The organism is Enterococcus termitis (assembly GCF_001730305.1).
In the GTDB taxonomy this organism is placed as follows: Bacteria; Bacillota; Bacilli; order Lactobacillales; family Enterococcaceae; genus Enterococcus_L; species Enterococcus_L termitis.
In genome coordinates, this window is record NZ_MIJY01000044.1 from 1 (window position 1) to 230686 (window position 230686).

At 36.2% G+C, this 230686-nt stretch carries 205 protein-coding genes and 3 pseudogenes; 180 read left to right on the forward strand and 28 right to left on the reverse strand.

The features are described from left to right. From BCR25_RS20470 to BCR25_RS15540, 19 genes and pseudogenes are all read left to right on the forward strand, one after another. Window positions 1-305 (forward strand): hypothetical protein (locus BCR25_RS20470; RefSeq protein ID WP_069664505.1); only part of this gene is annotated, 305 nt, incomplete at its 5' end. Beyond that, window positions 296-1795 (forward strand): T7SS effector LXG polymorphic toxin, encoded by a 1500-nt coding sequence (locus tag BCR25_RS15460; protein WP_069664506.1) that lies wholly within the window; start codon window positions 296-298, stop codon window positions 1793-1795. The genes BCR25_RS20470 and BCR25_RS15460, both read left to right, overlap by 10 nt. Window positions 1796-1812: 17 nt before the next feature. Then, on the forward strand, window positions 1813-2199 hold the full coding sequence (locus BCR25_RS15465) for a hypothetical protein (RefSeq protein WP_069664507.1): 387 nt from the start codon (window positions 1813-1815) through the stop codon (window positions 2197-2199). Between the two features lie 566 nt (window positions 2200-2765). Further along, complete coding sequence (locus BCR25_RS15470; protein WP_069664508.1) at window positions 2766-3062, forward strand: WXG100 family type VII secretion target; 297 nt, start codon at window positions 2766-2768, stop codon at window positions 3060-3062. A 72-nt stretch (window positions 3063-3134) separates the two neighbouring features. After that, complete coding sequence (locus BCR25_RS15475) at window positions 3135-3548, forward strand: hypothetical protein (RefSeq protein WP_249023541.1); 414 nt, start codon at window positions 3135-3137, stop codon at window positions 3546-3548. Window position 3549: 1 nt separating this feature from the next. Further along, a complete protein-coding gene (locus BCR25_RS20600; protein WP_211272518.1) occupies window positions 3550-3690 on the forward strand; it encodes a hypothetical protein in 141 nt (46 codons plus the stop codon). Between the two features lie 339 nt (window positions 3691-4029). Continuing rightward, on the forward strand, window positions 4030-4419 hold the full coding sequence (locus BCR25_RS15480; protein WP_069664509.1) for a hypothetical protein: 390 nt from the start codon (window positions 4030-4032) through the stop codon (window positions 4417-4419). Between the two features lie 18 nt (window positions 4420-4437). After that, complete coding sequence (locus tag BCR25_RS15485; RefSeq protein ID WP_069664510.1) at window positions 4438-4740, forward strand: hypothetical protein; 303 nt, start codon at window positions 4438-4440, stop codon at window positions 4738-4740. A gap of 174 nt (window positions 4741-4914) precedes the next feature. Next, window positions 4915-5328: a hypothetical protein gene (locus tag BCR25_RS15490; protein WP_069664511.1), complete on the forward strand. Its 414-nt coding sequence runs from the start codon at window positions 4915-4917 to the stop codon at window positions 5326-5328. Then, window positions 5321-5629 (forward strand): hypothetical protein, encoded by a 309-nt coding sequence (locus BCR25_RS15495; protein WP_249023542.1) that lies wholly within the window; start codon window positions 5321-5323, stop codon window positions 5627-5629. The genes BCR25_RS15490 and BCR25_RS15495 overlap by 8 nt, the downstream gene beginning before the upstream one ends. Before the next feature lie 166 nt (window positions 5630-5795). After that, the gene (locus BCR25_RS15500; protein WP_069664512.1) at window positions 5796-6191 is read left to right on the forward strand and encodes a hypothetical protein; all 396 of its coding nucleotides are present in this window, start codon (window positions 5796-5798) and stop codon (window positions 6189-6191) included. A gap of 1 nt (window position 6192) precedes the next feature. Further along, window positions 6193-6918, forward strand: a pseudogene (locus BCR25_RS15505) (cutinase family protein); the annotation flags it as partial. 65 nt (window positions 6919-6983) lie between these two features. Beyond that, window positions 6984-7394 (forward strand): hypothetical protein, encoded by a 411-nt coding sequence (locus BCR25_RS15510; protein WP_069664514.1) that lies wholly within the window; start codon window positions 6984-6986, stop codon window positions 7392-7394. Continuing rightward, window positions 7387-8132, forward strand: a pseudogene (locus tag BCR25_RS15515) (cutinase family protein); the annotation flags it as partial. The gene BCR25_RS15510 and the pseudogene BCR25_RS15515, both read left to right, overlap by 8 nt. Window positions 8133-8260: 128 nt before the next feature. After that, a complete protein-coding gene (locus BCR25_RS15520; protein ID WP_069664508.1) occupies window positions 8261-8557 on the forward strand; it encodes a WXG100 family type VII secretion target in 297 nt (98 codons plus the stop codon). 73 nt (window positions 8558-8630) lie between these two features. Continuing rightward, a complete protein-coding gene (locus tag BCR25_RS15525) occupies window positions 8631-9032 on the forward strand; it encodes a hypothetical protein (protein WP_069664516.1) in 402 nt (133 codons plus the stop codon). Then, window positions 9025-10578, forward strand: a complete 1554-nt coding sequence (locus BCR25_RS15530; protein ID WP_069664517.1) for a cutinase family protein — start codon at window positions 9025-9027, stop codon at window positions 10576-10578. Before BCR25_RS15525 ends, BCR25_RS15530 begins: the two co-directional genes overlap by 8 nt. Before the next feature lie 15 nt (window positions 10579-10593). Further along, entirely contained in the window at window positions 10594-10881 is a 288-nt protein-coding gene (locus BCR25_RS15535; protein ID WP_069664518.1) for a hypothetical protein, read from the forward strand. A gap of 4 nt (window positions 10882-10885) precedes the next feature. Beyond that, window positions 10886-11212, forward strand: coding sequence for a hypothetical protein (locus BCR25_RS15540; RefSeq protein ID WP_069664519.1), 327 nt, complete (start codon window positions 10886-10888; stop codon window positions 11210-11212). Between the two features lie 278 nt (window positions 11213-11490). Here BCR25_RS15540 and BCR25_RS15545 read toward each other — a convergent pair whose 3' ends face one another. Then, window positions 11491-11757 carry a hypothetical protein gene (locus BCR25_RS15545; protein ID WP_069664520.1) on the reverse strand — a complete coding sequence of 89 codons (267 nt, stop codon included), beginning with the start codon at window positions 11755-11757 and terminating at the stop codon, window positions 11491-11493. Between the two features lie 236 nt (window positions 11758-11993). Between BCR25_RS15545 and spx the strand changes: the two genes are divergently transcribed. The 7 genes from spx to BCR25_RS15580 all read left to right on the forward strand — a co-directional run bounded on the left by spx (window position 11994) and on the right by BCR25_RS15580 (window position 21119). Continuing rightward, window positions 11994-12404 carry a transcriptional regulator Spx gene (gene spx / locus BCR25_RS15550; RefSeq protein ID WP_069664521.1) on the forward strand — a complete coding sequence of 137 codons (411 nt, stop codon included), beginning with the start codon at window positions 11994-11996 and terminating at the stop codon, window positions 12402-12404. 141 nt (window positions 12405-12545) lie between these two features. Further along, window positions 12546-13589 (forward strand): LacI family DNA-binding transcriptional regulator, encoded by a 1044-nt coding sequence (locus BCR25_RS15555; RefSeq protein ID WP_069664522.1) that lies wholly within the window; start codon window positions 12546-12548, stop codon window positions 13587-13589. A 238-nt stretch (window positions 13590-13827) separates the two neighbouring features. After that, entirely contained in the window at window positions 13828-15123 is a 1296-nt protein-coding gene (locus BCR25_RS15560; RefSeq protein WP_069664523.1) for a PTS sugar transporter subunit IIC, read from the forward strand. Window positions 15124-15166: 43 nt separating this feature from the next. Beyond that, window positions 15167-15616 carry a DUF3284 domain-containing protein gene (locus tag BCR25_RS15565; RefSeq protein WP_069664524.1) on the forward strand — a complete coding sequence of 150 codons (450 nt, stop codon included), beginning with the start codon at window positions 15167-15169 and terminating at the stop codon, window positions 15614-15616. A 103-nt stretch (window positions 15617-15719) separates the two neighbouring features. Continuing rightward, on the forward strand, window positions 15720-17963 hold the full coding sequence (locus BCR25_RS15570; protein ID WP_069664525.1) for an alpha-galactosidase: 2244 nt from the start codon (window positions 15720-15722) through the stop codon (window positions 17961-17963). 4 nt (window positions 17964-17967) lie between these two features. After that, window positions 17968-20043, forward strand: coding sequence for a beta-galactosidase (locus BCR25_RS15575; protein ID WP_069664526.1), 2076 nt, complete (start codon window positions 17968-17970; stop codon window positions 20041-20043). 278 nt (window positions 20044-20321) lie between these two features. Continuing rightward, window positions 20322-21119, forward strand: coding sequence for a MurR/RpiR family transcriptional regulator (locus tag BCR25_RS15580; protein ID WP_069664527.1), 798 nt, complete (start codon window positions 20322-20324; stop codon window positions 21117-21119). A 159-nt stretch (window positions 21120-21278) separates the two neighbouring features. Here BCR25_RS15580 and chbG read toward each other — a convergent pair whose 3' ends face one another. Continuing rightward, a complete protein-coding gene (chbG, locus tag BCR25_RS15585; protein ID WP_069664528.1) occupies window positions 21279-22052 on the reverse strand; it encodes a chitin disaccharide deacetylase in 774 nt (257 codons plus the stop codon). A gap of 220 nt (window positions 22053-22272) precedes the next feature. Between chbG and BCR25_RS15590 the strand changes: the two genes are divergently transcribed. Continuing rightward, complete coding sequence (locus tag BCR25_RS15590; RefSeq protein WP_169819031.1) at window positions 22273-23682, forward strand: PTS sugar transporter subunit IIC; 1410 nt, start codon at window positions 22273-22275, stop codon at window positions 23680-23682. A gap of 47 nt (window positions 23683-23729) precedes the next feature. Then, window positions 23730-25073, forward strand: coding sequence for a 6-phospho-beta-glucosidase (locus tag BCR25_RS15595; protein WP_069664529.1), 1344 nt, complete (start codon window positions 23730-23732; stop codon window positions 25071-25073). 232 nt (window positions 25074-25305) lie between these two features. On the opposite strand, the gene BCR25_RS15600 is transcribed toward BCR25_RS15595, so the two are convergent. Then, the gene (locus BCR25_RS15600; RefSeq protein ID WP_069664530.1) at window positions 25306-25986 is read right to left on the reverse strand and encodes a GntR family transcriptional regulator; all 681 of its coding nucleotides are present in this window, start codon (window positions 25984-25986) and stop codon (window positions 25306-25308) included. Window positions 25987-26135: 149 nt separating this feature from the next. Between BCR25_RS15600 and BCR25_RS15605 the strand changes: the two genes are divergently transcribed. From BCR25_RS15605 to BCR25_RS15630, 6 genes are all read left to right on the forward strand, one after another. After that, complete coding sequence (locus BCR25_RS15605; RefSeq protein WP_069664531.1) at window positions 26136-27413, forward strand: PTS sugar transporter subunit IIC; 1278 nt, start codon at window positions 26136-26138, stop codon at window positions 27411-27413. 23 nt (window positions 27414-27436) lie between these two features. Continuing rightward, entirely contained in the window at window positions 27437-29197 is a 1761-nt protein-coding gene (gene uidA, locus BCR25_RS15610) for a beta-glucuronidase (RefSeq protein ID WP_069664532.1), read from the forward strand. A 352-nt stretch (window positions 29198-29549) separates the two neighbouring features. Beyond that, on the forward strand, window positions 29550-31181 hold the full coding sequence (locus tag BCR25_RS15615; protein ID WP_069664533.1) for a mannitol dehydrogenase family protein: 1632 nt from the start codon (window positions 29550-29552) through the stop codon (window positions 31179-31181). Continuing rightward, window positions 31182-32249 (forward strand): mannonate dehydratase, encoded by a 1068-nt coding sequence (uxuA, locus tag BCR25_RS15620; protein ID WP_069664534.1) that lies wholly within the window; start codon window positions 31182-31184, stop codon window positions 32247-32249. Between the two features lie 10 nt (window positions 32250-32259). Beyond that, on the forward strand, window positions 32260-33687 hold the full coding sequence (uxaC, locus tag BCR25_RS15625) for a glucuronate isomerase (protein WP_069664733.1): 1428 nt from the start codon (window positions 32260-32262) through the stop codon (window positions 33685-33687). 259 nt (window positions 33688-33946) lie between these two features. Next, window positions 33947-34837 (forward strand): helix-turn-helix domain-containing protein, encoded by an 891-nt coding sequence (locus tag BCR25_RS15630; RefSeq protein ID WP_069664535.1) that lies wholly within the window; start codon window positions 33947-33949, stop codon window positions 34835-34837. 593 nt (window positions 34838-35430) lie between these two features. Here the strand turns inward: BCR25_RS15630 and BCR25_RS15635 are convergent. Further along, window positions 35431-36993, reverse strand: a complete 1563-nt coding sequence (locus tag BCR25_RS15635; RefSeq protein WP_069664536.1) for an AcpB/EbpR/MafR family transcriptional regulator — start codon at window positions 36991-36993, stop codon at window positions 35431-35433. A gap of 435 nt (window positions 36994-37428) precedes the next feature. On the opposite strand from BCR25_RS15635, the gene BCR25_RS15640 reads away from it, so the two are divergent. From BCR25_RS15640 to BCR25_RS15695, 12 genes and pseudogenes are all read left to right on the forward strand, one after another. Further along, window positions 37429-38214 carry a WxL domain-containing protein gene (locus tag BCR25_RS15640; protein ID WP_069664537.1) on the forward strand — a complete coding sequence of 262 codons (786 nt, stop codon included), beginning with the start codon at window positions 37429-37431 and terminating at the stop codon, window positions 38212-38214. 41 nt (window positions 38215-38255) lie between these two features. Beyond that, on the forward strand, window positions 38256-39011 hold the full coding sequence (locus BCR25_RS15645; RefSeq protein WP_139124606.1) for a WxL domain-containing protein: 756 nt from the start codon (window positions 38256-38258) through the stop codon (window positions 39009-39011). 261 nt (window positions 39012-39272) lie between these two features. Beyond that, window positions 39273-40430: a WxLIP family cell surface protein gene (locus BCR25_RS15650; RefSeq protein WP_069664539.1), complete on the forward strand. Its 1158-nt coding sequence runs from the start codon at window positions 39273-39275 to the stop codon at window positions 40428-40430. 38 nt (window positions 40431-40468) lie between these two features. Next, entirely contained in the window at window positions 40469-42964 is a 2496-nt protein-coding gene (locus BCR25_RS15655) for a hypothetical protein (RefSeq protein ID WP_069664540.1), read from the forward strand. 13 nt (window positions 42965-42977) lie between these two features. Further along, entirely contained in the window at window positions 42978-43349 is a 372-nt protein-coding gene (locus BCR25_RS15660) for an EF2685/EF0750 family sortase-dependent surface protein (protein ID WP_069664541.1), read from the forward strand. Further along, window positions 43339-44052, forward strand: a complete 714-nt coding sequence (locus BCR25_RS15665) for a WxL domain-containing protein (protein ID WP_069664542.1) — start codon at window positions 43339-43341, stop codon at window positions 44050-44052. The genes BCR25_RS15660 and BCR25_RS15665 overlap by 11 nt, the downstream gene beginning before the upstream one ends. A gap of 310 nt (window positions 44053-44362) precedes the next feature. After that, on the forward strand, window positions 44363-45586 hold the full coding sequence (locus BCR25_RS20605) for a TPM domain-containing protein (RefSeq protein WP_069664543.1): 1224 nt from the start codon (window positions 44363-44365) through the stop codon (window positions 45584-45586). Between the two features lie 156 nt (window positions 45587-45742). Continuing rightward, window positions 45743-46600 carry a hypothetical protein gene (locus BCR25_RS15675; RefSeq protein WP_069664544.1) on the forward strand — a complete coding sequence of 286 codons (858 nt, stop codon included), beginning with the start codon at window positions 45743-45745 and terminating at the stop codon, window positions 46598-46600. A 137-nt stretch (window positions 46601-46737) separates the two neighbouring features. Further along, a complete protein-coding gene (locus BCR25_RS15680) occupies window positions 46738-47667 on the forward strand; it encodes an ROK family protein (protein ID WP_069664545.1) in 930 nt (309 codons plus the stop codon). Between the two features lie 44 nt (window positions 47668-47711). Further along, on the forward strand, window positions 47712-48470 hold the full coding sequence (locus BCR25_RS15685) for a MurR/RpiR family transcriptional regulator (RefSeq protein WP_069664546.1): 759 nt from the start codon (window positions 47712-47714) through the stop codon (window positions 48468-48470). Window positions 48471-48910: 440 nt separating this feature from the next. Beyond that, a pseudogene (locus BCR25_RS15690) lies at window positions 48911-50221 on the forward strand (PTS sugar transporter subunit IIC). Between the two features lie 30 nt (window positions 50222-50251). Then, a complete protein-coding gene (locus tag BCR25_RS15695) occupies window positions 50252-51691 on the forward strand; it encodes a 6-phospho-beta-glucosidase (RefSeq protein ID WP_069664547.1) in 1440 nt (479 codons plus the stop codon). A gap of 443 nt (window positions 51692-52134) precedes the next feature. Here BCR25_RS15695 and BCR25_RS15700 read toward each other — a convergent pair whose 3' ends face one another. The 4 genes from BCR25_RS15700 to BCR25_RS15715 all read right to left on the reverse strand — a co-directional run bounded on the left by BCR25_RS15700 (window position 52135) and on the right by BCR25_RS15715 (window position 54834). After that, on the reverse strand, window positions 52135-52977 hold the full coding sequence (locus tag BCR25_RS15700) for an ABC transporter permease (RefSeq protein WP_069664548.1): 843 nt from the start codon (window positions 52975-52977) through the stop codon (window positions 52135-52137). 1 nt (window position 52978) lies between these two features. Next, the gene (locus BCR25_RS15705; RefSeq protein ID WP_069664549.1) at window positions 52979-53713 is read right to left on the reverse strand and encodes an ABC transporter ATP-binding protein; all 735 of its coding nucleotides are present in this window, start codon (window positions 53711-53713) and stop codon (window positions 52979-52981) included. A 256-nt stretch (window positions 53714-53969) separates the two neighbouring features. Further along, the gene (locus tag BCR25_RS15710) at window positions 53970-54389 is read right to left on the reverse strand and encodes a DUF3021 family protein (protein WP_069664550.1); all 420 of its coding nucleotides are present in this window, start codon (window positions 54387-54389) and stop codon (window positions 53970-53972) included. A gap of 1 nt (window position 54390) precedes the next feature. Continuing rightward, complete coding sequence (locus BCR25_RS15715; RefSeq protein WP_069664551.1) at window positions 54391-54834, reverse strand: LytTR family DNA-binding domain-containing protein; 444 nt, start codon at window positions 54832-54834, stop codon at window positions 54391-54393. Between the two features lie 145 nt (window positions 54835-54979). Here BCR25_RS15715 and BCR25_RS15720 point away from each other — a divergent pair, with 145 nt between their 5' ends. The 6 genes from BCR25_RS15720 (at window position 54980) to truA (ending at window position 61476) form a co-directional block, all read left to right on the forward strand. Beyond that, window positions 54980-55489 carry a DinB family protein gene (locus tag BCR25_RS15720; RefSeq protein ID WP_069664552.1) on the forward strand — a complete coding sequence of 170 codons (510 nt, stop codon included), beginning with the start codon at window positions 54980-54982 and terminating at the stop codon, window positions 55487-55489. A 232-nt stretch (window positions 55490-55721) separates the two neighbouring features. Next, on the forward strand, window positions 55722-56180 hold the full coding sequence (locus BCR25_RS15725; RefSeq protein ID WP_069664553.1) for a MarR family winged helix-turn-helix transcriptional regulator: 459 nt from the start codon (window positions 55722-55724) through the stop codon (window positions 56178-56180). A 4-nt stretch (window positions 56181-56184) separates the two neighbouring features. Then, window positions 56185-57921 carry an ABC transporter ATP-binding protein gene (locus BCR25_RS15730; RefSeq protein WP_069664554.1) on the forward strand — a complete coding sequence of 579 codons (1737 nt, stop codon included), beginning with the start codon at window positions 56185-56187 and terminating at the stop codon, window positions 57919-57921. Then, the gene (locus tag BCR25_RS15735) at window positions 57914-59803 is read left to right on the forward strand and encodes an ABC transporter ATP-binding protein (protein WP_069664555.1); all 1890 of its coding nucleotides are present in this window, start codon (window positions 57914-57916) and stop codon (window positions 59801-59803) included. Before BCR25_RS15730 ends, BCR25_RS15735 begins: the two co-directional genes overlap by 8 nt. Window positions 59804-59939: 136 nt before the next feature. Next, entirely contained in the window at window positions 59940-60695 is a 756-nt protein-coding gene (locus BCR25_RS15740; protein ID WP_139124607.1) for a hypothetical protein, read from the forward strand. A 43-nt stretch (window positions 60696-60738) separates the two neighbouring features. Further along, window positions 60739-61476, forward strand: coding sequence for a tRNA pseudouridine(38-40) synthase TruA (gene truA / locus BCR25_RS15745; RefSeq protein WP_069664557.1), 738 nt, complete (start codon window positions 60739-60741; stop codon window positions 61474-61476). 74 nt (window positions 61477-61550) lie between these two features. Here the strand turns inward: truA and BCR25_RS20860 are convergent, their stop codons facing one another. Further along, a complete protein-coding gene (locus BCR25_RS20860; protein WP_069664558.1) occupies window positions 61551-65615 on the reverse strand; it encodes a BspA family leucine-rich repeat surface protein in 4065 nt (1354 codons plus the stop codon). Between the two features lie 356 nt (window positions 65616-65971). On the opposite strand from BCR25_RS20860, the gene BCR25_RS15755 reads away from it, so the two are divergent. Continuing rightward, complete coding sequence (locus tag BCR25_RS15755) at window positions 65972-68521, forward strand: HAD-IC family P-type ATPase (RefSeq protein ID WP_069664559.1); 2550 nt, start codon at window positions 65972-65974, stop codon at window positions 68519-68521. 44 nt (window positions 68522-68565) lie between these two features. Here the strand turns inward: BCR25_RS15755 and mafR are convergent, their stop codons facing one another. From mafR to BCR25_RS15770, 3 genes are read right to left on the reverse strand one after another with little or no spacing between them, the layout of a single operon-like run. Then, window positions 68566-70014 (reverse strand): global transcriptional activator MafR, encoded by a 1449-nt coding sequence (gene mafR, locus BCR25_RS15760; RefSeq protein ID WP_069664560.1) that lies wholly within the window; start codon window positions 70012-70014, stop codon window positions 68566-68568. Window positions 70015-70071: 57 nt separating this feature from the next. After that, window positions 70072-70881 (reverse strand): alpha/beta hydrolase, encoded by an 810-nt coding sequence (locus tag BCR25_RS15765; protein WP_069664561.1) that lies wholly within the window; start codon window positions 70879-70881, stop codon window positions 70072-70074. Then, window positions 70856-72448: a PucR family transcriptional regulator gene (locus BCR25_RS15770; RefSeq protein ID WP_069664562.1), complete on the reverse strand. Its 1593-nt coding sequence runs from the start codon at window positions 72446-72448 to the stop codon at window positions 70856-70858. The genes BCR25_RS15765 and BCR25_RS15770 overlap by 26 nt, the downstream gene beginning before the upstream one ends. Before the next feature lie 122 nt (window positions 72449-72570). Between BCR25_RS15770 and BCR25_RS15775 the strand changes: the two genes are divergently transcribed. The 15 genes from BCR25_RS15775 (at window position 72571) to BCR25_RS15850 (ending at window position 100583) form a co-directional block, all read left to right on the forward strand. Further along, the gene (locus BCR25_RS15775) at window positions 72571-75579 is read left to right on the forward strand and encodes a bifunctional FdrA/YlbE family protein (protein ID WP_071879543.1); all 3009 of its coding nucleotides are present in this window, start codon (window positions 72571-72573) and stop codon (window positions 75577-75579) included. A gap of 16 nt (window positions 75580-75595) precedes the next feature. Beyond that, window positions 75596-76528, forward strand: coding sequence for a carbamate kinase (arcC, locus tag BCR25_RS15780; RefSeq protein WP_069664563.1), 933 nt, complete (start codon window positions 75596-75598; stop codon window positions 76526-76528). A 45-nt stretch (window positions 76529-76573) separates the two neighbouring features. After that, window positions 76574-77914 (forward strand): citrate transporter, encoded by a 1341-nt coding sequence (locus BCR25_RS15785; protein WP_379975156.1) that lies wholly within the window; start codon window positions 76574-76576, stop codon window positions 77912-77914. A gap of 21 nt (window positions 77915-77935) precedes the next feature. After that, window positions 77936-79159, forward strand: a complete 1224-nt coding sequence (locus BCR25_RS15790) for an amidohydrolase family protein (RefSeq protein ID WP_069664565.1) — start codon at window positions 77936-77938, stop codon at window positions 79157-79159. Window positions 79160-79243: 84 nt separating this feature from the next. Further along, window positions 79244-80068: an oxamate carbamoyltransferase subunit AllH family protein gene (locus tag BCR25_RS15795; RefSeq protein ID WP_069664566.1), complete on the forward strand. Its 825-nt coding sequence runs from the start codon at window positions 79244-79246 to the stop codon at window positions 80066-80068. Between the two features lie 719 nt (window positions 80069-80787). Further along, window positions 80788-84588, forward strand: coding sequence for a pectate lyase family protein (locus BCR25_RS15800; protein ID WP_069664567.1), 3801 nt, complete (start codon window positions 80788-80790; stop codon window positions 84586-84588). 92 nt (window positions 84589-84680) lie between these two features. Then, window positions 84681-86480 carry an InlB B-repeat-containing protein gene (locus BCR25_RS15805; protein ID WP_069664568.1) on the forward strand — a complete coding sequence of 600 codons (1800 nt, stop codon included), beginning with the start codon at window positions 84681-84683 and terminating at the stop codon, window positions 86478-86480. Between the two features lie 164 nt (window positions 86481-86644). Beyond that, a complete protein-coding gene (locus BCR25_RS15810) occupies window positions 86645-86977 on the forward strand; it encodes a BRCT domain-containing protein (protein WP_069664569.1) in 333 nt (110 codons plus the stop codon). A gap of 747 nt (window positions 86978-87724) precedes the next feature. After that, a complete protein-coding gene (locus tag BCR25_RS15820) occupies window positions 87725-88420 on the forward strand; it encodes a winged helix-turn-helix domain-containing protein (protein ID WP_069664571.1) in 696 nt (231 codons plus the stop codon). Between the two features lie 159 nt (window positions 88421-88579). Further along, complete coding sequence (locus BCR25_RS15825) at window positions 88580-90289, forward strand: SpaH/EbpB family LPXTG-anchored major pilin (RefSeq protein ID WP_069664572.1); 1710 nt, start codon at window positions 88580-88582, stop codon at window positions 90287-90289. A gap of 33 nt (window positions 90290-90322) precedes the next feature. Continuing rightward, a complete protein-coding gene (locus tag BCR25_RS15830; protein ID WP_069664573.1) occupies window positions 90323-94348 on the forward strand; it encodes a SpaA isopeptide-forming pilin-related protein in 4026 nt (1341 codons plus the stop codon). Further along, entirely contained in the window at window positions 94335-95069 is a 735-nt protein-coding gene (locus tag BCR25_RS15835; RefSeq protein ID WP_069664574.1) for an isopeptide-forming domain-containing protein, read from the forward strand. The genes BCR25_RS15830 and BCR25_RS15835 overlap by 14 nt, the downstream gene beginning before the upstream one ends. A gap of 149 nt (window positions 95070-95218) precedes the next feature. Beyond that, window positions 95219-97084: a sortase family protein gene (locus BCR25_RS15840; RefSeq protein WP_342715851.1), complete on the forward strand. Its 1866-nt coding sequence runs from the start codon at window positions 95219-95221 to the stop codon at window positions 97082-97084. 48 nt (window positions 97085-97132) lie between these two features. Next, complete coding sequence (locus BCR25_RS15845) at window positions 97133-97798, forward strand: MIP/aquaporin family protein (protein ID WP_069664736.1); 666 nt, start codon at window positions 97133-97135, stop codon at window positions 97796-97798. A 373-nt stretch (window positions 97799-98171) separates the two neighbouring features. Continuing rightward, window positions 98172-100583, forward strand: coding sequence for a MucBP domain-containing protein (locus BCR25_RS15850; RefSeq protein ID WP_069664575.1), 2412 nt, complete (start codon window positions 98172-98174; stop codon window positions 100581-100583). Window positions 100584-101277: 694 nt separating this feature from the next. Here the strand turns inward: BCR25_RS15850 and BCR25_RS15855 are convergent. Then, on the reverse strand, window positions 101278-101964 hold the full coding sequence (locus BCR25_RS15855; RefSeq protein WP_069664576.1) for a winged helix-turn-helix domain-containing protein: 687 nt from the start codon (window positions 101962-101964) through the stop codon (window positions 101278-101280). Between the two features lie 226 nt (window positions 101965-102190). Between BCR25_RS15855 and BCR25_RS15860 the strand changes: the two genes are divergently transcribed. Then, window positions 102191-103642, forward strand: a complete 1452-nt coding sequence (locus BCR25_RS15860) for a helix-turn-helix domain-containing protein (RefSeq protein WP_069664577.1) — start codon at window positions 102191-102193, stop codon at window positions 103640-103642. A gap of 378 nt (window positions 103643-104020) precedes the next feature. Here BCR25_RS15860 and BCR25_RS15865 read toward each other — a convergent pair whose 3' ends face one another. Beyond that, window positions 104021-104911, reverse strand: coding sequence for a MurR/RpiR family transcriptional regulator (locus BCR25_RS15865; RefSeq protein ID WP_069664578.1), 891 nt, complete (start codon window positions 104909-104911; stop codon window positions 104021-104023). A gap of 654 nt (window positions 104912-105565) precedes the next feature. Between BCR25_RS15865 and BCR25_RS15870 the strand changes: the two genes are divergently transcribed. The 29 genes from BCR25_RS15870 (at window position 105566) to BCR25_RS16015 (ending at window position 134170) form a co-directional block, all read left to right on the forward strand. Continuing rightward, window positions 105566-106567 carry a D-isomer specific 2-hydroxyacid dehydrogenase family protein gene (locus BCR25_RS15870; RefSeq protein WP_069664579.1) on the forward strand — a complete coding sequence of 334 codons (1002 nt, stop codon included), beginning with the start codon at window positions 105566-105568 and terminating at the stop codon, window positions 106565-106567. Window positions 106568-106582: 15 nt separating this feature from the next. Continuing rightward, window positions 106583-107689: an iron-containing alcohol dehydrogenase family protein gene (locus tag BCR25_RS15875; protein ID WP_069664580.1), complete on the forward strand. Its 1107-nt coding sequence runs from the start codon at window positions 106583-106585 to the stop codon at window positions 107687-107689. 11 nt (window positions 107690-107700) lie between these two features. Next, a complete protein-coding gene (locus BCR25_RS15880; RefSeq protein WP_069664581.1) occupies window positions 107701-108543 on the forward strand; it encodes a PTS mannose/fructose/sorbose/N-acetylgalactosamine transporter subunit IIC in 843 nt (280 codons plus the stop codon). A gap of 20 nt (window positions 108544-108563) precedes the next feature. Beyond that, complete coding sequence (locus BCR25_RS15885) at window positions 108564-109421, forward strand: PTS system mannose/fructose/sorbose family transporter subunit IID (RefSeq protein ID WP_069664582.1); 858 nt, start codon at window positions 108564-108566, stop codon at window positions 109419-109421. Window positions 109422-109445: 24 nt separating this feature from the next. After that, entirely contained in the window at window positions 109446-109952 is a 507-nt protein-coding gene (locus BCR25_RS15890; RefSeq protein WP_069664583.1) for a PTS sugar transporter subunit IIB, read from the forward strand. 42 nt (window positions 109953-109994) lie between these two features. Next, a complete protein-coding gene (locus BCR25_RS15895) occupies window positions 109995-110876 on the forward strand; it encodes a hypothetical protein (protein ID WP_069664584.1) in 882 nt (293 codons plus the stop codon). Window positions 110877-110912: 36 nt separating this feature from the next. After that, window positions 110913-111362 carry a PTS sugar transporter subunit IIA gene (locus BCR25_RS15900; RefSeq protein ID WP_069664585.1) on the forward strand — a complete coding sequence of 150 codons (450 nt, stop codon included), beginning with the start codon at window positions 110913-110915 and terminating at the stop codon, window positions 111360-111362. A gap of 30 nt (window positions 111363-111392) precedes the next feature. Then, complete coding sequence (gene uxuA, locus BCR25_RS15905) at window positions 111393-112472, forward strand: mannonate dehydratase (RefSeq protein ID WP_069664586.1); 1080 nt, start codon at window positions 111393-111395, stop codon at window positions 112470-112472. Between the two features lie 13 nt (window positions 112473-112485). After that, window positions 112486-113139, forward strand: a complete 654-nt coding sequence (locus BCR25_RS15910) for a bifunctional 4-hydroxy-2-oxoglutarate aldolase/2-dehydro-3-deoxy-phosphogluconate aldolase (protein ID WP_069664587.1) — start codon at window positions 112486-112488, stop codon at window positions 113137-113139. 131 nt (window positions 113140-113270) lie between these two features. Then, window positions 113271-114194: a DUF4767 domain-containing protein gene (locus BCR25_RS15915; protein WP_069664588.1), complete on the forward strand. Its 924-nt coding sequence runs from the start codon at window positions 113271-113273 to the stop codon at window positions 114192-114194. Window positions 114195-114235: 41 nt separating this feature from the next. Next, window positions 114236-114847, forward strand: coding sequence for a hypothetical protein (locus BCR25_RS15920; protein ID WP_083242722.1), 612 nt, complete (start codon window positions 114236-114238; stop codon window positions 114845-114847). Window positions 114848-114956: 109 nt separating this feature from the next. Beyond that, on the forward strand, window positions 114957-115346 hold the full coding sequence (locus BCR25_RS15925; protein ID WP_069664589.1) for a DUF1307 domain-containing protein: 390 nt from the start codon (window positions 114957-114959) through the stop codon (window positions 115344-115346). A gap of 255 nt (window positions 115347-115601) precedes the next feature. Next, window positions 115602-116915, forward strand: a complete 1314-nt coding sequence (locus BCR25_RS15930) for an NCS2 family permease (RefSeq protein ID WP_069664590.1) — start codon at window positions 115602-115604, stop codon at window positions 116913-116915. Window positions 116916-117036: 121 nt separating this feature from the next. Further along, window positions 117037-117405 (forward strand): MarR family winged helix-turn-helix transcriptional regulator, encoded by a 369-nt coding sequence (locus tag BCR25_RS15935; RefSeq protein WP_069664591.1) that lies wholly within the window; start codon window positions 117037-117039, stop codon window positions 117403-117405. A gap of 86 nt (window positions 117406-117491) precedes the next feature. Further along, window positions 117492-118595 carry an NADH-dependent flavin oxidoreductase gene (locus BCR25_RS15940; protein ID WP_069664592.1) on the forward strand — a complete coding sequence of 368 codons (1104 nt, stop codon included), beginning with the start codon at window positions 117492-117494 and terminating at the stop codon, window positions 118593-118595. A 501-nt stretch (window positions 118596-119096) separates the two neighbouring features. Beyond that, the gene (locus BCR25_RS15945; RefSeq protein WP_069664593.1) at window positions 119097-119372 is read left to right on the forward strand and encodes a hypothetical protein; all 276 of its coding nucleotides are present in this window, start codon (window positions 119097-119099) and stop codon (window positions 119370-119372) included. Window positions 119373-120492: 1120 nt separating this feature from the next. Then, entirely contained in the window at window positions 120493-121623 is a 1131-nt protein-coding gene (locus BCR25_RS15950) for a site-specific integrase (protein ID WP_069664594.1), read from the forward strand. Between the two features lie 214 nt (window positions 121624-121837). Next, window positions 121838-122527: a winged helix-turn-helix domain-containing protein gene (locus tag BCR25_RS15955; protein WP_083242723.1), complete on the forward strand. Its 690-nt coding sequence runs from the start codon at window positions 121838-121840 to the stop codon at window positions 122525-122527. Between the two features lie 35 nt (window positions 122528-122562). Then, on the forward strand, window positions 122563-123342 hold the full coding sequence (locus tag BCR25_RS15960; RefSeq protein ID WP_083242724.1) for a signal peptidase I: 780 nt from the start codon (window positions 122563-122565) through the stop codon (window positions 123340-123342). A 72-nt stretch (window positions 123343-123414) separates the two neighbouring features. Next, entirely contained in the window at window positions 123415-124614 is a 1200-nt protein-coding gene (locus BCR25_RS15965; RefSeq protein WP_069664596.1) for a hypothetical protein, read from the forward strand. A 31-nt stretch (window positions 124615-124645) separates the two neighbouring features. Continuing rightward, on the forward strand, window positions 124646-125383 hold the full coding sequence (locus BCR25_RS15970; protein WP_069664597.1) for an LPXTG cell wall anchor domain-containing protein: 738 nt from the start codon (window positions 124646-124648) through the stop codon (window positions 125381-125383). A gap of 27 nt (window positions 125384-125410) precedes the next feature. Continuing rightward, window positions 125411-126223 carry a hypothetical protein gene (locus tag BCR25_RS15975; RefSeq protein WP_069664598.1) on the forward strand — a complete coding sequence of 271 codons (813 nt, stop codon included), beginning with the start codon at window positions 125411-125413 and terminating at the stop codon, window positions 126221-126223. 11 nt (window positions 126224-126234) lie between these two features. Next, complete coding sequence (locus BCR25_RS15980) at window positions 126235-126819, forward strand: hypothetical protein (protein WP_069664599.1); 585 nt, start codon at window positions 126235-126237, stop codon at window positions 126817-126819. A gap of 17 nt (window positions 126820-126836) precedes the next feature. After that, complete coding sequence (locus BCR25_RS15985) at window positions 126837-129593, forward strand: hypothetical protein (protein WP_069664600.1); 2757 nt, start codon at window positions 126837-126839, stop codon at window positions 129591-129593. 322 nt (window positions 129594-129915) lie between these two features. Then, the gene (locus BCR25_RS15995) at window positions 129916-130248 is read left to right on the forward strand and encodes a hypothetical protein (RefSeq protein WP_069664602.1); all 333 of its coding nucleotides are present in this window, start codon (window positions 129916-129918) and stop codon (window positions 130246-130248) included. Window positions 130249-130618: 370 nt separating this feature from the next. Beyond that, window positions 130619-131050 (forward strand): hypothetical protein, encoded by a 432-nt coding sequence (locus BCR25_RS16000; protein ID WP_069664603.1) that lies wholly within the window; start codon window positions 130619-130621, stop codon window positions 131048-131050. A 30-nt stretch (window positions 131051-131080) separates the two neighbouring features. Continuing rightward, window positions 131081-131359 carry a hypothetical protein gene (locus BCR25_RS16005; RefSeq protein WP_069664604.1) on the forward strand — a complete coding sequence of 93 codons (279 nt, stop codon included), beginning with the start codon at window positions 131081-131083 and terminating at the stop codon, window positions 131357-131359. A 75-nt stretch (window positions 131360-131434) separates the two neighbouring features. Then, window positions 131435-131920 (forward strand): hypothetical protein, encoded by a 486-nt coding sequence (locus tag BCR25_RS16010; RefSeq protein WP_069664605.1) that lies wholly within the window; start codon window positions 131435-131437, stop codon window positions 131918-131920. 228 nt (window positions 131921-132148) lie between these two features. After that, window positions 132149-134170, forward strand: coding sequence for a DUF4240 domain-containing protein (locus BCR25_RS16015; RefSeq protein WP_069664606.1), 2022 nt, complete (start codon window positions 132149-132151; stop codon window positions 134168-134170). 227 nt (window positions 134171-134397) lie between these two features. Here the strand turns inward: BCR25_RS16015 and BCR25_RS16020 are convergent, their stop codons facing one another. Beyond that, window positions 134398-135888, reverse strand: coding sequence for an AcpB/EbpR/MafR family transcriptional regulator (locus BCR25_RS16020; RefSeq protein ID WP_069664607.1), 1491 nt, complete (start codon window positions 135886-135888; stop codon window positions 134398-134400). A 177-nt stretch (window positions 135889-136065) separates the two neighbouring features. On the opposite strand from BCR25_RS16020, the gene BCR25_RS16025 reads away from it, so the two are divergent. The 5 genes from BCR25_RS16025 to BCR25_RS16045 all read left to right on the forward strand — a co-directional run bounded on the left by BCR25_RS16025 (window position 136066) and on the right by BCR25_RS16045 (window position 143794). Then, on the forward strand, window positions 136066-139149 hold the full coding sequence (locus tag BCR25_RS16025; protein ID WP_069664608.1) for a hypothetical protein: 3084 nt from the start codon (window positions 136066-136068) through the stop codon (window positions 139147-139149). A gap of 139 nt (window positions 139150-139288) precedes the next feature. Continuing rightward, window positions 139289-140605, forward strand: a complete 1317-nt coding sequence (locus BCR25_RS16030) for a glycosyltransferase family 2 protein (RefSeq protein WP_069664609.1) — start codon at window positions 139289-139291, stop codon at window positions 140603-140605. 335 nt (window positions 140606-140940) lie between these two features. Then, window positions 140941-141324 carry a hypothetical protein gene (locus BCR25_RS16035; RefSeq protein ID WP_069664610.1) on the forward strand — a complete coding sequence of 128 codons (384 nt, stop codon included), beginning with the start codon at window positions 140941-140943 and terminating at the stop codon, window positions 141322-141324. A 39-nt stretch (window positions 141325-141363) separates the two neighbouring features. Continuing rightward, window positions 141364-142485, forward strand: coding sequence for a non-hydrolyzing UDP-N-acetylglucosamine 2-epimerase (gene wecB / locus BCR25_RS16040; protein WP_069664611.1), 1122 nt, complete (start codon window positions 141364-141366; stop codon window positions 142483-142485). A 118-nt stretch (window positions 142486-142603) separates the two neighbouring features. Beyond that, a complete protein-coding gene (locus BCR25_RS16045) occupies window positions 142604-143794 on the forward strand; it encodes an AbrB/MazE/SpoVT family DNA-binding domain-containing protein (protein WP_069664612.1) in 1191 nt (396 codons plus the stop codon). A gap of 38 nt (window positions 143795-143832) precedes the next feature. Here the strand turns inward: BCR25_RS16045 and BCR25_RS16050 are convergent, their stop codons facing one another. Both BCR25_RS16050 and BCR25_RS16055 read right to left on the reverse strand, forming a co-directional pair. Further along, window positions 143833-144720, reverse strand: a complete 888-nt coding sequence (locus BCR25_RS16050) for a sce7725 family protein (protein WP_069664613.1) — start codon at window positions 144718-144720, stop codon at window positions 143833-143835. Continuing rightward, window positions 144720-145391: a hypothetical protein gene (locus tag BCR25_RS16055; RefSeq protein ID WP_069664614.1), complete on the reverse strand. Its 672-nt coding sequence runs from the start codon at window positions 145389-145391 to the stop codon at window positions 144720-144722. Before BCR25_RS16055 ends, BCR25_RS16050 begins: the two co-directional genes overlap by 1 nt. 731 nt (window positions 145392-146122) lie before the next feature. Between BCR25_RS16055 and BCR25_RS16060 the strand changes: the two genes are divergently transcribed. Together BCR25_RS16060 and BCR25_RS16065 are read left to right on the forward strand one after the other, a co-directional pair. After that, window positions 146123-146638, forward strand: a complete 516-nt coding sequence (locus BCR25_RS16060) for a hypothetical protein (protein WP_069664615.1) — start codon at window positions 146123-146125, stop codon at window positions 146636-146638. 379 nt (window positions 146639-147017) lie between these two features. Next, window positions 147018-148616, forward strand: a complete 1599-nt coding sequence (locus BCR25_RS16065) for an ABC transporter transmembrane domain-containing protein (protein ID WP_069664616.1) — start codon at window positions 147018-147020, stop codon at window positions 148614-148616. A gap of 13 nt (window positions 148617-148629) precedes the next feature. Here BCR25_RS16065 and BCR25_RS16070 read toward each other — a convergent pair whose 3' ends face one another. After that, window positions 148630-148911 carry a hypothetical protein gene (locus BCR25_RS16070; protein WP_069664617.1) on the reverse strand — a complete coding sequence of 94 codons (282 nt, stop codon included), beginning with the start codon at window positions 148909-148911 and terminating at the stop codon, window positions 148630-148632. A gap of 174 nt (window positions 148912-149085) precedes the next feature. Here BCR25_RS16070 and BCR25_RS16075 point away from each other — a divergent pair, with 174 nt between their 5' ends. Further along, complete coding sequence (locus BCR25_RS16075; RefSeq protein ID WP_069664618.1) at window positions 149086-150144, forward strand: radical SAM protein; 1059 nt, start codon at window positions 149086-149088, stop codon at window positions 150142-150144. Then, the gene (locus BCR25_RS16080; RefSeq protein WP_069664619.1) at window positions 150137-150727 is read left to right on the forward strand and encodes a hypothetical protein; all 591 of its coding nucleotides are present in this window, start codon (window positions 150137-150139) and stop codon (window positions 150725-150727) included. Before BCR25_RS16075 ends, BCR25_RS16080 begins: the two co-directional genes overlap by 8 nt. Window positions 150728-150934: 207 nt before the next feature. On the opposite strand, the gene BCR25_RS16085 is transcribed toward BCR25_RS16080, so the two are convergent. Continuing rightward, window positions 150935-151579, reverse strand: a complete 645-nt coding sequence (locus BCR25_RS16085) for a histidine phosphatase family protein (protein ID WP_069664620.1) — start codon at window positions 151577-151579, stop codon at window positions 150935-150937. 485 nt (window positions 151580-152064) lie between these two features. On the opposite strand from BCR25_RS16085, the gene BCR25_RS16090 reads away from it, so the two are divergent. From BCR25_RS16090 to BCR25_RS16155, 15 genes are all read left to right on the forward strand, one after another. Further along, entirely contained in the window at window positions 152065-152427 is a 363-nt protein-coding gene (locus BCR25_RS16090) for a hypothetical protein (protein ID WP_139124610.1), read from the forward strand. Between the two features lie 76 nt (window positions 152428-152503). Continuing rightward, complete coding sequence (locus BCR25_RS16095; RefSeq protein WP_069664622.1) at window positions 152504-153313, forward strand: hypothetical protein; 810 nt, start codon at window positions 152504-152506, stop codon at window positions 153311-153313. Between the two features lie 113 nt (window positions 153314-153426). Then, window positions 153427-153645: a DUF2695 domain-containing protein gene (locus BCR25_RS16100; RefSeq protein WP_211272519.1), complete on the forward strand. Its 219-nt coding sequence runs from the start codon at window positions 153427-153429 to the stop codon at window positions 153643-153645. A gap of 80 nt (window positions 153646-153725) precedes the next feature. Next, a complete protein-coding gene (locus BCR25_RS16105) occupies window positions 153726-154121 on the forward strand; it encodes a DUF5071 domain-containing protein (protein ID WP_069664623.1) in 396 nt (131 codons plus the stop codon). A gap of 112 nt (window positions 154122-154233) precedes the next feature. Next, window positions 154234-154404, forward strand: coding sequence for a hypothetical protein (locus BCR25_RS20480; protein WP_169819032.1), 171 nt, complete (start codon window positions 154234-154236; stop codon window positions 154402-154404). Between the two features lie 91 nt (window positions 154405-154495). Continuing rightward, window positions 154496-154810 (forward strand): hypothetical protein, encoded by a 315-nt coding sequence (locus tag BCR25_RS16110; RefSeq protein WP_069664624.1) that lies wholly within the window; start codon window positions 154496-154498, stop codon window positions 154808-154810. Window positions 154811-154986: 176 nt separating this feature from the next. Beyond that, window positions 154987-155376, forward strand: a complete 390-nt coding sequence (locus BCR25_RS16115) for a hypothetical protein (protein WP_069664625.1) — start codon at window positions 154987-154989, stop codon at window positions 155374-155376. Window positions 155377-155575: 199 nt separating this feature from the next. Further along, window positions 155576-155791: a hypothetical protein gene (locus BCR25_RS16120; RefSeq protein ID WP_069664626.1), complete on the forward strand. Its 216-nt coding sequence runs from the start codon at window positions 155576-155578 to the stop codon at window positions 155789-155791. Between the two features lie 1153 nt (window positions 155792-156944). Then, window positions 156945-157154, forward strand: coding sequence for a hypothetical protein (locus BCR25_RS16125; RefSeq protein ID WP_083242733.1), 210 nt, complete (start codon window positions 156945-156947; stop codon window positions 157152-157154). 41 nt (window positions 157155-157195) lie between these two features. Next, on the forward strand, window positions 157196-157723 hold the full coding sequence (locus BCR25_RS16130; RefSeq protein ID WP_069664628.1) for a GNAT family N-acetyltransferase: 528 nt from the start codon (window positions 157196-157198) through the stop codon (window positions 157721-157723). Window positions 157724-157775: 52 nt separating this feature from the next. After that, a complete protein-coding gene (locus BCR25_RS16135) occupies window positions 157776-158402 on the forward strand; it encodes a leucine-rich repeat domain-containing protein (protein WP_139124611.1) in 627 nt (208 codons plus the stop codon). A 200-nt stretch (window positions 158403-158602) separates the two neighbouring features. Next, the gene (locus BCR25_RS16140; RefSeq protein WP_069664630.1) at window positions 158603-158926 is read left to right on the forward strand and encodes a nitrous oxide-stimulated promoter family protein; all 324 of its coding nucleotides are present in this window, start codon (window positions 158603-158605) and stop codon (window positions 158924-158926) included. Further along, window positions 158923-159327, forward strand: coding sequence for a YbaN family protein (locus BCR25_RS16145; RefSeq protein WP_069664631.1), 405 nt, complete (start codon window positions 158923-158925; stop codon window positions 159325-159327). The genes BCR25_RS16140 and BCR25_RS16145 overlap by 4 nt, the downstream gene beginning before the upstream one ends. After that, the gene (locus BCR25_RS16150; RefSeq protein WP_069664632.1) at window positions 159320-161041 is read left to right on the forward strand and encodes an ABC transporter ATP-binding protein/permease; all 1722 of its coding nucleotides are present in this window, start codon (window positions 159320-159322) and stop codon (window positions 161039-161041) included. The genes BCR25_RS16145 and BCR25_RS16150 overlap by 8 nt, the downstream gene beginning before the upstream one ends. Further along, the gene (locus BCR25_RS16155) at window positions 161038-162699 is read left to right on the forward strand and encodes an amino acid ABC transporter ATP-binding/permease protein (RefSeq protein WP_069664633.1); all 1662 of its coding nucleotides are present in this window, start codon (window positions 161038-161040) and stop codon (window positions 162697-162699) included. Before BCR25_RS16150 ends, BCR25_RS16155 begins: the two co-directional genes overlap by 4 nt. Here BCR25_RS16155 and BCR25_RS16160 read toward each other — a convergent pair. Further along, window positions 162688-163284: a DNA-binding protein gene (locus BCR25_RS16160; RefSeq protein ID WP_069664739.1), complete on the reverse strand. Its 597-nt coding sequence runs from the start codon at window positions 163282-163284 to the stop codon at window positions 162688-162690. The genes BCR25_RS16155 and BCR25_RS16160 overlap by 12 nt on opposite strands. 454 nt (window positions 163285-163738) lie before the next feature. Here BCR25_RS16160 and BCR25_RS16165 point away from each other — a divergent pair, with 454 nt between their 5' ends. The 9 genes from BCR25_RS16165 (at window position 163739) to BCR25_RS16205 (ending at window position 170538) form a co-directional block, all read left to right on the forward strand. Further along, window positions 163739-165286, forward strand: a complete 1548-nt coding sequence (locus tag BCR25_RS16165) for an ABC-F family ATP-binding cassette domain-containing protein (protein WP_069664634.1) — start codon at window positions 163739-163741, stop codon at window positions 165284-165286. Between the two features lie 132 nt (window positions 165287-165418). Then, window positions 165419-166240, forward strand: a complete 822-nt coding sequence (locus BCR25_RS16170) for a helix-turn-helix domain-containing protein (protein WP_245792173.1) — start codon at window positions 165419-165421, stop codon at window positions 166238-166240. A gap of 237 nt (window positions 166241-166477) precedes the next feature. Continuing rightward, window positions 166478-166891 (forward strand): hypothetical protein, encoded by a 414-nt coding sequence (locus tag BCR25_RS16175; RefSeq protein WP_069664636.1) that lies wholly within the window; start codon window positions 166478-166480, stop codon window positions 166889-166891. 2 nt (window positions 166892-166893) lie between these two features. Beyond that, the gene (locus tag BCR25_RS16180) at window positions 166894-168090 is read left to right on the forward strand and encodes a hypothetical protein (protein ID WP_069664637.1); all 1197 of its coding nucleotides are present in this window, start codon (window positions 166894-166896) and stop codon (window positions 168088-168090) included. 13 nt (window positions 168091-168103) lie between these two features. Next, the gene (locus tag BCR25_RS16185; RefSeq protein WP_069664638.1) at window positions 168104-168412 is read left to right on the forward strand and encodes a hypothetical protein; all 309 of its coding nucleotides are present in this window, start codon (window positions 168104-168106) and stop codon (window positions 168410-168412) included. 545 nt (window positions 168413-168957) lie between these two features. Next, a complete protein-coding gene (gene amaP / locus BCR25_RS16190) occupies window positions 168958-169521 on the forward strand; it encodes an alkaline shock response membrane anchor protein AmaP (protein WP_069664639.1) in 564 nt (187 codons plus the stop codon). Between the two features lie 13 nt (window positions 169522-169534). Continuing rightward, window positions 169535-169750, forward strand: coding sequence for a DUF2273 domain-containing protein (locus tag BCR25_RS16195; protein WP_069664640.1), 216 nt, complete (start codon window positions 169535-169537; stop codon window positions 169748-169750). Window positions 169751-169783: 33 nt separating this feature from the next. Then, complete coding sequence (locus BCR25_RS16200) at window positions 169784-170254, forward strand: Asp23/Gls24 family envelope stress response protein (RefSeq protein WP_069664641.1); 471 nt, start codon at window positions 169784-169786, stop codon at window positions 170252-170254. Between the two features lie 35 nt (window positions 170255-170289). Next, the gene (locus BCR25_RS16205) at window positions 170290-170538 is read left to right on the forward strand and encodes a GlsB/YeaQ/YmgE family stress response membrane protein (RefSeq protein WP_069664642.1); all 249 of its coding nucleotides are present in this window, start codon (window positions 170290-170292) and stop codon (window positions 170536-170538) included. 225 nt (window positions 170539-170763) lie between these two features. Here BCR25_RS16205 and BCR25_RS16210 read toward each other — a convergent pair whose 3' ends face one another. Further along, complete coding sequence (locus BCR25_RS16210; RefSeq protein ID WP_069664643.1) at window positions 170764-171084, reverse strand: DUF960 domain-containing protein; 321 nt, start codon at window positions 171082-171084, stop codon at window positions 170764-170766. Between the two features lie 287 nt (window positions 171085-171371). Then, the gene (locus tag BCR25_RS16215; RefSeq protein ID WP_069664644.1) at window positions 171372-171983 is read right to left on the reverse strand and encodes a 50S ribosomal protein L25/general stress protein Ctc; all 612 of its coding nucleotides are present in this window, start codon (window positions 171981-171983) and stop codon (window positions 171372-171374) included. Window positions 171984-172418: 435 nt separating this feature from the next. Between BCR25_RS16215 and BCR25_RS16220 the strand changes: the two genes are divergently transcribed. Then, window positions 172419-173159 (forward strand): 16S rRNA pseudouridine(516) synthase, encoded by a 741-nt coding sequence (locus BCR25_RS16220; RefSeq protein ID WP_069664645.1) that lies wholly within the window; start codon window positions 172419-172421, stop codon window positions 173157-173159. A gap of 4 nt (window positions 173160-173163) precedes the next feature. Beyond that, window positions 173164-173850, forward strand: coding sequence for a YjjG family noncanonical pyrimidine nucleotidase (locus BCR25_RS16225; RefSeq protein ID WP_069664646.1), 687 nt, complete (start codon window positions 173164-173166; stop codon window positions 173848-173850). A 73-nt stretch (window positions 173851-173923) separates the two neighbouring features. On the opposite strand, the gene BCR25_RS16230 is transcribed toward BCR25_RS16225, so the two are convergent. Further along, window positions 173924-174376, reverse strand: coding sequence for a GNAT family N-acetyltransferase (locus tag BCR25_RS16230; RefSeq protein ID WP_069664647.1), 453 nt, complete (start codon window positions 174374-174376; stop codon window positions 173924-173926). A gap of 147 nt (window positions 174377-174523) precedes the next feature. On the opposite strand from BCR25_RS16230, the gene udk reads away from it, so the two are divergent. The 35 genes from udk (at window position 174524) to lepB (ending at window position 209644) form a co-directional block, all read left to right on the forward strand. Beyond that, window positions 174524-175153 (forward strand): uridine kinase, encoded by a 630-nt coding sequence (udk, locus tag BCR25_RS16235; protein ID WP_069664648.1) that lies wholly within the window; start codon window positions 174524-174526, stop codon window positions 175151-175153. 166 nt (window positions 175154-175319) lie between these two features. Continuing rightward, window positions 175320-175988: a response regulator transcription factor gene (locus BCR25_RS16240; protein ID WP_069664649.1), complete on the forward strand. Its 669-nt coding sequence runs from the start codon at window positions 175320-175322 to the stop codon at window positions 175986-175988. Then, window positions 175979-177064, forward strand: coding sequence for a sensor histidine kinase (locus BCR25_RS16245; RefSeq protein WP_069664650.1), 1086 nt, complete (start codon window positions 175979-175981; stop codon window positions 177062-177064). Before BCR25_RS16240 ends, BCR25_RS16245 begins: the two co-directional genes overlap by 10 nt. 63 nt (window positions 177065-177127) lie before the next feature. After that, window positions 177128-178471, forward strand: a complete 1344-nt coding sequence (locus BCR25_RS16250; protein WP_069664651.1) for an ABC transporter permease — start codon at window positions 177128-177130, stop codon at window positions 178469-178471. 47 nt (window positions 178472-178518) lie between these two features. After that, window positions 178519-179142 carry an ATP-binding cassette domain-containing protein gene (locus tag BCR25_RS16255; RefSeq protein WP_083242734.1) on the forward strand — a complete coding sequence of 208 codons (624 nt, stop codon included), beginning with the start codon at window positions 178519-178521 and terminating at the stop codon, window positions 179140-179142. A gap of 53 nt (window positions 179143-179195) precedes the next feature. After that, entirely contained in the window at window positions 179196-180674 is a 1479-nt protein-coding gene (locus tag BCR25_RS16260) for an ABC transporter permease (protein ID WP_069664653.1), read from the forward strand. Between the two features lie 12 nt (window positions 180675-180686). Further along, a complete protein-coding gene (locus tag BCR25_RS16265; RefSeq protein ID WP_069664654.1) occupies window positions 180687-181361 on the forward strand; it encodes an ABC transporter ATP-binding protein in 675 nt (224 codons plus the stop codon). After that, window positions 181354-182820: a PASTA domain-containing protein gene (locus BCR25_RS16270; RefSeq protein WP_069664655.1), complete on the forward strand. Its 1467-nt coding sequence runs from the start codon at window positions 181354-181356 to the stop codon at window positions 182818-182820. Before BCR25_RS16265 ends, BCR25_RS16270 begins: the two co-directional genes overlap by 8 nt. 503 nt (window positions 182821-183323) lie before the next feature. Further along, entirely contained in the window at window positions 183324-183665 is a 342-nt protein-coding gene (locus BCR25_RS16275) for a type II toxin-antitoxin system PemK/MazF family toxin (protein WP_069664656.1), read from the forward strand. Between the two features lie 307 nt (window positions 183666-183972). Continuing rightward, window positions 183973-184947 (forward strand): Gfo/Idh/MocA family protein, encoded by a 975-nt coding sequence (locus tag BCR25_RS16280; RefSeq protein WP_069664657.1) that lies wholly within the window; start codon window positions 183973-183975, stop codon window positions 184945-184947. A gap of 606 nt (window positions 184948-185553) precedes the next feature. After that, window positions 185554-187422: a BglG family transcription antiterminator gene (locus tag BCR25_RS16285; RefSeq protein WP_069664658.1), complete on the forward strand. Its 1869-nt coding sequence runs from the start codon at window positions 185554-185556 to the stop codon at window positions 187420-187422. A 5-nt stretch (window positions 187423-187427) separates the two neighbouring features. After that, the gene (locus tag BCR25_RS16290; RefSeq protein WP_069664659.1) at window positions 187428-187766 is read left to right on the forward strand and encodes a PRD domain-containing protein; all 339 of its coding nucleotides are present in this window, start codon (window positions 187428-187430) and stop codon (window positions 187764-187766) included. A gap of 89 nt (window positions 187767-187855) precedes the next feature. After that, window positions 187856-188209, forward strand: a complete 354-nt coding sequence (locus BCR25_RS16295; protein ID WP_069664660.1) for a glycine-rich SFCGS family protein — start codon at window positions 187856-187858, stop codon at window positions 188207-188209. 43 nt (window positions 188210-188252) lie between these two features. Continuing rightward, the gene (locus tag BCR25_RS16300; protein ID WP_069664661.1) at window positions 188253-188627 is read left to right on the forward strand and encodes a DUF4312 family protein; all 375 of its coding nucleotides are present in this window, start codon (window positions 188253-188255) and stop codon (window positions 188625-188627) included. Beyond that, window positions 188628-189410 (forward strand): DUF4311 domain-containing protein, encoded by a 783-nt coding sequence (locus BCR25_RS16305; RefSeq protein WP_069664662.1) that lies wholly within the window; start codon window positions 188628-188630, stop codon window positions 189408-189410. Between the two features lie 25 nt (window positions 189411-189435). Next, a complete protein-coding gene (locus BCR25_RS16310; RefSeq protein ID WP_069664663.1) occupies window positions 189436-190101 on the forward strand; it encodes a DUF4310 family protein in 666 nt (221 codons plus the stop codon). Window positions 190102-190220: 119 nt separating this feature from the next. Further along, the gene (locus BCR25_RS16315) at window positions 190221-191540 is read left to right on the forward strand and encodes a PTS sugar transporter subunit IIC (protein ID WP_069664664.1); all 1320 of its coding nucleotides are present in this window, start codon (window positions 190221-190223) and stop codon (window positions 191538-191540) included. A gap of 53 nt (window positions 191541-191593) precedes the next feature. Further along, window positions 191594-191854, forward strand: a complete 261-nt coding sequence (locus BCR25_RS16320; RefSeq protein WP_069664665.1) for a hypothetical protein — start codon at window positions 191594-191596, stop codon at window positions 191852-191854. Between the two features lie 69 nt (window positions 191855-191923). Beyond that, complete coding sequence (locus BCR25_RS16325) at window positions 191924-193012, forward strand: DUF871 domain-containing protein (RefSeq protein WP_069664666.1); 1089 nt, start codon at window positions 191924-191926, stop codon at window positions 193010-193012. An 8-nt stretch (window positions 193013-193020) separates the two neighbouring features. Continuing rightward, a complete protein-coding gene (locus BCR25_RS16330) occupies window positions 193021-194130 on the forward strand; it encodes an amidohydrolase/deacetylase family metallohydrolase (RefSeq protein ID WP_069664667.1) in 1110 nt (369 codons plus the stop codon). Continuing rightward, entirely contained in the window at window positions 194120-195214 is a 1095-nt protein-coding gene (locus BCR25_RS16335; RefSeq protein WP_069664668.1) for a DgaE family pyridoxal phosphate-dependent ammonia lyase, read from the forward strand. The genes BCR25_RS16330 and BCR25_RS16335 overlap by 11 nt, the downstream gene beginning before the upstream one ends. Window positions 195215-195241: 27 nt before the next feature. Further along, on the forward strand, window positions 195242-195985 hold the full coding sequence (gene dagF, locus BCR25_RS16340) for a 2-dehydro-3-deoxy-phosphogluconate aldolase (protein ID WP_069664669.1): 744 nt from the start codon (window positions 195242-195244) through the stop codon (window positions 195983-195985). 189 nt (window positions 195986-196174) lie between these two features. Further along, a complete protein-coding gene (locus BCR25_RS16345) occupies window positions 196175-197185 on the forward strand; it encodes a sugar kinase (protein WP_069664670.1) in 1011 nt (336 codons plus the stop codon). A gap of 347 nt (window positions 197186-197532) precedes the next feature. Beyond that, window positions 197533-198543 carry a DNA topoisomerase IV subunit B family protein gene (locus BCR25_RS16350; RefSeq protein ID WP_069664671.1) on the forward strand — a complete coding sequence of 337 codons (1011 nt, stop codon included), beginning with the start codon at window positions 197533-197535 and terminating at the stop codon, window positions 198541-198543. A gap of 19 nt (window positions 198544-198562) precedes the next feature. Next, window positions 198563-199012, forward strand: coding sequence for a YaiI/YqxD family protein (locus tag BCR25_RS16355; protein WP_069664672.1), 450 nt, complete (start codon window positions 198563-198565; stop codon window positions 199010-199012). 160 nt (window positions 199013-199172) lie between these two features. Further along, on the forward strand, window positions 199173-200249 hold the full coding sequence (locus BCR25_RS16360) for a D-alanine--D-alanine ligase (RefSeq protein WP_069664673.1): 1077 nt from the start codon (window positions 199173-199175) through the stop codon (window positions 200247-200249). Between the two features lie 90 nt (window positions 200250-200339). Further along, window positions 200340-201707, forward strand: a complete 1368-nt coding sequence (locus BCR25_RS16365; protein ID WP_069664674.1) for a UDP-N-acetylmuramoyl-tripeptide--D-alanyl-D-alanine ligase — start codon at window positions 200340-200342, stop codon at window positions 201705-201707. A 339-nt stretch (window positions 201708-202046) separates the two neighbouring features. Next, complete coding sequence (cshA, locus tag BCR25_RS16370; protein WP_069664675.1) at window positions 202047-203567, forward strand: degradosome RNA helicase CshA; 1521 nt, start codon at window positions 202047-202049, stop codon at window positions 203565-203567. Between the two features lie 195 nt (window positions 203568-203762). Further along, entirely contained in the window at window positions 203763-204116 is a 354-nt protein-coding gene (gene acpS, locus BCR25_RS16375; protein ID WP_069664676.1) for a holo-ACP synthase, read from the forward strand. A gap of 101 nt (window positions 204117-204217) precedes the next feature. Next, complete coding sequence (gene alr / locus BCR25_RS16380; RefSeq protein ID WP_069664677.1) at window positions 204218-205336, forward strand: alanine racemase; 1119 nt, start codon at window positions 204218-204220, stop codon at window positions 205334-205336. Window positions 205337-205351: 15 nt separating this feature from the next. Next, window positions 205352-205729: a type II toxin-antitoxin system PemK/MazF family toxin gene (locus BCR25_RS16385; protein ID WP_069664678.1), complete on the forward strand. Its 378-nt coding sequence runs from the start codon at window positions 205352-205354 to the stop codon at window positions 205727-205729. 399 nt (window positions 205730-206128) lie between these two features. Further along, the gene (locus BCR25_RS16390; RefSeq protein ID WP_069664679.1) at window positions 206129-206830 is read left to right on the forward strand and encodes a hypothetical protein; all 702 of its coding nucleotides are present in this window, start codon (window positions 206129-206131) and stop codon (window positions 206828-206830) included. Between the two features lie 33 nt (window positions 206831-206863). Next, window positions 206864-208216: a coiled-coil domain-containing protein gene (locus BCR25_RS16395; protein WP_069664680.1), complete on the forward strand. Its 1353-nt coding sequence runs from the start codon at window positions 206864-206866 to the stop codon at window positions 208214-208216. Window positions 208217-208249: 33 nt separating this feature from the next. Next, window positions 208250-208657, forward strand: coding sequence for a LysM peptidoglycan-binding domain-containing protein (locus BCR25_RS16400; RefSeq protein ID WP_069664681.1), 408 nt, complete (start codon window positions 208250-208252; stop codon window positions 208655-208657). Window positions 208658-208825: 168 nt separating this feature from the next. Next, window positions 208826-209644, forward strand: coding sequence for a signal peptidase I (lepB, locus tag BCR25_RS16410; RefSeq protein WP_083242727.1), 819 nt, complete (start codon window positions 208826-208828; stop codon window positions 209642-209644). A gap of 201 nt (window positions 209645-209845) precedes the next feature. Here lepB and BCR25_RS16415 read toward each other — a convergent pair whose 3' ends face one another. After that, window positions 209846-211327 (reverse strand): AcpB/EbpR/MafR family transcriptional regulator, encoded by a 1482-nt coding sequence (locus BCR25_RS16415; protein WP_069664683.1) that lies wholly within the window; start codon window positions 211325-211327, stop codon window positions 209846-209848. A gap of 186 nt (window positions 211328-211513) precedes the next feature. Between BCR25_RS16415 and BCR25_RS16420 the strand changes: the two genes are divergently transcribed. The 6 genes from BCR25_RS16420 (at window position 211514) to BCR25_RS16445 (ending at window position 220180) form a co-directional block, all read left to right on the forward strand. After that, window positions 211514-212857: an FAD-dependent oxidoreductase gene (locus BCR25_RS16420; RefSeq protein WP_069664684.1), complete on the forward strand. Its 1344-nt coding sequence runs from the start codon at window positions 211514-211516 to the stop codon at window positions 212855-212857. A gap of 184 nt (window positions 212858-213041) precedes the next feature. Beyond that, complete coding sequence (locus tag BCR25_RS16425; RefSeq protein WP_069664685.1) at window positions 213042-213269, forward strand: hypothetical protein; 228 nt, start codon at window positions 213042-213044, stop codon at window positions 213267-213269. Between the two features lie 241 nt (window positions 213270-213510). Further along, entirely contained in the window at window positions 213511-216210 is a 2700-nt protein-coding gene (locus BCR25_RS16430; RefSeq protein ID WP_069664686.1) for a YhgE/Pip domain-containing protein, read from the forward strand. Window positions 216211-216489: 279 nt separating this feature from the next. Continuing rightward, window positions 216490-217653: a cation diffusion facilitator family transporter gene (locus BCR25_RS16435; protein WP_069664687.1), complete on the forward strand. Its 1164-nt coding sequence runs from the start codon at window positions 216490-216492 to the stop codon at window positions 217651-217653. A gap of 140 nt (window positions 217654-217793) precedes the next feature. Further along, a complete protein-coding gene (locus tag BCR25_RS16440) occupies window positions 217794-218117 on the forward strand; it encodes a hypothetical protein (protein WP_069664688.1) in 324 nt (107 codons plus the stop codon). 239 nt (window positions 218118-218356) lie between these two features. Then, window positions 218357-220180: an APC family permease gene (locus BCR25_RS16445; RefSeq protein WP_069664741.1), complete on the forward strand. Its 1824-nt coding sequence runs from the start codon at window positions 218357-218359 to the stop codon at window positions 220178-220180. Window positions 220181-220295: 115 nt separating this feature from the next. On the opposite strand, the gene BCR25_RS16450 is transcribed toward BCR25_RS16445, so the two are convergent. From BCR25_RS16450 to BCR25_RS16465, 4 genes are read right to left on the reverse strand one after another with little or no spacing between them, the layout of a single operon-like run. Further along, window positions 220296-220964 (reverse strand): ABC transporter permease, encoded by a 669-nt coding sequence (locus tag BCR25_RS16450; protein WP_069664689.1) that lies wholly within the window; start codon window positions 220962-220964, stop codon window positions 220296-220298. Beyond that, the gene (locus BCR25_RS16455) at window positions 220964-221896 is read right to left on the reverse strand and encodes an osmoprotectant ABC transporter substrate-binding protein (RefSeq protein ID WP_069664690.1); all 933 of its coding nucleotides are present in this window, start codon (window positions 221894-221896) and stop codon (window positions 220964-220966) included. The genes BCR25_RS16450 and BCR25_RS16455 overlap by 1 nt, the downstream gene beginning before the upstream one ends. Beyond that, window positions 221893-222531 (reverse strand): ABC transporter permease, encoded by a 639-nt coding sequence (locus tag BCR25_RS16460; protein WP_069664691.1) that lies wholly within the window; start codon window positions 222529-222531, stop codon window positions 221893-221895. The genes BCR25_RS16455 and BCR25_RS16460 overlap by 4 nt, the downstream gene beginning before the upstream one ends. Window positions 222532-222534: 3 nt before the next feature. Continuing rightward, window positions 222535-223710 carry a betaine/proline/choline family ABC transporter ATP-binding protein gene (locus tag BCR25_RS16465; protein WP_211272520.1) on the reverse strand — a complete coding sequence of 392 codons (1176 nt, stop codon included), beginning with the start codon at window positions 223708-223710 and terminating at the stop codon, window positions 222535-222537. A gap of 284 nt (window positions 223711-223994) precedes the next feature. Between BCR25_RS16465 and BCR25_RS16470 the strand changes: the two genes are divergently transcribed. The 6 genes from BCR25_RS16470 to BCR25_RS16495 all read left to right on the forward strand — a co-directional run bounded on the left by BCR25_RS16470 (window position 223995) and on the right by BCR25_RS16495 (window position 229987). Continuing rightward, on the forward strand, window positions 223995-225980 hold the full coding sequence (locus BCR25_RS16470) for a glycosyltransferase family 2 protein (RefSeq protein ID WP_069664692.1): 1986 nt from the start codon (window positions 223995-223997) through the stop codon (window positions 225978-225980). Between the two features lie 15 nt (window positions 225981-225995). Continuing rightward, window positions 225996-226685: a hypothetical protein gene (locus BCR25_RS16475; protein ID WP_069664693.1), complete on the forward strand. Its 690-nt coding sequence runs from the start codon at window positions 225996-225998 to the stop codon at window positions 226683-226685. A 38-nt stretch (window positions 226686-226723) separates the two neighbouring features. Then, window positions 226724-227278 carry a hypothetical protein gene (locus BCR25_RS16480; protein WP_069664694.1) on the forward strand — a complete coding sequence of 185 codons (555 nt, stop codon included), beginning with the start codon at window positions 226724-226726 and terminating at the stop codon, window positions 227276-227278. Window positions 227279-227491: 213 nt separating this feature from the next. Further along, a complete protein-coding gene (locus BCR25_RS16485; protein WP_069664695.1) occupies window positions 227492-227809 on the forward strand; it encodes a PadR family transcriptional regulator in 318 nt (105 codons plus the stop codon). 8 nt (window positions 227810-227817) lie between these two features. Further along, window positions 227818-229362 (forward strand): DUF4097 family beta strand repeat-containing protein, encoded by a 1545-nt coding sequence (locus BCR25_RS16490; protein ID WP_245792180.1) that lies wholly within the window; start codon window positions 227818-227820, stop codon window positions 229360-229362. A gap of 136 nt (window positions 229363-229498) precedes the next feature. Then, window positions 229499-229987: a hypothetical protein gene (locus BCR25_RS16495; protein ID WP_139124612.1), complete on the forward strand. Its 489-nt coding sequence runs from the start codon at window positions 229499-229501 to the stop codon at window positions 229985-229987. Window positions 229988-230686 lie beyond the last annotated feature (699 nt).

Genomic DNA, 230686 nt, shown 5'->3' on the forward strand with positions numbered 1-230686 from the left:
AAGAAACAAGTATGGATGAATTGAAACGAGATCAGAAGAAGATCGAAATGAATCTACAAGACTTACAAGAAGAGTTACGACGAGGTTATCATACGCTGGCCATGTTAAATGAAGATGTTGTTCGTGATGGAAATAGTGAAGGGCTTCGCATTCAACGAAGAAATGAAGAACAAGAACGTTTTTTTGTCCGTCAATTGCGAGAAGCTGAAGATAATTTAACTACTAGTTATGCCGAGCAGCGAAAAATACTTGATAAAGAAACTGAAGAATTGTATAAAAAGAGGGGGGAAATTCCTTGGGATTGATTTATTCTAGCTCAGATTCTTCACAATTAATCTCTGCCTTACAGAAAAACATCCAAAGTGGCAAGGAAGCGTCCGAACAATTAAAATCTGGCAGTCAACAGGTGATAGCTGCGGTAGACGGTAAAACATTGTCTGGAGCAGCTTACAAGGCTGGTAAAGGATTGTTTAGTGATTTAATTGTACCCACTATTAGCAAAGTAACCTCTGCAATAGATAGCATTGAAAGTGAGTTACAGACCTACAGTTCCGCCGATGCGTTGGTTTCAGGTGAGGGGATATTGGATGAAGACAAATTAAGGCAACAAATAGCCACGAAAAAAGCGATGAAAGCGTCTGTCGATGCTTCGGCAGCATTAGCTAGAACATTGTCTCGAAATAATCCTGTAGCAAAAGTATTGGACGCTTTATTAAACGTTCAATCCAATTTGGCTCGCATGTCGAATGATTACGAAGACGATATTCGAGAACTCGAAAAGAAATTAGAGAAACTACACACCTTTTCTTCCCAAACAAACGGCTTGTTCAGTAAGAGTTTGAATGACATGAAAGTGGCCATGCAAAATTGTTTAATTTTAGAGAATACAGTAGTGAATAGTGACGGCTCGTACTCTTTGCCAGAAGGAGTCGATAAAAGTTGGTTTAATCAATTGAAAAAAGCAAGTGATTTAAACGGGCTCACAGGAGATAAGCAACCGGATGTAGGAAATCGGGAATATAAATTAATTGATTTAGGGTATGGAAAAATATGGCTTTGGGTAGAAAAAGGAAAAACGACAGCCACGTCAGAAGATATTGCGGTAAGTTTGGCGTATAATGAATGGTTGAGTCGTATGATTGCAAAACATGGTCTAGGATTTGTTCAAGGGGATCGTGGAAAAGGAATGGACGAGTTATTCTATGAACAAAATGCGACGTTGATAAAAGAACTTTCAACAGGGATCGATAGTGTGACCGGGAAAAAATTAACAACAGCCGAAAAATTAGGGAAAGCATCGTTATTGGCAAATGGGTTAATCACAATGGGCGTGATGGTTAAAGGGGTTGTGAAAGTATCTACTCCCAAAAATAGTCCATCTAATAAGAATACAGTTATTCAAGGAAGTAAGAATGGAAAGAATTATACGCTAGATAAAAATAAGAGTAATGTAAATAAATCGTATAAGAAAGCCAGTGGGGCTGGAAAAATATTGGATATTAATATTAAAAAGTTTGAAATTAAGAATAAACATTTGAATAGTTCAACTGCTAAGAGAGCTAGAAAGTTTAATGTGTCTTCAGCAGAAGAAGCTAATAAAATAGTTCAAGATGCATTAAAAAATGGAAAACTTGTAGAAACTATACCAAATGGAGTAGGGAGCCAAGGACAAAATTCTTTTTCTAGTATTATTGATACAGGGAAAGTTATTGGAACCAAAGGGGAAACACATATAAAGATAGTTTATGATGAATTAAAAAATGTGTGGACTACTTATCCTGTCCCAAAACCTTAAGATAGGAGATAAGCAAAGTGATTGATAGACAAATAACAAATATTTTACAATCGTATAAAAAACAACAAATATTTAAAATAGAGGACTTCTTACTTTCAGAAATTGATGAAGATAATTTACAAGAAACAATAGATTTTGTAGTTTCTGATGATGTTAGTAAGAAATCTAATTTTAGTGACGAATTATATGATGGGTACGAGTACGAAGGTGTATTTTTAGAAGGTAATCAATATTTATTATCTAGCTCAGAAGGAAAAGTGATGATAATTGATATGTTAAGTGAGGCTCATGGTGTTAATATAAAAGATACACGAGTTCAATTTGATGAAGAAAATTTTATCAAACTAATTACTAACAAAAAAGAAATTCTTAATTGGATTAAAAATTATAAAATAGACAAATGAATATAATAAAAAAGGCACTTTACTATCTGATTGGCGTCGGATAGTAAAGCCTTGACTAGTAAGGATGAACTCACTAATCAAGTTGCCAATAGCTAACAAAAAGCTCATTGTATTTATTGTACAAAAATTCAGAGGACTTTTTTAGTCTTTTTGAATGTTTCTTAAGTGTACAATTATTTCAGCTAGAAAATGTAAAAATTATGAAACGGTATTAGTGAGGAAACAATCACTGATATCGTTTTTTCGTGTATCAAAAATTAAAGGAGTGAAAGAAATGATTAAAACAGAAACTAAGCAACCAATCAAAGAAATTAGCCACCAAGATATTTATAGGCAGCTAACTCTAGATAAGCTGCTTATACAATTTTTCTTTTCGTAAAAAAATTAGATAAGATAGAAAAGACTTGTATTATTTGCTAAAGTTGAATCTTATATTAATCGAGAATATGACTATAAAGACGTTAAAAAGCAAATAAACGGATGTGGTAGTAAAACTTTAATTGACAGGAAGTAAACAGATTGTTATAATTTTGTTATATCATGTTTTACAAAAAGGAGAGAATAGTATGTCAGGAGCAATTTCAGTCACACCCGAACAACTCAAATCACAAGCAAAAGTCTACACGCAATCGCAACAACAAATTCAAGATGCGATCCGTAAAGTAAACTCAATGAATCAACAGATCGCTCAAGAATGGAAAGGTCAAGCGTTTCAATCGTACTTAGAGCAATACAATCAGCTAGAAGGTAACGTGAAAAAAATGGAAGAACTACTTATTAGCATTAATAGTCAATTAAACAAATATGCGGATACAGTGGCACAACGTGATCAACAAGACGCTAGTTCTTTTGGTTTAAACTAAAAAATATATTGACGTCAAAAGCGTTAGTGCAAAGTCTTGCGCTAACGCTTTTTTAGTAAAGGAGTTTAACGTTTGAATAAGAAAAAAGCAGTTAAACTAGGAATGATTACAGGAGTTATCGTATTTTTAGGAATAATAGGTGTCTTAGGAGTGAAAAAGAAGGCAGAACCTTCAATAAAAGAAAAACAGCTTGCTTTTCTGAAAAAGCGCGAAAATGAAATGACAGACTTTATCAAAAATCAAGATGATAAAATTTCAAAAGTTTATTACGATTGGTCTACTTTAGATGATGAAGTGGTCGAGAATGGACTACCTCAAGGTGGAGATGACATATTAACGCTTAGAATAAAAGTAATTGATTATCATGATACTGATATAAATTCATTTGGATTTGCAGTAAGCCCTGACAATATAAACGATCCTGTTAAAATTAAAGATATGTACACAATAAATGCGGATTATAACTACTCCAAAGAAAACATTTAGTATGGCTAATTTAGAGCATGATTATAATATTTATGCAGATTTGGCACAAGGTGCCTATACAGGCAGACCTACACAATTTCCTTATGATAAAAATAAGTGGAATGAAGGGCAATTAGACAGCCGTAAAAAAAATGAGTCGTAAAATTTAATTTTTCAAATGCTAAAGATGCACATGGGAATAGTATTGCTTCCGTCTATTTACAACCAGATAATACCGTCAAAACAGTGACCGAAAAGAAGTTTTTTGGCAAAGATAAAGAATACCAAAAAGGGTTATTAACGGATGAAAAAGCAGGGTATAACTCATATTATGTTACGGATACTCCTGCTCTAAATACAGACATCAAACATACGTATTTCGCTACTCGAGGAAGTGATGTTGTGTCTACAAAAAAACATTCAATTATTGGAAGAACAAGATAAAATTGAGTATTATGTCAATGCATTTGATAATGTATCAATTAGCAAAGGGGGCTAACCTTTGAATAAGAAAAGAGCAGTGAAACTAATCATATTAGTGGGAATTATTTTAATTTTTGGAACAATGAGCGTGTTAGGAGTAAAAAAAATAACCAAACCCTCAATAAAAGAAAAACAGCTTGCTTTTCTTAAAGAACATGAAGATGAAATGATTGAGTATATCGAAAAAGACAGTGAATACGTACAACTAAAAAAATATAATTATAATTTAGATAGTATTGTTTTTAATTGGAATTCAGTAGCAGAAATCCAAAGTATGGCTTTTTCAGAAAAAAAATTAAGTATTGAAGTAGATATATTTGATAGAAATGAAAATAATTTGGATGGATTCGAAATTTATATTATACCAGATGATATTTCTGATCCTAAAAGAATTGAACTAATTGAATAGTTAGGAGGTAACCATTCTATGGCAAATTTAGAAAACAAATCTAACATATATGCTGATTTAGCCCAAGGAGCATATACAGGCAGAGAAGAAGGTTTTATGTTTGCAAAACCAACAAAAGTTCAAAATAAAGAGCTAGAAGATGAAGGCTTCGCTAAGTACGAGTTTCCTAATGCAAAAGATGCGCATGGAAATAGTATAGATACGGTTTATTTACAAACAGATAACACCGTAAAAACAGTGACTGAAAAGAAGTTTTTTGGAGAAGATAAGGAGTATCAAAAAGGATTATTGACAGATGAAAAAGCATGCTATAACTCTTAATATCTAACCGATACCCCTGCTCTAAATACAGACACCAAACATACGTATTTCACGACTCATGGAAGTGATGTTGTGTCTACACAAAAAAACATTCAATTATTGGAAGAACAAGGTAAAGTTGAGTATTACGTCAATACATTTGATAGTGTATCAATTAGCAAAGGGGGCTAACCTTTGAATAAGAAAAGAGCAGTGAAACTAATCATATTAACGGGAATTATTTTAATTTTTGGAACAATAAGCGTGTTAGGAGTGAAAAAGAAGGCAGAACCTTCAATAAAAGAAAAACAGATTGCTTTTCTTAAAGAACATGAAGATGAAATGACTGAATATATTAAAAAATACAGTTCTAAAAAGGAGACAGTTACAATACACTGGGATACAGCTAAAGTAGACGAAAGTGTTGCGTTTTCTAAACCTATGTTAACTGTTGAGTTTGATATCAGTAACAGTTCTGAACCAAAATATGATAATCAAGGGTATATACTTAGAATTGATACCGATATCGAAAAATTAAGCGATATCAATGAGTTACTGATTTTAAATGACCCAATATATTCTAATATTCAGGGGAAGAAAAATGGCTGATTTAGAAAATAGTAGTAATATATATGCAGATCTAGATCAAAGTGCCTATACAGGTCGTCCTAGACCGTTTCCCTATAATTCACTTTTAGGAAAACAGAAAAATAAAATTGATTCAAATGAATCCGTAAAATTTAATTTTTTAAATGCTAAAGATACACATGGAAATAGTATAGATACGGTTTATTTACAACCAGATAATACCGTCAAAACAGTCACTGAAAAAAGTTTTTTGGCAAAGATAAGGAGTATCAAAAAGGTTTATTGGCAGATGAAAAAGCATGCTATAACTCTTAATATCTAACCGATACCCCTGCTCTAAATATAGACACCAAACATACGTATTTCACGACTCGTGGAAGTGATGTTGTGTCTACACAAAAAACATTCAATTATTGGAAGAACAAGGTAAAGTTGAGTATTACGTCAATGCATTTGATAGTGTGTCAATTAGCAAAGGGGGCTAACCTTTGAATAAGAAAAGAGCAGTGAAACTAATCATATTAACGGGAATTATTTTAATTTTTGGAACAATAAGCGTGTTAGGAGTGAAAAAGATGGCAGAACCTTCAATAAAAGAAAAACAGATTGCTTTTCTTAAAAAGCATGAAAATGAAATGAATGAGTATATTGAAAATAGTGCTGAATTTCAGATATCGAAAATTACTTATAACTGGGATAGTGTAACTGAGAATACAATAGGGAATGGTCTACCTAAAGGAGCAGGTAAGGTGATTCAAATATTTGGTTTTGTAAATAATCAAGAAAATTTAGATTTTAGATTGGACCTTCAAATAGATGATAGTAACTTACCAGACCTAAATACTATCAAATATGGTCAACCATTAACTGACGAAGGGGAATGACATGGCTAATTTAGAAAAAGATTATAATATATATGCTGATTTAGCACAAGATGCATATATCGGTAGGGAAAACAACTTTCCTTACAATGAATTAAAGCCTAGTCAACAAAGTAAATTAGATTCTAATAAGTCCGTAAAATTTAATTTTTCAAATGCAAAAGATACACATGGGAATAGTATTGATTCCGTCTATTTACAACCAGATAATATCGTCAAAACAGTCACTAAAAAAAAGTTTTTTGGCAAAGATAAGGAGTATCAAAAAGGATTATTGACAGATGAAAAAGCATGCTATAACTCTTATTATTTAACCGATACCCCTGCTCTAAATACAGATACAAAACATACATCCTTCACATTCGTAGGAAGTGATGCTCTTCCTACGAATGTGAAGGATTTGACAAAAGGGTGGGCAGGAAATAATTTAAACAATTGGGTAGACAATAATCTCGTTTTTGCTGAAAAAGGTTATATTCCTCAAGCAAAACTAGTAATAGAAGCGATGCACCAAAAAATAGCAGAGATGAGAACAAAAGCGCCGAACGCCACCATGTCGATGACCGGACATTCATTGGGAACCATGGTCACGATTCAAGCTGTAGCCAATCTTCCAGCAAAAGATATAAACAAAATTGATAAAGTGATCTTATTTCAAGGACTTGATGCTCGTGAAAGTATAAATAAAATGTCTGAACAAGCGCAAAAAAACATTCAATTATTGGAAGAATAAGGTAAAATTGAGTATTGTGTCAATGCATTTGATAGTGTGTCAATTAGCAAGGGGGCTAACCTTTGAGTAAGAAAAGAGCAGTGAAACTAACCATATTAACGGGAATTATTTTAATTTTTGGAGCAATAAGCGTGTTAGGAGTGCAAAAAATGACCGAACCAACAGAAAAAGAAAAACAAATTACTTTTCTCAAAGAACATGAAAGTGAGCTAACTGAATATATCAAAAATAGAAATCCTAAAAGTAAAATTTCAAAGGTAGATTATGAATGGAATTCATTTAAAGTTGAAGATAGTGGGGCATTTACTCAAAAACTATATACTTTAAAAATTAATTTATATGACAGTAACAAAAATGAAATTGATGGTGGTGTTATTACCATTATTCCAGATGATATAAATATGCCTTCAGAAATAAAAGAATTATCTACTAATAATTTCGATAGAGGGATAGGAGAAAAAAATAATGGCTGATTTGGATAACTTCACCAATATTTATGCAGATTTGGCGCAAAGTTCTTATAACAACAGAAAAGACGGTGAAGGAAATATTTATAACTTTGCCAATGGTTTGACCGATAGCCAAAAAAACAATTAGCAAAAGATCAATCGGTTAAATTTGATTTTTCTGGTTCACAAGATGCACATGGAAATAGTATAGATTCCGTCTATTTACAACCAGATAACACCGTAAAAACAGTGACCGAAAAGAAGTTTTTTGGAGAAGATAAAGAATACCAAAAAGGGTTATTAACGGATGAGAAAGCAGGGTATAACTCATATTACGTTACGGATACCCCTACTCTAAATACAGACACCAAACATACGTATTTCACGACTCGTGGAAGTGATGGTGCTTCTACAGATGTAAAAAAAGGGTGGGCAGGCAATAATTTAAACGATTGGGTAAATAATAATGCATCCTTTGCAGTAGGAGAGGCCTATATCCCTCAAGCAAAACTAGTAATAGAAGCGATGCACCAAAAAATAGCAGAGATGAGAACAAAAGCGCCGAACGCCACCATGTCGATGACCGGACATTCATTGGGAACCATGGTCACGATTCAAGCTGTAGCCAATCTACCGGCAGGAGATATTGAGAAGATTGATAAGGTCATTTTATTTCAAGGTCCTGATGCGAGAGAGAGCATTAATAAGATGTCAAGACAAGCACAAGCGAATATTCAACGGCTAGAAGAACAAGGGAAAATCGGGATTATGTCTACTTAGGGTTTAAATAACGAATGAATGGATTTAATGCTAAAACTTTAATTGACAGGAAGTATTTATATTGCTTATAATTTGTTAAATACGATGTTTTACAAAAAGGAGAGAATAATATGTCAGGAGCAATTTCAGTCACACCCGAACAACTCAAATCACAAGCAAAAGTCTACACGCAATCACAACAACAAATTCAAGATGCAATCCGTAAAGTAAACTCAATGAATCAACAGATCGCGCAAGAATGGAAAGGTCAAGCGTTTCAATCGTACTTAGAGCAATACAATCAGCTAGAAGGTAACGTGAAGAAAATGGAAGAACTACTTATCAGCATTAATAGTCAATTAAACAAATATGCGGATACAGTGGCACAACGTGACCAACAAGATGCCAGTTCTTTTGGTTTAAATTAAAAAATATATTGACGAAAAAAGCGTTCGTGCACAGTCTTACGCTAACGCTTTTTTTAGTAAAGGAGTTTAACGTTTGAATAAGAAAAGAGCAGTTAAACTAGGAATAATTACAGGAATTATCGTACTTTTAGGAATAATAAGCGTGTTAGGAGTGCAAAAAATGACCGAACCAACAGAAAAAGAAAAACAGATTGCTTTTCTTAAAGATCATGAAGATGAAATGATTGAGTATATTAAAAGTCAAAGTCCAAAGGTTAAGAGCATACAATTTAATTGGAATAGTGTGAAAACTGAAAAAATTGGAAATGGAACTCCTATGGGAGCAGGAGAATTATTGATACTTGAAGGGGGATTCAATGATATAAAGGATTCTAATTTTACCTTAAGTTTTGGAATGGATGATGATAATCTTCCTAAATTAGGTACGATAGGTTTGTTAAATTCTTTGTATGTTGGGGGAAGAATTTATGAGTAACTTAGAGAGTTTTAATAATATTTATGCGAATCTTGCAGAAAGTGCTTATACAGGTAGGCCAAACTCATTTCCTAGTTATCGAAAAGATAAAAAAGAAAGGGAGTTTGATTTTTCTGAAAATAAAACTGTCAATGGAGAATTGACTACAGGTGGAAAGAATCTTCCAAATGAGGGTATAGTTTATCTTCAACCAGATAACACCGTAAAAACAGTAACTGAAAAGAAGTTTTTTGGAGAAGATAAAGAGTACCAAAAAGGGTTATTAACGGATGAAAAAGCAGGATATAACTCATATTATGTAACGGATACCCCTACTCTAAATACAGACACCAAACATACGTATTTCACTACTCGTGGAAGTGATGGTGCTTCTACAGATGTAAAAAAAGGGTGGGCAGGCAATAATTTAAACGATTGGGTAAACAATAATGCGTCCTTTGCAGTAGGAGATGCCTATATCCCCCAAGCAAAATTAGCGACAGAAGCGATGCACCAAAAAATTAAAGAAATGGGAACTAAAGCGCCGAATGCCACCATGTCGATGACCGGACATTCATTGGGAACCATGGTCACGATTCAAGCTGTAGCCAATCTACCGGCAGGAGATATTGAGAAGATTGATAAGGTCATTTTATTTCAAGGTCCTGATGCGAGAGAGAGCATTAATAAGATGTCAAAACAAGCACAAGCGAATATTCAACGGCTAGAAGAACAAGGGAGAATCGAATATTATGTGAATGCTTTTGATATTGTTTCTATGTTGAATCGAAATAAAAAAGGCGTGGATGAAATCGGAAAAGTCCATTATTTATTGCCAAAATCATTTAACACAACGTTTGATGCTGGTAAAAATGGTTCCAGTCATGACTTTGGCCAATATCAATTAAATCCAGACGGGACACTGAAAGAAGCTAATTTAAAAGACCATGGCTATATTTTCACTGCAGGGATCAAATTGTCCAAACTTATTGATAAATATATGAACAAGTTGTTAGCCACTACCGGAGAAGGAGTGTCTTCTGGAGCGTTTTGGGCAGCAATCGCAGGAGATGCGTACCTTTATAAAAAATTTATGAAAGAATACGACAAAATTGTTGCCGATGCTAAAGTCGCAAGTGAATGGCAAGGAAATGTAGCTAGCTTACAAGGACGTATACGTGGAGCTTCTGGCAGTAAAAAAATTGAACTTCGAGGCGAACTTGCCACAGAAGTCGCAAACAAAGCGAAAACAGTTGGCGAGGAATATGTATTAATTCAAAAAAATGACCAACAAGAAGCAGAAGATGAAGTAGATTTAGTCGTTCAAGAAATTCGAGAAGGTGCATTATCAATCCAACAATCATTAGAAAGCTATGAAGTTGAAGCACTGATTGCTCCTTATAAAAAAAATAATTTATGGGATAGTGGTCAAGCAACAAGTAATATAAATGAAGCAAAAAAATACAAAGAAAAATTGACTGCATTTAGTAAAACGTTAACGACTGTCGCAAAGAACATTCAAGAATATGATGGCACTGCAGGGAAAAATATATTCACGAAGAAGTAACAAAGGAGTTTTAGTATGGAGGAAGAAAAAGCTTTGCAATTAAAGTTAAAGCAAGAACGCAAAAATCAGGAACGGATCGCTATAAAAGCAATCATCACCGCAAAAAAGGCACGGTTAGGTACAACCAGACAAAATTCTACTAGTACGCTAAATGAACTAGCAGAAGCCATGTACCAACAAAGTAATAGTATCCTTCCAGGAGCGTTGGAAGGAGCTTTACAGGGAAACAGTGCAACCTCTGCGAAACAGAGTTTGACCCAGTTAGCGAAACCTACCTTTAAAACACCCGTAAAAGAGGTTTAATCGAATGAGTCCAGATGAACGAAAAAAGAAACAACGTCAATTAACAGAACAATACGAGCAGGATAAACGAGCTCTTCAACAAACACAGAAAAAAATGGAAGAAGATGTGGACAGATTCAAAAAAGAAACCGAAAAGTTAATGGATAAAGTTCTCTATCTAACAAAAAATGATTCTTGGGATAAACGAGTGTTCTATCGACAAATGGAAGAAAGCCAAGCAACGATACAATCCGAAGCACGACGCTTCACACAAAAAGTCGAAGAAAAACAAAACGAACTAAAACGAACCTACCTAAGGACAGTAGAAAAAATAGAAAAAGAAGAGGAGTGAGTTCAAAATACTTACTCTATAGTATAAGCTTCCTTTTTCAACAATTTCACTGCTGAAGGTACTTCTGTTTTTGACGTTTATCCTAAAATCAAAAACATCTATATACTATCATATCTATGAAGATCAATCATCCTAACCGATGGTTGATCTATTTTTATACCTAAAGAAGAAAGCTAAATATTTAATACTAGAAAAACTGTTATCTCCTAAACAAACATAACCTGCTTTATGGTTTGATCCACTATAGAAAGCTTTACTTTTTTTTGTATGCTAAAACTCTAAAATAGAGTAATCGTCTTTTCCTTATCTTTGTAAATCGGTAATGCTCCGTTGTAAGAATCTTTGAATACTAAATAAAAATCTTGAATCTTTGATTTAAGTGATGTGACGTAGTCTCGTTCTTCGTATAAGCTATAAGAAGGCATCAATGTATTAGGCTGTGTGCTGAAAAAGTGATCTCTCTTGATCAAAAATTGAACGATTTCCAATTTTTTCACTGATTGCTTGGATAAAAGATATTTCTTGATCACTTCTTGTGTTTTCATAGTTTCATCCTGCTTTCTAAAGATTGATCTTAGGTAAAAAGAACATAGTGAAACGCCTTCTTTTTCATTATACTAATGCAACCAATTTAAAGATATTATTATGATTAGCATCTAAGGGAGTAGTTCGTTGTATTTTTTTACTTCACCTAGACATACTTTTTTAAGTAATCACTAGTAAAAGCAAGTGCTAAGATTAAAATGTAAATAGTGAAAGTATTCTAGGAGGGACTGTGATCATGATCAAGCTTTATGGGAATGCTGATTGTCTATCATGTAGAAAAGCGAAAAGGTGGTTAAGAGAAAAGGACCTTGTTTTTTTGGAGCGGGAAGTTGAAAAGGATCCCTTCACTAAAGATGAATTGCGAGAAATCGTTTCTGCTACAGAGGAAGGACTCATGGAGATTATTGCGACAAACTCAAATGTATACAAAGAACTTAGGGGAGAAATAGAATCATTGGCGCTTGATAAATGTGTTTCTATATTGGCAGAATATCCGCAACTGATCAAAAAACCACTTATTATTGATAAAAAACATCTGGTCATTGGCTTTAAAGAGGAAGAGCTTGCAGTTTTTATACCTCAAGAGGTTAGAAAATTCATTAGTAAAGATGTTTACTTGAAGCAGTGGCCTTTATATACAGATTAATTTGAGGGGAAGACAGTTGAGCGAACCAAGCTATGAAAAATTGATAAACGAATAACGCATCTATTTTTTTCACTAATAGACAAGTATGGCTAAAACTGATACCATTGATTAGTAAACACTAAACAAATGGTGGTGGGGAAAATGGCAAGTATTCGTGATATAGCAAAAATGGCTGGTGTATCTGCGGCCAGTGTCTCAAGGATTTTGAATAACGATGAGACGTTCAGCATTAATGAAAATACAAGAAAACGTGTCATCGACATTGCTAATAAAATGAATTACTCCAAAGAAAAAAATAAGCACGGCTCCCGAAGTACAGGAGATGAACAGACTATCGCTCTTGTGGTCAGACACAGTGCGGAATCAGAATTAGATGATCCTTATTTCCGTTATATTAGAAGAGGGATCGAGAAAGAGGCTGAAAAATGGCGCTTGCGTGTTCTAAGAGTTTTTCGAATGAGAGATAAGGAGAAGGATTGGGAACAGCTGTCAAAATATGGAGCGGTAGTAATGGTTGGCGAGATGACCCAAGATGCGGTTGAAAAGGCCTATAGCTTTAATCAGAAATTGATTCTAGTAGATACTTATACAAATTATTCTCAGTATGATTGTATTCAAACAGATTTTGCTGACAAAACACACGAAATATTAGATACATTATATCAAAATGGACATCGTCGCTTTGCGTTTATCGGCGGATTGGCTAGTAAAGTTGCGATTGATGGACAAGTAGTTCGCTACAAAGAGGAGGTTCGGGCAGAGAACTTTCAAGAGTGGATAAAATTGAACAATTTGGAAGACTGTGCCGCGGTCTATCAAGGCAGTTGGTCAACTGAATCAGGCGTGGCATTGGCAAAAGAAATGCTGGCAGCTGATCCATTGCCAACGGCAGTAGTAGTGGCGAGTGACCCGATGGCTGTTGGGGTGTATCGAGCAATAAACGATGCTGGGCTGCGAATACCAGCTGACATTTCTATTGTCAGCTTTGATGATATTGATATTGCTCAGTACATGACGCCTGCGCTTTCAAGCGTCAGAATGAATGCAGAAGAGATGGGCTGTCTAGCAGTGAGACTAGCCAAAGAAAGAATGCTTGAAGAACGTATCATGCCTATCCGGGTGATCTGTTCAACAGAGTTAAAGCTGAGAGAATCAGTGAAGAAAATCATTGAAGCAGTTGACTGAAATAAATTTTATCTGTAAACAGCTGAGAACGCATCACGTTTTTTTTCATTGTATAGTCGAATTTAGTGCGCAATACAAAACGAATCTTTCGTTTTGTATTGCGTTTTTTTCTGATACGGCGGGACTTGGCGAAATCTTTTTTAGAAAATAAAAAATAAGGGTTGTGTAAACATTAACTAAACAATTATACTGGGTTTAGTAAACGTTTGCAAAAAAATATTAAAGGGGAGTAACAGTAATGAAATTTGTTGACAAGCTCGCAGAAAAGATGGTGCCGTTTGCAACGGTGATTGCGAATAACCGCTATTTATTAAGTTTACGTGATGGATTTATGATGGCATTTCCTGCAACAATGTTTGCATCTATTATGATTATTATTCAAAATCTACCTACGACGTTTGGATTTGCCAAGTTTTTGCCAGAAGCATTTAATACCTTTTTAAATGACTTTTTTGGTCCAGTTGGGAATGCGACGATGAGTATTTCAGCTGTGTTTATTGTCTATGGGATTGGCTATCAGTTGGCAGGACATTATAAGCAGCCGCAAATATTTGCCGGAGCAATTTCTTTATCCAGTTTTATTATGTTGTTACCGTTTGGACAAGACGAAGCGATGGGCACTTTTATTCCTGTATCAAAACTCGGCGCGGAAGGCATGTTTGTAGGAATTCTTTCTGCTATAGTTGCGACGGAAATATACTGTCGGATCAGTCGAACGGGCTTTACCATTAAAATGCCGGATTCTGTACCGCCGATGATCGCGGAATCATTTGTTGCGATTATTCCAGGGGCTGCACCATTGTTTCTTTTTAACCTAATTCGTTATTTGTTTACCTTTACAACTTGGGGCAATGCTGTTGATTTTGTTTATGAGATTTTACAACGTCCGTTGATGGGCTTAGGCGGAACCTTGCCGGCTGTGCTGATTGCTGTATTCTTTACTCAACTGTTCTGGTGGTTTGGCATTCACGGTACGTTGGTGGTCAATGCAGTGATTGATCCAATTATGGGTGCTTTGGCGATTGAAAACTATGAAGCGTACAAAGCTGGTGCTGAACAATTACCTCATATTATCAATACAACCTTTATGGGTGTGTTTGTTACTCAAGGTATGCAGCTAGGTGTTTCCATTACAATGGCCTTCTTTATTGCCAAATCCATTCGAATGAAAAAGACAATGAAGACGATTATCGCACCTGCAATATTTAATGTTTCAGAACCAATGACATTTGGTTTGCCGATTGTTTTAAACCCATTGGCGTTCATTCCGTGGATTGTAGGACCTCTAGTCTGTACAACCGTTTCTTACTTTGCGATTGCAGTAGGTTTAGTTCCGCGTCCGATAGGAGCAACGGTTGTTTGGACGACACCGATTATTCTTTCCGGCTGGTTGGGAACAGGATCGATTGCCGGCGCCATTTTACAGGTCGTAACAGTTATTTTGATGACTTTGATCTGGATTCCTTTCTTAATGGCAATGGACAATGAATATTTGAAAGAAGAGAGAGCAGAAATTGACATTGCTTCTGAATAATTGACAGAGACAATAGATTTGTAAAACAGAGAGGACGAAAAATATGAGAGTAGATACGCTGAGCTATACCCATACAATGACATCTGATTTATCTGCCGTTTTTAAGGCGGTGATGGCTGAACAGTTAAGTTATTTTCAGCGTCAAGATGCATCAGTTTTGTCTTTAGAAGAAGGAACGAGCATCACCTGTCATTTACTGACCAAAACGCAGAAAATCGGTGTAGAAAATACGATGACGATTTTAAAGTTAGAAGAGAATCGTTGTATCCAAATGAAAACAACTTCTGCAACAGGAGATATTATCCAGACGTATGATTTTAAAGAAAAAGGTGGTAACACACTAGTGACGTACTCTGAAAAAAATATGTTTGAACAGTCACGAAATCAGTTTGGGTTTATGCTGGTGGGTCTACTCTATAAGTTTTTCTATAATCGCGGGATAAAGCAGCGAATGACCTATTTGGACAGTTTGGCTGACACTCGATTTAATTGAGTTCTCTGGGCGTAGTTGAAAGAACTATGTTGAATTATAGCGCTGTGATCTCAGATACGACCTGTTTTACAACACGAAAATGAAAGCTAATGAGGAATTGACGATGATTGAAATTATTGCTGAAAAATATTTTCATTTAAGGAATGAGGAGATTAGTTACCTCTTTTATATAATGGAAAACCAACAACTAGGACATTTGTACTACGGTTCATCTCTTGGAAAATTGACGGAAGAGGACATTGATTATTTGACAGAGCGGACAAATAAATCTGCTGGAACGGTGAAGTATTCTCAAGACAGTAGTTTGTTTACGTTGGCTGATCGGGCGCAGGAATATCCGGTATACGGAACCAGTGATTTTAAAAAAGGGACAATAGAAGTTTTTAAAGGTGAAACGCCGCTTTACTTGGATTTTAAAGTCACAGATTACAAACTTACCGATGAAAAAGAGCGACAGCTTTCTGCCCCAAAAACGTATGCGGCTAAAGGAGAATCGGAGACTCTGACAATTACATTGAAGGATGTCGATCATCACCTGGAACTTGAGTTGAATTACACGGTGTTTAAGGATTCGGCAGCGATTGTAAAAAGTCAGCGGCTCAGAAATTTAGGAGAGACGCCTGTCAATATTCAAAAAATGCTCAGCGGTATTCTGGAACTGCCTACAGCAGATTACGAGTTTCTACATTTATCTGGTGCCTGGCTAAAAGAACGACATATCAAGCGTCAGTCACTTCAACAAGGAAGTGTTTTAGTAAGTTCGTTGAAAGGTGCTTCAGGACATCAACACAATCCGTTCATCGCACTGCAGCAGAAGAACGGTAGTATCGATACAGGAGAAGTTTATGCAATGAACGTTGTGTATTCTGGAAATTTTGCTGGACAGGTAGAGGTGGATGAGTGGGATAAAACGAGAATGATGCTGGGAATCAATCCAGAGTATTTTTCTAAAACATTAAAAAAAGAAGAGCAGTTTGACACACCGGAGGCCGTTTTAATGTACAGTAATGCTGGATTAAACCAGCTTTCAAGCAAATACGCAACCTTCATAGAAAACCATATTATTGATCCGCAGTGGCGGTTAAAAAATCGGCCAATTGTTTTTAATAACTGGGAAGCAACCTATTTCAATTTTAACCATCAAACATTGTTGGAGCTGGCTGAATCTGGGAAACAGTTAGGAATGGAATGTTTTGTATTAGATGATGGCTGGTTTGGAAAGAGAAATGTGGATAGAGGGTCTTTAGGAGACTGGTGGACAGATAAAGAAAAATTTCCAGATGGGATCGGAGCTTTTGCGAAGGATATTCATGCATTGGGGTTACAATTTGGTCTGTGGTTTGAACCAGAAATGGTTTCTCCTGACAGTCATATATGTGCGGAGCATCCAGAATGGGTCGTCAGACATCCTGTTGAACGAGTATCGATCGGGCGCGGTCAATATGTACTGGATTTTTCGAATCCAGAAGTGGTTTCTTATATTTATGGACAGATGAAAAAAATTATTAAGGAAACAAATTTGGATTATATAAAATGGGATATGAATCGAAATATCACAGAGGCGTATTCTCCTTATTTGGAAAAACAAGAAATTGCTCAAACGGAATTTTTCCATCGGTATATTTTGGGTGTGTATTCGCTGTATGAGAAAATTCTGACTGATTTTCCAGATGTTCTGATCGAAGGTTGTGCTGGTGGTGGTGGCAGATATGACCTAGGGATTCTGTTTTATAGTCCGCAAATTTGGCCAAGCGATGACAGTGATGCAGTAGAACGTTTAGCTATTCAAACAGGAACGCTGTTAGCCTATCCATTATCTTCGTTCAGCAATCATGTTTCAGCGAGTCCGAATCATCAAGTGGAAAGAGTGACATCATTAAAAATGAGGCAGGATCTTGCCATGTTTGGTCCGTTAGGCTATGAGCTGGATCTGCACGCACTTAGTGAATTGGAAAAAGAACAGATTAAAACGCAAATCGACTACTACAAGCAACATAGAGACTTATTGACGCATGGTCATTTTTTTCAGTTACTTGAAACAGGCGAAAATGAAGTTTGCTGGGGTGTCGTCAGTGAAGATAAAAAAGAAGCAATCATCGGCTTTTACCGCATCCTTGCCAAAGCCAATAATCCGTCGCTAGAATATATCAAAATTCCAGTTCTTGATAAGAAAAAGCTGTATCAAATTAATGGGGAAGAAGACGTTCGTGGACAGGTTCTCGAACACGTGGGCCTTAGAAAACCATATCAATTTAATGGCGCAAATCATGAACAAGCACAAGTTAGAGGGGATTTTCAATCATATATCTACTGCATTCAGGCAATAGATGAAGCTGAAGGAGAATAATAGGATGAGAGTTGATAAAGAGCGCCGATTTTTACATGGTGGAGATTATAATCCAGATCAGTGGCTAAATTATCCAGAGATTCTTGAAGATGATTTCAAAAAAATGAAGCAGGCAAAAATCAATACAGTAACGGTAGGTGTTTTTTCATGGTATGCCTTGGAGCCAGAAGAAGGCATTTTTCAGTTTGACTGGTTAGATGATGTATTTGAAAAAGTCAGTCAGCTAGGCGGTAATGTCATTTTGGCAACGCCAAGCGGTGGACGACCGCAATGGCTCAGCGAAAGATACCCAGAAGTTAACAGAACTAATTCATTAGGCGAGAAACATACGCATGGTTTTAGACATAATCATTGTTATTCCTCTCCAGTTTATCGTGAAAAAGTTCAACGGATCAATCGTAAATTGGCAGAACGTTATGGGAATCATCCAGCTCTATCGATGTGGCATGTATCGAATGAATATTCCGGAGAATGTTACTGTAGTTATTGTCAGGAAAATTGGCGTAAATGGGTAAAAAATAAGTATAAAACTCTGGATAATGTGAATGAAGCGTGGTGGATGAATTTCTGGGGCAGTCGTTATAGCAGCTGGTCGCAGGTGTTGCCGCCAAATCCGTTGGGAGAAACGAAAATTCATGGGATGGACTTGGACTGGAAACGTTTTGTAACAGATCAAACGATCGATTTTTATTTGGCTGAAATTGAACCGTTGCGTGAGGTGACACCAGATGTACCTGTTACAACAAATTTCATGGCTGAAGGTCATGATGCACATGATTTTATTCCACTTGAAGGCATTGATTATGGTAAATTTGCGAAGTATGTCGATATTGTTAGTTGGGACAGCTACCCTGACTGGCATAATAATTATGAATCGCTTGCTGAAACAGCTATGAAATCAGCTTATGTACATGATCAGTACTGGTCTTTAAAGCAGCAGCCTTTTTTAGTGATGGAATCAACGCCAAGTGCAGTCAACTGGCATTCGTTTAATAAATCAAAGCGCCCGGGAGTTCACATGTTGAGTTCCTTTCAACAGCTTGCTCATGGTTCTGACAGTACGCTTTATTTTCAGTGGCGGAAATCTCGTGGAAATTCTGAAAAGTTTCACGGGGCTGTTGTTGATCATGATAATTCAGCTGAAAATCGAGTATTTAAGGAAGTGGCAGAATATGGCAAGCGCTTAGAAAAGCTCGCTGAAATTAAAGGCAGTAAAAAAGAGGTTCGAGTAGCAATCATTTTTGATTGGGACAGCAATTGGGCGCTGAAACGAGGCGGCGGTTTTGGTCGACCTACTAGACGTTATCCTCAGACGTTACAAGAGCATTATGCGGTGTTTTGGGAACAGGATATTCCGGTGGATATTATCACTTCTGACCATCCCTTCGAAAACTACGACTTAGTGATTGCGCCGATGCTGTATCTTTTACGGGAAGAAACGATGCAGAAGCTGGAAAACTATGTTTTAGCAGGAGGAACGCTGGTTTCCAGCTATTTTACAGGTATGGTAAATGAGGCAGACCTCTTAAATATCGGCGGTTGGCCAGAAATTCTGCAGCGATTGTTTGGATTGAAGCCACTCGAGCTGGATATTCTTTATCCAGAAGAAAGTAATCAGATTTTGTATAAGAATAAGGTTTATCGAACGAAGGATTATTCTACTGTGATCGACGTGAGTACTGGGCAAGAATTAGCGATCTATCAGCAGGAATTCTATGCTGGCACAGCTGCTGTTGTGCAACATACTGTTGAACAAGGGGAGACATACTTTATAGCTGCTCGGACAGGCAAAGACTTTTTAAGGGATTTTTACCGCGAATTAATAGAAAAATTGGATTTAAGAAATGATTTAGTAGAAGTTTCTGATCCGGAAGTATCGATTCAAAAAAGAGTGAACGATCAGCAGGCCTATTATTTTATCATGAACTTTTCGTCAGATGAAAAAACAGTTTTCTTAACAAAAAACGTTCAAGATATGGAAAACGATGAAATAATCAGCGGAAATATAACAGTGAACCCCTATGAGGTTCGAGTGGTGAAAGAAAGAAGAGCGAATACGAAAGACCCAGACAATAAATAAAGCATTTTTTCGCAAAGAACGATAGATCGTTACTCTGAAGATATTTCAAAACATAAAATAAACTGTATAAGTAGCCGATTCTAGCTAAGCTACTTATACAGTTTTTCTTTTCAACTGAAGTTTTTTCCTCTAAAATAATAGTAAGGCAGTAAAAAAAGACTAAATTTGTGAAGTGATAGGGACGAAGTTGGATTTGTACCGTTTGGTTCTAAAGAAGAGATTGTTGCTATTGAAGGACTATTTAATCATAAAGAACCGAATAGTAAGGAGGTCAGTGAATGTTTAATATGGTAATTATGTTGTTGGCGACATTAAATAGTGAGCCTGTTGGAACAAATGATTACAGAATTTCCCGCTTCATTTTGAGTAATTTGAAGGATATGCACAAATACAACATTTCTCAGCTGGCAAAAGCGTGTTTTGTTTCTAATTCCAGTGTCTCTCGTTTTTGTCGGAAAATCGGGTTTCGTGATTTTAATGAATTAAAGCATCAATTTTTTCAATGGACAGACATTGCGGATACAAAATTTATGTTCGCTGGACGTAGAGAAGAAGCGCTGAAGGATTCCTATATTGATAGCATAATTAAAAATCTGCAGTTGCTAAAGGAAAGTATCCAAGAAACAGAACTCCAGCAGCTAGCGAAAGATATTTTAACCTACCCTAAGGTCGCAGCTTTTGGTTCTTTGCACTCTCAAAGTGTTGTTTTGAATCTACAGACGGATCTTTTGACCAGTGGGATCGTGATGGATACGAGGAGTAGGTTTCAGGAACAATTAGAGTATATAGAAGAAGCAGATAATGAAACCTTGATTCTGTTGTTCTCTAGGGGAGGCAGTCATTTGAAACGCTTTTTGATTCATGATCTTGAATTGAGTAAAAATAATCGTCCTAAAATCGTTATGATCTCTGCTAATCGAGGGTTCCGTAACAATAAGTATATCGATCAGTTTATTTACTATGATGAAAAAGAAGGGTTTACTGCGTATCCTTATGCTTTTGAAGCAATCAAAGGGATTTTGGCATTAGAAGTATATATGCAAAATAAAAAAAGAGGATGGAACAGAAGTGTTTAATCCCGAGAAATAAACAGGAATTCACGAAAATTGATCTTCAAATTTTTGTGAATTCCTGCTTATTTCCGAAGGGATTGCTTCTGCTTCCACCGTTTATTCGGATTCCAAGTGAGTGAGATATGACTCGAAGAGTTATGGTCCCGCTCACGTTTTTTTAGTTTAGTGACGCTTCAATTGGTTGAAATTGATCAGCTGGATTCCTTGTTGTTGAATATATTGAAGCGTTTGGGCGTGTTGTAGGGTTTCAGCTTCGATGGATCGTTGGATATTATAGCTACTGTTTTCCATGATCCATTGATCTAGATAAGCCGGATGACACATCATTTCGTAAGTGCTCTCCTGTTTTAATTGCAGATCTGCGAAAAAGTCGGGTCTGATTGTTGTAGCATAAAAGGTATTTAAAAAGTGATCTGCACAAACTAAGTCATCAAGTAAAGGTGAAAATTGCTGTATTTGTTCAGCGCTCCATTTTCTAGGATGGAAACGAACAGCCAGCTGAAATTCTTTAGCCAATTGAATATAGACTGGAAAAACATCTAGCATCATATGGATGTGATGATGAGAATCTATGTGGCTAGGTGTTAAACCAGCAGCGTATACTTTTTCTATTTGAGCGCGCCATTCTTTATAAACCTCTTCTGGCTGAACCCCTATATAGTTTTTTTCTAAGTCGTAGCGTTTGAACGTATAATCATTGTTTAAAAGACTAGGGATAACTTGTTTGTCTGAAATCGGTTTACCAAGATCCAACGAAAGATGGACCCCGATATCAAGTTTAGGATTGTTTTTTGCTAAGCTACAGGCATGGTTAAATGCTTCACCTGTGCTAAGCAGAGTAGTTGAAGTTACAACGCCATTTAAGAAACAATCGATGATCCCGTAGTTTTGTCCTTTGCTTAACCCAAAGTCGTCTGCATTGATGATTAATGTCATTTTTTTACTCCTTTCGCAATCATTTAGCTACAATATATCGAGTTCTGCCAATTAATAATCAGTATTTCCAATAGTTGGAAATTTTTTCCAAATCATGAAAATCTTTATTCCACTGGATATGAAAGCGCTATAATTTGGGCAACAGGAAGGAAAAAAGAAAAAACGGATGTGTTGCTTAATATAGAAAGGTACATCCTAAAAAATGAAGGAGATGACAAACATGGGCTTTATGGAAAAGTTTAATCAGCTAGCCGAAAAAAGTTTATTGCCTATCGCCAACAAATTAGCTGCACAGAGACATTTAACTGCATTGAGGAACGGTATGGTTTCTTCGATTCCGCTTTCGATTTTAGGTGGGGTTAGCTTGATCATTGCGACACCGCCATTTAATCCGGAGCAAATGACTCAGAAGAATATTTTTACAGGATTTCTCTTGGCATGGTATGACTGGGCTCAGGCGAATGCACAAGCATTGAAGTTACCGTTTATGATGAGTATGGGATTGATGGGACTGTTTATTGCTTTTTCCATTGCGCATAATTTAGCTGAAGAATATGAAATGCCAGCATTAGATGCATCTATTGTTTCTACTGTTACTTTTCTATTAGTAACGTCACCTGCCTTTTCTGGTGTTCCTTTGAATCAGATTGCTGAAAATATGTCATCAGAAGAAATGGCAAGTTTGGGTTTGCTAAGTCTGCCAATGCAGTATTTGGATGCAAAAGGGATATTTACCGCTATTATTGTTAGTATTGTCTGTGTAGAAATTATGCGAGTTTTGAAGGAAAAGAATATTCGATTTAAGATGCCAGATGGCGTTCCGCCAGCAATTGCTGCATCATTTGATGCGATACTGCCGCTATTCCTTTGTACAGGTCTCTTTTATGGAATCAGCTTATTGATTCAAAATATCACTGGTGGTGATTTGATTCCAGCGCTTATCATGAAGCTGTTAGCCCCTGCAATGAGTGGATTAGATTCGTTGCTCGGTATTTGCCTGATTACGTTTTTGGCGCAACTATTCTGGTTTTTCGGCCTTCATGGTGCCAGCATCACTCAATTCGTTCGTTTACCATTCATGAGTGCATATATCGTAGCAAATGCAACAGCTTTTTCAAATGGAGAACCTCTGCAGCACTACTTTACGCAACCTTTTTGGTCTTACATCATAGCAATTGGCGGTGGTGGATCAACGTTAGCATTAGCATTTCTGATGCTGAGAGCACGTTCTGCACAAATGCGGCAACTAGGAAAAATAGCGATTATTCCATCGTTATTCAATATCAATGAACCGTTGATTTTTGGAACGCCGTTAGTGTTGAACCCAATCATGATGCTGCCATTTATATTTGTACCAGTGATCAATTCAATAGCTGGATATCTCTTCATGTATTTCGGTTGGATCGGCAAAGGCTTTGTTGAAACACCTTGGACTACTCCAGCACCAATCGGAGCAGCATTAGGGACGATGGATATTCGAGCGGGACTCTTCGTTATTGGTCTGATTGTTCTGGATTTACTAATTTATTTTCCATTCTTTAGAGTACTTGATCAGCAAACAGCAAAAGTAGAAAAACAAGAAGAGGAAGAAATGGCATCTGTAGCTCTTTCCCAAGAGCAACAAATATAAGCTCAGTCCATTTAAACTAGAAATAAAAGTAGAAGGAGAGAAATAAAATGTCTAAACAAGCATTAAAAATTGTAACGATCGGCGGCGGTTCAAGCTATACACCAGAGATCATTGAAGGATTCATTCAAAAGAAATTGGATGGCTTACTGCCAATTAAAGAAATTCATTTAGTTGATATTGAAGCAGGCAAAGAAAAACTGGAAATCGTTGGTGGACTGGCCAAAAGAATGGTAGAAAAAGCAGGCGCAGAAATCGAGATCCATTTGACGCTAGATCGAAAAGCAGCCTTAGAAGGTGCAGCCTTTGTAACAACTCAATTCCGTGTCGGATTGCTTCCGGCAAGAATACGTGATGAAAAGATCCCATTGAAATATGATTTAATCGGTCAGGAAACCAACGGAGCTGGCGGGGCCATGAAGGCGTTGCGAACAATTCCAGTAATTCTTGATATTTGCAAAGATATGGAAGAACTGTGCCCGGATGCTTGGCTGATCAACTTCACGAATCCATCAGGTATTATAACGGAAACAGTGTTGAAACATTCATCGATCAAGGTAGTTGGACTGTGCAATATTCCAATTGGTATCGTTAATAAGATCGCTAAACTATATGAAACTGATGCAGCGAACGTTTCGGTAGAATTTTCTGGATTAAATCATTTTGTTTTTGGAAAAAACATTTATGTCAATGGTAAAGAGGTAACAAGGGAAGTTATCGAGAAAATCAAGGATGGAACAGAGATATCAGCAAAAAATATTCCGAATTTTTCATTTCCAGCAGATGTATTGGATGCAATCGGTATGATACCTGCAGGATATTTAAAGTATTATTATACTAGAGAAAAAATGCTGGCAGACTGCAAGCGGGCAGCTGCAGAGGAAGGGACTAGGGGAGAAGTAGTTACGCAAACAGAAAAAGAATTATTTGAACTATATAAAGATAAGGAGCTTGCTATCAAACCCAAACAGCTGGAAGAACGAGGGGGTGCTCATTATAGCGAAGCAGCAGTTAATTTGATTGACTCTATCTATAATGGTGATGGGAAAATCCATTATGTGAATGTTAGAAATAACGGAACATTACCTGAACTGCCTGATAATACTGCAATCGAATGTAATTGTGTCGTTACTCATCGAGGAGCCTTGCCAGTGACTGTCGGTAAACTGGAAACGAGTATCAGAGGGCAAATTTCTTTGATGAAGGCTTATGAAGAATTGGTGATTGAAGCAGGTGTGACAGGTGATTATGCTGCAGCTTTAAAAGCACTAACTATTAATCCACTAGTTAACGACAGCGACAAAGCGCGTGCGGTTTTACAGGATATGCTATGGGCAAATCAAGATTATTTACCACAATTCAGCGAATGGTTTGAGAAAAATCCAGTAAAATAAGTGATTAATCAAGCACGTGCTTAATTGACGATAGATATACAATATACACCGTTGCAAAAAAACTAAGTCTGATTTGACCACAATCGTCAAAATCAGACTTAGTTTCTTTTTTTGCTTGTTAGTAGGGCTAATACATCGATCAGCTACACGAACACAGCAGACTTATAAGGAGAGCAGGTATTGAAAAAACTTTATATTTGCGTATGTCACTGAACTTTTCATCAATCAATTTTTAGTCGTTGATGTTGCTATCAACAAAATAATCAGGAAACTCTTTTTTTACAAAAGTATAGTTATCATCAACCAGTTTCAAGTGGGAAGTGATCAAATTCTGTAGTTTGGTTTTATCTTTTTCTTTTAAAGCAGCTACAATCTCTTTGTGCTGTGTAACGATTTCCTGCCAATTTAATTCTTTTACTTCTAATGTGAGATGACGGTAGCGATTTAAGTGAATATTTAAAGTCAGCAACCAGTTATAAACATTCATCTTACTAGTGATCGTGTAAAAAAATTTATGAAATTCTTCGTCTGATTCAAAAAAACTATCGGGCGTTTTACTGGATAATAAAATTTCTTGAATGGCGAGAAGATTTTCTATCTCTTGGATTTGTTCAGCTGTTATGATTTCTGCAGCTTCTAAAAAGACAGCAGATTCTAAATTGGTTCGTACAAATTTTGCTTCCCGAACTTTTTGCATATCGATCTTAGAAACAAACGTGCCGCTTTGAGGTTTTACAATAAGTAATCCTTCTCTTGTTAACTGTAAGATAGCTTCTCTCACCGGGGTATCCCCTATATTGAGCATAGACACAAAATCTTTTTTTGATACTTTTTGACCAGGTAAAATTTCTAATGTAATTATTTTTTCTTTAATTTGTGTGTAGGCTTCGTCTTTATTATTTAAAGTAATCATTCTAACATCTCCGTTATATATTAATATATAACTAGTATAAACGAAATTTATAAAAAAGCTATTGTCTTTTTTGTAAGCGCATGCTAATATACTAATATATTAGTTTGGCGCGTGTACTAATAAATGAAAATAGCTAAAGGGTGAAAGTTATGGAAAAGTTAATATCCAAGTTCGACAATGTTTTGTCTGGCGTTACAAGGTTTAGTAATAACAAATATGTAAAATCTGTTTCTGATTCAATGATGGCGTTAATAGGGATTATGATTTTTGGTTCGTTTGCAGTTATTTTTAAAGCCTTCCCAATTACAAGTGTTGCAGCATTTTTTCAGGATATAGGGATCGATATCTTTTTTGGGGCAATTTATAGTTTGACAATCGGTGCGATTTCTATTTATTTAGTTTTTTTGATTGCTAAAAATGTAACACTGAAGTTTAATTTAGCTGAAGATGGAACTATGGCAGGGTTGATTGCCATAATGAGCTTTTTTGTTTTTACACCGTTAGGAAATTTTTCAGTAGAAGATAGCAATATTACTGCGATACCGTTAACTTGGATTGGTACAAGCGGGATGTTCTCTGCCATTATAATAGGGTTATTGGTTGGTAGAGCCTACGTGTTCATGAAAGAACGTAATTGGACGATCAAAATGCCAGCTGGTGTACCTCCTATGGTTTCACAGTCTTTTGCAGGATTGATCCCGACAATTTTAATAGGGACAGTTTCTGCTTTGGCAGCGTATTTAATTAGTTTGACGTCTTTTGGAAATATACATCAAGTTGTTTTTACAGTTGTACAGACACCGTTACAAGGATTAGGCAGCTCGATTTGGGCCGTTATGCTGATTATAGCTGTTCAACAGTTTTTATGGTTTTTAGGAATCCACGGCACCAATGTTATTGCTCCTATCGTAACGCCGATATGGATGGCGCTAAATGTTGAAAATTTAACGGCATATGAAGCAGGTCAAGAACTTCCGAATATTGTTACACACGCGTTTATAAATATCGTTTGCTGGAGTGGTTCAGCCTTAGGCTTAGTCGTGCTCATGCTTTTTGTTAGTAAAAGTCAGCGATATAAAGAGATGGGAAAAATATCGATCATTCCAGCTTTATTTGGAGTAACGGAGCCTGTGATTTTTGGCACACCGTTAGTATTGAATTTCAAAATGGCGGTTCCATTCATCTTTAATAACTCTATTGCCTTAGGCTTAGCGTATTTCTTGACCAATATCGGCCTTGTAGGAAGAACGATCGGTGCACAAGCAGTATTTGGTTTGCCGCTAGGATTTCACGCGAGTATTGGAGGAAGTGTTTCTATTATCATTCTACAAATTGTGATACAACTGATTCTATCTCCGATTTTATGGTATCCGTGGTTTAAAATGTTAGACAAGGAAGCCTATTTAGAAGAACAAAAAAATCAATAAAACGATGAAAGTAGGTAGTATAAATGCTATATCCTGTTTTAAACCAAACAAGAAATCTAATTGATCTCACGGGTATGTGGAACGTTGAGCTAGAAAAAAAGGAAGCGATCGATCCAGCACTGCCCTTAAAAAATACTCTTTTAGTAGCTGTTCCAGGCTCAATAAACGATCAATTTGTAGATGAAGAAATTAGAGAGCATGCGGGAAATTTTTGGTATGAAACTAATTTTACACTCCCTCAAACGATATATGATCAAAGAAAGGTCATCCGTTTTTCATCTGTTACTCATGAAGCGACTGTCTATTTGAATGGAGTAAAAGTGGCTCATCATATTGGCGGATTTACGCCATTTGAGGTAGAAATCGATTCATTTGTCACTGAGGGACCGAATAATTTAAAAGTATGTGTTTCAAATATATTAGATGAAAGCACACTTCCATGCGGCATCCACACAGAGAAAAATGGCAAGCAAAAAGTTATTCCTAGATTTGATTTCTACAATTATTCTGGGATTCATCGTCCGGTCAAATTATATACAACGAATCAAACGTATATTAAAGATATCGTGATCGATTATCATTGCAAAGATAATGGAAGAACAGAAGTAGCACCAATGTTCGAGATTGAGGGTTCTTATGAAGAAATAGAAATAAAAATTCTTGATGAGAGTGGACAGGTTGTCGATAGTCAAAAAGCGATAGATAGTCACTTAGTTATCGAGGATACGAAATTGTGGCAGCCGCTCAATGCCTATTTGTATACTTTGGAAGTATCACTATTTAAGAATGGTCAATTACTTGATACGTATAAGGAAGCATTTGGTGTTAGGACTATAAAAATTGAAAATAACAAGTTTTTGATTAATGACAAGGAGTTCTATTTTAAAGGGTTTGGAAAACATGAAGATTTTCCTGTGATCGGCAAAGGCTTAAATTCTGCAGTAACCAATCTGGATAAAAATTTGATGAAATGGATCGGCGCTAATTCATTTAGAACGTCACATTATCCGTATTCAGAAGAAGAGATGCAGCTAGCTGACCGAGAAGGGTTTGTGGTTATTAATGAAGTACCTGGAGTGGGGTTGTTTACCAATTTCCATGCCGATGTAAATTTAAATACTAATGATAAAAATACCTGGGAGACACTCAAAACCCATCAAAATCATAAAAATGTGATAAAAGAGTTGGTTCAAAGAGATAAGAATCATGCGTGTGTTGCGGTTTGGGCTGTTGCCAATGAACCTGCTAGTCATCAACAGGGCGCCTATGATTATTTCAAACCATTAGTTGACTTAACGAAGCAGCTAGACCATCAAAAAAGACCGGTCGTGATTCCAAATATTGTGAATGCCACGCCAGAATTAGATCAAGCAGCAGAGTTAGTGGATATTTTATGCCTGAATAGATATTACGGTTGGTATATCGATCATGGAGACCTTGAATCTGCAATGATTGGCCTTCGAAATGAAATAAAGAAATGGCACGAAAAATATCCAGAAAAGCCGATCATGTTTTCAGAGTTTGGAGCTGATACCGTTTCAGGGCTGCATTCTTTATATAGAACACCGTATTCGGAAGAATATCAGATCGATTTTTATAAAGCAAACTTTAATGTATTAGATGAGTTAGATTATGTGATCGGTGAGCATCTCTGGAATTTTGCAGATTTTGAAACAGCTCCTAATATTAGAAGAATAGACGGGAATAAAAAAGGGATCTTTACAAGAGATAGACGACCAAAATCAATTGCTTTTGAAATAAAGAAAAGATGGGAAATGATTTGAAATTAGCTTGTTTAGATAAGGGTGAAAAGTAAGGGTCAGTTGTGCTCTATTCTCTGAAATAGAAAAAACGTTGGCGCAGAAACGAGCAACTATGCTTTGCTTCTTTCAACTATACGTGCTATGGACACTTATAGTTGAAAGAAGTTAATTACAAAAAATGGCAGAACATCAAGTAGAAATCATTCAATAGCGCTATTGAATCGTTCTCTTTAACATACAACGAGAGATGAGCTGATGCTTTCTCGTCAAAGACTCGTCGCAGATAGACAGTGTTGTACAGTACTTGATGAGATTTTGAGGTTAGGCGCTTTTATTTCAATGTACATAGCAAAAAATATTATGGGAGAAAAAGATGAAAATAACTGAGTCATATATAGTAAATAAAGATAAATTTAAAGATGTAAATATCCAGATGCCTTTATTTGATGATGTATTAATGAAGCAACGAACAAAAGAACAGCCTAAATGGCTTCATTTTGGCGGTGGCAATCTTTATAGATGTTTCCATGCGAAAGTAGCTCAGGATCTGCTGAATCAAAACTTGCTGGAAACAGGGATCGTCGTCGTTGAGAATTTTGGTGAAGCGTTGATTAAAGAAGTTTATCAAAAGAATAATAATAGAAGCTTAACGGTTACTATGAAGGTGGACGGAAGCTTCGAAAAAGAACTTATCGCATCAACGTCGGACGCTTATTTTGTCAATAAAAATGAAGAAGCGGTTGCTACTGTAAGTAATTATTTCAAACAGAAAAGTTTGCAGCTGGTTACATTGACGATTACTGAAAAAGGATACGGTGTTAAAGACAGTGCTGGTCAGCTATTAAAAACGGTTGAATCAGATATTAATGTTGGTCCGAAATATGATGAGCTCACCAATACAATGTCACAATTAGCTTATTTTCTATTGAAACGTTATGAAGCAGGAAAACTACCACTTGCATTAGTATCAACAGATAATTTTTCCCACAATGGAGATCGCTTAAAAGAGGCTCTTAAAACGGTTGTAATGGGTTGGGTATCCTTAGGTCATGTTTCTAAAGATTTTGCTACCTACTTATTTGAATCCAATAACGTTTCTTTTCCCTATTCGATGATTGATCGAATTACACCAGGTCCAAGTGAGAAAATCGCTGTAGCGCTAGAAGCACAGGGAATCGAGAACATGGTATTGATTCCGACTTCTTTTGGAGCATCTTTAGCAAATTTTGTGAATACAGAAGAAACGTGCTATCTTGCAATAGAAGATCATTTTCCTAATGGTCGTCCAGCATTTGAAAAGGTGAACAATGTCTATTTGGCGGATAGAGAAACAATCAATAAAGTGGATTTAATGAAAGTTACTACTTGTTTGAATCCCTTACATACTTCTTTGGCTATTACAGGTTGCTTATTCGGCTATGAGAGTATTTATGAAACCGTTCAAGACAAAGATTTATTGGCATTGATTGAGTATATCGGCTATAAAGAAGGATTGCCAGTTGTGCAAGATCCTAAAATCATCGATCCAAAAAGATTTATAGATGAAGCTATTTACAAAAGATTTATGAATCCAAATATACCAGATACACCTCAGCGAATCGCAACGGATACCTCACAAAAATTAGCTGTTCGTTTTGGTGAAACGATAGCTTCTTACGTAAATTCCTCCAACTTAGAGGTAAAAGAACTAACATTTATCCCTTTTGTTATCGCAGCGTGGTGCCGTTACTTAATGGGGATAGATGATGCTGGAAATAGCTTTGAACCAAGCCCAGATCCTTTATATGAAGAATTATTTTCGTGTGTTCAACATTTAAGACTAGGTTCTGATAATGATGTTCACAAAGCGCTAGCACCTATTTTAAGCAATCGTGAACTATTTGGTATGGATCTATATCTCATCGGGTTAGGAGCAAAAATTGAGAAGATCATGGAACAACTGGTTTCAAAACCCTTTGCAGTGAGAGAAACACTACAAATAATGATACGTGAGGAGAAATTCTAAATGGATATGGTTTTTAGATGGTACGGAAAAAAGGATGACAGCATTCCATTACAATACATTAGACAAATTCCTGGATGTAAAGGAATTGTAGGGATGTTGTTTGATATTCCAGCAGGAGAGGTTTGGCCAAAGGAAAAAATAAAAGCGCTGAAGGAAGAAATCGAGTTGAGTGGACTTACCTTAAAAGTGATCGAAAGCGTCAATGTCCATGAAGATATAAAGTTAGGATTAGAAACTAGAGATGAATACATCGAAAACTACAAACAAACCATAAGAAATTTAGCAGAATATGGCGTTGAAGTGATCTGTTATAATTTCATGCCTGTTTTTGACTGGATCAAAACAGACCTAGAATATGTTCTTCCAGATGGGTCAACAACGATGGCATTTGAAAAAGCCGGAATTGAAAAAAGTCCAGAAGAGATTATCAGAGATGTAGAAAATAGCAGCGGCGATTATACGTTACCTGGCTGGGAACCAGAAAGATTGGTTCATGTTAAAGGGTTGATCGATGCGTATAAAGATGTGGATAATAAGAAGTTAAGAGAAAATTTTGCCTATTTTATAAAAGCAATTATACCAACTTGTGAAGAAGTAGGCGTTAAAATGGCCATTCATCCAGACGATCCGCCCTATTCGATTTTTGGACTACCTAGAATTGTAAAGAATAGAGAAGACTTAGATTGGATTTGTACGGTCGTAGATAGTCCGTCTAATGGAATAACCTTGTGTACTGGCAGCATTAGCGAAGATCCAGCAAATGATGTGTATCAAATACTAGCAGAATTTACCCAACGAAATCGGATTCCATTTGCTCATGTTAGGAATATAAAATTTATTCAAGACAAAGATTTTTATGAAGCACCTCATTTATCAGCGGAAGGATCATTAGATATGTATAAAATCATGCAGGTTCTTCATGATAATGGATTCGATGGATTTATTCGCCCGGATCATGGCCGAATGATCTGGGGAGAAACGGGGCGTCCTGGTTATGGTTTATACGATAGAGCGATAGGAATGAGTTACTTGAATGGACTCTGGGAAGCTTTAGAAAAAAGGAAATAAGGTGAGCGGAATGTTTCTTAATGAAGACTTTTTATTTAAAAATGAATGGGCAAAGAAATTATTTCATGGGTATGCAGAACAACAACCAATTATTGATTATCACTGTCATTTGGAACCAAAAGAAATCTATGAAAATAAGCATTTTGAAAATTTGACTAAGATTTGGCTAAACAAAGATGGAGTAGGAGATCATTATAAATGGCGCTTAATGCGGGCAAATGGAGTACCAGAAGAATTGATATCAGGGAATGGAACTGATTTTGATAAATTTTTAGCATTTGTTAAAACTATCGAGAAGGCCTATGGAAATCCAGTGTATGAATGGAGCCATTTAGAGTTGAAACGCTATTTCAATATTGATTTAGTAATCAAAGAGGAAAATGCAACGCTTATTTGGGAACGAGCAAACGAGCTGCTTAAACAACCCAGTTTTAAACCTAAAGCGCTTATTAATGCCATGAATGTTCAATTAATCGCAACGACAGACGATCCCATCAGTGAGCTGAATTATCATCGCTTATTAAAAAATGAAGAACAAATCAATGGATTCAAGGTTGTGCCAACGTTCCGTCCGGATAAAATTATGTCTATTTCTGATTCAAGCTTCAGCGACTATGTTGCGTTGTTGGGAGAATGCGCTAAGCTTTCTATAAAAAATCTGTCAGATTTAGAGCAAGCCTTAAATGAAAGAATTTCATATTTCCATGATTTAAATGGTAGATTAGCAGATCATGGACTAAATAACTTTTATTATAGCGACTCAGACTATGACACTGTGAATGACATTTTTATTAACGCTTTAGATAATAAAGCCATCTCTGACTCAGATAGGTCCAACTATCAAAGCTACCTTCAATTATATTTAATGTCTATCTATAAAAAAAGGAATTGGACCATGCAGCTGCATATGAATGTATTTAGAAATGCAAGTCAGTTGAATTTTGACCTGATTGGAGCCAATTCAGGGTTTGATTCTATTGGAGACCAAACTGAAATTACCGGCAATCTAAAAAGATTATATGCTGCGGCAGAAAAAAAGGGATCAGTCCCAAAATCGATATGGTATTCACTCAATCAAAATAATTGGCTGGAACTTGCTACGTTGATGGGAAGCTTTCAAGGAGGAAGTCAGCAAAAAATTCAACTTGGTTGTGCTTGGTGGTTTAATGACACGTATGATGGAATGCGTAAACAATTAACTGTTTTTTCTCAGCAAAGTCTGCTAGGTAATTTTGTGGGGATGCTGACGGATTCTCGTAGTTTCTTGTCGTATCCTAGACATGAATACTTTAGAAGAATTCTTTGTCAGCTTTTAGGTGAATGGATAAATGAGGGACGACTGCCAGATAATGAAGAAGAGATAGGTGCGGTTGTCCAAAATATTAGCTATCACAATGCAGAACATTATTTTGGCTTTTTTGATACTTCTTCAGATTAGAGGAGTAATAGCTAAAGGAGTATCACTAGAAAAGTTAAAAAAGCCCCTGTATCAAAAGACACAAGGGGCTTTTTAATGCGCTAAATAGTTTTCTTGGATAACTGCTGTTTCACCAAATTAAACATTAACCCAAATAAAAACTGAAATAGCAACTGCAGTAGCAACTGTCAACATTGGAATCCCCCCTTTCAAATTTTTTATTTCAAACAATATATATGTAATAATGTGCTATACTTATACAAAAGGAAGTGAAATTAGAATGAATGTAGAAGAAGCACTTTATTTTTTTAGAAAAAATAGACATCTAAAGCAAAAAGATATTCTTACCTACGCGGATACGTCTGTTTATTCTAAAATCGAGACAGGGAAAAAGGTTTTAAGGTTTTCTGAATTAACAGATATCCTAGAACGATTTTCTATTCCACTAGAAGAATTTTCAGAATATTTAGAAGACAGCATGGAACAAAAAAAGTTTCGTAAATTGTTTAAGCAATGTGCGAATAATCCAACGGATGGATCAAGTAAAAAGAAATTGCTTACGTACTACAATCAATTATTTTTTTCTAAAGACATGCATCTTAGAGATATGGCGAATTTTATCGGTATAAAAACATTATTCTCCAATTTTTGGAAAGAAGTTGCTCCCTTGAATCAAGAAGAGTTAAATGAAATTTATGCACTACTAATGGAGAAAGAATATTTTTTCCAATATGATTATGCCGTTTTATCTAATACAATTTTTTTATTTAATGATAAACAAATCAAGAATCTAGCTCAAAAAGCCTTGCCCGTCAAAGATATTGAGATCAGGAATGTTGAAACAACAGAATTTATTAAAAATATGATCAATAATTTAATCACAACGCTCTTACGTAAAAAGGAATATGAAGAAAGCCTATCTTACCTAAAACTAGCAACTAAAAGAGGCGGTAATCTTACCTTTGACTATAAACTTGTCATTCAGTACTTGGATAATTTGACAAACTATTTACTGACTGGAAAAGAAACATACAAAGAAAAAATTTTTGATTACATCGACTTATTAAAGAAGCTTGGAGAACAGCATTTTGCACAAAGTATTGAGCGAGAAGTAATGTCGATCCTTTCAGAAAGCAAAGATATTCCTATTTTTATTCAAGCTGATTTATAATCTATGGACCATGATAATCAAGAGCGTCACTAACTGACTATTCGTGAAAGAGTAGCTATACGTAATAATGAAATTCTAGCTAGTTTCTTCCTTAGCATAAGTCTGTTAAAAAACGACTTGAAGACTTTTTAAATCATTTGCCCGCCTTTTTGTATTTTTCACTACACTATTAGCATACCACAATATGTATGCTTGTTTCACAAAAATTATAATATATAGAAGTTTTTATTAGGAAACTGTCTGGTTTTTATTGATCCAGTTAGTTGATAAGGCGTTGAAGAGACTTTCATTAGAGGGTCTTTTTATTATAGGTAAAAACCTGTTATAAGCTTAGCCACGCGTATTTTTTACTGAAAATGAGACAGTATTATAAAGCGTAATTGCTCAGTTTAACTTTCTAGTTAGCTTATATATACGTTGGTGAGAGGCTTTTTATTAGCACAAAAAGAAAAGTGATACAACAATCAGAATTTTTTCCTGATTGTTGTATCACTTTTCTATGTTAGTAAGAGCGTGTAGAGCTTAAAAGAGCAGATATTGTTTATTCTCTTACAATCATGATGAAGCCAGTATTTTAAGCATTTAGTCCATCGTTACGCCTCAAAGTCATCAGTACGCTCCAGCGTATCTATATTCTTTTTAAGCTTTTTCCAAGTTAATTCAGCTAATTTTTTACTCACTTTTCTGTAATCAGATAAAGAAATCGTCGGCTGCACATAAATAATCGGCTGCGTAGCCCCTATTCCAGAAATAGTTTGATCAGACAAAATCATATCACTTACAATCATGTCTACCTGAGGAGAAAGCTCGTTGACAGTGTCAAAATTATACAGCGCTTGAAAAGCATTTGTAACTAGAGTTTCTAATTTATGACTACCAAATTTGGAAAGAAAAAGTACGCGAATATTTGGCTTGTGCTTTTCCCAATCTAATGTATGCAGCAAAATATTGTGATATTCATAAAGTAAGTAGTTTTTGTAATCTGTAAATTTAGACATAGTAGGATGTGAAAATTCATTTTCGATTGCTTTAGTAAATAAAGCGATTCGTTGACGATTATACGTGACAAGATCATCATTAGGGTCAGCCCAAATGGGTAAGTTAATAAAGGAGGTATTATTAAACAATAGAATTCGATAATGTAACAGACAAATTTTATTAAAAATACTATTATATTCATCATTCGTGATTGTTGATAGTGCAAAGCTTTCTAATTGATTCATTAAATGAAAAACACTACTCAAAAAATCTTGTTCCTGCAATTCTTTATTTAAATAGAAGAATTTTGAAGCTCGAACGACACCAGGATAACTTCCGAAGGCTAAAACGCAACTAAGTAATGCCTGTATTTCTCTACGACGGAGGTTCTCTCCTAAAAGAGGAAGCATCTTTTTAAAAACGTCCCCTAATTCATCGAGTGACTGCTCATAAGAAGCATCTTGAGAATCAAATAAAGGAACCTGGATAGCGTTGTAATCTATTAAATGACCATTTTTTGCACGTACAAGTGAATTAGCAGTGAAGAAACTAAGCAAGATTCTTTTGGCAGCAATTGCAGGGTTATAAATTTCTGAGGGAAACAGAGTACAAATCTGATGGATATCGTGTTGGTGAATGTATTGATAAGGCCAAGACTGACCACCATACGAGTCTAAATAAAGAATAGTATAAAAAAGTCTAATGTGTAGTTCATTACCCTTGATTTTGATTTTCTTCTTAGTATCAATAGTTAAATCATACAGCTGTAGTTCCTTCTTTAAATAGTGAAGTTCTCTTCTCAATGATGAATACGTCAGATAGAGTTGATCAGCCACTTCAGACATATCTCCTAGCGTATCTGTAAACATTCCTTCTATTAATTTAAATCGAATAGAATTCTCTAAATAATATAAGCGGATAAACTGTAGTGAAAAATTTTCAGCAATCATTAAGTTATACGCTTTGCTCTCTTCGTTATACGTTAACTGAATCTTATCTTCACATCCGAATGCTTGAAAATCTTCTTCAATCAGCTTTACAGAGCGTTTGAGTGTTCCCAAAGAGATATTGAGTTCGTCTAGAATTTGGTTCTGAGTAGCGGAATAGTCAACAGAATTATTGATTACTTCAAGAATACGGTATTTTTTTTGCAATGAATTATCTAGAAACTGAATCATAATTAAATAGTTACATCCTTTCTTTATATATTTTTTATTATGAATGATACATAAATAGAATATTTCAAAAAAAAGAAGATTACTTAACAAAAAAAAGAAAAAAAGCTCTTTCATTAGCCGATATGTTCAGCGGTAAATGCTAGATTGTTATCTTGAAATGTTATTTTCAGAAAAAATAAAGTTTTTTTCAGAAAAAATATTTATGCTTATCTATTATCATAACACCGTTTTTCCAAAAAACAAATGTTATTTATATAAAAATGAAAAAAACTAGATGTAAAAACCAGCTATACTAATCCATGCAGCAAGTTGGAAGTGCTTGTTGCTGGTACTTTTCTAAAGTTTCAAGAGAACAGCCATTAAGTGTTGTTCTCTACTTTTCAAAAGTAATTAGTAAAACTTCCAAATAAAAATTCCAAAGGAGCAACAAAAGAAATGAAATTAAACAAATTAAACCTAGTTAGCGGTGTAGCTTTAGCTGCAATCGCAGTTTCAGCAGTAACACCAGCATTCGCAGCAGAAGAAGTTGGCGGACAAACAAACTCTCAAGGAACTATCACATTTAGTGAAGATGGAGACGGCGGAGAAGAAGGCGGCGGCGGTGGAATCATCGACCCAGTTGACCCAGAAAATCCAGACATCGAAGAGCCAGGTGGCGGCGGAAACGGTGGAGGAGACATGGAAGGTCCTCTAACAATCGATTTCGTATCAGGTATTGACTTCGGTAACCGTAAAATTTCAGGTAGTACACAAAAATACTACGCTAAATACAACGGTTCAGTAAATAGCGAAGGCGAAACAGTTTACCTACCAACATTTGTTCAAGTAACAGATAACCGTGGTAAAAATGACGGATGGAAATTAGAAGTTTCAAATACACAATTTGTAGATGCTGACACAGACGAAGAATTAGCAGGAGCTGTTTTGACTTTAGGTTCAGATAACCAAATATTTACACAAAACGACAATGGCGACACTACAAAAGTTGCTGCAACTGGCAACATCAAATTAGACGGACAAGCAAAAGACCAAACAATCGTTACACCTGCAACTGATAAAGGTATGGGTGTCAACAGTATTGCTTTCGGTGCTCAAGAATATGGTAACGACACTGACACAAATAGTGCTGTAACATTAGAAGTTCCTGGTAAAGCTAAGAAAAATGAAGATGCAACTTACGTATCAGAATTAACTTGGACTTTATCTCAAGCAGAAGTATAAAAAATAAAACTTAACAATAGAAAGAGGAAATAACATTGAAAATGACAAAGCAAAAATTAATTAGTAGCCTTGCGTTAAGCGCATTGGTACTAGGAATTGCAACTCCAGCGTTAGCTGATGAAGCAACATCAAATGCAACTGTAACATTCGTAGAAGATGAAGGCCCAACAGATCCAGGTAACCCAGGTGAGCCTGATCCAGATCCAGATCCAGGTGAACCAGATCCAGAACCAGGTGGAGGTGGCGGTGAAAACGGCCCTCTAAGAATTGACTATGTAACACATATGCAATTTGGCGAACAAAAAATTTCTGGTAGCACAAAAGCTTACCACCCACTATTAGCTAAATGGAACTATGAAGAAGGATCAGTATACATTCCTCAATTCATCCAAATCACAGATAACCGTGGTACAAATGATGGATGGGACTTACAAGTAGAACGTTCTGAATTCCAAACAGCTGACGAAGCTATTTTAGCAGGGGCAGAATTAAAAATTACAAATGGTGAAGTTGTTAACATGGGCGATGCTCCAACTTCTGCAACACCATCAACAGTAAATAAAACAGTAACAATCCCAGTAGGTAGCGCAGCTAAAGTAATGAGCGCTAAAGAAGATCAAGGTATGGCAACATGGTCATATTCATTTGGTGAGCCTAAAGATAGAGAAGAAGCTTCAAAAGATCCAAAAGAAGAAAACCAAGACGTTACTTTATCAGTACCAGGAACAGCTAAGAAAATCGCTAACGAAGAGTACAAATCTGAATTGACTTGGACTTTAGTAGCAAGCGAAGCTTAATCCTCATTTTTTGTGAAGGTTTGGCAGAGCAGAGAACTTTAAGCAGTACCTATTTGGCGGTCTCATATCGAGGATGACCAGCAGGTGATCTGATATAACCAAGTGGGAAATTGATATTGTGATAGTTCTTGAATTGTGTGCAGGGTGAATGCTGTATTATAGAGCATTCATTCTGTTCATATCATTTATTCGAATTTTTGGAACTAAGATATATGAGTGTCATATACTTACGCAAAGCTAAGAAAAGAGGAAAGAAACGAAATGAAAAGTATCATAATTAAAGAAAAACTACTTCGATTATTAACAGTAACTTCCATTTTAGTTGTAGTTGGTTGCCAATTTTTAATTGGTTCTACTACTGCTTTGGCAGAAAACATGAGTTTTGCTGTCACACCAGAGATCCCCCAAAATCAAAAAGATAGAAGCAAGACCTACTTTGATTTAGAAATGAAAGCTGATCAAAGTCAAACAATAGATGTAACTTTAAAAAATAATACAGATAAAGAATTAACAGTTGAAGTGAATGCAAATACGGCTTTTACAAACGACAACGGTGTAGCCGATTACAGTCAGTCAGATAGAACAGACTTTGATAGTACGTTGAAAACACCATTTTCTACTATTGTAAAACCACAAGAAGACGAAATCAAGCTACCCGCTAATGGGCAAGCTGTGGCAAAAATTGATATCAAAATGCCTAAAGAAGAATATGATGGTTTAATCTTAGGCGGATTACATTTTAGCGAAAAACAAGAAGAAACTGAAGACACCAGCGAAGGCGGTGTCCAAATTAAAAATAAATTTGCATACGTGGTAGGTGTTTCTTTACGAGAAACTACAAATGAAGTAAAGACACATTTAGAATTGAATGATGTAGTGCCAACCCAAGTGAATTATCGTAATTTTGTGCAGGCAAACTTACAAAACACAGAAGCTGAGATTGTCAAAGACTTAAGTGTTGATGCCCGTGTTTATACTGAAAAAGGAACAGAAGTACTGCACGAAACTAAAAAAGAAGATATGAGAATGGTACCAAATTCTAATTTTAACTTTCCGATTTCTTGGGACAACAAAGAATTCAAAGCTGGAACCTACCGACTTGAAATGGATGCAGTAGGTGATGGTGAAGACTATCACTGGACTAAGTATTTTACAATTAGCAACAAAGAAGCGAAAAAGTTAAATGACGCTGCCGTTGAATTAGACAAAGATTCTAAACTATGGCTATATATTCTTATTGCAGCAGTATGTATCATCATTCTTTTGTTGATTTTAATCATCTTTGTTTTACGCAAAAAGAAAAAAGATGAAAATGAAAAAACAGAGAATACTCCAAAAACAAAGAATAAGAAAAAAGCTCCAAAGAAAAAAGTCAAATCTAAAAAAGGATCTGGCGACAAAAAAAGAGGAAATAAGTAAATAGTCTAATGACTATGGAAAAGCGAGGCGGCTGATAAATGAAGAAGAGACTTTTAGTAAAATTTAGCTGTGCAGTATTGATTTCAGCGGCTTTCATGCCAATGACACATGCGTTAGCCCAGACAAACACTTTCACATCTGATGAAATAACTGAACACTATAAAGCTAAAGATCTTACAACCTCCGAAAAACAAGAAGAGCTTGAATCCTCAGAAATAGAAAGTGATGTAACTGAATCAACGGAAACAACAGAAACTACAAAGATAACAGAATCTAAAGAAGCGACGACAGATTCTGAACTGGATGTGGAAGAGAAATCAGAAGATATTTCTCCACAACTTTTAACTGATCATGGTGAAGAGTATACAAGAGAGAAGTTCAATATAGATAGTTCCTTTGAAACATTGACACCAGGTACGACTAAAGATGGATTTATTACAGCCGAGAGCGGTGTAATGTTTGGTTTCCGTGGAATGATGGATCGTGCAAGAGCAGGAGTGAACACCACTGGGACGTATTCACATGGTTATTTTGAACCGATCATCCTAAAAAAAGGTTCTAGTACAACTGCCGACCGGTCATATGTTTATAATAATTCCTATTATTTCACGGCGCAAAGTATCAACCCTTATGTGAATGGTACACGAATCAATAAGGGATCGAATAATTCGATTATCGGATTGGGAAATAGTGGGATCACGCGCTATTCTTATCAGAAAGACAAAGAAATGTACTTCTTTAAAAAAGATAGTGAAGATAGTACCACTGGTGAGTTAAGAGCAGTTATGTATACAGAAGATGGATTTGATATTGAGTTTACTTTAGTGCTGGATAAAGCAAAAGGCGTATCCAGTCAAAGATGGGAATTCATCAACAACCGAGAAGAAGATATCGATTTTGCTGTTATGGAATATGTTGATACTTTTGTAGACAGTGACTCTGTGCCTATCTATTCGCTAGGAGCGGATAAAGGTTTTTATATGCAGGTGAAAGGGAAAGAACAATTTAACGTTATCTTGCAAGACAATAATAAAAACTGGTTAACTGCCTATACTCATTTCATTCCAGGGATGATCACTGGTTCTACTTCTGGCGGATACACAAGTGTTCGTTATAACAATGCCTTTGGGGATGACTTTGCTACTCCTGGATATGAAGGCAGAGATTGGACAAAGAATCAGCAAATGATTCCAGGTAGAGATTCAGGGTATCAATTAGGTACAGATGTAAAAACGTTGAAACCTGGTGAGTCCTTGACTACCGGAGCTGATTATTACTATGGTGATGCTAAAACAGAACCAGAGCTTGACGCAGATACACCGGAACATGTCTACTATGATACAGCTAGCACACCTGCGGATATTCATTTTGATTTAGATGATGTTGAAGGGCAAAGTGACAAGCTTTATATCAAATATAATGATGATGAGCCTGAGTTGATCGATGAGTATCAATTAGATGAAAACCATCATACGGATGGCAACATTCCTTTAGATCAGTCTCGCTTACATTTAGGTGATAATATAGTTGAATTATATGCTGAAAACAATATAGGTGTTAAATCGAACATGGTAGATCTAGATGAAGAGGTTCGTCATCTGGAAGCGACACCTGAGATTGCGAAAGTCAAACAAAAGGAAGAGCTCTCATTGGATCCTTTCGATGCGATCATTAAAGAGCATAATACGATCCATGATCCTGTATTAAGTTATGGTGCCGATGGTCCTGTAGATACATCAGACATTGGTTTTAAATGGTCAGATGTCATTTTGGCAGACTCTAATACACCAGATATTGATAAGGTTGAGGTAAAAGTACCAACGAATATTTACGGAAAGAATACTGAACTATTCGAAGATGATTTGGTTGCAATCGATGCAATCGATGTTGAATTGACTGTTGCAGAGGTAAACGCTTGTGAAAATGAAGCAGCTTTACTAAAACTGATCCAAGACAAAGCTGAATTAAAAGCTTGGAAAATGGATGATGGAGCAGACCCTTCAGCAGCGGTGACTAGTACCACGACCAAAGCAGAAGAAGGCACTTATAAGGCTGTGATTACAGCAACAGGTAAAGATAATGCAAAGGTAAATCGTGAGATAAATGTTCTGGTAGAAGATGATGAAGAGCAAGAACTTGCAATCGTCGAAGTACCTGATACTATCGCTTTTGAAAAAACAGCGATCAACTCTTCAACTACTTATGTAAATAAAGAAGAAAATGTGGACATCTTGTTAAACACCTCTTTAGGCGTTGACTGGTTGTTGACTGTGAATGCAGAGAATTTCAAAAATTCTGATGGAGAAGAAGTAGAAAACATCTTAATTAACAAAAGAAACGGACTAGAAGAAGTGGTTTCTCCTACGAACAGTTCCATTGTTAAGGAAGGTTCTGCAGCTGACGCTTCTTCAAACTATGAAATAATGATGTCCAAAGATGATGGATTACTATTAAAAGTGAAGCCAGGGCAAGTAAAATCAAAAAATTACACATCAGTTGTAACATGGACATTGACAAGTGATCCTACAAGATAAGGGGGAAGTTTAAATGAATAATTACAGAAAACGATTTATTTCATTTTTGTTGTGTTTGGGCATGATTGCTTGCTTTAACAGCTTTAATCAGCCAGTTTATGCTTCCAACTATACAACGAATGGTGTGGTAGAATTTACGAAAAGCACTGGAACTACGGACACAAAAGAAACGACAGAAACAACTGAAAAAGAGAATGGACAAAAGCCTTCTGGAGGAAAAGATTCCGAAGATGATTCAACTTCCTCCAGTGTAAAACCTGTTGGTAAATTACCTTCTACAGGTGAAATTATTTCTACTCTTTCAACTGTAGGGATAGGCTTACTCCTTGTGTTGTTCTGTTTATTCCTTCTAAGACAGAGAAGGAGGGAAAAGAATGAAAACTAAGCAACGGTTATTTTTAGGAATGGCAGTATTGATCGCTGGCGGTACATTGATTGGGAACAACGTTTGGGCTGAGGACGGTGGACAGACGAATTCAGATGCTGTTTTACGCTATGAAAAAAATCTTTCTATCGTTGAGCCAGTAGATCCAACTGATCCTCCAACTGTCATTGATCCAGGTGAAGAAAAACCAGGAACAGAAGGACCTTTAAGTATCGATTACGCATCTGACTGGAATTTTTCAAGTCATGAATCTAGTAATAAAGATGAAAATTATTATGCTAGGAAAGATGTTGTTTATACTATTACTGGAGCAGAAAAAGAAGTACCGAACTTTTTTCAAGTGACCGATAATTCTGGAAAAAACGCTGGCTGGACATTGTATATTCAGCAAAACGGCCAATTTAAAACAGAAAGCAGTTCTTTAAAAGGAGCACAAGTTGTTTTACAGGAACCGGAAATCTTTACTTTAGGTGATGGTGATGAACCAGTAGCCAAAGGAATGATTCAACTTGATCCTGATGGACAATTGAGTCCGCTTCTTGTTGCTTCAAAGGATCATGGAACGGGTACTTGGATCGGTACATTTGGTAATGAAGAAGATGCTGAAAAATCAATTCAGCTAAAAGTACCTGGCAATGTCGCTAAAGAAGAAGGTAGATATACAACTTCTTTTACTTGGACATTAGCCACAGGGGAAATCTAAAATTTGTAGCCGGTTAATCTATGTAGCCTCGTGTAAGAATGAAGGTTGTATAGATTAGACTTGTGTACAGGTTTTTGATGTGAATTAAAAATGCTTATCTGAATACGAGAGTGAAGCAAGACGGATTTTTCGTTTTGTTTGACTCTCTATTTTTGTTCATTCAGATAGTTAATAGACACCTTGTCATTTGCCTGAAGGCTTTGCTAAAATAAAGAGGTAGTTATACTTTACTGGGGCTGTAAATAATAAATTGTATAAGAGATTATCGATGCAAATGAATAGAATGGATTAAAAAATCAGGAGAAAATAAATGAAAAAAGCAAAACGGGAGAACTATTCAGTTTCACATACTTGGTATAAGCGTTTTAAAAAAAGATTCTTGCTACAATCTATTGGTGCTTGGATCAATTTGGTCATAGGGATTATCATCTCCTTATTCCTAGTATTTGTTGTATCTGTCGGAATATCGAATTATAATGCTTCGAAAGAAAACATAGCGGAGTTAAAAGAAGAACGCGCAGTTTTTAAAGAAGAAATGCAGCGCTCATTAACAGCTGATCAAAAAGAAAAATTTAAACAAACGCAAAAAGAGTTAACGAGTAGTTGGGGAAATGACGAAGAAAATTATACAGTAACTATTGATGGAAAAGAGTTAAAGATCAACAGAAATAATATTTTTGTTTCGGATAATGCAAAGGTGCTAAAAGATGAAACTAAGCAGAAAATTTATCAGATGAATAAAGAATTTTCACAATTTAATGAGGGACAACAATTGATGGTTGTAACGATTCAATCATTGCCAAAATCTGCAACGATCGAATCATTTGCTACAGCCGTTTTTAATCAATTAGGTATTGGTCAAGCAGGAAAAGATAATGGCATTTTGTATTTGATGTCGATCAAGGAGCGGAAAACAAGGATCGAAGTCGGCTATGGGTTAGAATCAACAGTGACCGATTACCTAGCAGGCTCTATTCTTGATGATGAAGAGACGATTTCAGATTTTAAAAGTAAAGCCTATGATAAAGGCACGAATCGTATTGTAGACCAATTATATAGCCATATCGGTTCTATTACGCCTGAATATGATTGGAAAATAAAAGAGGCAGAAGAAGACCTAGGCGATACTCGAAGGGTTATTATTGTTTTAATCGTCATCTTATTGCTTTGTTCAGGCTGGGGCGTTTTAGGTTTGCTGATGACCAAAAAATTAAAGCAAAACATTAATCAATTGTCGCAAGAAGAGATCTATTACCTGTACCTTGCTGCGCCGTTTTTTATTTTTACTACTCACAGACTTAAGGCGATGATCGATACTGGAAAAATCATGTCTAAGCATAAGGGAGCGAAGCGCAAAGGCAAAAATGTTCTAGTAGGAAATCGTTTGTATGATTCAAGCGGATATATAATTACACGTAATTATATATCGTACAGTTCCTATAGCAACAGCGGATCATCTAGTGGGGGATCATCTGGTGGAGATTCATTTGGTGGTGGTTCTTCTGGCGGCGGAGGCGCTTCTGGTGGTTGGTAATAAAGTATTTTTAGGTTAAATAGTATTGTAGGGCTGCTCCGAAAAGCTTGTGATTTCTATGTACAGTTTTGTGGGCAGCTCATTTCAATTTTTATTTGTTTCAGGATAGTTTTGATAGCGGTTTTTTGTTAGACCATAGTAAAAGGAGTTATTCAGATGTTGAAGTTGCAAAAAAATAAGGGGCTGTTTTTGTTGTTTACGTTATTCTTTGTGTTAAGTGGTTGTAGTAGTATTCCTAAGGAAACTTATGAACAAAAAATTTCAGATATATATGCTCAAAGTGGATTAAATGGAAAAGTATCTGTTAATAGTATCAAAGGACAAGGCTATTTTTATTCAACGCCTTATACAAGAGTGGTTTTTGACTATACTGAAATTGTTGAAGATAAACCTGTGACAATTAGCAATACAATGTTTTTTGAACATAAAACGACGGAGCTTGATGAAGAAAAAGAAGCCATTGGGGCAAAGGATTTAACAGTGTTTAATATGTACTCCGGTGTAGTTCAAAGTTTTGCTTTTCAGGATGAGGCTGTTATGTTAGCAAAAACTATCGAAAAAGAGCTCAATGAGAAAATAGAAATCAAAAATTTTAAATTCAAAGAAGTGGAACCGTACTTGATGACTTTTCGTTTGTTAAATTCAAGTGAGGAGATTGGTTCTTTTTCTGATAATTTTGCGTTGTACAAAAAAGATGTTGCAAACAATCAAACGATGAATAAGCCATTTAAAGGTTATTATGATATCGACATTGAAAAATATATGAAACTTGGACTTATTTTAATTGATATCACATATGAGAATTTATCAGAAGAATTATTTCCAGACACGCTCGATGAGCTGGATCGAAAAGTACATTTAAAGATCAAGCAGTTAGATACATCAAATTTTTATGACGGGATTTATAGATTGTCTTATGATACTGTAACTAAGGATGGAGGACGTACAGGAGGCAGCACGTACACGTTTCATATTCAAGATAATAAAATAGGTACTCTTACTAAAAAATTGTAACGATGTAGTCCGTTGTTTTTTGGTTTTTAGCCTGTCTTTTAGAAAGGGAAAAAATCCTTAGCAGATTATGATACAATAATTGGAAATGAATGCGTTATCTTTTGGCTCGTTCAAATAAAGAATAAAGGGTGTTATGTATGTATGTGGGCTTTGATATAGGCGGAACAACTGTGAAGTACGGTATTTTGGATGAGAATGGAAACATCTTAGAAAAAGGGAGCATTGCGACAGCATATGAGCCTGATGCTTTTTATACGAGTCTGCTAAAAATCGTTCGAGATGCGCAGGCAAACTATCCAATCAAAGGAATTGGTATCAGTGCACCGGGGATCGTTCAAGAAGATGGATTCATGTTAACGGCTGGTGCAATCAGACCGCTGTATGGAGAAAATTTTAAGCAAAAATTAGAATCAGTAACTGGTTTGCCGGTGACGGTGGATAATGATGCAAATGCAGTTGCTATAGCGGAAAAATGGATCGGTAATGCGGTTGATATGGAGAATTATTTATGTCTCGTATTAGGGACGGGCGTTGGCGGCGGCATTGTCATCAATGGGAAAGTCTATCGTGGTGCGCATGGGATGGCAGGAGAATTTGGCTGGATGATGATCGATACATTGCCAGAAGAAGGAAATCTTGAGGATGTATCGATCAACAAACGAACGGCTACTGTGGGTGGTCTTGTGCGTCTGTACAATGAAGCCTTGCAGCAAAATAATGAACAGTATACACCTGTGAAAGATGCAAGAGAGATACTCACATTAGCTGAAAATGGAGATGCACTGGCAACGGCGATTACGAAACAATTTTATGTAGACTTATCCGTGGGGTTAGTAAATTTGATTAGTTGTTTTGATCCGGAAGCTGTTTTAATTGGCGGCGGGATAAGTGCAAATGACTATTTCCTTAAAGAACTTCAAAAAACATTGGAAGAAATCGAAAAAAGACATGCATCTATCAACTATTTAAGAGGAAAAACAATTGCACCTGTGATCCCGACAAAGCTAAAAAATGATGCAGGATTGATTGGGGCTGTTTATCAGGTCCATCAAGTGGTTGCTAAATAATTTATGGTATAATCTTTTTATCGAGTTAAAGGAGATTAACATAAATGGCGATATTTGATTATCTGAAATTAAATGACCTGTCCTCTGTTGAACAAGAAATTTATCGATTTGTTGTCAATAATATAGATAAAATTCCTTATATGCGTGTACGAGATATCGCAGACGGCGCCCATGTTTCATCAACATCTGTATTTCGTTTCGTTCAAAAAATAGGGTTCCATTCTTTTCCAGAGTTTCGATTTTATATCAAGTCCCATTTAGACAATGTCCGTCAAGAAGAAAATAAAAAGCATATTGGTATTGAAGAGCGGGTGAACTCTTTGAATATGGGGATTTTTCATCCGGATGTAGAATATCAAATCAAAAATATGGCACAAAATTTGCGTGATAGTGACTTCATTTTATTTATGGGAATGGGCGCATCAGGTGCAATTGCACAATATATAGCAAGAAAACTTGCAAGTTTAGGCTATTTATCGATTAGTTTGGATGATCTGACTTATCCGATTCGTAGTTTTTTGCGTAAAGATCAAAAAAATGTGATTATTTTTTTGAGTGTCTCCGGTGAAACCAAGGAATTGATCGAAGTTATTGCTGGCTTAGAAGATAAGAATATTGTGAAAAAGTACTGCATTACGCTAAATAAAAAAAGTACACTAGCACAGCTGTGCGATTACTCTATCGAATATGAGATCAAAGAAGAACGTAAAGATATTTTTCTTGATCTTACTAGTCAACTACCATCGATAGCAATTTTAGAAACGCTGATCAGCTATCTTAGAGATTTTCGAAATAATGAATAATTGAATAGCGTTGCAGGGAATTGAGGCTGAGACAAAAGTGTTTAGCTCCAAGAAATAAGAAGAAATTCACGAAAATTGCCAAGCATCACAGTGAGTTTACGAGCTGATGATAATTGGTACCTACCTGGTGCTCTTCAAATTTTTGTGACCAAGTAGGTACTGTGCAACATCAACTCGGTACTCGTTGTGTTTTACAGCAATTTCGGCTTATTTCCAAAGGAGCTGCTTTTTTCTCGCCGTTTATTCGGGTTTAGAGAGCGAAACAAAACGGATTTTTAGTTTTGTCTCGCTCTCAATTTTTTTGTAGAAATCTTGGAACAGGTTGTTTCATTCAAGGAATTTATTTTATTTCTCAAGAATTTTTTCTTAAAAAGGAGGCGCTTACTTTTTTGGGAAGGAAGTTATGTATAATACGCTTATAAATGAAAGGAGTTTTATCCATGCAAAAATTTAATGATATTATTGATCGCTCATTGGTACCAGTTGCAACTAAGTTGAATAATCAACGTCATATAGCAGCGGTCAGAGATGCATTTATGCTGATTTTTCCATTGACGATTTCTGCTTCACTCGTTATTTTAGTCAACAATATTTTATTTTCAAATGACAGCTTTGTCGTGCAATTATTACGATTATCCAGCGTATTTCCAAATTTGGAAAGCGCACAGCAGGTATTGTCTTCAGTAGCAAATGGCACAATCAACATCATGAGTATTTTTATCACGTATCTGGTAGCACAAATATTGGCAAAGCATTTTGATGCAGATTCAACCTTGGTTGGTTTGACAAGTATTGCTTGTTTTATGATTTTATATCCTAAGCCATTTAACGCGGATGATTTAAATGTGGTCAGCACACAATATTTAGGGGCATAAGGATTGTTTGTAGCGATGATTGTCGGCTGTTTAGTGGGAGAATTTTTACCAAAACTATTTAAAGTAAAACGGATGCAAATAAAAATGCCGGAGATGGTTCCGCCAGCTGTTTCTCGTTCTTTTTCTAGTATGATTCCGATCGTGATCGTTGTTGGACTTGCTGCGATCATCAACTTTTTAGTTCTGATGATTGCACCAGAAGGGATCAACGAGCTGATCTACAAAGGGATTCAAAGTCCATTACGTGATCTTGGTGGAAATGTTGTGGGAGTTATGCTGCTGGCGTTTATTCAAACATTACTATTTTCAATTGGGATTCATGGACCGAACACATTAAATGCAGTTCGTTCTGCAATTTTTACAGAGCAAGATTTAGCAAACCTTGATTTTATCAATCAAGGAGGATCGCTTTGGGATGTTCCGTATAAAGAAACATGGGGCGTTTTAAATGATATGTTTGCAAATATGGGCGGTACCGGAATGACGATGGGCTTAATAATTGCCATCTTTATTGCATCCAGACGTCCAGAACAAAGAGAAATTGCCAAGATGTCTTTAGTACCAGGGATTTTCCAAATCAATGAACCAATTATTTTTGGGTTGCCGATTGTTTTAAATCCGCTGTTGATCGTACCGTTCATTTTAGTACCAATGGTGAATATTATGATTGGGTATTTTGTTACAGTTGTTTGGCCAATTATGCCGACCCCAGCAATAGGTGTACCGTGGACGACTCCTGGAATCATTAATCTATTTTTAGGAACAGGTGGAAATATCGTTGCGGTACTGGTCGGAATCATTTGTTTAGCCGTGTCTGTTTGTATCTATTTACCATTTGTTATCGCATCGAATCGGGCAGAAAAAATTGATTTATAAAAGAGTTACATTTATCGAAGGAGCAAAATTATGACGAATAAAATACCAGAAAATTTTTTATGGGGCGGAGCGATTGCGGCGCATCAGGCAGAAGGCGCTTGGAATATAGATGGTAGAGGCCCAAGTACGGCAGATGTAATGACTGCTGGCGGCAATGGGATTCCTCGGAAAATAACCAAAGGCGTTATTGAAGGAGAATACTACCCAAACCATGAAGCAATTGATTTTTATCATCAGTACCAACAGGATATTCAGCTCTTTAAAGAATTAGGCTTGAAGTGTTTACGGACCTCTATTTCCTGGAGTCGGATTTTTCCAAAAGGAATCGAAGAAGAGCCAAATGAAGCGGGACTGTTATACTATGATCGTTTATTTGATGAATTGCTTGAAAACGGTATTGAACCAGTAATCACTCTGTCTCATTTTGAAATGCCGTATTATATTTATGAAAAATTTGGCGGTTTTGCCAACAAAGAGGTCATTCCGTTATTTGTAAAATTTGCGAAATGTGTGTTCCAACGCTATAAAGACAAAGTAACCTATTGGATGACATTCAATGAAATCAATAACCAAGCAGATGGACAAGAACCTTTGCATGTTTGGACAAATTCAGCAATGATCATCGAGGATGAAGAAAAGAAAGAAGAGCTTGTTTTTCAAGCAGCGATAAATGAATTAATAGCAAGTGCTGCTGCTGTGATTGAAGGGAAAAAAATTAATCCCAATTTCCAAATCGGCTGTATGATGGCCTATGTCCCTGTTTATCCATATTCATGTCATCCAGATGATATGATAGCTTCTGTAAAAGCCAACGAACGAAGATTCTTTTATAATGATATCCATGCTCGCGGGAAAATCCCGACCTATGCCACAAAATACTGGGAGCGTAAAAACTATCAAATAGAGATCGATGAAAGTGAATTAGCTATTTTAAAAGAAGGAACAGTGGATTACATTGGGTTTAGTTATTATATGTCTGGTGCGATTTCAACTCTTGCAGAGGTTGCAGGACAAAAAACAGAAGACATCCCTAATGCTAAAATAGTGAAGAATCCATATATCGATGTATCCGATTGGGGCTGGCCAATCGATGAAGTCGGTTTACGCTATGTCTTGAATACAGTCTATCAACGCTATGATTTACCGTTGTTTATTGTAGAAAACGGCTTTGGAGCCTATGATACATTAACCGAAGAACAAACAATTCATGACGAATATCGGATCGATTATTTGGGTAAACATATTGAACAAATGAAAAAAGCAATCGTAGAAGATGGTGTACCAGTCATTGGCTATACGCCTTGGGGAATTATCGATATCGTGAGTTTTGGCAGCGGCGAGATGGAAAAAAGATATGGCATGATTTATGTAGATAAGGACAATCAAGGAAACGGAACTCTTCAGCGGTTGAAAAAGGACTCATTTTACTGGTATCAAAAAGTGATTGAAACGAATGGAGAACAAATCTAGATTAACTGAGTAAGCTTTATTAAGTAAATGATTGGTCATTAAACTAACAGCCATTTCACTAGCTGTTAAACTATGGAAAAAAGATCGGAATATCATTAGCTTGTGTTAGAGAAAAACAATCACAAGTTAATGGTATTTTTTTGCTTTTATTGAGACTGATCCCTAAGGTTTTGAGTTAGAAATCAGTCTCAATAAAAACTGGGGAAACAGTGTAGAAACGTTACACTGTGATAGCTTAGTCCGTTCCTATTGCTGTAACCCGTGAAAAATTGGACTCGTGAATTTTTCTTATTTAGCCGCAAAGAATAATCACCATTTTTACCCTTACTTTGAATTAAACTAGCTGCTTGTCTTCCTCCGTTTATTCGGATTCTAAGTGACTAGATTGTCACTCATAGAGTCATGCCTTAGACTCCTTTTTCTGAGCAATTTCCGACATTTACTTATCTACTTAACTCGATTCTTCTGATATTCCAAAGCGCCACTCCTAAAAATAGAATACTTGATACGACCAAGATCATTACGGGTACAAAAATTTCATGTTGATAATTCATCACGATCCCCAGCTCTTTTTGAACGGCTTGGACTGCTTCTAGTGAATCTGAAGCAAAAGCATTTCCCGTTAGAATTCGTCGAATCAAAACAATTCCGCTAGTTAAGGGGAAATATTGAATGACATTTCTCGTTGTCTCTGGTAAGCTGCCGATCGGTACGTAACAGCCAGTTAAAAAGCCAAGCAATGGACCGATGATCGAAGTCATTGTTGAAAAAGTATCGATTTTGCGGAAGAAACTTGCAATAAAAAACATAAAAGCAGAGGAACACAAAACTGTCAATAGACTTGACAACGTAAGTAAGCCAAATTGTGTCAAAGAAAGCAGCTCCCCATGTGAAATGAAAACAATATACAATTCAGATACAATGATCACACCAAAAGTAATGATCGTTGAAATGAAAAAAGTGCTAAGAAAATAACCTAACATGATTTGTTGTTTTGAAATCGGTGAAATCATGAAATCTGTATAGACATTGCGCTCTTTGTCACGAATCAGTTGACTAACGGAACCTAATGTAGAACTGGCAGAAGCAATTCCGATCACGCCTGCTAACATCCATGTATCAACCACTAGCTGCGGGTGAGTAAGCATCGATAACTGAGCGACGACACTGTCACCTAATAAAAAAACATATAAACCAATTAGAATCAATGCGCCTATAAAAGAACCAACCACTGCCTGTTTGTTTTTAAAAAATAACGATACCCCTCTATATACTAACGCATTCATATTAGATTCTCTCCTTTTTAGCGATTGCCAGAAATACATCTTCTAAAGTAGTACACTGGTAGTGTTTTTTTAAGTTTTCTGGTGTGTCATAAGCGACTGTTTGCCCTTCAGCAAGCATTAAGATATTGTCCGATTCTCGGGCTTCTTCCATGTAATGCGTCGTTAAAACAACCGTCATCTGGTATTTTTCTTTTAACTGATGGATCAAGGTCCACATGTCTGCACGAGAAAGGATATCCAGTCCTGTAGTGGGTTCATCGAGAAACAATAATTTAGGCGTATTCAACAAAGCTCTAGCGATATCCACTTTTCGTCTTTCACCGCCGGACAAAACACCGTAGCGTTTGTTTAGCAAATGACTGCCTTGAACGTCCTGCAATTTTTCGATTGTCAGTGCGGTTGCTTTTTTCCAATTTTTTGTGTAAAAATAAGCTCTCATCACTAGATTTTCTTTTACTGACAATTCAGCATCTAAAATACTATTTTGAAAGACAACCGAAATCAATGATTTATGCTCGAGAGAGTGTGTATGCATCTTTTTTCCAGCTAAAATTATTTCCCCAGTATCAGCTTTGACCAAGCCTAAAATAATGGAAATCAATGTCGATTTTCCAGCACCGTTTGGACCGAGGATAGAAAATAATTCACCACTATTGATAGAAAATGAGATAGCATCCAATACAACTTGTTCCTTATATTTTTTTGCGATGTTCGATACATGTACTAATTGAGTCATTTGTTTTTCTCCTTTTTGTTCTTGTTGATAAATCAACTATAAACGTTAGGATTTCCCTGAACAATAGCATTTGTCTAAGTGGTTGGAATTTGGAACTAAGAGGTAAAAAAGAGAGCGCAACAAAACTAAAAATCCGTTTTGTTGCGCTCTCTAAACCCGAATAAACGGCGAGAAAAAAGCAGCTCCTTCGGAAATAAGCCGAAATTCACAAAAATTTGAAGAGCAATTTTCGTGAATTTCGGCTTATTTCTTGGAGCTAAACGCTTTTATCTCGGCCTCTTCGTTTTTGAATAAATTGATTGATTTCATCTGCTTCTTTACGGTCATTACTGTACATGATAAATCTAATGAAAATATAAATCAAAATGACGATCACAAAATTCAACAGCAGTCCCCTTACGCCAAGTTCCCAATGCAATAAATGATTTGCAAGGGTTATTTGCGAACAAATGATGAATACGTAAAAGACTTGATTAAGTAAAATTCTTCGATTAGAATACTTGTCATTATCCATGATAAGAAAATGCAGTGAACTAGAAATCGCTGCAATCAGCAGCATATAGCCAAGAGAATGAGTTAATCCCTCACTTTGTATAAAAAAATTGATAATAACTAATGTTGTAAATATTAATGAGGTTAAGCGGAACGTTTCTTTTAGGTAGTTGATTATCCTCATATTATCGCTCCATTCCTAGTCCTTTTTTTAATTCCGGTACATACTTTCTTGAAATTGCCACTTTCTCTTCGTTTGTCAGACGAGCTTCAAATCGTCCGCTAAGTAAAGGCGAAATTGCTTGAATCGCTTCAATATTGAGTAACATTGATTTTGATACACGAATGAAATCGAAGGGAATCAATCGTTCCTCCAACTGGTAAAGCTTATCATTGCTTTGGTACACTTGTTTTGCGGTATAAATAAAGCTTCTTTTATCGACGACTTCAATATATAAAATATCAGAAAATGAAATTTTATAGAGGGCATTCTTAGCTTCACCGATTAAAAAATGTTCTTCTTCTTTGAGAATGCCAAGTACTTTTTCGATTGTTGGCGATAGTTGGTGAATTTTAAATGTTGCTTGCTCTTCGAGTGTTGCATCAACAATTTCGATAGTTGTTTTCACGCCAGATTCCTTTCTAATGTAGACTTGTTGCCATCATTATAGCATAGACCGCAAGCTGGGGAAGGCCAGAATGTGATTATTTGTCGTTTCAAAAGCGTCGTAGTACACTAATGAATAGAAAGAAATTTATGAAGGAGGAAGAAAAATGAAAGTCACACAGTTATCTATCGATACATTAAAGCGAGCACAAGAACGCTTTGAAGAAACATTGGATCAAATGAGTGCAGAGGAAGCAAACACAATGCCTCACCCATTAATCAAATCAGTCACTTGGCTTATCTGGCATACTGCACGTGAACTGGATTATCAAATTTCAGAACTGAATAAGACCGAGCCATTGTGGTTGGCAGCTGGCTGGAGCACAAAATTTGCCTTGGATGTACCAGATGATACAGAGGATTGGCATCATTCACCAGAGGAAGCGGCGAAGGTGGTTGTAGAAGATAAAAAGCTATTGTTAGATTATTTAAGCGCCAGCATAGACTTAACCACTCAGTATTTAGAAAGCCTTGATGAAAAATCCCTTAATGATATTATCGATCCAAACTGGACACCGCCTGTCACTCGTCAGGTTCGTTTAGTTTCTGCAATCGATGATGCGATCATGCATTCAGGTCAGGCTGTTTACACAAGAAGATTAGTAATTGGTAAATAGAATAGACAGCTAAGGTAAAAGATAAGAGTTTTTACCTTGGTCGTTGATCTAGGAGCAATAAGCTTGAGAGAACTCATAGAGTTGTATCTTAGGCTTTTTTTCTTTTTGTTAAAAGAGTATACGAATTTTTTCTATTTAAGTTTTCTATTAGTTTTCAGAAAATTGCCTTGACCAGTACATAGAATCTATCGTAAAATAGTTAGGCAGCGAACTATTAATGCGGAGGCGAACTATGAGTAGAAAAACTGCATTGAGAATTAAAATATTATCCAATGAACTGAATAGAAAAGTGGCAGAACTTTTGAAGGAAGACGGAGAGCCATCATCGGGTATACAGATGCGGATACTGAATTTTATTCATCGGAAAAATCATGATTCAGCACCTGTTTACCAAAAAGATATTGAACAGGAATTTGATATCCGTCGTTCGACCGCTAGCGGTATTTTACAAAGGATGGAAAAAAGAGCATTTATTGAACGTCAAAGCTGCAAGGAAGACAATCGTTTGAAAGCTATTTTTTTAACGGCTGCTGGTCAGCAAAAGGTAAAAGAAAATATTAATAAACTGGAAAATTTTGACGATCTACTGATCAAAGATATTCCAGAAGAAGAGCTGACCATTTTTTTTCAATTGTTGGAGAAACTATCTGAAAACAGCAAAAAAATCAACATAGATAAGGGAGGTAACTGATTGTATGATAAAAAAATTACTTGCTAATGTAGGTGAGTACAAAAAAGAAAGTATCATCACACCGATCTACGTTACAGGAGAAGTCGCATTGGATATTATTATTCCATTGATCATGGCGATGATGATCGATAACGGGATCGAAAAAGGAGATACAAAAGCTATTTTAATGTATGGTGGATTGTTATTTGTTTGTGCAATCATTGCGCTATTTTTTGGAGCGATGTCTGGTCGTTATGCAGCAGTGGCCTCTGCCGGCTTTGCGAAAAACTTACGAGACAATCTGTTTTCAAAGGTACAGGCATTTTCTTTTTCTAACATAGATCGCTTCTCTACCTCAAGTTTGATCACACGAATGACAACAGACGTAACGAATATCCAAAATGCGTATCAAATGATTATTCGTTTGCTTGTGCGCAGTCCATTGATTTTCTTTTTCTCACTGTTGATGGCTTTTAAAATCAATGGAGATCTTTCGATTATTTACTTAGCAGTGGTGCCATTTTTAATGATCGGTTTAGGTTTTGTGATTTATTTTGCCCACCCCATTTTTGAAAAAGTCTTTCGGATCTATGACCGTCTGAATAATGTGGTTCAGGAAAATCTTCAAGGGATCAGAGTTGTTAAATCCTATGTTAGAGAAGATTTTGAAGATGAAAAATTTAAAACTGTATCAAAAGATATCTATAAGAATTTCTCTAGAGCTCAAAGTATCGTTGCGTTTAATAATCCGATCTTACAGTCGGCAGTGTATACTTGTATGCTGTTGATTTCATGGCTAGGGGCGAAATTTGTCGTTGGCGGAACGTTAACAACAGGTGAGCTGGTTAGTATGTTTACGTATACGATGCAGATTTTGATGAGCTTAAATATGTTATCTATGGTTTTTGTAATGGTTATTATTGCACGTACATCTGCTGAGCGTGTGACCGAAGTCCTTTCTGAAGAAAGTGATCTGAAAAACAATGCTCATCCGTTATATGATGTACCAAACGGTAGCGTGACATTTAAGGACGTTTGTTTCAGTTACGCGAACGATTCAGAAAAATTGGCTTTGATGCATGCAAATATGTCGATCAAGCCTGGTGAAGTGATTGGGATCGTCGGTGGTACCGGAAGTTCAAAATCAACACTGGTTCAATTGATTCCACGCCTTTATGATGTGACAGAAGGAGTAGTAGAAGTTGGTGGTCATGATGTACGTGACTATGATTTGAAAACACTCCGTGATCAGGTCAGCATGGTGCTGCAGAATAACGTACTATTTACTGGAACAATCAAAGAAAATCTGCGCTGGGGAAATGAAGATGCGACGGATGAAGATTTGATTCGAGTGTGTAAAATTGCTCAGGCAGACAGCTTTATCCAAGAATTTCCAGATAAATACGATACGATGATTTCTCAAGGGGGAAATAACGTTTCTGGCGGACAAAAGCAACGTTTATGTATTGCTAGAGCGCTGTTGAAGCAACCAAAAATTTTGATTATGGATGACTCAACGAGTGCAGTCGATACTAAAACAGACCGCTTGATCCGTGAAGGAATGAGAAAAGAAATTCCAGGCACAACAACCTTTATCATTGGTCAACGTGTGTCCTCAGTGCAAGATTCTGATCGAATCATTGTAATGGACAAAGGACTGATCAATGCCATCGGTACGCATGATGAATTGCTAGCAACTAATCCGATTTATCAAGAAGTGTATGAATCTCAACAGAAAGGATTTGGTGAAGACGATGAGTAATGATCCGAAAAAAGGCGCTCGCGGCCCTCAAGATCCTTTAAAAACGTTGAGACGGTTATTTTCATATATGTTGAAAAAATACAAAGGATTGCTGGTTTTAGTTATACTCTTTATCTTGTTGAGTACGTATGCCAATGTACGCGGTTCTTTATTTCTCCAAGTCGTAATCGATGATCATATCACACCTTTACTTGGACAAAGCAATCCAAACTTTTCTGGACTGCTAAAAGCGATCACGACAATGGCGCTGATTTATGGTATGGGGATTTTAAGTAATCTATTTTACAACTTGATCATGGTTCGAATCAGTGAAGGAACCCAAAAAGAAATTCGTGACCAAATGTTTACTCATATGGAAACTTTGCCGATCGGCTATTTTGATTCGAACTCGGATGGAGATATCATGAGTCATTTTACCAATGATACAGATACGCTGCGTCAAATGATCTCACAAAGTATTCCTAACTTGCTTGCGGCAGCAGTGAGTTTTGTCAGTGTCTTTATTGCAATGTTTTCCATTAGTGTCCCTTTGACGTTGATCGTGATCGTTTCAGTTGGAGTCATGATCCTAACGATTCGTATGATTGCGGGACGAAGCAGTAAGTATTTTGGCAAGCAGCAAAAAGACTTAGGCTCAGTCAATGGTTATATTGAAGAGATGATGCACGGGCAAAAGGTTGTAAAAATATTTAACCATGAATCAAAAGTCATCGAAGAATTTACAGAGTTAAATGAATCTCTTCGTCAAAGTGCGACACAAGCGAATAAATATGCCAATAGCTTAATGCCGATCATGATGAATTTACTGAATATCCAATATGTTTTGTTAGCGATTATTGGCGGTTTATTCTCTGTGTATGGTGTTTCGGGATTAACGATCGGAATGATCGCTTCTTTCCTACAACTAAGCCGTTCATTGAATATGCCGATCAGCCAAGTATCGCAGCAAATCAACTTTGTCATCATGGCCTTAGCTGGTGCTGATCGAATTTTCCATCTGATCGATGAGAAACCTGAAGTTGACGATGGCTATGTAACGTTAGTAAACGTAACGAAAGAAAACGGTCAGTTAGTAGAAAACGAACAGCGTACAGGTACATGGGCGTGGAAACATCCTCATGAAGACGGCTCTGTGACCTATACTGAGTTGACTGGAGATGTCCGTTTTGAAGATGTTTCGTTCGGCTATACAGAGGACAAAAAAGTCTTAAAAGATATTCAGTTATATGCGGAACCAGGTCAAAAAGTAGCCTTTGTTGGTGCTACTGGTGCAGGTAAAACAACGATCACGAATTTGATCAATCGTTTTTATGATATTCAAGAAGGAAAAATCCGTTATGACGGAATCAACGTGAAGAAAATCAAAAAACATTCGTTAAGAAGATCGTTGGGAATCGTTTTGCAGGACACGCATTTATTTACAGGAACGATCATGGAAAATATTCGTTATGGTAATTTAGGTGCTACAGATGAAGAAGTTATTCAAGCAGCCCAGTTAGCGAACGCGGAAGCGTTTATCAATAATCTTCCTGAGAAATACAATACGGTGATCACAGGAGATGGTGAAGGTCTTTCTCAAGGACAACGCCAATTACTAGCAATTGCCCGGGCAGCAATCGCTGATCCGCCGGTAATGATCATGGATGAAGCAACATCCAGCATCGATACACGGACGGAAAAGCATGTTCAAGCCGGTATGGATCGCCTGATGGATGGCCGTACAGTCTTTGTTATTGCACATCGACTATCAACGATTCAAAATTCTGATGTGATCATGGTGATGGATCACGGTAGAATCATTGAACGAGGCAATCATGACGATCTATTAGCGGAAAAAGGCGTTTATTATCAGTTGTATACTGGTAAAGTTGAATTAGATTAACTTCTTTTAACAAGTTAGTGAAAAGCGGCTGGGCGAGATGATGCTCAGCCCTTTTTTAATGCTATTTACGGACAACTGTTTTAACTATTTATTCTATGATATGATGAATTTATGAAAGAAAGGACTGAAAAATAGTATGGTGAATCATTTTTCAACGGTTGGTATACCTGTTTCATCGGAAGAGGATTTTATGACCTATGCAAATCAAGTTTTTGCATCAGGGAAAAAAATAAAAGCGCAAAATGGAACGTATCTCTTATTGGGAATGGGCGAAGGAATCGAACTTTGGGGACAGCTGAATCAGGAAGGCGAGATGATTGGATTGAATCCACATTTTTCAGGTACGGCAGTGTCAACCGTTCGTTTAGTAGAAAAAGTGGAGGATCCGACTGATACAGTGTTAGACGGTAGGATTTATAGTGAAGCAGATCCCGAGGAGGATGCATTCGCTTATCCATTTGTTTTTGATGTGCCGGATATTGGCCTTCAAAAGATAAAATATCCTGTCATTCGAGAAGTACAAGTAGCGGCTTTTGCGCATGAGTTGAGTATTTATGCCAGTGAGGAAGACTATCATAAGAGCCAAGCGTCAGAACCCAAGTTTGCCAGTGAGTTTTTTATTCCATCTGGCTTGTTTGGCAGCGAAGAAGAAGCGACTGGCCCAAGCTCGATGGCTATGTTTGGCGGGCATGTATTGACTACTAAAAAAATAAAGAACCGCTTTACTGAGCAATATTTTTACTATGCAAAAGTCAAAACGCTAGGCGGCGAGTTTGACGTGGTTATCGATCCTGAGCTCGTTACCGCAGAAATCAAGGAAGGAAGTATTCTTTCGGGTTCCTTTTGGTTAACAGGAAAACTGGTCAAAAAAAGATTTAAGCTATTTGGTTAAGAGAAACTACAGTAAAAAGAAAATGAAGGAGCAAAACAAACGTATGCGTAATATTAAATTAACGATTGAATACGATGGTGCTAGATATCTTGGCTGGCAAAGGCTAGGGGATTCTGAAAAAACGATTCAGGGCAAGATTGAAAATGTATTAAAGCAGCTAACTGGAACGGAAATTGAGATCATCGGCTCCGGTAGAACCGATGCAGGAACGCACGCAAGAGGACAAGTAGCTAATTTTAAAACGGATAAAACGATTCCTGTAGCAGAGATGCTCGAGTTTCTTAATCGTTATCTGCCGCGAGATATTGTTGTAAAAAAAGTGGAAGAAGTTCCTGAACGTTTTCATGCACGCTATAACGCTGTGGGAAAAAAATATAGTTACTTTGTCTGGAATGATGCGATTCCGACTGCCTTTGAACGTCATCACAGTTTTCAAGTGTCACAAAAGTTAGATATGGAGTTAATGAATGAAGCTTGTCAGAAGTTGATAGGCAAACATGATTTTATCGGATTTTCAGCTTTGAAGAAAACGAAAAAGTCCACTGTGCGGACGATCGAAGAGCTTTCGATTCAGCGTGAAGGGCATATGCTGCATTTTACCTTCGTCGGCGATGGTTTTTTGTATAAAATGGTTCGGATCATTATGGGAACCTTGTTGGAAATCGGCAGCGGAAGCAGGTCAGTTGAAACGATCGATGAGATATTTGCGCAGAAAGTTAGAAGTGAAGCTGGGGAAACCGTTCCAGCTCAAGGACTGTTTTTGGATGAGGTTTATTATTAAGGTAGATCAGTTAGTTAGAATAAGAAAAAAAACTTGAAGTTGTTAAGTGGCAACTTCAAGTTTTTTTACTAAAATTATTTTAATTCTCTTATATATTTACCAGGAAAAGCTTTATTGTAATTGGTCATAAATTCAGCAGAGGAGTTAAATATTTGAGTCGGGTTTTCTAATCCATTTGGGCCAAGCCATCTGCCGGTGAAGATATCGTCATTTTGAGTCGATAGGTCAGCGTCTGAGACGAAGTGGAAATTTGCGCCTAACGTTAGTTCATTCAATTGATGAGCACCTTGGAACATGGCTTTGCCATTAAAGCCAGCTAAAGAAGTATCTAAATTAGCGATATTGATCTTTTCTAAATGAGGCGTATTGGCAAACATGTAGGTTGCATTTTTCAATTTAGGCGTATGGAAATTACTCAAGTCAATAGAAGAAACGCCGCTTTTATTGAATAAATAGTTTAGCTCAGTAACGTTAGAAGTATCCCATCCTTTAAGATCAACTGAATCTAGTTCCGTAGTATTAGCAAATAAATAGTTCATGCCAGTAACGTTAGAAGTATCCCAATTAGAAATATTCAATTTTGACACTTTGGAGCTGTCAAACATCCCGGTAAGAAGAGTCGTCTTGCTTAAATTCCAAGAGCTTAGGTCTAGTTCTGAAATAGAGGATGATCTGAACGCATAAGTCATAGTTTCTACATTAGAGGTATCCCAACTACTAAGATCTAAGTGTTGTACGCTGGAATGTTCAAAGATCGCATCAAGAAACTTAACGTTAGATGTATCAAGCAGATTAAGCCCTTCGATTTCATCTAACTGGGAAAGACTTCTAAAGAGAGCCGATGATTGATAGTGTGCGGTAACTTTCTCACAGAACTGAATCTTTTTGATAGGTTTGCCTTCAAGTAAAGCATTCTTCTCGATTTGTGTCTGGATATTTATGTTACCATACGAAGCTTGAAAAGTCCCCCCGTAGAAAGAAACGGTCTGCGTTTCTTTATCCCAAAACCAGGGACTAGAACCAAAGGTTCCTCCATATGTTTTTCTTCCATTTTTTCTCCTATAGGTACCCGTGTCGGTACCATCATATTCTTTCATGAGAAGGGAAGAAGATTCATGGATCACCCCTTTTGGACTATTCCAAAGAGCAATTGGAACACCGATCGCTCCTTCCGATAACTCAGCGTCTGAGACGAAGTGGAAATTTGCGCCTAACGTTAGTTCATTCAATTGATGAGCACCTTGGAACATGGCTTTGCCATTAAAGCCAGCTAAAGAAGTATCTAAATTAGCGATATTGATCTTTTCTAAATGAGGCGTATTGGCAAACATGTAGGTTGCATTTTTCAATTTAGGCGTATGGAAATTACTCAAGTCAATAGAAGAAACGCCGCTTTTATTGAATAAATAGTTTAGCTCAGTAACGTTAGAAGTATCCCATCCTTTAAGATCAACTGAATCTAGTTCCGTAGTATTAGCAAATAAATAGTTCATGCCAGTAACGTTAGAAGTATCCCAATTAGAAATATTCAATTTTGACACTTTGGAGCTGTCAAACATCCCGGTAAGAAGAGTCGTCTTGCTTAAATTCCAAGAGCTTAGGTCTAGTTCTGAAATAGAGGATGATCTGAACGCATAAGTCATAGTTTCTACATTAGAGGTATCCCAACTACTAAGATCTAAGTGTTGTACGCTGGAATGTTCAAAGATCGCATCAAGAAACTTAACGTTAGATGTATCAAGCAGATTAAGCCCTTCGATTTCATCTAACTGGGAAAGACTTCTAAAGAGAGCCGATGATTGATAGTGTGCGGTAACTTTCTCACAGAACTGAATCTTTTTGATAGGTTTGCCTTCAAGTAAAGCATTCTTCTCGATTTGTGTCTGGATATTTATGTTACCATACGAAGGTGGGAAAGTCCCCCCGTAGAAAGAAACGGTCTGCGTTTCTTTATCCCAAGACCAAGGGGCAGTTCCATAATAATTCTTTTCTGATACGATAAAAGCTTTTACTTCAGATGATTTATTTCCATCCTCTGATTTTGCTACAATGATTGCAGTACCAGCTTTTTTAGCAGTTAAATGACCATCTTTTGTTATACTCGCGATTGTTTCGTCAGAACTACTCCAAATGATTTGTTTATTTGTTGCATTGCTAGGTGTAACCGTTGCCGTTAGCTGCTGTGTTTCTCCTAGTGTTAAATAAACACTCTTTTGTTTTATGAGTATATCGTCTACAAGAATTTCTTTTTCTTTTACATTTACTGCACATTCAGAAGTAACAGTTCCTTTAAGATTAGATACAATTATTTTAGTTGTACCGTTCTTTTTACCTGTAATTGTTCCTTTTGAATCTACTGTGGCGACTGTTTCATCCGTACTTTTCCAAGTTAATTCTTTCTCTGTAGCGTTATTTGGTAAAATTGATGCTTGAATTTTCTTAGTTTCCCCAACATTTATGGAGATATCTGTTGAATCGAGTTTAATATCAGTTATCGGAACATAGGTTCCTATTTGAACCTTCATTTCATTTCCTGGTTCGGATAAAACTTTGATTTCTGTATCTAAAAAGCTACCATCTGCTAGTTGTGTAGACGGAACTGTTTTAGTATTAATTTGAGTAGGTTGCTGGCCTCCTATTGGTTTTAGTGCATTATAATAGAGGGGATCAATTTTCTGGAACTCATTATTTTCTAGTCTCGAATAACCAGCGATACTTTGATCTGCTTCTAGTAAGGTAACTAATTGCTGCTTATTCGCAATGTTTGCAGTGTAATCTGTATTCACTCTATAAACTGCTATCCCACCCGAAATTAAAATTTTTCCAGTCAACGCTTCAAAATAGCTCTCCTCTAGACCTTGATCATAGCCTGTCAATTGTCTATTTTCTATCAGGTAATATTCATTTGGATTTTGACTTTGTATTTTTAAAATAGTGGGATCTGAATTGGTTTGTAATGCTTTTAGTTTCTTTTCTTGTAAAAGCTGACCATCTATTTCTTCAACTGGCACTCCAAGTTTCATTTTGGAATAAGCATCTAACCCGACTGGTGTTGAGCCACTTGTTTGATTGAACCAATACATACCATTAAAGTATATTGTGGCTCCAGAGCCGCCAACTGCCATAGTACTAAGTCGCCCTAAACCTATTCCAGAACCGGATGTATTATATAGATCTGGCAATCCAAGATCATGACCGAATTCATGACAGATAACACCGATAGTTGAGCTTTGTGTTCCTCTTTTTTCACCAAACATCGTAAAATCGTTAAAGTCAATTCCATTGACAACAGATTCACCGTTGATGCCACCTTTGTGTCCCCAAGCACCTTGCCCGAAGTTACCACCACTACGTTCATAACCCGCAACGATTACCATTATGTGTAATTCGTTCTGCTCTATGCGATTATCTTTATTTGTATCGTATTTTGAAAAATCGAATTTATCTCCAATTTGTTTTAATATATTGAAGGTAAGGAGTCCGCTATCAAAACCGATTCCTACACGATTATCTGGGTGATCTTGGTCCATGCTGATTTTTACTACACCATTTTCAACATACCCCTCACTTTTAGCCGGGGTCACATCAATTCGTTGGTTGGTTTGGTCTAAATAGAAATTTCTAAGCGACTTGTTATTCACATCAAAAATCTTTGATTCCCATTCTTGAGTGGTAGTCGATAATTTAACATCATTGAATTCTACCATGACAACTAGCAAATTTTGTTGCTTGTTCCATTTTGGTGTGTCTTGTGTTAATAGATCATGGTTAAAGCTCTGACGGTCCTTTTCGCCAAGTTGTTTCTCTAAGATATCCTTCTCGGTTACTGTGTTTGTTGGCTTTGTATCAATTCCAACTTTGTTGTCAGTAGTGGCACTCGTACGTGTTTTAGTTGGTTTGACTTGATAATGCCAATACCCATCCTCACCCAGCTCGTAGATGTTACCATCTGAACCCGAAAGATACTGGTAAAATTCATCCCCAGATTGGGTTGCTTTAAAGGTGGTACCATCTGGTTGCGTGTAAGTTTGCTCCTCTTGAGATGCAGGAGCAGCTTGAGTATTTAATGAACCCAGTGTTAACGGCATGAATACGAATGATGCTCCCAACATATACCTAACTAAACTTTTTCTTTTCATCTTAATCTCCTTTGTTTGTTTTAATGAAATTCATATAATAAAAAAATGAATATCATTAATTGTATATTACCATTAGATTAGACTTTTTTGTTAATAAAATACAAATATTTATAAAAAACAATCTATATATATTAAAAAAATATTTAATAGTATGGTTATAATATCTAATTGAGTCAGATAATGAGAGCTTTTTCATCCCTAGCATTCTTCCCACCAGCTATATGGCACTACACACGCACACAATAGACCTTACAGCAGATAAACCATTTTTTTCAGACAGCACTGAAATTATCGACCTTCATAAACTTTTCTTATACGTATAATAAAAGTATCAAGAAAAGCAGGGGGAACAATTAATGAATTGGTACAAACAAACAATAGAGCAGACGATGAGCAAAATGAACACTTCTTCAAACGGACTTTCTAAAGTCGAAAGAGAAAAACGTCTAGCAGCAGACGGTTATAATAAAATAGAAGAAAAGCAGCAAGTGAAACCGTGGCAAAAGTTTTTAAAGCACTATACAGATTTATTAATGATTGTGTTAATGGTGGCAGCGGTCTTGAAATTTGTTACAGGTGATTTTGTTGAAGGAACAATTATTTTTCTAGTCGTTGTGATCAATGGCTTTGTTAGTTACTGGCAAGAGCGAAAAGCCGAAGAATCTCTGGATGGGTTGAAACAAATGATGGGACAAGAGGCTGTCGTTGTTTCAGAAGGGACAAAGAGTACGATTTCTGCTGAAGAACTAGTACAAGGAGACATTGTTGCCTTAAAAGCAGGAGATGTGGTACCAGCGGATTTACGTTTACTAGAGGTCCATGATCTATTGATCGAAGAATCGATTTTAACAGGAGAATCAGAAGCAGCTGAAAAGAATACTGCTGTTTTAACGAAGGAAGCGCCAGCTGGTGATCAAAAAAATATGGCATTTTCTGGTACTTTAGTACAAGCAGGATCAGCGTTAGGCATCGTAGCAGCAACTGGAGATGATACTGAAATCGGTAAAATCAATCATGCCCTACAATCGGTAGAACAGCAAACAACGCCATTGGTGAAGAAAATGCACCAATTAAATAAGCAGATTTTTAGAGGGATTTTAGTTTTGATCGTATTTTTACTTTTCTTTACTACTTTCCGTCATGGGATGGAATGGAATTTGATGTTTTCGGCAATGATCGCTTTAATCGTCGCGATGATTCCAGAAGGATTACCTGCAGTACTGACGATGATTCTGTCATTAGGTGTAAAAGAAATGGCACGTGAAAATGCGATCATCAAAAATATGCCTTCCGTTGAAACATTAGGTGCTATGACTGTGATTTGTTCGGACAAAACAGGTACCTTGACAGAGAACAAAATGAAAGTGATGGATCTTGCAACAAGCGAAACACAAATGGTTATGGATATCATGAACAACTGTCAGGAATTAAAATTGAAAGATCATCAATCAGCGAAAGAGTTACAAGGAAATCCGACAGAATTAGCATTACTTCATTATGTAGAAGAAGCTGATTTAAAATTAAAAACGGTTGTAGGGAAAATTCCATTTAGCTCCAGCTATAAATTCATGGCAACCATGCATCCAGAGGCCGACGGAGCGATGATTTTTGTAAAAGGTGCACCAGAAGTATTGATGAAAAAATCCATTTTAACAGAAACCGAGAAAACAAGCTGGTCTAATCAAGCCTCAGCTTTAGCTCAAAAAGGACAAAGAGTTTTAGGGTTTGCTTACAAAAAAGTAGCGTCACAACAGGAACTGACACATGAGTTATTGTCAGAGCTGACGTTTGCTGGCTTAGCAGGAATCATCGATCCGCCGAAGCAAAGTGCTATCCAAGCAGTCAAAGAATCACAAGAGGCAGGAATTACGGTTAAGATGATTACAGGTGACCATAAAGAAACTGCTAAAGCGATTGGTGAGCAAATTGGGTTGAAGCATACCGCTAAAGTATTAGAGGGTGTTGATATTGATGCAATGAGTGAAGAAGAGCTAGCTGTGCAAGTACAACAGGTAGATGTTTTTGCCAGAACGACACCAGAGCATAAATTGCGGATCGTGACAGCTTTGCAAAACAATGGAGAAATTGTGGGTATGACAGGTGACGGTGTCAACGATGCGCCCGCACTCAAAAAAGCAGATATCGGAATTGCGATGGGAATTAAAGGCAGCGAAGTGAGCAAACAAGCAGCCGATATGGTTTTAGCTGATGACAACTTTCATACGATTGCTAAAGCAGTCAAAGAAGGTCGGAGGATTTTTGATAATCTGAAAAAAACGATCAACTTTTTCTTACCGACAGCCTTAGCGCAAGGATTGATCGTAGTCTGGGCTTTATTAGCGAATCAACCATTGCCGTTGACTCCTGTTCAAATTTTATGGGTAAATATGGTAACGACAATTACTTTGTCTTATGCTTTAGGTTTTGAAAAGGCAAGTGAGGATACGATGAAAAGGCCGCCAAGAGGTACGAATGAGGGGATTTTATCTGGATACAGTATGTTTAGAATCGTTTATGTTTCTTTGATCATCATGATACCAGCTTACTTATTAGCGATGAGCTTTGAAGGACAAGCACTGCAGCAGACGATTCTTTTACAAAATATCGTTTTAGCGCAAGCAGTTTACATGATCAATTGTAGAGAGCTAGTAAACCCAGCTCTTAACAAAGGATTATTGCAAAATAAAGTATTATTCGCTTCATTAGGGATTTTACTTCTGTTACAGATGAGCGTTGTCTTCTTACCTTTTGCACAACAACTGATTGGAACCGTAGGACTTAGCTTAGGGCAACAGGTCGTTATCGCAGGGAATGCGTTCTTACTATTCTTAGTAGTAGAAGTTGAAAAAAGAATCACAAAGCATTTTTCCGACAAAAAAGAAAAAAAGAGCGTAAGCCAAAACTAAGGTAGCTTTGTTCTCTACACTCTGTGCGTAAGTAAAATGTGTACTCAAATATATGGATCTACAGTGAGCTCTTTCAATTGATGGAGCTCATTTTTTGTTGGGATTGAGGAGATATAAAACACAGGAATCTCAAGATGCTCTAGAGGGAAATTAGAGACAAGTATATCTGTCTGTTTTAGTTGGATTTCTGTTAATTCCGTCCATTCAACAGCTTTTAATGTTACACGATTACCTAAATAATCTGCTAGTTCTTGCTGTAATAAAGCTTTCCAAGCTGGCTCACCCTGATAAATAAAATAAACAGTCAGCAGTTGAGGCTGAACAGAGAAAATGGCTTGCTGCTCTAAAAGGGAAGCTAGATTAAAGAAATACTCTGGATAATTGATCGTTATTACAGCACCTAAGCGCTCTAGTAATTGCTGGTTTTTCGTTTGGAAGTCTAGTAGCTGATGTTGTCTTGTTAAAATCAATTCTTGGTATTCCAATTGGAACATTTCCGATAGACTTGGAGACTCAATGTATTTGACCAGCAGCAAAATTAAATTGGCAACCAAAGGAGTCGTAGTTAGCTTAGGCAGTGCAAGTTCGTCTGCCAATTGCGCCACAAAAGATTGGACAGTTGATTCGAGATAGCTGTATTGTTGGCTGAACACCTCAGCTAATTGTGGTCCATAATGATTGTTATAATTCCAACTTTCTAAAAAGCAGAAAAAAGCAAAAAATATTTCTTCGCCCTGTAAATAGATTCCTTCTTTCTGATATAAACTTTCCAGAAAAGGGGCATAAAGAGTAAATAAAACATCTGACTGTTCAAAAGGAAATTGACCGATCCCGCAGTTTGCCTTAATCCGAATAGTATTGATGAAAAACCAACAGACACCAAAAATCTGTTCAGTCTCTACGGCAGAGGGAGAGTGGTTGATTTTTTTTAGAAACTGAAAATAATGTTCCTCGTGGATCGCGTAATCGTCAAAAAAGTAATTATTATGAGTAAATGGTACCAATAAACGATGATAAAAAATTCGAATAGCGCTTTCTTCCCCAGAAAGTCGTGCAGTAGACGCAGTTAAGTCGATCTTAATATGATAAGACAGCAGCTGCTGATTGATTTTTTTGGTATGACGTTTCAGGGTTTCAAACGACACACCGTTGTTTTGTAAAAAATCTTGAATAGACAGCTCTTTTGTAAAAAACAACATTTTTAATAATTGAACACTGATGGATTGATCTAAAAATAATTCCCATAACTCATTGGTGAGTGCATTATCCTTATTGATTAAACGGATTCCAGCGCTATCCGTTTCAATCTGCCAACCGACAGGTAGCTGATTACGAATCATCTGTAAATCAGAAAAAATAGTTCGTTCAGTCGTGTGGATTCTAGTCGCTAATTCTTTGGCAGTCATTTTTTGTTGATTGAGTAACTGTTCCAACAATAAAATTTGCCGCTGGCTGTCTTTTTCAGTGATAACCTTTTTGAGCATTGAATACATAAAGAATCCCTCCTGATCTTAGGCGCTGTTCAACGGATCAAAGTAATCAATAAGTGACTACACTATTGATTGTAACCAATCATTTAACCTTTTTAAAACATTTTGGACTTGGGTATCTTGTGCGCGTTTGAGAAAGTCGTGTTCAAGATAATAGACTGGAACGAATGTACTGTTTGGAATTGATTTCCCTAGCATTTTACTATAGCGAAACGGAATTTCTTCATCTGAGCTACTGGCACTGCTGAAACAAGTAGGAAATGACTGCAGCTCATCTTCTGTAATTGTGAAGGCATCGAGCATCTGTTTAGTAAGACCATAAAATGTACTTGTTGTTTGGTGTTGAACAGCATAATGATACAGAAGAACGCGCCGTAAAAAGGGATCATCCCAAGTCGGTGTCTGTTGATCGATCTGCTGAATGTCTTGCTCTGTAATCGTTTGGTCAATTAGCTTTCTCGAGGAATCAATAAACGTCAAATCGGTATAGCCATAAAAATTGACCAAAAAATCTGGCGGAGCAATGACGCCCCGTTTAACAAGCTGTAACATTAAAAAACTACCGGCAGAACGACCGCAAAGTCCAAAAGAGGCTGTTTGTATAACGTCTTCTTTCAGTAAAGTGATGCTTTCTTCTAGGGTTGTGAGAATAGTTGGCAAGCTGGTGTTTGGCGCAAGTAAATAATCCAGCGCAATCACTTGATAATCGTTTTGCATAAAGATTTGCTTTAGCTCTTCTGTCAAATCATTTTTGCTTCCGTAAATCAGACCGCCGCCATGCAAATAAATAACTGTTTTTTGTGGTTGATTATTGGTTGACTGATAAATATCTGCCGCTGCACCGTTAGGAAGTTGGATCGTTGTTTTCATGGGCGTTTCTCCTCATTTTGATAATATAAGTACCGATTTCGTAGTTTAAAAGTTGAAGCGGATTGGAAAAATCGATTGCCAAAATTTGTTCAGCTTTATTCAAACGGTAGCGAATCGTTTTGGAATGTAAAAACATTGCTTCGGCTGTTTGCTTATAGTTTCGTTCATTTCTTAAAAACTGGTAGAAGGTTTCGAAAAGATCATAATTATTATTCGCCAGCTGCTGCAACGTTTTCGGAACAAAGGTATTGATTTCATTCAGCTGCTCGTTTTGAATAAAATACCGGAAAATACCGATATCAGCCAAACTAACGATCGCACCACTGTAAAATTCTTCGTTGAAGCGTAAGATATCCAGGCATTCCATCAATAGTTCTTTGATGTCGTTTTTAGATTTGACATTGCTGATGGCTATAGACAAATCTGGGTTCGTTTCTAAGGTTTCGGCTAAAAGATTTTCGACCTGAGCTTTAGTGATACTCCCGTTTGCGCCATCAAAATTGAAAAGAACAACGGAATAACTATGCTGATCGAAAAAAATCGAACGAACTTTTAACGAACGAAGCAAAGAAAGAATTTTTTCCTTACTCAACTGGATCGTGGTTGATCGTGTAGAAAAAGCCACTGCCTGATACGAAGGAAACAAACTCATATTGGCTTCTAAAAGCAAACTGTCCAGTTCATCCGGATTTGCTGGCGTATTTTGTAAAATCGCATCGGCTAAATTGTTCAATCGTGTATAGCGTTCTTTTTTGAGCAGACGTTCAGTATTGAATTTCTCTTGCAGAACATCAATCGTATTTTCGATGATCACAAGATCGGTTTCTTTGATTTCCGGCTCATTCAAATAGACTAACAGTAGACAATTCGACGAATAGCTGTTGAAAATACTGACTTCGATTGCTTGCTGGGTTTTTACACTGGATTGAGAATAGAGTTCCAGCAAGGAGTAGTCATTTTTAGTGAATTCGCCATTCGTAACAGGTTTTCGAGAGAGTACGATGCAGTCTTTTGCTTGTTCTCCGTAGCTGATTTCGATATGCTTATCAATCAATTTTAAGCTGCAGGGGCTACCGATGATCTGATAAAATTCCTGCATGATCGCTTCTAATGATGGATAACTTTTTTCCAGTTTAGTAAAGCGTTGCCGTACTTCGTAATACGTCCGCAAAATATGGGTTTGATGATTCAATAATGGTTCATAGATTGTTAATAGTATTTTTTCGTAACTGACTTCCTGAGAGATTTTGATCAGCGGTATTTCATATTTAAAGCACAAATCAATAAACCATGTTGGGATCATCGTAATGAAGCGATCCATCTTAACGACTAAACCACTAACGCCGATAACCTGCATTTTTGAGAAGAACTCTTCTAATAATTGATCCGATAACCCATCAAAGGCATAGAAAGAAGTCAAAATCAGTTGATTTTTCTTACTCCACTGCTCGATATCGATTGCCTCCAGCACCATTGCTGACTCCACGTCATTTTCTAAACCGATCTCTTTGGTTAAAATCTTACTCGTTTTTAAGTCGCCCATCGACAAAAGTTCCTTCAATTTCATTAAAATCACCTTTTTTCCCTATATGGATAAAAATTATATCATTTTTTTAGAATATTGTCCGATGAAAACACATACATTTTTGCATTACAATGAAAACGTAGTAAAGAGATAGGAGGATACATATGTTAAACACAGTTATTTTGAAAAATAATTATCAAGATTCTATCAACTTGATGCTGTTGACTAATCAAATCAATGCGCTTTCAACTGTCAACATGAGTCAGCTGATGATGGGAACAGATGCAAATAAAGATATTTTGCTGAATACAGAGCTTTTGACAGACGAGGCCAAAGCCGCGTCACCAAATGATTTAATGATCGTGGTGGATAGTGATGATCCCAAAATTATGGATCAAGTATTACCTGAAGTAGATAAATTTTTAAATGACCTATCATCTAAAAGTTCAGATGAAAAAGAACACGTATCAACGACTTGGAAAGAAGCATTAGAAGAATTACCAGATGCAAACATGGCGTTATTCAGTATTCCAGGAGAATACGGTGCAGCTGAAATGGAAACCGCTTTAAAAAATGGTCTCCATGTGTTTTCATTTACGGATAATATCCCAGTTGAAGATGAAGTCAAATTGAAAAAGTTAGCTCATGAAAAAGGGTTATTGATGATGGGACCAGACTGTGGTACCGGAATCATTTCAAGTATTCCGATTGCCTTTACAAATGTTATCACGCCAGGAAATATCGGAGTCGTGGGTGCTTCTGGAACTGGAATTCAAGAAGTAACGACGATCATTGATCGTTTAGGCGGCGGAGTTGTCCACGCAATCGGTACAGGCGGTCGCGATTTAAGTGATAAAGTTGGCGCGGTAACGATGAAAGATGCAATCGTCGCTTTAGAAAACCACGCACCGACAGATGTGATCTGCGTTATCTCAAAACCACCTGCAAAAGAAGTCAGAGATGAAGTTGTTCAGTTGCTCCAAAGTATTTCTAAACCAGTGGTAGCAATCTTTTTAGGTGAAAAACCAACAGCGCATGAAGGAAAAGTTTATTTAGCCCATACATTGGAAGAAACAGCACAGATTGCAGTCGATTTAGCGAATGAAACAACAATCAAGGCAAACTATTTTGAAGAAATCGACATGCCGAAAGTTCGTGCACTAAGTGAAGATAAAGTTATCACAGGTTTATATTCTGGCGGAACTTTAGCTGCTGAAGCGGGAATGCTGATTTCAGAAGCGTTAGGACTGGAAGGATTAGTCAAAAAAGAAGGATATGTCTTACAATCACATGGCTATGATGTTATTGATCTAGGAGATGACATTTATACCCAAGGAAAACCACATCCAATGATCGATCCAGAAGTACGTATTAAAAAAATCCGTGAATATGCAGAAGACGAAAAAACTGGTGTGATTCTGCTTGATTTTGTTTTAGGCTATGGTGCCCATGAAGATATGGTCGGAGCGTTGCTTCCTGTGATCAAAGAAGAACAAGCAAAAGCTGCTGCAAATGGACGTGAACTTTATTTTGTAGCAACAGTCGTTGGCACAAATAACGATCCGCAAAACTATGCACAAGCCGTTGAACAGCTAAAAGAAAACAATGTCCTAGTTGCACCTAGTAATGCCAAAGCAGTTCGTCTAGCTTTAGGCCTAAAAGGTATTTCTTTATCAGAAGCAGACAAAGCGGTTGTTTCTTACCAAGGTGAAACGATCGATGTCCCAGCAGCCGGTGAAAAAGTAATGGAATTATTGAATACGAAACCAAGAATCATCAATGTCGGTTTACAAAGTTTCAATGAATCCATTCAAAAATTTGATGGTAAATCAGAACAATTCAATTGGAAACCAAGAGCAAACGGCAATAAGAAAATGATCAAAATTCTAAATGCTTTAGAAGATCATGCCGAAGAAATCGATCGTGAAAACCAAAAAGTGATCGAAAAAATCAAAAATGCGCAACCCTTTTTAACAGATGTTGTCTTAGCTAAAACGGTGATCCCAGAATTAAATGAAACGCAAAAAACAATTTTACATGCTGGTCCTCCAATTGAGTGGCAAGCGATGACTGGTCCGATGAAAGGTGCTGTGGTCGGCGCGGCAATTTTTGAAGGCTGGGCAGCAAATGAAGCGGAAGTCAGCCAATTGATCAAAAATAACGAGATTCGTTTTATTCCATGTCACCATGTGAATGCAGTAGGTCCGATGGGCGGAATCACTTCTGCTAATATGCCGGTCTTTGTCGTGGAAAACCGTTTAGACGGTACACGTGGCTACTGTACGATGAATGAAGGAATCGGAAAAGTCTTACGTTTTGGTGCTTTTTCAGAAGAAGTAATCACACGCCTAAACTGGTTGCGTGATGTGTTAGGCCCAACACTTTCAAAAGCATTGAATAAAAGTGAAGACGGCATCAATTTAAGTGTCTTGATTGCTCGTTCAATTACGATGGGGGATGAATTCCATCAACGTAATTTCGCTGCATCCTTAAACTTTTTACGAGAAATTGCCCCATATATCATTTTAGTAGATATGGACGTTCAAGATCGATTTGATGTCATGAAATTTTTAGCAGATACAGATCAATTCTTCTTGAATATCATGATGGCTGCTGCAAAAACAATTGTTGACACAGCGAGAAAAGAGGCAAAAGGTACAATCGTAACAACGCTTGCTAGAAATGGTGTGGACTTTGGTGTACGGATCGCACAAACAAATGATGAATGGTTTACTGCACCTGTTAATACACCGAAGGGCTTATATTTCACTGGCTTTACAGAAGATGACGGCAATCCGGATATGGGAGATAGTGCAATCACAGAAACTGTCGGTGTTGGTGGTATGGCGATGGTTGCAGCTCCTGGTGTTACACGTTTCGTTGGGGCTGGCGGTTTCCAAGATGCGTTAGATACTTCAAATGAAATGGCAAAAATCAGTGATACGCACAATCCAACTTGGACGATTCCAACTTGGGATTTCCAAGGAACTTGTTTAGGGATCGATATTCGTAAAGTTGTTGAAACTGGAATCACTCCAGTCATCAATACAGGAATCGCGCATAAAGATGCGGGTGTTGGTCAAATCGGTGCAGGAACCGTTCGCGCACCTTTAGCTTGTTTTGAAAAAGCATTAGAAGCATATGCGAAAGAACTAGGGATCACAGTCGAGTAATAAGGGGGAAAAATTCGTGTTGAATGTTATCGCTTTGGGCGGAAACGCCATTTTAGATAAAATACCGACAGATGAAGGACAACGTGAGGTTGTCAGAACGGTTGCAGCGGAGATCGCTTCGTTTATCAAGCAAGGAGAACAAGTTGTTTTATGTCATGGGAATGGGCCTCAGGTGGGGAATCTCTTGATCCAGCAAAAAATGGGTGATTCAGAAAAAACACCGATGATGAAATTAGATACAAATGTTGCCATGACTGAAGGGAGTATCGGCTACTGGATTCAGCAGGCACTTCAAAATGAATTAAAAAAACAAGGGGTAGAAAAAAGTGTTGTGAGTGTTGTGACACAAGTTGAAGTCGATAAAAATGACCCGTCATTTACAACACCGACAAAACCAATCGGGCCTTTTTATACAAAAGAAGAAGCGGATGAAAAAGTCATGAAAGGAGAGGGCGTTTACGCAGAGGATTCTGGACGTGGTTACCGTAAGGTGATCGCGTCGCCAGAACCTAGAAAAATCATTGAAAAAGAAGCTATTCAATCATTGATCGCTGCAGGAGTCATTACGGTTTGTGTCGGCGGTGGCGGTGTACCTGTTGTTTCTGATGAACAGGGAATACTAACTGGGGTTGAAGCGGTGATCGATAAAGATTTATCTGCACAAAAGCTGGCAGAAGAAATTGGAGCAGAGCGTTTGATTGTTTTAACAGGTGTTGATAACATCTATATTAACTTCAATCAGCCGAATCAACAGAAATTGGAAAAAATAACCGTTGCTCAAGCACAGACATACATTTCGGAAGGACAATTTCCAGCAGGCAGCATGCTGCCAAAAGTGGAGTCTGCGATTGCTTTTGTCAAAGATCATACGGATAGAGAAGTTGTGATCACCTCTATTGAAAACTTAGGGAATATTCCTAAAGGATATGGAACCAAAATTGTTTGTTAACTAAAAAGCACAAGAAGGAGTAGAGCGATGAAACTACGAAAAAAAATGATGTTTCTTTTATTGTCGATCTTTATTGGAGCATTATCGGGGATTAGTGCGTTTGCAGCTGAAATAAATGAAGTTGTTGCGCCTACAGGATTTAAAGCTATTTTAGTATTGATACCATTGATTTTAGTGTTAGTATTATTGTTCAAAAAAGTGGATATGATCATCGCCGGATTAGTTGCCGGGATTTTAGCAATGATCATTGGCGGAATCAGTCTGGCGGATGCTAATAAGCAGTTACTTGAAACGATTCCGTCAATGTTGAGTATTACAGTACCGATCATCAATTCAGCTGTTGCCATGGCCGTTTTTAAAGCTGGAAGTTATTCAGCAGCCTTGACCTTAGCTAAACGTGGTACTAAAGGTAAAGTGGAGTATGTTTCAGCCTTTATCGTTATTTTGTTAGCAGCTGCGACGTATATGTCAGGAATCGGCGGCGGCAGTGCAATGGTTATCGCACCTTTAGCATTTGCAGCAGTTGGTGTGGTGCCGGAATTAATCGCGGCAATGTCTTTAGCGGCAGCCGTATCGTTTACAACATCACCAGCATCATTAGAATCAAGTATCGTGTCAAAATTAGGGGATGTTAGTGTCGCTTCTTATGTGTCACAAATGCGTCCGTTCTGGTTACTATTTGTTGTCTTAGCGATTGTTTTAGCCTTTTGGGGTACGAAACACCGCAATATTGGCTTTAAGGAATCCGAAGATGATGAATATGAACAAAAGAGTAATGGTGAATTATTCAAGATTACCTTACCAGCGATTTTCTTATTATTTGCAGTAATTTTCGGTCCAGTTGTGAATGACTTGATTGGCTTTGCATTCTTTACACCGCTTGTTTATATGGTGTTGACCTTAGCATTGGTTTACTTATGTACAAATTTTTCGATGAATCAGTCAGTGGAAGCAATGGTCGATGGCTCTACGTATATTCTGACTCGTTTATTCCAAGTAGGGATTTTCTTAGCCTTTATCAATGTAATTGCGCAAACAGGAACATTTGCAGTAATTGCAGGTGTAGCACAAAATGCGCCTGAGTTTATCGTGGTTCCAGTTGCGATCTTAACCGGGATCTTGATCGGAATTCCAGCTGGGGCTTACGTGGGTTCTGTTTTAACATTAGTATTGCCTGTTGCGGTTTCATTAGGCTTCCCGCCATTGGCACTAGGGTTCGTCACAGTGGGTGTTGGTCTAGGTAGCCAAATGAGTTTCGTAAATATTACAATGCAGGCCTTATCATCAGGCTTCCAAATTCCGATTTTAGATGTTGTAAAAGGAAATGTGAAGTGGTTAAGTCTGGCCTCAGTGATTTTATTAGTAATTGGTTTTATTTTCGGATAAAAATAAGAAGGAGTGGCAAAAATGGATTTATTGATCAAACAAGCGCGTATTAAAGATGGAGAAGCATTACAGGACGTTGCAATCGACAATGGAAAAATCATCGAAATCGCACCAGAGATTTCTGGTGAAGCCAAAGAAGTGATCGAAGCGGACGGACGTGTCTTGATTCCTGGTTTAGTAGAAAGTCATATTCATTTGGACAAAGCCTTGATCGCAGATAGAGAACCAAACAAATCGGGTACATTACAAGAAGCGATCCAAGTAACAGCAAAATTAAAACCAACATTTACAGAAGAAGATATTTACAGTCGCGCCAAACAAGCACTAGAAATGATCATCAGTCATGGAGCAACGGCTGTCAGAACACATGCAGAATTTGACCCAGCTCAAGGCTTCACTGGATTTAATACGATCATGAAACTAAAAGAAGAATACAAAGACCTAATCGACATGCAGGTTGTTGCATTCCCGCAAGAAGGGATTTTCAAAGCACCTGGTACAGAAAAAATGATGTATGAAGCAATGGAAATGGGCGCAGATGTTGTCGGAGGAATTCCTTACAACGATGCACCAGCAAATGAACATATCGACTTGATTTTTGAGATCGCGAAGAAGTATGATAAAGATATCGATTTACACCAAGATTTTGCAGACGAAGCAGATGATACATCAATCGAATACTTATGCGAAAAAACGATCAAAGAAGGGTATGAAGGTCGTGTATCTGTCGGACATTTAACTGCTCTTCATGCGATGGAACCAGAGCGCTTAGCTAAAGTCATCGATCTGATGGTCAAAGCACAAATCAATGTAATGCCGTTGCCTGCGACTGATTTACATTTAGGCGCACGTAATGATCAATACAATGTTCGTCGTGCAGTGACGCCAATTCGTAAATTACGTGATGCAGGTGTCAATGTTGCCTTGGCAACAAATAATATCCGTAATGGCTTTACACCTTATGGTAATGGCGATTTGATCCAAATTGCGATGTTGGCTGTTCCTGTGGGGCATCTTGGCGGAGCAGATGATTTACCAACTGTTCTACCAATGATCACAGAAAATCCTGCAAAAGCGTTAGGATTGAAAGACTACGGATTAGCTGTTGGGAAAAAAGCAGATTTAGTTTTACTAGATACAAAAGCTGTAGCGACAGCATTGATTGACTTTCCAGAGCGTTCTTACGTAATAAAAAACGGAAAAGTGACCGTGAAAGTGGATAAAAAAGTCAATATCTTAAGATAATTTTTTGAAAGAAAGAGGCTAAGATAAAAGTGTAACATCAGCTTTTATCTTAGGCTCGATCTTTCGTTAAAGAAGGCGGACTAAATGAAAGAGCAGACAATCATAAGCGATTATTTAACGAAACTAAATAGGTGTGGTATGGGCCGTGTGCATAGTGTTTTTGAGCATTCTTTGAATCTCTCTGTGAATGATCGGTTGATCAACATTACCTCATCAGAGGATTTTTTATCTAGCTTTGGGTTGAAACTATCGGTCACAGACTTTACCCTGCTTCAACCTTACTGTCAGCAGGGAAATCTAGTGAAGCTGACGCGCGATTCAATGACTGTTTACAGTAATTTCGGCATTCAAACTATCCAATTAGCACCATTAGTCAAAATGGAGTTGAAAATTCAGCCGCTTCCATATGGTGAAGAAATACTTCAGAAATTGTTGACCGTTCTTAAAGAAAAACACCTAGAATCTAAAATCGGATTAAGCATTGGCGATAGAGAAGCGTGCTATTTTACTCAACTAGCAGAAAACAAAGTAGAAGATTGGGAGCAGATCGTAACGTATTTAATTGGGCGAGGGAAAGGACTGACACCGAGTGGCGATGATCTATTGCTCGGCTATTTATTTATGTTGAAGACCTATCAGCATCCAGCTGCTTCAACAGTTGCCGAACAGATAAAAACGCATATTACAGCGACAACAAGTATCAGTGAAAATTATTTTTATGCGCTGCTTGATGATTACGTCAGCTCAGTGGTGATGGCGGTATGGAGAGCGTTAGAGGGAAAAGAATCTCACGCTCATTTTGAAGAAAAAATCGCTAGGCTGCTAGAAGTCGGTCATACCTCGGGGCATGATATGTGTTATGGTATTTTATTGGGAACGAAGGCAGTATTAAATGAGCGAGGCCAGTAGGAAAGAACATTTCTTTTCACTGGGCTTTTTTTGTCTATTTTTGTTATTCTAAACGAAAACTATCATAAATCCAGTATTAGATGTTCAATAGATTGAAGGGGAGAAGGGTTAACAGTGAGCGTTTCATAAGATACTAATTAATGGAAGAAGTTAGTTGAATCGAATCTAAATTTAGAGATGTGTTCTTTAATGTTTGAGCTGGATTGGGTGCGCTAATTATCGTATTATAATAAGGAAATTTGTGTGGAATTTTACAAACCACAGTACAACTGGCGTTGGAAATCAATAATGACAGAACTATTTTACACATGAAAACAAAAAAGATAATCATATCTAGGTGTTGGATCTATTAGTTATTTTGGGTCAATATCTTTATAGAAATTTTGCTTGAGCCAGATAAACGAAATTTGAGGCTGCTAATCTAAGGGACCAAATTAGTTTTATAAAAATGCTGATCGATGGTACTAAGATTTAACATCGATTTTCTACTTTGGCGGACGTTGATTAAAGAAAGGAGAATGAGGATATGGCTATGTCTAAATAATGTTGCTGAATAAATTTATATATATGCTAATTGTACAACGATTTATATAGTCCAAATTAGTAGGACAAAATATTAGTTTTTTCTCAAAGGAGGCTCAAAATACGGACCTTTGCTGAGTAAAAGTATTTTTCAGTCATATTAAATTTTCTTATTATTGAAGGGAGATAATCAATTAGTGAAAAAGATTCAAAGCAAACTTATACATATGATGATGGTAGCAATAACAGCTGGCTTAAGCACGTCACCTTTCATCAATGCAATGGCAGAGGAAGTAAAAGAACCTTCTCAGATGGAAGCATTAGTAAAAGAACCAAAATCAATTCCCGCAAATTCATTAGATGCTACAGACCAAACGATTTTTGGCGCCAATGCACTGGTTCCAGATGCAGAAGAAAATCAAGCCAATCAATTATTAGCTGCAATGAACAAAGCAATCAGTTTGGGAAAATATTTATACATACCTAAGGGAACCTATTACATAGAATATACTCGAGTATTTCCCAGCAATTCTGTCATGATTGGTGACGAAGAGGGGGCTACGATTTTTAAGAATAGAACGACGAATGATATTAATCTAGGGAGCGCAAATCAATATGGGAATCGAAGTGTTCTAACATTTAAGAATCTCTTTTTTGATGGGTTATCGATTAATACGGATATGTTTAAAAATGTCACTCTTGATAGCTGTGTGTTTTACAATCCAGTGTCAAATTTCCAAGTATTCTTGGAGTTTTCTGAGAATGCAACAATCAAAAACAATATTTTCTTAAGAGACGTTGATCATGCGAAAGGACAAGACTCACCTGTTGGGGGAGCTGCCTGGAATCATACCATCTATTTAGGTGGATATACGACTGCAAAAGATAAATTAAATCAGTATCAATATAATACCTTGGTAGAAAATAACCTGATAGGTGCAAAAATCGATGAATTGGACGCTTTAAAATATGTTCAAAAAAATGCAGATGGATTAGCCAATACCATTACAAGATTGCAACATGCGCTGGAAGATGAACAGTCTATTGTATTAGAGCGAAATGAACAAAATATTATTTCTACAGGAATCAATTCTTTCAGTACATTAAAAAAAGCTAGAATTTTAAATAATATTTTTTATTCAAATAAAGATAATGAAGAAACAAATGGCTTTATTACACAGGACCACGTGACCTATCTTCGAGGATCTACGGATGTTGTTCTAGCAGGTAATCATGTTCGTGGCTGGTTTAATGGCTCTTGGGGTGGTTTTAAGTTTAAATCGGGTAGAGAAATCAGTATTATGAACAATTATTTCCGTAATACTGGACTTATTATGACCGATGATCCTGAGATCGGTGTCGTAGAGACAACGGATAGAGTATCTATGTACAAAGACATTTTTGTTGCAAACAATACATTTGACTTCAAGTATTGGGATGGCGGTTATCGGATTGGAATGGAGTTTAGTGCTCAGCAAGCACCGGATAAAACGAGCATTAGTAATGGTGTTTTTATCAATAATCGATATATACATTTTAGTAATACAAAGAAAGCGGATTTATTGCTTTATAATCCAACAACTAAAACAGGATTTCACCCAACGAATAATAGCCATGTTTCTGGAAATACAAGAGACGATGGTGCACATAATGGTTTTTCAATAGTCTATGGCTGGACTGCTGAGGATTACGAAAAAATGAATCCGGATTGGGAAAGTATCTATAAACCTAGTGGTTACAATGAGTATGTCGCACTGCCTATTCCTGAAAAAAATATGTTACCATCAGCTGTTCCAACAACGATAAAACTTGGAGATGAAGTGCAAGCTAGCGACTTAGTGAAAAATACCTTTGATAAAGATGAAGCAACACCTGTTGCAAGAATAATGAATCCGAATGAATTGGAATCGGTGGGGATCCATAGAATCAACGTAGAACTAACGTATCCTACAGGATTTATGTGTGTGATCAGAGTACCAGTAACAGTAGAGGGTTCATCTGAAGAAACAACGGAGATCACTGCGAATCCATTCACAGTAAAGCTATCAGAAGTTAGTCATCTAACGGCCGAACAAGTCATCGAAAAAGCACAGGCAAAAGCAATCTCAATGCCAAGTAACGAAGAACAAGAGTTGACGGTAAATTATTCTGAGCTAAAAGAAGCGACAGAAGCAGGTGTTTATAAGGTTATCTTCGAATCAAATGGTGTTCAAAAAGAAATTGATATAACCGTAGAAGAGGATGAACAACCGGAAGAAACTATAGAAATTACAGCAGAGCCATTTACTATCAGGCTATCAGAGATTCAAGAATTGACTGATGCTAGAGTAATCGAGTTGGCCCAAGCAAAGGCTGTACTGATACCAAGTAATATAGAACAAACGTTGACAGTGGATTATTCTACATTAAAAGAAGCAACAGAAGCAGGTATCTATACGATTGTATTTGAAGCGAATGGACATCAAAAGGAAATTGAAATAACGGTTGAGGCAGATGATGCACAGATAGAAGAAACGACAGAAATCAACGCGTATCCATTTACTGTAAAACTCTCTGAACTTAAAAATTTAACCGCAGATCAAATCATTGAAAAAGCTCAAGCAACCGCCATTTTATCTCCAAGTGGAGAGCGGCAAGAATTGAGAGTGGACTACTTGTCTTTACAAGCGGCGACAGAAGCAGGTATCTATAAAGTAATTTTTGAATCAAATGGTGTTCAAAAGGAAATTGACGTAACGGTCGAATTAGATGAGGAACAGCCAGAAGGAATTACAGAGATCACAGCAGAACCATTTACTATCAAGCTATCAGAAATTGAAAGTTTGACAGAAACAATGGTGATTGAAAAAGCTAAAGCAGTCTCAATGCTAAATGGGGAGAATCAAGAGATCACTGTAGACCTTCGCTCATTAAAAGAAGCGACTACAACGGGGGTATATACGATTATCTTAATATCCAATGGTGTGCAAAAAGAAGTTGAAGTCACCGTAGAAGCAGATATCGAACAACCAGTTGAGATAACAGAGATAACTGCAGAACCATTTACAATAAAATTATCAGAAGTCAATGCGCTGACAGAGACTCAAATTATTGAAAAAGCCCAAGCAAAAGCTGTGTTGATACCGAGTGGAAAAGAACAAGCTTTAACAGTGAAGTACTCATCCTTACTAGAAGCAGCAAGAGCTGGTAGCTATAAAATAGTATTCGAATCAAACGGCGTACAAAAAGAAATTGAAGTCATAGTAGAGGACGATATAGAGCAGATAGAGGAAACAACAGAAATCTCTGCCGAGTCATTTACCATTAGACTTTCCGAAGTTAATACATTAACCGCCAAACAAATTATTGAAAAAGCGAAAGCAAAAGCAATTTTAACACCCAGCGGTAAAGAACAAGAATTAGCATTAGAATACACTGAACTAAAAGCAGCAAAGCAAATTGGTGTCTACAAGGTGACGTTTAAATCAAATGATGTCCAAAAACAAGTTGAGGTAATTGTAGAAGCTAATGAAGAACTACAAAAAGAGATAACACAAATTACAGCAGAACCATTTACTGTAAAATTGTCTGAAGTCAAAAGTTTGACAGAGAATCAGGTGATTGAAAAGGCTCGTGCAAAAGCAGTGTTGCTGCCAAGTAGAGAAGAACAAGTGTTATCAGTGAAGTACTCGGCATTAAGAGAAGCAACAGAGGTCGGGAATTATAAAGTAACGTTTACATCGAATGACGTACAGAAAGAAATTGAAGTGAAAGTGGTATCAGAAGATGTGGATATTCAAGACACAGTCTTAGGCGGAAGGAATGTAAGAGTACCTGAAACCAGTCAGCAAGAAAAATTACATTCAGATACGGCTAAGAAACTTCCAGAAACTGGGGAAAATAATAAAAAATATGTCCTAGTTGAATATATGTATATAGTGACATTACTATATATTGGCTTTCGTTTTCTATATATAAAAGTTGTAAACGGAAATCAATTTTCAAAAAGAGAAAAATAATCGAAAGAAGATAATCGTATTTTGAGATCTTACTTGCATAAGTAGATGGAAAAATACGATTATAGATATTTCAAAGAATGGAGTAAGTTTAGTTGAAACGATCATACGCATTTTTTATTGCAGGAGCGCTTTTTCTGACGATAGGATCAACTAAGTCAGTTGTACTTGCAGAGACAGAGCAAATGCAAACTTCGCAAAATGACACTGCATTGTTGACTTCTACGTTAAAAGATTCCGGAATGTATGGAACATCGTCTTGGGAATTGTACACAGATGGTACGATGACAGTGAGTTCTGGATCTTTTGTTGGAGAATTAGTGGGCAATGCACCTTGGCAAAAATATAAAAATATTGTAACAAAAATAACATTTACAGGACCAGTCACCCTTCAGCCGGAAGCAAATCACTTGTTCGCTAACTGCAGGTTATTGACGACTGTTAATACTGAGCAGCTAGATACATCGCTAGTCATAAATATGGGTGGAATGTTTTTTTACTGCACTTCTTTAGCTAGTGTGGATGTGTCTACCTGGAATACAAGCTCAGCTATAAATATGGGAGGGATGTTTGGGAACTGTTATGCATTGACAAGCTTGAATCTTGAAAATTTTGATGTTTCAAATGTTACATCAATTGCTGGAATATTTGCAAATAGTGGGCTTGTAGATTTACAAGTTTCAACATGGAACACAATTTCTGTAACAGACATGTCTGCTGCTTTTTATAACAATAGGGCATTAAACTATTTAGATATCACGTCTTGGAGTTCAACACAGGTTACATCTATGAGTGCAATGTTTGGAAATTGTACTTCTTTAAGTGGGATAAAACTTGGGGATAATATGATTTTTTTAGCAAACACACTACTTCCTCAAGTAACTCAAAATGAAAATTATACAGGACGTTGGGTAGGTCTTGATACAAAAATAAGATATGACTCGAGTGTTTCTTTTCTATCAGAATATGACGGGGCTCAACCAGATACTTTTATTTGGGAAAATAGATTTCAGACAATCACTTTCGATAGTATCGACGGAAGTGAAATCCCTGCTCAAGTAGTTGAGACGGATTACCAAGCTACTGAACCTGAGCAACCGACGAAAGAAGGATATTCATTCATCGGTTGGTATACAGATGAAGCATGTACAAATCAATGGGATTTTTCAGAACCAGTGAGGTATACAATGACACTATTTGCTGGTTGGCAAAAAAATGTAGAGACTTACATGATTAACTTTGAAACGAATGGCGGAGATCCAGTAGCTTCTCAGAGTGTCTTAGAAAGTACTTTAGTAGAGGAACCGGTAATGCCTAAAAAAGAAGGGTATGTATTTTTAGGCTGGTATACAGATATATCTTGTACGATGTCATGGGATTTTGGGACTCCTGTTACTCATGATATGACGTTGTATGCTGGTTGGCAGGAAAAGGAAAAAAATTATACGGTAGGTTTTGAAAGTAACGGGGGAACGCCTCTTGAGGACGTAATCATTCAAAAAAATAGTCTTTTGTCCAAACCAGAACCTCCAATCAAAGCTGGGTACCAATTTGTTGGGTGGTTTTCAGATCCTCAATTGACGCAACTGTGGGATTTTAACAGACCAGTCACTAGTAACCTTCGATTGTATGCTAAATGGGAGTTAATAGTAGAAAATAAGAATAAATCTAACGAAAAAACAGAGACAAAAAATGGCAATGAATCCAAGACAAAAACAATCAAAAGTAATGGAGTTACTGCTGCATCGACATCCGATCTGGCTAAACATATTATAGAGAAAAATGAAAAAATGAGATTGCCTAAAACAGGGAGTCAGGAATCAATTGAATATGTAATGATTGGCTTACTATTGATTTATCTTGTTTTCATTTTAAAACGAATAATCAAACCATGATATTTTATATAAAATTGATTATGTTTATAGTTCGTTCAAATGTTCTTGGAAACTTGCTAAAAAATAAAATGAAAAAATTGCATTAGCTTCAGAGGTTGGAATATATTGTATGGTTAAATTTAATTATTAATACTCAAACAATAGACATTTTTGGAGTGAAATTTATGAATATTGAAGGAGAATATGTCGTTTTTAGTGGTGAGCTATTATGCATGAGTAGAAAACAAGCTAAGGCACTTATTTATTCTCTAGGTGGTTATAATCAACAAACTGTTAACAAAAAAACCACGCTCCTTGTGACAGGCTTGTTTAAAACACATTTTTTTTCAAAAGAGATTCAATATAAAGAAAAAAGAAAAGCAGAAAGTTTAGCTAAGGATGGATATCCAATTCAGATAATAGATGAAAAAAAATTCTTAATTATAGCAAATAAAGAGCTAGTGACATGCATACGACACACCTATCAAAAAGATTTGTTAGAGAATTTAAAAATGTAAACTATGGAAGATAAATAAAAAGAACAGGTTATATGCTTAAAAGAGGATGGGACAGGGAATGTTTAATCCTGAGAACCAAGTAGGTACTGTGCAACAATGTCTATCTGCGACGAGTCTTTGACGAGAAAGCATCAACTCGTTCCTTGTTGGTTTTACAGAAATTTCAGCTTATTTCCGAAGGGATTGCTTCTGCTCCCATCGTTTATTCGGATTCCAAGTGATTGGGGTATGACTCGAAGAGTTATGTCCCAATCACTTTTTTTAGTTGCTCTTTTAATAGATTGTTTTATCTAAGTATTTCAGTTAATAGAAATAGTTGAAACAATATTTATGCAGAGAAAGATATGACTATAAACCGAAAAATGTATTCAGAGCGCATGAACAAATAGGTAGTATGTTTTATGTCATTTAATTTAGTGTATGCTTATTTTTTTGGAGATTATTAATTTTTCTACTTCATTTACGCTTTTATTTAAAAATATCGAATATATTTCATTGATGTATATTTATTATTTTCGTTTTTTTGAAAAAAATAATTGTCTAAAATTTCAAAAAGAAAAGTTGTCTTATGGTAAAAGTGACTTATTTTGCCAATTTTTTTAAAGAAAACGGCTTCATTACGCAAAAAGTGCTGAATCACTTCGTTAATTTATGAGTGCGACTTTTTCAGAGAAGGAAGTATAATTATCGTATAAAAAAGAAATATAATTTGTATGTAATTTAAATTCGTAAGGTGGATCAGAAATAATGAGCAAATTAGGAATGTTGAATCTAGGCAACGGAAGTAGTAGTCATATGGTAGATCTAATTGGAAATGTTGACTATGAAACAATCGTAGTCAACGATTTTGAACAAGTTATAGCTCTAGATGTTCTTGTGATCAATGTAAATGATAACTACGATAGGAGTTTGTTGTATGAATGGCTAGTATTTACAAAACGGAAATCGACTGCTTTGGTTTGGATTACCTCTGAATCGATACCAGAAGAAGACAAGTTACTTTTTTTACGTATGGGAGCGCATGGTATTGTCAAGAAAACACAAAGTATGTCGGAACTGATGGTGGTTATCCAAAACTCACTGGATAGCGTTGATAAATTGAAACGTCTGAAGATAGAAGATTCTCAGTTGACAAACAGCAAAGAGAAAGTGCTACTAAACTATGAAAATAGAAGTATTCAGTTGGAAGAAACAGAAATCGTTTTGACAGTTCTTGAATTCCGCTTGATCGATGCCTTATTTAAAAAGAAAGATAGTGTAATCACGTATGATACATTAGCTAATATTTTGTGGAAGAATGCTAAAGATATGCCAGATAATGTGCGTGTCTATCGTTTATCGAACATCATCTTTCACTTAAGAAATAAAATAAGCACGTTTGAAGATCAAATAAAAATAAGAACCATTCGATCGAGAGGATATAAGCTTGAGTGGAACTCATGAGTAAGAATAATCATAAAGCTGGTTTTAAATTTTTATTTTTAAAATAAAAATTTAATATAAATAATTAATTAGTTGAAGTATCTCTAGGAGGGGACAAAGGAAACAGATACTTTATAAAATTTCACACACACACATTTAAATGGGAAAGAGGAAACACTAATGAGAACACACAAATTAAACTACAAAAACAAAGTATTAACAGGATTGCTAGTAGCGACAACAATTTTCACAACAGCTGGAGTGGCAGGAGTAAGCTTAGTTCAGCCAATGAATGTGCAGGCAGAAACAAGTTCAAATCCAGTAGCGAATGAAACGTCAGATCGTTCAATCACTATTTATAAATATGCAGTTTCTGATTTAAGTCAAGTTGGAGACCGTGGCGATGGTACATTAGATACAACAGTCCAACATGATCCATTAGAAGGTATCAAATTTACAATCAAACGTGTACTTCCAGTCAATGGCGGTGCAGCACTTGTGAATCCAAAAGATCAAAAAGAGGGAATTGACTATACGATCGATCCTAGCTTTACAGAAGTGACAGCAACAACAGATGCTACAGGAAAAATCACGTTTGATTTAGGTAAAGGAACCGCGGCAGATGGTGTTTATATTATTACTGAGCTAGAAGATGACCGCGTAGCGACACCAGAAGCGCCATTTTTCGTAACAGTTCCTCAAACAAGCCGTCAAGACAACGGTTCATTGATTTATGATGTTGTTGTGCAACCGAAAAACGTTGTGAAATCAATCGTAGATCCAGATAAAACAATCGAAGGTGAAAAAGGCTACTCAATCAAAGCTGGCGAACAGTTCACTTGGGAAGCAGCAACGAACATTCCTTCTGGTTTATATCAAGTAGCGTCTCAAGATATGACGATTTCACCTGTTTATGATAAAGACGGCAATCAAATCGCTGACTTAAATGTTAAAGCAGGCGACGAAATTTACGCGAACTATTTCACAATCAAAGATACATTGGTGAAAGAATTATTGCTTGATAATGCCATTATGCAAGTGAAAAAAGATTCAGGTGCTTGGGAAGATTTAGTGTTTGGAACAGATTATGAAGTAACGTTGAATGGAACAAAAGTATCAAGCTTACCAGTAACAGACACTTCAAATGCGGATAAAGCATTGGAATTTACTTTGACACAAGCTGGAATGAAAAAAGTAACAGAAGGCAAATATACAGATATTCGTGGATTGATTACAACACACACAGATAAAGACTTCAACGGAATCATTGATAACCAAATGAACGTGAGTTATTTAGTGCCAGGTCAAAAACCAACAGAAGTAACTCCACCGGAAGAAGACAAACCAAAATTGTATGATGGTGGATTGGACATTGAAAAAACTGCAGAAGATACAAAAGAACTATTAGCAGGAGCAGAATTCCATATCTCTTTAACAGAAGATGATGCTAAAAATGGTATTTTCTTAGCAGCGAATGGTAAAACATATGGTTCAGGCTCAGTAGCAGCTGCAGAAGCGGCAGCACAAGCAGATGGCACAACATTATTGATCGCAGTTACTGATAGTCAAGGACGCGCTGAATTTAACGGATTAGCGTTAGATGTACCGACAACATTGCCAATTGATGAAGCCCAAGTGAAAAGAACATACTGGGTAACAGAAACAAAAGCACCAGAAGGCTATGAATTATTGAAAGAAGCACAAGCAGTAGAAGTAAACTTGACAACAGAAAACAACACAACAGTGGAATTAGCTGTAGAAGATAAACCGAAAACAGACTTGCCATTCACTGGGGGACAAGGAACTGCAGTTCTGATTACAATTGCAATGGGAACTATTGCATTAGGTTCAGCTTTAGTTGTGATGGATAAAAAACGTCGTAAAGCATAAGACAAAGAAAGTAAATTAAAGGGGACGAAAACAATGAGAAAACGAGAATTGAAATGGTTATACTCTGTTTTACTATTCTCCCTATTACTTTGTACTAGTTGGTTGTTTATGACAAATGCAGGTAATTCCAAGATTCAAGCAGAAGAAGCTACAAATACGAGTGAACCAGAAGTTGAACAATCAACTTCTGGTTCTAAGGAATTGGCCGTTGAAACAACTGACACGACTTCAGCAGATAGTATTAAAGAAGTAACTGATTCAGAAAAATCAACACAACTAGCTGACATACCGAAAACACCAGCAGCATGGCCAAATCTAGTAAAAGATACGTCTAACATAAATATTTTTAACAAGAATGATAAGAACACTTGGACTAAGCCAGATTTTTCTAATTCTTGGAATCTAAGTAATTCAACGTTTGAAGTTTTTACAAATGATGGGATTGTTGCAGATAGAAGTAGTGGCAATTATGGAGATGAGGTTTCCTTCACTAATCTTCCTATGTATATAGGAACAACAGCTGCTAGAAAAACATTTAACACTAATTTTGGGATTATCATACACAATGCACGTTATGGTAAGGATCTAGTTGATATAAAAGTAACGATTTTAACGATGACTAATGGAACTGTAATTAGTAGCGATGCAGCTAATTTTGGAAAGTCTGTTTATCTGAGACTAAAACCTGGAACAGTACAAAATGTACCATCAATTCGCATCTTTTCTTCTCAAATGCCATTACTTTCACAACGTGTGGGTATGGAGTTCTTTTCAGCAGGAACAACAACACCTTTCACTGTAAAAACACCGATTGGCTTTGGTGACTGGGAAGGTAATTGGGATGAAACAACTATGTCGAATGGTCCAGGTGCCAACGGTAGAAGTACTATCAACGTATTTGAAACTGCAATGTTGTTCAATGGTACAGATACAACTAGTTTTCAACGATATAACTTTTTTGGTAATTGGGGAACACCTATTTCTACAATAGATCCCAAATCAGGAAGACCATTAACGATAAAAATGTATAAGTACAAAGATGGAACCACTGTGTGGCTTCCGAAAGATGGTAGATATGCAGACAGTGCAGATCACTGGACGAATGCTTATAACTTAGACAACTGGAATCCTAAAGAAGCACAATTTTCAATTGATTATCAAGGATCTGCTTTTCAGATGGGCCGTGTTATTGGCACCATTGATACAATAGGAATTGGAGGAGTCAGTGGTGGAGATACTGAAACATGGAGTCACGGGACTTATTTTGGATTTCCATTTGCCGTACCTTCTCAAATGGTTGCACCGAAGAAATACGTATCTGATTCAGATGAAACATTAGTAACTAAGGACACGCTTAGTGATTTGCATGAAACATTCACTTATACTTTCGATGCACAATTTCCTACACAATCCTATCTAGACTATGCTTTAAAGAGATGGCAGATTAGTGATACTTTACCACCAGGAATTTCTTTAAACGGAGGAGTAGATGCTATTAAAGTAGTTGATGCCTTCGATAATACTGATTTGACAAGTAAATTTACATCAATGATTGACGGTCAAAACTTGATAGTAAAAGCCAATGCAGACACATTGACGGATTTATCAATGTATGGCGAACATTCTAATTTGCGAATCACAGTTCCTGTAAGAGTCACAGATGCATCTAAAATAACCTATGATGCAAATGGAAAAGTTGAAATAAAAAACAGATTCTTTCTAATAGGAACCTACTTTACAGGAGAACAAGTGAGTCTTCCGTCAAATGATGTAATCACGACAACTATAAACAGCAACGCTTTAGTCGTGACAAAATCAGTAGATAAAAACTATGTGGAGTTAGGCGAACAAAAAAATGATCCGATTGGTTTAGAAGAGACGAGTAATCCAATCACTTATCGTATTAGAGTAAAAAATTCTGGTAAGGGAAAAACAGTCGATAAGGTTATAATTCGTGATGCTTTACCATATACAGAAGACTTGAGAAGTTCTATTGTAGATGTAAATAGACGACTTAAGGTCATGGCAGTTTCATTGGTTGATACGGCAACGAATACGAATGTTCCGTCAGAAATTTGGTTTAGAAATGATAATCCAGATCTAACAGTCGATAATATAACAGATAACCCGAGTTTATATTATGATATAAATATGCCGGATCGTGGGTTTCGTAAGGATCAAAATACACTGGATGGCGCAAGCTTATTTGTAGTTAAAATTCCAAATATACCACCTAATACAACCTACGAATTTAGAATACAAGCCCAAGTGATTAGTCCAGGTCTGTATGCAAATTCCGCATCTGTGGGTTCTGTTATTAATCAAGGTTTAAGTACAAATACAGTCCATACGATGGCAATGAAACGAGATTTGAGTGGAAATGTGTGGTTTGATGCCAATGCAGATGGGTTGAAAAACAACAATGAAGAAAGTGCTCCAAACATAGCTGCTAAGCTATATAGAACAAGTACATTTGATGCCGGATTTGTGGATCAAACAGTGAACAATGATCTATTAGGAAATCTATTTATGCCGGATGTTATTAAAACAAATGCACAGGGGAATTATCTTTTTGATTACTTACCTGAAGGACAGTACTCTGCTTCCTTTTCTTTTGATGAAAGTAAATATCAAATAACCAAACCCTTGGCTGATTCGCCAGCACAAGATGCAATAAACTCAAAGGTTGATCCTAAAACGAAAAAAGTATTAGAAGCACCAAACACAGATATAATTTCTGATACATGGGTAAATAAATCACTGACAGCTCCCAAATTAGCAGAGCTTAGAAATTATACGCAGTTTATTTATGAACCTGAATTAGAAAACTTTGAACAGCGACCGTTTAGTCAGGGCATTTGGGTGTTCCGACCTTCAGGACCTCAGCTCCTATTAGATTATCTAGATCAAATTACAATCCCAGTTGGATATAAAAATAATTATGGTGATCCTTGGTTGGATATTCAATTTTTAGTAGGAAGAGAAAATATAGATGCAACAGGAATTCATTCGACCGACGAATCAATTCTACAATTTTTAAATTTTGATAGCGGAACAGCCCGTTTTAGTGTAAAAAAAGCAGGAACAGTTGAAGTTGTCTTTCCAAGTAAAGACGGTAGCTATGTGTATAAGAAAAAAGTCAATGTAGCACCATTTAGCCAAGCAGTGTGGGGCTATCGTCCAAATGGTAGACCTGACTATAATTTGGATCAAACAGAGAAAATGCAGCTACCCAGAAATTATAAAAATAGCGGTGGTGGTTCATGGTTTGATATCTTTTTCAAAACAGGTGTCTCCAATATAAATGCTGATGGAATACACTCTACAGACAATAGTATTGTAGAATTCTTGAATTTTGACGGCAATATTGCCCGATTCAAACCGAAAAAAGCAGGAACAACTGAAATCGTCTTTCCAAGCAAAGATGGCACGTACACCTATAAGAGAAAAGTAACTGTTGTTGACTATGATGGAGAACATCACATGCCAAATAACAATTTAGGATTAGTACGTACAGCTAGTTTGAATCTGTTTAAGTATGAAGAAAGCTCTCTTATCGATAGTAATCATGATGGAAGCTACAGTGATGATGAATTGAGTAAGGCCGAACCTGTTAATGGTGCGCAATTTGAGATTTATCGTGGGAAGTTGACAGATTATCCCGCGAATGGGAAACAAAATGCTGATTACGTCGGCGAATATACAACAGATAATGCAGGCAAAATTCTAGTAGATAAAAATCTATTTTTACACCAAAATGCTGATGGAAGTTTTTCTGCCCAAGATTATACACTCTTTGAAGTGAAATCACCTGTTGGGTATGAATTATTGAAAAAACCGTTATACTTTAACGTTTCACAAGCTAATCAAACGATTCGGCTAGTAGCCTCTGACCAAAAGATCACTGAATTACCTTCAACGGGTGGTAAAAACGCTGTTCCATTAATGACCATTTTATCAATAGGTGCGATGACAATGGCATTATTGTTGATTGCAGGCTATTACTTGTATAGAAAATCAGTTATGCGAGGAGGTCATCAGAATCATGTTCAGCATTAAACAAGAATTACCTTCACTGATTTCTAAGGGAATGATAGCCATGATGTTGTTATTCGGTCTAGTTCTATGCAAAGGAGAGGTTAGCCTTGCAGATAATAGTGAGGCTCCTTATGGCATTACAATCATGAAATATCAGTTGTCTGATCAGGACATAAACAGCATCCAATTTCCGGTTGGAGAAGAAAAATCAGACGGTCAAATGAAGGATACGCAAGGGAATGCATTGGTTCCAATGGCTGGCGTTACCTACAGAATTATGCAAGTAACACCAAGCAATAATACCAGCGACCCTTTTCGTGAAGTAGCCGATTTTGAACCATTGTTTGTTGCTACAGATACTACGGGATTTGCTCATGTAGATTTACCAGAAGGAATCTATAAAGTAAGTGAACAAGCAGATGACCGAATCAACACGCCGGCACAGCCGATTATCGTAGAAGTTCCGCAGACTGTGGGTGGAAAAATAATGAATACATTAGTTATTTATCCTAAATCAAGTGTAATCAAACCTGATTTTCCAAACACAAGTAATCCAGAGGGACCGAAAGGACAGAGTAGATTAGCTGATTCCCCTAATGATTTATTAGATAAAAGTAAGTTACCAAACACGAGCGGCAGTTTAGGAGATATCACCAAAATTTATTATATGATTGCTGCAATAGTGATTATAGGCATTGGTAGCATGATATTTTTAAAGCCTAAAAAGAATCATGTGAATTGATGGTTAAAATAGAGCACGGAACGAAAGTAATGACTTTTATTCCGTGCTCTAAATCTAGGTAAGTGATGGGAAAAGTCAGAGTTTTTTCAATACTAAACGACTTTTTGATCATCTTCCATTTAACTGAGTAAAAAAGAGGGTATACATAAATGAATGAGGAAAAGCAAAACACAAATCTAATAGAACAATCGACTCAAAATAAGCCTAAAACTAAGCGAATAAAACAAAAAAATAGTAAAATGCCGCCAATGAAAATGAAACAACTAGATCAAGCAAAACAGCCTAGACGTATGTCTGTATTACTAATCCTGGCTGCATTGATGATCGTTGGAGGGATGCTGACACTCTTGTACCCAATTGTGGGTAATTATTTAGCTGATCGTGAACGTAGTGCTGCAGTCAGTAGTTATGATGAATCATTGAAGCATATGAGTAAAAGCCAACAAGACGAGCAGATGTCTTTAGCACAAAAATACAACGAAATGATATATAAGCAGCAAAATGGCAAGCGTGCTGAGAAGATCAATTACAACAAGATTATTAATGAGAAAGGTGTAATGGGAACCTTAGATATTCCAGCGTTGAATATTGAGCACATGCCTTTTTATCATGGAACAGACTTTCGGACGCTAGATAAAGGTTTGGGACACTACGAACCGACATCTATTCCTGTGGGAGGGAAGAATACAAGAAGTGTTATTTCTGGACACAGTGGTTTGGAAAACCAAGTACTGTTTACAGAAATCAACTCGTTAGAGGTTGGAGATCTATTTTTTATAAATATTTTAGGTAAGCGACTAGCCTACCAGATAGAGTCTTTTGAAGAGGTATTACCTAAAGAATCAGATCGAATAAAAGTTCAAAAAGGTAAAGATATGGTGACATTGCTGACATGTACTCCTCCAGGTGTAAATACGTATCGTTTATTGGTCAATGGCGTGAGAATTCCTTATAAAGAAGCTCTGGACAAAAAAATTGTGAAACGTAATACGTGGAGTTACCAGCGTTTAGTGATAGGTTCTTTAATAATCGGTTTGTTTATTGGATCAGTTTTATATATGAGGTATCGCTACCTAAAAAAGAAGCTTAAAATTCGGAATAAAAAGATACGTAAGAAAACGCGTAAACAATTGAAACAACTATTTATGTTTACTAAAGTTTTGTTTATTTTATTGATTATCTGCATGATTACAGTTCTAGGCTTTTCTATTTATGGTTATACTCAAATGTCAACACAAGCTCAGATGGAAGAAATCCCTATTGGGGAACATGGTGAACTAGCGTCCTATAATTTATCAAAAGCAGCAAAAGGAACTTACACAGAACAAGATATTTCCAGTGTAAATATTGGAAATTACGCAGAGGCAAAAGTAAATTTTAAACAAACGGTGAATGAATGGGGGATAGGTAAGTTAATGATTCCTTCGGAAGGAGTAGATCTTCCAATACTTGCTGGAATGAATAACGAAAATTTAATGAATGGTGCAGCTACCTTTAGTAAAGAGCAGCAAATGGGCAAAGGGAATTACGTATTACTTGCCCATAACATAGAAGGGCAGGATGTCTTATTTCACCGAACTAAAAACTTGAAAAATGGAGATGAAATTTTTATAAGTGATTTTAAGGATGTCTATTCATACAAAGTTACAATGAATAAAGTGATCACAGACACTGAAGTTTCTGTTTTAGAAAAACCAGATAAAGGAAATAAGCCTCAAATCACTCTTTTACGTTGTGAAGGTGGAATTGGCACGATTTACAGAAGGGTCGTAAAAGGGGAATTAACTGGCATTCAATCTATAGATTCTATGTCTTCAGAAGAAGTAAAACCTCTTGGGATGACAGTGTCTACTCCGAAAAAAGAAAATAGAATTGTTGATGAAGAGCCCGTAAAACCAATCAATGCAGTAAGTATGAAATTAACGAGTAGAATTTTATCGGAGCCATTACAAACCATATTACCAATGTTTTTATTATTGGTGATCCCGATTCTACTCTTGAACATCTTGCGGTGATAGATAAAAAATATGATTAAAATGTTTGAAGAAAAAGGAATGGTAAAAATGAAAAAAATAGTAGCAGAATGTTTAGGAACATTTATTTTAGTTTTTTTTGGAACAGCTACAGCTGTTTTAGGAGAAGGAATTAAAGGTATAGGCGTTATAGGAATTGCATCAGGATTTGGTTTAGCGGTAACTGCAGCGATTTATTCTGTTGGAATGATTTCAGGAGCTCATTTGAATCCAGCAGTTTCACTCAGTATGCTTTTAAGTAAAAGAATGTCTTTATCGACATGTATAAAGTATATGTTTGCACAATTCTTAGGAGCGATAGTGGCTTCTTTTACCTTGCTATGTTTATTGAATGTATCACATAAAGCTAGTAATAATCTTGGGCAAAACAGTTTTGGCCAATTATCAATGTATGGCGCATTAGCAGTAGAAATAATTCTCACATTCATTTTTGTGTTAGTCATATTGATAGTTACTAGTAAGAAGAAACAAAAAGATAATAATGCTGGACTGATTATAGGCATTACATTGGCGATGGTTCATATGGTTGGTATTCCATTGACAGGAACATCCGTTAATCCCGCAAGAAGCTTAGCCCCAGCACTTCTTTTAGGAGGTCAGGCTTTATCTCAAGTGTGGGTATTTATTGTTGCGCCAATGATAGGTGGAGTATTGGCATCAATTATTGGAAAATGGTTGCTTGCAAAAGAAAAATGATAGCTATAATTGGAGTTGGATATAACATTAAATCAGAAAAATTGTTAAAACAAAGATTAAAAGAGTTTTTCTAGTTGGATAAGAAAGATAAGAAAAAAGTTTATTGATAGTAATAGTGTATCTTCTAAAAAAAGTTTAGTTTCAGTAATGTTTTTACTGAGCAGTATAGCACTAAGTTACGAATGGAATTAAGTACTGCTTGAGTCGTTAGTGGAGTAATTAATAACCCATAGGTATTAATTATTTAAGAAAGTGGAAATAATATGCTTTAGTTAATGCGGTTTAAGAATTTGTTTTGATTGTTTGAATAATTAGGTAAGTAGAATTTAAGCGATTTAGACCATCAAGACAAAAAAATGATAGGAGAATTTAATTGAAAAAAATTTTCAATATTTTGGCAATAGTAGCAATTGGAATGATTGTAGCAAATTCTTTTTATGGGAATGAAGTAAAAGCAGAAACTGCTAACCAAGTTAGTAGTCAAACAATATTAGATGATACAATATCTCCATTGCCAAGTAAAAAAAGCAGTGATTTACGTACCTTAGATAAGTATCAGCAAGAGATCATTGAAGAAGCAAAGGAAATTAGTACAAATCAACAAATAGAACAAAACTATGATTTACCAGTTTCAAAAATCAACTATAAGATATTATTTATCTCTTTAGAAAATATAACAGCGACTGACCTAGAAACTGGTAAAACAACATACTATGTTATGACCAGTGAGGAAAAACAAATTGTAAAACAGACCGTAAGAGAGACTGAGAACTATTTGAACAAAAATATTCCTAATGTTAATTTTACAATTGATTTAGTTTCAGTAAATCAAAATTTTCATTCAACAACGCCTTACAAAGTTATATCTGGGCATCAATTATGGCATGAAAATGCTCAATTTAAAGATTATTTAAAACGCAATGTTGCGCATGGAGCATATGATGCTATAGTTACAGGGAATAGTGGAACTAGTTCGGGTGGTGGTTTTACAGTAGGAAGCTACGGCTTTTTACAAGGGGCATCATATTTAAATGTAGGAATTACTTTAAGAGTAGATACTACACCGATATACTCGAGTATGATTTTTTTACATGAACTATGTCATGTTCTGACAGGATTCCCAATTGATACAGATAAAGGCAATGTGCATAAGGCAGTCGATTACGGATATAGATATTCAGAAAAATTAGAATGGTCTCCTTTCTATAAAGATCTTTTGACTGGAAAGTTGAAAGATACAGCTAAGGTTAATCCAAAAACAACGGGGAAATATATAGGAATATTCCCAAGAACATGGCAACTAACACCTCGATTTGTAAATGCACCTTCAAAGATTGAGGTAGAATATGTGGATGAAAAAGGAAAAAGAATTGCACCTACAAATAGTTTTTATGGTCCTGGAGGTGATCGATATGAAATTTCACAAATACTTATTAATGGATATAAGCTCATTGGTATTAGTGGGGATAACGAAAAAGGGATTTTAGAAACGGGCAAAGTAAAAAAAATAATATATAGATATAAAAAAAATACATTTGGTCAAGTAATGATGGGCTTTTTGCCAAATCAACAGGCAGATCAATTAGTAGATTTAATGAATCAAATAACCATACCTTTGAACTACAAAAATCGGAATGATTCCCCATGGTTTGATTTATTGGTGAAAGAGAATGTGGAAAATGTTGACTTGACAAAAATTATTACAAGTGATTCCAAAATCCTAAAATATGAACAACGAACGGATGGAATATTAAGATTTAGACCATTGAAAGTTGGAACAGTGGAAATAACTATACCAAACAAAGACGGTACACAAAAATATACCAAACGAGTAGTGATAAAACCAGCAATAAAAGATGCGTTTTTAACTTACACACCAAATAAAAAGGATATAGCGATAGATAATATTCCGTTAGAAGTGAGCTCTAATTATAAAAATAGAGGAGGCAACGGCCTAATAAATATCCGTTTTAAAACAGGGAACGATGAAATAGACATAAACAAAGTAACGTCTAGCAATAGTAAGGTAGTGCAATATGATGCATCATCAAAAGATGGTCTTCATCGTTTTTGGATTAAAGGAACAGGAACAGCGGAGCTTAAGTTTCCGAGTAAAACAGGAAACTACACTTACACCAAACAAGTCGTGGTAAAGCCAGCGATAAAAGATGCTTATTTAACATATTCACCAAATAAAAAGGATATAGCAATAGACGATATCCCGTTAGAAGTGAGCTCTGATTATAAAAATAGAGGAGGCAATCGCCTAATAAATATCCGTTTTAAAACGGGAAACAATGAAATAGATATAAACAAAGTAACGTCTAGCAATAGTAAAGTAGTGCAATATGATGCATCATCAAAAGATGGTCTTCATCGTTTTTGGATCAAAGGAACAGGAACAGCGGTGATTAAGTTTCCGAGTAAAACAGGAAACTACACTTACACCAAACAAGTCGTGGTAAAGCCAGCGATAAAAGATGCTTATTTAACATATACACCAAATAAAAAGGATATAGCAATAGACGATATCCCGTTAGAAGTGAGCTCTGATTATAAAAATAGAGGAGGCAATCGCCTAATAAATATCCGTTTTAAAACGGGAAACAATGAAATAGATATAAACAAAGTAACGTCTAGTAATAGTAAAGTAGTGCAATATGATGCATCATCAAAAGATGGTCTTCATCGTTTTTGGATCAAAGGAACAGGAACAGCGGAGCTTAAGTTTCCGAGTAAAACAGGAAATTACACGTATACAAAGCAAGTAGTAATAAAGCCTTGATTTTATGAATGTAGTTATTTCAATGTGTTATTAATTTGTAAGACTGGTTACTTCTATTGTATGAAAAGAATGTTTTAGAGAAGGTTCTCCATGTTTTGATAGCGACTGTGATGTAACTCTACGAATTACATTACAGTCGCTTGGAATTTAGATAAACAGAGGGAGCAGAAGCAAGCACTACGCTACGATCACATCAAGCTCTAAGTGTTAAAGCAATAAGAGTTGAAGGCTGAGTTCTCAGGGAGGAACACTTCTTGCTCGACCGCTATCAGTATTTCAGAAATAGCACAATTTTTGAATTTTGATGGAGGAATCGCTTTTTTTGAAATTAAAAGAGTAGGGGAAGCGGAGGTCAGTATTCCAAGTGAAGCAGCTCCTATGTAAACAGAAAAAGAATAGTTATAGCTGAATAGAATTCTTGAAAGAAAAATAGGAAAATATATGTATTCGAAACAATTGCCAAATTAAACATTGAGCGAGGACTAAGGATTGCAGTAAGTAAAATTTCAAAAAAAGTTTGAAATCATTTTTTATCGAGTATTATCTCAAACTTTTTTTCTAAAATGAAAAGTAGAGCTAAAAGAGAATTTACTAAGGAATGTAATAAGGTCATAATCAAAGGTTCTGTAGTACTTTGTTATAGACTTTGCTCAAAAATACTAGTAAATAAAAACTCATTCCAGGCTAGACTATTCTATAAAATCAACTTATATCCTTTTCCACGTATAGTCTGTACAAATCTAGGATTTTTAGGATCTATTTCAATTTTTTGTCTTAATTGAAATACTAAAGTGGCCAACTTACAATATGATTTAGAGTCATTTTTTTTCCAAAGAAGCAAAGAAAGCTCTTCATGAGAAACGATAACACCGCTGTATTTGATTAAGTAACTTATTAATCTATATTCAAGCTTTGTAAGTGAGATTTTTTTTTTACCATCAATAAGAATTGACAAATCCTCAGAAAATATTTGGATAGCATTTGAAGAAAATTCAATAGACGTCTCAGTGATTTGTTTGAACCTTCTTTTTAAAATGTGTAATAAAACTAGGGATAATTCTTCAATATTGACAGAAAAGTCAAAAATAGCATCAACACCCAGACGAAGACAAGTAATTTGTTGTTTTTTGGTCAAACTCTCCATAAATACGTAAATATCTTTGTTGTTTACTTGACGAATTTTTTTAATCCATTCATAAAGAGAATCAATTTCGGAATCCTCTTTCAAACAGAGTATAAAAATATCTGTCAGCAGCATTTTTTCTTCAATATTTTCATCAGTCAATTGATAAATGTAGCATATTTGTTTATATATTTTTTTTATTGTTATATAGTTGTCGATAAGAAGAGTGTTATTACTAATTAAAGCAACATTAATCATTTAGATACCTCCAATTTTAAATATAAAAATCAATAATTTTAGTATACTTTTTTTCTCATGTTATAATAGTTCATTTTTTAGATAGGTGATTTGGAACAGTTATTCATTATTTCGTTCTTAATTCTATAAAAAAATGAATTGAAAAAAAAAAGAAGCAAAATTTGATTATGTGCTCTATTTATGATTTCATTTATTCTATTGATAGAGTCTGTAAGGGGAGAGTGTAATGAAAAATATATTTTTAGAAGATATTTTATTAGACAAAGATGCCATGATAAAATATGAAATTGTTAAGTTAATAGATGACTATCAACTAAAAGAAATCTCAAGTTCAGAAATTTCTTCTCAATTAAAGATAGCGCTAAATACTACCTATAATCTTATTGACGAAATAAATAAAGATTTTAAAGAATTTTTTGATACAAGCTTTCTGATAATTGAAAAGGGAAAGAAGTTACGGTTGGTTTCAGAATCGACTGCTCCTATTACTTATAGGGCGCATTTGTTTAAAAAATCTATTTTATTTGATTTTTTTCTGAAGGCTTTTTTTTCAAAAAAGATGTCATTTGAAGATTTTTGTGAAGAACATTATATTAGTAATTCTACAATGATACGTAGAATTAACAGCTGTAGAATTGTATTTCAACGTTTTAATATTCGTTTTTCTTTTTCGAAGTTTCAATTTATAGGGCGAGAAGATAATATTAGAAATTTTATCTACAATACCTTATGGATGGGTACACAAGGAATATTTTGGCCTTTTGATAAAGTGGATGAGCTTAAAATAAAACGATTTATAGAAAGCAAACCCACAGGAGATCATTTTCTATTAAATGAGATCGTTTTGAAACAAATGTGCTTTATAACTGCTATCACTATCTTAAGATCATCAAATGGAGATTTAATTAAACCGAATACAAAGTATAATCTTGTTGTTAATAACAATAAGTATTTCAATTCGTTATACTATGAATTTAAAAATGATGATTTATTTGTTTTAAGTAAAACAGATCTTGAATTTATGTTTATACTAACAACATCTAAGCCGATTTTTTCAAGAGTGACTCCCTATTGTAAATATCAGATGCGTCTCTTTGAGCAAAATATTTCTGAAATTTACGAGTTCTGCACACATTTGAAAAACTATATCATCTCTGAATCTAATTTAAAACAAGAAGATTTTTCACCTCATATGCTTTGTAATTTGGAAAACATAACACTTTCAACTTATATTCAAGAAATTCCTTGTGTTAAGTTAAAGTACGAAAAAAATAAAACGTATAAGAAACTTTTTAAGATTCTTGAATATTTTTTTGAAACAATTGATTTTTCCCACTACACATTCAATTTAATGAAATACAAAGACTTATTAATTGAACAGTACGCGATTTTACTACTGCAGCAATTTGGTAAGGCATTGATTGAACCTACTGTATCCGTTGGGATTCTTTGGGATTTAGAAAGGTTATCATTAGACTATTTAACTCGGTCTGTGAGCTTATTGGAAGGAGTTAAAGTATTTGAATTAGACTCATTTAGTAATAAAGCGGAATATCAGCTGATCATCTCTACAGAGCCTATTCCAGTTCCTGAATCAACAGTTATATATGTTTGGAAATCTAAAAGTTTAACAGAGAATCTCATTCGTATTATTAGAATTATTGAAAGGATTCGTTAAGTGTTTATTCGATTTTTCAAAATCGAGTCTAAAGTACAATGAAGGAGAAATGTTTGGAAGTATATAGAATGTTTAACGGGTAAGCATAAGCAAGGTAAGTTGTTATGAGAAAGCGAATGTCTACTTGAGTATAGATGAATTTTTTTGTGGAAAGGTATCATCAATAGACTAAGAAAATAGAAACAATCACTAAGAGGTCAACTTGAAAGTTCTCGTGGGGGAACTACAGAATTAGAGCTAGAGAAAAAGTCATGTTAGAGTCTCCGTTTGCTTATGGCTATGTTCTTAAAATAGAGAGGGTACATTCATCCATAAAGGAATGTACCCTACATTAATAAAATATTGTAATTATTAATGTCTGCGTGCTAATAGAAAACATCACGGTGTGAAATTATAAGGATTTGTTTTCGTCGTACTAATATTATCCCTAATTTTTTTGATCGACTCAATATTCTGATCATAATTATGATGCATCACGTTCGTATATAAAATATCCATCACCGTTAAGTAACTGATTCTAGAAGCAAGCGACTCCGTTCTAAATAGGGTTTCTTCTGTCAGCACAATAATTGCCTGATTCGCCAATGTAACTAATTCTGAACCGCTGTTTCCGGTCAATACAATGATCTTGGCAGAGGTCTTTTTGATTTGGCGTGCTAGATTGACCGATTCTTTGGTTTGCCCGGAATGAGAGAAGATAAAGACACAGTCTTCACTAGTCAGCTTGGTAACAAAGCTAAGCTGCATATGATAATCAAAGATATAATTGCACCGGTATTTAGTCCGAATGAATTTATGGAAGCTATCAAATGCTACGATCGAAGAGCCGCCTAATCCAAAAAAATGCAAGGTTTTAGCAGAATAAATAATGGTCAGAACACGATCTAAAAGCTCTTCTGTTAAAAAGTGAGTAGCATTGCTTAGCGAGTATATATTGGACTGAACGACTTTTTTAGCAATGTCGATACTGGTGTCTTCAGGTGTAATATCGTCTGCGCCAGTATTGATATTCAAATTTTGAAAAGCAGGCTGATAATTGGAATTACGAGCAATATCGATTTTAAAATCTTGAAAGCCATTGTAGCCGATTTTTTTTACGAATTGATAAATAGAAGATTGTGACACTTCAATTTCATTTGCAAGCTCTTCTAAGGTTTTCCGAGAGATCATTTCATCAGAATGGACAAAATAGTGAGCGATTTTTTGTTCAGTTTCACTCAGGTTTCCTTTTTTTAGTCGAATTCTTTGGTCTAAATAGTGATTTTTCATAGTCTCCTCCATTCGTCGTACAGTACTAATTAAGTTGTATTAAAGTAATTTAATCCTTTTTAGATAAAAAAATAACTCCGTTTTAAGCGCTTTCTAAATATGTTGTGAAAGAAATTTTGTCGTTAGTAAATGATGCTTAGACATAATTATAGAGAATAAAAATGTAAAAAACAATTTTTATTTTTTTAGAAAATTATTATAAGAAAGAGGCGCAATTTATTTAAACAAATCCTTCCTTCTTTCAGTGAAGGCTCGCAATCAGAGGGCCTTATTTTATTTCTCTATTAGAACCTAAAAATTATTCGTAAGGTACTTTCTATAGTAGGAAAATGGAATCGTGTAAGTGATGATAACTTATTTTCATAAGTTTTGCAACATGTTTTGAATGCGTTTTCAATCTGTGTTTTATGAAAGGATTTATCATTAAAATAAAAAATATTTTTTATTTGTTGGAAACCTTTACATAATTTTTTTTAAGAAGTACTATTTAGGTATTCAGTAGGAATGAAAGAATTAAACGTTTGCTGAATAGGCTATAGCATAAACTATCGATAGTAAGTCGTGTAATGAGTTGAAAAGGAGGCAATTAAAATAAAAAGAAGTATTGTTGGCGCTCATTTTTAATACTGTATAAGCAGTGGAGGGAGTTAAAGCATGTCAAAATATACTATTGCAATTGTGAATTCCAGCAGTTTTGGAAAGGTTTTTCCCAATCATATCAAGCGCTTAGAGGCAATCGGTGAGATTGAATATGTAAATGTAGAGTCTGAAATTTCTGGTCGAGAGTTAGCTGAAGTTCTTCATGGATTTAATGTTATTATTGCGAGTGTTACACCATTTTTTACAGAGGAATTTTTTGAGCATAAAGATGAACTATTGCTAATTTCAAGACATGGGATCGGCTATAACAATATTGATATCGAGGCTGCTGAAAAGCATGGAACGATCGTTTCCATCATTCCAGCATTGGTAGAGCGAGACGCAGTTGCTGAAAATAATGTAACCAATTTGATGACGATTTTACGTCGAACCGTAGAGGCTGACCAAAGCGTTAGAGAAGACCTGTGGGAAAATCGTGCTCAGTTTGTTGGCAGAACCTTGTTCAATAAAACGGTGGGTGTAATCGGTGTAGGAAATACCGGCAGCGCTGTAGTTGAAATCGTCAGAAACGGCTTTCGTTGCGAAGTTTTAGCGTATGATCCTTATAAATCAGAACGCCATATCCAAAGTTACGGGGCCAAGAAAGTCGAGTTGGATGAATTACTTAAATCAGCAGATATCATCTGTCTGTGTGCGAATCTGACCGAAGAAAATTACCATATGATTTCTTATGACGAAATCGAGAAAATGAAAGATCATGTCTATATCTCCAACAGTGCTAGAGGAGCCTTAGTTGATGAAGAAGCGATTGTAAGCGGTTTAAAAAATGGTAAGATTGCCGGCTTTGCCACTGATGTGTTAGAGGAAGAACCAGGGCGTAGGGATCATCCGTATTTAATGCTGGATAATGTTGTCATGACTCCTCATACATCAGCGTATACGATGGAATGTCTGGAAGCGATGGGCGAGAAATGTGTTCGAGATGTAGAGGATATTGTAGCGAATAAACTACCAGAAAGAACGGTACAAGCACGCAGTCATGCTGTTTTTCAATAGACAGGAGTGTAAAAGATGTTAAATGATCTAAAGGTGAAAGTTGGGCCACAATTTTATCAGTATCATAAAGGAGCAATTGATAAAGTCCCAGATTTGTTGGAAGAATATCATGCAAAAAATATTCTGATTGTTCATGGTGGTATTTCATGGGAAAAAGCGAAACCGATGCTCAGTTTTTTGGAAGATGAACGATATGCATTTACATCTTACCAGTATACCGGTGAATGTAGTTATTATGGGGCTGATCTGATCGTCGATTTAGCTAAAACATTCGAAGTTGATTTTATCATTGGTGTTGGTGGAGGTAAGCTGGCTGATCTAGTCGGGTATGCAGCGCATCTCCTGTCACTTGATTTTGGAGTCATACCAACATTAGCTAGTAACTGTGCACCGTGGACGCCGTTATCTGTTATGTATAAAGAAACAGGAGAAGCGGAAGGGAAGACGGAACACTATTTAAGACAAGCCGCTTTTTTGATCACAGATCCAGAATTGGTGATAGATGCGCCAGTCGATTATTTTATCGCAGGTTTAGCAGACACCTTAGCGAAATGGTATGAATCAGATGCTATTTTACAGCAAACGCACTTGAAAGATGAGCCGTTCTTACAGCTTGCGGGGTTTACCTCAAGGCTTTGTAAAGAAGCGATCATGCAGGATTCAGTCAAAGCGATCGAGGATATGAAACAGGGGAAACTTTCAGATGAGTTTGTCCGTTTATCAGAAATCATCTTTGCAGTAGCTGGTATGGTTGGCGGACTGGGTGATAAATATGCACGAAATGCTGCAGCTCATGCGATGCACGATGGAATGAGTAAATATATCCCTGAAAGTCATCAGTTTTTACATGGAGAAAAAGTCGCTTACGGTATTTTTTATCAATTAGCACTCGAAGAGAAATGGGATAGGATCGATCAGCTATTGCCGTTTTATGAAGCACTGAATTTACCAGTTTCCTTAAAACAGATGACGATTTACCCTGAAGAAGCTGTGATCGATGAGATCGTTTCGTTTATCGATTCTAAAGAAAAGGTTCATCTTATTCCTGTAACGACGACAAAAGAATCGTTAAAAAGAGCGCTTATATCATTAGAAGAATATATCAAAGAAAAAAGGAAATAGAAGGAGGACATATGGAAACATTAAGTGTAATGCAAAGTTTCTTGATCGCATTGTGGACAGCGGCGGTCATGTCGAGATGGCTTGGAGGAGGGGCGACACTTACATTAAGATTCTCGCCTTTGATGACAGGGCTGATCGTAGGGATAATAATGGGTGATGTTGCTCAGGCGATGATCGTAACGGCTGCTTTGCAGATGATTTATATGGGGGTATTCTCACCAGGCGGATCAATGCCGGCAGAGCCTTCGATTGCAGCAGCTATTGCCGTACCAGTGGCACTATTAGGCGACTTAACGCCGGAAGCTGCGATTGCAGTTGCCGTACCAGTTGGTTTGTTAGGTAGCTATCTCTATCAATTTAGATTTTTTATCAATACTTTTTTAGGGAAATACACAGATAAAGCAGTTGAAGATCTAAATCCAAAAGCGATTTCGCGTTCAGTCATAGTGTATCCGACGATTGCTTCATTCGTTTTATTCGTTCCGTTAGTTTTTGTCGCTCTTTATTTCGGTGCACCGGTAATTGCGGATGTCATTACTACGCTGGAAGGAACCGTTGTGCTTCATGTATTGGAAGTGGTCGGCGGCGGGCTGGCAGCAATTGGGATCGCGACAACGATTTATGTTATTGGGCGTAAAGATTATATGGTCTTTTTCTTCCTTGCTTATTTTATCAGTATCGTCTTTAAGTCTTTAGAAATCACAATGGTTGCTTACGCTATTTTCGGTGTGTTGATTGCACTGATCTTTGTTCAATCACAAAAAGGCAAAACAGCACCGGTCGCTCAAAGCAATACTGGTGAAGCGGCAGCCACATTTTCAGATGATGATGACGATTATGATGATGGATTCTAAACGAAACAGGAGGGAATAAAATGACAGAGATCAAAACAACCACAAACCTCGCACCAGAGGAAATCACAAAAAAAGATGTGACCAAAGCGTATCTTAGATGGCATTTTGCAAATGAGATTCCTCATTCGTTTGAACGCTATCTAGCACCATCCTTGCTGTATGCGATGATGCCGATTTTAAGAAAATTATATAAAGACGATGACAAGCTTAAAGCTGCGTATAAAAGACAGTTGCTGTTTTTTAATACACAACTGAGCTGGGGCGGTGGGGTAATCACCGGTCTGATGTCCTCAATGGAGCAACAACGAGCGCAAGAAGAATATGACGGCACAGAAGTTTTGATGCAGGATGACTTGATGTATAACACTAAGGCAGGACTGATGGGCGCTCTAGCTGGTATCGGTGATGCCATTGATTCCGGAACGGTTCAGTACATTTTCATTGCAATTGCGGTGCCGTGGGCAGAGCAAGGCAGTGCATTAGGAGCGTTGTTTCCGTTTATTGCCTTTGCCTTGTATCAAGCAACCTTAGGCGTATTCTTTGCTCGTCAAGCCTTTAGTATGGGGCGTAATGCAACAGGATTGATGCAAAGCTCTGGTGTTCAAAATGCGATCGAAACGTTATCAGTATTAGGTCTGTTTATGATGGGAATCTTAGCCGGAAATTACGTCAAAGTATCATCGGCGCTGCAATTTAAAATTTCGGGTCGAGAATTTGTCATACAGGATATTTTAGATCAGATTGTTCCGGGAATTTTACCACTGGCAGTTGTGATGGGTGTGTATTGGTTCTACACCAAAAAAGGGTTAAAAGTAACCCAGGCATTATTATGGCTGACCGGGATCTTGATCGTGTTGGCAGCAATTGGCATCTTATAATAAAAGAAGAGGAAGTGATCACCAATGGGCGTTATCAATTTAGCTCGTGTAGATGAACGTTTGATTCATGGACAGGTTATGATGACCTTGTCACAAAAAAGCGGCGTAAATTCAATTTTTGTTGTTGATGAAGTTGTCGCAAAAGATAAATTTATGCGTGAATTATATAAAAGCGCTGGCGGCCGAACGGGTCAAAAAACAATCGTCATCACCCCAGATAAAGCGAAGTTTTATTGGGATGAATATGAATTTAAAGAGTATAACTGCATTTTGATCACCAAAACAATCAGTGTGATCTACGATTTGGTTACGCATGGTGTACCGATGAAAGAATTAAACATTGGTGGAATTGCACAAAAAGATCCAGAGAAGGATTTGTTGGTAACCAAATCAGTTTATCTAAATAAAGCAGATGCGGAAAAACTAAAAGAGATGAACGAAAAATACGGCGTAGAAGATATTTATTTTCAAGCTACGCCTTCAGCACCGAAATCAACACTGAAAGAAGTTTTGACAAAGTTTGATTTATAAACGAACAGTTCGTCAAATGTAAGGATGGGAAGTGATTCATAGATGGAACAAATTGATCAATTGACAGACTGGACCTTCCATTACCAGTACATCAATCGCGTAAGAAGAACTAAGAAACAAAAACAACGATTTCTTTCGACTTTGGTAACGGATATCGCTAAGGTGCGACAAGATATTCGTGTGATCGAATATAAGCAGAATAAGCAATATGTTTCTAGTAACGTCTATATTGGGGATGTCGTTTCAGCTGATCGGATCATTTGTACGTATTATGATACACCGCTTAGGCATCTTGGTCCTTATTATTTATTTGACCGATTGAAACAAAGAAAAGGCACGCTTCGTTTGATTATTGTTAGCACCCTTATCTATTTATTAGTTGGACTGGCGGCTACGTTATTGTACACAAAAAATGGAACCAGCCCTTTTGATCTCAGACAATTCTCTACGTGGGCGGTAATCCTTTGCTACGGTATCTATTTTGTGCTCTTTAGCAAGCTGACCAAAGGACTTTCAAGTAGAAAAAATAAGGTGCGAAATACGTCTTCAATTCTGGCGATTTTATCGCTGATCATGGATTTAAACGATAAGAAAACGGCATTTGCCTTTATTGATGAAGGCTGTTTTGGAGATACAGGACTGGATTTTCTGAAAGAGACATGTAAACCATCTGCGCAACTCTATTATTTGGATTGTGTGGGTGGGAATGAAGACCTTCATTTTGTCGGTCATCAAATCACAGAAAAAGAAAAACAACGGTTTATCACGCATAAAGGCAGTGAACAACAAGTTAATTACATTTTTTGTGCACAAGCAAGTGAAACAGAACAGGGAATGAGTTATTACCTTGAAAAATCAAGCTTGAATCAAGTCGAGATCGATCAAGAGAAGTTAACGAAAATCTCCGATTATTTTAACCATTAAACAAGATAGAAGAATGTTACTCAAGGAGGAATGTAGATGCTTGGAATTGTTATTGCGACGCATGGCACATTTAGTGCAGGGTTAAAAGATGCTGTTGAGGTGATCATGGGCGCAACAGAAAATATTGCTACAGTCAGCTTGAAGCAAGGAGAAGATATTCAACAAGTGGGCGGGCAGATCAAACAAGCGATCCAGCAAGTAGATCAGGGCAATGGTGTTGTCTTATTCGTGGATTTAGTCAGTGCTAGTCCATACAATCAATCACTACTTGCGGTTAGAGAACTAGAAAAAGAGCAGCAGGAAAACGTTTATATCATCAGTGGTGTTAATTTGCCGATGCTGCTTGAAACAATCAATTATCAGTTATTGGAAACACCGATCGAAGAGATTCCAGCAGCAGTTATTGCCCAAGGAGGAAACGGCTTAGCTCAGTGGCATGTATCGATGGTAGAAACAGATGAAGTGGAAGAGGAAGATGATTTTTGAGAAGACGACAAGAGTGGAGGAAGATGCGATATGAAGTGGGGCTTTAGATGGTATGGAGAAAAAGGAGACTCAATACCATTAAAACATGTGAAACAAATTCCTGGGATCAACGGAATCGTTGGCACGTTGTTAAATAAACTACCAGGAGATGTTTGGGAAGTTAATGAGATACAAGAATTGAAAGGGTCTGTAGAAAAAGGCGGACTAGAACTGCTGGGCATTGAAAGTGTGGCAATTCATGACGCAATCAAAGCTGGAACCGCTGATAGAGACCAATATATTGAAAATTATATCCAAACGATTCGCAATCTTTCCAAATGTGGAGTGAACTTGATTTGTTATAGTTTTAAACCAATTTTCGGCTGGGCGAAAACAACACTAGCCTACGAAAACAGTGATGGCAGTTTTTCACTTGTTTATGACCAGTCGGTTGTCGATAACATGGAACCAAGCGAGATGTATAAACTGATTCATAGTCAGTCAAAAGGTTTTAGCTTGCCCGGCTGGGAAGAAGAACGGTTGAAAAAATTTGATAGTCTAGTCAAATTATACGAAGGTGTAACAGAAGAAGACTTGTTTGAAAATCTAAAATATTTTCTATTAAAAGTTATTCCTGTTTGTGAGGAGATGGACGTAAGACTGGCCATCCATCCGGATGATCCACCGTGGGAAATTTTCGGCTTCCCGCGAATCACTAAAAATCTCTCAGATTTGAAGAGAATCATGGACATCATCGATTCACCTTATAATGGAATCACATTTTGTACAGGTTCTTTGGGCGCTGATCCGAACAATGATTTAGTAGAAATGATCAATGAAATTGGTGACAGAATCAATTTTGTTCACTTCCGTAATGTTGGTTTCATGGGCGAAAGAAAGTTTAAAGAAACAGCCCATTTAAGCACAGAAGGCTCGCTGGATATGTATGCCATCATGAAAGCATTGGTGGATGCTGGTTTTGATGGTGTGATCCGTCCAGATCATGGTCGAACGATTTGGGGAGAAGTCGCCATGCCAGGATATGGCTTACATGATCGAGCATTGGGCATTTCATACATGCAGGGCTTACATGAAGCAATCGTAAAAAGTGAACGGGACCAAGGAAAGTAAAAGAGGTGTAGACTTGACTAAATCTAAGGTACATCAACAATTGGCTGAAAGTAAATTATTACCCTTATACACGGCTACGGATATAGCTTATTTAGAGAAACTAGAAGAGATTTTACTAGAAAATGGCGTCAGTTTGATCGAGGTGACGTTTCGCAGTTCATTAGCAGTCGAAGCAATCAAAAAATTATCAGCTTCGGGAAAACTGACGGTAGGAGCTGGTACTGTTAGAACGATCGAGGAAGCAAAAGCAGCTGTTGAAAATGGCGCGGAATTTATTGTTTCGCCAGCAATCGTCCCAGAAGTAATCGACTATTGTCTGGAAAATGAGATTCCAGTATTTCCAGGAACAGCCACACCAGGAGATATTCAAAGAGCGTCTGATTACGGAATTAAAACGGTCAAATTCTTTCCAGCAGATATTTATGGGGGAATCCATGCAATCAAGGCTTTAAGCGGACCGTTTTACGATATGACCTTTTTACCGACTGGCGGAATCGATTCAAGTAACGTTATTGACTATATTGAAAACGACCATGTATTGGCAGTTGGCGGTTCATTCATTATTTCCGAACAGCTGATAAAAAAAGATAACGGCGTAGCTGCCAATAAAGCGTTAAATGCTTTAGTACAACAAATAAAACAGCACACCCAAAATGAAAAAGGCTAAAAAATAGTGAAAACAGCCGTGAGCTCCGTAAGAGTAGCTCCGGTTGTTTTTTCATTTTAATAAGTCGTTACATTCGACCAAGGTTTAGGTATAATTAGCAGTGAAGTAATAAAAAAAAGGAGTTTAAGTGAATGAAGAAAATGGTATGGGGCTGTTTGATTGTGTTACTCTTTACAGGATGTTCACCTAAAGATAACCAGTCAGCTAAAGAAAATAAAACGGATACGGTTACTAGTGCAAAAAAATCATCTGAATTTGATTCAGCAATGGCCAAAGGCAAAGAAGCATTGATCGATAAAGATCTATCAAAAGCACAAGCTGCTTTTCAATTAGCATTAGAGTATAAAAAAGATAGCAGTGAAGCAACATCTTTTCTTAAACAAATTGAATTATATGAAGCTGCCGCAACGTTGAAAGAAAAAAAAGAATATGTAGGTGCAGTGGAAAAAATAGCTGAACTAAACGAAGTCAAAGATCTTTCGACAATTTTAAAGCAATATGGACAGGAAATGATCAAAGAAATAGCTGAAGAAAAAACGGCAGCTGTAGAATCGAAAAAAGCAGAGCAGACCACAGAAACGAAGAATGTTGAAAAGGCTGCAGAGACAACACCAGTTGCGCCTAAAGCAGAGAACAACGTACCATGGAATCAACAGAAAAGAGCAGAGTTGATTCAGTTTATGGCACAATGGGGACAAACAATGGATCAAAACTATGTAGAATATTCCCCTAATGTACAGGTGAATTGGTATGGTATCAACTTTCCAAATACCTTTGGCAGCAATAATATTGCAGTAAATGGCAGTCAAGCAGCTGTTCAATGGTCGGATAGTGGACTAACAAGTAATGTGTATAATGTTGTTGCAATTTATTCAGATATTGGTACATCAGGAGCAACAATGAACAATCATCTTTATTTATTTACAATTTTTAACGGTCAACCTATTGTTTTGATCACACAACAAAATCAAGGAAATGCCGAGAATCTAGTCTATTTCACTGAAACACAAAATGCTGATTTAAGCGGTGGATTTGCCCAGATCGTTAATGGATAAAAGCAGTCAAGATAAAACCAGAAAGAGAGGAAAGAACTATAATGAAGCATTATAATAACGAAAGAAGTCACTATTGGGTCGTGTTTACAATGAGTATCCTGCTTATTATTGGTATAAGTACAGGTTGTCAGAATCGTAAAACAGCTTCATCGAGTAACTCGAGCAGCAGTGAGACCACAACAAGCAGTTCTCAAAATACCAATCAAACATCCAGTAGTACGATGACCAGTACATCAAGTTCAGAAACGACAAAAGAAGAGGTGGAAACTGAAACGACAATTTCTGAAGCTCCGATTGCTGTCGAAAATGAAGAACCGCAACCGGAAGTAGTGACAAAAAGTGTTACAGAAGAGGAAGTCACAGCGTTTTATTCACGCTATAATCGAACAGAGTATAGTAGCACGTTAGAATTGATTACAAGACTTTACGGTTTAGATCCTGTTATAGCTGAAAATCAGCAATATATCCACGAAAATTTGATGTCGATCGGGCAGCCGGTACCCAATGGCGAGTTTCCAGAAGAGTCTATTGGCAACATTATGGGTGGAGTAGAAGGAACGTTTGTTTATAAAGGAAGTCATGAATACGATTACCAAATGGGTACGAATTTTAGTGGACAATACCCAGAAAATATTTTTGCAGAAGCGCTCTAATAGAAAAATATAATCGTACTTAGGATTGGATATTTTTAAAAAAATAGGTGTTATTTTAAAACGTACTTTGGTATAATGAAGGCTAGAATTAAAAATTAAGGAGGAAAAAATGAAAAAGATTTTAGGGGTTATATCAGTATTGGTTACATTGGTTATTTTAGGTGCATGTGGAGGTAAGGCAGAAACAACTACGTTTACACAATCACCTATGGCGGGAACAGAAGTATCAATCATTGTTGAGCACAAAGGTGATAAAATCACTGGTGCATCTGCCAAAGCAGTCTTTGATAATGAGAAACTGATGATCGCAGACGAAGAAGCCGCTGATCAAGTAGCAGAAGCATTCAAAACGTCATCAAAATTAGAAGATGCAAAAGTAAAATATACGGATAAAGAAACAGTTATCACCTACGATGCACCAGCAGGCAGTGTGAAATCCGGCAGCAGCTATAAAGAAGGCGAAAAAGAATTGATCAAGATGGGCTTTGAGAAAAAATAGCCTGACATTTAATCAATCTAGAAGAATCAGAACGCTCTAGTAGCCGTTCTGATTCTTTTTTTAGCACGTTTGCAGATAAGAGGTAATTAGAATGCAGAGCTAGTGTATTTAGAAAATGTTCGTCTTTTTCTTTATCCACACTTTTATATTTACTTATTCTTTCGTTTATTATATGATTAAACACGTTGTGCAAATCATATAATGCATTTTTTACGAACGTTTTTTTTATTGTTCGGATTTTTAGGAGGATAACAAATGAAAGAGAAAATTATTTCCTATTTTGAAATTGAGAAGCTGAATACGACTGTGAAGCGGGAGGTTTTAGCTGGGTTTACGACGTTTATTTCAATGGCGTATATATTATTTGTAAATCCAACTGTATTAGGTGCTTCTGGGATGGATGAAGGTGCTGTCTTTACAGCGACAGCTTTAGCAAGCGCATTAGGATGTATTTTAATGGGGATTTTAGCACGTTATCCGATCGCAACGGCTCCAGCGTTAGGTATTAATGCCTTTTTCTCATATTCTGTTTGTGTGGGTATGGGGATTCCCTGGGAAACAGCTTTAGCTGGCGTTTTTGTTGCCTCATTGATTTTTATTTTGATCACTGTCTTTAAATTACGTGAGCTGATCATTGATGCAATACCAGCAGATTTAAAGTATGCGATTTCAGGCGGTATTGGCTTGTTTATTGCTTTTCTTGGTTTAAGTGAAGGTGGCATTATCGTTGCAAATGAAGCGACTCTTGTCGCTTTAGGTCCCTTGAATATTGGAACGACGTGGTTGACGATATTTGGCTTGATCGTCACAGCGATTTTATTAGTTCGCCGCGTGCCAGGTGGTATTTTTATTGGAATGGCAGCCACGACCATTTTAGGCTTAGTAACCGGAATGATTCAAATGCCAGATAAGCTTGTCTCAAGTGCCCCAAGTTTAAAACCTACTTTTTTAGTTGCCTTGAAACACGTTGGGGATATTCATTCAATTCAGTTATGGGTCGTTGTTTTAACATTTTTATTAGTGACATTTTTTGATACAGCAGGAACACTTGTGGGACTTGCGAATCAAGCTGGATTCATGAAAGACAATAAAATGCCTCGAGTAGGAAAAGCATTAGCAGCTGATTCAACTGCGATGTTGGCTGGTTCACTTTTGGGAACATCTCCAGTAGGGGCGTATGTGGAATCTTCAGCAGGAATCGCAGTTGGCGGACGTTCTGGTCTAACGGCAGTGACAACAGGTTTGCTGTTTATTGTCGGGCTATTCTTTTCACCTTTGTTATCAGTGGTGACCTCTCAAGTAACTGCACCTGCCTTGATCGTCGTAGGCGTATTGATGGCACAATCTCTTAGTCAAATAAAATGGAAAGAAATGGAAATTGCAATTCCTTCTTTCTTGATTTTGCTGGGCATGCCGTTAACTTATAGCATTTCAGATGGGATCGCACTTGGATTTATTTTTTACCCGATCACAATGATTGCTGCTAAACGTGGGAAAGAAGTTTCTCCGATCATGTACGCCTTGTTCTTTGTTTTTATCGGCTTCATGTGGATTTTAAATGTGAAATAATAGTAAAAGGGTTTGAGCATGTAGCTATTTCAGTTACGGTTCAGACTTTTAAACTTTGACTTTTCTACTAGAAAGCAGCAAAATAGAAGATACTCGAAGGAAATGAGTGAGGAGGGATTACATGGAAAAGCCGCTGATTTCTCAATGGCTGGATCATCGAGAAAAACAAGCGATGATTGAAAAAAGGCTAGAGGAAATACTGAAAAAAGATAGTCAGCTAACATTAAGTGAGTATTATGCTTTATATCAATTGAATCAGCAGGGCAGTCGAATGCGTCAAAATGATCTTGGAAACTACTTATGCCTAAGCCAAAGTGCATTGTCTCGTTTACTTGATCGATTAGAACGAAAAGATCCCCAGCTGATTCAGCGCAAAACATGTACAGATGATAAACGAGGAATTTATATAGGCATTACCAAAGAAGGAAAAAGACAACTATCACTGATCGAAGCAAAGATTAATACGATTTTGACAGAATATTTTATTTAAGAGACTAAATAGTTGTATTTTAGTCTCTTTTCTTTTATCATAAATATATGCATGTGCATACAATTGTTTTCGGATGGGAGAAAAATATGAATCAATTAGAAGAAAAGCTACAATTTAAACGAGGATTAACACTTAAAAACAGAATCGTGATTGCACCGATGACGACAAAAATGTCTTTTTTTGATGGTGTCGTTACAAATGATGAGATCGCTTATTACGCATCACGTTCAGGCGAAGCAGGTGCTTTTATCACAGCAGCAGCTAATGTCCATGAAGGTGGTAAAGGCTGGGATGGAGAGTTAGGTGTATACGACGATCGTTTTATACCGGGATTAGCGAAGTTGGCTTCTGCAATTAAAAAGAATGGAACCAAAGCTATTTTACAAATTTTTCATGGTGGACGTATGACAGATTCTAAAGTACTACAGGGCGTTCAACCAGTAGCACCTAGCGCTGTTCCTGCTGAAAGACCAAATGCCGAAACACCAAGAGCGTTAGAAGAGGTCGAAATTTATGAGATTTTAGATGGATTTAAAAAAGCGACGGAACGAGCAATTAAAGCAGGATTTGATGGAGTAGAGCTTCACGGAGCGAATACTTATTTGATCCAGCAATTCTTTTCACCGCATTCTAACAGACGAACAGATGACTGGGGTGGGTCATTAGAAAAACGGTTCAAATTTATAAATGAACTGGTGGACGGTGTAACTTCTGTTGTGGATCAATCAGGCGTAAAAGATTTTATTGTTGGTTATCGTTTTTCACCAGAAGAGTATGAAGAACCAGGGATTCGTTTAAGTGATACGCTATACTTGGTTGATCAGTTAGCGAATAAACCGTTAGACTATCTTCACTTATCAAGTAATGATTATACCAAAGTATCGATCAGTGAAGACTTTAAGGATAAGCCGATCTTAGCCTATATCAAAGAAACCATCAATGAGCGTCTACCACTGATCGTAGCAGGAGATATCCGGACAAAGCAAGATGTTGAAGGTGCTTTACAGACAGCAGATTTAGTTGCTGTTGGGCGCTCAATCTTAATCGACCCTCATTGGACTCAAAAAATATTAGATGATCAAGAATCATTGATCCGTACTGAATTGTCTCAGTATGATCGGGAAGATTTGCGAATCAGCAATGGTGTCTGGGGCTTTTTACAACTGATGATGCCGGAACGATTGAAGTAATTCAGCACAGAGCATAAGACTTTTAGAAAATAGAAGTGATCGATCTACAGGTACTCGCTGTTATCACTGGGGATAACTGAAGAGAATCGTAGAGCGATCACGTTTGTTTTTTATAATGAATGTTGTCTGTAGATAAACTGCAGAAATAGCTCATCTTTTTCATTTGGTAGCTTTCGTCGTAGAAGAAAAGTACCACAAACTGGAATGTGGAAAAGCCTTCGTTTGGTTTATTTTACTGATCTTAAAAATGAGGATTCCAAGAAGTGTGTGTAAATGCTGGTTTGAAGGCTGTTCATTTTTACAAAAGGGACGACTGTACTCATGAGAATCAACGATTGTAATCAAAGTCTGAGAATTGAGAGTATTTATAGGAAGCCTAGCATTGTTTAATAACTAAAAACAACAAAAAATGAGTTGAGTATTTACGTAATCTTTAGTACAATTTCAGTATAGATGAAAATATTTTATGTATGCTTAAAAAAAATTAGGAGGTATGGTGAGATGAGTAAAAACTATCTGAATTATGTAGGCGAAATTATTACAGATGTAGAGTATCATGGATTAGGCGAACCCGAAGGCTTTTTGGAAGTGCATATGGATGTTGAACTCCCGTTTCGATTGTATTGCAGAACGAATGAGCAAGACTGGGTAGAAGTGACAGAAACAGAGCGCCTGGATTTAATCAATAAGTTGGAAGATAAGAAGTCAAAATACTCTAAAAGTGATTATCGCTATTACACGATGGATTTCTATTTGGCAAGTTTAGGCGGATTATAATTTTTTTAAAAAAGAAAGCGCTGTCTTTTTGCTATGAGTTTTAAAACAACTATTGAATCGTTATAAGTAGAAAAGATACTAAGAATAGAGGAGAAACTTATCGAGGGATACGTTTCTCCTCTATTTTCATTTTTTTAGATTGATAGTAAGAGGGTATGAAGAATGATCATATTCACTTGGACTTAGAGTACCTAGAGAAAATGGGTTTCCTTCACTAGTATGTTCAAATTATGAAAAAATTTTTTTCACACTAAATCCAATTTTGGCAAATTGCTTTAAGCAATCGATCCCTTTTTATTCAATCTAAGGAAATCTTATTCCACTCCTGTATTCTTATTTACTAACCTAAAAAAATCTAATTGTTCTTCTTTCATAGTTTGGTATAATTAAAAATAATTATGATATTTAAGGAAAAATTAGAGAAAGAAGAACTCTGATGTTTGCTGGACAACATTGGTATATTGAAGAATTAGACCACTATCAAACTTGAATAATACGAAAAAGCAATGTTAAGATTTTTGGTGATTTGTTTGAAAAAACAAAAAAACTTTTGCCTATCAGAACATGCATTCAGCTATTAGATGGAAGTGAGTTGGTAAAATTCATTTCAGACTTTATATTAGCGATTAAAAATTGATTCTTAGAAGTGACTGGGCAAAGAATTAAAGGTGTTCAGGTTGTTATATAATAAGGTTCATAAGAGGATGCTAGTCTCATAATCAAAAAAAGCACATATGGGTATAATAGTTAAAATATTGGTTTATGGTTATTAAAAAAAGAAAAAACTGATAAATTTACCGACCATCGATAAATTTATCAGTTTTTTCTTATTACTTTTACTAATAAGAAATAATTTTATTTTCACATATATAACTCATTTAACAAAATTAACTTTAATCTAAATATTCTTTGAAGTCAATGCATTTTTAAAATTTAAACTTCTCAATTTTTTTATAATTTTTTGAAAAATAAGAGAATAATGAAAAGGAGCTGGTGTGTATAATGTTGTTTTTTTGATATGAAATATATAAGAAACATTGTTTTGACTGGATTATTTGTAAAATTAAAAAATACGCCGTCAAAATAATCGTCAATTATTTTTGAAAGGAACAGATGATAAATGCCAAAAAAGGGAGAAAATATTTATAAACGAAAGGATGGTCGCTGGGAAGGCCGCTACATTAAACAACATACCCCGACTAACAAAATTATTTATGGCTACGTTTACGGTAGAAAGTATGGAGAAGTAAAAGAAAAGTTGATCTTCCTAAAAGCAAAACAGCTAACTACGCAAGGTACGTTTCGCGCTTTCCAAGGAACTTATGGGGATTGGGTTGCTTATTGGATAAATAATACCGTCAAACGAACGGTAAAAGCAACAACCTATTCAAACTATTTTCGATTATTGAATAAACATATTTTGCCAAGCTTAGGAGAATATCGACTAACACAGATCAAAACGGCTCGACTGCAAGAATTTGTCGATAATTTAGTTGTTAAGAAGCTAGCTACTGGATCGATTCGCTTAATTTTTACGATCGTTAATCAGTCATTGAATGAAGCGATAAAAAATGAGTATTTAGATCAAAATCCATGTAAGAGTGTTTATTTACCAAAGCCGACGGAAACAAATGTTCATTCATTAAGTAACCGGGAACAGAAGATATTGGAAGCATTGGCATTTCGTGAATCAAACTGTTCGCCTACTATTTTAGCGCTTTATTCTGGTATGAGAATAGGTGAGATTAGTGGATTGAAATGGGCGGATATTGATTTTGACAAGGGGTTGATCCGAGTTCATCGAACCATTTCACGAATCATTGACGAACACAGCACCCGAAATAAGACAGAACTCATTTCAAGTAGTCCAAAAACAGCTTATTCAAGCCGTGTAATCCCATTAGCAAAGAATCTAAAGGAATATTTACTGGAAAAAAGACAAATAGCTTCGTCTGAATATGTCATTCATTGCCGTGGGAAACTGGCAGAGCCTAGAGTGATCAATTATCGGTTCAAACGAATGATTAAAGAAACAGAGTTTGCGGATATCCATTTTCATGTGCTGCGGCATACCTTTGCCACACGCTGCTTAGAACAGGGAGTTGATATTGCAAGTTTAAGTCGGATTTTAGGGCATCGCTCTACCAAACTGACACTAGATACATATGCTGATTCTTTACTGGAACACCGACAAGAGGTCATGAAAGCCGTCGATGCATTACTCGAAAAACCAGATCATTTTAATAAATAGAAATCAATAAAAAAAATTATTGATTTCTATATTTTTATCTCTAAAAGCCGTCAATTGACTTGTCAGTTGACGGCTCTTTCGCATGTGAAAACAAGGAATAGAAGTACTTTTTCTTATTAGTAAAAGTAATAAGAAAGGTTGTTAGTATTATACTGCATGTTTAGGTAGAAAAGGAAATGAGACACTTCAAATAAACAGAATTAGGAGGCGCATCATGTATAAATTAGGAATCGTATCCCAAGAGAACTATTCCGAAGAAATACTATCAGAGTTTGAAAAACGAGGCTTCAGTTTAACGCAATTAGATAAAGCTGAAATCTGTACAGAAGGACTGGATGGCATTTTTATTGAAGAAAATCATGAACATTCAATCAGCTGTATTTGCGAATTGGTGTTGTCTGTTCGCAGAGAAAGTGATGTATTTATCTGGATTCTCTCAAAAAAATCGACAACTGTGGATCGGCAAGTATATTTACAATTAGGCGTGGACAATGTGTTTAATCGTAAGTATTTCCCAACAGAGCCGCTCTTGATCATTAGAAATACCTTTACAAGGCAAGACAGGCTCACACCAGCAGAATCGGAAGAAACTGTTACTCGAACCAGAAAAGAAATGATGCAATTAAATCCCAGAAATTTAAGTATATACATTCCAACAGAAGACAACAAGATGAAAGAAATAAGTCTAACAAAGTTGGAGTATCGAATCATCGAGCTCTTACATAGCAGTCCTGGAAAAACATTTTCATATAAAGAAATCTATGAAAATCTTTGGGATGAGCCTTATAACGATCAACACTATCGTGTGGCCAATGTTGTATTTCACATAAGGGAAAAATTAGGCAATCAATCAACGTATATCAAGACCGTTCGCTCAAAAGGATATATGTTAACAAAAATTTGAAAATAGCAAGCTGATATTAAACAGGGGAAAAGGAAATGAGGGAAATCATGTCGGTCGAGTCAACAAAAAAAAGCAATAAAAAAGAGTCAAAGTCCAGAAACAAAATGAAGACTCAACAAACTAAGCGTTCACCCAAAAAAGCAATAGGAAAATCCCGGAAGGTCAAACAAATTGAACAGCCCAAAAAGAAATGGAAAAAAGGGATGAGCCTGTTATTTGATCTTCTTTATTATCTTTTGGTGATCGGCATTATTTTAGGCTCTATCTTATTTGTAGCAAATAAAGATTCAAATAAATCCTTTTTTGGCTATCGCTTCTATAATGTATTAACCAATTCAATGGTGCCGCAAAAAGATTCCTTACCTGGGGGCTTTCATTCAGGGGATGTCACGATAGTGAAAATGGCGACGTATGATCAAATAAAAGTCAATGATATTGTCACTTTTACCGTCGGCGAAGGATCCTATTTAACCCATAGGGTCAAAGAAAAGATGACTGAACTAAACGGTGAAGAAGGAAAATTTATGATTACTCAAGGGGATGCAAACAAATCTCAAGATCCGCCAGTTGATGGTAGTAGAGTAGTGGGAAAAGTAGTTTTCGTCATTCCGTATGTTGGTAATATATTGAAATTCGTACGTGATCATTTTGTGGTGTGTTTAATTTTTCTAATTTCCATGTTTGGTTTTGTTTGGGTTTTGCGATTTTATTTTGAGCAGCCAGATTATGTTGAAGTAAAAAAAGGCAAAACAAAAAAGAAACCACGTGTTCATAAGGGAAATGTGAAAGAAAAAAGGAACATACGCTCTACTTAATCAAGGATATAAATTCAATAGTTTATTGTTGAATTTTATATAAATATATATTTTTTTAGGAGGAAATAGAAAATGAAAAGAGTCAAAAAAATGGATAACAAGACTAAGAAAAAGGTTACAACAGGTGTTGCTGCAGGATTAGCTGCGACAATGTTATTAGCAGGAACATTCGCATGGGTACAACTTAACGATGAACGTGTCAATAGAATGACAACATCTACGATTACTGATGGTACTGTTCATTTAAATGAAGATTTTATTTCAAGAGGCGACTGGGAAATTGGTACAGAACATGACAAGAAAGTTAGTGTTACAAATTCTGGGAATTCACGAGTATTTGTTCGTGTTTCTTATGAAGAAGTGTTGAAATTTTATGGTAATGATGGAGAACCAATCACAAAACAAACTGGTGCAACAAGTGCAGCAGATTTACCAGTTGCATTCAATGCAGATAAATATACAGGAAATGGCTGGGTCGATGTTCCTTCAAGCCAAATCACTCCTGCATTACCAGCAAATGTAAAAGTAAAAGCGAAAGGAACAAAAACGTCTGAAATTACTGGTGATGGAAAGACAGTAGAAAAAGTTGGTCTTGAATATGCGATTTTCAATGAATATGAAACCGGCAAATTCCAAAAAATGGATGCTTCACTGAAAGTGGCTTCACCAGCAGGTGCAACAGCAGATACATGGACATACACTGTAGCTGACATCAACTATTATGTTTACCAAAGTCAAGAATTTAAAGCAGTTGATTGGGCAGGTTCAAACACAATGCTAGGAACTTCAGGAACAAGATACAATGTAGACTACGATTACACTGCGTTTGCAAACACACCAGCTACATTAGCAACAGGTGCACAAATTCCAACAGTTGATGCTGCAGATAATACACGCTGGTTAGCAAATTTACAATCTGATAGCGGATTAGACAGTTCACTATATACAGTTTACAATGCTGCAGGTATGACAAACACAGTTCCAACGAGTGGTGGCGAAAACAAATGGTTGTATAACGATAAAGACGGTTACTTCTATTATATGAATGTTTTAAACAGTGGAGAATCAACACCAGAATTCTTAAATGCATTGGGACTTAGAGCAGATGCCAGCAAGAAATATTCTGATGTGCAAGTAGATTTGGTATTAAACATGGAAGCAATCCAAGCAGTTAAAGCTGCGATTACAGATCCAGCAGGAAACAACGGCGGTTGGGGAATGGCTTCAACAGATCCAGTTGCAACTCACCTTCAAAGCTTAGTTACAAAATAAGTGTCGCTAAAGTAATAATGGAGGGAATTTCATGCAAAAGAATAGCAAAAGAAGATGTCAGTATCTATGTGTTTTGCTGTATCTCATCCTTGCTCTTTTGGTAAAGGCAGCTCCTGTAGAAGGAGTTGCCCTTCCTCCTGGGGTAGTCATTGGTGATACAGACGGATTTTATGCAAGCAGTGAAGGAGAATACTTTATTGAGCTGGACGATTTGCTGCCGGGTGATACATTTACAAAAGAAATCAGTATTCGAAATGTAGATGTCAAACAAGGCTTTGATGTTCGCTTACAAGTGAAAGATGGAGAACAAAAGGGACCGATAGATTTTCGTAAGTATGTAACGGTCACCATCAAACAAGGGAACACTGTCATCTATGAAGGTAATATACTAGGCAAAGAGAATTTTGATTGGACTGTATCACAATTACCTTTAGGTTTTTATACATCAGGTGATGAAGAGGTACTTACGGCAACGTTTACTGTATCAAGTGAGTTAGGACTTGAGGATTATAAGGAAGCAAGCGAGTATAAGTTTTATTGGAACTTTCTTGCGACTGCTAAGGATGAGCCGACAACCCCAACTGATTCAACAGATCCAACAACCCCAACAACTCCAATCAAGCCAACGAAACCAGTAAAACCAAGCGGCTTCCTTCCAAGTACTGGTGAAGAATGGGAAAATCTTCTTTATCGAATCTGTGCTGGATTGTTTCTGATTGTAATAGCTTTATTCTTTTTTTACAAAAAGAGACGAGAAACGAAAAAATAGAGTTGATAAAAGAAAGGAAGAGAGCCTATGAAGGGAAAGCGTAAAAGCCAATCAAGAAAAAGAACTAAGCATATCATGCTGGGATTTTCCTTGGCGTTCGGATTTCTAATTGTTTTAGGCAGCACATATGCTTGGGTAACGCTTGCTGATGAACGAGTCAACCAAATGGCAACTGGTCGTTTGGAAATCGTGTTGGAAGGTCGAAAAGATATGGATGTGTTAGCTCCAAAAGTTTCGTCCCAAAAAGATTTAGCTGTACGTAATAATTCTACGGTTAACGCCGTTGTCAGAGTGTCATTGAAGGAAGTGCTGTTGACGTTTGAAGTTGATACTACTGATAAATCAGGCAATGGTGCCCTAAAAGTGACGAATCAAGCTGTAGGTATGATTGATGTAGGAAACAGTTCTACTTGGGAAACTGGAAAAACCCTTGAAAGAAGCGATGGGACCTATCAAATAGGTGACCAACGTGCAACATATGTTATAAACAGTGCGAATGCACGACCTGCTTTATTAGAAAATGCAGTTGTTATGAATTTTAATAGTCACTTGACGGATCAGACACCTCCACCGGCGGGACTACAACAAAACTATTGGTTGTACTATGAGGGATACTTCTATTATTCAGAAGTACTTAGACCTGGTGAAACCACCAACAATTTGGTTGATAGTATTAACGTCACGGAAAAAGCAGCGAATAAGATGAAAGGCAGCTTTTATGAGCTGTCAGGTAAAGCAGAAGGATATAGTGCGGCAAAAGTTTCTATTTCCAGTGGCAATGGATTCAATTTAGGTACATCAAATCCTGTGTATCAGATGCTTGAAAGCAAAGTGAAGTGAGGAGGAAAGGGATGAAAAAGATGAAGAAACGTTCTCGTCAAATGCTCTTTCTAGTGCCACTCTCATTACTCTCAATAAGCTTGTTGCTAGGAGATACAGGAGCAAATTTTTATTCCAGTGATCAAAAAGAATATCTAGGTAAAGTAGGTGACTTGCAGGTCAATCTAAAAGATAACGACTCGATCACAGCAAATTTAAAAGTAAATAACGAACAAAAACGTGTTATTTCTGTTAAGAACGATACCGAAGTCAATCAGTTCGTCCGTGTTATGGTATTTCCAGTTAGTAAAGATACAGAAGATGTTGCTACGCAGTCTCTCCCAAGCGAAGTTGCTAAAAATCTGAATACTTCTGATTGGACAGAAGGTAAAGATGGTTATTTTTATTACCATAAGAAATTAGCAAAAGGTCAAGAGACCTCAGAACTGTTTAAACAAATCACTAGTGAAACGCCTGGAGAAATGACGATTTATTTAAAAGCAGAGGCAATCAGCGCTGAAGGTGATACGTTTATTTCAGCCTGGTGGCAAAAAACGATTCCCACGATAGATCCTTTAAAAACGATCTATAATACATTAGAAAGTCAAGTTGACTGAGGAAAGGAGAGAAGAATATGGGAAATAAAGACCAAGACCAAAAGGCTGCACCTAGTCTATCTAAAAAAAGAAAAAAACGTCTAAGATTATCTAGTATTGTTACAATGCTTTCTTTAATAAGTTTTGGGATAATAGGGGGCGCCTATTTTTTCTCTAATAAGACGATTAAAGCCGATACCACAGCTGTAAATTATCTCTCTTCAAACTATCAACGGACATCAATTCCGGCAAATGATGCCAATGGTGTAGCACTTTTTAATGATATAGGTCGTTATTCAGTTCAATCCATTGGTGGATCAAATACTGTTGGATACGATACGGGAGGAGGTTTGACCCCGAGTTTAGCCTATAAAGACTATGATGACGATCCGACAACTTTTAACAGCACGTCAATGGACTATGTGCCTAAAGGAAAAGTAGTTAAGGCATATCTTTACTTTTTCCAAGTGGGAGCGAGATCGCAAGAGTCTCCTTCTAATAGAAAAGATACGTTCATTTTAGGGCCTAAAGGTGGCCGTTTTGCTATTGATACAGGATTTGAAGATGTTGTTTATGATGTGACGGATTTTGTTACGAATGAAGGACAAGGGACTTACTGGGGAAAAAATATTGATAATAAACGGGAAGTAGCTCAAGGCTCAGATAATATAGCCAATTGGTCAATTACGTTTGTTGAAGAAGACGAAGAACTGCCTTTGAGAAAAAGTATTGTCAATGCGTTTAACCGATATGTTTATGGCAATCAGCTAGTAACTGACTTTTCAAGTGGAGTACCAATTCCTTTACTTTCTACATCTAGTCCAAGTTTTTCTTTGACAGGAGTTGTACAGGGTGGAAATTATTCACTTGAAGGAGATAAATTGATTACAGAGTCTTTCTTAGACAATCAATCATTAGTTAGAACAGAGATGGAAAGTCCGATCAGACCTAAAAATAACTTTTTTAGAGGTCAATTCACAGATAACGATGCCGATTCTACAGCTAATCGAAAACCAAATGACATTTATAAAAATAATATTGACGTCTTTAACTACGATTTAGATAATGCCTCATATTTTCCGCAAGGCTTAAACAACGTTAAGGTATCCTATTTAAGTGACGGAGCTGATGGTTTTTATCCCTCGATTTTAGGTGGAACATTTGATATCGACAGACCAGAGTATACGTTACAATTTTCAGATGATGCTGATAGCTCGAACGAAATCAAAATTGGCGATCTTAATCGAAAAGTAACCCTAAATGTGAATAAAAAAAAGAATGACAATGTTGCAGTTTATGAAAAAGCAATGGAACTATACTTTCCGGAAGGTTCCGAGTATGTTCAAGGTTCACTAAAAGTCAATGGAAACATAGTCGATAATTCTCGAATGACTTCGGCTAGTCAAAATAAATGGATTCTTGACTTAGAAGGACTGACTAACGTTGAAGATGATTTTACGATTGAGCTAAATATGAATGCCTCTCAAACATTTAAAGTAGGAAATTTAAAAGCAAACTATACAGGAAAACTTATCTATAATAAAAATGAAAAGACACCATATACACTAAAATATGAAAGTAATAGTCTATTTTATTATAGTGATGTGACCACATATGATGAACAATATGCTTTACGTGCAAATAATTTTGCGGTTTCTGTAAGCAATGTGAAGAATAATCTTAATGTGAAAAAATTAGCTGAGATTGTTTTGTATGATCGGAAAACAAGTGAGATTTTAGATTCTGAAACGGTTGATAGCGGTAAAGTCATCATTGACCAAACTCAATTAGATGAGATTAAGAGTGCTCAAGGTAAGTATGTCCAACGAGCAAGTAATTCTGATTATCCAGAAGCAGAAGATTATTCTGATATTATCAAGCCGTATCCGTTGACTATAACTTACACATATTCCGATAAGGGTACTTCAAAAACGTTAGAACGGGTCATTACTGTTTTTGTTACCAATGAAACAACGAAGGTCGCGAAGAGTCAGAATAAAGTAATCTATGCATTTGGCTTTCGCTATCCGTTGAGAAAAGCAGCACAACTTGATGATGCAGCAATTGTTGACAGAAGTCATGCCGAAGCGTGGAACTATGATAATGTATGGGGAATTGGAGTAGCTGAAACAACAGACTTTCAAACGAATCGTGAAGCTGCCTATAATCAGACCAATGAATCATTAACAGGGGTAAATAATGCTCGTATACCGGGGCAGTATGAACTATCACTGACTCATAATTCAGTGATAAATGATCTGCCTATTATAGAGCTGTACGCAGAGGTCGCAAAATTAAATGTTCGTCAAATCGTTTTAGATCCGAATGATGAACTGGTTACATCAACTGAAGGCTATATTAAACTAAAAAATATAGAGAACCCGAAAGCAGCAATCACACCATATGGAGGCGTTGATCCTGGTGAGCCAGTTGGACCATCGATACCGGATGAAAAAGCAGCGGCACAAGAAGTGTATGTCTATTCAGAATCAGGCACAGATAGAACAAACGTAGCTTATGAACCAGTCAAACTGCCGATTCATTACGGATATTATTTCTATGAAGCAGAATTAGTGGTTCCTGAATATTACCAGTATATCGGTTTTGAGTTAACAGATTCATCTAAACAAACTGGAAATGTAACAGGTACAGGAATTCCACAAATTGATTACATTGGTGAAACAGAAGAATACTGGCTCACAATGTACATCAAGCCAAGTCTGAATGGAACCGAAAGTCCAGGCTTTTATCATTGGGACTATGGACAAGAAGATACGTATACTATTGTTGAATAGCTATGGAGTTGCAAACTTTCAGTTTCCTTGCATTAAAAAGAATGAAAGAAGCTGGAAGTTTTTGTATATATGGATTCTACATAGCGCTGATATAGAAGAAACGGACGAAGTTGTAAAGGAAAAAATGAACAAAAGAAAAGGGAAAAAGGTTGGATCAGTTGTTCTTTGATCGTTTATACTATTCACGGTATTATTTTTGCTGGATTAATTGATGAATACAGTGGGTGCTATTTTTCCCCAATTAAGATTAAAGTAGCGAGAAACTAGTGAGGATATAGAGTGTGGTAGTGATTAAGTTTAAACGATGTAAGGGGGCAATGCGGTGAATTGGATTCAGAAAAGTGGTAAGGTATTGATAATGTTTATTGGAGTCGGCTGGATTATTCAGACAGTTTTTTTGGTACAAGAATACTTGGATTATCCTATGCTGGATTTTACAAATAGATTTATTCGATATGTGGTCGGTCTTGTTGGTCTATTCATAGGATTTTTAGTCGTGGATAAATTAAAGAGGCATATGACTTATCTGGTTTTATTTTTAATAAGCGGAGTATTGGTTTCTTTATTTTCATGGCTGGGATTTATCCTTTGTTTTCTATGTGTTTTGGAATTGATTGATAACAGAAGCAACATAGAACATAAGTCGAATAAGTAAGGATAGAAGTTGAGACAAAAGTCGATTTTTGCGAAATTGCCAAAAAATCTGACTTTTGACCACCGTTTATTACGTTTTAGAGTGCGAGACAAAACAAAACTGATTTTTCGTTTTGTTTTGTTTCGCACTCTTATTTTTACAAGATAAAAGGAACTGTAGACTGATTTCCTTAAAAACTAGTTACAAAGATAACGAATGTATTATAATAATAGATATATTTTACAACAAAAAAGAAATAGAGAAGATAGTTGTAGGAAAAAGAGTTTTTTTGTTAACAATAGTTTACTTAATATTGGTTTGACTGCTTACTCATGATTGGAGCTAGGACCAAAATATAGAGTTAAAGCACACGGAAATGAAGGAGTGTAAAATGAATTCTATTAAGGTAAAAAAGGGTATTATTCTATTTTTTAGTTTTTGGATTGGACTTGTAGAAATGATGATTGCTGCAGGGATTATCATTCTAGGGTATACAAATCATTCTGCATGGGAGTTAATAGCATTGGGAGTAGTAATTTTTTTGCTAGTTTTTAATTTATTTTTATATGTATTTTTAGGTTTTTTTGTAAAGGAGATCATTAAAACAAACGAAGAAATCAGAATCATTTTATTTAAAGGAAAAATGTATTCATATTTATTGTCGGATTGGAGATTTATAGCAAAAACAGTGATAAACGGTCATGGAAAAGATAGAAGTAGTAACCACTACCTTTTGCTTTCAAGCAAAGCAGAGAATAAAATGAAGACATTCAAAGTCGGTTTGTTTACTTCAAAACAGAGAGAAGCTATAAATAGACTATGATTCAGCGTTTATAAGAATGGAGAAAAATAATTGGAAAATAAGGTAGTAAAGTATTGTTATTGTTGTTGTGAAAATCAAATTAAACAAGATAAAAATTTTTGTGAAATTTGTTTCCAAGTGCTGTTATCTATTTTTAAATCAAATGCTGTCGGTATAGAAGAATTTCCCGAACATGTAGATCATTGTATTTTATGTGGTGAATGGGAAAATAGAAGGATCATCTGGACGGGGAACACGGGGGCTTTTGACCATGAAGGTTCAGGAATACCGATATGTGAAAAATGTATATTAGATGAGTCGGAAGAATAGAAAAGTTTCGACAACTGTTAATAAAAAGCGAAAGCCGCAGAGGTGATTGCTAGTATTTATTAGGAGGATACCATAGTGAAAAAACATCAGGGTGAATATTCTCGGAGTTTTTATCTACTAGCTTTGTTGTTAATTATTGTTTTTCTGGTAAGTTGTCGAGATCGCTTAAATGAAAAGAAAATCGCTAATCTTACTTATGAAACATCAAGTTTTGGTGTGATAAGTGAAGCAGCTATTATTGATTTAGATGAAAAGACCCAAAAGATATTTAATAATGAAGACTTTAGAAAAGGTGGAGAGCCTAACGAAATCACTGAAATTCCAGAAAAAAACTTTAAAACATATAAAATTAAAAATATAGAAGCGCTTCGAAAAGAAATACAAGGGACTAAAGTAAACGAGTGGAAAAAAGAATATATTGACAAGCAAATGATGGATGGATCACAGTGGAACATAACAATTAAGTATACAGATCAAACCAGTAAATCGATTTACGGAAGCAACAAGGCACCGAAAGAAATGAAGGAACTTAATCAGCTTTTGTTTGGTATAAATGAGTAATGACTGGATCAAAAGTACAGAGAGGATGGAGAAGTGTGTTTGATCGTTCAGAAGTGATAAAATATCATGCTTAAATCAAAATACAACAAGGATCAAAATTGTTTTTTCACCGTTTGTGGTGTGGAACTAAGAAAAAATGACTCTATTTGAACACAGAGAATGAAATTAAAACGATTTGAGTTTCTAATTAAAACGCAGGTTGATGCTATTGTTTAAGGAGAAGAAACAATGGATAAAATAAAATTTTGGTTCTTAATGGAAGAAATACGAGTGGAATATGATAAAGGCTGTGAAAATCCTGAGGAGCTGGGAAACCGTTTATTTTTAAACTATTCTCAAGAAGAACAAGCAATATTTAATGGTTATTTAGATGCGTACTTGGATATATTAGAAGATTATCCTTATGCAGCGATGAGCTGTTATATTATCAACGATTATATTTCTGATGATACACTTTTTTATTTTAATTTGTGGCTGATCAGTCAAGGAGAAGATGTTGTAAAAAATGTGTTGAGAAATCCGGATCGTTTAGCTGATATGAAAGCTATTCCTTGGGGAGGAGCAGAATTTGAAGATCTACTATCCATTCGTCCCATGTCCGATCACCAACTAATGAAACAGCAAATTGAAGAAATAAAACGAACAGTGGATGAATTGTCCTTTTATATGACTACTTCTCTGAATGCCTATAAGGATGCTGATGAGGTACTGGCTGACGCTTACCGACGATTGCCAGATTTAGTTGAATTGTCAGAAATTATGGAACGTAGTGAAAATGAAGCGGATGAAGAAGATGAATTTGATGGACAAGATGATAAGAAACAGCATTTTTTATATGCGAGATTTCTTTTGGCAAAATGCAAACTTGTATTGGGCAATAAAAAGTATCGAAAGAAAAATCAGGTTTTAGATCAAGCAAAAGCGCAGTTTTTGACCTTTGGAAGCATGTATATTTTTCCTGACATGACTAGATGTGTCAGCCCTATGACTACTTATGCAGAGCAGCAAAAAAAGATATATAAGCAGTGGTGGGGAGTTAGTAATCGTTCAGAAATGCTTGAAATGGTTGACGACTTATCTGTAGGAGCTGTTCATACGCCTAGATATATTATGCAAACATTTGATTTTGATCATCCTATCGTTGAGAGTCTTATTACACAAATCAATAAGGAAATGGAAATGGAATTTCTAACTATTGAAGATTTTAAACGATGCCAAACGGTTCTTGCGTGGGATTTAGAGCGGGGAGCCAACCTTGCCCGTACCAGTGTTGGGATTGGCTATTTTAGTGAAAGAGAAACATATGAGTATTTGCGAGTGATCACTAAGACCGCTCAAGAGTCATTTCAAAGCTGGAAAGAATATATTGTTTCATTTATCAGTGGACGCTTATTTTGGTGTGGCTATGCAGATGAAGAAGGATTTTTTTCAGAGCTAGTATTTAGGTTAAAACATAGTTTTTTCGGAACCTATGATGACGAAGAACAGCAACCGCTTTATCTGGAATTTCCTTTATCTTCTATTGGTAAAAGTGCTGATGAGGTACTAGACTTTATAAAATACGGATTACCGTTACCAAAAAATGGAAATAAAGAAGCGGTTATTTCTAATCAGGAAAAGCTGTTGCAAACACACTCATTACCCAACAAAAAACAGATTAAAGAACTGGATTTTTGGAAAGACCGCAGCATCAGTCCAATCCATAAAGCATTTTTCAGTAGTTTCGCACTGGGAACGATCAAGGCTTTTCAAAAGTCTATTTGGTTTGGAATAGGTACATTATTGGTTACACTGATTTACGGTATAGTTCTTTTGAGCAGAGAAGGAAAATCGGCTATTTTTGAAAAACATTCACTTATTCCTGCTGTTCTTTGCGGTGAAGAAAAATCAGAGCTTTTTACATTGATTCCAATACAATTAGAGCCAAAAGAAAAAATTTGTTGGTTAGCGTATAAGCTTTCATTTCCCCAAAAAGATTTTTCTGCTTTTTCACAAGGAGAACTGATTCCTTGTGTTATCGATCGAAATGAAGGCGAAGATATTGCTGAATTAATTAAGAAAACAGAAATTCATCCACTACATTATGGATACACTAAAGAAAGTGTTATAGCGTATGCTAAATCAATTTTAAATAGCCACCCTGTTTATCCAAAGCAGATCACTACTATCTTAAACAGCCTTGCTGAAGAGTGTGGACCACAGGACATTCTTTTTCTGGATGAGCATTTTCAACAGGTTTTTAATGAATAAGATTGCTGAATTGTACAAATAAACACGGGTGAGAAAGTAGTACCAATAAGTGATAACGATAAGGAGAAAGAAATTTACAGAAACGACAAAAATGCAGAATCTTCTATTTCGATGTTGAACGATTTCTGCTAAGTTTTGTCGTTTATTGATATTCTAGGCGGCTGAGATATGACTCTTTGAGTTGGGTCTCTTTTTTTACGTATAGGATAATAAAAGATATCAGGATATTAGCCATCTGTTTGTTTTGTACGTATTCTTTTCAGCACCTTATTCAATGTATTAAAGTCATCTGCTGAAACAGTTGAATCAATATAGATCACTTCTTTTTCTTCGACATTTATATTTTGAATTTTAGGCATAGAACTGCTGATGATAACTAAATCATTGGGCTGATCACTTTGTGTATTAAAAGAGATGTTATACCAGTTGGCAAACATGTTACTGATAGTATCCTGTATGATCTTTTCTGAAAAGTCAGGTAAGTCACTTTCAAAATAAATATGAATCTTAGGTTCAAATACTGTTAAGTTTTTAAAGCTAGAAAAAAGTAATAGATACCGCATATGCAATGTATCTTTTTCTTGAAACAAAGATAGTTCAGTTGTGTCAGCTAGTTCAGTGATATAGGCGTAAAGTTTTTTTGAAAGATGAGGGAAATTCTCTTTCGCTTCGTGATTAACATCGATGCCACTGATTCCAAGGTTGAAATTCTTAAAAATATCAGCAAATAAATGACTTGATAAAAGATAGCCGTAGGTTTTTTGTTTCGCTTGATCATCAAGATCAATAGTAAAGTATTCTTGAAACGTAGCGAAAAAAATTTCGGTTGCCTGAAAAGCAGGCGTATTGTTTTCTTTATGTGATGCAATGATTTTAGAACCGATCTTCTGGAAATCGTAGGTTTTCACAAACGTTTGGAGAATCAAAGAGAAAAAGTTTAACTCATCCCTCGATAAAAAGTATTCTTGGAGAATGTTATCGAGGTCAAAGGCTGTGTTTGTCTGAGCGTAAGAGTTCCAGTTGTTAGTCCATGTGATAGGCTTGCCCAAATGAAACCGAACGACTGTAATAGCTAAAATGTACGTAAGTAAACGTTTATCGGTTTCATTGATTGAGGTGCCCTGTATTCCATGATGGTCTAAAAGCTTATCGATCGTTCGAATCATTTTTTTCTCGTCGATCATTGGAAACGGCCAGGTATTTCCTTTGTAGGTGATCCAAAAAGACATTAAAGCATACATCCGTATTTGTGCCTCATCACCTGTCAATATGTAGTTATTATTTTTGTAAGCAATAGTAATATTATGTTCAGCGATCACGGATTTAAATGTTCTAATTTTTCTGCGGATGGTTGATTCACTAATAAAAAGCTCTTGTTCCAACTGGGCTAAGCTGCAGGGTTGATTAAAAAGCAAGCGCTTCATTAATTTGATAGCTAATGTATTTTCGATGATGAATAGCTTGAAGCTGACTAAAGAGAGTTCATCTTTTTTTTCTAAAAAAACGCCTTTACTTTTATTTATAAGAATAGTAATACCATTATTAAAATTTGTCGCATCCACAGCAAGTTCCCTACAATATTTTAAAATTGTTTTTTTTTCGATGTCGATCGTCATTGATAGTTTTTCAGAACTAAACCAGACTGAAGTATTACCGATAGTTGTTAGAATATCCATCTTGATTCGTGTACCTTTATCAAAAATAGGGGAGTGATACAAAGTGAGACCTCCTTTTTAGTTTAGTTAATGCTACAGTATAATGAATATTTTCATTTTGGCAAGTAATAAAGTTCAAGGTCAAATGTTTCTTTTAAGCAGCTGTCATTTTTGACCTCCGTTATTTTCATCTATCTTCTATAATAAGTTTGTGAAAATTAAGCGAGTGGAGGAGATAAAATGAACAAGAAAAAATATTTATACATAAAACGTTATACACAAGGGATTTTCCTGGGAGTATCAATCGTTGGTTCTTTATTTTTTAGTACACATTATTTGGCAAAGGAAGGCAAACATTCACAAATAAATAGCCAAAAGGTAAATGAAGCACCAAAAAATAGACATACGATTCAGATGACAAATACACCCATTATAGAAAATCAAAATGAAACGGTGCCCTATGCTAACTTAAATACAGGTTTCAAGGATTCGTTTCAGGAATTGAGTGCAGATGAGGATGTCCTGCATATTCATACAAAAGGAAAGTCATCTTTTAGTGCAGGAGTCAGTGCACAATATAAACAAGAGATCTTTATAGATAAAGAAATTACGGCTGAATTTTTTAGCACACCGAATTTTGAAAAGTACATACGAGGGACAGTCACTCGTCCAAGTGGGCTAGGGAGTGCAACAAAATCGATTGAAAAAGACGTTTGGGGTAAAAAAGTATCAGTCTTCAATTCTGAAACGATGAATTATGATCGTGAAGGACAAAAAATTGTTTATAAGACACCTAATTATACAACCAACGTAAGCTCTGTAGTTATTGAAACAAATGTATTTATTGATCTTGGGAAATGGCGTAAAGACACTGGTCGATTAGTCGAAAGAGAAAGCAATTATGTTATACGGTCACGGACCAGCTCTGCCGATTGGCTTACGATCGGCGGGAAAGGGTCGATTGTTTCGGTCGTCAGTGGGGAAACGATCCTAGATTCCTGGATCGAGAATCCTGTGGAAGAAACAACACTTCAGCGATTGAAAGAAGAGCCATCCTATTATTATGGAAATGGGCTGCAGGATGAAGTAAACGAGCACCCAACCAACTATTTTGTAGAATTACTAGTGAACGGAAAAGTCTATAAAGAATTAACGATGAAAGAAGATGGCAGTTGGGGATTTGATTTTGACGATCAATTGACTAAAACAGATATTGTTTCTGCTAGAGTGAAAGGGATAGAAAAAAATTCCAATGGAAATGGTGTTCGCAATATAAAATATTCAGATGAAATAGTTACTGTGGATGAGACGGACATAATTCCATGGGAAAAATGGAATGTTGAAGCACCTAAACTCATTCAAGCTCATGAAGATGAATTGATTATTCAGGGATCAACACCAAATCAAAATCATCAGCTGAATCGAACTTATAAATTATCTGTTGCCCTAAATGGAAAAGAAATCTATAAAAAAGAAAACCTCAAAGACGACACCGATATTTTGATTCCTTATATCAAAGGGCTGGTGAAAGGCGATAAAATCGAAGCAATGATCGTCGGTTCTGAAGAAGGAAAACCTGACAAAACAAGTACGACAACAGAAATGATCGTTAGCTCGGAAAATAAAGATGACTATGATGAATGGGAGGTCTTGGCACCTGTATTGCAGACTGACTCTCTTAATGAAGATTCAACCAAAATCAAAGGGCAAGTTCCAGTACAAAACCGAACTGCGCAACGCTATTATGATTTACTGCTCTACGTAAATGACGAGTTGGTTACCATTCAGTCTTCCATCGATGTTTCGTTAAAACCTTATCCATTTGAAGTTGATGTAACAGCACTAAATGTAGGAGATAAAGTCGTTGCTAAAGTGGTTGGCCATCAAGATGATAAAGAAAGCAAATCAGCGGAAACCAAAGCCGTAATAATAGATTCTACAGATTATCAAAGCTGGCAGATAAATGCCCCAACTTTAAATAGTGTGACCGATACAGACCGCGTGCTTACAGGAGAAATTGGTGAGCAGGATTTAGGTTATGAACGTACGTATACGCTTGTTGCAGCAATTAATGGCGCTCAATTTTGTGAGCTTGAGGTAGAACCAAGTCAAGAGTTTACAGTAGAGTTACCTACCGATATAGTTTTGACAGAAAAAGATCAGGTTTCAGTAACACTTATTGGCAAACAGCCGAAAAGAGAGAATAAATATAGTGAAGAAGTGGTTCAACTCGTTGAAGATGCTACACATTATGATGAGTGGATCGTGAACGAGGCCTCAGTTGAAGAGGTATACGAACATCAGCATCAAATCAAAGGTCATATTTCTGCTCAAAGTACAGAATACGATAGGACCTACGAGTTATTGATAAAGGTAAATAATGAAGAAGTAGCATCAAATGCTGTTTTATCCGACTCAGATTACTCGGTGACATTATCCGATGACATTGATCTGCAAGAAAATGATTTAATTACTGTTGAAATTATTGGTCATCAAAATGAAAAAGCGGATAAAACAAGTGAGCCGACAGAATTGACTGTAGCTAAAAAAATATCTCCCACAACGTCAAAATTTGAGCGGGGGTACTGGGAAGATTATGGCTTAGTGTATGAAGGCTTGATTGAAAATGAAGACTGGGATTTATCTGATCCGTCCAAAATCGTTAAAACGGTCAGCTTGGTTGAAGCGAATTCAGGTAAAAAAATAGAACATATTTCTGCTCAAAATACTGATTGGTATCAAACCGACAGATATAATGGATATCAATTCATTATTGATAATGATACGTTAGGACAATTAGAGACAGGAAGCTATACCATTTTTATGGCGGTAGCGATTGATGGAGTAACGGTTGATGAAACAGAGCTAACGTTGGAGCAAATGGTTTCCAGAATGGGCTTGATTCATGAAAATTACGCTGATTTAGAACAAGTCGTCATCAAGGGAAATATTGTGAAACCGGAAGTAATCAAGCAACGGCCAAGCATATCAATAATAAAGGATATAGATACAGAAGTTCAATTACTGAATAAATATTGGAATAAGCAGAACCAGCTCGTATTCGAAGGCTATTTCCAAACGGATATAGATTTAAGTGCAGCTAAGAAATATTTGGAAATCATGGATGAATCGGGAACGGTTGTGTATACAAAAGAGTCATTAGCCGCAGCTCCAACCTCATGGGGCGTATCAACCGGTATTTCAGATGACATATCTTTTCAAGCGATTATTCCACAAGAATTCACAGATCAAAGAAACTATTTCTATCAAGTGAGTGTTGAGGATCAAGAAGGTAATAAGCTTCTTCAATCAGCAATCAAATGATACAAAATGATCCGGACATATGAATAGTTGATTGATAAGTAAAAGAAGCAAAGCACCGCATGCTTGATTAAGTAAAATCTACATGCGGTGATTTATTGACCAGTTGCTAAAAGACTCCGAAAAAGAAAGAGGTTTATCGATGTTTATTTTACCCAGCTATTTATTTTTACTATTGAAATGGATATGTCTGATCTTAGTTGCGATTGTCTTTATGAATTTAATTTACTTTACCTGTTTGTCTTTCTTTGGGTTAAAGAAACCTAAAAGAGATTATCTGATTGTTCCAGATCAGAAAAAATTTGTTTTTGTTGTACCCGCGCATAATGAAGAAGCTGTCATTGGGAAAACAATTGAAAGTTTATTGCAGCAAAATTACAATAAAGATTTATTTGATATTGTGATCATTGCAGACAACTGCACAGATAGAACGCCGGATATTGTGAGAGCTTATGGCAATGTACGTATCCTTGAAAACCATGCAGCTGCTGGTGAACCTAGAGGAAAGCCGCATGCGATTGCTAAATATGTCGATACTGGTCACTGGAGAAACTATGATTATATGGCATTTATTGACGCGGATAATATCGTAAGTAAAAATTTTTTGAGAGAAATGAATAGCCAGTTGCTTGCTCACCCAGAATTTTCTGTGATTCAAGGGTATTTGGGAATAAAAAATGTAGCTACCTCTTTAACAGCTTCCGGCTATGCCGCAGTATATTTTATAACCAATCGAGCCGTTCAATATGCGAATTATCGCTTAGGCTGGAATACAGCGATTGGAGGTACTGGATTTGTTTTGGAGACTTCCTACTTAGATGAACGTGGCTGGAATCCGCGGAGCTATACAGAAGATTTTGAATTACAAGTAGAACTGTCTATGGCAGGTAAACGCAGCGGCTGGAACCATTTTGCGGTTGTTTATGATGAAAAACCTAATTCGTTTAAGGCTAGCCATACCCAGCGTACACGTTGGGCGCAAGGACATTGGCTCGTTGCCTTCTCAACAACACTAAAGCAAATGAAAACTATCGTTAAATCAGCTTCTCTTACAGAGGTACTGAGTAAAGTAGAGACACTGTTTTATTCCTATTCCATGGTACGACCAGTCGCCTTTCTTTTTATAGGCACAGCGATTTGTATCGACCACCGATTGATAGGCTATCTTCCCCATCTGTTGTCTTTACTCTATTTTTGGTTAACGATTGAATGTGTTAATTTCTTGATCATTCCATGTACGTATTTCTTTCAAGAAGCCAAACCCTATTTTAAGCAAAAAAGAACATTTCAGGCGAAATGCTTGTTTTTCTTTCGGTTGGTCATTGGTTTTATTTGGAATTCAGTCACCTATATGATTGCCCAAGTATTCGGCTTTTTCACGTGGTTTAAACCTCAAAACAACTGGAAGAAAACTGTACACACGATGAATGCAGATGAATCATTGGAAAGGGAGTATTAAACATGAAATCTATCAATTCTCGCAAAAATAAGTTGAACATACTATTTATTGGCACAATTACTTTAGTCTTAGTGTTTTTCTTTTTAACGGTTTAAAAAGGTGAAGTGATTCACTTTGGTAAGAGTAAGTGAAAGAAGCAGTTGATTTAGATAATGCTAATATTGGCTATAGTTGGCAGCCAAATCAAAGCTTTTGTTTTGACTGATTTTGATGAATCGTTCAGTCATATCTTTGATAAAATCTTACTGTTAGCTTGACGTATTCGCGTTTTTAACGGGAATTTGTACTGGCTGTGTTATGAAGTGAACTAGCAGTCTATGAAAGGATTTTAACCAATGCTTTTGTTGAGCGTAGTTGTAATAGTATCGACCATGTTCTTTATTTTAGCTCTTTTTAGGAAAAAATTGCTGCTTCAACGAATCGTTAGGGAGCTCATCTTTTTTAGCCTAATGATTGTTTTATTGATTGGTTTTTTTATCGTTCAAAGCAGATTATTTATCCATCCGCATGACTTCAAGCAAACTTCTGAACATGACAATATAGGTAGTCAATCTTCAGATTTCACGAATGATGACCAATATTTATTGTTTGAAGCACAAGAGATAGATGTGGAAGAATCAAAGGTAAGCCAATTTGTGGAACAAGCAGAAAAGTGTATGGACAGTGTGAAGGTATTCTTCTATGGCTATCATGAAATAAAAGAGTGGAACGTATACTGACTATTTCGTTCTTTTATTATGATAGAAGGAGGATGAGAAATGGCAAAGTTAAAGGCAATGGTTGTTTTTGGGACATGGGCTGAAGCAGTAAAGCTTTTACCATTAGTCAAGGAAATGCAAGAACAACCGCTGCATTTTGTCCCTGTTCTTGTTTTAACTGGTCCCAAGGAGGAATGGCTGAATCAGATCATGGACTATTTTGATCTAGTGCCAGACTATCAGCTAGTGATAAATGAAGATCAGTCATATACGAAAGTAACTGCCAACGTTTTGACTAAGATAGATCAGATTTTTTGTGAAGAACGTCCTAACGTGTTGTTAGTTCAAGGTGCAAGCGTAGCTTCACTGGCGATCAGTTTAGCCGCAACTTATCATCAAATCACTATTGGTCATGTTGACGCTGGTCGTAGAACGCAAAACAAATACGAGCCATTTCCGGAAGAGATCAATCGACAGGTGATGGATACTTTAGCAAATATTCATTTTGCACCAACAGAACTGAATCGCTATAATTTGCTTTTAGAAAATCAAGAAGCTGCGGCAATTTGTGTTACTGGGAGTCTTGTTATAGAGCTTGCGAAACAATTACCAAAAATAGACGTACAACATTCACTCGTTGAGCAAATAAACGTGTCCGGGAAAAAACTACTTTTTTTTACGATGAGTAGAAAAGAAAATTGGGGCACCCCGATGGAAAAAACGTTTAGAGGGATCAAACAATTTGCGGAACAATATCGTGATTCATTTGCTGTGGTTTTCTTGTTGCCGCATGATTCTTTTGCACAAGAGAGGGCTAGAGATCAGTTTGAGAACATCGAAAATATCCATTTATTACAGCTGGATGAAATAAAGTCAATGCATGCTTTCTTAAGTAATGCTCATATCATTGTTACAGATTCAGAGATTATCCAAGAGTTGTCACCTCTATTAAGTGTACCTGTCTTAGTACTGCGAGATATCACGGAATATCCCGAAAGCGTTATGACAGGTTCTTTAAAGCTGGTGGGGACCGAAACGGCTGATGTGAGACGCGAATTGTCGCGCCTAGTCGACTCTGTGCAAGAGTATCAAAAAATGATTGCTACTGCCGATCCCTATGACAATACGTTCGTTTGTAAGAGAATGATTGATTGTTTAAAAAATAAAGTAGTACCTAACTAAAAATAACCACGATATGCGTAAAAGCTTCGCTGTTCCAAGGACATTTTAATTGCTTTTATACTTGATAACTCTATAATAATGATGAACCTATTAAAGAGTGAGGTATGGAGGAAATTTGATGGAAGAAGAACAGTTTAGTATCACATTACCTGAAAAAGTAGTAGAGGAACTTCAACTAAAAGGAGAAACAGAAGTAATAGTAAGTATTGACGAAAAAAAACTGATTATTGAACCTGCTAAGAAAATGGTTGGTAATCAAACGATTTCGCTGCGCTGGTTCTTGATTCCGACAATCATCACTAGTTTGATCTTTTTTGCGTATTTCTTCATTTCTAGTACGAGCCAAATTACATTAGTTGGACCATTTTCTATTGCAAATTTTGTCTTGTCATTAGGAGTAGTAAGTGGTGTTTTCAGCTTTTTATTCTTTTTCATTAAAGGAAAAAGAAATCAAATTACTACAAAATCAACAGATATTCATTGGCGTAATTTTCCAACGATTCTGCTATCATTTATCATTATTTTGGTTTTTTCGTTATTAGTGTTTTTTAAAGTCATTGGTCTCGTTTTTATTGGTGCTTCATTTGATAAATATACGGCTACATTGCTCTTTTTCGTGTTTGTTGGATTTGTGAATTACTTTATGATTTATTCTGCGTTATCCATTACGTTGTCAAAATTGATGAATTTACTGATATTTGTGATTGTTGGCGGAGTTTTACTTGCGATGATCACCAATCGCGATCATCAGTGGTGGCAGTACAATTTTAGTTTTTTAGGAACCATGGAAGCGACAAAAAGTTGGCAGTTTAATGTTACATTGATGTTTTCTGCCTTATTGATGGTCGCGTTGATCGATACGTTGTTTGTTGAGCTGCAAAAAGCGGTTCCTCATAGTAAACGTTTGACGATTTTACGTATTCTTTTAACACTGACGGCTTTGGATCTTGGAGCAGTAGGACTTTTTCCTTATACAGAAACAGGTCCTTTTCAAGGCGTACACAATCAAGTGGCGGGGTATCTTGTTTATTTGATCGTGGTTTTGATTATCGGGATCAAGTGGCTGTTGCCTCATGTTTCAAAAGAATTTCTGACCTTTTCATATTTGATCGCCTTAGTTTTAGTGATCGTATGTGTGCTGTTTCAAGGGACCCATTATCTTTCTTTGACTGCATTTGAATTATTGGCATTCATGATCGCTTTTAGCTGGATCGTTCTGTTGTTGCAGAACCTGCAGAAAATGGCAAAAAATATCAATAGCAGCTTTAAGGCTGAAATTAAACCGCAATCAAAAGAGCGTTCTGAATAATTTTGTTCGTGAATCATAAAAAGTGAAGCAGTGAATGGTCATCTCTTGTGAGACCATGATGCTTCACTTTTTTTGTCAAGATAGCGAGACATCAACTCCATGTGATGCATAACAGCTGCTTTACGCATAACGCCCATTCCAGGGAATTTATCTGCTGAAAAAGCTTTCAACAGTAAATCAAGTCCTAAGGTTGTTTCACCTGCACATAATTGCTTTTCCCAGTGAATGATGTTTTCCATTAATTCAAAGAACTGTTCCTTTTGAGAGGCGCCTTCTTCTGTGGCAAGAAAATGATGGATCCTCAACGTTTCCTGTTCGAAGTAGACTAAATGCAGACTTAAAAATTTGGAAGGATAACTTTGTTCATAATAGATACGGCTATCGATCGAAAAATCACTAAAGCCAACAAAGCCCTTTTTTGGGAATGTTAGATGAGCCGTTGAAAATAATTCATCCGGACATTCTTGATAAAATTCAGCTTTGGGAAGACGAGTATAGAGATCTTGAGAAAGGATTTTTGGTCCAGTGACTTTTTGCAATAATCGGAATTCTTCTGAAATCAAGACAGGAACTTGATTAGACTGCCAATCACTTTCCAGCACTGGTGCGGCACGCTCAACAATAAAAAGCTGGCACGAATCTTGAAAGGTTTCAATCGGTTGATCGATCACCAACGCTTTAGGTGCAGCTAGAGACGTTAGATATTCTGCGCCGGAAAACGTTAAAAAATCACCTGCCTGAGGATTCTGCACGATATAAAAAGGATGCTCATTCTTTTGAACTTCTATTAAGAACTTTTTCAAAGTGGTTGAGTTTTTGACTGGATCAATAATTGGTACAATTTTTTTTGATAAACGACCGCTGGCTAAAAGTGTGGTCAGTGCCAACAAGTCAAACTGTTTTCCGCGAAAATATGGATAGTACATTAGTTTTCCTCCAATAATCGTTGTTCCAGCTTAAAATACGCTTCACGAGTAGCCTCTAGTTCTTCTTTCAATGCCTCAATCGTTTGATTGCAAATATCCTCTGAAAAACGATCATAGAAATTTATACCTCCACCAAAAAGATCATAGTCCGGCTGTCTTTTTTTCAGCTCCTTGTATAGCTGATCCGTTGAAAATACTCGAAGACCTCGGGCTGTTTGCTTAGCTTTACCGACTTCTCTAGCTTGTGCGGTAATCAAACGAAAAAGCAGCTCAGATTCTGTTACGAGTAGTTCTTGCCTTTGGGGCTTTTTTTCTACTGTAAAATATCCAGGTAACATTTGATCTTCTGTTGAGCTATAAGAATGATAGACCAGAGCACCGATAGATTTTGGGATTTCTGCTTTGACTTTTTCAAAAAGAGCTTCGGGCAATACGAAATAATTATAATGACCAATAAAGGATAATTTTGCTTTTGAACGGAAATCGGCCTTACTGGCTTTTAACTCATAGCAGCGCCATTCAAACTGCTTATCGGGTGAAAGCCGGCAGCTAAGAGTGTCGACAATCCCTTGCTCATCAGGCATGGTGACCTCTTCCACAACCACATCACCATTTTCTCTACAATAGTAATATAAGGTTTCTTCCATTTGGATAGTTAAAGATGTTTTCATCAATGACTCCTTTTCTCTTTTTACCAGAATTTATCATTTAAACGTAATACTAAAATCTAAGACCAACTACCTATAATGATAGTGACGAATTATAAATAGTTGGCGAGCTTTGTCTATTCCATCTTACGGGCACCTTGCCAAGCGTGAACGTGAAATGAACTTTTATATCATAGTTTCGACTGTACTAGCCGTAGAATTAGATGGTTGATCAAAAGGTAAAACTATTATACCAGATAGAGGACCAGAACTTGTACAATACAAATCCTTCAATGAGTTAATTTTAACGACCCTTGGTATTATGGCAACATATGAGGTTCTGTTTCAGAAGAATATATAGTAGACCTAGAAAATGTCTGGATTGAAAACACCTTATGAATTATTCTATGGTATTCACTAATAATAGAAATATAGCCAATAACTTGATATATAGTATGTTACACTATTAATAATAAACATATAGTTAAGAGTAGATGTAATGAAACATTGAAAGTATAGGGGATACGGAAGTAACACAAGAAATGTATGACGAAGCATTTAAAACTTGAAAAACGATCCTACAATAGAATTATCCCAGCAAATAATACATGGTTTATTATCCTTTTACTAGAACAAATAAAAAGCTTCACTGATATTTCTCTGCATTAAATCCAATTAAACGAAAAGCAGGATAAAATTAGTAATTTTGAAAACCAAAATAAGTAAGAGAATAAAAGAATGATAGGAGAAAAGCAATGAGAAAAAAATTTTATAAAATAATCATAAGTATCGGTTTGATCTATGTTGGAGTTCTAATTTCTGGAGTTCAAGTCAATGCAGCAAGTTTTGATTCTATGAAGGATAATGTTTTAAATGGAGAAGGCAAATTGATACACCCCAACCTTTACAGAGAAATGACAGAAGAGGAAAAAGAAGACTTCAAAGATGATCCAGGAGCACCCACGCAGATAAACCGAGCCATGACAGAAAAAGAAGTAAACGAGTACATTCGTTATGTAGAAAAATATCAAGAAGCAAACAATACATCTGAAGTACCGTATGAAGCATATGATTATATTCAATTTATTGCTGAAGAACTAGAAGATGATCAAACTTTAGAAATTACAGATGATCTTCGTGCAAAAGCAGAGAAGTTTGCTGAAAAACAAAGTGAGCAGCAAGCGATACAAGATAGTGATGTAAGAAATGAGCAAATAAAGAGTGTAGGACTCCTTTTTAGAAGTGTAATGGGCATTCAGTGGTTTGATTAGTTTCTATATAATCCAGTTTCGTTCTGATAATATATTCAAACGTTTCCCTGATCAATAATTAGGGGAACTCAATGAAGTATAGGCAATTGATCCTTTTGAGAACACTGCTCTTACAAGATTATCAAGTGTTCGATAAAGTTGCTCAAAATAAAAAGCATTAGTTAATGGAAGCAAAATTCACCAAAAGTTGTCTAGTATTTGATACTAACTCCTTAGTGTTTAGTTTTTATTGCATGTTTTAAACGATGAATTAGTAATTTGAAGGGGAGTGACCGAGTTTTGCTGTTGCAAAAAAATTAGTTGTAGTCATTTTATTAGAATAGTGTAGATTTATTATATACAAGTTAAAGGTCTAATATAATTTTTTAGGAGAAATATTATGAGTCTATTTATTACCTATATCAAAAATAAAAAAAGTAAGATAATAATATTACTACTATTGACTCTATTCAATTCTTTGAGTCTAATTCCAATACCATACCTTAGCAAATATCTTGTCGATGTTATACTGCTTTCAAAGAAATATGAGGATATTTGGTTATATATAATAATTATTGTAGTTGTCATGATATTTCAGTTGATTTTTGGAAGAATCAGTGTGAAATTTTCAGCAAAGTTTTTTCAGCAATTTTTGTATGAAATAAGAAAAAAAATATTTAAGAATTATTTTTCTTGTAATGAAGGAAAGAGTTCAGTATTAAGTACAATAATACTTAGTGATTCTGAACTTTACGTTAACAATGTATCAATTGTGGTGACAACTGTATTAGCAAACGTTTTTACTGGAATTTCATACGTTTTTGTGATGGTTCTTATTAGCTGGAAATTAGCAATGATTACATTTCTCTTCATACCTGCCTATATAATCTGGATAGCGTATATAAGTGTTAAATTAGAAATTCTTGCTGAGAAACAGCAAATTTCTAAAGATAGTTTATTAAAAGAGGTAAACAATTATATTTCTAGTAAAGAGGTAATTAAAATATTTAATTTTTTTAGAATAGTTGTACAGTCTTTTGATAAAGTTATTATTAAAAATAAACGCTTAAATATTAAGATGTTAACATATCAAAATTTTATTAATATTGTTTCTGGCGTGATTGTGACAGCAGCATCTGTTGTTCCACTCCTTGTCGGTGTGAATCTTGTAAAAGGTGGAAACATGACTATTGGAGATTTGATTGCTTTTAATTCATATAGCGGGTTACTATTTTCCCCTATTACTCAACTTATAGGGACACTAGCAAATGTTCGAGTAGCAAATGTTTATAAAACAAGAATAGAGGCTTTTGATTTTCAACATGAAGCAAGAAAAATTAAGAATGTAGATGATAATATTACAGAAATTAAACTGGAAAATTTATCTATTTATTCTGAGAAACAATTGATATTGAAAGGAATCAACTTGAATATTCATAATGGTGATTGGGTGCGATTGTACGGAGCAAACGGTAGTGGAAAATCTTTATTTTTGAAGACGGTAGCCAAACTATATACTGATTACAAAGGTGAAATCAGTATAAATAGTGAGGTGAATAGTACTATCGTGAATAAAAAAATAGTATATATTTCCAGTATACATGGGTTTCCATTGCAAAATTTATATCAAGAGATGACGGCAAGTAATACAGTTGACCATATAGAAATAGTAAATGTTTTAAAATTGGTAGGGTTAAGCGATAAAATATCACATTTGAAAGAGAATATTTTTACTTCTAATAGTGAAATAGTAGAAAAATTTAGTACAGGTGAATTACAAAAATTGAGATTAGCTAGAGCTCTCATAAGGAAACCAGATTTTTTATTTTTAGATGAAATTTTTTCCAATATAGAACTAACGCAAGCTGTTGATATATTAAAAAAAATACATTGTAAATACCCTGATCTATCATTGATCCTTGTAGAACATCATTTTCCATACTCGGAATTATTTAAAAAGGAATTACATATAGAAAATAAAACAATAGTTATACCTTAAGGTATAACTATTGTTACTTAAATAGATTAAAAATACCTTGAATAAAAACAAAAATACCTGCAATTAATGTTGAAATACCTGAGATAAATAAAATTTTTTTTCCAGTATCCGTCAAAGGTGTATTTATTGAAATAGAAAGTATATTTGTGTTTTTTTTCACTAAAAGAAGATAAGAAGTTATTAATAGAAATAGTGAAATTAAAAAAAGTTCTAAATATTTCGGTAATGAGAGTATCATAATGAATAAAAATAGTAGCAATGCAAGTGAAATGTATACAATTTTCCCAATATTCATGTAAGTCCTCCTACTTTAAATTATTTTAACTAGGTTAATCTTAACATATTTAGAAAAGCAAAACAATTTGCGTGTTGCTAACTAGGTTAAGATATTTCTGTCAAAGTGCTTGTATTTGTTCTCGTTTGTGATAATATTAACAATATAAAGTACCAAAAGGAGATGTCTAATGCTATGAAAAGACCATATGTAGTTACTGCGGCTATACTAACCACTGATAAATGTTCAGCAGCGTGTAAAGAATGTTGTTTTCAGTGTACACCTAAAAATAATAATCGACTAAGTTTAGAAGAAATGAAGTTATTTATTGATGAACTAGTAAATGATTTTCATGAAGTAAATTCTGTTGTATTTACAGGAGGCGAGTGTTTTCTTTTAAATGAAGACTTATATTCGATTATAGAGTATTCTACTTCAAAAGGTTTAGCAACTAGATGTGTTACTAATGGATTTTGGGGTAAAGATAAAAATAGAGCTTTGGAAACCGTAAAAAAATTGAAAGAGTGCGGGTTGATAGAATTGAATTTTTCTACAGGAGATAACCATCAAGAATGGGTTCCTTTTCAGAATATTGTGAATGCTTCATTAGCTGCGTTGCAATTTGATATATCTGTGGTTATTTCTGTTGAAAATCACAGTTCAGCTGTATTCAAAATTGAAGATGTTTACAAAAATAAAGAAATAGAAGATTTTATGAAAAAAAATGAGAAACCAGAATTGTTTAGTGTAATAAGTTCTTTGTGGATTCCTTTTCATAAAGATGTTAGTTATTCATATAATTTTAAAATTGATAAGAGTGAGGAAAAGCAAGAAAGTGTCATTAGAGGATGTGATTCTATACTAGAGTATATTGGATTAAATCCTAAAAATGAAGTGATATCTTGCTGCGGCTTAACTATATCATATATAGATTCCATGAACTTAGGGAAATTGAACGATAATTCATTACTATCACTTTACAAAGAACAGTTAGATGATTTTTTAAAAATTTGGATATGGGTTGATGGCACAGAATACATCTATAATAAAATAACTACGTCGCTTAATATAGAAAAAAATGAGAACTTAGTTCACCCGTGTCAATTTTGTGCTGAAATATATAATAATAAATTATTAACCTCTTATTTCGAACAAATAAAAGACGAAGATGTTTTAGAAGTATTAAATAAATATCATGTGAAGTTGAAAACTATAAATAAATCTAATTTGAAAGGGAGTGTTCTAAATGGTTGAAAAATTAAATTATTTAGAAAATAGAGAAAGAAAAATAGCAGTGCCTTTTAACAAAAGTTTGGTATCAGAATCAGAAAACTTCATTGAAGAAAGATTTAGCAACAAGGTTGCATTATTAGATTATGTATCCTCGATTAATGAAAAACATGAAGTTTATGAAGGGTTGTTACTACTGCAAAATGAAGAATTTGTAAAATTATTAGACGATCGTGATATTAAAGCAGTTGTGAAATTTATAGCGAAAGAAAATAAATGGATATCTGCTACGGAAGCAAATGAACCACAACCAAGGGCTGTAGCTGTTCCTATGACTGCAGTAGCGTTCTTTTTTGTTGCAGTAGTGGGTGCTGTATATTTGGCAGGTGCAGCTAAAACGGTTACTAAAACGATTAATTTTTCAGGTTTAGACAAGTTCTATTCACCAATTTTTTTGCCAGAAACTGAGATTGTTTTACGTGCAATTGCTGAATACGCTGGTGGAGAGTTTGCGACAAAAGTAGATAAATATATTATTAAAATTGCAACAGAAGATATTAAAGAAAGATATTACTGTAATACTTCAGAAAATATTTTAGCATTTTAAAAATTAGTACTAATTAAACTTCACATGATTTAATTAGCAGGAGGCAAGAGAGTTTTATTCTTGCTTCTTTTTTATTAATACCTAATTCTTGTCGTGGGTCCGAGCGCCTATGGGGCATTTGTATCGATAAGGAATAGATTTAAAAATTTTGCGCCATATTTCCAGCTTCGCGTTATCGCCCTGAGCCGCAAAGGCTTACTAGGCTTATCATGTAAGGATAGAAAAACTTTTACCATCCCATTTAATAGAAATAATATCGACATTTTTGATTTTAGGTTTTTTTCGCAACATTTCTTTTGAAAACAAATGCATCAATGTTTTAATAGCAAAAGCATGAGTAACGATCAGGACGTTTGGATTATTCAAGTGAATCAAATGATCACCTGTCTCTTTGAGAAAACTTTCCAATCTATCTGTAATCATATGAAACGGTTCAACCATACCTGTTGTGTCGGATTTATAAATAATCTCATGAACTTCCGGCAGACGGAAATTAAGTTCTGAAAAATCATTTTGTATCTGTAATTCATTCATCATACTGGAAATAAACTTACTATTATTTTCTGCTTCCCAGCAGCCCAAACACCACTCACGGAGCCTTTTATCAGTAATAACTTGCAGTTCATTTTGCCCCTGTGCAGTTAATATGGTTTTTCCAGTCTGTAAAGCTCTGGATGTATCACTGGAAAATGCAGACGAAAATTGGACATTTTTCAGTTGCTGTCCTAATTGTGTAGCTGTTTGGATTCCACTTTCAGTTAATGGGGAATCTGCCCAACCTTGTGCTTTATGTAAATGGTTAAGTAATGTTTCCCCATGTCGAGCAACATAGAAAGTAACTGTTGAATTCATATTTTATCCTCCGAAATAATCTGATGTAATCGCTTCACCTTATCGGCAATAGTCGAACCAAGAAATTACTAACATCATACCAGAACCACCCGCCCATAACAATGCTAAAGTAAAAGCGTAGCGGCGGGGTGTAGATATTAGAAGGAGAATGAAGAACACTTAGACTGAGTAAAAAAGAGAGCATGTCCTATTAACTTATCAATTAATGGGTAAGTTAGATTATAAGATTAATTTTGTTGAGGTTAATTATAATAATGGATCAGTGAATTATGAAGTATTCAAACTGTATATGTGACATCTCTGGTCTACATTTACTAAAGTAATTGACTTCTTAAAAACGATCACAATTGAAGGAGGAGTCTTATGTATAAAATGTTAGCGATTAATGTCGATGAATTAACTGAAGGATTTGCCAAAAATGATCATTGCGAGGAGAGATAAATATTCAAAAATATTTGGTTGCCTACGAAAAAAGAGAGTTTAAATTGGCATATAGTGATGAAAGTATTCCAGATCAAGACTGGGAGCTAGCTCTATTTAGTGAAGAAAATATTGATAATATATTTATGATTTGTGAATTTATAGAAGATGAGAAATGCTCTAAAAAATCTTTTTTTGGAACACTATATGTGTTAACTGGAGATGTAATTACCAGTAATAATCAAAAATATATTAGTCAATTGACTAGAGCAATAATTGAGATGAAACCACTATTCAAATCACAATCAATTATTAAATGGATAAAACGTTCAGAAAAATTAATTGAAAAGTCTGAAACATATTCATATGAATATTGGGGACTTAATTCAAGATATGTATATAAGCAGCTTACCAAAAACGATCAATAAAACGTGAATTGTGTTCCAAAATCGATAAAATCGTATATAAATAACCGTAAAACGTACAATTATTGGGGGAAACATAATGGAAAAAATTACCAAGATACAACAGAAACTTTCGGACTTTGAAAAATTTCTATCTCCTGAACTGACTGAGGAAGAAATTTCAATCAAGCTAATGGAAACTTTTGATCAATCAAAAATTCTTATTAAGAGTGGGGAGTATAATCCAGGATCCAAATTTTATAGAGCAAGAATTATTGACTCTCCTAACATGGATAGTTTAAAGTCTTGGAAAAAACAAGATTTTTGGGGTGTGCCAAAAGAAAAAATTTCTAGTTATGGAAGATTAAACAAACCAAAAGAATCTGTATTTTATCTAAGTGCTGAACCATTACAAACACTTAAAGAAATTGGTTTAGAGTCCTATGATGATCAACGATATGCAGTTATCTCTTGCTTTGAAACAAAAAAAAGTTTTGTTAGTGTCTATATTGGAGACCATAGTTCAAACTCTCTTGATGAAAAGGAAACAATTATTTCTAATTTGTATTCTTCATTCTTTAGAAATAATTTTTCTAAACCAGTAGGAAATGGTACTGAGTATCTATACATATTATCCAATGCTATCGTAAAGAACTTTTACGATCTACCATCGGAGGTAATTCAAGCATGGACTTACCCTGCTGTAGAGAACTTGAATTGTTATAATGTAGCGTTTAAATCTCATGTAGCGTCTACGTTTCTAAGGTATAAGGGATCTATAGTTGTTAGGAGATTAGATGAAAACTTAGTTATTCCTATTTGTTTCAATTCTAACTACCAACGTCAACGTGTTGATATTAAATGGATTAAAGATGAATTTAATTTAGATTTTCACGCAAATGACGATTGAAATGAACTGTTGAATAGATAGTTCCCAAAAAGGATGAAAGGAAGACAAAAAAATGAGAAAAGAAGAGAAAAAAAGAAGGCTTCGAGAGTAGAAACAACAACAGAAAGAAGATTTTGAGAAATCCTTACCTATGGAATCGTGAGCAATTTGAAAAATTGTTCCATTATCTGGATGCAAAACTTGAAGAAGGGTGTTCAAATAGTCCTCAATTTACGATAGAGTATTTACAGAAAAATGAACTTGAAGAAGAACGAATTCTGAACTGGCTAAGAGAAAACAGTGGATATTGCGATTGTGAAATTTTGATGAATGTTGAAGAGAAGTTTTATTGATCAAAAAGGATCAAATCGTACACAAATAACCGTAAAACATACAAAATTGTACATAAAAGGATACGAAAAGGAAATATACTATGGATATAAGTAAGCTTTTACCAGAGTCGAAGTTTGAAATTTCACATTTAAGAAATCTAAAAAAAATAGATGATGATGAATTCAAAAAAATAAGTATGAGTATTTTGGTGTGGCTACAAGATAAAAATTGGCCTATTTACAGAGAAATTTTAGAGATAGTGGTTGAACGACAAGATATTCTAGTACCAGAAATACAAACAATATTGATTAATGAGGATAGTATTTGGACAATCAATGTATTAGAGGATGTATTTCCTAGATTAGACAAGAAGAATTTAAGAAGTATGGAATCCTCTCTAAGAAGTATGTTAGTTGATCCGCAAAAAAGTAGAGATATAGATGACGAAGAGGTGATAAAAAAAGTGAAATCTATATTAGAAAAGAATTTCAACTGAAAGGAGATATTCAGTAAGGTTGAAATACTAATTAGAGATGCAGTGAGTGTTTCACAAAGAATCAATAAAACATGAATTGTGTTTCAAAAACGATAACTAAAGGAGAAAATAGATGGAGTTCACGAAAAAAAATGTAATGGATCAAGTGGCGTTAGTAAAAAAAACTATTATAGATAATGATGTAGTAAATTTTTATCTAGAGACACTTATAAATGATATTGGAGAAATGGAAGATGATCAATGGGAGTATTTTCCTAGAATGAATTTATCAGATAAAAAGTAAAGGATTGCTATACCAAAAAGGATCAATAGCAGCATGAATGAGATCCAAAAACGATGGAATAAACTAAAAATTTACGTTAGGTAGTGGTGGGATGAGTGTATCAAAAAAATTAAAACGTAAAATTATTTTTAATGATAATGTCTTTTATTGGTATGTTGGAAAAGATCCGTTTGATAAGTACGTTGCTAAAGCACTTCATATTGTTTCGGCTGATAAGAGTTTCCTTATCGTATATCGCCTTAGCGCCGTGACTGAAGGTAGTGTTTTTCCAAAATTAGAAATTATAAAAAGCAATTATATAAAACCAGGATTTTATGATTTAAATAGAGAAAGTAATGAACGAACTGTGACGCCCAAATTAGTTGAAAGCATATTAATGTTTTGTCTAAGAGAAAATAATAAATGACAGACTTTATAGATGAGAGATGCAGTTCCAATGAAATACAAAGGAATATATTAAAAGTCTTTCTGAGTTAAGAATTGAGGAGATACCATTTCTAGTTATTGTTGGTACAGTATAGAGTTTGTTTTAGCGTATCAAAGTAAATGGTATTCTCAAAAAGGATCTGAAAGGGTAATGTTATGGATCAATTGGAATCACAAGTATTTTTAACTAATGTAATCAAAGAATTACAACGTATAAAATCGTATTGGAATAAACGTCTGAAAATAGCTGCAGTCAATTCGATTAATAGGAATAAATCAAAAAAGGCAATTGCCTTGTGTAGCGATGCTGTAGAAAGTTTTATCAATTTTAGTCAATATATTCAAAATCACAATGAATTAGGGATTGTTGATCAATGCATAGAATTAAAAAGCTATTGGAATCAACAGCAAAATCATTTTGGTTTTCACGAGTTACTGATCGATGAACCGTTGAGTACATTAGTCGTTATTTACGATTTAATAATCGATAGCATTGATAATATTGAAATAATTACTAAAAGAACGATTCCGAAAAAGGATAGGTAGGAGGTTCAAAATGATTTACTTGTTACTCTTGTTATTACGACTATCAATATTATTAGGTATTTTTTTCTTTGGTATCTATCAAGACGCTTCTATTAATTTTTTTATAGTGTTTTTTGAGCCTAATCAGTTCCAAAATTAATAATTATTGACTATTTAACTAATAACTATTTGTTGTATACTAATTAAAAGGAGGGATTTTATGTCAGTTTTTTTTGAAGTTGTGCGTTTGATTTTTTTTATTGCTATAATTTATATGGTGATTGTGCTGGAAAAAGATTTTAGAAATTTGAAAACGAGTCAAAAGTTGGCTGTATCTCTAGTAATATTTACAGGAATAATCATATTAATACCTGATTTTATTGCTTTTGGGAATGGATTTATCAAAGGACTAACTGAATCTATTTTTACTAATTAGAGACGTTTACTGGCAAATTACTATTAAGTTGCCTTTTTAAAGAATATATCTATTTTAAAACAACCGCCAATTTGGATTTCCTGCATGTTGCTACTGATTTTTTTGAACTATTCCAAATGATCACTGCTGACCTTGTTATACCTAAAATATAATTCATACTCCATTTCAATGTACAAATTTTTTAAACTGCTATTAACTGCAGCAACATCGCCTTGTCTTCAGTATTTTTGAAATCACTTATAATTTCAGGAATGGGTACAAAATGCACATCCATTATTTTACTTCTTTCTGATAATTTTTTTAACTAATACATGTAGCTATCGATAGCATTGGAAAGATTGTTCTTAAAAATAGTTCTCAATTTGATTCTCATCCAAAATCATTGCCTCTATCGAAAGCCTACACAAATAGTAGAGACAAAAAAACTAAAGATGTAGAGAAAGTTACTGACAATGTTAGTAGAGGAGTTTATTAGGGGCAATCACCTTTTGACTAAGATACAAAAAGACCAGTAAATAATATAGGTTATGTTATCTAGTAAATAGCAACGACTTTTTAGCTTCATCTAAAGTCTGATTACCTTCAGTTGTGAGTTTAATTCGTACAATTATCTTATAAGTTGAAAAGCAGATGAACCGTGAGCGATAAAAAATCTCAAAAAGAATATCAAAGTAGCAAAGCTGTATCTTGTTGATACAGTTTATTTGTTTAGCTAATAAATGAGTATTTTCAAAAGTAATTCAGTGTCCTTATATATGATGTACTAACACCATAATTATTGCCATTGATTTGGAAATATAGTTTTTCTAATGTTTGAGTCGAGTTGGCTTTCAAGTCCCGCATAAGCTCTTGACCCATATGAAGCTTGTACTCGGTTAAGCGTAGTTTGCTGGTACCAAGTATATGAATAAATTAGCCCAAGCGTAAATTTCATTTTTATGTATGGTTATTAAAGTGGGAATAAAACAGGAAATATGCTTCTCTGTTATCAGAAGATAGGATAAAATAGTTGGTAAGAAAGGGATTGAAAACGAATTCTCAAAAAGTATTGTCCAGTTAATTACAAGCCTGCAACAACAGAACCAATAGCAACGTTTGGCTTGGTAGAAGAATATCAATGAATGTCAAAAAAACGATAACAAAGGAGAAAAAAATGAGCAAATATGAAAAGCTATGGGAAGCACTAAAATCTGACGGACGGGAAAATTTTAATTTGAGTTATCAAGAGATAGAAGATATTTTAGGATTTTCAATCGATCATTCATTTCTGACGTATAAAAAAGAAGCGAAGAGCTACGGATATGAAGTAGGGAAAATTTCAATGAAAGAAAAAGTTGTGAATTTTAAGAAATGTATTGATTAGGTTGTACCCAAAGGAATAGAAAGGATAAACACAGGGAAAATTTGAAATCAAACAGATTGTTACTAAGAAAGTTTGAAAAAACAGATACACTAGCATTATTTGAGTATTTATCAGATTCAGAAGTGTTGAAATATGAACCCTATAAACCATTTTCATTGGAACAAGCAGCAGAAGAAGCATTGAAAAGAGCTGAAACCCCAGAATTTATTGCAGTTTGTACTACCGAAGGGAAATTAATTGGGAATCTTTATTTTGCAGAAGGGAACTTCAATACTTGGACGTTGGGGTATGTTTTTAATAAGAAATATTTGGGACAAGGCTATGCTAGCGAAAGTGTAAAACTATTACTTGAGTATGTATTTAGAGAAACGCCAATCCACAGGGGTGTAGCATTGTGTAACCCAGAAAATAAGGCTTCATGGAGTCTACTTGAACGGGTTGGTTTCAGAAGGGAAGGTCATTTAAAGAAAAATGTCTATTTTTGGAAAGATGAAACAGATCAACCTGTATGGCAAGATACATTTGAGTATGGTTTACTAAAAGACGAGTGTGCTTCCTTGCTTAAATGAGAAAAATAGACGAAACATGATTTAGAAATGTTCAATAGAAACGAATACCTAGATGAAGATGAAAAAGAAATCATCTAAGTCGTATTGTCTTTCATCAAAACCTTCAATAAAAAATATACGAAAGGAATTAAAAATGTGTGAATTAGATATATCTAAGATTTATGAGTATGAATCAAACATTGGGTTAGATTTTGCAACATTTGATGTAAATCCTAAAAAATTGATTTCTCTAAATGTTGAAGGAAATGATTTTAATAACATAGAAGTTATCTCACAATGCTACAATTTAAGAAAACTAAACGTAAGTATGTGCAATCTCACAACTATAAGCTTCTTAGAAAACCTGAAACAATTGGAAGAATTAAATATTTCTTTTAATGAAGAGATTGTACAGGAAGCTGACTATCATATACTTAAAAATCTAAACAAATTGAGAAAACTAAATATGGCTTTCGGAAATGTCAGTGATAGAAGCATCTTTTTTAAAGATAAGTATCTTTTTGAATACATGCCCCAATTAGAATATTTGAACGTAAGAGATAATAAATTATACTCAAGTGATTTTCTCAACAAGTTACCTTCAAATATTAAAAGTATAGGCTGTAGGGATAACTATTTTACTATAGAACAAGAAAATTATCCGAATTTGGTTTTCAATGACCATGTTCTAATCGATTGAATAATTAAATAACGAAAGGATAAACGAATAAAGAATAACAAGTAGCGCGTGTAAAAGAGTTTCTTTATCACTTCTATTGATAGTATTAATATTGAACTTTTCGATTTTTTCAAGTGTAGAAGAGGTTTTCAAAATGGTACTGATAATCATTCTCAATTGTGTTATACTGAACAAGATGATGTACTAGGAGGAGAAATGCGATGAGGAAGAAAAATACAGGACCAATCATCATGGAAGAGATATGCTTGATGGAAGTGATGATCAGAGTCTATTATGGTTCCCAGGCAGAAAATGAAATTCCCGAAGAACGTATGTTAAATTATGCGCGAACTCGCTTGGAATTTTGTCAGTTTGGTGAAGCAAAAACAACCTGTCAAAAATGTCCTGTCCATTGTTATCAACCTAAATATCGAGAACAAATGAAAAAAATCATGCGCCATTCTGGTCCGCGGATGCTATTCAGACATCCGGTCTTAACGTTCCGGCATGCGTATCGTGGAATGATAAGGAGAGTCGAAAAGTGAAAAAATGGTTATTTATTATATTAGGAGCTTTGTCATTTGGATTAGGAACATTAGGTATTTTTCTGCCATTCTTGCCAACGACTGTGTTCTATTTATTGACAGGATTTTTCTGGATCAGAAGCTCTGATCGTTTGTACCAAAAATTTGTTCATTCTGAAGGATATCAAAAATATGTACAACAAGCCCTTGTGGAGAAAAAAATAACAACAAAAGGCATGGTTCGCATGTTTTTGATGATGTTGGTCATCTTTTTGATTCCTGGATTATTAGTCGATAATCTAGTGATGAGAATCACGTTAACAATCGTTTATTTGGCCCATGTGGTTGGGTTGACGTGGTATTTAAAAGGGAAAAAGAAAAAGATAAAGCCAGTCTCAGAGCTGGGGGATCTCAATGATTGATAAACGATTGTTTCAGCTTACAGAAAAAAAGAACCTCTTTCAACTTGTGATCGTTCGTCTAGTACAATTGGGCTTGTCGATTGTATTTTGGCTGACGATCGCAATAGAATTAGGACATTATTTACAAGCAGTTCGTGTGTCTTCAAGACGGCTTGTTTTCGTATTGATCCTCACACTTTTATTAAAGACACTATTGACGAAGTGGATAGAGCGATTGACCTATCGAGCTTCTTCAGAACTAAGGATTGGTATGCGTAAGTTGGTGATGGAAAAAGCATTTCGTTTAGGGCAAGGACAGGGGCAGTTATCTTCAGCGACATTGGCTCAACTGTCAGTAGATGGGATTGAGCAGTTGGAAATATATTATGCCCGTTTTTTACCTCAGCTATTTTATTGCCTATTTGCATCTTTACTGATTTTCGGAACACTGGTCAGCTTTGCTTGGCAGCCAGCAGTAGTTTTATTGATTTGTATGCCGTTGATTCCGTTGATCATCATGAGTGTGATGAAAATTGCGAAGCGCATTTTAAGTGGTTATTGGACAAAATATACGGATTTAGGTGCAAAATTTCATGAAAATCTAAGCGGTTTAAGTACATTGAAAGCTTATCATCAAGATGAGGCGAAACAAATCGAGGCTGCAGCCGATGCGGAACGGTTTAGAAAAGTTACGATGAGTTTACTTTCAATGCAGCTGAATTCGATCACGATCATGGATATTGTGTCCTATTGTGGTGCGGCTTTAGGGATTGGCTTAGCCTTATTTTCGTATCAACAGCAGGCGATTACGCTTGTGGGAATGTTGATGTTTATTTTGTTAAGTGCGGAGTTTTTTATCCCAATGCGTCAACTAGGCTCACTCTTTCATGTAGCAATGAATGGGATCAGTGCCTGTAAAAAGCTTTTCACCTATTTAGAATTACCGGAACAAGTTTTTGGAGAAAAAGACTTAGAGACAGAATTAGCACATTTGAAACTTCAACAGGTGAATTTTTCGTATCAAGGTTCCGACCAATTGGCATTAAAAGAAGTCTCTTTAACAGTTAAACAAGGTGAATTTACTGCTTTAGTTGGAACATCAGGTTCTGGTAAGAGCACGGTCGTTCGATTATTGCTGCATCAATTATCTGGGTATGAAGGACAGATTTACTGGAACGATGTTGAACTACGGGAATTAACGCAAGAAGTGCTGAAAAGCCATGCAATTTTAGTTGATAATCATGGATTTATCTATCCAATGACAATCAAAGAAAACCTATTATTAGGAAATGAAACAGCATCTGAGGAAGAACTATGGGCTGTTTTAGAAAAGGTTCAACTGACCAGCTTTGTTCAAAAACTTCCTGAAACATTAAATGAACCATTGGAAGAAGACGGTGCCAATTTATCTGGAGGACAACGTCAAAGACTGCTTTTAGCAAGAGCTTTGCTTAGAGGTGGACGCCTCTATATTTTTGATGAAATCACTTCAGGTGTCGATCTTCGAAGTGAAGAGATCATATTGAATTGCCTACAAGAACTAGCAAAAACAAGTATGGTCATTTTTATCTCCCATCGATTGTATAATGTGTCAGAGGCAGATCAGATTTATGTGTTTGAAAACGGGCAAATTACTGCTCATGGTACACCTAACTCACTGCAAAAAGAATCAGCTTATTTTAAACATTATTTTGATCAAGAAGAGCGACTGATTGCAGGAGGTGAACACGGATGAACGAAATCAAATTGATTCGCTGGCTGCTGTCATTTGTTGGTCATGTGAAGGGAAAAGTCCTACTCGCTGTTGGTTTAGGGATCATTAGTAATTTATCTGTCGTTGCAATTCCGTTGATTGGACTACGTGAGGTGTTGAAAATGCTGGAAGGTGATCAAATGAATCCTGGCCAGGCCTTGCTTTTAATGGTCGTCTGCGGTGTTGTTAGAGGGATTTCCAGATATGGCGAACAGTATTTGAATCATGATATTGCTTTTCGTTTATTAGCAACGATTCGCGAACAGATCTTTGCAACGATCAGACGTTTAGGTCCAGCAAAGTTGACTGGTAAAAGAAGCGGTGATCTTGTAACAGCAATTACAACAGATGTTGAGGCTTTAGAAGTCTTTTTTGCTCACACGATTTCACCTGTTCTGATTGCTTGTGGAACGACACTGATTACCGTTGGATTTCTTGGCAGCTACAGTGTTTTTCTAGCAATTATTTTGTTGTTTGGACAATTACTTGTCGGTGTAGTGATTCCAGTGTTTGGCTACCGTAAAAGTCGAATCTTGGGGGATTCTTATCAAGAAGCATTTGTTCATCTAAATCAAAATGTGATGGAAGATGTTTTAAGCCTACAAGACATTGGGCAATATTCCCTCGAAGATGGACGGATTCAAAAGCTGGAGGTAGCTGGAAGTCAACTGAATAAACAATATAAAGGTCGTTTGGCTCAAGAAAGTAGCTTAAAAAGTTGGAGCGAAGCTATCCTTTTAACTACTGCAGTCTGTATTTTTAGTGCCGGCATATACTTAAATTTGCCCACTGCTGCTGTATTGATTGGGACGATTTTAAGCTTAAGCTCCTTTGGTCCTGTTTTAGCATTAAGCGGGTTAGGCAGTGCCTTGCTGACAACCTTAGCTAGCGGCCGCCGTTTGTACACCTTGACCCAGGAAACACCCGCTGTTGAATTTTCGGTTCAGGGAAAACAAGCAGATGATTTTAAGGACGCAGCGCTAAAGAATGTTTCCTTTTCATATGGGGCAGAACAAAAGAAGGTCTTAACAGATTTAACCCTTGAAATTGACAAAGGTGTAATTATCGGAATTGGTGGAGAAAGCGGCAATGGAAAAAGTACCTTACTAAAATTACTAATGCGCTACTGGGATCCGCAGACTGGACAAATTTTGTTGAATCAAAGCGAGTTAAAAGAGTTTCAGGAAGCTTCTTTACATCAAATAGAAGGCGTGATGGAGCAATCCACCTTCATTTTTGAAGATACGATCATTAATAATATCGGTATTGGGAAGCAAGATGCTTCTCTGCAAGAAATCGAAATAGCTGCTAAAAAAGCAGCTCTTCATGAGTGGATCGTATCTCTTTCGGAAAAGTACGAGACTAAAATCGGCGGCAACCACCGTAGTGTATCAGATGGCGAACGTCAGCGGATTGGATTAGCAAGGCTTTTCCTTCACGATGCTCCGTTATTGTTGCTGGATGAACCCACGAGTAATTTAGATTACTTAAATGAGCAGGCTGTTCTAGCTTCATTGGTAAAAGGAATAAATGGAAAAACAGTTCTGCTTATCTCTCATCGTGATACAACGCTTGAAATTGCTGATCAGAGATATGAACTGTTTAATGGAAGCTTGCTTCAAAGAAAATCAAAGCAATGATGAAATAACAAAAGAGGTGACCTGTTTGATCGGCGCCTCTTTTTGATTTCCTGAAAAAAGAAGCATCGTAGCAAAATAATGTTTAGCGCCTTTTTTCGTGGTGATCGAACCGTGTGCTGCTCCTTCTTTTCCGTGAGTCACAATCGACTGGATATCCAAGGTGCTAATTTCTACTCTTTCTTGTTTAATATAGTCGATAAATCGCTCAATACCATCTAGAGTAAGATTGCCAGGTGAAATAAAACAAACGTTAGGTGCAAGTACCTTGCGTAAAGTTTGCTGATCACTAGCTGCTGCTGCAATCAAATAATCGCGAATCAGTCTCCTTTTAGGTGCATTATCACAATTTAAAGCGCAAAGAACCGCAAAATTAGTTGCTGCTTGGGTAGGATTTATTGAAGTTTCTTTAAAAGCTAGGTTATGTTCAGCTAAGGCTTCTTCTAAAATAGCAATTGCTTTTGGTCCGATTCCATGAATCTTTAAAAGAGTTGCTTGATCGAATGCACTAACCTGTTCCAGACTGTTTACACCAATCGTGTGAAGCGCATTTGTTGCAGGTTTTCCGATTTTTGGTAATATCGTCACAGCCATGACCTCCTTTTCCTTTTAGTCTAGATTGTTTAGCTCTGAAAAGCAATTGTCACAAGTTAAAAAATATGCAGCGTAGGTTGACTATTTATTTTCAAAATGGTAGAGTAACTCCTGAGGAAGGTGTTACACATGTACGTTTTATATATATCAACTCTTAGCTCCCTACAACTTAGTTTGATGAAGTGTTGTACGGAGCTTAATCGGAAAGCTAAAACAGCTTTTCTTATTCATCAGTAAATTTTTTATACACATGCTGTGATTTAAAAACAGCATGATAAAACGTTTGCCTTTGACCGCTTTTTCGTGAAAAAAGCTGTTCATCGGGCATACTGTTTTTAGTGTACGTGTTTACTGGAGAATAGATAGATTAAAAGGCCCAAGGACATTTCTGTCTTTGGGTCTTTTTGTGTATTCTTCAGTAAAAAATGACAAGAAAGAGGAAAAAACAATGGAATTATTACAAGTCAAAGAGTTAACTTACGCAGTACCAGATAAACAATTATATGAAAAAAGCTCTTTTACACTGCGCAGTGGAGAACACATGGGGATTGTTGGGAAAAATGGCGCTGGAAAAAGTACGCTGCTAAAACTATTATTAGGAACTATTTTACCTGATGGAGGAGTGATTTCATGGAATCCATCTGCAACCTTAGGCTATTTAGATCAATATGCCAATATGGATGAACGTTTGACGATCCATGAATTTTTAAGCTCTGCTTACCAAGAGCTGTACAATACTGAAAAAGAAATGCTTAAACTATATGATAAATACGGTGAAACAGGAGATGAACAACTGTTGACCAGAGCGGCAACATACCAAGAAAACTTGGAAATAAATGGTTTTTATGGAGTTGAAAATGATATCAGTAAAGCAATTACCGGATTAGGAATCAGTAATGGTGATGCGGATCAACAGTTACTTTCTTTAAACCGCGGCGACAAAATCAAAGTGATATTAGCTAAACTTCTTTTAGAAAAACCAGCAGTGCTGATTCTAGATGAACCGACAAACTATTTGGATCAGGAACATGTCGAATGGTTGACGGAATACATGAAAGCCTTCGAAAATGCGTTTATTATTGTCTCTCACGATACAGAGTTTCTAAGTAATATTGCGACTTGTATTTGTGATATTGATTTTGGTGAAATAAAAAAATACCACAGTGACTACGCTGGTTTTCTGAAACAAAAGGCCCATTTTACAGAAGCTTATCAAAGTCAATTTGATGCCCAGCAACGAAAAATCAAAGAAACAGAAGCCTTTATTCAAAAAAATATTGCAGGAATCAAAACTAAAATGGCACAGGGAAGAAGAAAACATCTGGAACGGATGGATAAAATGAAAGAACCAGAAAAAACGATCCCCGCTAATTTTACCTTTAAAACTGCCCCTCAAAGTTCTCCCAATGCGTTGGCAATCGATGAGTTATCTGTAGGTTATGAAAGCACGTTGATTTCAGCATTTAACCTACAAGTAAAAAAAGGGGAAAAAATTGTCATCACTGGCGCTGATGGTTTAGGAAAGACGACACTGATCAAAACGTTGCTTGAAGAAATTCCAGCACTTTCTGGACAAAGCCGATTTTCGCCACAGGTATTGACTGGTTACCACTCTCAAGAAATAGAATGGGAAGATCAGGAATGGACACCAATCGAAACTCTAGCGAATAAGTATACAAAACTCACCTATGAGGATGTTCGCAGAGAATTGGCAAAATGCGGAATCAATCGTGATCTGGCTTCTAAAAATCTTTATATGTTGAGTGGTGGAGAACAGTCGAAAGTGAAATTATGTGATTTAACGATGCAGCCGAGTAACTTCTTGATTTTAGACGAGCCGACGAATCACCTGGATGTTGATTCTAGAAAAGCGCTGCAAACAGCACTAAAGACATTTAAAGGGAGTATTTTACTTGTTTCAAATGATGAAGAATTCTATGGACCTATTGCAGATAAAGTTTTTGCACTGGAAAATCAACGGTTGATTCAAGAATAATAGGAAAGCAGAAAATAGAGCTGAAAGCATGATAAAAGCAGTGTGCAACGTATCGTTGCATACTGCTTTATTATATACTAGAATCATGCAACGAAATGGTGCGATAGAAAAGATAGACAAATGAAAAGGAGGATGGGTATAGTGAGTTTAGCAGTTGGTAAACAAATCAAAAAATTTCGTCAAGAACAGAAGTTGTCTCAACAAGAATTAGCTGACTATCTGAATATTTCACGACAAACAATTTCAAAATGGGAACTGGGAAAAAGTTTACCAGATTTAGAAAATGTTATCTTGTTGGCTGAATATTTCAATGTAAGCGTAGATGTTTTAATTGGCTATAAAAAATCTGGATTCTTAAAGACTTTGTTTGAAGGACGAAAAGAAAAGGAATTGATCAAAATGGCAAAGGATACGGAACAAAATAGGACTGCACTTTATAGTCCCTATGCTCAAGAAATTGATACACTATTCGCCCAAGGAAAACGCGTGAACGCCTTTTTAAAACTAGGAGAACATATTTATCCTGAAGTGACATTTTCAAGAGTGATGGGGAATGCAAATTGTTTATGTAGTTTTGAGGACGGGAAGATTGTGATCGATCAAATTGGTGTATTTAAAGTACTAGTGAATATTCCAGTAGAAAAGCAAATCGCAGCTTTTACATTAACTGATGTGAAGCAAATCAATCTGAGCTTTGGTAAATATTATCGTCATATTGGCGGTGACTTTGTTACATTGATCGATGTAGTTACAGACAATCAGATCTATCTTTTATGGGTGAATTCGTTAAAAGTAGCTCATGCAATTTGGCATTATCCACAGTTTTCTTCGACAAGCATTCAAGTTACAAAGGATTTTGAGCAAGCACTGTCTATAGAAGATGAGGAGTCCGCAGTTGAAGCAATCCGAACACAGGAGAAATTGATCCCATTGTTTTATGGCAAACAGCAGTAAAATGGAGAGAGATGAACTGATACAACATACGCCAACGATACAAAATGATAGGTCGTTGGTTAAAAAATAGTACTTTTAAAAAAGCAAAGATGATTTTTGCTTTTTTATTTTTAACTATTTATCGTAATTAATGGGTTGACTCTTTTTAGTTCAATTGGGATAATTAGTTCGTGGTAACATTCTTTTTACATAGTTGTTCATGTGCTAACATTTTGATAATTAAAGGAGTGTGAGGCTTTGAAAAAGAAAAAAAGATTCATTGGTTTACTTGTATTTATACTAATTGGAGGTGTTGGTTTGTTTACTTTTAATCAAAATGCGAAGGAAAGAAAAGAACAGCAAGTTATAAAGATGGAGACAACTATTGTTAAACTAATAAAAGATAGATTTGCAGATGTGAAGGTTGTAGATTTTATTTCCGAAATGTCGGGAGGATACAATGATAAAACTGGCTATTGGACTTTTACTGTGAATATTACGACCGATAAAGGCACTTCTAGTCCTGGAACAATCCATTTCTCGAGCAATCAACAGAAGGATTTAGGTGCTTTTGGGCCTATTGATTCTGATTTTGATAAAATTGTCCTGAATGGAAAAACACAGGATAAAGTTAGGGTAATTTATTCAAATGGTTCTGAAAGTGAGGTGTAAACGTGGCTACAGAAGAACAGTTAAAAGACTTGAATGAAATTGTATATTCAGTCGACCCAAATTTTAAAGATAACGGGAAACCAGTTAAGCAATTAGAAAAAAATACAATTTTCGAAACTACTGATAAGCAAAGGTTTAAAGTACTTTCAGTAAAAGATGGTGACTATGGTTTTCAAGGAATGGCTGTAGCACCGATAGTAAACGGTACACCAGATATATCTCAAGTAACAGTTGTAGCAGCTGGAACGTATCCTGACGACGGAAGAAATTTTAAAGCTGCTTTAAAAGGTATGTCTCCCAACGGTTCTCCTCAAGATGATGTGGCGTTAAAGTATGTTGGTAATCTTATTTCTGATCACCCAGACTGGACGATTAATCAGTTGTCAGGCTATTCTCAATCAGCTTATATGCTAAAGGTGGGAGCTCATTTTCAAATCCCAGCTACAGTGTTTAGTGGCTGGTTTCAATATCGTTCCTTAACACCAGCGGAGGAAAAATTTATGAAAGAAAATCCTCACTTATTTTTGAATTATCGCCAAAAAAATGATGATGTCACACTATGGAATGACTTTAATACTCGTTTTGGAAATAGTGATGATTTTGGAACAATTGTATGGGTAGATGGTAATAGTCATAAATTAAATAGTTGGACATTTGATAAAAAAACAGGACAACTAAAAATTTCAGATAGTCTGGGCAATTCTGAGGGAGCCATGATACAAGCCAGTCATTTTCTGATGCGTGGATTTTTAACTCAATTGACTATGTTAGATCAACTAAAAGCCAAACTAACTGCCAGTGGTGGTGGACTATCAAAGAATGAAAAAATTTATTTAGATGACCAACAGGCGTTACTAGCAGTTAATACAGGGCGAGCAGCTTATCAAAATGCGATGTCTAATGCTATAAAAGTATATCAAAATGCCATTACAGATGCAGAAGATATCTGGCAAGAAACATTACGGGAAGCCCGTTCTCAAATAGAAGTACTGTCTGATAATGAAATGAAGGATAGTTTATCAGCGATAGGAGCTACTGAACAACGAATAGTCGGTGAACCAACCGAATTTTTTCAGCAAAAAATCAATAAGGCAAAAACGATGGATGAAAAATTCGAATCGTTAGCGAAAGAAATCAAAAGTAAAATCGACAAAATGGTTCAAACAGATCAACAACTCGCGCAACAATTAAAGCCTTAAAAGGAGCTAATGGATGAAAGAGGAACAGATTACAGTCGATTATCAGCGAAAACGTCGTGAACTTGAAGAGGATGAAGATATCCTAAAAAATACGCAACGAACAGGAGAACAATTGATACAAGAAACGTTATCAGATATTTATCGAGTTGTTCAACAATCAGCTGTCGATAGCGAGCCTTTCGATCGTGCAAAGCAGTTAATTATGCAAGTAGAAAATGACTATCACGAAGAGTTATCAAGAGCAAAAAAACAGCTGTGTCAACAACAAGAAAAACTTGAACAAGACTATCGAAATGATCTCCAAAAAGTAAATAAAGAATAAGGAGTTGTTCCATTGGAAGAATTAGCAAAAAATTTATTAATAGAATTACAAAAAAATTAGAAAAGATACGTGTTCAAACAATTGGTTCAGCCAAGATACAAAAATCTCATACAAAGAAACAAGAAGCTAAGAAACAAGGTGACACTGCAATAGAAAGTGCTAAAAAGGCATTGTCTTCTTCCTCTCAAACCTTAGAGGAAGCGGTTAAAGGTCAGTTTGGAACAAAGATAACAGAAGTATTTGAAAGGCAGCAACAAACGTTAGATAAGCTATCCTCTTAGTGCTTATAGATAAAAATGATAACAATCGTTTATATCGGATTCTAAGTGTCTGGGTCGTAACTCATAGAGTTATGTTCCAGACATTTTTTTGTGAATAATGAGTAAAAAGCAAATCAAATCGACTATTTAAAACAGGTAAAAGAGGCTATAAAAATAAATAAGGTGCGTATCTTTTGTAATTGTCGACTAATGCGTTTACCATTAAATACAAGGATAAGGAAAAAACTTTTGCAAAAGTAGAAACAACGTTGGAGGGGAAAATCAATGCGACTATTCAAAGGAATTATTTCTTTACTATTGATAGCAGGTATTTTCGGAATCGTTGGTTTGTATTCTCAAATCGTAGATTTAGGCGTTGTGAGCACCTTTTTCCGAAAGCTACTCGTTCAATATGATTGGCTGATTTATTTTTATCAGATCGTACTTTTAGTATTAGTAGTCATGATTGCGCTGATCTTTTTGATGATCGTCTTCAAACCAATCTCAAAAAAAGAAGTTCATCTGGCAAAAGAGACAGGACAAATCAATTTGCCTTTGCATACATTGGAATCAATTGCCCGTTCTTCGCTAAAAGGGATTGTCAATATTGATGATACCCAAGTGAAAGTAACGTTGACCAAGGCACAAAAGGCAAATGTTGAAGTTGCTATAGCTGATAACAATCAACAATTATTTTTGAGTAAAGGCAGACGAGTTCGAGAACAGATCGAACAAGCGCTTCAGCAAATGGCTAAACTAGAAGTCGACCATACCAAGGTTATTTTTAAAAAGAAAAAAGCCGATTCACCTTTAGGAACAATAAGTAAGAAAGAATCACGTGTGATTTAAAGGAGGGACTCTTGTGAAAAAATTAAAAGCATTAGCCCCGTATCGTAATCAGCTAATTTTTACTGTTTTGTTTGTTGTAATCGCTATTCTTTTTATGACACTTGGTTTTTGGAAAACGATGCTACTGATTCTTTTTACAAGCATAGGACTATTTATTGGGACCATGCAAGATGAAAAACGCTCTATCTCTTCAATAATAGCAACTATCCAAGCTTTTTTTGAGAGATAAAATAAATTGATTAAACAGAAAGGTTGAGGAGAAATGGACAACAAAGCAAACATGAATGCAACAGAGGAAACCAATCAAAATGGAATCAAAACAAAATTAACATTTGACGACCAAGTCGTGAAAAAAATTGCAGGTATTGCTGTGTCAGAAATCCCTGGTATTTTGGGATTGAGCGGAAATGCTATTACGAACTTGACCGATAAATTTACGAATGGCAACAATCCAACTAAAGGAATCAGCGCTGAAGTAGGAACAAAACAAGTTGCTATCGATTTAGATGTTATTGGAGAATATGGAAAAAATATTGCACAAGTATTTGATTCAGCTACTAAAAAAGTAGCCGATGAAGTCAAAAATATGACTGGCTTAGATGTAATCGAATTTAATATGAACGTAGATGATATCATGACTAAAGCGCAGTATGAAGAAAAATTTGAAAACAAAAAAAATGATAATAATGAAGAAAACAAACAAACTGAAAACGCACCACGTACATTACAATAAATGTCATGTTGTTGATTTTAAGGAGGATGAGATAGATGCTTAGTTTTATTTGGTCATTAATTGTCGGTGGGGTATTAGGTGCCATTGCCGGAGCAATTTTAGGTAGAGATGTACCAGGCGGTATTATTGGTAATATTATCGTCGGGTTCATCGGAAGCTGGGTAGGAACAAAACTTTTAGGAAGCTTTGGTCCTGTTATCGGAGGATTTCCGATCATTTCAGCATTGATTGGCGCAGTGATTTGTATTGCCATCTATTCGTTTATTGTTAAACGTATGGCTTAAAAAATAAAAGAAAATAATAAAACACCCCTTGTCGCATGCGGCAAGGGGTGTTTTGTATTTGAGAAAAGGAAGTTAGTTAAAAAAATATTTAAAATCTTACAGTGAATCAGTTCAGTTTTATCACTAAACATAGACTTTCGCTAATAGTCATAGACAATAATAAAAAATAGCTCAATTCATCCTACTTGTTTTGTAGAACGAATAAAGCTATTTTTGTTTTTTAAGCTATTCAAGCATTTCTGCCGGCAGCAGAATCGTTTCTTTATTTCCGTCATCAAAAGCAAAAATCTGTGAAGGGTACTCGTCAGAGTAAGGGAAAGGCAAGTCAATGGCCATCTGGACATCGCTGATTTCCTGTGAAAAATGAACGGTCACCTTTCCGCCATTGTCGATCAAATCGAAATAGAGCATATTAGTTAGTGGCACGACACCTTTCAAATCGATATCAATGATCAACCAAATACTATCGATTAAAGCGCCAGGTAAGCATTCAACTACACCAAGAGAAGCATAACGTCTGCGTTGGCTATCAAAAGTTTCAACCATCTATTTGACCTCCTTTATCTATCTATTATCATTAGTATACATTATTTAATTAAAAGACGCTTCTGTAAAGTTTACTGAAAAAAGCAACTATAATGCTTAAAAAATAAAATAAGGGTGTGAAGCAAAACGAAAAAATCAGTTTTGTTTCACACTCTAAAATGGATTAAACGGTGACCAAAAATCAAGTGCTTCGGCAACCTAACAAAAATCGAGCAATACAAAAAGCGTATTGCTCGAAATTAATCGATTTTTGGTTCAACCTTGTTAATTCGTTTATTTGACGAATGTTATTCTTCTTTTTCACCGATAACAGTAGGTTCGGCTGCTTCTTCAGATGTTTCTTCTTCAGCAGCTTGAGCTTCTACTACAGCAGCGATTTGTTCATCTGCTTCAGTAATGATGTCATAATCACTATTTTTAGGTAGATCAGCAACAGTAATCGCATCGCCGATCGCTAAGTCTGTGATATCGACTTCTACACGCTCAGGTAATTTATCTGGCGTTGCTGAAACAAGAACGTTATACAAGTTTTGTGCTAAGACACCACCTGATTTAACGCCGGTAGATTCACCTACCAAGACGATTTCAGCTTCTACTTCTGTAGCTTCTTTCATATTTACAGCCAAAAATTCAACGTGTTTCATTTGGCTTGTGAATGTATCTAATTGGGCTTTGTACAACAATGTGTTGATTTTTTTGCCACCAATATTCATTGTGATTACGGCATTTACACCATTATCACGTAAAATTTTTGTTAATTCTTTTTCTTCAACAGAAATGGGTGTACTTTCGATTTCATACCCATAAACGACAGCAGGAACTTGACCAGAGTGACGTAGTTGATTTCTTAGTGAACGTGGACGGACAGCTCTTTCTTTAACTTCTAATGATACTGACATAACCTAAATTCCTCCTTAAATTTAAAAGCAGAACGAGACGAACTCGTGAGCTAAATAAACCGAAATGAATTTATATTTGGTTATCTGCAAAACGCAACATGATGGAAAAAAGGAGTTTTGCTGACGTATGGTGTAAACCTGTAAAAGCTGGAACTTAGCTAAGGTTTTCTGTTCATCTATGAAACGAACAAGCAGCTTCTACAAAACGTACCGCAAAAACAAAAAGACCCGAATAATTGTGCACAATCATCCAGGGAAAATTCCATATGATACCTTATTCTCTCCCAGGTCATTACGCTGTTTTTGAGAAACCTTATTCACTTTCTATATCAACCATAACGCGAATCCAAATGTAAGTCAAGGGAAGCGAAAAAACAATATCCTTTTCAAACTAAGCCGTGTATACTAAACTATTAAGAGGAATGAGGAAAACAAATGCGTTTAGATAAGTTATTAGAGCAGGAAAAAATTGGTTCTAGAAGAACGGTCAAAGCCTTGATCAGAAGCAAACAGGTACGGGTTGACGGTCAACTTGTGTTGGATGAAAGTTTGAATGTAGATGCGTCACTACAGGAGATTTTTGTCGGCGATAAAAGAATTCAAAATCAGACACATGTGTATTATATGTTAAATAAGCCTCAAGGTTCCGTAACAGCCGTTAAGGATAAACAGCATCAGACAGTGATCGATTTGATCGAACCGAATGATCGGCGGGAAGGCTTATATCCAGTAGGCAGACTGGATCGTGATACAGAAGGACTGCTCTTGATCACAAATAATGGACAATTAGGTTATCAGTTATTATTGCCGCATAAAAAAGTAGCAAAACGCTACGAAGTAGTGGTAAATGAAGCATTGACTGAAGAGGATCAGGAGGCGTTCGCTAAAGGAATTATTTTTGCTGATGGAGAAACATGTAAAGCAGCTGAGCTGACGATTTTGAGCACAACGCCCAATGAAAGCCACGCCTACCTTGATATTACTGAAGGGAAATTTCATCAAGTCAAAAAGATGTTCTTATCCGTAGGAAAAAAAGTGACGTATTTAAAACGTGTATCTATGGGACCGCTTATCTTGGACAAATCATTAGCATTAGGACAGTATCGTCCGTTAACACAAAAAGAATTGCAAAGCCTGCTGCCTTATTTTACAATACATAAAAAGGAAAAGAGCTAAAAAAATGAAATTTAAAACACTATTATTTGATGTCGATGATACGTTATTGGATTTTCAGTTAACAGAAAAAAAGGCGTTACGCGCGCTTTTTCAGGAAGAAGAAATCCTGCTGACGGATGAAATCGAGGCAACCTACAAGAAAATCAATCATCGTCTTTGGCGGGAGTTTGAACAAGGAAAAACAACGAAGCAAATCGTTACTGATACTCGTTTTAGTTTATTATTTGAACAATACGGAAAAAAAGTTGATGGAAAAGTGATGGGAGAAAAATACCGCTATCATTTAAGTCAAGGTCATGATCTCTTAGGTAACAGCAAAGAAATCATTACACGCTTAAGACCTGATTATGAGTTGTATATCGTGACCAATGGGGTAGCAAAAACGCAATATCAACGCCTAAACGATTCTCAATTAACGACATTTTTTGATGATATTTTCGTTTCCGAAGAAGTCGGTTTTCAAAAGCCAATGAAGGAATATTTTGATTATGTATTTGATCGTATACCTAATTTTGAGCGCGAAAAAACAATGATCATTGGAGATTCACTTGCTTCTGATATTCAGGGAGGAAATGCAGCCGAAATCCAAACATTGTGGCTAAATCCAGAAAAACAACAAACAGATGGAACCGTTAAACCAACTTACGAGATCAGTCGTTTGGACGATATCTTTACAATTTTAGACGAGTAAAAAAAGGGTGCGCCAAACGTCGCTTAGGTTCAAGCAATTATTGCCGAAGAACCTGACTTTTGGGCACCTTTTATTATAGATCTATACTCAAACGGACCATATCTTTTAGAACTAGTTTGTTTTCAACAATCTCTTCATCGTAATGCCGGATAAAAAAATCATGATCGATACTGGTCATTCGAAAGCCGCATTTTTGATAAAGGTATAGCTGACCAAAACTTGTGCTTCCTGTGCCGATTTCGACTGTGTTATAGGCATTTTCTCTGGCTTGTGTAAAAGCAAACTGAATCAATTGCTCACCGATCCCTTGACCTTGATGGTCTTGTGAGACAGCAATGTTGACGATTTCAAGTGTCTCAGGTCTGGTGGGAAGTAAAATCAACACGCCTAAGACCGTATCGTTTTCAAATGCTTCAAAACAAAAACTTCGTTTGAGGTAATCATCTACTAAGTGTTTATTTGGATCGGCTGATAGAAGCAGGTCAAAATGTTCTGAAGTAAATGCGTTTATTTTTCTTATGATCATGGACGGTTTCCTTTCTATTCACAAATTTATTCATAAACGGGCTAATTTTATAAAAAAATATATAGAAAATTGTGGTAATCTTTCTCGTTTCTATTATAATAGATAAAGGCTATTATGACTATTACGTTAAAAGAGAGGTTTCGCTGAATGAAAAATAATCAACCCATCGTGATTGGTGTGACTGGTGGTTCCGGCAGTGGAAAGACAAGTGTCAGTCGAGCGATTTTCAACCATTTTCCGAATCATTCGATTATGATGCTGGAGCAGGATTCTTATTATAAAGATCAAAGCCATTTAAGCTTTGAAGAAAGACTTACAACCAATTATGACCATCCGTTTGCTTTCGATACGGATTTGTTGATTGAACATTTAGAGCAATTGATCCATTATCAAACAATCGAAAAACCTGTGTACGATTACGTTGCACATACGAGAAGTTCTGATGTTTTGATTCAGGAACCGAAGGAAGTAATTATTTTAGAAGGTATTTTGATTTTAGAGGACAACCGATTAAGAGATTTGATGGATATTAAGTTGTATGTAGATACAGATGACGATATTCGAATCATCCGCAGAATCAAACGTGATATGGAAGAACGCGGTAGAACGTTAGACTCTGTTATTGAACAGTACTTGACAGTTGTCAAACCAATGTATCATCAATTTATTGAACCAACCAAACGTTATGCAGATGTGATCGTGCCAGAAGGCGGAGAAAATCATGTCGCTATTGATTTGATCACTACAAAGGTTGCAAGTATTTTAAACGAGGTATAAAGCCAAACAACTTTTAAACACTGAAAGAGAAACTTGGTATCATAAAGTTTTTCTTTCAGTGTTTTTGTTATTTTAAAAAAAGGAACATAGACAAATCATTCACTAGTGTAGTATCTTATGTGTTATCTACCGTTGGGGAAACGAGGATCATGAGAGGAAGGATCAAATGCGGATTTTAATTATTGAAGATAATCGTGAACTGGCTTTGTCAGTACAAAGAGGCTTGGAGCGAGAAAAATTTTTAGTTGATTTAGCCTTCTCTGGATTAGAAGGAGAAGAAAAGGCGTATGTGAATACGTATGATGCTATTTTACTGGATTTAAATTTACCAGACAAAGACGGTTTGGAAATCTTACATTTTTTAAGAGAAATGAATATTGATAGTCCGATCATTATCATCACAGCTAGAGATGAAATTGAAGAACGCGCTAAAGGGCTTGATTTTGGTGCAGATGATTATTTAGTGAAACCCTTCGAACTATTGGAATTGACTGCGCGGATCCGGGCAGTTATTCGCCGTTTTCATGGACGTTCAACGCCGAAAATCAAGATCAATGAGCTGGTGATCGATCCAGTGAAACGTTCTGCTTCTTATCAATCAAACGAAATTATTTTGAAGCCTAAAGAATTCGATATTCTCTTGTGTATTGCTCATAATCACCCAGCAGTTGTTTCTACCGAAGAAATTGCAGAACACGTTTACGATGAAAATTTTGACCCATTCTCTTCTGTTCTTCGTGTACATATAGCCAGATTAAAAAAGCAGCTTAATCAAGTTTCTGGAAAAGAGTTGCTTAAAACAATTCGTGCGAAAGGATATAAATTATGCGAGTAACGTTTAAAGTCAGTTTGACAGTTTTAGCATTTGTTTTTTTTGTTATAGTGATCATTAGCGGCGGTTTTTTTGCATTAAAAAGTAACTGGCAATCATTGAATGTGGGGGAATCGATCGGATCTACGATGTACATTGTCGGAACAAATCAAAACGCAGATGTACAAGCCATTGAAACATTGGAAGTTGCTGGCGAAAAAATGGTTAGTGCCAAAACTCTTGATGATATTTATATGACTTCATTCTTGAAATATTTACCATTGATTATTCTGATTGTTTCATCCGCCTTGCTTTTGTTAACGATCACTTTATGGTTGGTCTTGCGGCGGATCTATACGAAACAAATGATTCGAATTATTGATGATTTACAATTTCTTGAAAAGTTTAACGAAAAAAAGGTAGAAGATAAGCACGTAGCTCAAGCATTTAAACAGCTAAAAGACAAGTTTGATAGGAATTTAGACGATTATAAAAGATTGAGCAGTTATTTGACTCACGAGCAAAAAAACGCCATTGCTATTTTAAGAGCAAATCTAGAGCTGGAAGAAAATGAATCAAGTAACCTGCATATTTTAGATCGTTTAACAGATAGTATCGATGATATCTTAACCTTGTCTAATAACGTTGAAGAACTTCCAACCGAGCAAGTAGATGTGTCATTGATTTGTGCCGAGGTTTGTGATACGTATCAGAAAAGCTATCCTGATTTGTCATTTACATTTGACGAGGTGGACACACCCTTCATTTTAGGGAAAAATCGCTGGATCTATCGAGCTATCTCTAATTTGGTGGACAATGCGATCAAGTATGGAGAGGGGAAACCGATCGATGTTGCAGTAAGCTGCCAAAAAGGGAGTGTGGTCGTTAAAATCAAAGACAGAGGAAAAGGAATCGATCCGAAAAGACAAACCACTGTCTTTAATCATCGCTACCGGATTAATGCTCTGAAATTGGACGGATACGGGATAGGATTATCGGTTGTTTCTCACGTATGTGATCTTTGTCAGGGATTTGTATACGTAGATAGTAAAGCAAATGAAGGATCTACATTTTATTTATCTTTTCCGCAAATTTCTTAAAGTTAACATTCAGTTAACAATCAATTTGATATAGTGAGTTCAAGGAAGGAGTGGAGCAGGAGGATGCTCGTCTTAAAACACGCTTTCTTAAATCTAAAAAGGCATCGCTGGCAACACCTGTTGCTGGGTAGTTTATTGTTTTTATTGATTTTTACGACAATGACAGCTTATACCCTTTTTACATCAGCCGGACGATTTGCCAAACAGTATGAAAGACAATTCAAGTCAGTTGTAACGATACTACAGTCGGATTTAAGCATAGCGCAAGGGGAAACACAAGCAAAAGAGCAATACCTTAAAATTGGAGAGTCTGATTTTGTCGATGAAATGAAAATCATAGGAAATATCTCAATAGTGTTTGACCAGTTAAAAACGGTCCAGCAGCCGATCAACATTGGACGTGGAACGATGGATAGCAGCTTGGAGACAGATGAAATGCAGCTTGAGCTAACGATATTAAGATTTGGGACAACAGCAGATATTGCAAAAGAGCTTTTTGAGAGCAATCAAGAACTGAAAACAGGAACGACAAATCTGAAGTTGAACGAGTGTTTGATTAGTGATGATTTAGCAAAATTAAATCAGTTAAGTATCGGCGATACCATTGAGTTTACAGTGGTAGGTAATGATCAAAAAGCCCCTAAAAAGCTAACAATTGCCGGGATTTATCAGTCTAAGACACCAGTGGAAAAAAGGAATGACGATAATTGGTCAGCATTTCAAAGCGATGATGTTTTCATAAACTCGGATACAGTGAGCACCATGGAAGATTTTAAGAAATTCGGTTCTATGAATGTTTCGTATAAGCTGAAAAGTCAAAAAGATACTTCGAATTTCATCAAAGAGATAGAGCAGACAAATGTTAGTAAACAACATTATATAATGACAAATGAAACCAATAAAAAAACAGCTATAAGCATTATAAATGGTGTGAAGACTTTTTCAAGTGTGCTTTTTTTAGGGAGCTTGATTTTTGGGGTTTTTATTCTCATTTTCGTTGCATTAGATCGCTTTAAGCGTTCACAAGTAGAAATCTGTATATTAAAAAGCAGCGGCATCACCAACAAACAGTTGGTGTATAGTCGATTGATCGAATTGCTAGGTGTGATTTCTATCAGCTTTATTTTTGCCTTGTTCGTAGTTCTTCATACCGTACAACCGATCGCTGACTGGCAAATTACTAGTCAAAAAAGGTTATATGATGTGTTTGAACAAGTAGCTTTTACTGTAACGAGTGACGCTTCAGAGGTTGTTCATTCACTGCCTATCAGCTTAGATGGTCTTTCTTTTATTAGCTTTGTAGCTATTGCAGGCTTGTGTTTGCTCATAATTGGTTCTATTGACAGTTATAAAATCTTCAAATTTAAATCGATTGCATTTTTGTTAGAAAGGAATATAGACGAGTGACGATTCTCTCTCTTAAACATATAGTATATACACATGAAAAAAATAAGATGACTGTGCTGGACGATATTACTGCAGATTTTGAAGCTGGGAAAGTTTACGTTATTTTAGGGAAAAGCACTGAAAAAAGTACCTTGCTTGCTTTGTTAGCCGGAATCGATACCGTTTCAAAAGGAACGATCATGTATAAAAATCAGAATTTTCAAAAAATAGATCGTGATCGTTATCGCAGAACAGAAGTTGGGACGATTTTTCAGCAATACAATTTAATACCAGAGGCCAGCGCATTGATGATGTTCAAATTATTATCTTGGAAACAAGGAAATGATACGGAACGATTCCTAAGCTGTTTAAAAAAAGTCGGAGTCGATGAGAAGCAGGCGAATAAAAAAATCAAGAAGCTGTCTTTTGCAAATCAGCAGCGAGTGTGTTTGGCAAAAGCGGTATTGAACAATCCTGAAATTATCATTCTTGATGCGCCTGAAATTACGTTGAACCATCTTTCTCTAGAAGCAGTCATGACTTATTTACGTATGTACGCTAAAAATGAAAATAAATGTGTCATCATTGGCTCACAATCAAATGAGGTTGCAGCTTGTGCAGATGAATTATGGGGACTGAATGGTGGGAAACTATCATTTATCAAAGACAACACAAAAAATGATGGGAGCTAAGAATTAACATTCTTTTCCCAGTCATGTCTGTCTAAAATGGGAAGGAAGAATGTATGAATTATTGGAATCGAGCGTTATGCAGTGTAACAAGAAGAAAAGGGAAATCAATTATTTTATTTGCAGTTATTTTTATTTTAGGGAATGTGATTGCTGGTTCTATTGCAATCCAACAATCATCAGCGAACGTAGAAAAGAAAATCAAAAATGATTTAGGGGCGACCGTTACGATTGATATGGACTTTGATAAGATGATGGAAGAAGGGCAATCCTATTCTCCAGATCCATTGAAAGAAGAGGTTATCAAACAATTAGGGAAATCAGCCTATGTTAAAAACTTTGACTATAACGTAAAAACCAGCTTATTTGTAAAGAAAATCAAAGTCTATGAGCAGGAAAATTCAGGGATGATCGGCGGATTGTCAAATATGATTAGTCTTAAGGGAACAAATTTATTAGAACCATTGGATTTTAAAGATAAAAAAGTAAATCTGGTTGATGGTCGAACCTTTAAACAAGAAGAAATCGACAATGGGAAAGATGTTGCGATCATTTCAAAAAAAGTCGCTGAAGAGAATGGCTTTAGTGTGGGAGATAAGGTGGTCTTAGATAGTTCTATTGTCGATTATAAAGCAGATGGTTCCACTGAAGAAGTCGGTAAGTTAGATCATCCAGTTGAAATCATCGGAATTTTTGAACCAGTTAGTGTAGAGAAGAAAAAATCTGATAATAAAGAGAAACAAGGGGTCAATGAGCAATTTTTAGAGACCGAACAATTCAATACGATCTATCTGCCAAATGATGCAGTAACCGCAATCAGTAAACTTGAATTTGATAAAGGTAAAGAGTTATTGCCGGAGCGCTATAAAAAAGCGAACGGAACAGAGGCTACCTTTGAAGATATCAGCCAAATCGTTCCTACTTATATTCTTAAATCGCCGGAAGATGTAGAAGCATTTAAAGAAGAAGCCAAATCAAGTGTTCCAGAAGGCTACAAACTAAACGCTTCTACGGATCAGTATGATCAAGTTGGCGGTACAGTCAAAAAAATGTCACAGATTTCAGGATATGTCGTGCTATTAGCTATCGGTGCATCATTATTGATCATTTCTCTTGTCGTTATTTTATTTTTAAGAGATCGTAAGCATGAACTTGGTATTTACTTATCTCTAGGAGAAACCAGAGCGAAAGTCATGCAGCAGATTTTGATTGAATTGTTATTGATCAGCTTGATTGCGATGTGCTTGTCATTAGTAACAGGAAACGTTCTTGGAAAAATGGTATCAGAATCTTTGGTTGCTAACGATGCATTATCTCAAGCGGAAGGTGCAGCGAATAATGGAGTAATGATGATCGGCGGTTCAACAAATATGCCAAGTCTAACAACAGAAGAAGTTTCAGGAGCTTACGAGGTGAAATTCTCGATCAGCTATATCGTGACATTTTTAATTGCTGGATTAAGCACAGTTTTATTGTCTGCGATTTTACCTTTGACCTATGTCTTACGGCTAAATCCAAAGAAAATCATGATGTAGGAGGAACTCAAGATGACAATTTTACAAGCAAAAAATGTGAGCTACTTTTATCAAGATGGTGATAAACGCCGCATCATCTTACAGGACACTTCAATCAATTTTGAACAAGGCCAATTTTATACGATTCTCGGACAATCCGGTTCTGGCAAGACTACGTTTCTTTCATTAATCAGTGCATTAGATGAACCGAAATCTGGTGAAGTATTGTATAAAGGGCAAAATATAAAAGAAATCGGGCTGGAAAAATACCGTAGAGACGATATCAGTATCATCTTTCAAAGCTACAATTTAGTGCCATATCTGACTGCTTTAGAAAATGTATTGGTCGCAATGTCGATCACAGATAATGATATGCCTAAAGATGATCGTGAGGTCGCATACAATTTGTTGGATTATATCGGAATCAATAAAAGTAAAGCCGATCGTTTAGTCGGACAATTATCCGGTGGGGAACAGCAGCGGGTCGCTATCGCTAGAGCGTTAGCAACAAATGTCGATATCATTCTCGCAGATGAGCCAACAGGAAATTTGGACGAAGGAATGGAACAGGAAATCGTTGACATCTTCAAAGATTTGGCGGAAACACATAACAAATGTGTGATCGTTGTAACCCATTCTAACGAAATTGCCAATCAATCAGATAAGACTTATTTCTTAAAGCAAGGCGAGTTGATGTTGAATGAGTGATTTTTTATCTAATTTCAATAAAAATAATTACGATGAAACCAAAGAGAAAAAGCAACAAGTAAGCAAGGAGCAAAAGCCTGTAAAACAAGAACCGGTAAAACAAGAGCCAAGACAGGAATCTTCAAGATCAGAAGCGTTGCCTAAGGCTCCAATCACTCCAACCAATGATACACAGAAACCAGAAGCACCTCTTCCAACGCGCACACAACAATTGGAGGCAGATACTGAAATCGATCCAACCTATCATCAGAAACGTAAAAGAAAACGGTTGTTGCGCGGAGGTGGTGTGTTCCTTTTACTTTGCCTAGTCTATATCGCCTACTATCAAATGACCCACGTCAAATTACCGGATTTTACTGGTGAAGACTTAGCGCAAGCTCGTACCTGGGCTGCTGAAAATAAGCTGAAACTTGACGTTGAACAGACGTATAGCGATACAGTTGAAACAAATAAAGTCATTTCTCAAAAAAATAAAAAAGATAGTAAAATAAAAAAAGGGTCTGAATTGAAAGTAGTCTCAAGTTTAGGTGCTGATCCGGAAGAAACGTTAAAGCTACCTGATTTTATGAAAATGAAAAAATCAGAAGCGGAAAAATGGATCAAAGAACACAAAGCGGACAATCTTTCTCTTATTGATGAATACAACGATACTTTAGAAAAAGGCAAAGCTGTTCGGTTCGAAATTGTAAACAAAGAAGTGACGAAAGACAATTATAAGCGTAAAGACAAAGCGAATATGTACTATTCTAAAGGCAAAGAAACCTTTGAGAAAACAATTTCTGTACCAGACTTTACCAAAAAAATGAAATCAGAAGTTGAAAGCTGGGCCAAGACGAATGAGATCAATGTGACCTATGAAGAAGCCAGTTCAGCAGATATACCAGCAGAAAGCATTATTTCTCAAAGCATTGCTAAAGATCAAAAAGTTGCTAAAAAAGATAGTTTAACTGTGACTGTCTCACTGGGTAAAGGATATGTTGTACCCAATTTTGCTGAATATACGCAAGAAGATGCGGGAACTGCTGTTGATGGTCTAATCATCAAAGCGAAAAATGTTTTCACAAATAACGTGCCTTACGGACAGTTGATATCGCAAAGTGTTGAGGCCGGCACAACGTTGACGAGTAAAGATAATTTGAAGGTAGACGTTTATTATTCAGCAGGACAGCCGTATTTGAAAGATTTGAGAAATAATACGGTGGAAGGCGATTTACAAAAACTTTTCTACGACGAGTTTCAATCAAAAGGTGCAAATGTTCAATATACTGTTCGGTATGTGGATTCTGCCGAAGCAAAAGGAACCGTGGTCGGAATGAGCGCCTATAACCAATATATTCCGTTAGACTATACAGTCGGGCTGGATGTCAGTTTAGGAAATCTGGCAGGAGCAAGTGAAAAAAGATCAAACAATGCATCAGAATCAGGTTCTGCAAACAACGAAGAGAAGCAAGAACAGTAATTATTAGAATAAAAAGAGACAAAGTCAAGAGAAAAAACGCTCTTGACTTCTTTTTTTTGATTAGAATTTAATGAGAGATCTATTTTTGATTTTTCGAGTTGCATAGAGTAAAAAGTATTATTTTCACTTTGTATATAAAAAAATAATATATTTATTTAGCGAAAAGGAATTTTAATGTTAAATAAAAGATAAAATGTCCGTTTTTTTATAATTTTATGCCTGTTTAGAAACAAGCTTTTAGAGGTTTGTTTGTTAATTATTTCTTTATTTATGAAAAAAGTTAATTTTTATTATGATTTGGACTTTTTATTGTGTGATATATATTTGTGTAAAATTTATTTTTGGAGGGGGAAAAATTTAAAGGGAGAATTCTCATTGAATCTTCCTTTTTGTAGAGATTATCAAAGTTTTTAGTAAATGGTATAAAATATTGAAAAATAGGAATGGAAAAGCATGATATAATTTACACAAAAGATGTTTTTGAAGAGGGGTGATAATATACTATGATACGAAGAGGAGAGATATTTTATGCCAATCTTTCGCCTGTGATTGGATCGGAGCAGGGGGGGATTAGACCTGTATTGATTATTCAAAATAATAAAGGAAATCTATTCAGTCCAACATTGATCGTTGCTCCAATTACTAGAAATGTAAACAAAAAGATGCAGCCAACACAAGTCAAAGTGGATATACCGCATGACGATCGCATGACACCGTCATTGGTGCTGCTTGAACAAATTCGAACACTAGATAAAGAACGAATCCTGCATAAAATTTGTCAGTTGCCTAATGAAGATATGATAAAGGTCGATCAGGCACTAAAGATAAGTATTGGTATTCGTTGAAATTAGAAGTTATACATAGCTAATCATACATAGATATTTGTAAAGAATAGATAATTGAACATTGAGGATTTTATCAAAAAATTTATGAATATACGTTTAAATGATGAAAATAAAAAACGTCTGAGCAGAGGTGTTCAACTACGAGACATAGACGTAGTTGCTTCTGATTTCACCGTTTAATTGTAACCTAAGTATCTTGAGCCTGTCTCAATGATACTTTTTTTCTTGGTCAGTAATCTGGCTGAGAGAGCTTTCTTTGAAATTTAACGTAATTATAGCTATAGTAGAAATAAGGGAGTTGAACGGGATGAAAAAAATTCGTTATGGTATTTTGAGCACGGCCCAAATTGTTCCGCGATTTGTTCAAGGCATCAGAGCAAGTCAAGCAGGAGAAGCATTTGCTATTGCATCAAGAGCACTGCCAAAAGCTGAAAAAATGGCTAAAGAATTAGCGATTCCAAAAGCATATGGCAGTTACGAAGCATTGTGCAAAGATCAAGAGATTGATGTGGTTTATGTGGCGACCTATAATAAAGGTCACTATGAATGTGCAAAGTTAGCTTTGCTGCATGGAAAGCATGTGCTGGTGGAAAAGCCGTTTACTTTGTATAGTGAACAAGCTGCCGAGCTTTTTGAATTAGCAGAAAAAAATGGCTGCTTTTTGATGGAAGCACAGAAATCAGTTTTTCTACCGACGACCCAGAAGGTCAAGCAGGCAATACAACAAAATAAAATTGGCAATGTCCATTTTATGAAGTCTATCACTACATATCCAAGTGTGGATCATATCGCTTGGTTCCATTCCTTAGACTCTGGCGGCGGAGCTTTGCATGGCTCTGGAAGTTATCCGATCCAATACATGCAATTTTTGCTGGATCAGCCGATCACAGCTTATGCTGGAAATGCAACGGGAGAAAAGAATAAAACAGATGATCAGGTCGACTTAAGTTTGGCATTTCAAAATCAAGTATTAGGTAATATTTTTGTTTCAGTCAAAGTTGATATTCCAAGTAAATTGACTATTTATGGTGAAAAAGGACGAATTGATGTTCCAACGTTTTGGAAAGCAAAACAAGCAATTCTTTCTAGTAAGGATGGTCAGCAGGAAATATTGACTGGTGATTTTGAGAGTGAGTTTACCTTTGAAATCGATCATGTGAATGAGTGTCTGCAACAAGGTTTGTTGGAAAGCCCTGTGATGACGAAAAAAATAACCATGGAGACTGTCGCACTCGTTGACAAGTTATATCAAAAATGGGTGGGTGAAGGTCAAATTGGTTGAAAGAAACTGCGGTTGCGTTTAGAAATTATTTATGGTAAAGTAGCTTCATGCGACGAGTTGACTTAATCAGACAGCATTTGCTGTTCCGTTTTGGCGGCTAGTGATTAACCAATTAACAGAGGCACATATGTTAAATCATACCTACCGGATGTAGGCGTGTCGGATAAATATTTTTGTGGAGAAGATTTTATCTATTTATGTATATAAATACTGTGTGAAAAAAGAAGACCTTGGTCTTCTTTTTTTGTTTTGTCTAACTAAGCTGAAAATGATTAGGGTGGGAGTCTAAGACTTTTTCAATTTTTATAGACGCTTTATTTGCCGTGCCGTGTATAAACGTGTATGAGGAATCTATTTGGTGCAATAGGTATTTAATACGTCCGTTTTTCTTTTGCACTAAACAAAAAAGCTGTGGATACGTGGAATTTAGACTAGAATACTTTAGATTACTAGGGTAAAATAACGAATAGACTAGGTTGATCTTATTTTTTTAATGAAGATATTAAGAAAGTTGCACTTACACAAGTGCAACTTTTTTGTGTTGTTATAGAATAAAAATCAAGCTATAGTTCAAATGTAAGAGGGGAAAGAGAGTTGGTGAGCAGGATGTCTCTGCACTTAACGAAACGGGAAATAAAAATTTTACTGCTGCTTTTAGATTTAGAAGACAGTGTGACAACAAAGGAATTGGCTGAAACTTTTCAAGTAAGTGTACGGTCGATCAAATACGATTTAGAAAATATTCGAGAATGGTTCGATGAACAAAAGGTGGTTTTGCATACACGCCGTAATAAAGGCATTTGGCTGGAGATACCAGATTCAGAACGTTTAACGTTGAAAAACGAAATCATCGAAGTTGAACGCTTTGAGACTTATCCAGATCAAGAACTGCGAATAAACCAGTTGATTTTTCGTCTGTTATTAACGCCGGCATATTTAACATCGCAGGAGCTTTCAGAAGAAATTCAAGTGAGCCGTAATACGATCATTAGTGATTTGGATCGGGTGGAGGAACTGATTCATTCATATGAACTTACGTTGAACAGACAAAGTCGTCAAGGATTTTCGATCACTGGAGATGAAAGTAAGATCCGTCTGTTAATGGAATTCATCACACAAAAAGAGATAACGGAATACGACATTTATCAAATCATGAGCTATTTTGTTCAATCTGGTCAGCAAAAAAAGATGAAGGAAGTTCATGTGGGGGTCAATACGATCTTTCAAAAAATTTACCAAGTTGCTTTGAAAGAAATGACGAATTTGATCGATCCTTCTTTATTCGATCAGTTTAATTACGCTGAAATCCTTTCAATCACTTTGCGTGTGGCGATCGCGGCTTCGCGTATGCAGCTGCATCATACTGTTGGCGGCTATAAGATGCTGACGAATCAAAAAGTTTTACAACAAAAGCAGGAGCTGCCGTTTTTATTGATGAAAAAGGTGTTTGATCACTATGAACTGCCGTTGTTAGCGGATGAATATTTCTATATATACAGTGATGTATTTGTAGCGAATGATCGTCAAGATATTGTTGGTTTGACAGAAGAGCTGATCAAAGATGTTTCAGAAGAAATCGACTTCCCTTTTTATCGAGATCAGCAGTTATTTACAAATCTTTTTGCACATTTATCCTTACGCTTAACCAAAAAGCATCTATACATCAATGAATACAATCCATTTGTCGATGATATTAAAGCAAAATATCCTCAATTGTTTTCAGCGATCCAACATGCAAGCCAAAGTGATATCGTCGGTTCTGCCTTATTGATCAACGATTCATTTATCGCCTATATTGCATTGCATTTTTTAGTTGCATATGAAAAGAATCAGCACGAGATCAATGTTGTACGGATCGTGTATGTCTGTTCTACAGGGCTGGGTGTAACTAGTTTGATCGAACAAAAAATTCTGGAAGAAGTAGCGAATGTCGAGATTGCTGGTTTTGCATCTGTTTTGAATGCCGTGGAGGTTATTGAAGCAAAAAATCCAGATTTGATTCTAAGTATTTTTCCGATTGAAAGTATGAATCGCCCATTTGTCAAAGTCAATCCTTTACCGACTGAAGCAGATATTCATAGCATTCAAGAAGAAGTCAATAAGATTTTGACTCATACGAAAGCAGGAAAAGTGCCTCGTTTAATTCCACGTAAGCAAGTAAAAGAACAACAAGGGATCGAATCAGAAAGCAGAGATATTTTAGTTCGGACGTATATTATCTATGAAGAACTGCTAAAAGCCTTTGGTGAAAACTTGACACAAGAATATAAAGAAGCCTTTTTACTACACGTGATGTTGATGGTTCATCGCATCACATTCGACAGTCAGTATGAAAATGAAGGCAATATTGTCAAGGAAATCTTATTGATGCAGCATGAATTGGTTCAAAAGATTGAACAGATTTTCGCTAAAAATGATTTGATGGTGAATCAAGCAGAAATAACTGCTTTATTGAACTATATAAGAAAGGAGTAGCATGTATGAAGCTGACGGACGATGCAAAAAAAATAATAGAGGGAAGTTCATATCAAGTTGAGCTGGAAGCTGCGCTTGAAAAAATCAGAGAACTATTGATTGAGCAACGGATCGAACCAACTGAATTACAGTGGACGATACTGATCAACCATGTGAATGAAATGATCAAGCGTTCAAAAAACAATGAAAAGATGGCAGGTGTTGATCCAGCCATGTTTGAAGAAGTGTCTAAAGAAGCATTGATGATCGCAGATCAAGTTGTCCAGTCTATCGGTAATTTACCGCAAGATGAAATGTATGTACTGTCGATCCATTTTGAGGCAGCAAGACAAAACGAAGTGTAAGCAAGTAAAGGAAACAGCCGGATAAAAAATGGTTGATCAAAGAACAATATTTATCCGAGACTACTATAAAAAAATTGGAGGAATAAATCATGGTAACAGTCGTAATCGCAGATCGTTTAGGTAAAGGTCAAAATGTCGCAAAAGGTGTAGAAGCAGCTGGCGGGAAAGCCGTTGTTGTTCCAGGAATGGGCGCAGATATGCGTTTGGGAGATGTGATGCAGCAAGAGAATGCGGATCTAGGTATTTCATTTTGTGGAAGCGGTGGTGCAGGAGCCTTAACAGCTGCCACTAAATATGGTTATCCAGAACGTCATGGTATGCGCTCGATCGATGAAGGTGTAACAGCAATCAATGATGGTAAAACCGTTTTAGGCTTTGGTTTTATGGATCAAGAAGAATTAGGGAAACGAATTGTAGAAGCTTACATGAAAAAGAATGCTTAGGATTTACGATTAGTTGCAACGAAAATCAGGGGAGGAAGCATCGATGGAACAAGTAACATTAAAAAAGAAGCAAGTCATTCAAGTGGAAGGAACAGGGAAAGAAAAGAATTTGGCTTTTGCAAACGCACTGAATCAGATCCACAATCGAGTGTTGAAGGAAAAAGATGACGTCATCGTACGTATCGAGCCTTTAGATATTCAAATCGTCAAAGCGGATCAAGAGACGTATACAGAACGTTTTCTATTCTTCTTTTTACCAAGAATACGTGCGGATTATCGTGTCGTGCTTGATGTGACAGTAGAAATCACTTTGATCGAAATGGATACTGTTGCATTTATTGAGAAAAAAGTTACGGATCCAAATGGTCTTCCTCTTCCGTTTGGAAAAAGGAAAAGAATACAGAAGGAGGCAAATTAAATGGATGTGTTAGTTGTTTTACTTAAATCATTATTGATTGGAGGTGTCGTTGGTTTTGCTGCAGGAGCTGGGGCAGCTAGAATGTTTCACGCACCAAGTACCCAAGGTTTGGGTGCATTTAGAACGTTAGGAGAGATGAATGCATGTGAAGGAGATGCGGCTAGCCACTTTTCTTTCGGGCTGGGGTTCTTCTTTAACGCATGGGCTTCAACAGTGGGAGCAGGGGCGTTTACTCAAGATGTCGATCATCGTGTCATTCCTAACTGGGCAGCCGCTGCCTTGTTGGTAAAAAATAAAAATGTTGCTGAAACGATGCACAACCCTAAAAAAATGGGGATCTCTGGTGCTGTTATTGGGATGCTGGTCGTTGCGTTCTTGAATACCACAGCTTCTGCAATTCCAGAATCGTTACAAGTAACTGCGGTGGCTGTTTTAGTGCCTGCTGCGAATCTATTGATCAATACCGTTATGCCCGTGCTATTTTGGCTTGCGGCGATTGATGCTGGGAAGCGTTCAGGGCTTTGGGCGACGATATTTGGCGGATTAGCAACCATGATCATGGGCAATGCCGTTCCTGGGGTTGTTTTAGGTATTTTAATTGGTAAAGGTGTCGATGAGATCGGCTGGAACAAAGTGACGAAAAGTATGATGGCAGCAGTTATTCTATTGTTTGTATTGAGTGGATTTTTCCGTGGCTTTGATTTACAGATGATCGAAAGCTTCCGCATGCAAATTCCAGGCTGGCTGCAAAATATGCATGATGTTTTTACTATTGGTAATTAATTGAGCAGAAAGAGAGGCGTATACGATGGAAGAGATAGTAGAATTAGAAGGAAAAAAGAATTTTTGGTTTGCTGACTGGTCCTTTCCGATTTTGGTTGGATTGTTGTCTGCCGGTGTTTTTGCCGGAACACATATGTACTTCGAGCATGGAGTAGGGGCTTTTAATGAGGTAGCAATCGTTGCAATGTTAAAAGCTGGTATGGACGGCGGTTCATATGGCGCAGCAGCAGCGTTTGGTGCGAGTTTCTTGTTTGCACGTATTTTAGAAGGTTCGTTAGTAGGGATCTTGGATATTGGCGGAGCGATTTTAACTGGGGTTGGAATTGGCGTACCTGCTATTTTATTGAGTATGAATATAACGGCACCAGTAGAAAATTTTGCCTTATCTTTGATCATTGGGATGATTCTTGGCCTGATCATTGGCGGTATTATCATCGTTATTCGTAAATTTACGATCAATCAATCGAACTCAACGTTTGGTGCAGATGTTATGATGGGCGCAGGAAATGCTTCCGGACGATTTTTAGGACCGCTGATCATTATTAGCGCATGTGGTGCTTCAGCGCCTATCGGGATTGGTTCGATCATCGGAGCAGTGGTTTTCTATGTTTGGAAAAAACCAATTGCTGGTGGCGCGATTTTAGGAGCAATGATATTTGGTGCAATCTTCCCGGTGGATTTACCTAGTTAAACAGCTTTAAAATTGCACTTTTCTTTTGAAAACCGTTTACATTATAACGTTACTATGTTATTATGAATTAGAAATAATTATATTTATTTATCTAATTTTTTGAATGGGGGACAAAAGAAATGAATGGTTTTGTGTTATGGATGGAGCAGCATTTGATGCCCGTTGCGAATAAGTTTGGCTCGCAGCGGCACATGGTGGCAATTAGAAAAGGGCTGATCGCTACGATGCCATTAACAATCGTTGGCTCGTTCTTTACAGTGTTTCAGAATATTCCGATTGAAGCGTATACGAAGTTTATCACTCCGTATTTGCCTGTCTTGGATATTCCGTCAAGATACACGATGGGGATTTTAGCTTTGTATGCGACGTTTGGGATTGCTTCGGCATTGGCGAAAAGTTACAAACTGGATTCATTAAGTTGCGGTCTGCTTGCTTTGATGGCATTTTTAGTTACAGCAGCGCCTCCGACACGTGTGCTTGAAGATGTAACGGATGTGATTAGTGCAGGACGCTATATCAATTTAGCGAATTTAGGTTCAGCTTCATTATTTGGAGCTATTGTGACTGCGTTGATTTCTGTAGAGATTTATCGCTTTTTCATTGTTAAAAACATTACGATCAAGATGCCAGAAGGCGTTCCGCCAGAAGTATCAAACTCATTTATTGCGTTGATTCCAGGTGCGGTAATCTTAATGTTATTCTGGGTGATTCGTCACATTTTAGGATTTGATTTGAATGGCTTCTTAAGTACTATTTTGATGCCTCTAAAAGGAATTTTAGCAGGAAATAGTCTGTTCGGCGGTCTTCTAACAGTATTTTTAATTTGTTTCTTCTGGGTTTTAGGGATTCACGGTCCTGCGATCATGGGTCCAGTGATTCGACCTTTCTGGGATATGTCGATTGCAGAAAACGTAGATGCTTTTACAAACGGCGTCAGTGCGAATAACTTACCAAATATTTTTACTGAACAATTTTTACAATGGTTCATTTGGATCGGCGGAGCCGGTACTACACTTGCACTAGTTGTGCTGATGATGTTCTCAAAATCAAAATATTTGAAGAGTTTAGGTAGATTGTCTTTCCTTCCAGGTATTTTTAATATCAATGAACCAATCATTTTCGGAACACCAATCGTTATGAACCCAATTTTAGGGATTCCATTTATCGTAGCACCGTTAGTGACAACGACCTTGTCTTATTTCCTAACAATCAGTAACGTGGTACCGATGATGATGGCGCGTCTCGGCTTTGCTTTTCCTGCACCGATTGCCGCTTGGATGAGTACCAATTGGAGCATTACAGCAGCACTTCTTGTCTGTGTCAATTTCGCAATTACTTTGGCGATCTACTACCCATTCTTCAAAGTATATGAAAAACAACAGTTAGACAAAGAAGCAGAAGAGCTAGCAGCAGAGCAAGCGGCTAAAGAAGCTGTATAATCTAAAAAGAGAGGGAGGGTAGTAAGGTTACTATCCTCTTTGGTGTTTATAGTATGATCATGTGGTTTATTGTATTTTTCATTTTTTGTCAGATAATGATCGAAAAAAAATGGTTGCCTAAACAAATATTGAATTTGCGGCTGTTGCCTATCTGCGCCGTTTCGATCGGTACGATTTTGACAGCGATCGTGATAGGAATCCTCATTCGTCAACCAGTTTTCGTGGTGGGGACAGTAACGATTTTGTGCGGATCGATCATTTCGTGGCGCTATCGATCTTTTGGGACAGGGATTTCAGAAAAAGAATACAAATAGGAAGTATAATGGTATTATCTAAGCAAAATAACCGAATAAATTTGACCATCTAGAGCGGAGGAAACAGTGATGAAAAGAGCGTTAGGCGTATCAGTTTATCCAGACCATAGCGATATCGAAAAAGATAAAGCCTATTTAAAGAAAGCAAGTGAGTGTGGCTTCTCACGTATTTTTATGAGTATGCTGGAAGTAACAGAAGGCAAAGAAGTAGTAAAAGAAAAATTCAAATCATTGATTGGTTACGCGAAAGCGTTGGGCTTTGAAACAATTCTGGATGTTGCACCCAATATTTTTGATGAGTTGCAGATTTCTTATGATGATTTGACTTTCTTTTCAGAAACAGGTGCAGACGGGATTCGTTTGGATGTAGGATTTGACGGCAATAAGGAAGCAAAGCTGACCTATAATCCATTTGATTTAGCGATCGAACTGAACATGAGTAATGATGTGGCCTATTTAGATAATATTTTGACGTATGAAGCGAATGTTCCATTTCTATACGGCTGTCACAATTTTTATCCGCAGGAAGGGACAGCACTTCCGTACGATTTCTTTGAACGGTGCAGTGTTCGCTTCAAGAAGCAAGGGATTCGGACAGCGGCCTTCATCAATTCGCAAGCAGGAGTAATTGGTCCGTGGGATGTGAATGATGGTTTGCCGACATTGGAAATGCATCGTCATTTGCCTGTGGAAGTTCAGGCAAAGCATCTATTTGCAACAGGATTGATCGATGATGTGATCATTGGTAATGCGTATGCATCAGATGAAGAGTTAGAAACGTTAGGACAGCTAAACCGTTACCAGCTAGAGCTTTCGATTGAGTTTACAAACGAAGCAAGTGAAGTCGAAAAAGAAATAGTACTGACGGAACAGCATTTTAGACGAGGTGACATTACAGATCAAGTCGTGCGCTCGACTGAAGTCCGTAAAAAATATAAAAATGAAGGTAACCCGGCACATGATCACACACATGCGTTTCAAATTGGTGATGTTGTCGTCGGAAACGATGCGTTTGGGAAATACAAAAATGAACTGCAGATTGTTTTACAGCCGCATACCGATGACCGTAAAAACAAAGTAGGGCAAATAACAGAGAAAGAATTGTTGTTGTTGGATTTTGTAAAACCCTGGACGAAATTTAGATTTATAGAAAAGTAGGGGATAAAATGAGTTACGACTTAATCATAAAAAATGGATTAACGATTGAAGGCGAGTCAATAGATATTGCGATTGATGCTGGCAAAATCGTCAAAGTTTCAGATACTATAGAAGCAGACAGTAAAAAACAACTTGAATTAGATGGACAAACATATGTATCTGCTGGCTGGATCGATGATCATGTCCATTGCTTCGAAAAAATGACTTTATATTACGACTTTCCAGATGAAATTGGCGTAAAAAAGGGAGTAACCACAGTTATTGATGCCGGAACCACCGGAGCAGAAAATATCCATGAGTTTTATGATCTTGCTAAACAGGCAAAAACCAACGTTTATGCATTAGTCAATATCTCAAAGTGGGGAATCGTAGAGCAGGATGAGCTAGCTGATCTTAGCAAAGTCAAAAAAGAACTCATTCATAAAGCGTTGACAGAATTACCTGATTTTGTTGTGGGAATCAAGGCTCGAATGAGTAAAACAGTCATTGGAGACAATGGCATCACGCCTTTAGAAATGGCTAAACAAATCCAAAAAGAAAATAACGATTTGCCTTTGATGGTTCATATCGGTTCTGCTCCGCCGGAATTGGATGAAATTTTAGAACATATGACGAAAGGTGACGTACTGACTCATTGCTTTAATGGCAAACCAAATGGTATTTTGGACAAAGAAAATAGTAAGATTAAAGACTTTGCTTGGGCCGCGTATGATAAAGGGGTAGTATTTGATATCGGACATGGGACAGATAGTTTTAATTTCCAAGTGGCAGAAACTGCGTTGAAAGAAGGTATGAAAGCTGCTTCGATCAGTACCGATATTTATATCCGCAATCGTGAAAATGGTCCGGTTTATGACTTAGCAACAACGATGGAAAAATTACGCGTTGTCGGATATGAGTGGTCAGAAATCATCGAGAAAGTAACTGCCGCACCCGCTAAAAATTTTCATTTTGAGACAAAAGGTCAGCTGAAAGAAGGCTTTGATGGTGATCTTACGATTTTCAAAATTGAACCGGGTCAAAAAACATTGACAGATTCAAACGGCTTTACAAGAGAAGCAAAAGAACTGATCAAACCAGTGAAAACGATTATTGGAGGCACAGTTTATGACAATTAGTTATGAAAAATTCAACCTAAAAGAAGTGATCAATGCTTCTGGTAGAATGACGATTCTCGGTGTCTCGAAAGTTTCAGAGAATGTTCTGGCCGCCCAAAAATTTGGTGGTGAACACTTTTTTGAAATGAGCGAGCTGAGCATTCAAACGGGTGCTTATTTAGCCAAGCTATTAAAGGTGGAGGACGCACAAGTCGTTTCTTCTGCCTCTGCTGGCATTGCACAAAGTATAGCTGCATTGATTGGCGCAGGATCAATCTATCATGCCTATCATCCGTACACAGAAAAAGTGACGAAGCGTGAGATCATTTTACCGAAAGGACATAATGTAGATTATGGAACACCGGTCGAAGTCATGGTTGCACAAGGCGGTGGACAGGTCGTTGAAGCAGGCTACGCTAATATGTGTTCGCCAGAGCATATCGAAATGATGATCACTGACCAAACGGCAGCGATCTTATATATCAAAAGCCATCATACCGTTCAAAAAAGTATGTTAAGTGTGGAAGAAGCGGCCGCAGTTGCCCAAAAAAACAACTTGCCATTGATCGTTGATGCAGCAGCAGAAGAAGACCTATTCAAGTATATTGAAGCAGGTGCCGATCTTGTGATTTATAGTGGGGCTAAAGCGATCGAAGGACCAAGTGCTGGCCTAGTCATCGGAAAAAAAGCCTACATTGAGTGGATTCGTCTACAAGGCAAAGGCATTGGACGTGCGATGAAAATAGGAAAAGATAATATCCTAGGATTTACCCAAGCTGTTGAAGATTACGTAAACAATGGCAGTGAATCCGGTGAATCAATGATAAATCGTTTAACACCTTTTATTGAAGGGCTAAATCAGATTCCGAACATCGAGGCGAAAATTGTTCAAGATGGGGCTGGTCGTGATATCTATCGGGCTAGTATCACCGTCACTGGAAACAAATCTGCTAAAGAAGTTATACAAGAATTAAAAGCAGAAAGCCCAGCGATTTATACACGTGAATATCAAGCTAATAACGGAATCATTGAATTCGATATCCGTTCAGTGAATGAAGCAGAAATGATGAAAATCGTGACTCGTCTAAAAACGATCATGAACTAAACTAAGCAACGTATAGGAGAGAATAGTATGTCAAAAACACCAAATTATTTAGAAGACCGCATTTGTTTAAATGTCTTAGCCAACTCAGTGGAAAATGCCAAAGCTTGCTACGAAGCAGCAGAAGGTCACGTGATTCTAGGAGTATTATCAAAAAATTACCCAACGGATGAAGCTGCGATCGAGGATATGAAAAAATACGCAGATGAAACAAATAATGCCTTGTCTGTTGGCTTGGGTGCAGGTGATCCAAACCAAAGCCAAATGGTTAGCCGTATTTCTGCAGAATTACAGCCCCAACATGTAAACCAAGTCTTTACTGGCGTTGGAACTTCTCGTGCCTTATTAGGACAAGATGAAACCATCGTTAACGGTTTAGTGTCACCGACTGGAAAAGTAGGGATCGTCAATATTGCTACTGGACCTTTAAGCTCACAAGCTCCAGCAGGAGAAGTACCGATCGAGACAGCGATCAAGCTGCTTCAAGATATGGGCGGCAGCTCAATCAAATATTTCCCGATGAAAGGCTTAGCACATATCGAAGAATACAAAGCAGTAGCACAAGCCTGTGCAAAATATGATTTCTACCTTGAACCAACAGGCGGCATCGATTTAGAAAACTTTGAAGAAATCGTTCAGATCGCAGTCGATGCTGGCGTGAAAAAAATTATTCCTCACGTTTACAGCTCGATCATCGACAAAGAAACAGGAGACACAAAACCAGAAGATGTTAAAACATTGCTGGGTATGATGAAAAATACACTGAAAAAATAGAAGCTGAACGAACATGTTTGGCCCTGACAGAAAAATAGGAGAACTTGATTGCGGCATCTTTTTGCCTCTTTCAAGTTTTATCTTTTATTTGGCGTTCTTTGATCTCTTAACGTTAGTACTTGGAAAGTGAAAAGGGTGAAGTGAAGGGGAGAACTAGTTCATAAGGCTGGAAAGTAGGAAGAAATCAAAATGAGAATTGCAGCTTTTGGTGAAGTAATGATGCGTCTAACACCACCAGAATATCTGATGCTGGAACAAACAAATGAGCTACGTTTGGATTTTACTGGTACAGGAGTAAATATTTTAAGTAATCTAGCACATTTTGGCTGTCAGACAAGTTTGATTACAAATTTACCAGACAATCGTTTAGGAGAAGCAGCGAAAGCCAGTATTCGGCAGTTAGGAATTCAAGATCACTGGATTGGTATTTCTGGAGATCATATTGGTTCTTATTTTGCTGAGATGGGCTTTGGTGTGAGACCCACGCAAGTTACGTATCAAAATCGTCGAAATAGTTCTTTTGGGGTAAGTGATGCTTCAGCGTATGATTTTACAACGTTTTTAGAGGAAATCGATTTGGTCCATATTTGTGGAATTTCCTTGAGTTTGACAGATGAAACACGCGATGCAGCGCTGGATTTGGCTAAAAAAGCCAATGAAAAAGGAAAGAAAGTTTGTTTTGATTTTAATTTTCGCCCGAGTTTAAATGAAGCACACGGTGTTGCGTTTATGCGGGAGCAGTATGAAAAAATCTTACCTTACTGTGATCTAGTCTTTGGCAGTCAACGTGATTTAACTGATTTGTTAGGTATGAAGCTTGATGAAAATGTAGCAGATTCAGAGCAATTTGAAGCGATCGTCCATGCCTTTATGGCGAAATATGAAATTGAGTATTTTGCGGGCACGTTTCGTCAGAAAAAAGGCGATAAACATTATTTAGCTGGTTTTTTAGCAGATTCAAAAAAAGTTGCACACGCACAGCCGAGAGAAATCATCAATTTGGATCGAATTGGTGCTGGAGATGGATATGCAGCAGGGGTTTTACTTGGTGTAGTTGAGAACTGGCCGTTAACAGAAACTGTTGCATTTGCCACAGCAAATGGTGTGCTGGCACATACGATCCAAGGAGATGTTCCGTTAACAACGCGTAAACAAGTGCAACATATCATGGAACAACCGCATGTTGATTTGATTCGTTAGAAAAATAAGCAGGGTTTATTAATACTGCTGTCGTATAGGCGAATGCTAACTGTGAGTTTAATAAAATGAAGCGACCTTCTAACCTTGTATGTGAAAAACACAATGTTAGGAGGTCTTTTATTACACAGCAGTCAATTAGCGCTCAAAATGGAACTTGTTTGCCTCGACCTCACTCTTTTAATCTAGTCTTTTTTTCATTATAATAAGATAGAGCAAATATGGGCTCAAAGGAATTTTGCGAAACCATTTACGGATAACCGATAAATTGTTATGCTTAGGGGGCAGACTTTCTTTTTTGTCTGTTGTGTTATTATGAAAAATGAGTCTGTTTACAGGAGGAGATCGATATGACCGATGAAAATATTTGGAAAGCATTAGACGATGACGTTTTAAAAGATAGTATTCGGAAACGACCAGGTATGTACATTGGCGGAATTGGTCCAACTGGTCTGGAAAGCATGATATTGCAAGTTCTGGATCATTTACTGCAATTAGCAGTAGATATAAAGCAGGCAGAACTTTCTATTGAATTATCAGAAAGACAATTTATCTTTTCTTTTTTTAGCAAAAAAGGATTATTTTTAGATAAGCGTCCGGAAGAACAATACACGCCGCCTTACCTTTTTTTATCTGTGGTAAATGCATTGTCTGAACAATTAGGATTTGGTGTAGAAAAATCTGGAAAACGGACGATCCAGATCTACCAGGATGGACAATTAAGTAAAAAGGCGCTGATTCCATCTGAAGATGAAGGACAAAGAATCGAGATGGCATTTACACCAGCTGAAACATTTTTTGGCAACAAGCAATTATCTTATTTTATCTTATTTAATCGGTGTCAAGAATTAGCAATGTTAAATAGCGGGTTGACGATTTCTTTGACCGATAACAAGCAGCAAAAAAATTATTTTCATTATGAACAAGGGCTTGTGGACTATATTTTCCAAAAAGATGAGAGTATCACTCGAGGAAGCACGCCGCTGTTGATCAATACAGTCAGTGAAGGTGTGACGATCCAGGCTGTTATTTCAAAAAATGGTTCGACGAGCATCAAAGACAGTTTTGTTAACGGACATTTTCCAGCTGACGGCGGGACACATTTAGATGGATTTATCGATGGCACCGTTGATGCGGTCAATCAATTTTTAAAAGAAACGAATCGCCTGCAGTATTTAACTGCAGAAAATTTTCCTGAACGATTTGATATCGTCCTGTCGATTCGATTAAAACGCCCGAGATACACCGGAGCGGTCAAGAAAAAAATCAGAAATCCAGAGCTTTATAAAATTCTCAAAGAAGCTGTCTTTACTGAAGTTTCGACTTTTCTAAAACGCCATCCGGGCTGGTACTTGAATTAACGAAGAAGAAGGTAGCAAGATGAAGATTTTTATTGATGGTGATGGTTCACCAGTAAAAGACACAACAATCACTGTTGCTTCGGATTACGGGATTGCTGTCGTGATCGTTACAAGCATCGACCACTATTCTTTAAAAGAGTATCCTGGGCATGTTTCTTTTGTGTATGTTGATAAAGGGGCAGATGCGGCAGATTACAAAATCGTTCAATTGATTAAACAAGGCGATCTTTTAGTGACACAAGATTATGGGTTGGCTTCACTTGTTTTACCTAAGGGGGCTCGTGTTTTACATCAGCGAGGATCTGAATATACAGCGAAAACGATCGATGGGCTATTAGAGCAACGGTATTTCAGTGCGAAGATTCGGAAAAGTGGAGGCCATACAAAAGGTCCCAAACCTTTTACTCAAGCGGATCGACAAGCATTTAAGCAAAAATTAGTTGCTTTACTCGAAGCAATGACCAAATGAGCGAATAAGGCATTGAGAAGCGAATGTCTTATTTTTTTGTTTATTTCGTTATTTGTTTCTATTCGGATAAAAGCTTTTATGCTAAAATATGGAAGAGTTGTTTTGCATGATTTTTTGGTAGATGCAATAACATAAGAAGAAAATTTAGGAGGAAGAGCATTTGAAGATTACGTTGCTATATGGTGGGAGAAGTGAAGAACATGATGTCTCGATATTATCTGCCTATTCCGTTTTAAATGCGATTTATTATAACTATTATCAAGTACAATTAGTGTATATCAGTAAAGCTGGTGAATGGATCAAAGGTCCGTTATTATCAGAAAAACCTGAGAGTGAAGACGTTCTTAAGTTGACTTGGTCAGACAGCGATGAAGTAGATAAATGGGGAGAATATACTGGTAAAGTAATTCTGCCATGCGAAATCAAAGAAGAAGACACCATTGTCTTTCCTGTCCTACATGGGCCTAATGGCGAAGACGGAACGATTCAAGGCTTTTTAGAAACAATAGGAATGCCTTATGTCGGTGCAGGTGTTTTAGCCAGTGCCAATGCGATGGATAAAATCATGACTAAATACTTACTGCAAACAGCAGGTATCCCGCAAGTACCATTTGTCCCAGTACTGAAAAGTAATTGGAAAGAAAATCCTAAAAAAGTCTTTGAACAGTGCGAGGGTTCCTTGATTTATCCTGTGTTTGTTAAACCAGCCAATATGGGTTCAAGTGTTGGGATCAGTAAAGCAGAAAATCGTGAAGAATTGCAGAATGCTTTGGAAGAAGCATATCGTTATGACGCTCGAGCAATCGTGGAGCAGGGAATCGAAGCTCGCGAAATTGAGGTTGCGATTTTAGGTAATGAAGATGTGCGGACAACCTTACCAGGAGAAATCGTGAAAGATGTTGATTTTTACGACTACAACTCAAAATATATTGATAATCAAATCACGATGCAAATACCAGCTGAAGTACCAGATGAGGTACATCAAAAAGCACAGGAATTTGCCAAAAAAGCATATGCTATCTTAGATGGCAGCGGTTTGAGTCGCTGTGATTTCTTCTTAACTAGTAAGAATGAATTATTCCTAAATGAATTGAATACGATGCCAGGATTCACAGCATTTAGTATGTATCCATTATTATGGGAAAATATGGGCTTGAAATATAGTGACCTAATCGAAGAATTGATTCAACTAGCGTTGAATCGTTTTAAACAAAAGCAAAGTTTTTACGAAAGATAGTATTAGTAAAAGGGAGGGGATAAAACGCTGGAAGTTTTATCTCAGCCCTTTTATAGTTAAGACAATAATTGCTGAAAAGAGGAGAAATCAATGAAACTTACATTTTGGGAAGCAGCTGAAGCAGTAAAAGCAACAAATGACTGGAAGCAATGGGCAGATTTTACGCTGACGGGGCTTGAATTTGATAGTCGTTTGATCACATCTGGAAATCTATTTGTTCCGTTGAAAGGGGCAAATGACGGTCATTCGTTTATTACGAGTGCGGTAGAAAAAGGGGCGAGTGCTTCATTTTGGAGTTCAGAAGTTGAACCTCCAGCAGCTTTACCTGTTCTTAAAGTCTCAGATACGCTGAAAGCGATGCAGGATCTCGCTGTTTACTATTTAAAAAAAATGACACCGACAGTGATTGCAATCACTGGCAGTAATGGTAAAACAACAACAAAAGATATGACGGAAGCTGTCTTGGCACAGCAGTTCAACACATACAAAACACAAGGAAATTATAATAACGACATTGGCTTGCCCTACACTATTTTACATATGCCGGATGAAACAGAAAAACTGATTTTGGAAATGGGTATGGATCATGCGCATGAAATTGATTTCCTATCTACTTTGGCACGACCAGAAGTTGCTGCAATTACGATGATCGGCGAAGCACATATTGAAAATTTAGGTTCAAGGGCTGGAATTGCTGCAGCGAAAATGGAAATCACTGCTGGCTTATCAGCACAAGGGTTGTTACTTATACCAGCAGAAGAACCTTTGCTAGTGCCGTTGATCAAAGAACTGCCGCAAACGATACAAACGTTTGGCTGGCAACAGGCAGACTGTCAAGCTGAAATCGAATCAGAGCAAAAAGAGCAAACATCATTCAAAATCAACGGCTCGGATCGATTATTTACGATCCCAGTTCCTGGAAAATATAATGTAGGGAACGCCTTGATCGCTATTAGTATTGGTCGCTGGTTTGAAATCCCGGAAGAAAAAATTCAGGCAGGGCTAGCAAGCTTCAAATTAACGAAAAACCGGACTGAATGGCTTAAAACTCCACAAGGAACTGAAATTTTAAGTGATGTCTACAACGCTAATCCAACGGCAATGAACTTAGTTTTAGAGAGTTTTGCCCAAATGCCTACTTCAGGAAAAAGAGTAGCAGTTTTAGGAGATATGCTTGAATTAGGACCAGACTCTGCTAAGATGCATGCGTCTGTGAGTGAACATTTGAATCCAAACGAGATTTCCGAGGTTGTACTTTATGGAACCGAAATGAAGGCGTTATTCAATGTTTTAAAAGACAAATATCCAAAAGAACAGCTTCATTATTTCACTAAAGAAGAAAAAGAGTTGTTGATCGAGCAACTACAATCGCTCGTAAATCCAGAAGATATGATCGTTATGAAAGCAAGTAATGGGATGGGACTAAATGCAATTGTCGAACAATTAATGAAAAGTTAGCAAGCTTTCATAAAACTTGCTGAAAATGCAAATCTATGCTAAAATAACCTATTGCCGAAAGATCGAAGTAGAATAATAGAATGCTTCCGTAGTGGGAAACTATTCTATCATATAAAGATTAAAAAAGCTGAACGACGTCGTTTGGCTTTTCTAGTGCCTGTTAGCTTCATAAGGTGGATTTTTCGGTAACATTGATCAGCAAATAAAATAGACCTAAGTTGAAGGTCTAAGGCGCTTTTTACATTTTCTCATCAATGAAAGACAAATCACCTGTACCAAGCTATGTAACAAAAGAAGAAGCGTTTCTTCTGGAACAAACATTATTTAGGAGGATATCATTTGAAATTTAGAGAACTAGGCTTAGCACCAGAATTATTATCAGCAATCGAGCGTTCAGGATTTGAAGAAGCAACCCCAATCCAAGAAGCAACAATCCCATTAGCAATCGAAGGAAAAGACGTTATTGGACAAGCGCAAACAGGAACTGGTAAAACAGCAGCATTCGGTTTACCGATGCTACAAAAAATAGATACATCAAACCGTGTATTACAAGGAATCGTGATTGCACCAACACGTGAATTAGCGATTCAAACCCAAGAAGAACTTTTCCGTTTAGGACGCGATAAAAAAATTCGTGTTCAAGCTGTATACGGTGGAGCAGACATCGGCCGCCAAATCCGCGGTCTAAAAGATAACCCACATATCGTAGTTGGAACACCAGGACGTTTATTAGATCACATCAACCGTCGTACGTTAAAATTAGAAACAATCGAAACACTGGTATTAGACGAAGCAGATGAAATGCTTAACATGGGCTTTTTAGAAGATATCGAAAAAATCATCTCTAAAATCCCAGCTGAACGTCAAACCTTGCTATTTTCAGCAACTATGCCGCCAGCAATCAAGAGTATCGGTGTTAAATTCATGAAACAACCTGAGCACGTAAAAATCAAAGCAAAAGAAATGACTGCTGATTTGATCGATCAATATTACGTTCGCTCAAAAGATTTTGAAAAATTTGATATCATGACTCGTTTATTAGATGTACAAACACCAGAATTAACAATTGTTTTTGGTCGTACTAAACGTCGTGTAGACGAATTAGCACGTGGACTGGAAGCTCGTGGATATAAAGCTGAAGGAATCCATGGTGATTTATCACAGCAAAAACGAATGAGTGTTTTACGTTCTTTTAAAAATGGCAACTTAGATATTTTAGTTGCAACAGACGTTGCTGCCCGCGGATTAGATATTTCCGGCGTGACACATGTCTACAACTATGACATTCCACAAGATCCTGAAAGCTATGTTCACCGTATCGGTCGTACAGGTCGTGCTGGTAAAGGCGGTATGTCTGTCACTTTCGTAACGCCAAATGAAATGGGCTATTTACATGTCATCGAAGAGTTAACGAAAAAACGCATGACACCATTACGTCCGCCAAGTGAAAAAGAAGCATTCAAAGGCCAATTAGGCGCAGCCATCGAAACAGTCGAAGAAAAATTAGAAGAAAACGGCTTGGAGAACTATTTACCTTCAGCTGCAAGTCTACTAGAAAAATATTCTGCGGAAGATTTAGCGGCATTATTGCTAAAAACAATTTCCAAAGACCCTTCAGATGCGGTACCAGTAAAAATCACACCTGAACGTCCGTTGCCTTCAAATAAAAAAGGCTTCAATAAAAATAATCGCAGCGGTGGAAATAGCCGTAATCGCAACAAAAATAGCAGCTACCGCGGTAACAAAAACAATAAAGGTACAGGCGGAAATGGCAGCTATAACAAAAATAAAGACAATCGTTCAGCCAAAAGACACAACGATAAAAAACGCAGTTTTGTTATTAGAGATAACTCAAAATAATAAACAACAAAAAGCTGAAAATTGAAAATAGACGATTTCTATTTCATCATTTCATAAACTTTGTTTAGGTGCAACAAGGCTTTTACGCCTTGTTGCACCTTCTTTTATTAAATTTTCAATTATTATGTGAAAAAATTGCTAAAATTTGATAGAATAGGAGTGATTTATAAAATAGTAAGAAGAGGACTTGAAAGAATGATCAAAGGAATTGGTATAGATATGGTAGAACTTTCAAGAATCGAAACAATCATTGCGAATAAGTCTTCTTTTGTGAAAAGGGTGCTGACGGACAAGGAGCATGAGCTTTTCCAAGCACTGCCTCATAAACGTCAAGTGGAGTTTTTAGCGGGTCGTTTTGCCTGCAAAGAAGCCTTCTCAAAAGCTTGGGGCACAGGAATTGGTTCGGTCGGATTGCAGGATATCGAAATATTGAAAGAAAAAAATGGTGCGCCTAAAGTGACTAAATCACCTTATGATGGCAATGTATTCGTATCGATTTCACATACAGATACTAGCGCAGTTGCCCAAATTATTTTAGAAACAGAATAAAAGATGTTGGTTATTTTTTTAAAATTGAATAAATAGACAGAAATCAAATAGAAATCAATCATGTTTCTTTTGATTTGGCTATGAAGGAAAGAAGGACTTATATGGTTGTAGGATGGCATCGCCCTACTAAGTTAGTGATCGACACGCAAGCTATCAAGGAAAATGTACGTAATGAAATCAAGCGAATGCCAAAAGGCACAGAATTGTTCGCTGTGGTAAAAGCGAATGGTTATGGTCATGGTGCAGTTCAGACTGCTAAGGCAGCGATTGCCGGTGGCGCTACAGGGTTTTGCGTAGCTATTTTGGATGAAGCAATCGAATTACGTGAAGCTGGCATTACAGAACCGATCCTTATTTTAAGCGTAGTTGACGTTTCTTACATAGAGTTGCTGTTAACGTATGATATTTCTGTGACTGCAGCGACGCAAGAATGGTTGGAACAAGCAACTGAACAACTGAATCAGTTAGAAATACAAGCACCATTAAAAGTACATATAAAAGTAGATACAGGAATGGGGCGCATAGGTTTTACAACGCCTGAAGCGGTCAAACAAGCAATAGCTACACTAAAAGTAGAAAAGAAAATGGAATGGGAAGGTTTATTCACACACTTTTCAACCGCAGATGAAAAAGATACGCGTTACTTCGATAAGCAAAGCCAGCGTTTTGACAAGGTTTTATCCGTATTGGACGATTTACCAAGATATGTTCATGTCAGCAATAGTGCAACGGCCTTTTGGCACCCTAACAACCCAGGGAACATGATTCGCTTTGGAATTGGACTTTATGGCTTGAATCCGTCAGGACATGCCTTATCAGCAGTTTATCCGCTAAAGCCAGCTTTGTCATTGGTTTCACAGCTGATTCAAGTCAAAGAGCTCTCAGCTGGTGAAGGTATCGGCTATGGTAATACGTATACGACGACCGCTAAAGAGTGGATCGGCACTATACCAATTGGGTATGCAGATGGCTGGTTACGGCACTTAACAGGTTTTTCAGTATTAGTTGATGGAGAAGAATGTGAAATCGTAGGAAGAATTTGTATGGATCAGTGCATGATCAGATTACCGAAAAAAATGACTGTAGGGGAAACAGTGACATTGATCGGGGAAAATCATGGGAAAGAAATCACGCTGCAGATGGTAGCTGACAAATTAGAGACGATCCACTACGAAGTCGCATGTACCTTTTCTGAACGCATACCAAGGGAGTACAAATAGAATAGGAGGTTTCAAATGGTCAAAAGGGGTGACATATATTTTGCAGACTTATCCCCTGTTGTAGGATCAGAACAAGGGGGAGTACGTCCAGTACTAGTCATACAAAATAATTTAGGCAATCATTTTAGCCCAACCATTATTGTTGCAGCAATCACTGCGAAGATGGCCAAGCCAAAATTGCCGACACATATAGGCATCAATTCAGAGGAAACAGGCATCGAAAGAGATTCTGTGATCTTGTTAGAGCAGATTCGCACCATCGATAAAATACGTTTAAAAGAGAAGGTTTGCCATTTAGGCATAGAGATTATGGATTCTGTTGACCGCGCGTTAGGTGTTAGTGTTGGGATCCACGAAGAAGAATTAGAAAACAATGTTGGTACATACCGCTGAATCTGTTGAATATTCTCAGAGGAAGACATAGAACAAAGAATACGTTTGTTTAAAAAAGATACTTAGTTGATGCAATGTGAAATAAGGAGACGAAAATGAAGCGACTGTTATATTATGTTCTTTAAAAGAGCGAAATGAAAATATAATTATAAAAAATTCGTAAGAAGCATTTGAAGAAAATCAAGTGCTTTTCTTCTGTTAAAATAATAAAAAAAGACTAAAATTCACTTGAATTATGCTTATTTTATTGACATTTATCGGAGTTTATAAAAAAAAGTTGGCAATAATGCAACGTAATGTTACAATAAACTATGTATAATTGGGTGGAAAGTGGATAACTTTCAAAAAAATAGATAAATTTGGTGTTTTTTATTAAGGAATAGAAGGAGTTTAGATTTGATGTCGATATTCATGTTCGTACTAGTAGTAGCGCTGTTTCTTTTTTTCAGTTATCAGTTATATGTTCGCTTCCAATTGGAGAGTTTGGATTCTGATAGTCCAAAAATGAAACGCAAAATAAATTTTTATAAGTATCAGGAAAATAATCGTTCATTGCTTTTCTTAATGATCGCAGCAATTATTTTTTGTTTAATCTTTTTAGGAATCTTGTACAATCAAAATACTTTAAGAAAAGATAATAAGGATTTAGAATTGAAGATAGAAGAGATCAAAGATGCCAGAGGAGAAACTTCTGGCACTGAGATCGAAAGCTATAAAGAAAACACATTGAAATTAGCTGAATTTCCCTGGAACAAAGTCGTAGAAAGTCGTGATGCTCAAGCATTAGATAACTATGAACTGCAACTTATAAGAGACTGGCAGCCATTCTTTGGTGAAACGAATGTTGCAATCATGATTAGTCAAAAGACAGAGACTCTGACGCTTTCAGTTTTTCCAACAGCATTAACTTATAGTGATTTCCAAACAGCAGAAAAAAACATCGAAACATTCATTAAAGAATTACAGTCAGTAAAAGAAATCACAATCATTGATTTTAACTTTACATATCGAGATAAATCAAGCAAACTATCAAAACAATCAATTGTTTATTCAAGAGAGTCTAAAGAAGGCAATTTAGAAAAAGTTGCATTAGACAAGTAAGAGTAAGAGAAATAAAAGACGGGGTGTAAATGCATGGCAAAGAGACGTTTAATAAAGAAAATCAACGAGGTTTCAGAAGAAGAATTATCACAAGATGTAGATTTTAATTCAGAAGCAGAAAAACCGGCTGCAGCTATAACAACAGCTAACAGCAACTTAATAACAGAACAAGAGCAAGAAATTACGCGATTGAGAGAGTTGATCGAAGAGTACAGACTGCAGGAAGCTGAATTTGAACAAAGTAAAGAAGAAAACTTCCGTTTATCACAACAAAATAAACAACTAACCTATAAAGTTGAAACAAGTCAAGATGAGCTGGATTCTTTAAAAGAAAAAAATGATGAGCTGGCAACACAACTGAATCAAAAAGAAACGGAACTTTTAGAATTAGAAGATGTCAATCAAGCATCTGATGATTCAGAAGAAATCGACCGCTTGAACGAACAGATCGCAGAGCTTAAAAATGAAAATGCTAAAGGCCAAGAACGAATTGTTCAGCTGGAAGCAGCATTACGTGAAAAAGAAACAGAACTAGATGAAAAAATTCTTGAAAAAGAGCAAGAGATCAAACAATTACAAACAGAATTAACAGCCCGAGGAACGATCGGAGAAAAACAAGAAGCATTGGAGACGGTGAAGATGGAATTAGAATCATTGAATGAAAAACTTCAAACTACTGATAAAGAAAATCAAGAATTGACACAAAAACTTGCTGATCTTCAAGAAGAAATGCGTCGTTTACAACAAGAAAATCAAGAATTGAAAGATAAAGAAGTTTCTTTATCAGTAACGAGTGACTCTTCTGTCGATAACAGCCGTTTAGAAGAATTGAAAAAAGAATTAGAAACTGTAATGAAAGAAAAAAGCGAATTAGAAACAAACTTAGGACATGTTCAAGGCTTGAACGACAAGTATTCTATTCAAAAGAATGTTTTTGAATCTGAACTGGCTGGCCTAAGAAGCATTTATAAAGAAAAAGAAGAAGAATTAGAAACATTGAACGCTGAACTAGAAACAATGCGCAAGATGTCTACAACAGGTGAAGCGAAAGGCGACCAACTAGCTGAACTATTACAAGCAAAACAACAAATCAATGATCTGTTATTGAAAAACCAATCATTACAAGAAGAAGCCTTGAAATCACAACAAGAAATTGGTGAAGTAATGGTTTCTGCTAAGAAAGAAGCAAACAGAATCATCAGCGAAGCACAAGTAGAAGCGAAACATATGATCAATTCTGCTGAATTGGAAATGCTGAACATCGGCAACCGTGCGAAGAACATTTCTAATGAAGTTGAAGAATCTAAGAATGAAGTAATGACTATCTATCGTGAATTAGAAGAACGTTTAAGCAAATTATCACGCTTGGATAAAACAAATAACTAGTTTTAATACAGACTAAATGAAGGGAAGAACAATATGAAAAAACGGGTCAATAAACATGCTCGATTGCTACTGGTTTTTTCGGCATTATTGTTTAGTACTGCAATTTACTTTTTGTCTAGTTCATTAATTTTAGGCGCATCGCCAGGTGGAAGTGCTCCTATTACTACTACAAATAGTAGCGAAACAACACCTTCAACTCCAGCTCCTTCATCTGAAGCTGTAGAAGAAGGGCAGACACCTGCAGCAACGACTGAGCAGACAGCAGCGACAGCCGAAGGCAATAGCAATACGCAGGAACCAGAAGTATACGTTGTTAAAAGCGGACAGACACTGTGGGAAATTGCTCAGGATTCAGGTCTATCAATCCAAACATTAATGAATAAGAATCAACTTAGTAGTAGTGTTCTCGTTGAAGGACAAGAATTAGTATTCGACAACTAATATGTTATGGGTGGAGCAAAAAAGCTGTTTAGCATTTTGTTCCACTCATTTTTTGTTCCTGACGAACATTAAACAAATGAATAATTGTTATTGGGTTTTATATGGAAAAATTGACAACAGTCTGTTATTCTTAATTGAAGGTATAATTGGTATTGATCGAGGTGAATCATGGATAGAGAAAAACAAAACTTGAATCAAGATAGAAAACCAACGAAAAAACGTCGGAAAAAAAGTGACAATAGATCTGCTGAACAACTTAGAATAAAAAAGAAACGTCCGCAGTCAGAGCCGCAAATTGAATCAAGAAAAACGACTGTAGATAGTAAAATAGCCCCCAAAGAAGTAGGAAAAAAAACAGCTCCGCCCGTTAGAAAACGAAAAAAACGAAAGCTAACGAAAGAAGAAATTGAAAAAAGAAAAAAGAAAAAAAGGAAAGAGAACGTGATTGAAATCATTAAATTCATGCTTCCAATCGTGATCGTTGCGATATTTGTTTTCTTTTTTATTTTAAATACCTCTCCGCATATGGTTGATGGCGATTCAATGAAACCAACATTGATGAATAAAGATCGAGTGATCGTTCGGCGGACGAAGGTACCGGAACGGTATGAGATTATTACGTTTAAACCTCCTGTGAAAAGTGAATATCAGTATGTCAAACGAGTGATCGGTATGCCAGGAGATTTGGTTTGGACTGAAGGAAATGATTTGTTTATAAATCATCAAGCGGAATCATTGCCAAAAGAGTCCGCAATGTCAGCGGCAAGTGAGTTGCCAGATGGGACTATCAAAGTGAATATTTCAGAAGAATGTTTAGAGCAGATGTCTCAGTTTAAAAAAATTCCAACAGGTCACTATTTTGTTTTAGGGGATAACCGAAACAATTCCAGTGATAGTAGAGCATTTGGTCTCGTTGATGGCAATGCCATTGAAGGAGTAGTTTCCTTTAGGTTTGCACCATTTAAAGAAATTGGTTGGATAAAATAAAAAAACGATAATTTTGTCGTTTTTTTTTATTTTACATTCGTGGGATGATAGAAATAAGGAAGTTAATAACACATGAAAAAACAATTTAAAAAAAATAACTATCACTATTCTCATTAAATTTAGCAGACATAAAGAAAACAGAGAACATAAGGACATTGTTCTCTGTTATAATTTTACTAAGGAGTAAATGATCATAGGTGCTTATCTTGTATCAATGAGCTGAATGATCAGATTTTCAATTTCTGTCATGTCATAGCTATTACCGATATCTGAAAAAATATAAACGAGTTCTTGTTTCTCAGCGATTATTTCAGTATAGATATTGGAAAGTAAAATATCATAGTGACTCTCTTCTTTAAACGCTTCGGCCTTGATTGGGTATTTGTGACCTAAAACATTGGTTAAATGCTGAATGACCAATTCACCAATTGAAGGATTTAGCGAGTGATAGACGCCAATTGATATTTTTTCTTCATTCAATTCAGCGATATGATTCAAAATAATAGTATAGTGGATTTCTGTAAATTTATTTTTATAGCTTCCTTTTTCACCATCTTGATCAAACTTTTTGGTGGCAATATCCATCAATTCAAATACTTCATTACCTGAAAATGGATGGCGATGCGCATTAACGATCGATTTGATTGTCCAACTATCAAACGGCAAAATGAAACCGTCAAAGTAGTAAAGCTGTGAATGTAATTGGAAAAGTAAATTTTCAATGTACAGTAAGCGTGCGGAGGACGCATAGCTTGATAGATAGCCTTGTTGTTTTAGATATCTTAAAATAACCTTATTCATGTAATTCAAATATGAACTTTCTCGCCGTTGTTTTTCTGCTAATCGAAATGCAAAAGAAGAATTGGGAGAAAAATTATTCATGGAACAAAAAAAGTCATAGAACATGTATGCTTCATAAATTGTGAATGGTCGATCGATTTTTTTCATATATGTATGTAAGGAAAGGTTGATTTCTTCAAATAAAGGTCGATCTGGATAATCATAGTTTGGACTGATCACTGGATTGTATTCTGTTGTCAATCTGCGAAAAGATATTTTCATCCATAGTTTTATTTGGAGTACCTCAGTTGGATCAAACGTTAAATTAAGCGCTTCTTTTAAAATATCCACAAAACCAAGATATTGATTAGCGGTTTCTTTTTCTAAATTGGACTTATCCTCAAAAAGGAACCAAAAGAAGTTAAAGAAGAAATAGCGAATCTGCTTTTCTTCACCGATTAGTTTTCCGCGCTTGATTTGTAGCCGAAACTCTTTTAAAAGATCATTAAGCTCAGTGATTTTTCGATAATAGGTCGCTGAACTGATTGCATAATTTAGCTGAAAATAATCACAAGTCAACTCGCCTTTATCAAATAATCGATTGATCATCTGAAACTTTATAGATTTTTCTAGAAAAAGAACAACAACTTTCTTTAATGGAAAGGTTGGCTGCTTTTTTAGAGAGATACTTTCTCCTTTTAAAGTTATTTCGACTTGATCATTTATTTTATTTTCTTCAAGAAAACTTTGAAGGAAAGAAAGATATTCATTTAATGTTGGCAAGCTAATTTGAAATTCATTCACTAGCTCGTTTTTTGTTGCATTGCCTTGATTGTTATATAAAAAAAGTAGTATATCATTCATATAATCAAAAGGCTTTTCTAAAAAATCTCGTTTTAGCATAATAGACACCTCACTTTAAGCATACTTGATTCGCAGGAAAATGGCAATACGCAACTTATAAAAAGAAATTTATCAGTTATTATTATTTAAAAAAATTAAAACTTTGTATATAATGAAGAGTACTCTTCTTTTTTTTATATTTATACAATTACATAGTTACAATTGACGGAGAGGAGAAGAACTTTAGTGAAAGTAGTAATTATTGGAGCTTCACATGGAGGGCTTCAGGCAGCGTTAACCTTAAAAAGATTAGCGCCTAAAACTGAAGTTTTTTTAATAGAGAAAAGAAATGAAATCAGTTTTGTTTCAAGTGGCCTCATTTTAAAAATGAATGAAATGGTCGATGAATTGAATCAGGTCAGATACCTTACTGCAGAGGATCTGGAAAAAAAGGGGATTCATATCCTGCTTGAGACAACGGTCAAGAAGATCGTTCCCGAAAGAAAAACAATTATTTTTGAAGATAAGAATGGACAATCTGGGGAATCTACATATGACAAGTTGATCCTAGCGACAGGGTCGAATCAGTTTTCCACCAATCTAACATTGCCAAGTAAAGATAAAGTTACTGCATTCAAAAGCTACCCAAGTTCAGTAGAAGTACTTGAAAAATTAGAAAACGCGCAGTCTATATCGATCATAGGTGGTGGATATATTGGTGTAGAATTATGTGACGCACTGAAAGGGCAAGGGAAAGAAATTCATTTGATTGAGAGTGCGGACGCTCTCCTTTTCCGTTATTTAGGTACCGAAATATCTGTCTTGATCGAGCAAAAAATCAAAGACTCTGGGGTGAATGTCCATTTAAATGAGAGTGTTTTAGGCTTTTCTGATACAGATGAAGAGCGGTTCGTCACCCAAACGACAAATAAAGAAATCCGTAACGATTATGTGATCATTGCGGTAAATGCTCGCCCAGATACAGAATTGGTAAAAGAGTTTTTGGATATAAATGCAAATGGAACCATTCGAGTGGACGACCAAATGCAAACAAGTGAGCCGGATATTTTTGCAGTAGGAGATGTTATTTCCTATCCTGTGCGGAACAGTTATCGAAAATCATTTATTCCTTTAGTTAATAACGTCGTAAGAAGCGCAACGGTAGCCGCAATGAATGTACTCGGGCATAAGATAAATTACAACATGACACAACGTACAACAGCAACTAAAATTTTTGGTTGTTATGTTGCAACTACAGGTTTAACCGAAATGGAAGCTAATTTTGAAGGGATAGAATCTGAAAGTAATTTTGTAACATTGCCTTGTCAGCTTCCTTACCTTGAATTACAAGAAGACGTTCATATTAAATTAGTGATCGAAAAAAGTTCCCATAAACTGATCGGTGCCCAATTGATGTCTGAAAAGGATATTACACAGTCGATCAATACCTTATCGTTGGCTATCGATAAGGGAACAACTTTAGAAGAATTGCTGACTATGGATTTTTATTTTAATCCCGCAATCAACCAGCCAATGGGGTTCATTAGTCAAGCCGCCTATGAATTTTTAATCAAAAAGTATAGTGTATAAGTTTAAGCGGTTGAGCCAACTGCCGAAGGAGCTGCTTTTCTCTCGCCGTTTATTCGGGCTTAGATTGCGAAACAAAACTGATTTTTCGTTTTGTTTCGCAATCTTTTTTTTATGAAATGCAAATTACTACTACTAATATTGATTTAAGCTTATAATAGAATAAAAAATCTAGGAGGCATAGCCAATGAAAGCAGAGGAACAAAAATTTTATGACTTCATAATGGATCGGACAAAAGAAGATCGTAAAGAAGACATGAAGCATTTGCTGGCGGAATTGATGGAAAGAAGAGCAACAGATAAGCTTGATAAAATGTATCTGATGGGCGTGGTTCCTAGAGCATTGTCTTATTTAGATCCTGATTCAGTCAACGAAGTGAAAAAAGTAGTATCAGAATTTTCATCAAAATTATAAGTTCGGCAAAGAGAGACAAGCTGATTCAGTTGGATGAGTTTGTCTCTTTTTAGCGGTTATAGACCTATATAGTAGTAGAGAACTTCGTTATTTAACTAACGATCGAAAGACGAAATAAATTATTTCTACGACAATTTTGACCACTTGTCGTAGAAATAGACAGAAACAGCTTTTTTCATTTGTTATGGATAAAAAAACTATGCTAAAGTATATCAGTCAATAAAAAGAGTGGGTGAGCAGGATGAAACATATAAAAAATACTTTGAAGTTATTTAAATTAGATTGGCAACGCATTTTTAAAAACCCAATCGCAACATTATTAATTATTGCACTGATGATCATTCCATCGCTTTATGCATGGTTCAATATTAAAGCTTTATGGGATCCATATGCAAACACAGGAGAATTGCCGATTGCGGTTTATAGTGATGACCAAGCCGCTTCGTTTAAAGATAAAGAAGTGAATATAGGAGATGAAGTGCTTAAAAATCTGCATGAGAACAAGCAGTTGGGCTGGAAATTTGTCGATTCAAAGAAAGAGCTTGATAAAGGTGTGAAATCAGGGAAATACTATGCAGGTATCTACTTACCGAAAGATTTTTCCAAAGATTTACTGAGTTTTACCACTGGAGAAATTACTAAGCCTAAAATAGAATATTCCATCAATGAGAAAATCAATGCAATCGCACCAAAAATTGCTGAAAAAGGAGCAACCTCTCTTCAAGCTCAGATCACGGATCAGTTCATTGAAACGGCCAGCAAGACATTGGTCAGTGTGTTTAATGAAATAGGTTACGATCTGGATTCGAATTTGGTGAGTATTACGAAAGTGAAAGATATGATTCTTTCTACGGATGCAAATATTGCTGAAATCGATAAATACACTCAAGAAGTAGTCGCTTTGCATGGAAAGATGCCAGAGCTGAAAGCAAAATTAGCAAAAGCAAATGAATTTGCTGAATATTTACCAGAAGTTGATGCATTAGGTGCTAAAGTAGTTGATTTAAATGCTAAAATGCCAACAATTAGAGAACAAGCAAAAGTCATTTTGACCTTACAAGAAAAAATCCCAGAAATTCAGAATGCGGGGAAACAGTTAGCGATGATCGATGAGGATTTCGCTTCTGTTGAACAAACGATGTCAGAAGGAATTGAAGAAGCCAAACAAGGTTTGACGATCATTCAAGGCGTTCAACGTGCGTTGCCTGATATTCAACAATTAGGTGATCAGGCAGATCAATTAGCAACAGCTACAAGTGAGGGGGCTTCTAAATTACAGGAAGCATTGCCAAGTATTACCAGCAGTATTAGAGTAACACTTGAGTCTGTTCAAACGATCGGTTCCAATGTTTCTGCGATTGCAGGACAAATTGAACAATTATTATCAGATAATGAGTTAACTCCGGAAGAACGGGCAGCCTTGAAACAATTATTCGCTCAGTTCTCAGATAGCTTAGCTAAACAACAAGCAGCGATCGATCAATTGATCGTCATGCTAACGAATATCCAAAATTCAGCAGGCAATCAAAATTTACAGCCGATCATCGATAATTTAACAAACCTAAGTACCTTAATTGGAGGTCTAAAGGCGCGTGTTGATAGTATTGATGTAGATACGATCTCAGCAGAACAGTTAGAAGCTGTTTTACAAGAAATCAGAGCAACTGCGGACAATATTGCCGGCATAGCAGGAAGTATCAATGTTGATGGCGTTGCCGCAGATGTAAACGACATTTTAACCAAGTTGATCGATACGATCAATACAGCTCAAGGACTTCTATCACAAGCCAAACAAATTGATTTCGCTGCCTTGTTAAGTTCAACAGAGGCAACAGTATCCAATGCCATCGGTATATTGGAAAAATATCAAGCAGAATTGCCAGCGATCAAACAGGAAGTTCATGATGCTAATCTTTTATTGAATGGTCATATGGATACGATCGTCAATGGTATCAATAAAGGTGCAGAATTATACAATAACGAATTACCAATTGTTGAAGAAAAGCTTGGCTTAGCCGCTGCCTTTGTTCAAAATGATTACCCAGAAATCAGAGAAAATATTACTGGAACCTTGAAAACAGTCAATGAAAAAATGCCGGATCTAGAAGCCGCATTAGACAAAGCAAATGATTTGGTTCAAAATGATTGGCCAAATATCAAAACAGGGCTGCACAAAGCAGCAGAAGCCATCCGTAAAGGTGAAAAGGATGTCGATCTTGGTGAAGTAATCAAGCTCCTTAAACTAGATGCAAACGCCGAAAGTGACTTTTTCACAAAACCTGTGGAGATTGCTGAAAATCAAATTTATCCAATCGCTAATAACGGATCTGCCAGTACGCCGTTTTATACAGCGCTGTGTCTGTGGGTTGGAGCGGTTCTATTTTCAAGTATAGCAACGACAGATTTCTATTTAGATGAAAAAAATCGTGGTAAATACTCTAAACGAGAACAATTTTCTGCACGAATGCTGACATTTATAGTTATGGGCTTAGCTCAAGCATTGATCGTTACACTAGGAAATTACTTCTTATTAGGCGTAGACGTAAGACAACCGTTTTATAGTGTGCTATTTGCCCTGTTGATTGCATTTACGTTTATGATGATGGTCTATGTATTAGTCGCTTTATTTGGTAATGTGGGTAAAGGGATCGCGATTATTATTTTAGTACTTTCCATCTCAGGTGGGGGAGGAAACTACCCAATTCAAGTTTCCGGTAAGTTCTTCCAATTCATCAATCCACTATTGCCGTTTACACATGCAGTGAATTTATTGAGAGAGTCTGCTGGAGGAATCTACTGGCCAAATGCGTGGAAAGCGATCATTATTTTAGTTTGTATCACAGTAGTCTTCTGTTTAGTAGGGGTCATTTTATATCCTTATATTGAAGAAAAGACGAAGAAATTAGCTAAAGTCTCACATGAAAGTCATATTTTCCATTAAAAATCATCAGCGAGCTTGGAATAAAAGAATCAGGTTATTCAAACCGTATCGTTGATTTTTAGGAAACTAGGATATAACTCTTCGCGTTATATCCTAGTTTCCATTTTTTATGCGCTGCTATTTTCAAGGGATGCCTAACAAAAAAACAATGATGCCCAATCGATCAACTTGGGTCTTTCTAAACAATAAAAACTCGCTAAAAAAAGCAGTGTTTTACTATACAAATAACAAAAATCATTTTATAGTTCTAAGATATGCTAAAAAAAGGTAGGAATTGTGATGATAAATTTTTTGATTGAGTGTTTTGAAAAAAGACAACAAAAAAATTCTGATATGAGAACAAGCTTCGGTATTTTTGCAGGCGTTATGGGTTTATTATCGAATCTACTGCTTTTTGTCAGTAAATTATTGATTGGTTTAGTATCGGGCAGTGTGTCTATTATGGCTGATGCAATGAATAATTTATCAGATACAGTTTCTTCGATATTGACACTGGTGGGGTTTTATATTGCAGGAAAGCCGGCAGATAAAGAGCATCCCTATGGACACGAACGTTTTGAGTATATTAGTGGTATGCTCGTTTCTTTATTGATTACTTTTGTGGGCTTTCAATTTTTTATGACATCGATTGAACGAATCAGAGATCCACAGAGTATTAAGGTCACGCCAGTGATCTTAGTTGTTTTATTACTATCTATCTTGGTTAAAGTCTGGCAAGGGATCTTCTACCAAAGAGTTGCCAAAAAAATTGATTCGAATACGTTGATTGCTACGGCTAAAGATAGTTTGAATGATGTGTTTACAACGATCGCAGTTTTGCTGTCGGCAACTGTAGAAGGAATGACAGGAATCAAAATCGATGGCTTTGTCGGTTTGTTGATTGCTTGTTACATTATTTTTAGTGGACTTCAGTTGATTCGAGAGTTTATCAATGAATTAATGGGTTTACGACCAGACCAAGAGGCAATTGATGAGATGAAGAAATACTTGTCTTCTGTTTCTGATATTATTGGTTATCATGATTTGCTGATTCATCAATATGGACCAAATAAAACCTTTGCTTCTGTGCATATTGAGATTGATGATCGCTGGGATTTACCTCATGCTCATGAAAAAATCGATGCGATCGAAAAGAAATTTAAAGAAGAATTAGGCGTCGAACTTGTTTGCCATATTGACCCTGTGAATCTTCACGATCAAAAACAGCAATTCATTCATTTGGAAATAAAGAAAATCATCAAATCAATCGACAAAGAGCTAAGAGCACATGATATTCGTTTGGTGGAACATGGTGCTAAACCGAGGATCTTATTTGATTTAGTTGTCCCAACCAACTTCAATGCGACTGATCAAGAACTAAGAATTAGAATTCAAGAGCAGGTATATAGAAGTATTGGTGATTATGTCACTGAAATCACTTTTGATCACATTTATCTACTTTGAGTATATTTTTTTCTCAAAAACTTAAAAATATATCTATTTTCTCAAAAAAATATGAAAAATGAGAGTTTTAAGTAAAAAAATGAGGAAATAAACACCTTCTAACGTGGTAATATAATAACGGATTGTTAGGAGGAAATAAAATGGATATGAATTTAGTGATTGTTGTGTATTTTCTGATTGTGCTGAGCACTGTTTTAACATTAGTTATGATCAAGGACAAACAGGTTTTAGGTAATTTATTAGAGAAAAAAGATATACAACAAGAAGAGATCACCGAATTAAAGCTGGAAAAAATACGCTTAAAACATACGATCAAAATGCAGGATGAAACGATCGCCCATATGCTGACAACGAATTCCCTTAAAAAAGACGATTCAGTTGAAGCTTCTGTAAATGAGAGTGCGGATCAGGAATGGCATTTGGACGAATATAAAAGTATGAGTCAAGAGTATTATCAACTATAAAAAGTAGACATCAAAGAAGCGCCCTACAATGATTTTGCTGCAAGTAAGCTGCAATGGAATCGTTGTGGGCGTCTTTTTAGAACGGAGTTGGAAAAGGCAAACAGCGAGAGTTTAAAAGAACGTATTTCTATCTGTAGAAATCACTATAAAATAATTGACATTTGTGGTCTAAGAGCGTAGCATATGTGATTGTTTATGAAAAAATAGATTTTTTTTCTGAAAGAAAGGAAGGAAACGATGTGGACTATTTGAAACGATTGTTTATCGGGAAACCATTGAAGTCTGCGGAGAATGATGAGCATAAATTAAGCCGTTTTGCTGCTTTAGCATTATTGTCATCAGATGCGTTATCATCGATTGCATATGGAACTGAGCAGATTGTTGTTGTCCTTGTCACGTTGTCTGCTGCTGCTATCTGGTATTCTTTGCCGATCGCTGCTTTTGTTATTATTTTACTTATTTCATTAACCTTGTCTTATCGGCAAATCATTCATGCATATCCTCATGGGGGCGGCGCATATGTCGTCAGTAGTGAAAATTTGGGGAAAAATGCGGGCTTAGTCGCTGGCGGCTCCTTATTGGTCGATTATATGTTAACTGTCGCTGTTTCTGTCTCAGCAGGCGCTGAAGCGATTATTTCGGCAGTTCCAGCACTTTATGGGCATCAAGTTGCTATTTCCATCGGGATCGTTTTATTGATCATGCTGATGAATTTACGCGGACTTAGGGAATCAGCTGGTTTTTTAATGCTTCCAGTCTACAGCTTTATTGCAGTCATTACATTATTAATAGCAACTGGACTATTTAAAATTGTGACAGGAGCCGTTGCGCTCCATGCAACTGCAATGCCTGGAACAGTAGTGCCAGGCATTACGATTGCGTTGATATTGCGAGCCTTTTCTTCTGGTTCGTCTTCATTGACAGGTGTCGAAGCAATTAGCAATGCTGTTCCTTTTTTTAAAAAGCCCCGAGCTAAAAATGCTGCTGGAACATTAGCGTTAATGGCAACGATCCTAGGTTTTTTCTTTGTGGGGATCACGTTTATCAACTATTGGTATGGAATCGTTCCAAAAGAAGAAGTAACTGTTTTGGCTCAAATCGGACAAGCTGTTTTTGGTCAAAACGTACTTTATTATATTCTGCAATTTGCGACAGCGTTGATTTTAGCTGTAGCGGCGAACACAGGCTTTTCAGCGTTTCCGGTTTTAGCTTACAATTTAGCAAAAGATAAATTTATGCCGCATATGTATATGGATCGTGGGGATCGCTTGGGCTACTCAAATGGTATTTTGACGTTAGCTGCGGGTTCGGTGGTCTTACTTTTAATCTTTCACGGCTCAACAGAGCGGTTGATTCCACTGTATTCGATCGGTGTTTTCATTCCGTTTGCTCTGTCTCAGACTGGTATGGTGCTTAAATGGCGTAAAGAAACGAAAAAATGGTTATCGAAATCAACGGCTAATATTGTTGGTGCGTTCATTTCATATGCAATCATCGTGATTCTATTTGTCTATCGGTTAAATGACATCTGGCCGTTTTTCATTATCATGCCTGTGCTAATTTTTATTTTTTACAGTATCCATCGGCACTATAAAAATGTCGCTGAACAATTGCGTATGGAAGAGGCTATCGATGTACAGCCATACTATGGAAATACAGTGATCGTTTTAGTAGGAAATGCCACCAAAGCCAATGTTGGTGCCATTAATTATGCACGTTCGATCGGAGATTATGTAGTAGCAATGCATGTTTCTATAGATGAGGATCCTGTAAAAGAGAAGGAGATTGAAACGGAATTTAAGAAACATTTTCCAGATATTCGCTTTTCAATCGTTCATTCTTCCTATCGGTCGATCACAAATCCTATTTTACGTTATGTTGATTTAGTAAGTAAAAATTCGGCAAAAAGAGCGTACACAACTACGGTTTTGATTCCGCAGTTTGTACCGAATAAACGTTGGCAAAATATTCTTCATAACCAAACAAGCTTACGCTTGCGATTGAAATTATCTTGGCGGGATAACATTATTGTTTCAACCTACAGCTATCGATTAAAAAAATAAGTCGTTTCATGTTTGTAAAGGTGAAGGAGAACATGTCCTAAACGGCTGAATAATCAATCAAAAAACAAACGATCCTCCGTTCCGAAAGTCTTCAGAACAGAGGATCGTCTTATTTTTATGAGTGTTTACTTGCAGGGTCAAGACGTCGCTCGATCATGCCTAGTACCCAGTCTGTGATGATCGCCATCAAAGCCGTTGGCAATGCACCCACAAGAATGATTGCAGTACCATCAGTGGCATTGGTTCCGCGGATGATAATATCACCTAAACCGCCGGCACCAACGAATGCACCAATCGCAGTGATTCCAATTGCGACGACTAAGGCATTTCGAATACCTGCCATGATAACAGAAACTGACAATGGTAATTCTACCATGTAAAGTCGCTGCCATTTAGTCATACCCATTCCTTTTCCGACATCTAAAATATTACGGTCGACCTGGATCATACCTGTATAAGTGTTTTTAATGATCGGTAAAAGCGAGTACAAGAAGACTGTAACGATAACGGTGTTAACACCAAGTCCCAAGCCAAGCATTAAAATAGATAGCATAGCCAATGAGGGAACGGTTTGAATCAGGTTGGCGATACTAACGACCCATCCTGCCATTTTTCTTCTGCGGGCAATGAAAATCCCGATAGGAATCCCAACGATCGCAGCGAATAATACGCCATAAATCGAAATCAAAAAATGTCTGACGAATTGACTTAAAACGTAGCTGCCGTTTTGCTCGAAGTAGTAAAGAAATTGCTGCAAAAGATTCATATCTTGTAAATTTTGCATCAGTTCCCACCTCCTTCAGATTCAAAGAAGTGGTGTTCTTTTAAGAAATTCTCAGCGACAGTTTCAGGTTCCATTAAATCATTGTCTGCTTGAAAATTAAGTTTTTGCATTGTTTCGGTAGAGATCTTACCTGAAAGTTTTCCTAGTATATCTTTTAATTCTGGATGTTCTTTTAAAATCTCATCAGTGGCTACTGCACAAGCATCGTAAGGCGGGAAGAAATGCAAGTCATCTTCAAGAATGACAAGATCATAACTGCCAATTCGTCCATCTGTTGAATAGCCTAAGACTACGTCCATTTTATTAGCAGCTACCGCATCATACACCAAGCCGATCTGCATAGGAAAGACACGTTTAAAATCAAAGCCATAAGTTTCTGTGAAGCCTTTGTAGCCGTCTCCTTTACGATCGATCCAGGAAGTATCGACTCCTGCTGTTAATTGATCACCAACTTTTTTTAAGTCACTGACTGTCTTTAAGTTATACTTTTTAGCCGTTTCTTGTGTGACCATGAACGCGTAAGTGTTGGCAAATCCATAAGAATTAAACCATTTTTGTTTGTATCTTTTTTGGAATTCTGATTGGACAACGTCAAACGCTTTTTTTGGTTCTTTGATCGGTTCTAAATTTAGTGTTGTTGTTAAATCTGTTCCAGTATAACGTGCGGCAGAAATCTGTGCATCCTTGTTGATCATTGCCTGATGGTTGATCGTTGTTGTCGCTAGATTATTGATGATCGTAGTTTTTTCATCTGTGTAATGCTCGATCATGCCAGAAACTAAACTAGCCAAAATTTGTGCTTCTGATGTAATTCCGCCTGTGATAGCAATCGTATTGTCATCAGAGTTTGAAGCAAGCCCCGGTAATGAACAACCAGAAAGCAATAATGCACTGCAGCATACAATGAGTAATAGTTTTAGTTTGTGTTTCATTCTTCTGCCTCCCTTAATGCTTTAGGAGTTATTTTTTTCTCTAGTAAACCTAGCAATAAATCTGCCGCTAAAGCTAAAATAGTTACAGGAATCGTTCCTGCAAAAATCAAATTGGGCTGATAATTATTCAATCCGCTGAAAATGAAATCTCCAAGTCCGCCCGCTCCAATATAAGAAGCTAACGTTGCCCATGCAATCACATAAACAGCTGCTAGGCGAATCCCCGCCATGATCGTTGGCATAGCAATCGGCAATTCAACCATAAAAATCGATTGGCTGTTGGTCATACCCATTCCTTTTGCAGCATCTTTATAATCAGAGCTGACTTCTTTGATCCCAATATACGTATTTCGTAAAATCGGCAGCAAAGAGTAAATGAACAATGCAATGATTGCTGGAATTTTCCCAACCCCGAAAATCGGGATCATCAAAGCGAGTAATGCTAGAGATGGTACTGTTTGTAAAGCACTAGTAAGTCCAATGATAATAGCCGCTGTTCTTTTCGTACGTGTTAATAAAATACCAATCGGAACAGCTAGTAAAATACCTAAGCCAAGCGCCATTCCAGAGATAAAAATATGCTCACCAATTTTTGTAACGAGTTCATTTCCTCGTTCTAAAAGAAACTGATTCATTTTTTACACCTCCGCTTGAGGTTGTGTGACATCTGTTGTTTCTGTTTCATTTGTAGAATCTTCTTCGCCCCAAATAACGTCATACACGATATCTACAAGAGAAGCTCTGGTCAAGATTCCGACCACTTTTTGCTGATCATCAACAACAGGAACATATTTTAAGCCTCGTTTTAAAATACGTTGTAAAGTATCCCGCAATAGAGATGATTTTTTTACAAAGAAAACTTTTGGATTCATGATATCACTCACACTAGTCGCTTTTGTTCTACGCCGATCAAGTGTTTCAACATCGATAAAGCCTTTCAAGACACCAGTACCATCAACCACTAATAGTGTATCCACCCGTTTTTCTCTCATGAGTTTGATCGCTTCGGAAAGTGATTTTTCAGGTGTAATAGTAATCGCATTGTTCAGCATTACTTCACCAACGGTTGTGATATCCGGTTTGGCTTGAATTAAGCGGTCTTCACCAATCAACTCTTCCACAAACTCGTTGACAGGATGACGTAAGATATTATCCGGCGTATCAAATTGGATAACTTTACCTTCACTCATAATAGCGATCCGGTTTGCTAGTTTTAATGCCTCATCCATATCATGTGTAACAAAGACAATCGTTTTACCCAAACGCTCTTGTAGATCTTTGACTAAATCCTGTAAAGAATCTCTTGTGATTGGGTCTAAAGCTCCAAAGGGTTCGTCCATCAAAATGATATCTTGATTTGCAGCGAGTGCTCGCACAACACCGATCCGTTGTTGCTGCCCACCAGATAATTCATTTGGATAACGATCAAGCATTTCTCTAGGAAGCTCAACCAAATCGATCATTTTTTCTGCAATTTTATTTCGTTCTTCTAAATCAATTTTTAATAATTTTGGCACAAGTACGATATTTTCTCTGATCGTCATGTGCGGCATCAATCCAATGTTTTGAATCACATAACCGATCTTTCGGCGCAGTTCTACAGGATTGATCGTTTGAATATCCTCGCCATTGATTAAAATCTTGCCCTTTGATGGATCAGTCATTCGATTGATCATCCGCATTGATGTAGTCTTTCCGCTACCACTAGTTCCGATAAAGCAAATAAATTCACCCTTATCGAAAGACAAATTGACATCATCCACAGCGATTTTACCGCCTTTGTAGATCTTTGAAACATGTTGAAACTCTATCAACTTTTCCACCCCAAATTCTTTTTTTGATTTTTTCTTTTTGACGAAACTTTCTTGTTTGATACCTGATAACAAACAATTCCATACTACTAGTATGCTACAAAATAGCGATTTGGACAAATCAGAGGTTTTTTTTAGAGAAAAGAAGTGTAGCAAAAAGAGAAAAATAGCTTTTGAAAATCGTTAAAATAGTTTAGAACTATTATTCTATTGACAATAGTTGGAAAGCTTAGTATATTGTTGTCTAGTTACTATTGTTTTATGAATAATAGAAGGGGTAAGAAAAAATGGGAAATGTTGGTTTAGCTTATTTGGTATTTAGTTTGAGCTATTTATATTTGTTTTATTTTATAGCGAAAAAGAAGGAATCTTTTCGCAAATTTGTATTAGCAGGATTTGTTATTATTCAAGTTATTTATTTATCTTGGCGCTTGGTGTATACGATACCGACTGGAAATGGGGTTGAGATCATTGCTGGAAGTTTCTTGTATTTGGCAGAATTTATGGGGTTTGTTCAGGCGTTTACACTGGTCTTTTTATTTTGGAAGCCATACAAACGGCAAGAAAAAAAACTAGATGCATTGAAAGAGCTGCCTACTGTGGATATTTTGATAGCAACATATAATGAAAATATTGAAATTCTAGAAAGAACGGTTGTGGGCTGTTTATCGATCGATTATCCAAAAGAATTATTGAACATTTATTTATGTGATGATGGTGATCGGGAAATCGTCAAAAAACTAGCAAAAAAACATCATATCGGGTTTATCGCTCGTCCGACCCACGAACATGCCAAAGCGGGAAATTTGAACTATGCCTTAACGCAAACGAAGGGGCAGATCATTGTGACGCAAGATGCAGATATGGTTCCGAAAAAGGAATTTTTACAACGAACGTTAGGTCACTTCTCAGATAAAAAAATTGGTTTTATTCAAACCCCGCAAACTTTTTTTAATTCTGATATCTTTCAGCACAATTTGTATTTGGATGGTGAAATCAATAATGAACAAGACTTCTTCATGCGCAGTTTAGAAGAAGGAAAAGACCGATTTAATGCTGTTCTATATGTAGGCAGCAATGCGCTGTTCAGACGAGAGGCACTGGATTCGATCGGCGGTTTTACGACAGGTGTGATCACAGAAGACATGGCAACAGGCTTATTGCTGCAAAACAATGGCTGGCAAGGTATTTTTGTGAACGAAGCACTCGCTTCAGGACTATCCCCTGAAACCTTGGCTGATTATATAAAACAAAGAGATCGCTGGGGACGCGGAAATGTTCAAGTTATTAAAAAATATACATTAAAAAAATTGAAAAACTTGTCCTTTATTCAAAAATGGTTTTATTTGGATGGTGTTATTTACTGGTATTCAGGTGTGTATAAACTGATTTATTTGATTTGTCCATTTCTGTATTTAATGTTCAATATTTCAAGTCTGAAAACAAGCTTCGCACACTTGCTGATATTCTGGCTGCCGGCGTTTGTTTCGGGAAGCTTGATGTATAAAACAGTAGCGAGAAAAAAATATAATTCCTTCATAAGTAATATCTATGAATTAGTCACAGCGCCGCAAGTATCATGGGCGGTTTGGAAAGAAACGTTGTTTAGCGCGAAAAAAAATAAAAAGTTCCATGTTACCGTTAAAGGCGTCCAAGGGACCAAAGGCTACTTTGACTGGCGCAACTGCAAAGGACAGATTTTATTATTAGGCATCAATATAGTTACATTGATATACGCCATTTTTCAATTGTACAGTCAACAATCTCAATGGCAGCAGATTCTATCTATTAATTTTTATTGGCTGCTATACAACATTATCAGTCTCGTGGTTGCTGTTAGTGTAGCCTACGAACGTCCACGTTTACCAATGAATATCCCAGTAGATTATCAGGGGAAAATAGTGAAAGAAGATCAAATAATTCCAGTTCAAATCAATTATTTAGGTGAACGAAGTGTGATCATCACCGTCGATCAAACCGATCCCTTTCTAAGCCTTTTGCTAAATCAAGAGGAAGCCAGACTTTCTTTTCAAAAAATAAAAGATGTAAAAATGAGTCGTTCGCGTATATTTAATTTAAGAGGGAAAGTTGAGATCACATTTAAGGTCCAAAAACTTTCTCGCAAAAACCACTACCGCTGGTTAGGGCTGATCTATTCAGATACCGCACATGTGGGGGATATCCATTCAATCCGAGTGAAATTTTACACGCTATTCAAGTATATTTTTAAAAATAAAAAAGACGCACGAAAAAATCAACAGTTACTGTCATAAAAGGAGCCAAGACGCATGAAAAAAAAGAGAATAATCATTTTGTTAGCTTTAATCGTTGTTGTTTTTACAGGATGCACAAACAGTGCTGATCCCAAAGAAGTTACGACAGCATTCATTAATAATGTCATTTATGGTAAAGATAAAGAGAATGGTGAAAAGTATTTTTATGACCTAGATGTATCCAATCAAAAAGGGTTGATCGACGATTTTTCTGAATTATTTGGACTAACGGAAAAACAAGCAAAAGAATTAGCAGAGATTTATCAAGAAAAATTAGACGAAGAAACAAGCTTTTCTGTAAAAATGAAGAACGATAAAACTAAAAAATATGAAGCAGTGATAACCGTAACTGGTTTGGATCAGTCTAAATTCGACCAAATCGTTGATAAAAAAACAGATGAAGAATTAGTTGTATGGTTGCAAAGTAAGGGGTACGATACGATTAAATCATTGGATGATATTGACAAACTGACTGATGAAAAACAATTAAACGATCTATTAAATGAGCTGTCAAAATTAAAGGATAAGGACCTTGATCGTATTCAATTTGAAGCTTTGAAAAAGACATTTAAAGAATTAAAAGCCGGATCAAAACCTAAAACAATTCATATAGAGCTGGAACAAGATAAGAAAGAAAAGAAATATTGGAAAATTATCGATGAAGAAAAACGCTTCGACGAATTACTGGAGGCCTTCCAAGGATAAGGATAGTAAAGAAATATGTTGATTAAGGAGAAGTTAGGATGAAAAAATTTATATTATTTTGCATAGCTCTGTTAATGATCGGTGTGGGTACAACTCAAATGGGCAGTAATGCAGATGCTGCTTTCTCAAAAGATGAGGCTGTAAGAGAACGCTTCGCATTAAAAAAAGAGCGGCTGTCGAAAATTGTTTCTCAAAAAATCGCTCGCGTAGAAAATTCAATCAAAACTAAGCTGAAGGAACAAGAAATCAAAAAAAATCAAAAACAAAAAGAAGAAGCGAAAAAAGCAGCGGAGAAACAGGCAGAAGAAAAAGCAGCAGAGAGCCAAGCTCAAAATGCTGAAGCCCAAGCCGCAGAGCAACAAGCCCAGGTTGAAGTCGAACAACCGCCTGCGGTCTACCAGCCAGAAGAGGCTGCTCCAGTAGAGGAAAACACAGGCGGGGCAGAGGCTGTTTCGGGAGCTTCGGGTAATTGGCAGGAAAGAAATCAAAAAAATAGAGAATGGGGTAACCAGCTCAGCGATCCTAATTTGACACCGGCAGAACGTCAAGGTATCATTCAAGAGAAAAAGAATTACAACCGTAATAACTATTAACAAGCTGAGCAATAGGTTGTCCCAACGAATAAATAGGTAGCAGATTCCGCTATTTCTCAAAACAAAAATAGTTGCTTTTGGGCGAAGACGTTGTTTTGAATCAATAGGTACAAAAATTGGTCATGGTTGTTTTTCATAGTTACTATATTTCAGATAAGAGTTTGAAAACGGTCAGTAATTTGTCAATCAAAACTGTGGTAAGGGGATTGAGCGATGAGGGCTTCAAGCCAATTTAAAAAAGGTGCTTTAGAAATGTGCGTGCTCCACTTTATTCAAAAAGAAGATCGATACGGCTATGAACTAACACAGCGAGTGAATCAATTCATACCAATCACTGAGGGAGCACTTTATCCGGTTTTACGCCGGCTAGTCAAAGAGTCTTATTGTATTATTTACGCCAAAGAGTCACCAGATGGTCCTTCAAGAAAGTATTATCAGATCACAGAAAAAGGACAAGAATATTTGGCGCTTTTAGAACATGATTGGGATGAATTTGTTGAACAAGTAAATGAATTGAGGAGGGCAGATTAGTGAGTACGATGGAGGAATATTTAGACAAACTAAAAGCTGCTTTTGCTGAAGAAGATATAGAAGAATTCAACGAGTTAAAAGAAGATCTATTAGAGCAATTAGCTGTTTGTTTAGAAGAAGGTCAGACAGAAGCAGAAGTCGTAGCTAGACTTGCTTCGCCTCAAGAAATTGCTGCAGACTATTATGCTGATTTAAGCTTAGATGCAGCAATCAATGCTAAAACTTCTGTGGTTCCCAGAGAAGAAATTCAAGATGTTTTTATTCAGACACAGAAAAAAAGAATGCAAAGAGTGTTAAAAACAGCTGTTAGAGTGCTGAAACCATTAGCATTACTGTTATTATTATGCGCATTCTCTTTTTTTCTAATCTATATAGTCAAAGAATTGTATGAAGAAAAGAATCTTGCAGGTATTCCTTTGGTTTTTTGTTTGCTATTATCAGCGTTGATTTTTCAATTACTGAAAAGTTGGTTTTATGAAAAGAAACGGGTGATCAATTATTTATCTGCAATAACTTTTGTATTAGGTCTAGGAACATTATTGGTATTTTCCCTAACAGATCGTTTGTTGTACACGGGCAGACAATATTACAAAGAAATTAAACTTTCATCAAGTGACCATGCTTCTTTTAGATTGGATTCAGATGCAGATGTTGAGATCACAACGGTAGAAGTTTCTAGTGCAGAAAAACCAAGCTTGATGGTTAAAGGAAGATTTAAAGAAAGTGATATTCAGAAAATCGAAACAGGTACATATAAAAAGAAAGTTGATTTAACATTGGATGAAGAAAATATTTTTGATACGTTCACCAAAACGGGGCGTTCAGAAGTGATGTTCTTTATTCCAAAAGGAACTATTTTGGATGACTTTAACTTAAAGCTTACCCAAGGAGATTTACGACTACTGGATATCCAGACAAAAAACTTTGACCTGGACCTAGAGTCAGGAGATGTCTACGCCAAGAATATCATAGCGGATGAGGGACACGTAGAAAGTGATTTCGGAGATGTGATCATAGAAGAATCTGCCATGAATTTAGCTGTTAAAAGTGAGTCTGGGAAAACGGTTATTACAGGAATGCTAGGCGATTTGGCTATAGAAGGAAGCCGTGGTTTATCTATTTTGAAATTTTTACGCTCAGAAAACATTGTCTTGAATAATCATTCAGGACGGATGATTTTAGAAGACACTGAGACGAAAAAATTAAAAGCGACAGCAACTGACGGTCAAGTGATTGTCAAACGGACGAAGGGCGACTTGTTCATGAGTAATGAAGAAGGAAAGATCGTATCAGAGGAAAATCAAGGGAATTTACAAATGAAAAACATTTCTGGACCGATCATTTCAATTCAAGATAGTAAAGTAAATGCCCGAGTATCCAGCAAGTCTGGATTTATCAAATGGCTGCAAGACCCTAACCAGGCAGTAAATATTGAGGCCAGCACAGAAACGGGTGAAATAAAAAACGATTTTGCTACGATTCCTAGTGGAGAATATACTGTCAAGGTGCAATCAAAGACTGGCGATGTTAAAATTCTGAAAAAAGTTGAGTAACTGAAAGACTGAAACGATTCTAAAATAAAAAAGAGAGTGGAATGAGGCAAAGTAATCGTCTAATTTCACTCTCTAAATATAAATAGGGATCGTCATAACAAAAGGAGTAAGTATGTTTAATAAAAGGAAAATTAACATGTGGTTTCATCAAGGAGAGCTAGCTGTAAATGCAAAAGATCAGGAGCAGGCTGTCTATTTTTTTAAGCTGGTCATAGAAACATCAATTAAGTCTGGTGGTATTCAGCTGAATGAATGTTTCAATGCATTGGTTTATTTAGGAGATATATATAATGAAGAGAGATGCTTTGAAGAAGCGGAGTTACTTTATCAGATGGCGGCTGGCTTAGATCATAATGCAAAATATGTTTTATTGGTGAATGACCTATTTCATGATGACTCTGGTTATCACGAAGATAAAAAACTGTGGTTGAAAAAGAATATGATTGATTATACCGACATTATTCAATCAAGAAAAAAGAACAGCTGGCAATTTCTTATTGATGAAAAGACCATAAAATATAAAAAAGCGTCATTGGTTGGCGTAAGAGAAGAGACAAACGAAAAAAATACAATGGACGATGCGTTCTGGTCATATGAAGATTCCCTTGACACATCAACTTTTTAAGACAATATAAGTCAATCAAAATCATGAAAAAACAAAAGAAATAGAAATTATCCTTACAGTTTGTTGACTATGAAATTATTTTTCTTTAAAATGAGTAGTAGATAGAAATGAATAAAATAAAAAAGGCACTTCATAAATCAGTTGGCGCTGATTCATGAAGCCCTGAGAAGTCAGATAACGCTGACCAATCAAGTTGCCCTGTCAATGTGTAACATCGACACTTTCCATTTTACTCAATTTTGAGAAAAATATCTAGAACTTTCTTTTTAGAGGTCTAGTTGGATCGTAAGATGCTTATTTACTGAACATGCAATGGTGTTGGCGTATTTTGCCAGCACCATTTTTTTGTTTTGTTTCTATCTGGGAAGTGTGGAAATGGCGAGTGAGAGGACTTCTGAATAAGCCGATAGTCGGAATGAATGTAACTCCGCTTATTTTCACGCTTCTATGAACGATCAAGAATACAATAAATTGGACGGTTAACGTTTAGGTGGTAATGTTCGTTTCGATTTAAAAAGTTTTCGATCGTTCAAAGATGCGGACAGGTATAAGTGCAGAGATGAGATCAAATGAAGTGGCAGTGGAGCTCGTTGGATTTCATCTGAAGCTATATCTGTTCGCATTTTTAAGCATGATTCAGCCAAAGCATGGCAGCTGTGATTTGCTTTGCAACATGCAGCCCAAAGCAGTAGGGGGCCT

Excerpts from the sequence above, each read along its gene's own strand:
- BCR25_RS15660 (WP_069664541.1), top strand. The coding sequence starts at position 42,978 with ATGAATAATTACAGAAAACGATTTATTTCATTTTTGTTGTGTTTGGGC.
- BCR25_RS16080 (WP_069664619.1), top strand. The coding sequence starts at position 150,137 with ATGGTTGAAAAATTAAATTATTTAGAAAATAGAGAAAGAAAAATAGCA.
- BCR25_RS15540 (WP_069664519.1), top strand. The coding sequence starts at position 10,886 with ATGAGTCCAGATGAACGAAAAAAGAAACAACGTCAATTAACAGAACAA.
- BCR25_RS16430 (WP_069664686.1), top strand. The coding sequence starts at position 213,511 with ATGAAACATATAAAAAATACTTTGAAGTTATTTAAATTAGATTGGCAA.
- BCR25_RS15915 (WP_069664588.1), top strand. The coding sequence starts at position 113,271 with ATGAAGAAAATGGTATGGGGCTGTTTGATTGTGTTACTCTTTACAGGA.
- BCR25_RS16400 (WP_069664681.1), top strand. The coding sequence starts at position 208,250 with ATGAAAAAACGGGTCAATAAACATGCTCGATTGCTACTGGTTTTTTCG.
- BCR25_RS16150 (WP_069664632.1), top strand. The coding sequence starts at position 159,320 with ATGATTGATAAACGATTGTTTCAGCTTACAGAAAAAAAGAACCTCTTT.
- udk (WP_069664648.1), top strand. The coding sequence starts at position 174,524 with ATGAAAAATAATCAACCCATCGTGATTGGTGTGACTGGTGGTTCCGGC.
- BCR25_RS15860 (WP_069664577.1), top strand. The coding sequence starts at position 102,191 with ATGAAAAATATATTTTTAGAAGATATTTTATTAGACAAAGATGCCATG.
- BCR25_RS15655 (WP_069664540.1), top strand. The coding sequence starts at position 40,469 with ATGAAGAAGAGACTTTTAGTAAAATTTAGCTGTGCAGTATTGATTTCA.
- BCR25_RS20860 (WP_069664558.1), bottom strand. The coding sequence starts at position 65,615 with ATGAAAAGAAAAAGTTTAGTTAGGTATATGTTGGGAGCATCATTCGTA.
- BCR25_RS20480 (WP_169819032.1), top strand. The coding sequence starts at position 154,234 with ATGGAGTTCACGAAAAAAAATGTAATGGATCAAGTGGCGTTAGTAAAA.
- BCR25_RS16230 (WP_069664647.1), bottom strand. The coding sequence starts at position 174,376 with ATGATCATAAGAAAAATAAACGCATTTACTTCAGAACATTTTGACCTG.
- BCR25_RS16355 (WP_069664672.1), top strand. The coding sequence starts at position 198,563 with ATGAAGATTTTTATTGATGGTGATGGTTCACCAGTAAAAGACACAACA.
- BCR25_RS15890 (WP_069664583.1), top strand. The coding sequence starts at position 109,446 with ATGGGCGTTATCAATTTAGCTCGTGTAGATGAACGTTTGATTCATGGA.
- BCR25_RS15650 (WP_069664539.1), top strand. The coding sequence starts at position 39,273 with ATGAAAAGTATCATAATTAAAGAAAAACTACTTCGATTATTAACAGTA.
- BCR25_RS16110 (WP_069664624.1), top strand. The coding sequence starts at position 154,496 with ATGAGTGTATCAAAAAAATTAAAACGTAAAATTATTTTTAATGATAAT.
- BCR25_RS16300 (WP_069664661.1), top strand. The coding sequence starts at position 188,253 with ATGGAACAAGTAACATTAAAAAAGAAGCAAGTCATTCAAGTGGAAGGA.
- BCR25_RS15740 (WP_139124607.1), top strand. The coding sequence starts at position 59,940 with ATGGTGAATCATTTTTCAACGGTTGGTATACCTGTTTCATCGGAAGAG.
- BCR25_RS15700 (WP_069664548.1), bottom strand. The coding sequence starts at position 52,977 with ATGAATGCGTTAGTATATAGAGGGGTATCGTTATTTTTTAAAAACAAA.
- BCR25_RS16330 (WP_069664667.1), top strand. The coding sequence starts at position 193,021 with ATGAGTTACGACTTAATCATAAAAAATGGATTAACGATTGAAGGCGAG.
- BCR25_RS16185 (WP_069664638.1), top strand. The coding sequence starts at position 168,104 with ATGAAAGAGGAACAGATTACAGTCGATTATCAGCGAAAACGTCGTGAA.
- BCR25_RS16210 (WP_069664643.1), bottom strand. The coding sequence starts at position 171,084 with ATGGTTGAAACTTTTGATAGCCAACGCAGACGTTATGCTTCTCTTGGT.
- BCR25_RS16140 (WP_069664630.1), top strand. The coding sequence starts at position 158,603 with ATGAGGAAGAAAAATACAGGACCAATCATCATGGAAGAGATATGCTTG.
- uxuA (WP_069664586.1), top strand. The coding sequence starts at position 111,393 with ATGAAGTGGGGCTTTAGATGGTATGGAGAAAAAGGAGACTCAATACCA.
- BCR25_RS15965 (WP_069664596.1), top strand. The coding sequence starts at position 123,415 with ATGAAAAGAGTCAAAAAAATGGATAACAAGACTAAGAAAAAGGTTACA.
- BCR25_RS16030 (WP_069664609.1), top strand. The coding sequence starts at position 139,289 with ATGTTTATTTTACCCAGCTATTTATTTTTACTATTGAAATGGATATGT.
- uxuA (WP_069664534.1), top strand. The coding sequence starts at position 31,182 with ATGGATATGGTTTTTAGATGGTACGGAAAAAAGGATGACAGCATTCCA.
- BCR25_RS15640 (WP_069664537.1), top strand. The coding sequence starts at position 37,429 with ATGAAATTAAACAAATTAAACCTAGTTAGCGGTGTAGCTTTAGCTGCA.
- BCR25_RS15680 (WP_069664545.1), top strand. The coding sequence starts at position 46,738 with ATGTATGTGGGCTTTGATATAGGCGGAACAACTGTGAAGTACGGTATT.
- BCR25_RS15950 (WP_069664594.1), top strand. The coding sequence starts at position 120,493 with ATGCCAAAAAAGGGAGAAAATATTTATAAACGAAAGGATGGTCGCTGG.
- uxaC (WP_069664733.1), top strand. The coding sequence starts at position 32,260 with ATGTTTCTTAATGAAGACTTTTTATTTAAAAATGAATGGGCAAAGAAA.
- BCR25_RS15895 (WP_069664584.1), top strand. The coding sequence starts at position 109,995 with ATGGAACAAATTGATCAATTGACAGACTGGACCTTCCATTACCAGTAC.
- BCR25_RS15785 (WP_379975156.1), top strand. The coding sequence starts at position 76,574 with ATGATGTTTCTTTTATTGTCGATCTTTATTGGAGCATTATCGGGGATT.
- BCR25_RS15630 (WP_069664535.1), top strand. The coding sequence starts at position 33,947 with ATGAATGTAGAAGAAGCACTTTATTTTTTTAGAAAAAATAGACATCTA.
- BCR25_RS16285 (WP_069664658.1), top strand. The coding sequence starts at position 185,554 with ATGTCTCTGCACTTAACGAAACGGGAAATAAAAATTTTACTGCTGCTT.
- BCR25_RS15555 (WP_069664522.1), top strand. The coding sequence starts at position 12,546 with ATGGCAAGTATTCGTGATATAGCAAAAATGGCTGGTGTATCTGCGGCC.
- amaP (WP_069664639.1), top strand. The coding sequence starts at position 168,958 with ATGCGACTATTCAAAGGAATTATTTCTTTACTATTGATAGCAGGTATT.
- BCR25_RS15735 (WP_069664555.1), top strand. The coding sequence starts at position 57,914 with ATGAGTAATGATCCGAAAAAAGGCGCTCGCGGCCCTCAAGATCCTTTA.
- dagF (WP_069664669.1), top strand. The coding sequence starts at position 195,242 with ATGTCAAAAACACCAAATTATTTAGAAGACCGCATTTGTTTAAATGTC.
- BCR25_RS16275 (WP_069664656.1), top strand. The coding sequence starts at position 183,324 with ATGATACGAAGAGGAGAGATATTTTATGCCAATCTTTCGCCTGTGATT.
- BCR25_RS16200 (WP_069664641.1), top strand. The coding sequence starts at position 169,784 with ATGGACAACAAAGCAAACATGAATGCAACAGAGGAAACCAATCAAAAT.
- BCR25_RS16105 (WP_069664623.1), top strand. The coding sequence starts at position 153,726 with ATGGATATAAGTAAGCTTTTACCAGAGTCGAAGTTTGAAATTTCACAT.
- BCR25_RS15820 (WP_069664571.1), top strand. The coding sequence starts at position 87,725 with ATGAGCAAATTAGGAATGTTGAATCTAGGCAACGGAAGTAGTAGTCAT.
- BCR25_RS16245 (WP_069664650.1), top strand. The coding sequence starts at position 175,979 with ATGCGAGTAACGTTTAAAGTCAGTTTGACAGTTTTAGCATTTGTTTTT.
- BCR25_RS15790 (WP_069664565.1), top strand. The coding sequence starts at position 77,936 with ATGGATTTATTGATCAAACAAGCGCGTATTAAAGATGGAGAAGCATTA.
- BCR25_RS16000 (WP_069664603.1), top strand. The coding sequence starts at position 130,619 with ATGAATTCTATTAAGGTAAAAAAGGGTATTATTCTATTTTTTAGTTTT.
- BCR25_RS16295 (WP_069664660.1), top strand. The coding sequence starts at position 187,856 with ATGGTAACAGTCGTAATCGCAGATCGTTTAGGTAAAGGTCAAAATGTC.
- BCR25_RS16305 (WP_069664662.1), top strand. The coding sequence starts at position 188,628 with ATGGATGTGTTAGTTGTTTTACTTAAATCATTATTGATTGGAGGTGTC.
- BCR25_RS15580 (WP_069664527.1), top strand. The coding sequence starts at position 20,322 with ATGTTTAATATGGTAATTATGTTGTTGGCGACATTAAATAGTGAGCCT.
- BCR25_RS16455 (WP_069664690.1), bottom strand. The coding sequence starts at position 221,896 with ATGAAACACAAACTAAAACTATTACTCATTGTATGCTGCAGTGCATTA.
- BCR25_RS15935 (WP_069664591.1), top strand. The coding sequence starts at position 117,037 with ATGGAAAAGCCGCTGATTTCTCAATGGCTGGATCATCGAGAAAAACAA.
- BCR25_RS15880 (WP_069664581.1), top strand. The coding sequence starts at position 107,701 with ATGGAAACATTAAGTGTAATGCAAAGTTTCTTGATCGCATTGTGGACA.
- BCR25_RS15545 (WP_069664520.1), bottom strand. The coding sequence starts at position 11,757 with ATGAAAACACAAGAAGTGATCAAGAAATATCTTTTATCCAAGCAATCA.
- BCR25_RS15595 (WP_069664529.1), top strand. The coding sequence starts at position 23,730 with ATGTCTAAACAAGCATTAAAAATTGTAACGATCGGCGGCGGTTCAAGC.
- BCR25_RS15945 (WP_069664593.1), top strand. The coding sequence starts at position 119,097 with ATGAGTAAAAACTATCTGAATTATGTAGGCGAAATTATTACAGATGTA.
- BCR25_RS16495 (WP_139124612.1), top strand. The coding sequence starts at position 229,499 with ATGTGGTTTCATCAAGGAGAGCTAGCTGTAAATGCAAAAGATCAGGAG.
- BCR25_RS16170 (WP_245792173.1), top strand. The coding sequence starts at position 165,419 with ATGGGTATAGTGAGTTTAGCAGTTGGTAAACAAATCAAAAAATTTCGT.
- BCR25_RS16225 (WP_069664646.1), top strand. The coding sequence starts at position 173,164 with ATGAAATTTAAAACACTATTATTTGATGTCGATGATACGTTATTGGAT.
- BCR25_RS15830 (WP_069664573.1), top strand. The coding sequence starts at position 90,323 with ATGAGAAAACGAGAATTGAAATGGTTATACTCTGTTTTACTATTCTCC.
- BCR25_RS15870 (WP_069664579.1), top strand. The coding sequence starts at position 105,566 with ATGTCAAAATATACTATTGCAATTGTGAATTCCAGCAGTTTTGGAAAG.
- BCR25_RS16475 (WP_069664693.1), top strand. The coding sequence starts at position 225,996 with ATGAAAAAAAAGAGAATAATCATTTTGTTAGCTTTAATCGTTGTTGTT.
- BCR25_RS16050 (WP_069664613.1), bottom strand. The coding sequence starts at position 144,720 with ATGTACTATCCATATTTTCGCGGAAAACAGTTTGACTTGTTGGCACTG.
- BCR25_RS15980 (WP_069664599.1), top strand. The coding sequence starts at position 126,235 with ATGAAAAAGATGAAGAAACGTTCTCGTCAAATGCTCTTTCTAGTGCCA.
- BCR25_RS20605 (WP_069664543.1), top strand. The coding sequence starts at position 44,363 with ATGAAAAAAGCAAAACGGGAGAACTATTCAGTTTCACATACTTGGTAT.
- BCR25_RS16095 (WP_069664622.1), top strand. The coding sequence starts at position 152,504 with ATGGAAAAAATTACCAAGATACAACAGAAACTTTCGGACTTTGAAAAA.
- BCR25_RS16215 (WP_069664644.1), bottom strand. The coding sequence starts at position 171,983 with ATGTCAGTATCATTAGAAGTTAAAGAAAGAGCTGTCCGTCCACGTTCA.
- BCR25_RS15825 (WP_069664572.1), top strand. The coding sequence starts at position 88,580 with ATGAGAACACACAAATTAAACTACAAAAACAAAGTATTAACAGGATTG.
- BCR25_RS15675 (WP_069664544.1), top strand. The coding sequence starts at position 45,743 with ATGTTGAAGTTGCAAAAAAATAAGGGGCTGTTTTTGTTGTTTACGTTA.
- BCR25_RS15725 (WP_069664553.1), top strand. The coding sequence starts at position 55,722 with ATGAGTAGAAAAACTGCATTGAGAATTAAAATATTATCCAATGAACTG.
- BCR25_RS15535 (WP_069664518.1), top strand. The coding sequence starts at position 10,594 with ATGGAGGAAGAAAAAGCTTTGCAATTAAAGTTAAAGCAAGAACGCAAA.
- BCR25_RS15875 (WP_069664580.1), top strand. The coding sequence starts at position 106,583 with ATGTTAAATGATCTAAAGGTGAAAGTTGGGCCACAATTTTATCAGTAT.
- BCR25_RS15560 (WP_069664523.1), top strand. The coding sequence starts at position 13,828 with ATGAAATTTGTTGACAAGCTCGCAGAAAAGATGGTGCCGTTTGCAACG.
- BCR25_RS16270 (WP_069664655.1), top strand. The coding sequence starts at position 181,354 with ATGAGTGATTTTTTATCTAATTTCAATAAAAATAATTACGATGAAACC.
- BCR25_RS16440 (WP_069664688.1), top strand. The coding sequence starts at position 217,794 with ATGGATATGAATTTAGTGATTGTTGTGTATTTTCTGATTGTGCTGAGC.
- BCR25_RS16060 (WP_069664615.1), top strand. The coding sequence starts at position 146,123 with ATGAGAAAAAAATTTTATAAAATAATCATAAGTATCGGTTTGATCTAT.
- BCR25_RS16015 (WP_069664606.1), top strand. The coding sequence starts at position 132,149 with ATGGATAAAATAAAATTTTGGTTCTTAATGGAAGAAATACGAGTGGAA.
- BCR25_RS15985 (WP_069664600.1), top strand. The coding sequence starts at position 126,837 with ATGGGAAATAAAGACCAAGACCAAAAGGCTGCACCTAGTCTATCTAAA.
- mafR (WP_069664560.1), bottom strand. The coding sequence starts at position 70,014 with ATGTATTCAATGCTCAAAAAGGTTATCACTGAAAAAGACAGCCAGCGG.
- BCR25_RS16085 (WP_069664620.1), bottom strand. The coding sequence starts at position 151,579 with ATGAATTCAACAGTTACTTTCTATGTTGCTCGACATGGGGAAACATTA.
- BCR25_RS16240 (WP_069664649.1), top strand. The coding sequence starts at position 175,320 with ATGCGGATTTTAATTATTGAAGATAATCGTGAACTGGCTTTGTCAGTA.
- BCR25_RS15970 (WP_069664597.1), top strand. The coding sequence starts at position 124,646 with ATGCAAAAGAATAGCAAAAGAAGATGTCAGTATCTATGTGTTTTGCTG.
- BCR25_RS15955 (WP_083242723.1), top strand. The coding sequence starts at position 121,838 with ATGTATAAATTAGGAATCGTATCCCAAGAGAACTATTCCGAAGAAATA.
- BCR25_RS15975 (WP_069664598.1), top strand. The coding sequence starts at position 125,411 with ATGAAGGGAAAGCGTAAAAGCCAATCAAGAAAAAGAACTAAGCATATC.
- BCR25_RS15930 (WP_069664590.1), top strand. The coding sequence starts at position 115,602 with ATGAAAGAGAAAATTATTTCCTATTTTGAAATTGAGAAGCTGAATACG.
- BCR25_RS16125 (WP_083242733.1), top strand. The coding sequence starts at position 156,945 with ATGAGCAAATATGAAAAGCTATGGGAAGCACTAAAATCTGACGGACGG.
- BCR25_RS15635 (WP_069664536.1), bottom strand. The coding sequence starts at position 36,993 with ATGATTCAGTTTCTAGATAATTCATTGCAAAAAAAATACCGTATTCTT.
- BCR25_RS16315 (WP_069664664.1), top strand. The coding sequence starts at position 190,221 with ATGAATGGTTTTGTGTTATGGATGGAGCAGCATTTGATGCCCGTTGCG.
- BCR25_RS15845 (WP_069664736.1), top strand. The coding sequence starts at position 97,133 with ATGAAAAAAATAGTAGCAGAATGTTTAGGAACATTTATTTTAGTTTTT.
- BCR25_RS15605 (WP_069664531.1), top strand. The coding sequence starts at position 26,136 with ATGGAAAAGTTAATATCCAAGTTCGACAATGTTTTGTCTGGCGTTACA.
- BCR25_RS16250 (WP_069664651.1), top strand. The coding sequence starts at position 177,128 with ATGCTCGTCTTAAAACACGCTTTCTTAAATCTAAAAAGGCATCGCTGG.
- BCR25_RS15590 (WP_169819031.1), top strand. The coding sequence starts at position 22,273 with ATGGGCTTTATGGAAAAGTTTAATCAGCTAGCCGAAAAAAGTTTATTG.
- BCR25_RS15530 (WP_069664517.1), top strand. The coding sequence starts at position 9,025 with ATGAGTAACTTAGAGAGTTTTAATAATATTTATGCGAATCTTGCAGAA.
- BCR25_RS16280 (WP_069664657.1), top strand. The coding sequence starts at position 183,973 with ATGAAAAAAATTCGTTATGGTATTTTGAGCACGGCCCAAATTGTTCCG.
- BCR25_RS16220 (WP_069664645.1), top strand. The coding sequence starts at position 172,419 with ATGCGTTTAGATAAGTTATTAGAGCAGGAAAAAATTGGTTCTAGAAGA.
- BCR25_RS16345 (WP_069664670.1), top strand. The coding sequence starts at position 196,175 with ATGAGAATTGCAGCTTTTGGTGAAGTAATGATGCGTCTAACACCACCA.
- BCR25_RS15885 (WP_069664582.1), top strand. The coding sequence starts at position 108,564 with ATGACAGAGATCAAAACAACCACAAACCTCGCACCAGAGGAAATCACA.
- BCR25_RS15765 (WP_069664561.1), bottom strand. The coding sequence starts at position 70,881 with ATGAAAACAACGATCCAACTTCCTAACGGTGCAGCGGCAGATATTTAT.
- BCR25_RS15755 (WP_069664559.1), top strand. The coding sequence starts at position 65,972 with ATGAATTGGTACAAACAAACAATAGAGCAGACGATGAGCAAAATGAAC.
- BCR25_RS16470 (WP_069664692.1), top strand. The coding sequence starts at position 223,995 with ATGGGAAATGTTGGTTTAGCTTATTTGGTATTTAGTTTGAGCTATTTA.
- acpS (WP_069664676.1), top strand. The coding sequence starts at position 203,763 with ATGATCAAAGGAATTGGTATAGATATGGTAGAACTTTCAAGAATCGAA.
- BCR25_RS16425 (WP_069664685.1), top strand. The coding sequence starts at position 213,042 with ATGAAAGCAGAGGAACAAAAATTTTATGACTTCATAATGGATCGGACA.
- spx (WP_069664521.1), top strand. The coding sequence starts at position 11,994 with ATGATCAAGCTTTATGGGAATGCTGATTGTCTATCATGTAGAAAAGCG.
- BCR25_RS16335 (WP_069664668.1), top strand. The coding sequence starts at position 194,120 with ATGACAATTAGTTATGAAAAATTCAACCTAAAAGAAGTGATCAATGCT.
- BCR25_RS15705 (WP_069664549.1), bottom strand. The coding sequence starts at position 53,713 with ATGACTCAATTAGTACATGTATCGAACATCGCAAAAAAATATAAGGAA.
- wecB (WP_069664611.1), top strand. The coding sequence starts at position 141,364 with ATGGCAAAGTTAAAGGCAATGGTTGTTTTTGGGACATGGGCTGAAGCA.
- BCR25_RS16025 (WP_069664608.1), top strand. The coding sequence starts at position 136,066 with ATGAACAAGAAAAAATATTTATACATAAAACGTTATACACAAGGGATT.
- BCR25_RS15720 (WP_069664552.1), top strand. The coding sequence starts at position 54,980 with ATGAAAGTCACACAGTTATCTATCGATACATTAAAGCGAGCACAAGAA.
- BCR25_RS15565 (WP_069664524.1), top strand. The coding sequence starts at position 15,167 with ATGAGAGTAGATACGCTGAGCTATACCCATACAATGACATCTGATTTA.
- BCR25_RS16120 (WP_069664626.1), top strand. The coding sequence starts at position 155,576 with ATGTCAGTTTTTTTTGAAGTTGTGCGTTTGATTTTTTTTATTGCTATA.
- BCR25_RS16390 (WP_069664679.1), top strand. The coding sequence starts at position 206,129 with ATGTCGATATTCATGTTCGTACTAGTAGTAGCGCTGTTTCTTTTTTTC.
- BCR25_RS15810 (WP_069664569.1), top strand. The coding sequence starts at position 86,645 with ATGAATATTGAAGGAGAATATGTCGTTTTTAGTGGTGAGCTATTATGC.
- BCR25_RS16115 (WP_069664625.1), top strand. The coding sequence starts at position 154,987 with ATGGATCAATTGGAATCACAAGTATTTTTAACTAATGTAATCAAAGAA.
- BCR25_RS15485 (WP_069664510.1), top strand. The coding sequence starts at position 4,438 with ATGGCAAATTTAGAAAACAAATCTAACATATATGCTGATTTAGCCCAA.
- BCR25_RS16165 (WP_069664634.1), top strand. The coding sequence starts at position 163,739 with ATGGAATTATTACAAGTCAAAGAGTTAACTTACGCAGTACCAGATAAA.
- BCR25_RS15730 (WP_069664554.1), top strand. The coding sequence starts at position 56,185 with ATGATAAAAAAATTACTTGCTAATGTAGGTGAGTACAAAAAAGAAAGT.
- BCR25_RS15615 (WP_069664533.1), top strand. The coding sequence starts at position 29,550 with ATGAAAATAACTGAGTCATATATAGTAAATAAAGATAAATTTAAAGAT.
- BCR25_RS15685 (WP_069664546.1), top strand. The coding sequence starts at position 47,712 with ATGGCGATATTTGATTATCTGAAATTAAATGACCTGTCCTCTGTTGAA.
- BCR25_RS15855 (WP_069664576.1), bottom strand. The coding sequence starts at position 101,964 with ATGATTAATGTTGCTTTAATTAGTAATAACACTCTTCTTATCGACAAC.
- BCR25_RS16395 (WP_069664680.1), top strand. The coding sequence starts at position 206,864 with ATGGCAAAGAGACGTTTAATAAAGAAAATCAACGAGGTTTCAGAAGAA.
- BCR25_RS15900 (WP_069664585.1), top strand. The coding sequence starts at position 110,913 with ATGCTTGGAATTGTTATTGCGACGCATGGCACATTTAGTGCAGGGTTA.
- BCR25_RS16075 (WP_069664618.1), top strand. The coding sequence starts at position 149,086 with ATGAAAAGACCATATGTAGTTACTGCGGCTATACTAACCACTGATAAA.
- lepB (WP_083242727.1), top strand. The coding sequence starts at position 208,826 with ATGGATAGAGAAAAACAAAACTTGAATCAAGATAGAAAACCAACGAAA.
- BCR25_RS16070 (WP_069664617.1), bottom strand. The coding sequence starts at position 148,911 with ATGAATATTGGGAAAATTGTATACATTTCACTTGCATTGCTACTATTT.
- BCR25_RS15795 (WP_069664566.1), top strand. The coding sequence starts at position 79,244 with ATGAAAGAGCAGACAATCATAAGCGATTATTTAACGAAACTAAATAGG.
- uidA (WP_069664532.1), top strand. The coding sequence starts at position 27,437 with ATGCTATATCCTGTTTTAAACCAAACAAGAAATCTAATTGATCTCACG.
- BCR25_RS16265 (WP_069664654.1), top strand. The coding sequence starts at position 180,687 with ATGACAATTTTACAAGCAAAAAATGTGAGCTACTTTTATCAAGATGGT.
- BCR25_RS16385 (WP_069664678.1), top strand. The coding sequence starts at position 205,352 with ATGGTCAAAAGGGGTGACATATATTTTGCAGACTTATCCCCTGTTGTA.
- BCR25_RS15695 (WP_069664547.1), top strand. The coding sequence starts at position 50,252 with ATGACGAATAAAATACCAGAAAATTTTTTATGGGGCGGAGCGATTGCG.
- BCR25_RS16485 (WP_069664695.1), top strand. The coding sequence starts at position 227,492 with ATGAGGGCTTCAAGCCAATTTAAAAAAGGTGCTTTAGAAATGTGCGTG.
- BCR25_RS20600 (WP_211272518.1), top strand. The coding sequence starts at position 3,550 with ATGGCTAATTTAGAGCATGATTATAATATTTATGCAGATTTGGCACAA.
- BCR25_RS15575 (WP_069664526.1), top strand. The coding sequence starts at position 17,968 with ATGAGAGTTGATAAAGAGCGCCGATTTTTACATGGTGGAGATTATAAT.
- BCR25_RS15770 (WP_069664562.1), bottom strand. The coding sequence starts at position 72,448 with ATGAAATTGAAGGAACTTTTGTCGATGGGCGACTTAAAAACGAGTAAG.
- BCR25_RS16460 (WP_069664691.1), bottom strand. The coding sequence starts at position 222,531 with ATGAATCAGTTTCTTTTAGAACGAGGAAATGAACTCGTTACAAAAATT.
- BCR25_RS16435 (WP_069664687.1), top strand. The coding sequence starts at position 216,490 with ATGATAAATTTTTTGATTGAGTGTTTTGAAAAAAGACAACAAAAAAAT.
- BCR25_RS16450 (WP_069664689.1), bottom strand. The coding sequence starts at position 220,964 with ATGCAAAATTTACAAGATATGAATCTTTTGCAGCAATTTCTTTACTAC.
- BCR25_RS15710 (WP_069664550.1), bottom strand. The coding sequence starts at position 54,389 with ATGAGGATAATCAACTACCTAAAAGAAACGTTCCGCTTAACCTCATTA.
- BCR25_RS15835 (WP_069664574.1), top strand. The coding sequence starts at position 94,335 with ATGTTCAGCATTAAACAAGAATTACCTTCACTGATTTCTAAGGGAATG.
- BCR25_RS15775 (WP_071879543.1), top strand. The coding sequence starts at position 72,571 with ATGTTAAACACAGTTATTTTGAAAAATAATTATCAAGATTCTATCAAC.
- BCR25_RS15645 (WP_139124606.1), top strand. The coding sequence starts at position 38,256 with ATGACAAAGCAAAAATTAATTAGTAGCCTTGCGTTAAGCGCATTGGTA.
- BCR25_RS15665 (WP_069664542.1), top strand. The coding sequence starts at position 43,339 with ATGAAAACTAAGCAACGGTTATTTTTAGGAATGGCAGTATTGATCGCT.
- BCR25_RS15495 (WP_249023542.1), top strand. The coding sequence starts at position 5,321 with ATGGCTGATTTAGAAAATAGTAGTAATATATATGCAGATCTAGATCAA.
- BCR25_RS15520 (WP_069664508.1), top strand. The coding sequence starts at position 8,261 with ATGTCAGGAGCAATTTCAGTCACACCCGAACAACTCAAATCACAAGCA.
- BCR25_RS16480 (WP_069664694.1), top strand. The coding sequence starts at position 226,724 with ATGAAAAAATTTATATTATTTTGCATAGCTCTGTTAATGATCGGTGTG.
- BCR25_RS16325 (WP_069664666.1), top strand. The coding sequence starts at position 191,924 with ATGAAAAGAGCGTTAGGCGTATCAGTTTATCCAGACCATAGCGATATC.
- chbG (WP_069664528.1), bottom strand. The coding sequence starts at position 22,052 with ATGACATTAATCATCAATGCAGACGACTTTGGGTTAAGCAAAGGACAA.
- BCR25_RS15470 (WP_069664508.1), top strand. The coding sequence starts at position 2,766 with ATGTCAGGAGCAATTTCAGTCACACCCGAACAACTCAAATCACAAGCA.
- BCR25_RS16320 (WP_069664665.1), top strand. The coding sequence starts at position 191,594 with ATGATCATGTGGTTTATTGTATTTTTCATTTTTTGTCAGATAATGATC.
- BCR25_RS16415 (WP_069664683.1), bottom strand. The coding sequence starts at position 211,327 with ATGCTAAAACGAGATTTTTTAGAAAAGCCTTTTGATTATATGAATGAT.
- BCR25_RS15600 (WP_069664530.1), bottom strand. The coding sequence starts at position 25,986 with ATGATTACTTTAAATAATAAAGACGAAGCCTACACACAAATTAAAGAA.
- BCR25_RS16155 (WP_069664633.1), top strand. The coding sequence starts at position 161,038 with ATGAACGAAATCAAATTGATTCGCTGGCTGCTGTCATTTGTTGGTCAT.
- BCR25_RS16260 (WP_069664653.1), top strand. The coding sequence starts at position 179,196 with ATGAATTATTGGAATCGAGCGTTATGCAGTGTAACAAGAAGAAAAGGG.
- BCR25_RS15570 (WP_069664525.1), top strand. The coding sequence starts at position 15,720 with ATGATTGAAATTATTGCTGAAAAATATTTTCATTTAAGGAATGAGGAG.
- BCR25_RS16035 (WP_069664610.1), top strand. The coding sequence starts at position 140,941 with ATGCTTTTGTTGAGCGTAGTTGTAATAGTATCGACCATGTTCTTTATT.
- BCR25_RS16290 (WP_069664659.1), top strand. The coding sequence starts at position 187,428 with ATGAAGCTGACGGACGATGCAAAAAAAATAATAGAGGGAAGTTCATAT.
- BCR25_RS15960 (WP_083242724.1), top strand. The coding sequence starts at position 122,563 with ATGAGGGAAATCATGTCGGTCGAGTCAACAAAAAAAAGCAATAAAAAA.
- BCR25_RS16135 (WP_139124611.1), top strand. The coding sequence starts at position 157,776 with ATGAAGATGAAAAAGAAATCATCTAAGTCGTATTGTCTTTCATCAAAA.
- BCR25_RS15840 (WP_342715851.1), top strand. The coding sequence starts at position 95,219 with ATGAATGAGGAAAAGCAAAACACAAATCTAATAGAACAATCGACTCAA.
- BCR25_RS16310 (WP_069664663.1), top strand. The coding sequence starts at position 189,436 with ATGGAAGAGATAGTAGAATTAGAAGGAAAAAAGAATTTTTGGTTTGCT.
- BCR25_RS15940 (WP_069664592.1), top strand. The coding sequence starts at position 117,492 with ATGAATCAATTAGAAGAAAAGCTACAATTTAAACGAGGATTAACACTT.
- BCR25_RS16350 (WP_069664671.1), top strand. The coding sequence starts at position 197,533 with ATGACCGATGAAAATATTTGGAAAGCATTAGACGATGACGTTTTAAAA.
- BCR25_RS15925 (WP_069664589.1), top strand. The coding sequence starts at position 114,957 with ATGAAAAAGATTTTAGGGGTTATATCAGTATTGGTTACATTGGTTATT.
- alr (WP_069664677.1), top strand. The coding sequence starts at position 204,218 with ATGGTTGTAGGATGGCATCGCCCTACTAAGTTAGTGATCGACACGCAA.
- BCR25_RS15920 (WP_083242722.1), top strand. The coding sequence starts at position 114,236 with ATGAAGCATTATAATAACGAAAGAAGTCACTATTGGGTCGTGTTTACA.
- BCR25_RS15865 (WP_069664578.1), bottom strand. The coding sequence starts at position 104,911 with ATGAAAAATCACTATTTAGACCAAAGAATTCGACTAAAAAAAGGAAAC.
- truA (WP_069664557.1), top strand. The coding sequence starts at position 60,739 with ATGCGTAATATTAAATTAACGATTGAATACGATGGTGCTAGATATCTT.
- BCR25_RS16065 (WP_069664616.1), top strand. The coding sequence starts at position 147,018 with ATGAGTCTATTTATTACCTATATCAAAAATAAAAAAAGTAAGATAATA.
- BCR25_RS16365 (WP_069664674.1), top strand. The coding sequence starts at position 200,340 with ATGAAACTTACATTTTGGGAAGCAGCTGAAGCAGTAAAAGCAACAAAT.
- BCR25_RS16045 (WP_069664612.1), top strand. The coding sequence starts at position 142,604 with ATGGAAGAAGAACAGTTTAGTATCACATTACCTGAAAAAGTAGTAGAG.
- BCR25_RS16490 (WP_245792180.1), top strand. The coding sequence starts at position 227,818 with ATGGAGGAATATTTAGACAAACTAAAAGCTGCTTTTGCTGAAGAAGAT.
- BCR25_RS16055 (WP_069664614.1), bottom strand. The coding sequence starts at position 145,391 with ATGAAAACATCTTTAACTATCCAAATGGAAGAAACCTTATATTACTAT.
- BCR25_RS16205 (WP_069664642.1), top strand. The coding sequence starts at position 170,290 with ATGCTTAGTTTTATTTGGTCATTAATTGTCGGTGGGGTATTAGGTGCC.
- BCR25_RS16255 (WP_083242734.1), top strand. The coding sequence starts at position 178,519 with ATGACTGTGCTGGACGATATTACTGCAGATTTTGAAGCTGGGAAAGTT.